At 63.4% G+C, this 226,676-nt stretch carries 213 protein-coding genes, 1 tRNA gene, 4 pseudogenes and 1 riboswitch (1 of these 219 running past the window's edge); of the genes and pseudogenes, 118 read left to right on the top strand and 100 right to left on the bottom strand.

The window, feature by feature from the left end; genetic code table 11:
* The 18 genes from CK221_RS09330 to CK221_RS09250 form a co-directional block, all read left to right on the top strand.
* A protein-coding gene (locus CK221_RS09330) for a di-heme oxidoredictase family protein (RefSeq protein WP_095777513.1) crosses the window boundary here: on the top strand, positions 1-1,373 show its 3' portion. The gene continues 229 nt to the left of window position 1, outside the view; the window shows 1,373 of its 1,602 coding nt (coding positions 230-1,602); the start codon falls outside the window, past its left edge; it ends in the stop codon at positions 1,371-1,373.
* Positions 1,374-1,420: 47 nt separating this feature from the next.
* Positions 1,421-2,452, top strand: a complete 1,032-nt coding sequence (locus tag CK221_RS09325) for an imelysin family protein (RefSeq protein WP_245430601.1) — start codon at positions 1,421-1,423, stop codon at positions 2,450-2,452.
* 4 nt (positions 2,453-2,456) lie between these two features.
* Positions 2,457-3,563 (top strand): DUF1513 domain-containing protein, encoded by a 1,107-nt coding sequence (locus CK221_RS09320; protein ID WP_095777605.1) that lies wholly within the window; start codon positions 2,457-2,459, stop codon positions 3,561-3,563.
* A 132-nt stretch (positions 3,564-3,695) separates the two neighbouring features.
* Positions 3,696-4,424, top strand: coding sequence for a tRNA (adenosine(37)-N6)-threonylcarbamoyltransferase complex dimerization subunit type 1 TsaB (gene tsaB, locus CK221_RS09315; protein WP_095777511.1), 729 nt, complete (start codon positions 3,696-3,698; stop codon positions 4,422-4,424).
* Complete coding sequence (rimI, locus tag CK221_RS09310) at positions 4,424-4,918, top strand: ribosomal protein S18-alanine N-acetyltransferase (protein WP_095777510.1); 495 nt, start codon at positions 4,424-4,426, stop codon at positions 4,916-4,918. Before tsaB ends, rimI begins: the two co-directional genes overlap by 1 nt.
* Before the next feature lie 27 nt (positions 4,919-4,945).
* Positions 4,946-5,758: a 1-acyl-sn-glycerol-3-phosphate acyltransferase gene (locus tag CK221_RS09305; protein ID WP_066996310.1), complete on the top strand. Its 813-nt coding sequence runs from the start codon at positions 4,946-4,948 to the stop codon at positions 5,756-5,758.
* A gap of 74 nt (positions 5,759-5,832) precedes the next feature.
* On the top strand, positions 5,833-7,242 hold the full coding sequence (gene miaB / locus CK221_RS09300) for a tRNA (N6-isopentenyl adenosine(37)-C2)-methylthiotransferase MiaB (RefSeq protein WP_095777509.1): 1,410 nt from the start codon (positions 5,833-5,835) through the stop codon (positions 7,240-7,242).
* Positions 7,243-7,379: 137 nt separating this feature from the next.
* The gene (locus tag CK221_RS09295; RefSeq protein ID WP_245299624.1) at positions 7,380-8,372 is read left to right on the top strand and encodes a PhoH family protein; all 993 of its coding nucleotides are present in this window, start codon (positions 7,380-7,382) and stop codon (positions 8,370-8,372) included.
* A gap of 10 nt (positions 8,373-8,382) precedes the next feature.
* On the top strand, positions 8,383-8,880 hold the full coding sequence (gene ybeY / locus CK221_RS09290; protein WP_095777508.1) for an rRNA maturation RNase YbeY: 498 nt from the start codon (positions 8,383-8,385) through the stop codon (positions 8,878-8,880).
* Positions 8,881-8,907: 27 nt separating this feature from the next.
* A complete protein-coding gene (locus tag CK221_RS09285) occupies positions 8,908-9,984 on the top strand; it encodes a hemolysin family protein (RefSeq protein WP_095777604.1) in 1,077 nt (358 codons plus the stop codon).
* A gap of 18 nt (positions 9,985-10,002) precedes the next feature.
* The gene (locus tag CK221_RS31240; RefSeq protein ID WP_348628429.1) at positions 10,003-10,254 is read left to right on the top strand and encodes a hypothetical protein; all 252 of its coding nucleotides are present in this window, start codon (positions 10,003-10,005) and stop codon (positions 10,252-10,254) included.
* Complete coding sequence (locus CK221_RS31235) at positions 10,251-10,463, top strand: VOC family protein (protein WP_348628428.1); 213 nt, start codon at positions 10,251-10,253, stop codon at positions 10,461-10,463. The genes CK221_RS31240 and CK221_RS31235 overlap by 4 nt, the downstream gene beginning before the upstream one ends.
* Positions 10,464-10,560: 97 nt before the next feature.
* The gene (gene lnt, locus CK221_RS09275) at positions 10,561-12,150 is read left to right on the top strand and encodes an apolipoprotein N-acyltransferase (protein WP_066996322.1); all 1,590 of its coding nucleotides are present in this window, start codon (positions 10,561-10,563) and stop codon (positions 12,148-12,150) included.
* A gap of 140 nt (positions 12,151-12,290) precedes the next feature.
* Positions 12,291-12,713: a helix-turn-helix transcriptional regulator gene (locus CK221_RS09270; RefSeq protein WP_095777507.1), complete on the top strand. Its 423-nt coding sequence runs from the start codon at positions 12,291-12,293 to the stop codon at positions 12,711-12,713.
* 167 nt (positions 12,714-12,880) lie between these two features.
* Positions 12,881-14,158 carry a methionine adenosyltransferase gene (gene metK, locus CK221_RS09265; protein ID WP_066996328.1) on the top strand — a complete coding sequence of 426 codons (1,278 nt, stop codon included), beginning with the start codon at positions 12,881-12,883 and terminating at the stop codon, positions 14,156-14,158.
* A 20-nt stretch (positions 14,159-14,178) separates the two neighbouring features.
* Positions 14,179-14,880, top strand: a complete 702-nt coding sequence (locus CK221_RS09260) for a tRNA (guanosine(46)-N(7))-methyltransferase TrmB (protein WP_095777506.1) — start codon at positions 14,179-14,181, stop codon at positions 14,878-14,880.
* Positions 14,881-15,059: 179 nt separating this feature from the next.
* Positions 15,060-15,359, top strand: a complete 300-nt coding sequence (locus CK221_RS09255) for a DUF1778 domain-containing protein (protein WP_066996334.1) — start codon at positions 15,060-15,062, stop codon at positions 15,357-15,359.
* A 3-nt stretch (positions 15,360-15,362) separates the two neighbouring features.
* Positions 15,363-15,872: a GNAT family N-acetyltransferase gene (locus CK221_RS09250; protein ID WP_095777505.1), complete on the top strand. Its 510-nt coding sequence runs from the start codon at positions 15,363-15,365 to the stop codon at positions 15,870-15,872.
* Between the two features lie 101 nt (positions 15,873-15,973).
* Here the strand turns inward: CK221_RS09250 and CK221_RS30195 are convergent, their stop codons facing one another.
* Positions 15,974-16,135 (bottom strand): hypothetical protein, encoded by a 162-nt coding sequence (locus CK221_RS30195; protein WP_095777504.1) that lies wholly within the window; start codon positions 16,133-16,135, stop codon positions 15,974-15,976.
* A gap of 286 nt (positions 16,136-16,421) precedes the next feature.
* Here CK221_RS30195 and rimP point away from each other — a divergent pair, with 286 nt between their 5' ends.
* The 10 genes from rimP to CK221_RS09195 all read left to right on the top strand — a co-directional run bounded on the left by rimP (position 16,422) and on the right by CK221_RS09195 (position 28,800).
* Entirely contained in the window at positions 16,422-17,057 is a 636-nt protein-coding gene (rimP, locus tag CK221_RS09240; protein WP_095777503.1) for a ribosome maturation factor RimP, read from the top strand.
* A gap of 45 nt (positions 17,058-17,102) precedes the next feature.
* The gene (gene nusA, locus CK221_RS09235) at positions 17,103-18,695 is read left to right on the top strand and encodes a transcription termination factor NusA (RefSeq protein WP_066996346.1); all 1,593 of its coding nucleotides are present in this window, start codon (positions 17,103-17,105) and stop codon (positions 18,693-18,695) included.
* Positions 18,696-18,727: 32 nt separating this feature from the next.
* Positions 18,728-19,378: an RNA-binding protein gene (locus tag CK221_RS09230; protein ID WP_095777502.1), complete on the top strand. Its 651-nt coding sequence runs from the start codon at positions 18,728-18,730 to the stop codon at positions 19,376-19,378.
* Positions 19,375-21,942: a translation initiation factor IF-2 gene (infB, locus tag CK221_RS09225; protein WP_095777501.1), complete on the top strand. Its 2,568-nt coding sequence runs from the start codon at positions 19,375-19,377 to the stop codon at positions 21,940-21,942. The genes CK221_RS09230 and infB overlap by 4 nt, the downstream gene beginning before the upstream one ends.
* A gap of 127 nt (positions 21,943-22,069) precedes the next feature.
* Positions 22,070-22,489, top strand: a complete 420-nt coding sequence (gene rbfA, locus CK221_RS09220; RefSeq protein WP_095777500.1) for a 30S ribosome-binding factor RbfA — start codon at positions 22,070-22,072, stop codon at positions 22,487-22,489.
* Entirely contained in the window at positions 22,490-23,452 is a 963-nt protein-coding gene (truB, locus tag CK221_RS09215; RefSeq protein ID WP_095777499.1) for a tRNA pseudouridine(55) synthase TruB, read from the top strand.
* A 167-nt stretch (positions 23,453-23,619) separates the two neighbouring features.
* On the top strand, positions 23,620-24,714 hold the full coding sequence (gene corA, locus CK221_RS09210; protein WP_067324768.1) for a magnesium/cobalt transporter CorA: 1,095 nt from the start codon (positions 23,620-23,622) through the stop codon (positions 24,712-24,714).
* 147 nt (positions 24,715-24,861) lie between these two features.
* Positions 24,862-25,173 carry a 30S ribosomal protein S15 gene (rpsO, locus tag CK221_RS09205; protein WP_275955123.1) on the top strand — a complete coding sequence of 104 codons (312 nt, stop codon included), beginning with the start codon at positions 24,862-24,864 and terminating at the stop codon, positions 25,171-25,173.
* A 384-nt stretch (positions 25,174-25,557) separates the two neighbouring features.
* Positions 25,558-27,708 carry a polyribonucleotide nucleotidyltransferase gene (pnp, locus tag CK221_RS09200; RefSeq protein ID WP_066996362.1) on the top strand — a complete coding sequence of 717 codons (2,151 nt, stop codon included), beginning with the start codon at positions 25,558-25,560 and terminating at the stop codon, positions 27,706-27,708.
* Between the two features lie 81 nt (positions 27,709-27,789).
* Positions 27,790-28,800 (top strand): class I SAM-dependent methyltransferase, encoded by a 1,011-nt coding sequence (locus CK221_RS09195; protein ID WP_095777498.1) that lies wholly within the window; start codon positions 27,790-27,792, stop codon positions 28,798-28,800.
* Positions 28,801-28,869: 69 nt separating this feature from the next.
* Here CK221_RS09195 and CK221_RS09190 read toward each other — a convergent pair whose 3' ends face one another.
* The 4 genes from CK221_RS09190 to fabA all read right to left on the bottom strand — a co-directional run bounded on the left by CK221_RS09190 (position 28,870) and on the right by fabA (position 33,214).
* Positions 28,870-30,423, bottom strand: coding sequence for a bifunctional diguanylate cyclase/phosphodiesterase (locus CK221_RS09190; protein WP_095777497.1), 1,554 nt, complete (start codon positions 30,421-30,423; stop codon positions 28,870-28,872).
* A gap of 102 nt (positions 30,424-30,525) precedes the next feature.
* Positions 30,526-31,338: an enoyl-ACP reductase FabI gene (gene fabI / locus CK221_RS09185; protein WP_095777496.1), complete on the bottom strand. Its 813-nt coding sequence runs from the start codon at positions 31,336-31,338 to the stop codon at positions 30,526-30,528.
* A gap of 12 nt (positions 31,339-31,350) precedes the next feature.
* Positions 31,351-32,571 carry a beta-ketoacyl-ACP synthase I gene (gene fabB, locus CK221_RS09180; protein ID WP_095777495.1) on the bottom strand — a complete coding sequence of 407 codons (1,221 nt, stop codon included), beginning with the start codon at positions 32,569-32,571 and terminating at the stop codon, positions 31,351-31,353.
* A 127-nt stretch (positions 32,572-32,698) separates the two neighbouring features.
* Positions 32,699-33,214 (bottom strand): 3-hydroxyacyl-[acyl-carrier-protein] dehydratase FabA, encoded by a 516-nt coding sequence (gene fabA, locus CK221_RS09175; RefSeq protein ID WP_027165888.1) that lies wholly within the window; start codon positions 33,212-33,214, stop codon positions 32,699-32,701.
* Positions 33,215-33,455: 241 nt separating this feature from the next.
* Between fabA and irrA the strand changes: the two genes are divergently transcribed.
* Positions 33,456-33,887, top strand: a complete 432-nt coding sequence (irrA, locus tag CK221_RS09170; protein ID WP_066996377.1) for an iron response transcriptional regulator IrrA — start codon at positions 33,456-33,458, stop codon at positions 33,885-33,887.
* 124 nt (positions 33,888-34,011) lie between these two features.
* Here the strand turns inward: irrA and CK221_RS09165 are convergent, their stop codons facing one another.
* On the bottom strand, positions 34,012-34,569 hold the full coding sequence (locus tag CK221_RS09165) for an SH3 domain-containing protein (protein WP_067324770.1): 558 nt from the start codon (positions 34,567-34,569) through the stop codon (positions 34,012-34,014).
* A 168-nt stretch (positions 34,570-34,737) separates the two neighbouring features.
* Here CK221_RS09165 and CK221_RS09160 point away from each other — a divergent pair, with 168 nt between their 5' ends.
* Positions 34,738-35,739: a D-glycerate dehydrogenase gene (locus tag CK221_RS09160; RefSeq protein WP_066996380.1), complete on the top strand. Its 1,002-nt coding sequence runs from the start codon at positions 34,738-34,740 to the stop codon at positions 35,737-35,739.
* Between the two features lie 14 nt (positions 35,740-35,753).
* On the opposite strand, the gene CK221_RS09155 is transcribed toward CK221_RS09160, so the two are convergent.
* From CK221_RS09155 to CK221_RS09105, 11 genes are all read right to left on the bottom strand, one after another.
* Positions 35,754-36,167, bottom strand: coding sequence for a DUF126 domain-containing protein (locus CK221_RS09155; protein WP_095777494.1), 414 nt, complete (start codon positions 36,165-36,167; stop codon positions 35,754-35,756).
* Positions 36,164-37,417 carry an aconitase X catalytic domain-containing protein gene (locus CK221_RS09150; protein WP_095777493.1) on the bottom strand — a complete coding sequence of 418 codons (1,254 nt, stop codon included), beginning with the start codon at positions 37,415-37,417 and terminating at the stop codon, positions 36,164-36,166. The genes CK221_RS09155 and CK221_RS09150 overlap by 4 nt, the downstream gene beginning before the upstream one ends.
* On the bottom strand, positions 37,414-37,902 hold the full coding sequence (locus tag CK221_RS09145) for a GNAT family N-acetyltransferase (RefSeq protein WP_095777492.1): 489 nt from the start codon (positions 37,900-37,902) through the stop codon (positions 37,414-37,416). The genes CK221_RS09150 and CK221_RS09145 overlap by 4 nt, the downstream gene beginning before the upstream one ends.
* 4 nt (positions 37,903-37,906) lie before the next feature.
* Positions 37,907-38,662 carry a molybdopterin-synthase adenylyltransferase MoeB gene (locus CK221_RS09140; protein ID WP_095777491.1) on the bottom strand — a complete coding sequence of 252 codons (756 nt, stop codon included), beginning with the start codon at positions 38,660-38,662 and terminating at the stop codon, positions 37,907-37,909.
* Between the two features lie 157 nt (positions 38,663-38,819).
* Positions 38,820-39,980, bottom strand: coding sequence for a DNA replication/repair protein RecF (gene recF / locus CK221_RS09135; protein WP_095777490.1), 1,161 nt, complete (start codon positions 39,978-39,980; stop codon positions 38,820-38,822).
* Positions 39,981-40,067: 87 nt separating this feature from the next.
* Positions 40,068-41,186: a DNA polymerase III subunit beta gene (dnaN, locus tag CK221_RS09130; protein WP_095777489.1), complete on the bottom strand. Its 1,119-nt coding sequence runs from the start codon at positions 41,184-41,186 to the stop codon at positions 40,068-40,070.
* A 175-nt stretch (positions 41,187-41,361) separates the two neighbouring features.
* Entirely contained in the window at positions 41,362-42,834 is a 1,473-nt protein-coding gene (gene dnaA, locus CK221_RS09125) for a chromosomal replication initiator protein DnaA (protein WP_245299622.1), read from the bottom strand.
* A 908-nt stretch (positions 42,835-43,742) separates the two neighbouring features.
* Positions 43,743-44,009: a 30S ribosomal protein S20 gene (gene rpsT / locus CK221_RS09120; protein ID WP_066996401.1), complete on the bottom strand. Its 267-nt coding sequence runs from the start codon at positions 44,007-44,009 to the stop codon at positions 43,743-43,745.
* Between the two features lie 245 nt (positions 44,010-44,254).
* The gene (locus CK221_RS09115) at positions 44,255-45,028 is read right to left on the bottom strand and encodes an enoyl-CoA hydratase (protein ID WP_095777488.1); all 774 of its coding nucleotides are present in this window, start codon (positions 45,026-45,028) and stop codon (positions 44,255-44,257) included.
* A 40-nt stretch (positions 45,029-45,068) separates the two neighbouring features.
* Complete coding sequence (gene mutM, locus CK221_RS09110; protein WP_095777487.1) at positions 45,069-45,959, bottom strand: bifunctional DNA-formamidopyrimidine glycosylase/DNA-(apurinic or apyrimidinic site) lyase; 891 nt, start codon at positions 45,957-45,959, stop codon at positions 45,069-45,071.
* The gene (locus tag CK221_RS09105) at positions 45,943-47,190 is read right to left on the bottom strand and encodes a phosphopentomutase (protein WP_095777486.1); all 1,248 of its coding nucleotides are present in this window, start codon (positions 47,188-47,190) and stop codon (positions 45,943-45,945) included. The genes mutM and CK221_RS09105 overlap by 17 nt, the downstream gene beginning before the upstream one ends.
* Positions 47,191-47,318: 128 nt before the next feature.
* Between CK221_RS09105 and CK221_RS09100 the strand changes: the two genes are divergently transcribed.
* Entirely contained in the window at positions 47,319-48,245 is a 927-nt protein-coding gene (locus tag CK221_RS09100) for a PhnD/SsuA/transferrin family substrate-binding protein (protein WP_095777603.1), read from the top strand.
* A 4-nt stretch (positions 48,246-48,249) separates the two neighbouring features.
* Here the strand turns inward: CK221_RS09100 and CK221_RS09095 are convergent, their stop codons facing one another.
* From CK221_RS09095 to CK221_RS09085, 3 genes are all read right to left on the bottom strand, one after another.
* Complete coding sequence (locus CK221_RS09095) at positions 48,250-48,870, bottom strand: TadE/TadG family type IV pilus assembly protein (protein WP_095777485.1); 621 nt, start codon at positions 48,868-48,870, stop codon at positions 48,250-48,252.
* 129 nt (positions 48,871-48,999) lie between these two features.
* A complete protein-coding gene (locus CK221_RS09090; RefSeq protein ID WP_095777484.1) occupies positions 49,000-49,599 on the bottom strand; it encodes a TadE/TadG family type IV pilus assembly protein in 600 nt (199 codons plus the stop codon).
* A gap of 135 nt (positions 49,600-49,734) precedes the next feature.
* Positions 49,735-50,157, bottom strand: a complete 423-nt coding sequence (locus CK221_RS09085; RefSeq protein WP_095777602.1) for a pilus assembly protein N-terminal domain-containing protein — start codon at positions 50,155-50,157, stop codon at positions 49,735-49,737.
* A 356-nt stretch (positions 50,158-50,513) separates the two neighbouring features.
* On the opposite strand from CK221_RS09085, the gene CK221_RS09080 reads away from it, so the two are divergent.
* The 9 genes from CK221_RS09080 (at position 50,514) to CK221_RS09040 (ending at position 59,761) form a co-directional block, all read left to right on the top strand.
* Positions 50,514-50,687 (top strand): Flp family type IVb pilin, encoded by a 174-nt coding sequence (locus CK221_RS09080; protein ID WP_067324571.1) that lies wholly within the window; start codon positions 50,514-50,516, stop codon positions 50,685-50,687.
* Between the two features lie 169 nt (positions 50,688-50,856).
* Positions 50,857-51,375 carry a prepilin peptidase gene (locus CK221_RS09075; RefSeq protein WP_095777483.1) on the top strand — a complete coding sequence of 173 codons (519 nt, stop codon included), beginning with the start codon at positions 50,857-50,859 and terminating at the stop codon, positions 51,373-51,375.
* Positions 51,376-51,650: 275 nt separating this feature from the next.
* The gene (cpaB, locus tag CK221_RS09070) at positions 51,651-52,463 is read left to right on the top strand and encodes a Flp pilus assembly protein CpaB (RefSeq protein ID WP_067324575.1); all 813 of its coding nucleotides are present in this window, start codon (positions 51,651-51,653) and stop codon (positions 52,461-52,463) included.
* Positions 52,460-53,989: a type II and III secretion system protein family protein gene (locus CK221_RS09065; RefSeq protein WP_095777482.1), complete on the top strand. Its 1,530-nt coding sequence runs from the start codon at positions 52,460-52,462 to the stop codon at positions 53,987-53,989. The genes cpaB and CK221_RS09065 overlap by 4 nt, the downstream gene beginning before the upstream one ends.
* Positions 53,990-54,003: 14 nt before the next feature.
* The gene (locus tag CK221_RS09060) at positions 54,004-54,741 is read left to right on the top strand and encodes a CpaD family pilus assembly protein (RefSeq protein WP_066996433.1); all 738 of its coding nucleotides are present in this window, start codon (positions 54,004-54,006) and stop codon (positions 54,739-54,741) included.
* A gap of 31 nt (positions 54,742-54,772) precedes the next feature.
* Positions 54,773-56,056, top strand: coding sequence for a CpaE family protein (locus tag CK221_RS09055; RefSeq protein ID WP_170950412.1), 1,284 nt, complete (start codon positions 54,773-54,775; stop codon positions 56,054-56,056).
* A gap of 30 nt (positions 56,057-56,086) precedes the next feature.
* Positions 56,087-57,586 (top strand): CpaF family protein, encoded by a 1,500-nt coding sequence (locus CK221_RS09050; RefSeq protein WP_066996438.1) that lies wholly within the window; start codon positions 56,087-56,089, stop codon positions 57,584-57,586.
* Positions 57,587-57,717: 131 nt separating this feature from the next.
* Complete coding sequence (locus CK221_RS09045; RefSeq protein WP_066996441.1) at positions 57,718-58,731, top strand: type II secretion system F family protein; 1,014 nt, start codon at positions 57,718-57,720, stop codon at positions 58,729-58,731.
* 13 nt (positions 58,732-58,744) lie between these two features.
* Positions 58,745-59,761: a type II secretion system F family protein gene (locus CK221_RS09040; protein WP_066996444.1), complete on the top strand. Its 1,017-nt coding sequence runs from the start codon at positions 58,745-58,747 to the stop codon at positions 59,759-59,761.
* A gap of 175 nt (positions 59,762-59,936) precedes the next feature.
* On the opposite strand, the gene CK221_RS09035 is transcribed toward CK221_RS09040, so the two are convergent.
* Positions 59,937-60,755, bottom strand: coding sequence for a tetratricopeptide repeat protein (locus CK221_RS09035; protein ID WP_095777481.1), 819 nt, complete (start codon positions 60,753-60,755; stop codon positions 59,937-59,939).
* Positions 60,756-60,877: 122 nt separating this feature from the next.
* Here CK221_RS09035 and CK221_RS09030 point away from each other — a divergent pair, with 122 nt between their 5' ends.
* The 5 genes from CK221_RS09030 (at position 60,878) to pdeM (ending at position 67,112) form a co-directional block, all read left to right on the top strand.
* Positions 60,878-62,242 (top strand): leucyl aminopeptidase family protein, encoded by a 1,365-nt coding sequence (locus tag CK221_RS09030; protein ID WP_095777480.1) that lies wholly within the window; start codon positions 60,878-60,880, stop codon positions 62,240-62,242.
* A 114-nt stretch (positions 62,243-62,356) separates the two neighbouring features.
* Positions 62,357-62,707 (top strand): MarR family winged helix-turn-helix transcriptional regulator, encoded by a 351-nt coding sequence (locus tag CK221_RS09025; protein WP_095777479.1) that lies wholly within the window; start codon positions 62,357-62,359, stop codon positions 62,705-62,707.
* A 49-nt stretch (positions 62,708-62,756) separates the two neighbouring features.
* A complete protein-coding gene (locus CK221_RS09020) occupies positions 62,757-63,617 on the top strand; it encodes an NlpC/P60 family protein (RefSeq protein WP_095777478.1) in 861 nt (286 codons plus the stop codon).
* A 230-nt stretch (positions 63,618-63,847) separates the two neighbouring features.
* A complete protein-coding gene (locus tag CK221_RS09015; RefSeq protein ID WP_095777601.1) occupies positions 63,848-66,379 on the top strand; it encodes a ligase-associated DNA damage response DEXH box helicase in 2,532 nt (843 codons plus the stop codon).
* A gap of 16 nt (positions 66,380-66,395) precedes the next feature.
* Positions 66,396-67,112 carry a ligase-associated DNA damage response endonuclease PdeM gene (gene pdeM / locus CK221_RS09010; protein WP_066996460.1) on the top strand — a complete coding sequence of 239 codons (717 nt, stop codon included), beginning with the start codon at positions 66,396-66,398 and terminating at the stop codon, positions 67,110-67,112.
* Positions 67,113-67,119: 7 nt separating this feature from the next.
* On the opposite strand, the gene CK221_RS09005 is transcribed toward pdeM, so the two are convergent.
* The 4 genes from CK221_RS09005 to CK221_RS30190 are packed head-to-tail and all read right to left on the bottom strand — an operon-like array spanning position 67,120 to position 71,884.
* Positions 67,120-68,055: a DmsC/YnfH family molybdoenzyme membrane anchor subunit gene (locus tag CK221_RS09005; RefSeq protein ID WP_095777477.1), complete on the bottom strand. Its 936-nt coding sequence runs from the start codon at positions 68,053-68,055 to the stop codon at positions 67,120-67,122.
* A 12-nt stretch (positions 68,056-68,067) separates the two neighbouring features.
* Positions 68,068-68,802: a 4Fe-4S dicluster domain-containing protein gene (locus CK221_RS09000; protein WP_095777476.1), complete on the bottom strand. Its 735-nt coding sequence runs from the start codon at positions 68,800-68,802 to the stop codon at positions 68,068-68,070.
* Complete coding sequence (locus CK221_RS08995; RefSeq protein WP_095777475.1) at positions 68,799-71,729, bottom strand: molybdopterin oxidoreductase family protein; 2,931 nt, start codon at positions 71,727-71,729, stop codon at positions 68,799-68,801. Before CK221_RS08995 ends, CK221_RS09000 begins: the two co-directional genes overlap by 4 nt.
* Positions 71,729-71,884, bottom strand: coding sequence for a hypothetical protein (locus CK221_RS30190; protein WP_179294591.1), 156 nt, complete (start codon positions 71,882-71,884; stop codon positions 71,729-71,731). Before CK221_RS30190 ends, CK221_RS08995 begins: the two co-directional genes overlap by 1 nt.
* A gap of 123 nt (positions 71,885-72,007) precedes the next feature.
* Between CK221_RS30190 and CK221_RS08990 the strand changes: the two genes are divergently transcribed.
* A complete protein-coding gene (locus CK221_RS08990; RefSeq protein ID WP_095777474.1) occupies positions 72,008-72,916 on the top strand; it encodes a LysR substrate-binding domain-containing protein in 909 nt (302 codons plus the stop codon).
* 12 nt (positions 72,917-72,928) lie between these two features.
* On the opposite strand, the gene CK221_RS08985 is transcribed toward CK221_RS08990, so the two are convergent.
* The 4 genes from CK221_RS08985 to CK221_RS08970 form a co-directional block, all read right to left on the bottom strand.
* Positions 72,929-74,185, bottom strand: coding sequence for an Hsp70 family protein (locus CK221_RS08985; RefSeq protein ID WP_095777473.1), 1,257 nt, complete (start codon positions 74,183-74,185; stop codon positions 72,929-72,931).
* 171 nt (positions 74,186-74,356) lie between these two features.
* Positions 74,357-75,145, bottom strand: a complete 789-nt coding sequence (locus tag CK221_RS08980; RefSeq protein WP_067322676.1) for a TIGR02186 family protein — start codon at positions 75,143-75,145, stop codon at positions 74,357-74,359.
* Positions 75,145-75,993, bottom strand: coding sequence for a sulfite exporter TauE/SafE family protein (locus CK221_RS08975; protein WP_278052572.1), 849 nt, complete (start codon positions 75,991-75,993; stop codon positions 75,145-75,147). The genes CK221_RS08980 and CK221_RS08975 overlap by 1 nt, the downstream gene beginning before the upstream one ends.
* An 81-nt stretch (positions 75,994-76,074) precedes the next feature.
* Complete coding sequence (locus CK221_RS08970; RefSeq protein ID WP_095777472.1) at positions 76,075-80,229, bottom strand: peptidoglycan-binding protein; 4,155 nt, start codon at positions 80,227-80,229, stop codon at positions 76,075-76,077.
* A 461-nt stretch (positions 80,230-80,690) separates the two neighbouring features.
* Between CK221_RS08970 and CK221_RS08965 the strand changes: the two genes are divergently transcribed.
* The 7 genes and pseudogenes from CK221_RS08965 to CK221_RS08935 all read left to right on the top strand — a co-directional run bounded on the left by CK221_RS08965 (position 80,691) and on the right by CK221_RS08935 (position 88,933).
* Complete coding sequence (locus CK221_RS08965; protein ID WP_082980529.1) at positions 80,691-81,152, top strand: MerR family DNA-binding transcriptional regulator; 462 nt, start codon at positions 80,691-80,693, stop codon at positions 81,150-81,152.
* Positions 81,153-81,381: 229 nt separating this feature from the next.
* A complete protein-coding gene (locus CK221_RS08960; protein ID WP_095777599.1) occupies positions 81,382-83,178 on the top strand; it encodes an acyl-CoA dehydrogenase in 1,797 nt (598 codons plus the stop codon).
* 118 nt (positions 83,179-83,296) lie between these two features.
* Positions 83,297-83,740 carry an endonuclease domain-containing protein gene (locus tag CK221_RS08955; protein ID WP_095777471.1) on the top strand — a complete coding sequence of 148 codons (444 nt, stop codon included), beginning with the start codon at positions 83,297-83,299 and terminating at the stop codon, positions 83,738-83,740.
* A complete protein-coding gene (locus CK221_RS08950) occupies positions 83,737-84,906 on the top strand; it encodes an acyl-CoA dehydrogenase family protein (RefSeq protein WP_095777470.1) in 1,170 nt (389 codons plus the stop codon). The genes CK221_RS08955 and CK221_RS08950 overlap by 4 nt, the downstream gene beginning before the upstream one ends.
* A gap of 33 nt (positions 84,907-84,939) precedes the next feature.
* Positions 84,940-86,148 carry an acetyl-CoA C-acetyltransferase gene (locus CK221_RS08945; RefSeq protein WP_095777469.1) on the top strand — a complete coding sequence of 403 codons (1,209 nt, stop codon included), beginning with the start codon at positions 84,940-84,942 and terminating at the stop codon, positions 86,146-86,148.
* 14 nt (positions 86,149-86,162) lie between these two features.
* Entirely contained in the window at positions 86,163-88,382 is a 2,220-nt protein-coding gene (locus tag CK221_RS08940; RefSeq protein ID WP_095777468.1) for a 3-hydroxyacyl-CoA dehydrogenase NAD-binding domain-containing protein, read from the top strand.
* A gap of 9 nt (positions 88,383-88,391) precedes the next feature.
* Positions 88,392-88,933, top strand: a pseudogene (locus CK221_RS08935) (thioesterase family protein).
* A 12-nt stretch (positions 88,934-88,945) separates the two neighbouring features.
* Here CK221_RS08935 and CK221_RS08930 read toward each other — a convergent pair.
* Complete coding sequence (locus tag CK221_RS08930) at positions 88,946-89,566, bottom strand: flavin reductase family protein (RefSeq protein WP_095777467.1); 621 nt, start codon at positions 89,564-89,566, stop codon at positions 88,946-88,948.
* A 253-nt stretch (positions 89,567-89,819) separates the two neighbouring features.
* Between CK221_RS08930 and CK221_RS08925 the strand changes: the two genes are divergently transcribed.
* Both CK221_RS08925 and CK221_RS08920 read left to right on the top strand, forming a co-directional pair.
* A complete protein-coding gene (locus CK221_RS08925) occupies positions 89,820-90,461 on the top strand; it encodes a helix-turn-helix transcriptional regulator (RefSeq protein WP_095777466.1) in 642 nt (213 codons plus the stop codon).
* A 10-nt stretch (positions 90,462-90,471) separates the two neighbouring features.
* On the top strand, positions 90,472-91,356 hold the full coding sequence (locus CK221_RS08920; protein WP_245430595.1) for a thermonuclease family protein: 885 nt from the start codon (positions 90,472-90,474) through the stop codon (positions 91,354-91,356).
* Here CK221_RS08920 and CK221_RS08915 read toward each other — a convergent pair.
* The gene (locus CK221_RS08915) at positions 91,319-92,968 is read right to left on the bottom strand and encodes a lysine--tRNA ligase (RefSeq protein WP_095777464.1); all 1,650 of its coding nucleotides are present in this window, start codon (positions 92,966-92,968) and stop codon (positions 91,319-91,321) included. The genes CK221_RS08920 and CK221_RS08915 overlap by 38 nt on opposite strands.
* A gap of 167 nt (positions 92,969-93,135) precedes the next feature.
* Here CK221_RS08915 and CK221_RS08910 point away from each other — a divergent pair, with 167 nt between their 5' ends.
* On the top strand, positions 93,136-93,546 hold the full coding sequence (locus CK221_RS08910) for a tellurite resistance TerB family protein (RefSeq protein WP_066996737.1): 411 nt from the start codon (positions 93,136-93,138) through the stop codon (positions 93,544-93,546).
* On the opposite strand, the gene CK221_RS08905 is transcribed toward CK221_RS08910, so the two are convergent.
* Entirely contained in the window at positions 93,543-94,415 is an 873-nt protein-coding gene (locus CK221_RS08905) for a transporter substrate-binding domain-containing protein (RefSeq protein WP_095777463.1), read from the bottom strand. The two genes, CK221_RS08910 and CK221_RS08905, sit on opposite strands and share 4 nt — an antisense overlap.
* Before the next feature lie 224 nt (positions 94,416-94,639).
* Between CK221_RS08905 and CK221_RS08900 the strand changes: the two genes are divergently transcribed.
* From CK221_RS08900 to CK221_RS08890, 3 genes are all read left to right on the top strand, one after another.
* Complete coding sequence (locus CK221_RS08900; protein WP_095777598.1) at positions 94,640-95,371, top strand: LuxR family transcriptional regulator; 732 nt, start codon at positions 94,640-94,642, stop codon at positions 95,369-95,371.
* A 277-nt stretch (positions 95,372-95,648) separates the two neighbouring features.
* Complete coding sequence (locus tag CK221_RS08895) at positions 95,649-96,287, top strand: acyl-homoserine-lactone synthase (RefSeq protein WP_066996739.1); 639 nt, start codon at positions 95,649-95,651, stop codon at positions 96,285-96,287.
* A gap of 10 nt (positions 96,288-96,297) precedes the next feature.
* Entirely contained in the window at positions 96,298-97,044 is a 747-nt protein-coding gene (locus CK221_RS08890) for an enoyl-CoA hydratase-related protein (protein WP_066996742.1), read from the top strand.
* Between the two features lie 86 nt (positions 97,045-97,130).
* Here CK221_RS08890 and ppk2 read toward each other — a convergent pair whose 3' ends face one another.
* On the bottom strand, positions 97,131-98,036 hold the full coding sequence (gene ppk2 / locus CK221_RS08885; RefSeq protein ID WP_095777462.1) for a polyphosphate kinase 2: 906 nt from the start codon (positions 98,034-98,036) through the stop codon (positions 97,131-97,133).
* A gap of 185 nt (positions 98,037-98,221) precedes the next feature.
* Between ppk2 and CK221_RS08880 the strand changes: the two genes are divergently transcribed.
* From CK221_RS08880 to CK221_RS08870, 3 genes are all read left to right on the top strand, one after another.
* Complete coding sequence (locus tag CK221_RS08880) at positions 98,222-99,487, top strand: ATP-binding protein (RefSeq protein ID WP_095777461.1); 1,266 nt, start codon at positions 98,222-98,224, stop codon at positions 99,485-99,487.
* Between the two features lie 108 nt (positions 99,488-99,595).
* On the top strand, positions 99,596-100,321 hold the full coding sequence (gene phoU / locus CK221_RS08875) for a phosphate signaling complex protein PhoU (protein WP_066996751.1): 726 nt from the start codon (positions 99,596-99,598) through the stop codon (positions 100,319-100,321).
* Positions 100,322-100,440: 119 nt separating this feature from the next.
* Positions 100,441-101,451 carry a magnesium and cobalt transport protein CorA gene (locus CK221_RS08870; protein ID WP_066996754.1) on the top strand — a complete coding sequence of 337 codons (1,011 nt, stop codon included), beginning with the start codon at positions 100,441-100,443 and terminating at the stop codon, positions 101,449-101,451.
* 151 nt (positions 101,452-101,602) lie between these two features.
* Here CK221_RS08870 and CK221_RS08865 read toward each other — a convergent pair whose 3' ends face one another.
* Positions 101,603-102,121: a GcrA family cell cycle regulator gene (locus CK221_RS08865; protein ID WP_066996757.1), complete on the bottom strand. Its 519-nt coding sequence runs from the start codon at positions 102,119-102,121 to the stop codon at positions 101,603-101,605.
* A 357-nt stretch (positions 102,122-102,478) separates the two neighbouring features.
* Here CK221_RS08865 and CK221_RS08860 point away from each other — a divergent pair, with 357 nt between their 5' ends.
* The 3 genes from CK221_RS08860 (at position 102,479) to CK221_RS08850 (ending at position 105,745) form a co-directional block, all read left to right on the top strand.
* Positions 102,479-103,678 carry an aspartate aminotransferase family protein gene (locus CK221_RS08860; protein ID WP_095777460.1) on the top strand — a complete coding sequence of 400 codons (1,200 nt, stop codon included), beginning with the start codon at positions 102,479-102,481 and terminating at the stop codon, positions 103,676-103,678.
* A 15-nt stretch (positions 103,679-103,693) separates the two neighbouring features.
* Positions 103,694-104,605 carry an ornithine carbamoyltransferase gene (gene argF, locus CK221_RS08855; RefSeq protein ID WP_066996763.1) on the top strand — a complete coding sequence of 304 codons (912 nt, stop codon included), beginning with the start codon at positions 103,694-103,696 and terminating at the stop codon, positions 104,603-104,605.
* 108 nt (positions 104,606-104,713) lie between these two features.
* Positions 104,714-105,745, top strand: a complete 1,032-nt coding sequence (locus CK221_RS08850) for an Hsp33 family molecular chaperone (protein ID WP_095777459.1) — start codon at positions 104,714-104,716, stop codon at positions 105,743-105,745.
* A gap of 52 nt (positions 105,746-105,797) precedes the next feature.
* On the opposite strand, the gene apaG is transcribed toward CK221_RS08850, so the two are convergent.
* A complete protein-coding gene (gene apaG, locus CK221_RS08845) occupies positions 105,798-106,190 on the bottom strand; it encodes a Co2+/Mg2+ efflux protein ApaG (protein WP_066996767.1) in 393 nt (130 codons plus the stop codon).
* A gap of 218 nt (positions 106,191-106,408) precedes the next feature.
* Here apaG and CK221_RS08840 point away from each other — a divergent pair, with 218 nt between their 5' ends.
* Positions 106,409-107,554, top strand: a complete 1,146-nt coding sequence (locus CK221_RS08840) for a ceramide glucosyltransferase (RefSeq protein WP_095777458.1) — start codon at positions 106,409-106,411, stop codon at positions 107,552-107,554.
* 41 nt (positions 107,555-107,595) lie between these two features.
* Here the strand turns inward: CK221_RS08840 and CK221_RS08835 are convergent, their stop codons facing one another.
* On the bottom strand, positions 107,596-108,786 hold the full coding sequence (locus CK221_RS08835) for an O-succinylhomoserine sulfhydrylase (protein WP_066996773.1): 1,191 nt from the start codon (positions 108,784-108,786) through the stop codon (positions 107,596-107,598).
* A 56-nt stretch (positions 108,787-108,842) separates the two neighbouring features.
* Positions 108,843-108,920, bottom strand: a riboswitch (SAM riboswitch).
* Between the two features lie 135 nt (positions 108,921-109,055).
* On the opposite strand from CK221_RS08835, the gene CK221_RS08830 reads away from it, so the two are divergent.
* Complete coding sequence (locus CK221_RS08830) at positions 109,056-110,150, top strand: 2'-deoxycytidine 5'-triphosphate deaminase (RefSeq protein ID WP_066996865.1); 1,095 nt, start codon at positions 109,056-109,058, stop codon at positions 110,148-110,150.
* A gap of 87 nt (positions 110,151-110,237) precedes the next feature.
* On the top strand, positions 110,238-111,005 hold the full coding sequence (locus CK221_RS08825) for an ABC transporter substrate-binding protein (RefSeq protein WP_082980530.1): 768 nt from the start codon (positions 110,238-110,240) through the stop codon (positions 111,003-111,005).
* A gap of 49 nt (positions 111,006-111,054) precedes the next feature.
* On the opposite strand, the gene araD1 is transcribed toward CK221_RS08825, so the two are convergent.
* From araD1 to chvE, 4 genes are all read right to left on the bottom strand, one after another.
* Entirely contained in the window at positions 111,055-112,044 is a 990-nt protein-coding gene (araD1, locus tag CK221_RS08820) for an AraD1 family protein (protein ID WP_066996775.1), read from the bottom strand.
* Between the two features lie 208 nt (positions 112,045-112,252).
* Positions 112,253-113,545: a multiple monosaccharide ABC transporter permease gene (gene mmsB, locus CK221_RS08815; protein WP_066996778.1), complete on the bottom strand. Its 1,293-nt coding sequence runs from the start codon at positions 113,543-113,545 to the stop codon at positions 112,253-112,255.
* Complete coding sequence (mmsA, locus tag CK221_RS08810) at positions 113,542-115,077, bottom strand: multiple monosaccharide ABC transporter ATP-binding protein (RefSeq protein ID WP_067322747.1); 1,536 nt, start codon at positions 115,075-115,077, stop codon at positions 113,542-113,544. Before mmsA ends, mmsB begins: the two co-directional genes overlap by 4 nt.
* A 188-nt stretch (positions 115,078-115,265) precedes the next feature.
* Complete coding sequence (chvE, locus tag CK221_RS08805; protein ID WP_066996783.1) at positions 115,266-116,336, bottom strand: multiple monosaccharide ABC transporter substrate-binding protein; 1,071 nt, start codon at positions 116,334-116,336, stop codon at positions 115,266-115,268.
* Between the two features lie 293 nt (positions 116,337-116,629).
* On the opposite strand from chvE, the gene CK221_RS08800 reads away from it, so the two are divergent.
* Entirely contained in the window at positions 116,630-117,619 is a 990-nt protein-coding gene (locus CK221_RS08800) for a LysR substrate-binding domain-containing protein (RefSeq protein ID WP_095777457.1), read from the top strand.
* 122 nt (positions 117,620-117,741) lie between these two features.
* Here CK221_RS08800 and CK221_RS30185 read toward each other — a convergent pair whose 3' ends face one another.
* Entirely contained in the window at positions 117,742-118,197 is a 456-nt protein-coding gene (locus CK221_RS30185; RefSeq protein ID WP_170950356.1) for a hypothetical protein, read from the bottom strand.
* Between the two features lie 233 nt (positions 118,198-118,430).
* On the opposite strand from CK221_RS30185, the gene CK221_RS08785 reads away from it, so the two are divergent.
* Complete coding sequence (locus tag CK221_RS08785; RefSeq protein ID WP_082980527.1) at positions 118,431-118,904, top strand: hypothetical protein; 474 nt, start codon at positions 118,431-118,433, stop codon at positions 118,902-118,904.
* A gap of 87 nt (positions 118,905-118,991) precedes the next feature.
* On the opposite strand, the gene CK221_RS08780 is transcribed toward CK221_RS08785, so the two are convergent.
* Positions 118,992-119,065 (bottom strand) — tRNA-Gly (locus CK221_RS08780).
* 392 nt (positions 119,066-119,457) lie between these two features.
* Here CK221_RS08780 and CK221_RS08775 point away from each other — a divergent pair.
* The 3 genes from CK221_RS08775 to CK221_RS08765 all read left to right on the top strand — a co-directional run bounded on the left by CK221_RS08775 (position 119,458) and on the right by CK221_RS08765 (position 121,335).
* Entirely contained in the window at positions 119,458-120,192 is a 735-nt protein-coding gene (locus CK221_RS08775; protein WP_143749029.1) for a hypothetical protein, read from the top strand.
* Positions 120,171-120,926 (top strand): glycosyltransferase, encoded by a 756-nt coding sequence (locus CK221_RS08770; protein WP_095777455.1) that lies wholly within the window; start codon positions 120,171-120,173, stop codon positions 120,924-120,926. Before CK221_RS08775 ends, CK221_RS08770 begins: the two co-directional genes overlap by 22 nt.
* 145 nt (positions 120,927-121,071) lie before the next feature.
* Complete coding sequence (locus tag CK221_RS08765) at positions 121,072-121,335, top strand: DUF6460 domain-containing protein (RefSeq protein ID WP_095777454.1); 264 nt, start codon at positions 121,072-121,074, stop codon at positions 121,333-121,335.
* Positions 121,336-121,346: 11 nt separating this feature from the next.
* On the opposite strand, the gene CK221_RS08760 is transcribed toward CK221_RS08765, so the two are convergent.
* Entirely contained in the window at positions 121,347-122,249 is a 903-nt protein-coding gene (locus tag CK221_RS08760) for a histone deacetylase (RefSeq protein WP_095777453.1), read from the bottom strand.
* A 123-nt stretch (positions 122,250-122,372) separates the two neighbouring features.
* On the opposite strand from CK221_RS08760, the gene CK221_RS08755 reads away from it, so the two are divergent.
* Positions 122,373-123,713: an MATE family efflux transporter gene (locus CK221_RS08755; protein ID WP_179295098.1), complete on the top strand. Its 1,341-nt coding sequence runs from the start codon at positions 122,373-122,375 to the stop codon at positions 123,711-123,713.
* Here CK221_RS08755 and CK221_RS08750 read toward each other — a convergent pair.
* Positions 123,706-124,785: a quinone-dependent dihydroorotate dehydrogenase gene (locus CK221_RS08750; protein WP_095777452.1), complete on the bottom strand. Its 1,080-nt coding sequence runs from the start codon at positions 124,783-124,785 to the stop codon at positions 123,706-123,708. The two genes, CK221_RS08755 and CK221_RS08750, sit on opposite strands and share 8 nt — an antisense overlap.
* Entirely contained in the window at positions 124,782-125,129 is a 348-nt protein-coding gene (locus tag CK221_RS08745) for a DUF952 domain-containing protein (RefSeq protein ID WP_095777451.1), read from the bottom strand. The genes CK221_RS08750 and CK221_RS08745 overlap by 4 nt, the downstream gene beginning before the upstream one ends.
* Before the next feature lie 110 nt (positions 125,130-125,239).
* Between CK221_RS08745 and CK221_RS08740 the strand changes: the two genes are divergently transcribed.
* Both CK221_RS08740 and CK221_RS08735 read left to right on the top strand, forming a co-directional pair.
* Positions 125,240-125,677, top strand: coding sequence for a hypothetical protein (locus CK221_RS08740; RefSeq protein WP_066996874.1), 438 nt, complete (start codon positions 125,240-125,242; stop codon positions 125,675-125,677).
* 121 nt (positions 125,678-125,798) lie between these two features.
* Complete coding sequence (locus tag CK221_RS08735; RefSeq protein WP_095777450.1) at positions 125,799-126,458, top strand: response regulator transcription factor; 660 nt, start codon at positions 125,799-125,801, stop codon at positions 126,456-126,458.
* On the opposite strand, the gene CK221_RS08730 is transcribed toward CK221_RS08735, so the two are convergent.
* Positions 126,459-129,944, bottom strand: a complete 3,486-nt coding sequence (locus CK221_RS08730) for a PAS domain-containing hybrid sensor histidine kinase/response regulator (RefSeq protein ID WP_095777449.1) — start codon at positions 129,942-129,944, stop codon at positions 126,459-126,461.
* A gap of 250 nt (positions 129,945-130,194) precedes the next feature.
* On the opposite strand from CK221_RS08730, the gene mscL reads away from it, so the two are divergent.
* Positions 130,195-130,617, top strand: a complete 423-nt coding sequence (mscL, locus tag CK221_RS08725) for a large conductance mechanosensitive channel protein MscL (RefSeq protein WP_095777596.1) — start codon at positions 130,195-130,197, stop codon at positions 130,615-130,617.
* A 104-nt stretch (positions 130,618-130,721) separates the two neighbouring features.
* Positions 130,722-131,888: a pyridoxal phosphate-dependent aminotransferase gene (locus CK221_RS08720; protein ID WP_095777448.1), complete on the top strand. Its 1,167-nt coding sequence runs from the start codon at positions 130,722-130,724 to the stop codon at positions 131,886-131,888.
* A gap of 11 nt (positions 131,889-131,899) precedes the next feature.
* Here the strand turns inward: CK221_RS08720 and hemA are convergent, their stop codons facing one another.
* The gene (gene hemA, locus CK221_RS08715; protein WP_066996827.1) at positions 131,900-133,177 is read right to left on the bottom strand and encodes a 5-aminolevulinate synthase; all 1,278 of its coding nucleotides are present in this window, start codon (positions 133,175-133,177) and stop codon (positions 131,900-131,902) included.
* 281 nt (positions 133,178-133,458) lie between these two features.
* On the opposite strand from hemA, the gene galE reads away from it, so the two are divergent.
* Together galE and CK221_RS08705 are read left to right on the top strand one after the other, a co-directional pair.
* Entirely contained in the window at positions 133,459-134,454 is a 996-nt protein-coding gene (galE, locus tag CK221_RS08710) for a UDP-glucose 4-epimerase GalE (RefSeq protein ID WP_095777447.1), read from the top strand.
* Between the two features lie 181 nt (positions 134,455-134,635).
* Positions 134,636-135,892 carry a D-amino acid dehydrogenase gene (locus CK221_RS08705; RefSeq protein WP_095777446.1) on the top strand — a complete coding sequence of 419 codons (1,257 nt, stop codon included), beginning with the start codon at positions 134,636-134,638 and terminating at the stop codon, positions 135,890-135,892.
* An 85-nt stretch (positions 135,893-135,977) separates the two neighbouring features.
* Here the strand turns inward: CK221_RS08705 and CK221_RS08700 are convergent, their stop codons facing one another.
* From CK221_RS08700 to CK221_RS08670, 7 genes are all read right to left on the bottom strand, one after another.
* Positions 135,978-137,342: an FGGY-family carbohydrate kinase gene (locus CK221_RS08700; protein ID WP_095777445.1), complete on the bottom strand. Its 1,365-nt coding sequence runs from the start codon at positions 137,340-137,342 to the stop codon at positions 135,978-135,980.
* The gene (gene rhaM / locus CK221_RS08695) at positions 137,339-137,653 is read right to left on the bottom strand and encodes an L-rhamnose mutarotase (RefSeq protein ID WP_206520505.1); all 315 of its coding nucleotides are present in this window, start codon (positions 137,651-137,653) and stop codon (positions 137,339-137,341) included. The genes CK221_RS08700 and rhaM overlap by 4 nt, the downstream gene beginning before the upstream one ends.
* Positions 137,653-138,654 carry an ABC transporter permease gene (locus CK221_RS08690; protein ID WP_095777443.1) on the bottom strand — a complete coding sequence of 334 codons (1,002 nt, stop codon included), beginning with the start codon at positions 138,652-138,654 and terminating at the stop codon, positions 137,653-137,655. The genes rhaM and CK221_RS08690 overlap by 1 nt, the downstream gene beginning before the upstream one ends.
* Positions 138,651-139,628, bottom strand: a complete 978-nt coding sequence (locus CK221_RS08685) for an ABC transporter permease (protein ID WP_095777442.1) — start codon at positions 139,626-139,628, stop codon at positions 138,651-138,653. The genes CK221_RS08690 and CK221_RS08685 overlap by 4 nt, the downstream gene beginning before the upstream one ends.
* Positions 139,625-141,181: a sugar ABC transporter ATP-binding protein gene (locus CK221_RS08680; RefSeq protein ID WP_245418765.1), complete on the bottom strand. Its 1,557-nt coding sequence runs from the start codon at positions 141,179-141,181 to the stop codon at positions 139,625-139,627. Before CK221_RS08680 ends, CK221_RS08685 begins: the two co-directional genes overlap by 4 nt.
* Before the next feature lie 119 nt (positions 141,182-141,300).
* A complete protein-coding gene (rhaS, locus tag CK221_RS08675) occupies positions 141,301-142,296 on the bottom strand; it encodes a rhamnose ABC transporter substrate-binding protein (RefSeq protein ID WP_095777440.1) in 996 nt (331 codons plus the stop codon).
* A 56-nt stretch (positions 142,297-142,352) separates the two neighbouring features.
* Complete coding sequence (locus CK221_RS08670; protein ID WP_095777439.1) at positions 142,353-143,162, bottom strand: DeoR/GlpR family DNA-binding transcription regulator; 810 nt, start codon at positions 143,160-143,162, stop codon at positions 142,353-142,355.
* Positions 143,163-143,348: 186 nt separating this feature from the next.
* Here CK221_RS08670 and CK221_RS08665 point away from each other — a divergent pair, with 186 nt between their 5' ends.
* The 3 genes from CK221_RS08665 (at position 143,349) to ggt (ending at position 148,860) form a co-directional block, all read left to right on the top strand.
* A complete protein-coding gene (locus tag CK221_RS08665; protein ID WP_095777438.1) occupies positions 143,349-145,451 on the top strand; it encodes a bifunctional rhamnulose-1-phosphate aldolase/short-chain dehydrogenase in 2,103 nt (700 codons plus the stop codon).
* 154 nt (positions 145,452-145,605) lie between these two features.
* The gene (gene rhaI, locus CK221_RS08660) at positions 145,606-146,898 is read left to right on the top strand and encodes an L-rhamnose catabolism isomerase (protein WP_095777437.1); all 1,293 of its coding nucleotides are present in this window, start codon (positions 145,606-145,608) and stop codon (positions 146,896-146,898) included.
* 222 nt (positions 146,899-147,120) lie between these two features.
* Positions 147,121-148,860 (top strand): gamma-glutamyltransferase, encoded by a 1,740-nt coding sequence (gene ggt, locus CK221_RS08655; protein WP_095777436.1) that lies wholly within the window; start codon positions 147,121-147,123, stop codon positions 148,858-148,860.
* Here the strand turns inward: ggt and CK221_RS08650 are convergent, their stop codons facing one another.
* The 3 genes from CK221_RS08650 to CK221_RS08640 all read right to left on the bottom strand — a co-directional run bounded on the left by CK221_RS08650 (position 148,861) and on the right by CK221_RS08640 (position 152,577).
* Positions 148,861-149,115: a hypothetical protein gene (locus CK221_RS08650; protein WP_170950361.1), complete on the bottom strand. Its 255-nt coding sequence runs from the start codon at positions 149,113-149,115 to the stop codon at positions 148,861-148,863.
* A 211-nt stretch (positions 149,116-149,326) separates the two neighbouring features.
* Entirely contained in the window at positions 149,327-150,715 is a 1,389-nt protein-coding gene (locus CK221_RS08645) for a sigma-54 dependent transcriptional regulator (RefSeq protein ID WP_095777435.1), read from the bottom strand.
* Positions 150,712-152,577: an ATP-binding protein gene (locus tag CK221_RS08640; protein ID WP_095777594.1), complete on the bottom strand. Its 1,866-nt coding sequence runs from the start codon at positions 152,575-152,577 to the stop codon at positions 150,712-150,714. Before CK221_RS08640 ends, CK221_RS08645 begins: the two co-directional genes overlap by 4 nt.
* A 234-nt stretch (positions 152,578-152,811) precedes the next feature.
* Here CK221_RS08640 and CK221_RS08635 point away from each other — a divergent pair, with 234 nt between their 5' ends.
* Together CK221_RS08635 and CK221_RS08630 are read left to right on the top strand one after the other, a co-directional pair.
* On the top strand, positions 152,812-154,146 hold the full coding sequence (locus CK221_RS08635; protein ID WP_067322894.1) for a dicarboxylate/amino acid:cation symporter: 1,335 nt from the start codon (positions 152,812-152,814) through the stop codon (positions 154,144-154,146).
* Positions 154,147-154,342: 196 nt separating this feature from the next.
* Positions 154,343-154,924, top strand: coding sequence for a histidine phosphatase family protein (locus CK221_RS08630; RefSeq protein ID WP_095777434.1), 582 nt, complete (start codon positions 154,343-154,345; stop codon positions 154,922-154,924).
* Positions 154,925-154,936: 12 nt separating this feature from the next.
* On the opposite strand, the gene CK221_RS08625 is transcribed toward CK221_RS08630, so the two are convergent.
* From CK221_RS08625 to CK221_RS08615, 3 genes are all read right to left on the bottom strand, one after another.
* Positions 154,937-155,701 carry a pseudouridine synthase gene (locus tag CK221_RS08625; protein WP_095777433.1) on the bottom strand — a complete coding sequence of 255 codons (765 nt, stop codon included), beginning with the start codon at positions 155,699-155,701 and terminating at the stop codon, positions 154,937-154,939.
* Positions 155,702-155,947: 246 nt separating this feature from the next.
* Positions 155,948-156,532 carry a hypothetical protein gene (locus CK221_RS08620; RefSeq protein WP_245430593.1) on the bottom strand — a complete coding sequence of 195 codons (585 nt, stop codon included), beginning with the start codon at positions 156,530-156,532 and terminating at the stop codon, positions 155,948-155,950.
* A gap of 9 nt (positions 156,533-156,541) precedes the next feature.
* Positions 156,542-156,982 (bottom strand): hypothetical protein, encoded by a 441-nt coding sequence (locus CK221_RS08615; RefSeq protein ID WP_095777431.1) that lies wholly within the window; start codon positions 156,980-156,982, stop codon positions 156,542-156,544.
* 357 nt (positions 156,983-157,339) lie between these two features.
* On the opposite strand from CK221_RS08615, the gene CK221_RS08610 reads away from it, so the two are divergent.
* Genes CK221_RS08610 through CK221_RS08590 form a run of 5 tightly spaced genes read left to right on the top strand, consistent with a single transcriptional unit; the run spans position 157,340 to position 162,984 of the window.
* Positions 157,340-158,593 carry a sarcosine oxidase subunit beta family protein gene (locus CK221_RS08610; protein WP_095777430.1) on the top strand — a complete coding sequence of 418 codons (1,254 nt, stop codon included), beginning with the start codon at positions 157,340-157,342 and terminating at the stop codon, positions 158,591-158,593.
* 13 nt (positions 158,594-158,606) lie between these two features.
* On the top strand, positions 158,607-158,876 hold the full coding sequence (locus tag CK221_RS08605; protein WP_095777429.1) for a sarcosine oxidase subunit delta: 270 nt from the start codon (positions 158,607-158,609) through the stop codon (positions 158,874-158,876).
* The gene (locus CK221_RS08600; RefSeq protein ID WP_095777428.1) at positions 158,873-161,752 is read left to right on the top strand and encodes a sarcosine oxidase subunit alpha family protein; all 2,880 of its coding nucleotides are present in this window, start codon (positions 158,873-158,875) and stop codon (positions 161,750-161,752) included. The genes CK221_RS08605 and CK221_RS08600 overlap by 4 nt, the downstream gene beginning before the upstream one ends.
* Positions 161,745-162,269, top strand: coding sequence for a hypothetical protein (locus CK221_RS08595; RefSeq protein WP_095777427.1), 525 nt, complete (start codon positions 161,745-161,747; stop codon positions 162,267-162,269). The genes CK221_RS08600 and CK221_RS08595 overlap by 8 nt, the downstream gene beginning before the upstream one ends.
* A gap of 52 nt (positions 162,270-162,321) precedes the next feature.
* Complete coding sequence (locus CK221_RS08590; protein ID WP_095777426.1) at positions 162,322-162,984, top strand: TetR/AcrR family transcriptional regulator; 663 nt, start codon at positions 162,322-162,324, stop codon at positions 162,982-162,984.
* Positions 162,985-163,030: 46 nt separating this feature from the next.
* On the opposite strand, the gene CK221_RS08585 is transcribed toward CK221_RS08590, so the two are convergent.
* The 3 genes from CK221_RS08585 to CK221_RS08575 all read right to left on the bottom strand — a co-directional run bounded on the left by CK221_RS08585 (position 163,031) and on the right by CK221_RS08575 (position 165,676).
* Positions 163,031-163,930: a dihydrodipicolinate synthase family protein gene (locus tag CK221_RS08585; RefSeq protein WP_095777593.1), complete on the bottom strand. Its 900-nt coding sequence runs from the start codon at positions 163,928-163,930 to the stop codon at positions 163,031-163,033.
* Between the two features lie 299 nt (positions 163,931-164,229).
* Entirely contained in the window at positions 164,230-164,583 is a 354-nt protein-coding gene (locus CK221_RS08580) for a Rieske (2Fe-2S) protein (RefSeq protein ID WP_066994002.1), read from the bottom strand.
* 10 nt (positions 164,584-164,593) lie between these two features.
* Positions 164,594-165,676 carry an amidohydrolase family protein gene (locus tag CK221_RS08575; protein ID WP_066993902.1) on the bottom strand — a complete coding sequence of 361 codons (1,083 nt, stop codon included), beginning with the start codon at positions 165,674-165,676 and terminating at the stop codon, positions 164,594-164,596.
* A 127-nt stretch (positions 165,677-165,803) separates the two neighbouring features.
* Here CK221_RS08575 and CK221_RS08570 point away from each other — a divergent pair, with 127 nt between their 5' ends.
* Positions 165,804-166,661 carry a LysR family transcriptional regulator gene (locus CK221_RS08570; RefSeq protein WP_095777425.1) on the top strand — a complete coding sequence of 286 codons (858 nt, stop codon included), beginning with the start codon at positions 165,804-165,806 and terminating at the stop codon, positions 166,659-166,661.
* A gap of 785 nt (positions 166,662-167,446) precedes the next feature.
* On the opposite strand, the gene CK221_RS08560 is transcribed toward CK221_RS08570, so the two are convergent.
* From CK221_RS08560 to CK221_RS08525, 8 genes are all read right to left on the bottom strand, one after another.
* Positions 167,447-168,526 carry an ABC transporter ATP-binding protein gene (locus CK221_RS08560; RefSeq protein WP_095777423.1) on the bottom strand — a complete coding sequence of 360 codons (1,080 nt, stop codon included), beginning with the start codon at positions 168,524-168,526 and terminating at the stop codon, positions 167,447-167,449.
* Positions 168,523-169,323: an ABC transporter permease gene (locus CK221_RS08555; RefSeq protein WP_095777422.1), complete on the bottom strand. Its 801-nt coding sequence runs from the start codon at positions 169,321-169,323 to the stop codon at positions 168,523-168,525. The genes CK221_RS08560 and CK221_RS08555 overlap by 4 nt, the downstream gene beginning before the upstream one ends.
* 1 nt (position 169,324) lies before the next feature.
* Positions 169,325-170,185 carry an ABC transporter permease gene (locus CK221_RS08550; protein ID WP_095777421.1) on the bottom strand — a complete coding sequence of 287 codons (861 nt, stop codon included), beginning with the start codon at positions 170,183-170,185 and terminating at the stop codon, positions 169,325-169,327.
* Between the two features lie 59 nt (positions 170,186-170,244).
* A complete protein-coding gene (locus tag CK221_RS08545; protein WP_066993890.1) occupies positions 170,245-171,249 on the bottom strand; it encodes an ABC transporter substrate-binding protein in 1,005 nt (334 codons plus the stop codon).
* Between the two features lie 65 nt (positions 171,250-171,314).
* Positions 171,315-172,787, bottom strand: a complete 1,473-nt coding sequence (locus CK221_RS08540; protein WP_095777420.1) for an aldehyde dehydrogenase — start codon at positions 172,785-172,787, stop codon at positions 171,315-171,317.
* A 22-nt stretch (positions 172,788-172,809) separates the two neighbouring features.
* Entirely contained in the window at positions 172,810-173,847 is a 1,038-nt protein-coding gene (locus CK221_RS08535) for an LLM class flavin-dependent oxidoreductase (RefSeq protein WP_095777419.1), read from the bottom strand.
* Entirely contained in the window at positions 173,844-175,637 is a 1,794-nt protein-coding gene (locus CK221_RS31060) for an alpha/beta fold hydrolase (RefSeq protein ID WP_095777418.1), read from the bottom strand. Before CK221_RS31060 ends, CK221_RS08535 begins: the two co-directional genes overlap by 4 nt.
* The gene (locus CK221_RS08525) at positions 175,630-176,217 is read right to left on the bottom strand and encodes an amino acid synthesis family protein (RefSeq protein WP_095777417.1); all 588 of its coding nucleotides are present in this window, start codon (positions 176,215-176,217) and stop codon (positions 175,630-175,632) included. Before CK221_RS08525 ends, CK221_RS31060 begins: the two co-directional genes overlap by 8 nt.
* Positions 176,218-176,350: 133 nt before the next feature.
* Here CK221_RS08525 and CK221_RS08520 point away from each other — a divergent pair, with 133 nt between their 5' ends.
* Positions 176,351-177,028 (top strand): GntR family transcriptional regulator, encoded by a 678-nt coding sequence (locus tag CK221_RS08520; RefSeq protein WP_095777416.1) that lies wholly within the window; start codon positions 176,351-176,353, stop codon positions 177,026-177,028.
* A 102-nt stretch (positions 177,029-177,130) separates the two neighbouring features.
* On the opposite strand, the gene pqqE is transcribed toward CK221_RS08520, so the two are convergent.
* From pqqE to CK221_RS08475, 9 genes are all read right to left on the bottom strand, one after another.
* Entirely contained in the window at positions 177,131-178,252 is a 1,122-nt protein-coding gene (pqqE, locus tag CK221_RS08515) for a pyrroloquinoline quinone biosynthesis protein PqqE (protein ID WP_095777415.1), read from the bottom strand.
* On the bottom strand, positions 178,249-178,545 hold the full coding sequence (gene pqqD / locus CK221_RS08510) for a pyrroloquinoline quinone biosynthesis peptide chaperone PqqD (RefSeq protein ID WP_095777414.1): 297 nt from the start codon (positions 178,543-178,545) through the stop codon (positions 178,249-178,251). Before pqqD ends, pqqE begins: the two co-directional genes overlap by 4 nt.
* Positions 178,542-179,300, bottom strand: coding sequence for a pyrroloquinoline-quinone synthase PqqC (pqqC, locus tag CK221_RS08505; RefSeq protein ID WP_095777413.1), 759 nt, complete (start codon positions 179,298-179,300; stop codon positions 178,542-178,544). Before pqqC ends, pqqD begins: the two co-directional genes overlap by 4 nt.
* A complete protein-coding gene (pqqB, locus tag CK221_RS08500) occupies positions 179,297-180,235 on the bottom strand; it encodes a pyrroloquinoline quinone biosynthesis protein PqqB (RefSeq protein ID WP_095777592.1) in 939 nt (312 codons plus the stop codon). The genes pqqC and pqqB overlap by 4 nt, the downstream gene beginning before the upstream one ends.
* Before the next feature lie 362 nt (positions 180,236-180,597).
* Positions 180,598-180,822, bottom strand: coding sequence for a hypothetical protein (locus CK221_RS08495; RefSeq protein WP_095782962.1), 225 nt, complete (start codon positions 180,820-180,822; stop codon positions 180,598-180,600).
* Positions 180,822-181,682 carry an ABC transporter permease gene (locus CK221_RS08490; RefSeq protein WP_179295103.1) on the bottom strand — a complete coding sequence of 287 codons (861 nt, stop codon included), beginning with the start codon at positions 181,680-181,682 and terminating at the stop codon, positions 180,822-180,824. Before CK221_RS08490 ends, CK221_RS08495 begins: the two co-directional genes overlap by 1 nt.
* Positions 181,683-181,693: 11 nt before the next feature.
* Complete coding sequence (locus CK221_RS08485) at positions 181,694-182,482, bottom strand: ATP-binding cassette domain-containing protein (protein ID WP_095777410.1); 789 nt, start codon at positions 182,480-182,482, stop codon at positions 181,694-181,696.
* A gap of 79 nt (positions 182,483-182,561) precedes the next feature.
* Positions 182,562-183,533 (bottom strand): YVTN family beta-propeller repeat protein, encoded by a 972-nt coding sequence (locus CK221_RS08480; protein ID WP_095777409.1) that lies wholly within the window; start codon positions 183,531-183,533, stop codon positions 182,562-182,564.
* A gap of 19 nt (positions 183,534-183,552) precedes the next feature.
* A complete protein-coding gene (locus tag CK221_RS08475; protein ID WP_095777408.1) occupies positions 183,553-184,800 on the bottom strand; it encodes an ABC transporter substrate-binding protein in 1,248 nt (415 codons plus the stop codon).
* A 436-nt stretch (positions 184,801-185,236) separates the two neighbouring features.
* Here CK221_RS08475 and ftsZ point away from each other — a divergent pair, with 436 nt between their 5' ends.
* From ftsZ to CK221_RS08455, 4 genes are all read left to right on the top strand, one after another.
* Positions 185,237-186,229, top strand: coding sequence for a cell division protein FtsZ (gene ftsZ / locus CK221_RS08470; RefSeq protein WP_067328519.1), 993 nt, complete (start codon positions 185,237-185,239; stop codon positions 186,227-186,229).
* 294 nt (positions 186,230-186,523) lie between these two features.
* The gene (locus tag CK221_RS08465; protein ID WP_210200031.1) at positions 186,524-187,984 is read left to right on the top strand and encodes a hypothetical protein; all 1,461 of its coding nucleotides are present in this window, start codon (positions 186,524-186,526) and stop codon (positions 187,982-187,984) included.
* A 191-nt stretch (positions 187,985-188,175) separates the two neighbouring features.
* Complete coding sequence (locus tag CK221_RS08460) at positions 188,176-189,006, top strand: SIR2 family protein (protein WP_095777407.1); 831 nt, start codon at positions 188,176-188,178, stop codon at positions 189,004-189,006.
* 97 nt (positions 189,007-189,103) lie between these two features.
* Positions 189,104-190,282, top strand: a complete 1,179-nt coding sequence (locus tag CK221_RS08455) for a beta-glucosidase (RefSeq protein ID WP_095777406.1) — start codon at positions 189,104-189,106, stop codon at positions 190,280-190,282.
* A gap of 9 nt (positions 190,283-190,291) precedes the next feature.
* Here the strand turns inward: CK221_RS08455 and glf are convergent, their stop codons facing one another.
* Together glf and CK221_RS08445 are read right to left on the bottom strand one after the other, a co-directional pair.
* Entirely contained in the window at positions 190,292-191,428 is a 1,137-nt protein-coding gene (gene glf, locus CK221_RS08450; RefSeq protein WP_095777405.1) for a UDP-galactopyranose mutase, read from the bottom strand.
* Between the two features lie 2 nt (positions 191,429-191,430).
* Entirely contained in the window at positions 191,431-192,603 is a 1,173-nt protein-coding gene (locus tag CK221_RS08445) for a glycosyltransferase (protein WP_095777404.1), read from the bottom strand.
* A gap of 317 nt (positions 192,604-192,920) precedes the next feature.
* Here CK221_RS08445 and CK221_RS08435 point away from each other — a divergent pair, with 317 nt between their 5' ends.
* Positions 192,921-193,838 carry a hypothetical protein gene (locus CK221_RS08435; protein WP_095777402.1) on the top strand — a complete coding sequence of 306 codons (918 nt, stop codon included), beginning with the start codon at positions 192,921-192,923 and terminating at the stop codon, positions 193,836-193,838.
* Between the two features lie 30 nt (positions 193,839-193,868).
* On the opposite strand, the gene CK221_RS08430 is transcribed toward CK221_RS08435, so the two are convergent.
* The 12 genes from CK221_RS08430 to CK221_RS08375 all read right to left on the bottom strand — a co-directional run bounded on the left by CK221_RS08430 (position 193,869) and on the right by CK221_RS08375 (position 205,466).
* Positions 193,869-194,285, bottom strand: coding sequence for a c-type cytochrome (locus tag CK221_RS08430; protein WP_066993840.1), 417 nt, complete (start codon positions 194,283-194,285; stop codon positions 193,869-193,871).
* Entirely contained in the window at positions 194,266-195,144 is an 879-nt protein-coding gene (locus tag CK221_RS08425) for a cytochrome c oxidase assembly protein (RefSeq protein ID WP_095777401.1), read from the bottom strand. Before CK221_RS08425 ends, CK221_RS08430 begins: the two co-directional genes overlap by 20 nt.
* On the bottom strand, positions 195,141-195,482 hold the full coding sequence (locus CK221_RS08420; RefSeq protein ID WP_095777400.1) for a hypothetical protein: 342 nt from the start codon (positions 195,480-195,482) through the stop codon (positions 195,141-195,143). The genes CK221_RS08425 and CK221_RS08420 overlap by 4 nt, the downstream gene beginning before the upstream one ends.
* Entirely contained in the window at positions 195,482-196,087 is a 606-nt protein-coding gene (locus tag CK221_RS08415) for a cytochrome c oxidase subunit 3 (protein ID WP_095777399.1), read from the bottom strand. Before CK221_RS08415 ends, CK221_RS08420 begins: the two co-directional genes overlap by 1 nt.
* A complete protein-coding gene (gene ctaD / locus CK221_RS08410; RefSeq protein WP_095777398.1) occupies positions 196,084-198,060 on the bottom strand; it encodes a cytochrome c oxidase subunit I in 1,977 nt (658 codons plus the stop codon). The genes CK221_RS08415 and ctaD overlap by 4 nt, the downstream gene beginning before the upstream one ends.
* Positions 198,057-199,070 (bottom strand): cytochrome c oxidase subunit II, encoded by a 1,014-nt coding sequence (gene coxB / locus CK221_RS08405; protein WP_245430592.1) that lies wholly within the window; start codon positions 199,068-199,070, stop codon positions 198,057-198,059. The genes ctaD and coxB overlap by 4 nt, the downstream gene beginning before the upstream one ends.
* Positions 199,067-199,600, bottom strand: coding sequence for a c-type cytochrome (locus tag CK221_RS08400; protein ID WP_066993828.1), 534 nt, complete (start codon positions 199,598-199,600; stop codon positions 199,067-199,069). The genes coxB and CK221_RS08400 overlap by 4 nt, the downstream gene beginning before the upstream one ends.
* Positions 199,597-200,466 carry a substrate-binding domain-containing protein gene (locus tag CK221_RS08395; protein WP_095777397.1) on the bottom strand — a complete coding sequence of 290 codons (870 nt, stop codon included), beginning with the start codon at positions 200,464-200,466 and terminating at the stop codon, positions 199,597-199,599. Before CK221_RS08395 ends, CK221_RS08400 begins: the two co-directional genes overlap by 4 nt.
* Positions 200,447-202,198 carry a methanol/ethanol family PQQ-dependent dehydrogenase gene (locus CK221_RS08390; protein ID WP_245435177.1) on the bottom strand — a complete coding sequence of 584 codons (1,752 nt, stop codon included), beginning with the start codon at positions 202,196-202,198 and terminating at the stop codon, positions 200,447-200,449. Before CK221_RS08390 ends, CK221_RS08395 begins: the two co-directional genes overlap by 20 nt.
* A 125-nt stretch (positions 202,199-202,323) precedes the next feature.
* A complete protein-coding gene (locus CK221_RS08385; RefSeq protein WP_067329090.1) occupies positions 202,324-203,106 on the bottom strand; it encodes a heme-binding protein in 783 nt (260 codons plus the stop codon).
* Positions 203,107-203,569: 463 nt separating this feature from the next.
* Complete coding sequence (locus CK221_RS08380) at positions 203,570-203,875, bottom strand: DUF982 domain-containing protein (protein WP_170950352.1); 306 nt, start codon at positions 203,873-203,875, stop codon at positions 203,570-203,572.
* 340 nt (positions 203,876-204,215) lie between these two features.
* Complete coding sequence (locus tag CK221_RS08375) at positions 204,216-205,466, bottom strand: phospholipase D-like domain-containing protein (RefSeq protein WP_245430590.1); 1,251 nt, start codon at positions 205,464-205,466, stop codon at positions 204,216-204,218.
* Positions 205,467-205,833: 367 nt separating this feature from the next.
* Between CK221_RS08375 and CK221_RS08365 the strand changes: the two genes are divergently transcribed.
* Positions 205,834-206,184, top strand: coding sequence for a DUF768 domain-containing protein (locus CK221_RS08365; protein WP_095777394.1), 351 nt, complete (start codon positions 205,834-205,836; stop codon positions 206,182-206,184).
* Complete coding sequence (locus tag CK221_RS08360; protein ID WP_066993818.1) at positions 206,165-206,452, top strand: hypothetical protein; 288 nt, start codon at positions 206,165-206,167, stop codon at positions 206,450-206,452. Before CK221_RS08365 ends, CK221_RS08360 begins: the two co-directional genes overlap by 20 nt.
* Positions 206,453-206,480: 28 nt before the next feature.
* On the opposite strand, the gene xth is transcribed toward CK221_RS08360, so the two are convergent.
* Together xth and CK221_RS08350 are read right to left on the bottom strand one after the other, a co-directional pair.
* Complete coding sequence (gene xth, locus CK221_RS08355; RefSeq protein WP_095777393.1) at positions 206,481-207,269, bottom strand: exodeoxyribonuclease III; 789 nt, start codon at positions 207,267-207,269, stop codon at positions 206,481-206,483.
* Between the two features lie 58 nt (positions 207,270-207,327).
* Positions 207,328-207,537 carry a hypothetical protein gene (locus CK221_RS08350; RefSeq protein ID WP_066993812.1) on the bottom strand — a complete coding sequence of 70 codons (210 nt, stop codon included), beginning with the start codon at positions 207,535-207,537 and terminating at the stop codon, positions 207,328-207,330.
* Between the two features lie 153 nt (positions 207,538-207,690).
* Between CK221_RS08350 and CK221_RS08345 the strand changes: the two genes are divergently transcribed.
* Positions 207,691-208,572: a hypothetical protein gene (locus CK221_RS08345; protein WP_095777392.1), complete on the top strand. Its 882-nt coding sequence runs from the start codon at positions 207,691-207,693 to the stop codon at positions 208,570-208,572.
* 116 nt (positions 208,573-208,688) lie between these two features.
* On the opposite strand, the gene CK221_RS31055 is transcribed toward CK221_RS08345, so the two are convergent.
* Positions 208,689-208,820, bottom strand: coding sequence for a hypothetical protein (locus CK221_RS31055; protein ID WP_280952175.1), 132 nt, complete (start codon positions 208,818-208,820; stop codon positions 208,689-208,691).
* A 129-nt stretch (positions 208,821-208,949) separates the two neighbouring features.
* On the opposite strand from CK221_RS31055, the gene CK221_RS08340 reads away from it, so the two are divergent.
* From CK221_RS08340 to CK221_RS08325, 4 genes are all read left to right on the top strand, one after another.
* Complete coding sequence (locus tag CK221_RS08340; RefSeq protein ID WP_095777391.1) at positions 208,950-209,156, top strand: hypothetical protein; 207 nt, start codon at positions 208,950-208,952, stop codon at positions 209,154-209,156.
* 904 nt (positions 209,157-210,060) lie between these two features.
* On the top strand, positions 210,061-210,294 hold the full coding sequence (locus CK221_RS08335; RefSeq protein ID WP_280950716.1) for a cold-shock protein: 234 nt from the start codon (positions 210,061-210,063) through the stop codon (positions 210,292-210,294).
* A gap of 379 nt (positions 210,295-210,673) precedes the next feature.
* A complete protein-coding gene (locus CK221_RS08330; protein WP_095826512.1) occupies positions 210,674-210,907 on the top strand; it encodes a hypothetical protein in 234 nt (77 codons plus the stop codon).
* 112 nt (positions 210,908-211,019) lie between these two features.
* Positions 211,020-211,247: a hypothetical protein gene (locus tag CK221_RS08325; RefSeq protein WP_095777389.1), complete on the top strand. Its 228-nt coding sequence runs from the start codon at positions 211,020-211,022 to the stop codon at positions 211,245-211,247.
* A gap of 404 nt (positions 211,248-211,651) precedes the next feature.
* Here the strand turns inward: CK221_RS08325 and CK221_RS08320 are convergent, their stop codons facing one another.
* Both CK221_RS08320 and CK221_RS08315 read right to left on the bottom strand, forming a co-directional pair.
* Positions 211,652-211,834: a hypothetical protein gene (locus tag CK221_RS08320; protein ID WP_095777388.1), complete on the bottom strand. Its 183-nt coding sequence runs from the start codon at positions 211,832-211,834 to the stop codon at positions 211,652-211,654.
* 203 nt (positions 211,835-212,037) lie between these two features.
* Positions 212,038-212,247: a hypothetical protein gene (locus tag CK221_RS08315; protein WP_095777588.1), complete on the bottom strand. Its 210-nt coding sequence runs from the start codon at positions 212,245-212,247 to the stop codon at positions 212,038-212,040.
* 798 nt (positions 212,248-213,045) lie between these two features.
* Between CK221_RS08315 and CK221_RS08310 the strand changes: the two genes are divergently transcribed.
* From CK221_RS08310 to CK221_RS08280, 8 genes and pseudogenes are all read left to right on the top strand, one after another.
* On the top strand, positions 213,046-213,390 hold the full coding sequence (locus CK221_RS08310) for a hypothetical protein (RefSeq protein ID WP_095777387.1): 345 nt from the start codon (positions 213,046-213,048) through the stop codon (positions 213,388-213,390).
* 77 nt (positions 213,391-213,467) lie between these two features.
* Positions 213,468-213,686: a hypothetical protein gene (locus CK221_RS08305; RefSeq protein WP_095777386.1), complete on the top strand. Its 219-nt coding sequence runs from the start codon at positions 213,468-213,470 to the stop codon at positions 213,684-213,686.
* Between the two features lie 16 nt (positions 213,687-213,702).
* Positions 213,703-213,981 (top strand): hypothetical protein, encoded by a 279-nt coding sequence (locus tag CK221_RS08300; RefSeq protein WP_095777385.1) that lies wholly within the window; start codon positions 213,703-213,705, stop codon positions 213,979-213,981.
* Positions 213,981-214,255, top strand: a pseudogene (locus tag CK221_RS08295) (DUF1488 domain-containing protein). The gene CK221_RS08300 and the pseudogene CK221_RS08295 overlap by 1 nt, the downstream one beginning before the upstream one ends.
* Before the next feature lie 76 nt (positions 214,256-214,331).
* Positions 214,332-214,583: a DUF982 domain-containing protein gene (locus CK221_RS08290; RefSeq protein ID WP_095777587.1), complete on the top strand. Its 252-nt coding sequence runs from the start codon at positions 214,332-214,334 to the stop codon at positions 214,581-214,583.
* A 99-nt stretch (positions 214,584-214,682) separates the two neighbouring features.
* A complete protein-coding gene (locus CK221_RS30180; RefSeq protein ID WP_095777384.1) occupies positions 214,683-214,838 on the top strand; it encodes a hypothetical protein in 156 nt (51 codons plus the stop codon).
* A gap of 3 nt (positions 214,839-214,841) precedes the next feature.
* Positions 214,842-215,021: a hypothetical protein gene (locus CK221_RS29700; protein ID WP_095807864.1), complete on the top strand. Its 180-nt coding sequence runs from the start codon at positions 214,842-214,844 to the stop codon at positions 215,019-215,021.
* A 13-nt stretch (positions 215,022-215,034) separates the two neighbouring features.
* Complete coding sequence (locus CK221_RS08280) at positions 215,035-215,787, top strand: NYN domain-containing protein (protein ID WP_095777586.1); 753 nt, start codon at positions 215,035-215,037, stop codon at positions 215,785-215,787.
* Positions 215,788-216,302: 515 nt separating this feature from the next.
* Here the strand turns inward: CK221_RS08280 and CK221_RS08275 are convergent.
* On the bottom strand, positions 216,303-217,166 hold the full coding sequence (locus CK221_RS08275) for a DUF4238 domain-containing protein (RefSeq protein WP_170950351.1): 864 nt from the start codon (positions 217,164-217,166) through the stop codon (positions 216,303-216,305).
* Between the two features lie 337 nt (positions 217,167-217,503).
* Here CK221_RS08275 and CK221_RS08270 point away from each other — a divergent pair.
* From CK221_RS08270 to CK221_RS30175, 6 genes and pseudogenes are all read left to right on the top strand, one after another.
* A pseudogene (locus CK221_RS08270) lies at positions 217,504-218,156 on the top strand (LLM class flavin-dependent oxidoreductase); the annotation flags it as partial.
* Between the two features lie 531 nt (positions 218,157-218,687).
* Positions 218,688-219,362: a transposase gene (locus CK221_RS08260; RefSeq protein ID WP_245322484.1), complete on the top strand. Its 675-nt coding sequence runs from the start codon at positions 218,688-218,690 to the stop codon at positions 219,360-219,362.
* Positions 219,363-219,554: 192 nt separating this feature from the next.
* Positions 219,555-219,767, top strand: coding sequence for a cold-shock protein (locus CK221_RS08255; RefSeq protein WP_095777381.1), 213 nt, complete (start codon positions 219,555-219,557; stop codon positions 219,765-219,767).
* A gap of 1,639 nt (positions 219,768-221,406) precedes the next feature.
* A complete protein-coding gene (locus tag CK221_RS08245; RefSeq protein ID WP_095777379.1) occupies positions 221,407-222,285 on the top strand; it encodes a hypothetical protein in 879 nt (292 codons plus the stop codon).
* 234 nt (positions 222,286-222,519) lie between these two features.
* Positions 222,520-224,250: a type IV secretion system ATPase VirD4 gene (gene virD4 / locus CK221_RS08240; protein WP_095777585.1), complete on the top strand. Its 1,731-nt coding sequence runs from the start codon at positions 222,520-222,522 to the stop codon at positions 224,248-224,250.
* A 118-nt stretch (positions 224,251-224,368) separates the two neighbouring features.
* Positions 224,369-226,676 (top strand): annotated as a pseudogene (locus CK221_RS30175) (hypothetical protein); the annotation flags it as partial.

Genomic DNA, 226,676 nt, shown 5'->3' with positions numbered 1-226,676 from the left:
ACTTTACAAAGCCCGAACCGTTCGAGCTGATGCAGGGCGGCGCCGGCACGTCGAGGAAGGGCGTCAACCGCGACGCCTTCTCGCAGCCTTCCGCCAACATCACCTTCGAGGAGGAAGCGACCTTCAAGCTCGGCAATGCGCTTTTTCGCAAGAACTGGGTGTCGTCGCCGTCATCGACCCAAGCGTCCGACGGGCTCGGGCCGCTGTTCAACGAACGCGCCTGCCAGAACTGCCATCTGAAGGATGGTCGCGGCCGACCGCCGGAAAGCGGCACAGGCTCGACCTCGATGTTCTTGCGGCTGGCGCGCGATGCAAGCAATGCCGAGGAGAGAGCCGAACTTGCCGACTACAAGCTGCTGAATTTCCCCGATCCTGTCTATGGCTCGCAATTGCAGGATCTGGCGGTTCCCGGCCTCAAGGGTGAAGGCCGCATGCGCATCGACTATTCGGAAGCGAAGGTCACGCTGGGCGACGGTGCCGTCGTTTTGCTGCGCAAGCCCCGCTATTCGGTCGAGAATCTGGGCTATGGCCAACTCGATCCGCGCACGACGTTGTCGCCGCGCCTGACGCCGCCAATGATCGGGCTCGGACTGATCGAGGAGATCGCCCCGGCCGACATCCTCGCCCTTGCCGATCCGCGTGACCGCGACAGCGACGGCATCTCCGGCCGGCCGAACCTAGTTCGCGAGGAGTTGAGCGGCGCGATAACTTTGGGCCGCTTCGGCTGGAAAGCGCAGGCCGCATCGATCCGGCAGCAGGCCGCCGATGCCTTTGCCGGCGATATCGGCATCTCGACGCCTGAAGTGCCGAAGCATTGGGGCGATTGCACCGAGGCTGAGAAGGCGTGCCTTACCCTGCCGAATGGCGTCCAAGAGCGCCTGGGCGCGGCGGAAGCGCCGCCCCCGGTCATGGACCTCGTGACCTTCTATTCGCAGAACCTCGCTGTGCCGGCGCGGCGCGACCTCGACAAGCCGGAGGTTCTTTCCGGCAAGAAGCAATTCTACGAGATGGGCTGCATTTCCTGCCACACGCCGAAATTCGTCACCATGCGCGGCACGCCCAACAAGGCGCAAGCCTTCCAATTGATCTGGCCATATTCCGATTTCCTGCTGCACGACATGGGCGAGGGCCTCGCCGACGGGCAGCGCGTAGGGGAGGCGAGCGGCAGCGAATGGCGCACGCCCCCGCTCTGGGGCATCGGCCTGACCGCCACGGTCAACGGCAACAGCTTCTATCTGCATGACGGCCGCGCGCGGACGCTCGAAGAGGCGATCTTGTGGCACGGCGGCGAGGGCCAGAAGGCGCGCGACCGCTTCGCCGGCGCGGCTGGCGCCGACCGCGATGCGCTGATCAAATTCCTGGAGTCGCTCTGATGTTCAACCGACGTGCCGCCGCGCTTGCCCTTCCTTTCTTGCTGGCCATGGCCTTGCCGACCCAGCCCGCGGTCAAAGCCTCCGATGTCATCGGACGCGCGATCGACGGCTTCGTCCGCCCGGCCTACGCCAGCCTCGACGACCATGCCGGGACCCTGACCCAGGCGATGCGCCAGCTCTGCAGTGCGCCGTCCCAGCAGAATCTCGATGCGGTGCGTACCGAGTTTTCCGCCACAGTCGAAGCCTGGTCGGTGGCCGAGATCATCGCCTTCGGGCCCATCAAGGAAAACAACCGGCTGGAGCGCATGCTTTACTGGCCGGACCGCAAGAGCATCGGATTGAGGCAGGTGCAGTCGACCCTCGTTGCCAAGGATCCATCCGCCACCGATCCGGCGCAACTCGCGGGAAAGAGCGTTGCCATGCAGGGCCTCGGTGCGTTGGAATATGTGCTATTCGGCGATGGCGCCGAAACGCTTGCCAGTAAGGACGATCCCTATCGATGCGCCTTCGGGGCGGCGGTGGCCAGCAACATCCAAGCGATCGCCGGCGAGGTCCGCGAAGCGTGGCGCAAGCCCGATGGTTTTGCCTCGCTCTGGGCCAATCCGGGGCCGAAGAACCCGCTCTATCGTGATGGTACCGAGGCGGTTACGGAACTGGTCGGCGTTTTCATCAATGAGCTGGAAATGATCCGCGACGTGCGGCTCAAGGGTTTTCTTGGCGCGAAGCCCGATGCTGACAAGCCGAAGCAGGCGATCTACTGGCGCTCGCAGAACACGCTGAAATCGCTGGCCGGAAATCTGTCGGGCATCGACAAGCTGTTCCAGGCCTCCAAGCTTGGCGATGCGCTGCCCGCCGATGCGCGGTGGATGGCCGAATCCATCCACATCCAGCTGACCAACGGCGTGGCGACGGCGAAGTCTGTTAGCGGCCCGATCGACAAGGCGCTCGCCGATCCGGCGCTACGCGACAAGCTCGAGCATCTCGCGCTGATCACCTCCAGCCTCTCGACCCTGATCGGCACCAGGATGACCGCCGAGTTTGGCCTCACCGCCGGCTTTTCGTCGCTGGACGGTGATTGACGCCGTGACGACGCCGCTCATCGATCGCCGCGACTTTCTGCGTGCCGCCGGCGCCGGCTTCGCCACGGCGATGGTGCCGCGCGCCTGGGCGGAGACGCTTGCAACGGACGCCGTCTTCGCCACGGCCTTCGTCAGGCGCGACGGCAGCTTCGGCGCCGCCGTGCTCTCCGAGGCCGGCAAGATCCTGCACACGCTCGATCTGCCCGACCGTGGCCACGACGTCGCGTTCGATCCGGTGTCGAAACGCTCGATCGTCTTCGCCCGCCAGCCCGGCACCTTCGCGATGGTCTTCGACCACACCGGCCGCGAGGAGCCTTTGACCATCGCCAGCATCGCCGGCCGGCACTTCTTCGGTCACGGCGTGTTCTCGCCCGACGGCGCGCTGCTCTATGCAACGGAAAATGATTTCGACAACGCCGCCGGCGTCGTCGGCGTCTATGACGCGCGGGCGAAGTTCAGCCGCGTCGGCGAGTTCCCGACCTACGGCACGGGTCCGCACGAACTGCTGCTGCTCGGCGACGGCAGGACGCTCGCCGTCGCGAATGGCGGCATCGAAACGCATCCGGATTTCGGCCGCGCCGAGCTCAACATCGCAACGATGAAGCCTTCCTACACGCTGGTCGACCGCATCACTGGCGACCTGATCGAAAAGCACGAATTGCCGCTGGCGCTGCATCAGCTGTCGATCCGTCACATGGACCGCGACCAGGCGGGCACCGTCTGGTTCGGCTGCCAGTATCGCGGGCCGGCGACTGACCGGCCGGCGCTGGTCGGCCGCGCCGCGCGCGGCAAGGAGCTCGAGCTTTTGGAGATGCCGCAGGACGTGCTGTCGGGCTTCCGCAACTATATCGGCTCGGTTGCCGCCAATCCCGATGCCGGCACCGTCGCCGTGACCTCGCCGGAGGGTAATTCGCTGGCCGTCATCGATGCCGCCAGCGGACGCGTTGTCGCAACGAAGTCGCTGGTCGAAGTTTGCGGTCTCGCGCCGGACGGCGCCGACTTCATGGCAACGACCGGTGCTGGCGAGATCGTCGGCGGTGCGGGCGGGTCGCGCGCCGAACCTGACTATGTCTGGGACAACCACGTGCTGCGCATCGCGGCTGCGGGCTGATCGCTGTCAAGGCCAGCTTCCTGATGTCGCGCTAAAGCCAAGCCGCATAACATTTATGCGGCGTGGCCCTTGCGGCGGCGGGCCATGCCGGGCACAGGGAATGTGTTTTGATCCAGTTGGTTAACCGGCCCTATGAAGCTGCTCGCCATCGACTGCGCCGCCAATCTCTGCGCCGCCTGCGTACACGACGCTGACGCTGGCATCGAGCTTGGCCGCCAGGTGCTCGACCTCGGCAAAGGGCATGCCGAGCATCTGATGGCCGTCATCGAGGCGGCACTGAAGGCCAGCAGGATCGGCTACCAAGGCTTGGACGCTGTAGCCGTCTCGATCGGCCCCGGTTCTTTCACTGGCCTGCGCGTCGGCGTCTCGACCGCGCGCGGCTTGGCCCTGGCGCTGAAGATCCCGGCCATCGGCGTGACGACGCTGGAAGCGTTGGCGGCGGAGGCCGCGAATGCCTTTCCCGGCCGCGCCGTGCTGGCGGCGCTCGACGCCGGCCGCGAGGAACTCCATGCGGCACTTTTCGATGAAGCGTTAGTTCTGACTTACGGACCAATGGTGGCCACGCTTTCCCAAGCGACCGGAATGGCAGTCGATGCGAAAGCGGTCCTCACCGGCACCGCCGCGCCGCTGATCGCGGCGAGCGGACATGGTTTCGACACCGGGCCGGCCGTTGCCACAGCCGACATAGCGACCTATGCCCGACTGGCCGCCGCGAAAGGGCCAGGCGCAAAGCCGAAGCCGCTCTATCTGCGCGGCGCCGACGCCAAGCCGCAGGCCGGTTTCATTCTGCCAAGGCGGAGCCATGAATCCGGGAAGCCGGGTTCTGGAGAAGATCATGCACCAAAGGGAAAAAAATCCTGATGCGCATACCTTTCTTTCAGCCGCGCCGCAGGGATTATGCGCTGGAGCCGCTGACGGTGGCCGACAGCGCCGCCGTTGCGGTGCTGCATCGCGAGGATTTCGTTCGCCCCTGGACCGATGGCGAGTTCGCGGCACTGCTCGAACAGGACACCGTGTTCGGTTACGCCGCGCGCGAGACCGGGCAGGGTGCGAAGCCGCCGGTCGGTTTCGTGCTGGCGCGGCTCGCGGCAGGCGAGGGCGAGATCCTTACGGTCGCGGTGGCTCGCGCCCATCGGCGCCAGGGGCTTGGCTGGCAATTGATCGATGCGGTGCTGCGCGAATTGCATGCGCAGCGCGCCGAGGCGCTGTTCCTCGAGGTCGACGAGACCAATACGCCGGCCATCGCGCTCTATCGCCGGCTCGGCTTCCGTCAGGTCGGCCAGCGTCCGAACTACTACCGGTCGACCGAGCACGGCCCTACCGGCGCGCTTGTCATGCGCCGCGATCTTCGCTAGCCAGACCGTGGGATAGGGCCGGAGCGAATGATCAAGAAATTGCGGATTTTCCTGGCGTTCGGCCTCGTCGCCGCCGGCACGCTGGTGCTGGCGCCGCTGCAGCTCCTGTCGATGAAGACGAGGCTTTGGCCGGAGACGGTCGTCCTCAAAATCTGGCACAGCATGATCCTCAAGGCGCTGGGCATGCGCGTGCACGTCAAAGGCGCGCTCTCGAAGCAGCGCCCCTTGCTCATCGCGGCCAACCACATCTCCTGGACCGACATCATGGTGCTCGGCTCCTTTGTCGATGTGAAGTTCATCGCCAGGGCCGACATGGAAGGCTGGCCGATGATCGGCATGCTGTCCAAGCTGCAGCGCACCGTCTTCATCGAGCGCGAGCGCAGGCGCACCTCCGGCGACCAGGCGAGCGAGATCGCCAGACGCATGGCCAAGGGCGATGCCATGGTGCTGTTCGCCGAGGGTTCGACCGGCGACGGCAATCTGGTGCTGCCGTTCAAGAGCACCTTGTTCGGCGCCGCCTCGATGGCGATTTCGGAAGGGGCGGCGGACCAGGTCTTCATCCAGCCGGTGGCGATCGCTTATACGCGCCTGCATGGCGTGCCGATGGGCCGCCGGCACCGGCCGATCGCCGCCTGGATCGGCGACCAGGATCTGATGCCGCATTTGAAGGGTTTGCTTGCCGAGGGCTCGCTCGATGCCGAAGTGCATTTCGGTGATCCGGTGCCCTTCTCCAAGGGTTCTAACCGCAAGGAAACGGCAAGATTGATGGAAGCGAGAGTGCGCGAGATGATGCAGGCTGCGCTCGCCGAGCCGCGTCCCAGTCGTCAGCGCATAGCTTGAAAAACCGACGCGCGGCGCCGTAGCCTGCCGGAATCGGCTGTTTTTTGTCGCGGAAAGGCGTTAGAAGCCGCCCGATGGAATTGAACACGATTGAAAGTCACGACATCGGCACCGCGCCCGAGCGCGAGCCGGTGCATGCCCGGGCGGCGAAAAAGGTCTTCGTCAAGACTTATGGCTGCCAAATGAATGTCTACGATTCCCAGCGTATGACCGATGCGCTGGCGGCCGACGGCTATGTCGCCACCGACGCCGTCGAAGACGCCGATCTGGTGCTGCTCAACACCTGCCACATCCGCGAGAAGGCGGCCGAAAAGGTCTATTCGGAGCTTGGCCGCATCCGCGACATGAAGGCCGAGCGCGCCGAGACCGGCCGTGAGCTGCTGATCGGCGTCGCCGGCTGCGTGGCGCAGGCCGAAGGGGCGGAAATCATACGCCGTGCGCCGGCCGTCGATCTCGTCATCGGCCCGCAGACCTATCACCGGCTGCCCGACGTGCTGGCGAGGGTGCGCGGCGGCGAGAAGATCGTCGAGACCGACTACGCCATTGAGGACAAATTCGAGCATCTGCCGCAGCCGAAGCGCGCCGAGCTGGCAAAGCGCGGCGTCACCGCTTTCCTTACCGTTCAGGAGGGCTGCGACAAGTTCTGCACCTTCTGCGTCGTGCCCTATACGCGCGGCTCCGAAGTCTCGCGGCCGGTGGCCCAGATCGTCGCCGAGGCCGAGCGCCTCGCCGAGGCTGGCGTGCGCGAGGTGACGCTGCTCGGTCAGAACGTCAACGCCTGGCACGGCGAGGGCGAAAACGGCGAGGAATGGGGCCTCGGCCGCCTGCTCTTCCGCCTGGCGAAAATTCCCGGCCTGGCGCGGCTGCGCTACACCACCAGCCATCCGCGCGACATGGATGATGAATTGATCGCCGCGCACCGTGACCTGCCGGCCTTGATGCCCTATCTGCATTTACCAGTGCAGTCTGGCTCCGACCGGATACTGAAGGCGATGAACCGCAGGCATACGGCACGCGACTATCTGGCGCTCATCGATCGCATCCGCGCCGCGCGCGGCGATATCGCCATGTCCGGCGACTTCATCGTCGGTTTCCCCGGCGAGACGGAAGCGGATTTCGAGGCAACGCTCGAACTGGTGCGCGAGGTGAATTACGCTTCGGCCTTCACGTTCAAATATTCGCCGCGTCCCGGCACGCCGGGCGCCGAGATGGACGGCCATGTGTCGGAAGCCGTGAAGGACGAGCGGCTGCAGCGCCTGCAGGCGCTAGTCAACGAGCAGCAGAAGGCATTCATCGCCAGCCTGGTCGGCAGCACCGTCAGCACGCTGATCGAGAAGCCCGGCCGCCATGCCGGTCAGATCGTCGGCCGCTCGCCCTGGCTGCAGCCTGTTATTGTTGACGACAAGGCCGGCGGAATCGGTGACATTATCGACGTACGAATCACGAAGACAGGTCCCAACAGCCTGTTCGCCGAGTTGGCCTGATGCATGTCGCCCAAAAAGTGCTCGCGGTTTCGGGACAACGACATGCATAGCCACAAGCCTCGGCAGATGAGGAGAGACGGTTGAGCGCTGCTGAACTGAAGAATCCGCCCCAGAACCAGGCATCCGGGGCCTCCGACATGGCGCACATCGTACTGACCTTCGACAACAACAAGCTTGCCAGCGCCCTATACGGCCAGTTCGACGAGAATCTGGCTCGTCTCGAGCAGAAGCTCGGCGTCGATATCCGTTCGCGCGGTAACCAGCTTGCGATCAAGGGCACGGCTTCGGCCGCCGAGCAGGCGCGCCGCGCGCTCGACACGCTCTACGGCATTCTGCAGAAGGGCGTCGATATCGGCCAATCCGACGTCGACGGCGCCGTGCGCATGGCGATCGCCGCCGACGACCAGCTCACGCTGCCCACCATGGAGCGCAAGGGCAAGGTTTCGGCCGCCCAGATCGCCACGCGCAAGCGCACGATCTATGCCCGCTCGCTCAACCAGGACGCCTATATGCGCGCGCTGGAGCGCTCCGAAATGGTCTTCGGCATCGGCCCGGCCGGCACAGGCAAGACCTATCTGGCGGTGGCCCATGCGGCGATGCTGCTCGAGCGCGGCATGGTCGAGCGCATCGTGCTGTCGCGCCCGGCGGTCGAGGCCGGCGAGCGGCTCGGCTTCCTGCCCGGCGACATGAAGGAGAAGGTCGACCCCTATCTGCGGCCCCTCTACGACGCGCTATACGACATGATGCCGGCCGACAAGGTCGAGCGGGCGATCGCCGCCGAGGTCATCGAGATCGCGCCGTTAGCCTTCATGCGCGGCCGCACGCTGGCGCATGCCGCGGTGATCCTCGACGAGGCGCAGAACACCACGCCGATGCAGATGAAGATGTTCCTCACCCGTCTCGGCGAGAACTCGCGCATGATCGTCACCGGCGATCCGACCCAGATCGACCTGCCGCCCAACACCAAGTCGGGCCTGGTCGAGGCGCTGCGCATCCTCGACGGCGTGCCGGGCATCGTCACGGTCCGCTTCAACGAGGGCGATGTCGTGCGCCATCCGCTGGTTGCCGAGATCGTCAAGGCCTATGACCGGGACGGCAAGTTCGCCAGAGGGCTCGGCGCCGAGAGCTGATCCAGGCCCCATGACTGAAAATCCGGGATCCAGCGGCAAGACGCCGGTCGACATCGATATTTTCGTCGAGGCCGGCGACTGGCCCCCTGAGGCCGAGCTGGCGCACCTGGTCGATCAGGCCGTCGCTGCCGCCTTTGCCGAAACCGGCGCGAGCGGCGCTTCGGAGCTCAGCGTCGTTTTTTCCGACGACGCCCATATCCGCACTCTCAACGCCGAATGGCGCGGCAAGGACAAGCCGACCAACGTACTGTCTTTCCCGGCTTTTTCCGTTCCGAAAGGCGCCGAGTTGCCGCCGATGTTGGGCGACATCGTGCTTGCTTCCGAGACCGTTGCGCGTGAGGCCGCACTGGAAGACAAGCCGCTGGCGAACCATATCACCCATCTCGTCATCCATGGCCTGCTGCATCTTCTGGGCCATGATCACGAGACCGACGCCGAGGCCGAGGAGATGGAAGCGATCGAGCGCGCGGCGCTTGCGAGGCTTGCCATTCCCGATCCCTACGCGTAACAAAAAAGACCAATTGACCTGATGGCGATGAACGATAAACCAGAAACTGCCGCCCGTCCGGACGCCGGCAGTGCGGCCAAGCCTTCCGAAAAATCGGAAGAGGGCTCCAGTCCGAGTATTCCGACCGGCAGCGTGGCCGCCGAGCCTTCGCATGCCGGTCCTTCTCTCTTCGATCGCGTGCTAGGCCTGTTCAGGCACCGCAACGGCACCAACCTGCGCGAGGAGATCGCCGACGCGCTGGCCGAGACGGCCACCGATGCCGAATCCTTCTCGCCCGGCGAACGTGCGATGCTCAACAACATCCTGCGGCTGCGCGAAGTGCGCGTCGAGGACGTCATGGTGCCGCGTGCCGATATCGAGGCGGTCGAGATCACCACCTCGCTTGGCGATCTGCTTGCCCTCTTCGAACAGTCCGGTCATTCCCGCATGCCGGTCTATTCCGAAACGCTCGACGATCCGCGCGGCATGGTCCACATACGCGACGTTCTTGCCCACATCACCAAGGTCGCCCGCGTCAAGAAGGGCCGCGCGAACAGGAAGGCGCAGGCGCCGACCATCCTCGATCTGGCCCAGGTCGATCTCGCCCGCACCATCGGCGATCTCGACCTGATCCGTCCGGTACTGTTCGTGCCGCCATCGATGCTTGCTTCCGACCTGATGGGGCGCATGCAGACGACGCGCACCCAGATGGCGCTGGTCATCGACGAATATGGCGGCACCGACGGCCTCGCCTCGCTGGAAGACATCGTCGAGATGGTGGTCGGCGACATCGAGGACGAGCACGACGACGACGAGCCGATGATCACCCGGATCGGAGACGGCGTGTTCGTGGTCGACGGCAAGGCCGAGATCGACGAGGTCGCCAAGATGATCGGCGAGGATTTCGCCGCGGGCGAGCACGGTGAATATGTCGACACCATCGGCGGCATGATCTTCAACACGCTCGGCCGGGTTCCGGCCCGTGGCGAAGTGGTGCAGGCCATACCGGGCTTCGAATTCCACGTGCTCGACGCCGATCCGCGCCGCGTCAAGCGGGTGCGCATCGTGCAGAGCCCGAAGGGCGAACGGCAGCGCCGCCGCGCGGCGCGCACCGAGCAGGCCTGATATTCTCTCATGCGATCGATGACCCGTTCAAGCACGCTGTCCTCAGGCTCTGGCGTCTTCTATCAAAATCCCCGCGCGGCTTTGGCCTGGCTTCAGGCGGCGTTCGCCTTCGAGCCGAGCATGCTGGCGAGCGACAGCGACGGGCGACTTGTTCATGCCGAAATGCGGTTCGGCGACGGCTATATCATCGTCGATGCCGAATGGGCCGCGCATATTGCCAGCCCCGCCTCTGTCGGCGGCAAGAACACGCAGTCGGTTATATCCGATTGAGGGAAGACCTCGGCGCCCATTGCGAGAAAGCGCGCGCCGCGGGGGCAGAAATCGTCGAGGAGCCCATCGATCGTTTCTACGGCGAACGGCAATATCGAGCCCGCGATCCAGAAGGCCATGTCTGGACCTTTACACAGACCGTGCGCATTGTGCCCAAAGAGGAGGCCGAGCGACTGAGCGGCCTCAGCATTGAAGGGTGGCACCGTTAGCGCGACCGTGAATTTGGTTGCGCTCACTCATGTTTGGAGCATCCGGCTCTGCCTGTTAAATCTCTGGCTGCCTGATTCGCGCGACTTGGAAAGTTGAATGCAGCGCTTTGCCGGCCGGATAATTCTGCTGTGGGGGTGGCGGCGGTCGCTGGTAGCGTTTGTCGCGGGAGCGCTCGCGGTTCTCGCCCAGGCGCCTTACGATTTCTTCGCCGTCTGTTTCGTCTCGTTTCCGGTGCTTGTCTGGCTGCTCGACGGCGCCACCGGTGAAGCCTCCGACGGCTGGCTGCGTCGCCTTCGCCCGGCTTTCGCCATCGGCTGGTGGTTCGGCTTCGGCTATTTCCTCGCCGGCCTCTGGTGGATCGGCCAGGCCCTTCTTGTCGAGGCCGACAGCTTCGCTTGGGCGCTGCCCTTCGCCGTCGTCGGCATCCCCTTTGGGCTCGCCTTCTTCTATGGTTTTGCGACGCTCGTGGCGCGGCTTTGCTGGAGCAGTGATATCGGCCGCATCGCCGCACTTGCCTTCGGCTTCGGCCTTGCGGAATGGCTGCGCGATTTCCTGTTCACCGGCTTTCCCTGGAATGCCGTCGGCTATGCCGCAATGCCGGTGCCCCTCCTGATGCAAAGCGTGTCGGTGACGGGCATGATCGGCATGAACGCGCTCGCCGTTTTTGTCTTTTCCCTGCCGGCGCTTGTCGCGGCGCGCCGGCATCTCAGGCTGGGCTTGGCCTTGTTCGTCGCTCTCGTTGCCGCTCACGTCGGCTTCGGCTATTTCAGGCTTGCCGTCCCAGCCCCGCCGGCCACCCGCTCGATCGACGTGCGCATCGTTCAGCCCGCCGTCGACCTCACCGAGAAATGGGATGCCTCGGTGCGCGACCGCATCTTCGCCACGCTGATGGGGATTTCGGCGAAGGCACCGGAGCAAGGTCATGCCAAGCCGCAACTGATCCTGTGGCCGGAAACGTCCGTGCCGTTCCTGTTCACGGAGCGTCCGGACGCGCTGACGGCCTTGGGCGATATGCTGGGCGACGGCCAGATGCTGATCGCCGGCGTGGTGCGCGAGGAGGGTGGCGCAGGCAATGCCGGCAGCCGTTATTACAACTCCGTGGTGGCGATCAACGACAAGGGCGAGATCGTCGATGCTGTCGACAAGGTGCATCTGGTGCCGTTCGGCGAATATCTGCCTTTTGCCGGCCTGTTCGAGCGTTTCGGCATAGGCCAGCTCGTTGCCGGACCGATGAATTTCGCCGCCGGCAACGAACGCCATCCGATCGCGGTGCCGAACGGCCTGCGCGCGGTTCCGTTCATCTGTTACGAGGTCATCTTTCCTGACCTCGTTGCAATCGATGCAGCGTCATCCGAGCTTATTGTGAACGTCACCAACGACGCCTGGTTTGGCGACACGCCAGGGCCCTACCAGCACTTCAGGCAGGCGCAGATTCGTGCGGTGGAGAATGGAGTGCCTTTGTTGCGTGCGGCCAACAACGGCATCTCTGCCGTTGTCGATTCGCGTGGGCGCATCGTCGATGCCCTGGCAGTCGATGCGCGCGGCGCCATCGACGCGCATGTGCCGGTTTCCGGGCGCGCCCTGCTAACCGCCGATCAGCGGCGAATTAACGGATTGCTGATCATGTTGCTGTTTGCCCTCGCGGCCCTCACATTGAATGTAAGGCAGCGGCTACGGGTGAATTGACAGTCGGCACATTAGAAACTCATACTGTAACGCCTAAAATTTTCTCGAAGTCGGTTGGAGGGGTTCTGTTGGGGCAGGTGGCTCCGGTTTCGTTTGGGCGGCAAAAATAGAAAAAGCCGGAAAAATTCGGCGAGGAAAAAATGACAGAAGAGAACAAGAAGAAGCCGAATCCGATCGACATTCATGTCGGCAGTCGTATTCGGCTGCGTCGCAATATGCTTGGAATGAGCCAGGAAAAGCTGGGTGAAAATCTCGGCATCACGTTTCAGCAGATACAGAAGTACGAAAAGGGGACCAACAGGGTCGGCGCCAGCCGCCTGCAGGCAATCGCCTCCATCCTGAGCGTCCCTGTCGCCTTCTTCTTCGAGGACGCCCCCGGTCAGGAGGCGGTCACCGGCAATCGGGGATTTGCCGAGGATGCCTCGATGACTTTCGCGATCGAATTCTGCGGCAGCCCGGAAGGGCTTCAGCTCAATCGTGCCTTCGTCAAGATTCCCGACGTCAAGGTGCGGCGCCGGATTATCGATCTTGTGAAGTCCCTTTCGCCGGACGACGCCGAGTGAATCCAGGCTCATGTCGCCGGCGGTACCCTGCCGCCGGTGGCACAAGTTGATTGTGCCGATAGTCATGCCAGATCTGTCGCGCCGCTTGACGAGCGGCGCCCGGCACCGCTAACACGTGGCGCGCCAAAATCGGCAGCCTTGCCGATCCTTTTCAAGAGGGGACACCCGTGACGCGGCAGAACTATCTCTTCACCTCGGAATCCGTCTCCGAAGGCCATCCCGACAAAGTCTGTGACCGTATCTCCGACGAGATCGTCGATCTCGTCTATCGCGAGGCCAGGAAGACGGGCATGGACCCGTGGAAGGTGCGCGTTGCCTGCGAGACGCTGGCCACCACCAACCGCGTCGTCATCGCCGGCGAGGTCAGGGTTCCCGAGACGCTGCTGAAGAAGGACAAGGCAGGCAACATCCTCAAGGATGCGGCGGGCCACCCAGTCGTCAATCCGACCAAGTTCAAATCGGTCGCCCGCAAGGCCATCCGTGAGATCGGCTACGAGCAGGCTGGCTTCCACTGGAGGACGGCCAAGATCGAGGTGCTGCTGCACGGCCAGTCGCCGGACATTGGCCAGGGCGTCGACAATGCCGCCGACCGCCAGGGCGAGGAAGGCGCCGGCGACCAGGGCATCATGTTCGGCTATGCTTGCCGCGAGACGCCGGACCTGATGCCGGCGCCGATCTACTACAGTCACAAGATCCTCGAATTGCTTGCCGCCGCGCGCCACGAAGGCAACGGCGAGGCCGCCAAGCTCGGCCCGGACGCCAAGAGCCAGGTCACCGTGCGCTATGCCAACGGCAAGGCGGCGGAAGTGACGCAGATCGTGCTTTCCACCCAGCACCTCGACTCGAGCTGGGATTCGAAGAAGGTCCGCAATGTCGTCGAGCCATACGTTCGCGAGGCGCTTGGCGAACTCAAGGTCGCCGACGACTGCAACTGGTACATCAACCCGACCGGCAAGTTCGTGATCGGCGGGCCAGACGGCGATGCCGGCCTGACCGGCCGCAAGATCATCGTCGATACCTATGGCGGTGCTGCGCCCCATGGCGGCGGCGCCTTCTCCGGCAAGGATACCACGAAGGTCGACCGTTCGGCTGCTTATGCGGCGCGCTATCTCGCCAAGAACGTGGTAGCGGCCAAGCTCGCCGACCGCTGCACCATCCAGCTTTCCTACGCCATCGGCGTCGCCCAGCCCCTGTCGGTCTATGTTGACCTGCACGGCACCGGCAGGGTCGACGAGGCCAGGCTCGAGGAGGCGCTGCGCAAGGTGATGGATCTCTCGCCTTCCGGCATCCGCCGTCATCTCGACCTCAACAAGCCGATCTACGCGAAAACCTCGTCCTATGGCCATTTCGGCCGCAAGGCCGGCCGCGACGGTTCCTTCTCCTGGGAGAAGACGGACCTTGCCAAGGCGCTCAAGGACGCGGTTGCCGATGCGATTGCCGCCTGACGGCGTCGCCAGACCTGTTCATGGAGCCAACCGACAGGCCAAGCCGCGCGACCGAAGGATTTTTCGGCCGCCGGCACGGCAAGACCATTCGTCCGCAGCAGGCCGAGGCGCTTGAACGTGGCTTGCGCGCCTATCGCCTCGACCTGACGGCGGAGACACCCGCGGACCTTGGAACGCTGTTCAAGGCGGAGGTTTCAGCCTGTCGGCTGGAGATCGGCTTCGGCGGCGGCGAACATCTTCTGCATCGCGCGACGGAGGCTCCGGCGACCGGTTTCATCGGCGTCGAGCCCTTCGTCAACGGCATGGCCAAGATGATGACGGCGCTCGACAAGCGCCCGCTCGCCAATCTGAAAGTCTATGACGACGACGCCACGCGTCTGCTCGACTGGCTGCCGCCAGCCTCGCTCGACGGCATCGACCTGCTCTATCCCGATCCCTGGCCGAAGAAGAAGCACTGGAAGCGGCGCTTTGTCAGCCCCGCCAATCTCGACCGGTTCGCCCGGGTGCTGAAGCCGGGCGGGAGATTCCGCTTCGCCTCCGATATCGACAGCTATGTGAACTGGACGCTGCTCGCCTGCAGCGCCAATGGCAGTTTCGCCTGGCAGGCAAACGAGGCTGCCGACTGGCACACGCCCTATGAGGGCTGGCCCGGCACCCGCTACGAGGCGAAGGCCCTTCGCGCGGGAAGGCGGCCCGCCTATCTGACCTTTATCCGGAAGTAGGCCGACCCAGCACTAACTTCCCAGGAACCGGTAACCAGCCGCTCAGCAGCGGCGATCGCTTGCAAAGTGGTCTTCCCGGTCGCAGAGAACCCGGCTTGCGGCCGGCCTGGGATGATTCATGTATTGCAGTTCGCGCTACATGCTGCCATACTAGCCATATTAACGGCAGGGAGATAATTATGGCCGCCACGGTGGAACGTAAGGAATACCCGATCTCGATGCGCCTGCCGGAGGCGGACGTGGCGATCATTGATCGTGCCGCCGCTCTCCGCGGCCGGTCCCGCACGGATTTCGTGCGCGATGCTGCCGTGCGCGCGGCCGAAGATGTGTTGATGGACAGCCGCCTTATCCGCATGAGCCCGGAAGGCTTCGCGGAGTTTATGGAGGTTCTGTCGGCCCCGGTCGCTCCGGTTCCCGACATGGTGGAATTGGCGAAGCGGCCCGCGCCCTGGGAAGCCGGTTACGCAGCAAAGCGCTAGGCCGTGGCCTTATCGGCTCCCGAACCGCTTGGCGCAGCTCACGACGTTTCCGGGTTTTCCTGCGGGAAACCTACACTTGATCACTGGCTGAAAACGCGCGCGCTCTCCAATCAGGAGAAAGGCTTCACGGCCGTTCTCGTTGTCCACGAGGCCGGCCGAGTGGTCGGATATTATGGCTTGGCGCCGACGGCTGTGGTGCCGTCGATCTTGCCCCGGTCGATCCGCACAGGGCAACCGCCCGATCCGGTGCCCTGTCTTCTCCTTGGCCAGCTTGCGACCGATACAGAATGGGCTGGGCGCGGTGTCGGCACTGGCTTGCTGAAGCACGCGCTTCAGCGCTGCGTTCAGGCTGCAGATCTGATTGGAGGACGTGCGCTCATGGTCAATGCAATCGACGGGGCGGCGGCGCAATTCTGGCAAAGACGGGGATTTCTGCCGACGAAGGACGATCCGCTTGTCTTGTTCCGTTCGATTGCTGCAATCGCTGCGTCGCTCGTAGAAGCCCAGAAGTAGGGGCGAGGGCTGCCTCTCGAAGAAGCCGCGACCGCCAACGAATTCTGCGCCTCGAGGCTTAAGCTCGTACTCAGTTATTGTCCGTTTCTTCCGTGGGCGGCCTAAAAGCGGCCGAGCTTGTCGAAAGCGGCCGGGTCGATGCCGAGTTTCTTCAGGTCACTGCGGCGCGGCTTGCGGTTCGCCTCGACGGCCCGCGATGCGGCAGCCGCGCTGCCGAACGTGCCAAGAAAATCGCCAATCACAAAAAACAATCCACGGTCCATGACAAATACCTTCGCGCGCCAGTGCGCGCGACCTTTCTTTCTGCACTGCAACATAGATGGGTGCCGGCAGGCGAAGATTACAGAGGCGCCGGCGCATAGCCGCCATGCTCGGCACGCAACGCTGCTACCCCCCGGGGCTTGTCCGATGCATCGTCAGGCTTGAAACGCCGGGCGGGATCGTTTATATCAGCCTCAAATTCTTGGTCGGTATGACGAAGAGTGGGTCCACCCGGTCCCGCTCTTTTTTGTTACCTGCCGGCCGGAGCGACAAGGCGACAGGAAACTTATGACCGCAGCGGCAAGCGAGGCCGACGACCGTATCATCCGCGAAAGCGGTATCGATGCGCGCATTGCGCTGATCATACAGCCGGTGCTGAAGGCCATCGGCTTCCGCCTCGTGCGGGTTCAACTGACCGGCCAGAACGGGCTGACGCTGCAAATCATGGCCGAGCGCGACGACGGCACCATGACCGTCGAGGATTGCGAAGAGGTCAGCCGCGCGGTTTCGCCCGCGCTCGATGTCGAAGATCCGATCGAAAAGGCGTATCATCTCGAAGTCTCGTCGCCGGGCATCGACCGGCCGCTGGTGCGCAAATCGGATTTCACCACCTGGACCGGCCATCTGGTCAAGATGGAGACGTCGGTCCTCATCGGCGACCGCAAGCGCTTCAAAGGCAAGATCGCCGAGGCGGACTCCGACGGCATTTTGCTGGAGCGCGACAAGGCGGCCTATGGCGAAGAGCCGACGGTACGCGTGCCCTATGACGCGATTGCCGAGGCGCGCCTGGTGCTGACCGACGATCTTATCCGCGAGGCCCTGTCGAAGGACAACAGGGCCCGCAAGGAAGCAAAAAAACGCCGGGGCGAAGCGGAAGAAGATGCAATCGCCGGCGAAGAAAACGAAACCGAACAGGAAAGTTGATCGAGCTTCAGGGCCGATGCCCGGAGCGAAGTCGGGAGAAAGACAATGGTTGTAAGCGCCAACAGGCTCGAACTGCTGCAGATCGCCGATGCGGTCGCGCGTGAAAAGTCGATCGATAAGCAGATCGTCATCGCCGCGATGGCCGATGCGATCCAGAAGGCGGCGCGTTCGCGTTATGGGCAGGAAACCAATATCCGTGCCGACATCAATCCCAATACGGGCGAGATGAAGCTGCAGCGGCTGATGGAAGTGGTCGAGAAGGTCGAGGATTACGCGACGCAGATCGCCCTTTCCACGGCGCGCGAGCGCAATCCCGACGCCCAGCTCGGCGACTTCATCGCCGAACAGCTGCCGCCGATGGATTTCGGCCGCATCGCCGCGCAGTCGGCCAAGCAGGTCATCGTCCAGAAGGTGCGCGAGGCCGAGCGCGATCGTCAGTATGACGAGTACAAGGACCGCATCGGCGAGATCGTCAACGGCACCGTCAAACGCGTCGAATATGGCAACGTCATCGTCGACCTCGGCCGCGGCGAGGCGATCATCCGCCGCGACGAGCTGATCCCGCGCGAGAACTACAAATATGGCGACCGCGTCCGCGCCTATGTCTACGACGTGCGCCGCGAGCAGCGCGGCCCGCAGATCTTCCTGTCGCGCACGCATCCGCAGTTCATGGCCAAGCTCTTCACCATGGAAGTGCCGGAAATCTACGACGGCATCATCGAGATCAAGTCGGTCGCCCGCGATCCGGGCTCGCGCGCCAAGATCGCCGTCATCTCGCGGGATTCCTCCATCGATCCGGTCGGCGCCTGCGTCGGCATGCGCGGCAGCCGCGTCCAGGCGGTGGTCGGCGAATTGCAGGGCGAGAAGATCGATATCATTCCGTGGTCGCCTTCGGCCGCTTCCTTCATCGTCAACGCGCTGCAGCCGGCGGAAGTCGCCAAGGTGGTGCTCGACGAGGATGCGGAGCGCATCGAGGTGGTCGTGCCGGACGACCAGCTGTCGCTGGCCATCGGCCGCCGCGGCCAGAATGTTCGTCTTGCCTCGCAGCTCACCGGCTGGGACATCGACATCCTGACCGAGCAGGAAGAGAGCGAGCGCCGCCAGAAGGAATTCGTCGAGCGTTCGGCCCTCTTCATGGAAGCCCTCGATGTCGACGAGATGGTCGGCCAGGTGCTTGCCTCGGAAGGTTTTACCAGCGTCGAGGAAGTCGCCTATGTCGATTCTGGCGAAATCTCCTCGATCGACGGCTTCGACGAGGACACCGCTTCGGAAATCCAGTCGCGCGCCCGCGAATATCTGGAGAAGATCGAGGCCGAGCACGACGAGAAGCGCAAGGCGCTCGGCGTCGAGGACGAGCTGCGCGAGATCCCCGGCATCACCACGGCCATGATGGTGACCCTCGGCGAGGACGGCGTGAAGACGATCGAGGACTTCGCCGGCTATGCCGCCGACGACCTGATCGGCTGGAAGGAACGCAAGGACGGCGAGACCAAGGTCTATCCCGGTGTGCTCGCCGATCACGGCGTCTCGCGCGCCGATGCCGAGCAGATGGTGCTGACCGCTCGCAAGAAGGCCGGCTGGATTTCCGAGGAAGAACTGGCCGCTGAGGAAGCGGCCGGTGAAACCGTCGGTGCGTGAGGTGACCACCAATCGCAAAACCCGTGGACGACATGAACGATCGCACTTGCATCGTCACGCGCAGGCAGGCCGAAGCGGATGAACTGATCCGCTTCGTCGTCGGCCCGGATTCGGCCGTCGTTCCGGACATCAAGCGAAATCTGCCCGGCCGCGGTTGCTGGGTCACCGCCGATCGCCTACATATCGACAAGGCAGCGGCGAAGAACCTGTTTGCCCGCGCTTTCAAGGCGCAGGTCACCGTTCCAGCCGAACTCGGCGACATGGTCGACGGGCTGCTTTCCAGATCCGCCCTGGGCATGTTGGGTCTTGCTCGCAAGGCCGGAGCGGTCGTACTGGGCGCCGCCAAGGTAGAGGCTGCCGTGCGCGACGGGCAGGCGCTCTTCGTGCTGCACGCGAGGGAAGCCTCGGACGACGGCGTGCGCAAGATCAGTCAGGCGCGGCGGGCAACCGTTCATCTCGGCGGCCCCGCTACACCGGCCTACAAACTTTTCCCCGAAGCCGAGTTGAGCTTGGCATTGGGGGGTACAAATGTGATACATGCTGCCGTCCTCGCGCAGGATGCGGGTAAGGCGGTTGAGAAGCGCATGGTTGCGCTCGACCGTTATCGGGGCGGAACCCCGGACGATTTGGCAATGCTTGCGGCCGTTGCTGACGATGATGATGCCGCAGAGGATATGGAATGAGCGATACGAAATCGGGCGACGACAAGACGTTGAGCGTTACGCCGAAGAAGACCTTGACGCTGAAGCGCCCTGGCCTCGAGCAGGGCACCGTGCGCCAGAGTTTCTCGCACGGACGCACCAAGTCGGTCGTGGTCGAGACCAAGAAGCGCAAGTTCTCGCTGCCCGGCGACAAGCCGGAGCCGGTGGCGCCGTCCGTCTTCACCCCGAAGCCCGCAGCCGCGGCACCCGCGCCTGCCGTGCAGGAAGCGCCGAAGGCGCCGCCGCAGCCGGAACGCTCCGGCATGGTGCTGAACGAATTGTCGCGCGGCGAGATGGAAGCGCGCCGCAGGGCGCTCGAAGGCTCCAAGGCGCGTGAGATCGAGGATCGTCAGCGCGCCCAGGAAGAGGCCAAGCGCCGCGCCGAGGAGGAAGAGCGCCGCAAGCGCGAGCGTGAGGAGTCCGCCCGCCGTCAGGCCGAAGAAGAGGCACGTCTGCAAACCGAGGCCGAGTCCCGCCGCCGCGCCGAGGAAGAAGCGCGCCGCCGCGCCCCGCAAGCCGCCGAGCTGGCCACGGCCGACGAGGAAGAGGAGGTCAAGCCGCGGCGCCCTGGTGGTGCCGGCGCCGGAGCGCCTGTGCGCCGTCTGGCCACGCCGGAAGTCGCGCGGCCGGCCAAGCCGACCAAGGGCGAGGAAGACCGTCGCCGCGGCAAGCTGACGCTGAACACCGCGCTGTCGGATGAAGATGCGCGCGGACGCTCGCTGTCGTCGATGCGCCGCCGCCAGGAAAAATTCAAGCGCGCGATGCACAACGAGCCGCGCGAGAAAGTCATGCGCGAAGTGATCCTGCCCGAAACCATCACCATCCAGGAACTGGCGCAGCGCATGTCCGAGCGCGCCGTGGACGTGGTCAAGTTCTTCATGAAGCAGGGCCAGATCCTGAAGCCGGGCGACGTCATCGACGCCGACACGGCCGAGCTGGTCGCTTCCGAATTCGGCCATACGGTCCGCCGCGTCGCCGAGTCCGACATCGAGGAAGGCCTGTTCAACATCGCCGACCGCCCGGAAGACCTGGTGTCGCGTCCGCCCGTGGTGACCATCATGGGCCATGTCGACCACGGCAAGACCTCGCTGCTCGACGCCATCCGCAACGCCAATGTCGTCTCCGGCGAGGCCGGCGGCATCACCCAGCATATCGGCGCCTACCAGATCGAGAAGAACGGTCAGAAGATCACCTTCATCGACACGCCCGGCCACGCCGCCTTCACGGCGATGCGCGCTCGCGGCGCCCAGGTGACCGACATCGCCGTGCTGGTGGTGGCGGCCGACGACAGCGTCATGCCGCAGACGATCGAATCGATCAATCACGCCAAGGCGGCCGGCGTGCCGATCATCGTGGCGATCAACAAGATCGACAAGCGCGACGCCGACCCGCAGAAGGTGCGCACTGAACTGCTGCGCCACGAAGTGTTCGTGGAATCGATGGGCGGTGAGGTGCTGGACGTCGAGGTTTCGGCGACCAAGGGCACCAATCTCGATAAGCTGCTGGAAGCGATTCTGCTGCAGGCCGAAGTCCTCGACCTCAAGGCCAATCCCGACCGCACCGCCGAAGGCGCGGTCATCGAGGCGCAGCTGGACAAGGGCCGCGGTCCGGTCGCCACCGTGCTGGTGCAGACCGGCACGCTGATGCCCGGCGACATCATCGTCGCCGGCAACGAATGGGGCCGTGTCCGCGCGCTGGTCAACGATCGCGGCGAGCATGTGCCGGAAGCGCCGCCGGCAATGCCGGTCGAGGTGCTCGGCCTCCAGGGCACGCCGCAGGCAGGCGATCGCTTCGCGGTCGTCAACAACGAGGCGCGTGCGCGTGAGATCACCGAGTATCGCCAGCGCCTGGCGCGCGAGAAGGCGGTGGCCAAGCATGCCGGCCAGCGCGGCTCGCTCGAGCAGATGATGTCGCAGTTGCAGGCGAGCGGGCTGAAGGAGTTTCCGCTGGTCATCAAGGGCGACGTGCAGGGCTCGATCGAAGCGATCAACGCTGCGCTCGAAAAGCTCGGCAACGACGAGGTCAGGGTACGGATCGTCCATTCGGGTGCCGGCGGCATCACAGAAACCGACGTCTCGCTTGCCGAGACCTCGGGCGCTGCGATCATCGGCTTCAACGTCCGCGCCAATGCGCAGGCGCGCACGGCTGCTGCCGCTGCCGGCATCGAGATCCGCTACTATTCGATCATCTACAACCTCGTCGATGACGTTAAGGCAGCTCTTTCCGGCATGCTCTCGCCCGAGCGGCGCGAGACCTTCATCGGCAATGCCGAAATCCTCGAGATCTTCGACATCTCGAAGGTCGGCAAGATCGCCGGCTGCCGCGTCACCGAAGGCAAGGTCGAGCGTGGCGCGGGCGTGCGCCTGATCCGCGACAACGTCGTCGTCCACGAAGGCACGCTGAAGACGCTGAAGCGCTTCAAGGACGAGGTTTCGGAAGTGCCGGGCGGTCAGGAATGCGGCATGGCCTTCCAGAACTACGAGGACATGCGCGTCGGCGACGTCATCGAGTGCTTCCGCGTCGAGATGGTGAGCCGGACGCTCTAATTTCGGATATACTTGCCGGAATTCACCGGGCGGCGGCCGCAAGGCTGCCGCCCGAGATCCTTGTTTCGTAGTTGAGACATGTGGCGCGGTCCCATCCCGCGCTTCACGATTTCAGGACTGAAGAAAAATGTCCCGTTCGACAACATCAGGCCCCTCCCAGCGCATGCTGCGCGTCGGCGAGCAGGTGCGTCACGCCCTATCCGAGACCCTGCAGCGCGGCGAAATCATCGACCCGGTGATCGAGAACAGTGTCGTCTCGGTCTCGGAAGTACGCATGTCGCCCGACCTCAAGATCGCCACCGCCTTCGTTTCACCGCTTGGTGTCGGCGACGCCGATGCCGTGGTCGGGGCGCTCAACAGGCATGCGAAATTCATTCGCGGCCGCGTCTCGGGCGCGCTCAGGCAGATGAAGTACATGCCCGAGTTTCGCTTCCGGCTCGATACGTCTTTTGACAATTTCGCCAGGATCAACGAATTGCTGAAATCGCCCGTGGTCGCGCGCGATCTCGACCACCAGAATAAAAACAACGACAAGGACGAGGAATAGGTGGCGCGCCGCGGCAAGAAAAAGGGCCGGCCGGTCTCCGGCTGGGTGGTGCTGGACAAGCCGGTCGGCATGGGCTCGACCGAAGCCGTCTCCAAGATCAAATGGCTGTTCCAAGCGGAGAAGGCCGGCCATGCCGGCACGCTCGACCCGTTGGCTTCCGGCATGCTGCCGATCGCGCTCGGCGAGGCGACCAAGACCGTGCCTTACGTGCAGGATGGCGCCAAGGTCTACCGCTTCACCGTCGCCTGGGGCGAGGAGCGGTCGACCGACGACCTCGAAGGGCCGGTGACGAACAGCTCGGACCGCCGCCCGGCCGAGGCCGAGGTGCGGGCGCTGCTGCCGAAATACACCGGCGTCATCATGCAGACGCCGCCGCAATTTTCTGCCGTCAAGATTGCCGGCGAGCGCGCCTACGATCTTGCCCGCGACGGCGAGACGGTCGACATTCCCGCCCGCGAGATCGAAATCGGCCGTTTGGACATCGTCGAGCATGGTGTCGATAGAACCGTCTTCGAGGTCGAGTGCGGCAAGGGCACCTATGTGCGCTCGCTGGCGCGCGACATGGGTCGCGATCTGGGCTGCTTTGGCCACATCTCCGAGTTGCGCCGCGTCGAGGTCGAGCCGTTCACGGCGGACGATTTCGTCACCGTCGCCGAGCTCGAAGCGGCGCGCTTCGGCGGCAAGACGGATGAGAATTCGGACGAAGAAGCCGAGGTGTCGGTCGATTTCGGCGCCATCGATGCGCTGCTGGTCGAGACCGCCGCAGCACTTGACTGCTTGCCGCAGGTCGCCGTCAGCGACGACGCCGCGACCAAGATCCGCCTCGGCAATCCCGTCATCATTCGAGGGCGCGACGCGCCGGTCGAGGCCGAGGAGGCCTGTGCCACGGCGCGCGGCAAGCTCGTCGCCATCGGCGCCATCGAACAGGGCATGTTCAAGCCCAAGCGGGTCTTTGCCGGTTGACGGCACTCGGCTAGTTTCGGCTCGCAGTTCCAGGAAAACGTGTAACGGTTCTCGTCGGAATTGCATGAAAACCGACGGTTAGAGCAGCGATCTGCTATGACGTCGCGCCCCAGGGGAGCTCATGGCCCAGAGGAATCATGGCCCAGAGGATTATGGCCCAGAGGATTGTGGCAATGGCTGAGACCGTCGGAAAGCGGGCGCCGCTGAAAATCCGCCGGCCGCCGGTCGGCGCTTCGCCCGGCACCTTGATCGCCGATCCGGCGGCGCGGCGCAGCGAGCTTCGGCTGACGTTGATCTCGCCGGAGAAATACAAAACCATCGACAATGCCAGCATCGACGAGCTCAACACCCATTGCGACCGCTGGCCGGTCGTCTGGCTTGATTGCACGGGGCTCGCGAACATCCCGCTGATCGAAGAGATCGGCCGGATTTTCGACCTTCATCCGCTGGCGCTCGAGGATGTCGTCAACACCGGCCAGCGGCCGAAGGTGGATTTCTTCGAGGACCACGCCTTCGTCGTCATGCGCATGATCGACGATGTCGCCGCGCATCGCTACGAGCAGATCGCGGTGTTCTTCGGCGAGAATTTCGTCGTCACCTTTCAGGAGCGCGAGGGCGACCCGTTCGATCCAGTGCGCAAGCGCATCGCGGCTCCCATGCCCAACCGGCTGCGCTCGCGCGGCGCCGACTATCTCGCCTATGCGCTGATCGACGCCATCGTCGACAGCTATTTCCCGCCGATCGAGACGGTGAGCGAATTGGTCGACGGCATCGAAGACCAGATGCTCAGCACGCCCCACAAGCACCAGATGCGGCAGTTGCACGAATTGCGGCGCGACGCCAACGTGCTGAAGGGCGTGCTGTGGCCGATGCGCGACGCGCTGGCGACGCTGATCCGCAACGACGTGCTCTTCGTGAAGGCCGAGACCAAGATATTCTTCAACGACACGCTCGACCATGCGCTGCGGCTGATCGAGCTGGTCGAGACCCAGCGCGACATGCTGACCGGCTTGATCGAAATGCATCTGTCGCTGACCCAGGCACGCACCAACGACGTCATCTCCTATCTGACCATCGTCTCGGTGATCTTCATGCCGCTCACCTTCCTCGTCGGTGTCTGGGGCATGAACTTCGACCCGGATAGCTCGCCCTGGAACATGCCGGAGCTCAAGGCCTACTACGGCTACCCGGCGGCACTTTTGTTCATGCTGGTCGTTGCTGTCGGGCTCGTCGCCTTCTTCAAATGGAAGAAGTGGCTGTAGCAGCAGAACCCTCTGTTTTTGCGGCAGGACATGCGACAAGCCGGCTTGACAATTAGGCTGGTGTTTTGCGGGAAATTGCACTATATGCGCGGCAGCTTCGCGCCCTGACGCGTTGCTTGCACCGGCCCCTGCTGGACGACATCCCGGCTGAGGGCGTCCCGTTTCCTCGAACAGATAAGGAAAAACACGATGTCGATTACTGCCGATCGCAAAAAAGAACTGATGGCCGAATTCGCGACCGCGAAGGGCGATACCGGGTCCCCGGAAGTCCAGGTTGCCATCCTTTCCGAGCGCATCAAGAACCTGACGGAGCACTTCAAGGACCACAAGAAGGATAACCATTCCCGCCGTGGTTTGCTTGCTCTCGTTTCCCAGCGCCGCAGCCTGCTTGATTACCTCAAGCGCAAGGATGACACGCGCTATCAGACGCTGATCGACAAGCTCGGTCTCCGTCGCTGACGAATTGACCGGCGGGCTCTCTGCGGAGAGCCCGCCGGTCGCGCATTGGCGGACCGGTCGCTCCGGTGCCCGATGGTGGAGTGGAGCGCGCCGCGCGCTCTCGAAATTCGCATTCGCGCATGGCGCGTCTCGGAAACAGGGGTTTCCGGCGTCGTGCGCAAAAGGCCGGCCGACCGGTCGGCCAGACCCGGTTCCGGAAGCGCAAAGGGCCGTTCGGAACCGCCCATGGACGGTCATGGGGCAGGATTGCAGGATGCTCGCTCGGCAATCGCCACCTGTCGAGCTTCCCGTTGTCTTGCCCGTGGCTGCCCGAAGGAAGCCAGGGAAGGGATGCTCCGCGACCGTTGAGACGGCGCGGCCCTTTCCGCACATGAAGGACAAGATATGTTCAATCAACACAAAGTGGAAATCGAATGGGGCGGCCGTCCGCTCATCCTGGAAACCGGCAAGATCGCTCGCCAGGCTGACGGCGCGGTGCTCGCCACCTACGGCGAGACCGTGGTTCTCGCCACCGTCGTTTCGATGAAGGAGCCGAAGCCCGGCCTCGATTTCTTCCCGCTCACCGTCAACTACCAGGAAAAGACCTATGCCGCCGGCAAGATTCCCGGCGGCTACTTCAAGCGCGAGGGCCGTCCGAGCGAGAAGGAAACGCTGGTTTCCCGCCTGATCGACCGCCCGATCCGTCCGCTGTTTGCTGACGGCTACAAGAACGACACCCAGATCGTCGTCACCGTCGTCCAGCACGATCTCGAGAACGATCCGGACATCCTGTCGATCGTCGCTACCTCGGCCGCGCTCACGCTGTCCGGCGTGCCCTTCATGGGCCCGATCGGCGGCGCCCGCGTCGGCTACATCAACGGCGAGTATGTGCTCAATCCGCATATCGACGAGATGGAGGAATCGAAGCTCGACCTCGTCGTCGCCGGCACCGCCGACGCCGTGCTGATGGTCGAATCCGAGGCCAAGGAGCTCAGCGAGGAGCTCATGCTCGGTGCCGTCGTGTTCGGTCACAAGAGCTTCCAGCCGGTGATCGACGCCATCATCAAGCTGGCCGAGGTCGCCGCCAAGGATCCGCGCGACTTCACCGCGCCGGACCATTCGCAGCTCGAAGGCGAGATGCTGAAGGTTGTCGGCGACGAGCTTCGCGACGCCTACAAGATCATCGAGAAGCAGTCCCGCTACGCGGCCGTCGACGCCGTCAAGGCGAAGGTCAAGGCCGCGTTCACGCCGGCCGAAGGCGAGGATCCGAAATACTCCTCCGAGCAGATCGCAAGCGTCTTCAAGGAACTCCAGGCCAAGGTGGTACGCTGGAACATCCTGGACACCGGCTCGCGGATCGACGGCCGCGACCTGAAGACCGTGCGCAAGATCGTCGCCGAAGTCGGCGTCCTGCCGCGTACCCATGGTTCGGCGCTGTTCACCCGCGGCGAGACTCAGGCGCTGGTCGTCGCCACGCTCGGCACCGGCGAGGATGAGCAGTTCGTCGATTCGCTGACCGGCATGTACAAGGAGAAGTTCCTCCTCCACTACAACTTCCCGCCCTATTCGGTTGGCGAAACCGGCCGCATGGGCTCGCCGGGCCGGCGCGAGATCGGCCACGGCAAGCTTGCCTGGCGCGCAATCCACCCGATGCTGCCTTCGGCGGACCAGTTCCCCTACACGCTGCGCGTCGTCTCGGAGATCACCGAGTCGAACGGCTCGTCCTCGATGGCGACCGTCTGCGGCACCTCGCTGGCGCTGATGGATGCCGGCGTTCCGATCGCCAAGCCCGTGGCCGGCATCGCCATGGGCCTGATCAAGGAAGGCGAGCGCTTCGCGGTGCTCTCCGACATCCTTGGCGACGAGGACCATCTCGGCGACATGGACTTCAAGGTCGCCGGCACCGCCAACGGCGTTACCTCGCTGCAGATGGACATCAAGATCGATGGCATCACCGAGGAGATCATGGGCATCGCGCTCGGCCAGGCCAAGGAAGGCCGGCTGCACATCCTGGGCGAGATGGCGCATGCCATATCTTCCTCGCGCGCCGAGCTCGGCGAATTCGCGCCGCGCATCGAGGTCATGCACATCCCGACCGACAAGATCCGCGACGTCATCGGCTCCGGCGGCAAGGTGATCCGCGAGATCGTCGAGAAGACCGGCGCCAAGATCAACATCGAGGATGACGGCACGGTCAAGATCGCGTCGGCCAACGCCAAGGAGATCGAGGCGGCGAAGAAGTGGATCCACACCATCGTCGCCGAGCCGGAAGTTGGCGAGATCTACGAAGGTACCGTCGTTAAGACGGCCGACTTCGGCGCCTTCGTCAACTTCTTCGGCCCGCGCGACGGTCTCGTCCACATCTCGCAGCTCGCCAATGAGCGCGTCGCCAAGACCTCCGACGTCGTCAAGGAAGGCGACAAGGTTTGGGTCAAGCTGATGGGCTTCGACGAGCGCGGCAAGGTGCGCCTGTCGATGAAGGTCGTCGACCAGGCGACCGGCAAGGAAATCGTTCAGGAAAAGAAGAAGCCGGAAGGCGAGGAAGACGCCGCCTGATCGGCCTGACCGCATGATTGAAACGGGCGCGCTGCAAGGTCGCGCCCGTTTCTATTTCAAGCGCCCTTCAAGGGTAGGTGAATGGCCGCTGAGCCGCTGAAGACGCTGTTCTATCCGTTTGAGGGCGAAGCGCTGCCTTGGCCGCGAAGCGATGCCCGGATCCTCTTTCTTGGCGCTAAGCCTGGTTTCCGTTTGCCCGGCGGCGTCGCTGCGGCGCTGCATCTCGTGCAAGGCTTTCGGCCGCATTTTCGTGCTCTGCAGGCAGCCGGCTATTCGGTCACGCCGCAGGCGGAAGGCTCGGCCTTCGATGCTGCCCTTGTGCTGGCCGGCCGGCATCGCGGCCAGAACGAGCTGCGCATCGCCGAAGCCATCGAGCGCGTCGCGCCCGGCGGGTTGATCGTCGTCGCCGGCGGCAAGGAAGACGGCATCGACAGCCTGCGCAAGCGCGTGGGCGCGCTAGCGCCGCTCGAAGCCCACCTGCCGAAGCATCACGGCGTCGCCTTCTGGTTCCGCCGGGCCGGCATGGATGCGGCCCGGGCGCTTCGCGCCGCCAATCCCGATCTGGTCGTCGAGGGCCGCTTCCGCACCGCGCCCGGCATGTTCTCCTTCGATCGGGTCGACGCAGGGTCGAAGCTTCTGCTGGACAGCCTGCCGCAGGAACTTGCGGGCAATGTCGCCGATTTCTGTGCCGGCTGGGGCTATCTGGCGGCCGAAGTGATGGAACGCTCGACAGGGCTTTCCGGTCTCGACCTCTACGAAGCGGATTTCGAGGCCCTGGAGGCGGCAAAGGTCAATATCCGCGCAACCGCAGTCGAGCCCCGCTTCTTCTGGACCGATCTGCTGACCGAAACGGTCGAGCGAGGTTACGACGCGATCGTCATGAACCCGCCCTTCCACAGCGGCAGGGCTGCCGACCCGGGCATCGGCGCTGGCATGATCCGTGCGGCGTCGAAGGCACTGAAACCAGGCGGACGCCTGTTCATGGTGGCGAACCGGCAGTTGCCCTACGAACAGGTGCTGGCGGGAGCCTTCTCCAGTCACGCCGAGGTCGCGCGCGATGGCATGTTCAAGGTGTTTTCGGCGCGGCGTTAAAGCAATTCCAGGTAAAGCGTGAGACGGTTTTCCGTCCCCGTGATTGCTCCAGGAAAAGAACGCAGCGGCCTACTGCAGGCTGACGAGGCGTGCCGGCTCGCGCCTGGCATGAACAGGGCGCAACGCGCCGAGCTCGATCTCGAGCGGCGCGGGGCGGCCGAACAGATAACCCTGCACGACCTCGCAACCGGCGGCTCTCAGCAGCGTCGCCTGGTTCTCGGTCTCGACGCCTTCGGCGATGATGCCGACGCCGAGCGCCCGCGATAGCCCGACGATGGTCGAGACGACAGCGCCCGAGCTGGAATCGGTATCGATGCGGCTGACGAAGGAGCGGTCGATCTTCAGCTTGCCGAACGAGAAGTCGATCAGATAGCTCAGGTTGGAATAGCCGGTGCCGAAATCGTCGACGGCGACCGAGATGCCCATCTCGGCGAGTTGCCGCAGGATGACGGCCGCGCGGTCGCGGTCCTGCATCATCGCCGTTTCGGTGACTTCGAGTTCCAGCCGCGACGGCTTGATGCCGGTCGATGCCATGGTCTGGCGCACGATGCCGACGAAGTCCCTGGTCATGAACTGGACCGGCGAGATGTTGACGGCGACGAAGCAATCCTCCGGCAGATACTGGGCGTCGCTGCAAGCCTTGCGCAGCACCCATTCGCCGATCGGGTTGATCATGCCGGTTTCCTCGGCGATCGGAATGAATTCCATCGGCGGGATCATGCCGCGCTCCGGATGCTTCCACCGGATCAGCGCTTCATAGCCGACGACACGGCCGCCCTGCAGGTCGAATTGCGGCTGGTAGTGGAGGCTGAAGTCGCCGCGGTCGAAGGCGGTTTTCAGCTCCGATTCAATCCATTGCCGGTGGTCCGCAACGCGGCCCATGTCGGCGTGGAAGACCGACCAGTTGCCGATGCCGCTTGCGCGCGCATTCTGCAGCGCCAGGTTCGAACGGCGAAGGATGAGCACTGGATCGACGCCGTCCTTCGGCATCGCCACGATACCGACGGACATGCTGACCGACTGCAGATGCGTCTGGAGCTGGTAGGGCTCCATCATGCGGTTGATGAATGTTTCGAGGAACCGTTCAAGATATCCCCGGATCTCACGGTCTGGCAAGAGCACGGCGAATTCGCCGGCGCCGAGCCGCCCGATCACGGCATCCTCCGGCATGCTCTCCTTCAGCCTTTTGGTGAAGGCGCGGATCAGCTCGTCGCCATGACTGTAGCCGATGGCGTCGTTGATCTGCTTGAAGCGGTCGATGTCGATATCGATCAGATAGATCGGTTCGCCGGTCTCTAGCGTTTCCGCTGCCGCCGCTGCGACCTTTCCGACGATCGCCTGGCGCGTCAGCAGGCCGGTCATCTTGTCGAAATGGGTTTCCTTGAAAACGTATTCGGCCGATTCATCGATGCCTGCGAAGAATGACATCGCGGCGCCGCCGGCGGAAAGGGCACAGAGCGCGGCGATGATACCCGCCATCGTCCCGGCAGACATGCCGGCCAGGCCGTCGCCGAAGCCGAAGCGCAACCCCCAGAGTCCGAGGATAAAACTGCCCATGGCCGAGCTGGCGATGGTGATCAGCCGGAACAGCGGTGTTCGCTTCGGGTTGCTGACTGCAGACATGCAAGGTCCCTGAACTACAGGGCCGTTTAGCGGATACCTCCTTAAAATGAGTTTCCGCCAATGCCTCCAATTTTACTGGAAGGTGCTTTTTTCGTTAGCGAATTATTCGCGGGGGCCGTCGTTCTGCTTCAGTTCCTCTAGCGTCGGCATGGAGACGATGTGATAGCCGGAATCGACATAGTGGATCTCGCCTGTGACTCCCGAAGACAGATCGGACAGCAGGTAGAGCGCCGAGCCGCCAACCTCGTCGATGGTGACGGTGCGCCGTAGCGGCGAATTGCGCTGCTGATAAGAGAACATGTGGCGTGCGTCGGATACGCCTGAGCCGGCGAGCGTCCGCACCGGTCCTGCCGAGATGCCGTTCACCCGAATGCCGCGCGGGCCGTAATCGTTGGCGAGATAGCGCACGCTCGCCTCCAGTCCGGCCTTAGCGACGCCCATGACGTTGTAGTTCGGCATGACCCGCACCGACCCGGCATAGGTCAGCGTGATCATCGAGCCGCCGTTCGTCATCAGCGCGGCGGCATTGCGGGCGATCTCGGTAAAGGAATAGCAGGAGATCACCATGGTGCGGACGAAGTTGTCGCGGCTGGTGTCGGCGTAGAGGCCCTTGAGCTCGTTCTTGTCGGAGAAGCCGATGGCGTGAACGACGAAATCCAGGCCGTCCCAGGCTTCGCGAAGCGTCTGGAAGGTTGCGGTGACCGAGGCGCTGTCCTCGACGTCGCAAGGCACGACCAGCGAGGCACCGAGCTTCTCGGCCAGCGGCTTGACCCGCCGCCCGAAGGCGTCGCCCTGATAGGTGAAGGCGAGTTCCGCCCCGTGTTCGGACAATTTCCTGGCGATGCCCCAGGCGATCGAATGATCGTTGGCGACCCCCATGACAAGCCCGCGCTTGCCCTTCATCAACCCTTCCATAAAAGGCAATCCTTATGCGGAATAGCGCTGGAAAATCAGCGTTGCGTTGGTGCCACCGAAACCGAAGGAGTTGGACAGGACGGTGTCGATCCTGGCATTGTCGATGCGCTTGCGCACGATCGGCATGCCCTCGAATTCGGGATCGAGCTCCTCGATATGGGCGCTCTCGCCGATGAAGCCGCCCTGCATCATCAGGATGGAGTAGATCGATTCCTGGACGCCGGCGGCGCCGAGCGAATGGCCGGTCAGCGACTTGGTCGAGGTGATATACGGCATCTGGTCGCCGAACACCTCGCGAATGGCGCCCATTTCCTTGGAATCGCCGACCGGCGTCGATGTGCCGTGCGTGTTGATGTAGTCGACCGGCGTCGAGACGGTTGCAAGCGCCTGCCGCATGCAGCGCACGGCGCCTTCGCCGGACGGCGCCACCATGTCGTAGCCGTCGGAGGTCGCGCCGTAGCCGACGATCTCGGCGTAGATCTTGGCGCCGCGTGCCTTGGCGTGCTCCAGCTCTTCCAGCACCAGAACGCCCGCGCCGCCGGCGATGACGAAGCCGTCGCGGTTGACATCATAGGCGCGCGAAGCGGCCGATGCCTTGTCGTTGAATTTCGACGACATGGCGCCCATGGCGTCGAACAGGTCCGACATCGTCCAGTCGAGATCCTCGTGGCCGCCGGCGAACATCATATCCTGCTTGCCCCACTGGATCAGCTCACAGGCATTGCCGATGCAGTGCGCGGAGGTCGAGCAGGCGGACGAGATCGAGTAATTCACGCCGTGGATCTTGAACCAGGTCGCCAAGGTGGCCGAAGCGGTTGACGACATCGCCTTCGGCACCGCGAACGGACCGATCCGCTTCGGGCTGCTGTTCTTGAGCGTCGTTTCAGCGGCTTCCACGATGGTCCTGGTCGAGGGTCCGCCGGAGCCCATGACGATGCCGGTCCGCTCATTGGTGATGTCGCTCTCGCCGAGCCCGGCGTCCGCGATCGCCTGATCCATGGCGACATGGTTCCAGGCAGCGCCTTGGCTCAGGAAACGCATTGCGCGGCGATCGATCATCGCCGACGGGTCGAGCGTCGGCGCGCCCCACACCTGGCAACGGAAACCGTGCTCGGCGAAGGAATTGGAAAAGCTGATGCCGGACTTGGCATCGTAAAGCGAGGCCTGCACCTCATTGGCGTTGTTGCCGATCGACGACACAATGCCGAGGCCTGTCACTACGACGCGTCTCATTCGCAACTCCTTCCGGCGTAGTTTGGCGAAAAACCTAATTGGTTCCCGCCTTCGATCATACGCAAAATAAACTGCCGCGGCGTCCTTGCGCATCCGTCGGACACGCCAGGCCCCGTGGCGATGGCGATCAGGCGGCGGACTGCTTGGACAGGCCCACCTTCAGATCCGTTGCCGCGTATATGGGTTCGCCATCCGCCTTGAGCCAGCCATCGGCGATGCCGAGCACGAGGCGGCCGCGCATCACGCGCTTGAAGTCGACGCCATATTCGACCTTCTTGACCGATGGCGTCACCATGCCCTTGAACTTCACCTCGCCGGTCGACAGCGCCATGCCCTTGCCGGGTTCACCGAGCCAGCCGAGATAGAAGCCGGTCAATTGCCACATGGCGTCGAGGCCGAGGCAACCCGGCATGATCGGATTGCCGATGAAATGGCAGGCGAAGAACCAAAGATCCGGCTTGATGTCGAACTCGGCACGGATGAAGCCCTTGTCGAAGGCGCCGCCGGTCTCGCTGATCTCGGTGATGCGGTCGAACATCAGCATCGGCGGGTAGGGCAGCTGGGCGTTTCCCGGTCCGAACAGCTCGCCGCGGGCGCAGGCAAGCAGTTCCTCGTAGTCGTAGCTGGACTTTTGACCCGCCATTAATTCCGTCCCCGTTCTCGTTCCGGGCGGCAGGGCGCCCATGTCGTTGGTTTCCTAACACACTCTGTTTGTGGCCGGAAACCGGCGTTTGCGCTTAACCCGTGCGCCTGCCTGGGTCAATGCGCGCTATTGATCGCATTTGGGCGACAGAATATATGTCGGGTGGTGTCCAGTTTTTGGCATTGACCTCTTTTTGCCATTCTGGACCGGTCTATGGGGCTTGCAAGCTTAGACGGGATAGATGGATTCGGGCTGCCGGAAGGAAAATGTCGCTGTGGACAAGCGGGTTCGCGAAGCCGGCCTGAGGCCGACGCGCCAGCGCATTGCGCTGGCCGACCTGCTTTTCGCCAAGGGCGACCGTCACCTTTCGGCCGAAGAATTGCATGAAGAGGCGATCGCCGCCGGTGTGCCGGTTTCGCTGGCCACCGTCTACAATGCCCTTCATCAATTCACCCAGGCCGGCATGCTGCGCATCCTCGCCGTCGAAGGGTCGAAGACCTATTTCGACACCAACACTTCCGATCACCACCACTTCTATGTCGAGGGCGAGAACCGGATCTTCGATATCGCCAGCGGCCCGGTGAGCGTCTCCAACCTGCCGGAGCCTCCGGAAGGCATGGAGATCGCCAACGTCGATATCGTGGTGAGGCTGCGCCCCAAGCGCCGCGACTGATCTGCCCGCGATGAGGCCCGTCGACCTGGCGATACGGCTCGAAGACCATGATCGCGAAAAGTCGGAACCGGTTTTGCTACGCTGACCTACGGTTTGGATCAGATCATGGTCCAGACAAAATAGATCAGTTCTTGACCTTTTCTCCCGGGTAGGCGCCCCAGACCTGCGACTGGGCGACCCAGCCGGTATGGCCGTCGAAGGTCATCTCGCACCACTGACCGTCGCACTTCTTGATCGAGCCCATCACGCCTGGCTCGAGGATGGCGACAACGCCGGCGTCCTTGTCGGGATCGTCGAGCAGATTGATTCGGCCGCCCTTGCCGCGCTGCCAGGGGGCGACGATCGCGGTGCGGCGGCCCGAAAGCAGCGACTGGTTGATCCAGCCTTCGGAGCCGTCGGCGTCACGCACGCGGCGCCAGGTGTCGAATTCCTGGATGATTTCCATCGGCAGTCCGGCCTTCATGTACATCCAGTCGACGGAATAGTTGGCGCCCGGACCGACGCGCGAGTTGACGCGTCCGGATTTCAGGCTGACGAAGCGCGGCAGCGGCAGGCCGCTCGGCCCCAGCGTCACGGTCTGCGCCGACGTGGCCGCGCCTTGCGCGGATGTCTGCGGCGCCCAAAGCAGAGTGCCGAGAACGGCTGCGCTGAAAGCCAGGCGGAGCGAGGCGAAACCAGACACGTTCATTCCTTTCGGCGCCGGTCCGTGGGAGGAGCGCCCCTTTTTCTTTGTCTTCGGCGGCACCGCTTGTTACAGGAGTGGGCTGATACCGCGACTGGCTTCAAGTTTCGCTTGTCTTGGTTAAAGAGGTCTCAACGAGATCGGTTTCGAGGAAGCTTCGGGGAAACAATGGCAGGCAAAAAACGGCCCCTCGTCGTCATCACGCGCAAGCTGCCCGATCCGGTGGAGACCCGCATGCGCGAACTGTTCGACGCGCGCCTCAATGTCGAGGACCGGCCGATGACCCAGCCGGAGCTGGTTGCGGCGGTCAAGGAAGCCGACGTGCTGGTCCCGACCATCACCGACCACATCGATGCCGCGCTGATCGCCCAGGCCGGCGAGAACCTCAAGCTGATCGCCAATTTCGGCAACGGCGTCGACAAGATTGACGTCTCGGCGGCGGCGAAGAAAGGCATCACCGTCACCAACACGCCGAATGTGCTCACCGAAGACACCGCCGACATGACCATGGCGCTGATGCTCGCCGTGCCGCGCAGGCTGGCCGAAGGCGCCAACGTGCTCACCGGCGAGAAGAAATGGGCCGGCTGGTCCCCGACCTGGATGCTCGGCCGCCGCATCTGGGGCAAGCGCCTGGGCATTGTCGGCATGGGCCGTATCGGCACGGCGGTCGCCAGGCGCGCCAAGGCGTTCGGCCTGTCCATCCACTACCACAACCGCCACCGCGTGCTGCCGGCGGTCGAGGACGAATTGGAAGCGACCTATTGGGAAAGCCTCGACCAGATGCTCGCGCGGATGGATATCATCTCGGTCAACTGCCCGTCGACGCCGGCGACCTTTCATCTGCTGTCGGCCCGGCGGCTGGCGCTGATGCAGCCGGCGGCCTACATCGTCAACACAGCGCGGGGCGACATCATCGACGAAGAGTCGATGATCAAACTCATCCAGGACGGCAAGATCGCCGGCGCCGGCCTCGACGTCTACGAACACGAGCCGGCGCTGAACAGCAAGCTGTTGAAGCTCGCCCACAAGGGCAAGGTCGTTCTGTTGCCGCATATGGGCTCGGCGACGCTCGAAGGCCGCATCGACATGGGCGAGAAGGTGATCATCAACATTCGCGCCTTCTTCGACGGCCATCGCCCGCCGGACCGTGTGTTGCCGCTCAGGACCTGAAAACCACGATTTGTTCAGGCGGCGACGCTCACGGCGCCGTCGTTGTCGACTTTGACGGTGCTTCCGCGATAGGCGTCGAACACACCGCGTCCGAGCCGCACCGCCATAGGCGTTTCCCAGCCCATTTCGCGCGCGACGATCAGGCCGAGCAGAAGAATGGCGTCCGGCTCGTGCAGGATAAGGGCTGCCGGCCCGCGGCCGTTGTGGACCAGTTCCATCAGCACTGCCGAAGCCGACGAGGAGCCGATGGTGCCCGGCAGGAATAGCACCCGGCCGGAAATCACCTCGCCGTGCTGCGGGTGGCGGACATCGGCGATGCGCCCTGTCTTCGGGTCGACGCCGCCCCAGAAGCTGATCGGCGCCGTCAGCACCAGCGCTTCGCCTTTACCGGCCTTGCCCCGTACCAATATCTCCGCGGCGGCGCTCATGCGGCGAGGTCCGTGAAGCGCGGCTTGCCGGCGACCGCGCTTTCGACGCAATCGGCGAGCGAGGCATAGAGCACCGCATAGCCGGTGTTGCCTGGAGCGTAATGCGCGAACTTGCCCGAATTGGTCATCAGCACGCCGCCGGAAAGTTCCGGCATGATCGGCGTCACCACCACGCATGTGTCGGCAACGATGACGACGCCGCTTCCTTCGAGCCTCTTCCGCCGGCCGTCCTGCTCCAGGAAGGCAAGCACATGACGGCCGGTGCAGGCATAGATCGGCACGGCGAGCCGTCTTCCGGCAATCAGCCGCTCCAGCATCTCGAACTCGGCAAAGGACAGATGCGGGCTGCCAATGGCGACCGCATCGATGGTTTTCGGCACCGCCGCCGTCGACAGGCCGGCGCGAGCCTTCGCCGCCATCTGCGGCGTGACGTGGATCACCGCCTCCGGTTCCGGCTCGGCCAGAATGGTTTCGACGTTCGGCGCCTCTGGCGTGACGCCTGCAATGTGGAACAGCCCGACCGCGCCGGAGGAAGCGGCAGCGGCGCCGAAGGCCTTTAGCGCGTCGTCGCCGGGATGGTTGGCGATGCCGGCGACGACGCCGATCGTATCCCCGACCTCGCGGCCATAGAGGCTGCCCAGCACCGGCCAGGCGATCTCGGAAGCGAGGAAGGAAGGCGATAGGCCCGAGACGTCGAACACCAGTCGCGCCCGGCGGTTCTCGGCCCGGTGCAGGCCATAATCGGGTGCGCGGCCGGTGATGGCGCAGGCGATGTCGAGGAAATCGCCGTAGCGGTTGGTGCGGGCGCCCAGCACCGAGTTGCAGAACACCACCGCATTGGACTCGCCCCAGGCGACATCGCTGCCCTGTGCCGGCCTGTGCCCGGCCTGATAGGGCGCGCAGGTCCAGCTTTGCTCGCAGCCGAGCTTGCGATAGGCATCCATCATCCGCCGCGCCATGCCGCGCTGCGGCTCTTCCAGGCGAATGCGCGAGCAGCCCGTCAGGTCGAGCGCCCCGACATTGAGCGTTGAGCGCACTGCGACCCTGGCGCCGCCTTCGACCAGCCGCTCGGCGAACAGCGTGCCGGAATCGCCATGATAGAGCGCGCCGTCGATATGCGCCGAACAGATCGGGATCAGCCGTGGCGCGCCGAGCAGGCGCGCGCTCTCGGCGACGATGCGCATCGCCATTCCCGCGCCGTCCTTACCGGCGGCGGTTGCCTGTTCCTCCGGGCTGAGCGCGAGGCTCAAGACAGGACCTTGCGCATGGTGATCGAGGTCGGCCTGTCGTAGCCCGCATGCGCGGTGCGCCCGGTCTCGCGAAAGCCGAGCCGGGCGAAGGCCGCGTGGTTCGCCGTAAGCTCGATACGCGTCTGCAGCTCGAGGGCCTGCTTGCCGCGCCGGTGGGCAAGATCGTCGACGGCCTGCATCAGCCGTCCGCCTATGCCTCGCCCCTGAAGGCCAGGCTCGACGGCAAGCTTGCCGACATAGAAATCGTCTGCCCTCTCCATCGCAAAGACGCAGCCGACGATCCGGCCGTTCTCCATGGCCAGGAACGCCGTTTCTTGCCCGGCCTTGCTCTTGAGGTTTTCGGGTGTGAGCTGATGCGCCGAGGATGGCGGGTCGATGACGCCGTTCATATAGGCGAAGGCGCGCCGGATCAGCGCCAGCAATTCGTCCCACTGCGCGAAGTCCGGCGGAAGCTCGCTGACGAGGAGAGTGGCCGTCTGATCCATGCGTTCAGAGTGCCTTGTAGCGGACGGTGTCGAAACGGGCGGTCAGCCCGTCGTAAAGCAGCAGCCGGCCGACCAGCGGCTCGCCGATGCCGGCGATCAGCTTGATCGCCTCCATCGCCTCCAGCGTGCCGATGACGCCCGTCAGCGCGCCGACGATGCCGGCAACGGCGCAGGATGGCACCAGCCCTTCGGGCGGCGCTTCCGGAAAAAGGTCGCGGTAGCCTGGATTGCGCTGGCCATCGGCGCCCGTTTCAAATGGCTTCAGCACCGTCACCGAGCCGTCGAAGCGGCCGACGGCGGCAGTGACCAGGGGCTTCTTTTCCTGGGCGCAGGCATCGGCCAGAGCATAGCGTGTCTCGAAATTGTCGGAGCCGTCGACCACGATATCGTATTGGGCGACGAGGGCAGGGGCATTTTGCTCGGTCAGCCTGAGGCGATGCAGTTCCACCCTGACATTGGGGTTGATGCGCATGATCGCCGCCGAAGCGCTGTCGGTCTTCGCCATGCCGATAGTATCGCTGCCATGGATCACCTGCCGCTGCAGGTTGGATAAAGACACATCATCGTCGTCGACGATGCCGAGCGTGCCGACGCCGGCCGCCGCGAGATATTCGAGCACAGGCGCCCCAAGCCCGCCGGCGCCGATCACCAGCACCCGCGCCCGCTTCAGCTTCTGCTGGCCGGGGCCGCCGATTTCGGGCAGCACGATGTGGCGGGCATAGCGCTCAAGCTCTTCGGCGGTGAGTGCAGCATTCGTCATGGCCGGACCATATAGCGGGCAGGAAACCTTGTCATGCACATGCAAGGCGAAGCCTTGTCACTGACATGCAAGGCGAAGCCTTGTCACTCACATGCAAGGCGAAGCCTTGTCCCGCAGGACAAATCGTCGTGCAAGGCGCTTTCAACTCTTTGACAGTTCAGCCGGTCGGGCCGACGCTGCCGTGATCGACCGTCAGGAATTGCGCCCGCCCGGCAAGGCTGGAAAACAGCGCCGCGTCGGTGCCGGTCATGAAGGCCTGGCAGTTGAGCTCTTCGAGGATGGAAAACAGCGCAGCGCGCCGGCCGCTGTCGAGATGCGCGGCGATCTCGTCGAGCAACAGGATCGGCGTCAGGCCCGACATCTCGCCGGTCAGCCGCGAATGCGACAGCACGATGCCGACAAGCAGCGCCTTCTGCTCGCCGGTCGAGCACAATTCGGCCGGCATCGACTTCGGCCGGTGACGGACCGCGAGGTCGGAGCGGTGCGGACCGTCGAGCGTGCGGCCAGCGGCGCGGTCGCGCTCGCGGCCATTGGCGAGTATGGCGCGGAATCGCTCCTCGACGTCGACTGCCGGTGTGACCGCGATTTCGCTTTCCAATTCGCCGGCGAGGCTGATGTCGGCCTGCGGAAACGGGCCGCTGCCCGGCAGCTTGTCGATCATGGCCGCAAGCAGTCGCACCAGCTCGGCCCTGGCCGCCGCGATCGCCACCCCGGTTTCGGCCATCTGCATCTCGATCGCGTCGAACCAGCCGCTGTCGCGCGAGCCTTCCGTAAGCAAACGGTTACGGCCACGCATCGCCTTCTCGTAATCGAGCGCGCGCTGCCCGTGGCCGGGGTCGATCGCCAGCACCAGCCGGTCGAGGAAGCGGCGGCGGTCGGCGGCCGGCCCTGGAAACAGCCCGTCCATCGCCGGCGTCAGCCAGACGACCCGCAGCCATTCGAGCATATCCTCGGCCGATTTTGCCGTCGCGCCGTTGATGCGCACGCGCCTGCCGCCTTCCGCGGCACCATCGCCGCCGGCAATGCCGGTGCCGATTTCGACCTGACCTTCCGGTCCTTCGATGCGCGCATGCAAGGCAAAGCCGCCATCGCCGCCCTCGCGGGCGACGTCGGCGTAAGGCGCGCGGCGCAGCCCGCGCCCCGGCGTCAGCAGCGAGACTGCTTCGAGCAGATTGGTCTTGCCGGCGCCATTGTCGCCGGACAGCACGACAGCGCCAGGGCCGAGATCAAGCGAAAGTCCCGCATAGTTGCGAAAATTTGTAAGTTTAAGCTTACTTATATAGCTCTGCTGCCGAAGCTGTTTGGCGTCCGAGGTCACGGCGACATGTGAGGCCTGCTAGAGCAATTCCAGGAAAAGTGCATAGCGGTTTTCCGTCCGGAATTGCGTCAACAAAAGAGACAAAGCCTAGACCCGCATCGGCATCAGCACGTAGAGCGCGGTCTCGTCGGCCATGTCGTGGATCAGCGTCGGAGACCCGGCATCCGCCAGCATGAACTTGGCTTCCGAACCGGTGAGCTGGGCGGCGACATCGAGCAGATATTTGGCGTTGAAGCCGATCTCGATCGGGTCGGACGAGTATTCGGCCGCCAGCTCCTCGGTTGCGCTGCCGGAATCCGGATTGTTGACGGCGAGCGTGAGCTGGCCGTCATTGATCGACAGTTTCACGGCTCGGCCGCGCTCGGACGAAATGGTCGAGACGCGGTCGACGGCGGCGGCAAAGCTCTGGCGGTCGATAACCAGCTGCTTGTCATTGCCGGTCGGGATGACGCGCTGATAATCGGGGAAGGTGCCGTCGATCAGCTTGGAGGTCAGGATGACGCTGCCGATGGTGAAACGGATCTTGGTATCCGACAGCTCCGTCGTCACCGCGATATTAGGGTCGTCGACCAGCTTCTGCAGCTCGCTCACCGTCTTGCGCGGGATGATGATGCCGGGCATGCCTTCGGAGCCTGCCGGCGCGTCGATCTCGGCGCGCGCCAGTCGGTGCCCGTCGGTCGCGACCGAGCGCAGCTTCAGCTTGCCGCCCGCCTCATGCGTGTGCAGGAAGATGCCGTTGAGATAGTAGCGCGTCTCTTCGGTCGAGATCGCGAACTGCGTCTTCTCGATCAGGCCCTTGAGCGCCACCGAATCGAGCCGGAAGATGTGCGAGAAGGAGCCGGCCGAAAGCTCCGGGAAATCGGACTGCGGCAAGCACTGCAGGCGGAAGCTGGAGCGCCCGGACGTGACGGTCATAGCGTTGCCGTCCTCGTCGGTCTTCAGCATCACCTCGGCGCCGTCGGCGAGCTTGCGCACGATGTCGTAGAGCAGATGCGCCGGAACCGTCGTCGCGCCGCCGCGCTCGACCTTGGCCGGCGTGGCTTCGGTCACTTCAAGGTCGAGGTCGGTGGCCTTCATTTCCAGGCTGGCGCCCTCGGCGCTGAGCAGCACATTCGACAGAATCGGGATGGTGTTGCGCCGCTCCACCACGCGATGGACGTGGTTGAGGGACTTCAGAAGATTGGATCGTTCCAGGATAACACGCATGACGAAACAGGCTCGCTTCAATGAATGAGCGGGTCACCGGGCAGCGGCGTCCCGCAAAAGCTCCGAAAAGCTCAGAATCTATGTAAGCTGACAGTAAAAACCCTGCAAACGCAAGCCCGCGGCACCGGTTCCAGCCGGTTGCGCGGGCTTTCTGGGGATAAAGCGGGCGAAGCGCTCAGGCCTGCTCGTTGATTAGCCTTCTGAGCAGTTCGAGTTCCTGTGCCAGCGTGTTGTCGGCGCCGGAAAGATCCTCGATCTTGCGCACGGCGTGCAGAACCGTCGTGTGATCGCGGCCGCCGAAACGGCGTCCGATCTCCGGCAGCGAGCGCGGCGTCATCACCTTGGAGAGATACATCGCTACCTGCCGCGGTTTGACGATGGTGCGCGTGCGCCGGTTTGAGAGCAGTTCCGTCTTCGAAACGTTATAGTGGCGCGCCACGATGCGCTGGATGTCCTCGATACGCACCCGCTTCGGCTCGCCCGAGCGGTAGATATGGCCGAGGATCTCGTCGATGCGGTCGATAGTGATCTGCGGCTCGAAGGACTGGCGAAACAGAAGCTGGTTGAAGGCGCCTTCGAGCTCGCGCCCGCTGCCCGTCACCGTTCTGGCGACGTGATCGAGGATCTCATCCGAAATGTCGAGCGAGGTATCGTCGATCTTGGCGGTGGCAAGGCGCAGCTTCAGCATGCCGAGGCGCATGCCGAAATCCGGTGCCGACATTTCGAGCGCCACGCCGCCGTTGAGGCGCGAGCGCACCCGCGGCTCCAGCGACTCCAGTTCAGACGGCGGCCGGTCGGCGGCGACCACCACCTGCTTGGCGCTGTCGAGCAGCATGTTGATGAGATGGCAGAACTCGTGCTGGATCGACTTGCCCTGCAGGAACTGCATGTCGTCGATGATCAGCAGATCGATGTCGCGCAGCTGCTCCTTCAGCGTCAGCGCATTGTTGTCGCGGATCGCGGTGGCGAAGCGCCACATGAAATATTCCGCCGTCAGGTAGACCACGCGCGATTTCGGATTGTGCCGCAGCGATTCCGCCGCGATCGCCTGCAGCAGATGCGTCTTGCCCAGGCCGACGGTCGCATGGAGAAAGAGCGGGTTGAAGCGCACCGCGCTCGACTGCGATTCCGCCACCGCCTTGGCCGCCGCGAAAGCAACACGGTTCGAAGGGCCTTCGATGAAGGAAGTGAAAGTGTAGCGCGGATCGAGCGGCGACCCCAGCACATTGTGGCGGAACTCGGTCTCCGCCGGCACGCCCTGGCGGGGCGCCGGCGTCCGCTCCACCCGACCGGCGCTCGCGGTGCCGGCGGCAAGCGCGGTCTGGGCCTGCTTGGTCATCTTGCGCGCCGGCGCGATCTCCGGCTCGACATTGTTGCGGCCCTGCCGCGTGGCGGTCCGCACGACGATCTCGATCTTGAGAAGGTCGGGATCCTCGTGCCTCCACAGTTCGGCGATAAGATCAAGGTAATGGCCGTTGATCCACGACCGCAGGAAGGCCGTCGGTACCGAGATGCGGACCATGCCGCGCGACGCCTCGGCAACCTTCATGCGGCCGAACCAGCTCGAATAGACCTCGGCTCCCAGACGCGCCTTCAATTGGGCCTTGACCCGCTCGAACTTCTGTTCAGCGTCGCTGGATGCCGCCATGTCGTCCCCTCCGACGATAGTTGCTGGGAATGGGAGTTCGCCCGCAATCTCCCCTTCGATGCCGCTCTGCATGATCAAGTTCCTTGTCTCTCGTACCCTTTTCCGCCGGGAGTGCGCCTCCTGCACCCTGGGTCCGGCGACGTTTTTCGCTGCGCCTCTATCGCCGCCGCCGGCGATATCGTTGCAACGTTGCGCAAGGGACCTCTGCCGGCTCTCGCAAGCCGGCTTGATCATGCCAAGACAATACAACACCGCCCGGCGAAAATGCCGGCCCAACGTCGACTGCCATGTACAATTACGCCAGTCCCCTACCCGCACCGAAGAGACAAACCAAGCCGCACGCGGAATTGCTCCGCGTCATGAATTCCGCCATTTTTTGCTGGCCGATTCAGGCTGGGTTAAGGGCAGGTGCCCGTCCCTTCGATGGATGGACATTACCGAAATCGCTGTGGATAGGGCAAGGCCACGTCTAACGGATTTTTAACGAATCTGGTTACCGGAGACGTGTTCGAAGCAGGTGCCACTGCGGCCCTTTTTCATAAAGCCATTGTGATTCAAACCCTTTTCCGTGGAATGTGAAAAAGGCCACACCTTCGGAAATTTTCTGAAATAATTCTCTTGACAGCTACTTGTCCCCCGTCGCTCCTCCGCGAGTTGAACAAGCTGTGGATGACCGTCTGTAAGCTTTTGAAAAATATATGGATTTTGTGGCAGGCTCATCTATGGCCGTGCCCGCATCCAGCGGTCGTCGACATGAGCGATTATGTATATGCCGGCAAAACATTGGCTACTTTGAAATTCGGCCCAAGCGTCGTTGTCGGACCGTTCTTTTTAAGTACTTGCCGGCAAACGAAAAAACCCGGCCTGTGCGGCCGGGTTCAAGGATAACGGTTCTACAGGGAAGTCGGTCAGGCCGACAGCACCTTGACCCGCTGGGCCAGCCGCGAAACCTTGCGGGAAGCCGTGTTCTTGTGGAGGACACCCTTGGTTGCGGCGCGCATCAATTCCGGCTCCGCGGCCTTGAACGCTTCCAGCGCAGCAGCCTTGTCGCCGGCGGCGAGCGCCTCTTCGACCTGGCGAACATAGGTGCGGACGCGTGACCGACGGTTCTTGTTGATCGCCGCGCGGCGGGCGATCTTGCGCGTTGCCTTTTTGGCCGAGGACGTATTGGCCATGATGCCTCTCTTCTGATCTGGTGGGCGCCAGCGGGTCGCAGGGCGCAAAAAACAAACGGGCAGCCACGGGCCGCCTCGGTTGGTGCGGCTTATAGTTCAGCTTTTCCGGCGCGTCAACGCCGCTTCGCGGTCTTTTTGGGCTTGAAGCCGCGCCTCGCTGAAACGGGTCCGCGCGCCTAAAGCCGTTGTCTTTGTGCATGCCCGGCTTCTTGCCAAAATCGCGGCACGCATTAGGCCGACAAGCCCTAGCGGTTGCTGAAATTCGGCTTCCGCTTCTCGACGAAGGCGGCCATACCCTCCTTCTGGTCATCGAGCGCAAACAGCGAGTGGAAAAGGCGGCGCTCGAAGCGCAGCCCCTCGGCAAGCGTCGTCTCGAAAGCGCGGTTGACGGCTTCCTTCGTCATCATCACCGACGGCAGGGAAAACTCGGCGATCTTCGCTGCCGCTTTCAGCGCCTCCTCGACCAGCTCGGCCGCCGGCACCACTCGCGACACCAGTCCGCAGCGCTCGGCCTCGGCAGCATCCATCATCCGCCCGGTCAGGCACATGTCCATCGCCTTCGACTTGCCGACGAAGCGGGTCAATCGCTGCGATCCGCCCATGCCCGGCATGACGCCGAGCGTGATCTCGGGCTGGCCGAATTTTGCGTTGTCGGCGGCGATGATGAAATCGCACATCATGGCCAGCTCGCAGCCGCCGCCAAGCGCGTAGCCGGCGACCGCGGCGATGATCGGCTTGCGCGCACGGGTGAGCTCCTCCCACCCGACAAAGAAGTCCTGAGTATAGGCGTCGACAAAGGAGATCGCCTGCATTTCCTTGATGTCGGCGCCGGCCGCGAAGGCTTTTTCCGAACCCGTGAGCACGATCGCACCGATGCCGGCATCGGCGCCGAACGTGTTCACCGCCGCCACGATCTCGGCCAGCACCTGCGAATTCAGGGCATTGAGCGCCTTCGGCCGGTTCAGCGTGATCAGCCCGACCTTGCCGCGTGTCTCCACGAGAATGGTTTCATAGGCCATGGCATCGTCTCCTCGCTTCGATTGAGGAGACCGGTCTAGCTCACCGCTGACAGGTCCGGCAATAGAAGGTGGATCGGCCGCTCTGCACGATCCGCTTGATATGGCCGCTGCAGCCCGGTTTCGGACATGGCTCGCCTTCGCGGTCATAGACCGCGAAGGAATGCTGGAAATAGCCAAGCGACCCGTCTGCCTGGACATAGTCGCGCAGCGAGGAACCGCCGGCGGCGATCGCGTCGGCGATGACCGAGCGGATGGCGGCGGCCAAGCGTTCGCATTGCTCTTTCGCTCTCTTGCCGGAGCCGGCTATGGTGCCGGCTTCGCGCAGCGGCGACAGGCCGGCGCGCCACAGCGCTTCCGACACATATATGTTGCCGAGCCCGGCGATCAGCCGCTGGTCGAGCAACGCGGCCTTGAGCGGCGATCTGCGGCCTTCGAGCAGCGAGGCGAGCAGGGGACCGTCGAGCGCATTGCCGGTCGGCTCGATGCCCAGCCCCGCCAGCATTGGATGCGCGTCCGGCGCGCCTTCGGCAAACAGCATGAAGCCAAAACGGCGCGGATCGTTGAAGATGACGCGGGACCGCTCGCCCTTCGGGGAGTCGACATCGAATACGACGTGGTCATGCGCCTCGCTCTTCGAGCGCTCGTGATGGAAGCTGCCGGGAATGCGGCCGTTGCCATCGGTTTCGACGCGGAACGATCCCGACATGCCGAGATGGCAGATCAGCACCGGACCGTTTTCGATGTGCATCGTCAGATATTTGGCGCGCCTGCCAAGCGCCGTCACGGTCTTGCCGGCAAGCCGCTCCGAGAACCGTTCGGGAAAGGGAAAGCGAAGGTCTGGCCGTCGCGCCTCGACATTTACGAGCCGCGCCCCTTCCAGGACCGGCTGCAGCCCCCGCCGCACCGTTTCGACTTCAGGCAGTTCGGGCATGGCCGCCTATCGTCGCGAGGAAAGAGGTGCCGTGGCGGCCAGGCGCAAGCCCGAGATGATCCGCGATGGTTTCGCCGATATCGGCGAAGGTCGGCCTGAGCCCGATGTCGCCGCCCTTCAGTCCCGGCCCTATCCCGATCACCGGAACGCGTTCGCGGGTATGATCGGTGCCGCGCCAGGTCGGATCGTTGCCGTGGTCGGCGGTGAGGATGAGAAGGTCGCCCGACTTGAAGCGCGACAGCGCTTCCGGCAGCCGGCGATCGAAGGCCTCGAGCGCTCCGGCATAGCCGGCGACATCGCGCCGATGGCCGAACTCGGTATCGAAATCGACGAAATTGGCAAAGACCAGATCGCCTTCGCCGGCGTCGTCCATGGCGGAGAGCGCCTTGTCGAACATCGCCATGTTGCCGCCCGCCTTGCGCACCTCCGCGATGCCGCGATGGGCGAAGATGTCGCCGATCTTGCCGACGGCGATGACCTTGCTGCCGCGCTCGGTCAGCCGGTCGAGCAAGGTCGGCTCCGGCGGCGGCACGGCATAGTCGCGGCGGTTGTGGGTGCGCTGGAAGGTGGCGCTTGTCTCGCCTACGAACGGCCGCGCGATCACCCGCCCGATGTTGAGCGGATCGACCAGCCGGCGCACCGTCAGGCAAAGCTCGTAGAGCCGCTCCAGGCCGAAATGCGTCTCGTGCGCGGCGATTTGCAATACGGAGTCGACCGATGTGTAACAGATGGGTTTGCCGGTCCGGATGTGTTCCTCGCCGAAGCGCTCGATGATCTCGGTTCCTGGCGCATGGCAATCGCCGAGGATGCCCGGCACCTTGCCTTCGCGGACGATCGCTCCGGTCAGCTCGGCCGGGAAGGCGGGCACGGTGTCGGGAAAATAACCCCAGTCGAAACGCACGGGCAGGCCGGCAATCTCCCAATGGCCCGACGGCGTGTCCTTGCCGCTCGAGACCTCCTGGGCAGCGCCATGGAACGACGCGGCAAGCAGCGGCGCGTCGAGGTCGACCGTCAGCCCGGTTGCCCTCTTGGCCGCGCGGGCAAGCCCGAGCGAGATCATGTTGGGCACGGCAAGCGGTCCGCTGCGCAGGCCTCCACGATCCGCACGGCCCTCGGCGCAAGCCTGCGCGATGTGTCCGAATGTGTCGGCGCCGGCATCGCCGTAGCGTTCGGCATCGGCCGCTCCGCCGATGCCGAAAGAATCGAGAACGAATAGGAAAGCCCGCGCCATAGGGGTGCCATCGTGCCAATCTAACCAGCCAGACATAGAGTTCCGCAGCGGCGTTGGCAAATCGGATACCAGACCGCAACGGCTTGGTGCAAAGTGGTGCGGATCGAGGGAGTGCGGCAAGGATGGGCATGGGCGTAAGATCGGCGGCAAGCCAGGCATTGAGGACCTGCGCGGTGGCTCTCGCGGCGCTCTCCGCGGCCCCGCCGGCGCATGCCGACTGGCGCGACGACATCGGCACGTTTCGCATAGGAATCGTCGCCGAGCCCGGAGGAGGCAACACGGTACCTGGTCTGGCCCGCTTGACGGATGCCTATACGAACGCTCTCGGCATGAAGGTCGAGTTCGTGGTTGCTCGCGACTATGCGGCATTGATCGAGGCTCAGGCGAGCGGCCGCATACAGTATGCGGTCTATTCGGCGCTCGCCTATGCTACGGCTTCGGAGCGCTGCGGCTGTGTCGAGCCGCTGGTGGCGCCTGTCGATGCCGATGGAGCCGCCGGCGTCCGTTCCGTACTGGTGACGCGCGACGGCAAAGTGCCGGGCCTCACAGCGATCGCCTCGCATCGGATCGCCATCGCGCCCGCCGACAATGTCGCCGGTTCTCTCCTGCCGCTGACCGGACTGGCCGGCGAAGGCGTGCCGATCGCGCAGGATTCACCTTTCCTGGCGCGCGCCTCGTCGGCCACCGCGGCCGAGGCGATGCTCGGCGACGGCGAAGCCGACGGCCTGTTCGGCTGGGAGCCTGTCGGCGCCGACGGCCAGCCTACCGACACGGGCGGCACCATCCTGCGGCTTGCGGCCGCCGGCGTCCCGAAGACGTCGCTTCGGGTGCTGTGGAGCTCGGCTCCGCTGCGATATGGGCCTCATGCGGTGCGCAGCGATCTCGACGCCGAAGCCAAGCGCCGGCTGGCCGTGTTTCTGACCAATCTCAAGTCGCTGACTCCGGACGTCTACGATCTTCTGGAGCCGACGCACTCCGGCGGCTTCGAACTGGCCGTATCAAAGGACTACGCAACGGCCCTGGCCATCGTGCGGCGGGAAACTCGCGGGGATTAGTCCGTCAGCAGTCGGTGCAAGGAACCGTAGGACCGCGGCGCGGCCTCAGATAGTACGTTTCGCCCATCGATATGTTGTTGAAGGCCGAGGTCAATCCAAGCGTCGACGAACTGTCGGCTGACCAGGTGATGATCGGCTTATAGCCGAGGTCGCTTTCCACCCGAACAAGGAAGGTGTTGCGGATATTCAGCGTCGACGGAACGTTGGTGGGGCTGGTCTTCGCCGCGTCGGCGCTATAGGTGGTGCCCACTAGCTTGCGCGACCAGGCCACCGTCGCCTTGGGCGATGCCTCGTCGGAGATCTGGATCCCGGTGATGATGATTGTCGGCGTGGAGCGGTTGTAGGGCTGCAGCGTCGAGGTGCCGATCTTCATGATCGCGTCGAGATCGGCTTTCGTGACGCTGGTCTGCTGCGTGACGAGATCCGCCACCATGCTGCCGATGCGGCTGACCTTCTTGCTGGTCTCGATGGCCTGCGAGGCTTCCATCGTGATGAAGTACATGATGAGCAGCACCGGCACGATGAACGCGAACTCGATTGCCGCGACGCCGCGGCGATCGAGGCAAAACCGTGCCGCCTTCGTCACGAAAGCCGAAACTCGCCGCTGTGCCCCCGCACGGTACATATCCTACCCCCACACCGCCGTAAGTCTCGGCCGGCCGCAATCTTGAAGCATGTCTCCCGAAGTGGACCCGGTTTCGGGAGACATGCCGAAAATCAAAAAGCCAAAGCAGGTTGCCTCACGCGACCTGCTTCAGTCGTCGAATGGTTCGTTCTGCCAGGTCACCGATGCGAAGTGCAGCGTCTTGCCGCCATTCAGATTGGCCATCTGTTTAGCCAGGAAATCGGTGATCACCGGCCATTTGTAGAAAACCCGCAGCATGTTCTTCGATTCCGCCAGCCCCGGCGACACCGTGAAAGTCGTCGAGCTCGTGCCTGTCAGCACGATTTCGCCGTTCTGGATCTTGAAGCCCGCCGCTGCGGCGTCGGCGAAGGTCGGATATTCGCGCAGGTCCACCAACAGGGAAGCATTTGACCCGGAACCGGGGCAGTTCGTGGCGACCATGATCTCCAGCCTGTCGCAGATCATCGTCTTGATCGAGGCGTCGGTGACGTTGGCCTTCTTGAGCTGGCCGGTTCGCAGCTGGCGCGCGATTTCGTCGGTGGCGTTGGCCATCACTTCCTGGCCGGCGAACGAGATGCAGCTCTCCAGAATGGCGAAAACGAGCAACGCGAACGGCATGGCCAGCATTGCGAATTCCAATGCCGTGCTGCCGCGCCTGTCGCTGAAGAAACCGGGGCGTGGCTTTGCCTCGGCCTTGCCGTCCATGCCACCCTTGGGCGCCCTGCTCATGTTCCGTTCCTGCCGATCCTTGCAATGTCGGCTGCAACCTATCGACCACCCATTGAGGTCCGGTTTGGATCAGCGTTAAACTCGGTGGGCTGCCCTTAACCCGCTGTTAACCTGCGGGCGCTTGCGTCCTTAAGCTCAGCGGGCTGCGTTCATTTCCGTTTCGGACGTTTTCTCAGCCTCGCTCTTGTACGAGCTTTCGCAATAGGGCGTGCAGGACATGGTCTGGACTTCGGCGCGTCGATAGATGCGCACCGAGGACGCGGCTTGTCGGACGACCGTCACCTGCTCATCTATGATCGGGCTGCCATCGGAATCGAGCACGACCAGATTGGTCACGCCGAAACCCTTGCCGGTGAGAACGACTGTCGAGGCGTCCTGCACGGCGGCATCGGCGATGGCCGGATTGCCGACGACGATCGTATCGGCCGCGCGCGACAACTTGACGATCTTTGCTTGATTCATGGTGACCTCGATGCCGGCGCCGGCGCTGGCCGGCATGACGGATGCGGCGACAGCCAACAGCGTGACGACTGAAAATGGCGATCTCGACGAGGTCATTGAAGCGCTCCGGAGCGGCAGACTGTTCAACGGAACATGAACGAAATTGGTGAACCGACGGTTAAGCGCCGCATGGCCGCGATAAGGATTGGTCGGCTCCGCGGTCATAAGCCGAGAACCTACGCTGCTTTAGCGAAATCGCGGATGGGCCGGATCTCCGCGCTTTTCCTGCCCGCCGCTCCGCCTCTGGAGGTTTAGGCCACGGTTAACCAAGCAACGGGATCGCCTCCGGAAAGGAATCGGTAAGGGTATTTATTAAGCCGATCGAAAGGGCTTCCCTCTAGATTTGTCACATCCGATCAACCGGCAAGAGAAGTTGACGGAAGTGCTGTAACACGTGGAGTAGGAGCTCTCGAATGTCTAACCTCATCGCACGTTTCGTAAAGGACGAATCCGGCGCGACCGCCATCGAATACGGTCTGATCGCCGCCCTCATCGCGCTCGCCATCATGGTCGGCGCCGGCCAGCTCGGCACTGCCCTGAACACCAAGTTCAAGGCAATTGCCAGTGCGGTCCAAAACTCCAACTAAGATCAACCGAGGACGACGAAGTCGCTCTCGACGAGAAGGGCCGCCTCGAGGCGGCCCTTGTTCGTTGCAGCATCTGGTTGCGCGCGAATTGGTCGTCGGCACTCACCGACCGTTAATGGCGTGTGGCTAGACTGGGCGTGTTACTTTTCTCACGGCATTGTGTTGTCTCATGCTTGAAGCTGTAATCTTCGTCGTCTTTCCTTTCTGCATGCTGTTTGCGGCGATCTCCGACATGCTTTCGATGACGATCGCCAACCGCGTGCCGGTGCTGCTCGTGGCGACGTTCGCTCTGGTCGCTCCTTTGACCGGGATGGACTGGGCCATCTATGGCGGGCATTTCGCGGCAGGTGCCCTGGTGCTGGCCGCGACGTTCGGACTATTCGCGCTCGGCGGCATGGGCGGCGGCGATGCCAAGCTGCTGGCCGCGACCGCCGTATGGATGGGGCTCAACATCAATCTCATCGGCTACCTAGTCACCTCGACATTGATCGGCGGCCTGCTGACGGTTGCCATTCTGGCCTACCGGAAATCGCCATTTGCGATCTACACCGGCCACAACCGTTTTCTGCGCCATTTCGCCGACGAGACCGCAGGCATTCCTTATGGCGTCGCGCTTGGTCTTGGCGGGCTCCTCACCTTTCCGGATTCTTCGTTGATGGTCTGGGCGCTGGATAGGCTCACGACCTAAAGCATATCGCCATCTTCAGATGCGCTCGGTGCGCTACGGAGTCTGGCTTTACGCCTACCAAACAGCTTGTTGCCTTCGGAAAATCCGTTTCTGTGACAAGAGTTCTCGCGGCGCTTGGCCGCCTTTTTTTGTTAACGGCAAGGCAGTTCGGTCCAATTTGAGTAAACGTTAAATTAATCACGATCGTAAGCATTGCATTAACCTTGTTTTGACGATTGCGGCTGCAAAGTCCGGCTTGGCGAGGTGGTTTGCCTTGAGGCGAAGGGTCCGGACGAATGCCAGCATCCCGACTGATTATTCTGAGCGTGGCCGTGGCCGCGGCGGGTGGCGCGGGTTATGTCGCGAAGAACATGGTAGTGGCGCCGCCGGCTCAAGTCGTCGTCAACGCTCCCAAGCAGCCGGCGATCGCGCTGCAAGACGTGCTGGCGCTTTCCGGCGATGTCGCAATGGGCAGCCAGCTCGGTGACAACATCAGGTGGGAGCAGTGGCCGGCGAGCGGCATCAACGCCAATTTCATCACCCGTGCGGCCGAACCGGACGCAGTCGAAAAGCTGAAGGGCTCGGTGGCGCGTGTAGCCATGTATGCCGGTGAGCCGTTGCGGCGTTCCAAGCTGGTCGGCGAGGGGCAGAGCTTCATGTCCTCGATCCTGCCGTCCGGCATGCGCGCGGTCGCGACCGCCATATCGGCCGATACGTCCGCCGGCGGCTTCATCCTGCCCAATGACTTCGTCGACGTCATCATGACCCGGCGCGCCGACGCCAGCAATGGCGGCAGCGGCTTCAATACCGAGACCATCCTGAAGAACATCCGTGTCCTGGCCATCGACCAGACCATCCAGGAGGACGAGGAAGGCAAGAAGACCAGGGTCGGCCAGACCGCGACGCTGGAGCTCACGCCGCAGCAGGCGGAGATCATCACCGTGGCGCAGCAGATGGCGGACCGCCTGACCCTGGCGCTGCGTTCGATCACCGACACGAATGAGAAGAACCTGGGCGAAGCCGACTATCTGGTGAACGGCAATGGCCGGCGCGGCACGGTGCGGTTGATCAAGTCGGGCCAGGTTTCCGAAGTGGGAGCAAGGAAATGAGCCTAATCGGCAAACTGCCCGTCATCGCGGCGGCCGCCATCGGCCTGTTCCTGATCGGCACCAATGCGCCTGGGCTCGTCGAGGCCAAGGCCGCGAACAGGGCAGCGGGTGTGACGGCCTCGGTTGCCTCGCAGCGCGTCAAGCTCGGCCTCAACAAGTCGGTGGTCATCGACCTGCCGAGCGACGCCTACGACATACTCGTCGCCAATCCCGCGGTCGCCGACGCAGTCACGCGCACGGCGCGCCGCATCTATCTGTTCGGCAAGGCGGTCGGCGAAACCAACATCTTCGTCTTCGGCCCCAACGGCGAGCAGATCGCCAGTCTTGACCTGGCGGTCGAACGCGACGTGGCCGGGCTGGAAGACTATCTCAAGCGCTTCCTCCCGACGTCGCAGATCAAGGTCGAGCTGCTGAACGACAACGTGATTCTCACCGGCAATGTCGATACACCGCTCGACGCCAAGCGCGCCGTCGATCTGGCCACCATCTTCGTCTCGGGCGGTGAAGCGACGACCGGCCAATATTCACAGACGGCCGCCGGCGGGTCCGCCAACGGCGGCGTCGACATCAACAATCCCGACCAGGAGCGCCGGGTTTCCAAGATCGTCAATCTGCTGCAGATCATCGGCGACGATCAGGTGACGCTGAAGGTGACGGTGGCCGAAGTCAGCCGCTCGGTGATGAAGCAGCTCGGCGTCAACATGATGGCCAGCGGCGGCAGCAACGGCATCTCCTGGGGCGCGCTCAGCGACCCTTACGCTGGTCTCGGTAAGCCGCTGTCGAACGCGGGCCTAGGGATCAGTGCGTCCGGGCTGCAGTCCTATATCAACGCAATGGAGCAGTCGGGGGTCATGAAGACCTTGGCCGAGCCGACCTTGACCGCCGTGTCCGGGGAGAAGGCGACCTTCAAGGTCGGCGGCGAATACAATATGGTGACCAATGTTACCGCCAACGTCTCCAACGACAACCAGACCGGCCTGAAGAACTATCAGGTCGAGAAGATCGAATACGGCATCGGATTGGAGTTTCAGCCGGTGGTGCTGTCACCCGGCCGCATCAGCCTGAAGGTGAGAACGTCGGTTTCCGAACCGACAACCGAGGGCTCCGTGTCGGCATCCACGGATAACAGCAGCATCGGCATGAACGCTTTGTCGCTCCGCAAACGCCTGGCCGATACGACGGTGGAACTGCCTTCCGGCGGCTCGATGATGATCGCAGGCCTTGTGCGCGACGACGTCAGGCAGGCCGTCGTTGGATTGCCCGGACTGACCAAGATTCCGGTGCTCGGCGCGCTCTTCCGCAGCCGCGACTTCGTGCGCAACGAAAGCGAGCTCGTCATCATCATCACGCCCTATCTGGCGCGGCCCGTGGCGCGCAACGAATTGGCCAAGCCCGACGATAATTTCAATGCGCCGAGCGACGGCGCCGGCATGTTCCTCGGTCGCGTCAATCGCGTCTACGGCACCATGCAGACCGATAGGCCACCTGGCCGTTACCACGGCGTTGTCGGCTTCATCTACAAGTGAGCGGGAAAGCGGACATGTCCAACTCAACATCAAAGGCCATGACGATCGCAGCGGCACAATCGGGCCGCGGACGATTCCGCGGGTCGGCTCCGGTCCTGGCGATCGCCCTTGCGGCGTCGCTCACCGGATGCGCCAACTTCCATCGCGACAGCGTGACAGTGGGCTCCATTCCGGACGACTACCGCACCAATCATCCGATCGTTATCGCCGAGAAGAACCAGAAGATCGACCTCCCGGTCGGCGCCGGTGATCGCGGCATGACGGCTTCGCAGCGCGACACTCTGCTCGGCTTCCTCGACGGCTACGACAGGAGCGCCGCGCCGGCGCTGACGATCGCGGCCCCGGTGGGTTCCGCGAACCAGGCCGCCGCCCAGGCCGCGAGCCGCGATTTCGCCAGACTTGCGATGGCCGCAGGCGTCAAGCGCAACAATATCATCATGACCTCCTATCAGTCGGCCGTGCCCGAGGCTTCGGCGCCGGTCCGCGTGGCCTTCGTGGCGGTGAGGGCACAGACCGACAAATGCGGGCGTTGGCCCGAGGATCTGACCGAGACTTCCGAGAACAAGCACTACGCCGATTTCGGGTGCTCCTATCAGAACAACCTCGCCGCCCAGATGGCCAATCCCAACGATCTGCTCGGGCCACGCAAGCAGTCCGACATCGATGCCGAAAATCGCGGCGCGGTGATCGACGTCTATCGGGCGAGAGGCATTTCGGATGAGTTCCTCGGCAATTCGGAAGTGACTTACTGAGCCCGCGGCGGATCACGGAAAGAGCATGACGATGAGCAATCTTGCCTACGACACGCCTGCGGATACCGGCGATCTTTCGCAACAGGACATCGCCGCCATGCAGGCGCTGCGCCCGGTGCCGCGCATCTCGATCCAGGCTTTTTGCGAGACCGAAGGCGTCGCAAATCCGATCGGGCGCGCCGGCGAGGATCGTCGCATGGCCAAGGCCCATCTCAAGGTCCATATGGGCGGCATCGCCACCGCGATCGAATTCTACCAGTCGGCGCCGACGCCAAACCTGATCCTGCTGGAATCGCGCAGCGAGCCGAAACAGCTGCTGGAGCAGCTCGCTCAGCTCGCCGAATATTGCGATCCGACCTCGAAGGTCGTGGTCATCGGCCATTACAACGATGTCGGACTCTACCGGGAGCTTATCCGTTCGGGCATTTCCGAATATGTCATCGCGCCGGTCTCGATGACCGATATCGTCAGCGTCGTCTCGTCGATCTTCGTCGATCCCGAGTCCGATCCGATCGGCCGCTCCATCGCCTTCATCGGCGCCAAGGGCGGTGTCGGATCCTCGACGATCGCCCACAACGTCGCCTGGGCGATGTCGTCCTTGTTCAAGTCCGAAGTCGTCGTCGCCGATCTCGATCTCGCCTTCGGCACCGCCAACATCAACTTCGACCGGGACCCCGCGCAGGGCATCGCCGAGGCGGTGTTTTCGCCCGAGCGCGTCGATGAGGTCTATCTCGACCGGCTGCTCGCGCAATGCGCCGAGCATTTGTCGCTGCTGGCGGCACCGTCCACGCTCGAGCGCGTCTATGATTTCGATCCGGACGCCTTCTCCCAGGTCATCGAAACGGCGCAGCGCAGCGCGCCCTTGCTCGTGCTCGACGTCCCTCACGTCTGGAGCGGTTGGACCAAGAGCACGCTGATCAAGGCCGACGAGATCGTCATCACGGCCACGCCGGAACTCGCCAATCTGCGCAACACCAAGAATATGGTCGACATGCTGAAGCGGCTGCGTCCGAACGATCCGCCGCCGAAGCTGATCATCAATCAGGCGGGCGTTCCCAAACGACCGGAGATCGCGGCATCGGATTTTTCCGAACCGCTCGGCATCACGCCGATGGCGGTGATCAATTTCGAGCCGCTGCTGTTCGGCAACGCCGCCAACAATGGCCGCATGCTCGGCGAGATGGATGCCAAGAGTCCGGTCGTCGGCACGATCAACGAAATAGCGCATGTGCTGACAGGGCGCAGCGAGATCAAGGCGAAGAAGAAGGCAAGCCTTGGCGCCATCCTCGGCAAGCTTTCACGCAGCAAGAAATGACGCTCGCTGAGCGGCATCGGGTAGTCGATCATGTTTGGTAAAAGAGGCACAGACGACGGCAGCCGGGCAGCTCCCGAATTCCGTCCGCCAGCACCTCCTCCGGCCGCTCCCGCTCCGGCTGGGACGATCGCTGTCGATCGGCCGGCCGCGCCCGCGCCGAGCACGCCCGCCGCGTCCCCCGTTCGCCGTCCGGTGGAGGCGCCGCCGATGGCGCCCGAGCCGCCGAAAAGGGTCCAGCGCGAGCGCGGCGAAACCTATTATGACACCAAGAGCCAGGTGTTTTCCGCGCTCATTGACACGATCGATCTTTCGCAGCTCGCCAAGCTCGATCCGGAAAGCGCGCGCGAGGAAATCCGCGACATCGTCAACGACATCATCGCGATCAAGAATTTCGCGATGTCGATCTCCGAGCAGGAAGAGCTGCTCGAGGATATCTGCAACGACGTGCTCGGCTATGGGCCGCTGGAGCCGCTGCTCGCGCGCGACGACATCGCCGACATCATGGTCAACGGTTCAAAGAACGTCTACATCGAAGTCAACGGCAAGGTCGAACCGACCAGCATTCGCTTCCGCGACAACCAGCAGCTGCTCAACATCTGCCAGCGCATCGTCAGCCAGGTCGGCCGCCGCGTGGACGAATCGAGCCCTATTTGCGACGCGCGCCTTCCCGACGGCTCGCGCGTCAACGTGATCGCGCCGCCGCTGTCGCTTGATGGCACCGCGCTAACCATCCGCAAGTTCAAGAAGGACAAGCTGACGCTCGACCAGCTGGTCAAGTTCGGCGCCATCTCGCCGCAAGGCGCTGAGATCTTGAAGATCATCGGCCGCGTCCGCTGCAACGTCGTCATCTCGGGCGGTACCGGCTCGGGCAAGACGACGCTGCTCAACTGCCTGACCAACTACATCGATCGCGAGGAGCGGGTCATCACCTGCGAGGACTCGGCCGAGCTGCAGCTGCAGCAGCCGCATGTGGTCCGTCTCGAAACCAGGCCGCCCAATCTCGAAGGCGAGGGCGAGGTGACCATGCGCGACCTCGTCAAGAACTGCCTGCGCATGCGGCCCGAGCGGATCATCGTCGGCGAGGTGCGCGGACCGGAAGTATTCGACCTTCTGCAGGCGATGAACACCGGCCATGACGGCTCGATGGGAACGATCCACTCCAACAGCCCGCGCGAATGTCTGAACCGTATTGAATCGATGATCGCCATGGGCGGCTATTCGCTGCCGCAGAGGACGGTGCGCGAGATCGTCGTCGGCTCGGTCGACGTGATCATCCAGGCGGCTCGTCTGCGCGATGGCTCGCGCCGCATCACCCACATCACCGAGGTGATCGGCATGGAAGGCGACGTCGTCATCACCCAGGACCTCGTCCTCTACAACATCAAGGGCGAGGACGCGAGCGGCCGTTTGATTGGCGAGCATGTCTCCACCGGCATCGGCCGCCCGCATTTCTGGGATCGTGCCCGCTACTATGGCGAGGAGCAGCGCCTCGCCAACGCGCTCGAGGCCATGGAGAAACGCGCTGACTAGAGCAATTCCAGGAAAAGTGCGTAGCGGTTTTCCGTCCGGAATTGCGTAAAAACAAATACTTAGAGCGGGTCAGCGCTTTTATAAAAAGCTGAACCGCTCTAGTGCATCTGGAGGTGTAGGGGCCCCGGTCGATGTTCGGAATTGACACCACGGTTCTGGCTTTCGTCGTGCTCGCGGGCCTCAGCGCCGGCGCGATAGCCTATGCCTTCCTGTTCAAGCGCATCGATAACGAGAAGCAGGCCGGCAAGCGGCTTGAAACGATCAAGACGGCCGAGACCGACCGATCGGTGGTGAAGGCTACGCGCGACCGCGCCGCGGAAGCGGTCAGACGGCGTAAGACGCTTCAGGATTCGCTCAAGCAGCTCGATGAAAAGCAAAAAACCAATGACCGCAACGTCAAGAAACCGCCGCTGAGGGCCCAGATCCGCCAGGCCGGCATGACCGTCTCCCTCGAGCGCTTCTACATCTACTCGGTGATCTGCGGCATCGTGCTTACGATCCTCGCCTTTCTTGCCGGCGCGCCGTTGCTGGTCCTGCCCGGCGCTCTCTTGGCCGGAGCCCTCGGCCTGCCGCGCTGGTTCGTCTCGTTTCGTCGCGCGCGCCGGGTGAAGGCCTTCCTGGAGGAATTCCCGAATGCCCTCGACATCATCGTGCGCGCGGTGAAGTCCGGTCTGCCGCTCAACGACGCGATCCGCCTGATCGCCAATGAATCCCCGGAGCCGGTCCGCTCCGAGTTCCGCCGTATCGTCGATTCCCAGCAGATGGGTATGTCGATCCCCGACGCCACCATGCGCATGTCCGAGACCATGCCATGCACCGAGGCCGGCTTCTTCGGCATCGTCATCCAGATCCAGTCGCAGGCCGGCGGCAATCTCTCCGAAGCGCTGGGCAACCTTTCGCGCGTGCTGCGCGACCGCAAGAAGATGAAGGCCAAGGTACAGGCGCTGTCGATGGAAGCAAAGGCATCCGCCGTCATCATCGGCGCCCTGCCGTTCGTCGTCGCCTTTCTCGTCTATCTGACCAGTCCGAACTACATCATGCCGCTATTCACCACCAGCGTCGGCAATCTGATCCTCGGCTGCTCCGGCGTCTGGATGTCGATCGGCATCCTGGTGATGCGCAAGATGATGAACTTCGAAGTCTAGGGACGCGGATCCAATGACAGACCAGGTCGTCAAGACGCTAACCGATCCTTCCTTTCTTATCGCGCTCCTGGTCGGCATCGCGGTTTTTGCGACCGTCTTCACGCTCATGCCTGCGCTTGGCGGCAATCAGCTCAAGGCGCGCATGAAAACCGTGGCGCTCGAGCGTGATGAGCTGCGCGCCAAGCAGCGTCAGCGGCTCGCCAATGAAGCCGATCGCCGCCGCAAGGGTTTGCGCGAGGAACAGTCGATCGGCATGCGCAACATCGTCGAACGGCTGGATCTCAAGCGCGCGCTTGCCGACGAAGGCACGCTGCAGAAGCTGAAAGTCGCGGGCTTCCGCGGCCAGAATCCGCTGACGCGCTTCCTGTTCTTTCGTCTGATCCTGCCCTTCGTCGGATTCGCGCTCGCGGCGATCTACCTGTTCCTTCTCGGCGGTCTGGCGCAGCAGCCTGCCTTCATCAAGCTGTTCGTCTGCATTCTTGTCGCCTATGGCGGCTTCTATGCGCCGATCCTCTACGTCAACAACCGCGCCACCAAGCGCAAGCAGTCGATCCAACTGGCGTGGCCGGACGCGCTCGACCTGATGCTGATCTGCGTCGAATCCGGCATGTCGGTGGAAGCAGCGCTTCGCAAGGTCGCCGACGAGATCGGTACTCAGTCCGTCGCCCTCGCCGAGGAATTCGTGCTCACCAATGCCGAGCTCTCCTATCTGCAGGACCGCAGGGTCGCTTACGAGAACCTGGCAAGCCGCACCGGTCTGGATTCGGTGAAGGCGGTGACTCAGGCCCTGGTCCAGGCGGAGCGCTACGGCACGCCGGTGGCGCATGCGCTGCGCGTGCTCGCCTCAGAAAGCCGCGACATGCGTATGAATGCGGCCGAAAAGAAGGCCGCAGCACTGCCGCCCAAGCTCACCGTGCCGATGATCCTCTTCTTCCTGCCGGTTCTGTTCGCCATCATTCTAGGGCCGGCCGGCATCCAGGTCAGCCAGCGCGGCATCTTTGGCGATCAGCACAATTCCAGCAGCCAATAGGCGAAGCATGACAAAAGCCGCGTGGCAGGCGGCGCGCGGCTTTGCTGTCTGGCCCAGCCTTGAAGCAATTCCAGGAAAAGCGTGTAACGGTTTCCGTCCGGAATTGCGGAAAAAACAAACAGCCAGAGCAGTTCGCGGTTTCCGTAAAACGGTGACCTGCTCTGGGTGCCGGCGGTCAGTTGGTCGCGACCTTCGCCTTGCCCTTGTCCTGATCCTTGAGCTGGCTCCAGGCGTTCTGCTGCGCAAGCATCTGGCGCAGATAGGCGATGTTGGCCTGCGCCTGCTCCGGCGAAAGCTCCTGCGAGGCGATCTTTTCGGCCTCGTCGAAGCGGCCCTGCAGGCCGACGACCAGCGCCAGATTCTGCCGCACCCGGCTGTCTGCGTTAGGCTGCTGCGCGGCCGAGCGCATATAGGTCTCGGCGGTGCGCAGATCCCCCTCCAGCACATAGGACATGCCGAGATTGGAAAGGATCGAGGGTTCGTTCGGCTTGAGCTCGAGCGCCTTCCGGTAGTCCTGACGTGCCTCGTCCCGCTGCCCCATCTGGTCCAGGATGGCGGCTTCCGCCGAAACCAGGCGCCAGTCCGGATATTCCGGCGTCTGCGCGCGGCGCACCGCATCGAGCGCCTGCTCGAACTGCCCGTTGGCGGCAAGCGCCTTGCCGTAGGCGGCGAGCACGTCGCGGTCCTTGGGGTAGGCTATCGCGAGCTTGCGCATCACCGCCAGCGACTGGTCGGCGTCGCCATCCATCTGCAGCGCCGCGGCATAGTTGGTGGCGATGCGTTTGTCGTTCGGGTTCCTGGCATAAGATTCGCCGAGCCTGGTCGTGGCGCTGTGCAGTTCGCTGGCCGACATCGTTTCCAGGGGCCGGTTGTCGGAGCGGGAAATGGAGCCGGTCGTGAACTTGCTGGTACTGCCGCAGCCGGCCACGCTGGCCGCCAGCACCGCCATCAATGCCGTGGTGACCAGACGCTTGGTTGTGAAGTTGATCGGCATCGGTGCCTATCTCCATTCCTGCGCGGCCATTAAGCTGGCCGTCTTCCCTCCCACAGAAATATTCTGTTAACCCTAACGGATCGTTAAGAAGCCGACTCGCCGTGCCGGCCGGAGACCATCGAATGCCTGTCGAACTCGTTGACCAGAAACCGGAAGCAGCCTTGCCAGTCTACCTTGTGGGAAAGGATGGCCTCGACGGCACTGGCCTTTCCCCTTCCGTCATCGCCTGGGCGCGGGCCAACGGCTTTTCCGGCGAGGCGGGCCGCACGCTCGTTCTGCCGGCCGAAGGTGGCGGTCTCGCCGGCGCGCTGTTCGGCACCGGCGACGGCGAGAGCCAGCTTGCCGTGGGCGCCCTGGCGCGGTCGCTGCCCGAGGGCGAATGGCATTTCGCCCAGGTACTGCCAGCGCCCGATCTTGCGGCGCTGGCCGTCGTCCTCGGCGGCTACGCATTCACCCGCTACGGCAAGAAACCCGGCAGGGCGTTGCGCTTGGCGCTGCCGTCGGGCGCCGACGGCGCGCATGTGCGCCGCACCGCCGAGGCTATGTTCCTGACGCGCGACCTCGTCAACACGCCGACGAGCGACATGGGGCCGGATGAGCTGGAGGAGGCTGTCCAGGCATTGGCAGCCGGGCACGGCGCCGACGTCTCCGTCGTCAAGGGTGACGATCTCCTGGCGCGGAATTTTCCGATGATCCATGTTGTCGGCCGCGCCTCGGCCGGCGCGCCGAGGCTGATTGACATGACCTGGGGCCCGAGCGACGCGCCGAAGGTGACGCTGGTCGGCAAGGGCGTCTGCTTCGACACCGGCGGCCTCGACATCAAGCCGTCGTCGGGCATGCTGCTGATGAAGAAAGACATGGGGGGCGCCGCCAACGTGCTGGGTCTCGCCTCGATGATCATGGCGGCGAAACGGAATGTGCGGCTGCGCGTCCTGATCCCTGCGGTCGAGAATTCGATCGCCGGCAATGCCTTCCGGCCTGGCGACGTGCTGAGGAGCCGCAAGGGCATAACGGTGGAGATCGGCAACACCGATGCTGAAGGCCGGCTGGTGCTGGCCGACGCTCTGGCGCTTGCCGACGAGGAAAGGCCGGCCCTGCTGTTCGACATGGCGACCTTGACCGGAGCGGCCCGTGTTGCGCTCGGCCCCGATCTGCCGCCCTTCTATACCGACGACGAGGCACTGGCGTCCGACCTGGCTGCGGCTTCGCTTGCTGTCGAGGATCCGCTGTGGCGCATGCCGCTGTGGCGTCCCTATGACGCGAAGCTTTCCTCGAAGATCGCCGACGTCAACAATGTCACGACGGACGGCTTCGCCGGATCGATCACGGCGGCGCTCTTCCTCAAGCGCTTTGTCGAGAAGACGCCCGGCTGGGCGCATTTCGACATTTTTGCCTGGAACCCGAATGACCGCCCGCACGGCCTGACCGGGGGTGAAGCGCAAGGCATTCGCGCGCTGGAGCGGATCATCTCGACTCGGTTCGGATAGAGCGATTCCAGGAGAGTGCGTCCAGAAGCAGCTAAAAACAGCCGCTCGTCGAAAAGCCGGCGAAACGCTTTGGACTGAAACGGAAGCGAAACAATTTGCCGTCATGGTTGGCAAATGTCGATCTCGATGCGCCCGAGCCAGGCCTTGCGACTGTGGCAGCAGGTATTGCTGTCGCAGGTGCGCGACGACGCGCCCGACCTCACCATGCGCCAGACCGCCATCCTGCTCACCATCTACCTCGATCCGCCGCCGCATACGGTGCGCGGGCTGGCCGCGAGGCTCAACGTCACCAAGCCGGTCATTAGCCGCGCGCTCGACACGATGGGCGCGCTGAAGCTGGTTTCGCGCCACCGCGACGAGCTCGACAAGCGCAATGTGCTCATCCGGCGCACCGTGGAGGGCGCGCTCTTTGTCGAGCGCTTCGGCGATGGTATCGTCGCAAAGGCGCATGAGCTGCCCATCTGACCGATAACTCGTCTGTTGACTGATTAACCCATTTGACTGGACTACCGATTTGACCGCCAGGGATGCCCGCCTTCACGCCTTTCGTTCCGATCTCGCCGATGCCAGGCTGAAGGGGGAAGTCGCCGCCGACCGCTTTGTCGCCGGCCGCCCGGCGCGGATCACCACCGCCGTCGCCGACCTGCGCAAGGCGCCGCGCCCCGATGCCGGCATCAACACGCAGGCGCTGTTCGGCGACGACGTGCTGGTCTTCGAGGTTGCGGAAGGCTGGGCCTGGGTGCAGGCCGAGCGCGACGGCTATGTCGGCTATGCCGCCGACAATGTACTCGGCGCACGTGAGCATGCGCCCACCCACATCGTCTCCGTGCCGCGCACCTTCCTCTATCCCGGACCGGACCTGCGCTTCCCGATCGGCGGGCAACTGTCGATGGGCTCCGCGGTGACGGTGACGGGTTCCGCCGAAACGCGCGGCACGCACTACGCGCTGCTGCCATCCGGCCAGGCGGTCATTGCCCGCCATCTGCGGCCGCTCGCCGAGGTTGCAGACGACTTTGTGACGATCGCCGAAAGCTTTCTCGGCACGCCATACCTCTGGGGCGGCGTCTCCGGCTTCGGCATCGACTGCTCCGGCCTCGTGCAACTGTCGATGCGCATGGCCGGCAAGGATGTGCTGCGCGACTCCGACATGCAGGCGGCATCGATCGGGACGCGGCTCGAGCTGGGCCCTAAGTATTCCGGGCTGCGGCGCGGCGACCTCGTCTTCTGGAAGGGCCACGTCGCGATCATGACCGACGCGAAGGACATGATCCACGCCAATGGCCACACCATGCTGGTCTCGCGCGAAGGGCTGAAGGATGCCGTCGAGCGGATCGGCTATCTCTATGGCGGCCCGACCGGGTTCCGCAGGCCTTAGCGCCGCCCTAACCTCTCCCCATGGGAGAGAAGTCGGATTGCCCCGATTTGCTCTTCGCAAGTCGGTTGGCAATCTGGATGAGGGGTAAGTAGCGCCAAGCTGGATCACCCTCATTAGTCTCGGCGCTGCGCGCCGGGCCACCTTCTCCCACATGGGGAGAGGGGAAGAATGATCCCCTTTTGTTCCGATTTTCCTTGGCGATCGCTTGCCAGCGCGCTACCTCTTTGCGCGTGACAGAGCAGCCGCGCCTCGCCGAACAGAATGTCGCCGTCCTTCTCCCCGAGCCGTTCGTAAAATGGTTCGCTGCAAAAGGCTGGTCGCCGCGCGCCCACCAGCTCGAACTGCTGGCGAAGGCTCAAGCCGGCCAATCGGCGCTGCTGATCGCTCCGACCGGCGCCGGCAAGACGCTGGCCGGATTCCTGCCCTCGCTTACCGAGCTGGCCAAACGTCCGCGGCGCAAGCCCGGTGGGGCGCATCGCGGCATCCACACGCTCTACATCTCGCCGCTCAAGGCGCTGGCCGTCGACATTGAGCGCAATCTCGGCAAGCCGGTCGAGGAGATCGGACTGCCGGTGACCATCGAGACCCGTACCGGCGACACGCCCTCGCACAAGCGCCAGCGGCAAAAGCTCGCACCGCCCGACATCCTGCTCACCACGCCCGAACAGCTCGCTCTTCTGATTGCCTCCGCCGCCGCCAGGCGCTTCTTCGAGGATTTGCGTTATGTCGTCCTCGACGAATTGCATTCGCTCGTCACCTCGAAGCGCGGGCATCTTTTGGCGCTAGGCCTGGCGCGGTTGCGCGCCTTGGTCCCTGAGCTGCAGACCATCGGCCTGTCGGCTACGGTCGCCGAGCCGGATGAATTGCGGCGCTGGCTGGTCAGCCAGACTTCCCCTGAGGCCATGTCCGAGTTGATCGTCGTCACAGGCGGCACCAAGCCCGACATCTCCATTCTCGATTCCGAAGAGCGGGTGCCATGGGCTGGCCATTCCGCCCGCTACGCCACTCCGGAAATCTATCGCGAGGTCAAGCGGCACAAGACGACGCTGCTCTTTGTCAACACGCGCAGCCAGGCCGAGCTGCTGTTTCAGGAGCTGTGGCGCGTCAACGAAGACACGTTGCCGATCGCCTTGCATCACGGCTCGCTCGACGTCGCCCAGCGGCGGCGGGTCGAGAAGGCGATGGGCGAAAACGCCTTGCGCGCTATCGTCGCCACCTCGACATTGGACCTGGGCATCGACTGGGGCGATGTCGATCTGGTCGTGCATGTCGGCGCGCCGAAGGGGGCCAGTCGCCTGGCGCAGCGCATCGGCCGCGCCAACCACCGCATGGATGAGCCATCGAAGGCAATCCTGATCCCGGCCAACCGGTTTGAGGTGCTTGAATGCCGTGCCGCGCTCGACGCCAACTATCTCGGCGCGCAGGACACGCCGCCTTTGGTCAATGGCGGGCTCAACGTGCTGGCGCAGCATGTGCTCGGCTGCGCCTGCGGTGCCCCGTTCCACGCCGACGCGCTGTTTGACGAGGTGAGGTCGGCTGCGCCCTATGTCAGCCTAGACCGCCCGACATTCGACCGGGTCATCGACTTCGTCGCCACCGGCGGATACGCGCTGAGAAACTACGAGCGCTACGCCCGCATTCGCCAAACCAAGGAAGGCTTGTGGCGAGTATCCAATCCCCGCGTGGCGCAACAGTACCGGCTCAATGTCGGGACCATCATCGAAGTGCCGGCCCTCAACGTTCGTTACGTCCAGGCTGGAAGCAAGGGCGCGGCCTCGCGCGGCGGCAGAGTCTTGGGAAAGATCGAGGAAGCGTTTCTCGAGACCTTGACCTATGGCGACACTTTCATGTTCGCCGGAAGGGTTCTGCGCTTCGAGGGTATCCGCGACAATGAGTGCTTCGTGTCGAATGCTCCCGGAAGCGAAGCAAAGGTCCCCTACTATGGCGGCGGCAAATTCCCGCTTTCGACTTATCTCGCCGAGCAGGTGCGCGCCATGCTCGACGATCCGCAGCGCTGGAAGAAGCTGCCCGAGCAGGTGGCCGATTGGCTGCGGTTTCAGGCCGATAAATCCGTCCTGCCGAAACGGGACGATCTGCTGATCGAAACCTTTCCACGCGGAAACCGGCACTATCTTGTAGCCTATCCGTTCGAAGGCAGGCTCGCGCATCAGACGCTGGGCATGCTGCTGACGCGCCGCCTGGATCGAGCGGGCGCCAACCCGGTCGGCTTTGTTGCCACCGACTATGCGTTGGCGATTTGGTCGCTGGCCGACATGGGCTGGATGTTCAAAAACAAACAACCATCGCTGGCTGCGCTCTTCGATCAGGACATGCTCGGTGACGATCTCGAGGCATGGTTTGCCGACAGTTGGCTGCTCAAGCGCACCTTCCGCAACTGCGCGCTGATTTCCGGACTGATCGAGAAACGTCATCCCGGCAAGGAGAAAAGCGGCCGCCAGGTCACCGTCTCGACAGACCTGATTTATGACGTGCTGCGCAGCCACGAGCCCGACCACATCCTGCTCCAGGCGACCCGTGCCGATGCAGCGACCGGGTTGCTCGATGTCAGCAGACTTGCCGAGATGCTCTCGCGCATCCGCGGTCGAATCGTGCATAAGGACCTGGAACAGATATCGCCGCTAGCCGTGCCGATCATGCTCGAAATCGGCAAGATGCCGGTGCATGGCGAGGCGGATGAAACGCTGTTGATGGATGCCGCCACCCTCGTTGAAGAGGCCATGGGGCCGGAGATGGCCGACTGAGAGAAGGCAAGAGGGGATGAATTTTTCGCTGTCGCGCGCAACGCTGGTCGCCGAGGCCGACTTCGTCGGCATCGCTGGCGAACGAGCGGTTTGTGACCGGCGCGGCGTGCTCTATTTCCCCGATCTGCGGCTGCTTGCGGTCTCCGACCTGCATCTCGAAAAGGGCTCGTCCTTCGCCAGGCGCGGCGCGCTGATCCCGCCTTATGATACAGGTGCGACCTTGCTGCGGCTGCAGGCCGTGATCGCCGACTACGGTCCGCGGATCGTCGTCAGCCTTGGCGACTCCTTCCACGACGGCGGCGGCGCCGAGCGCATGCATCTAAGCTTCCGCGAGCGGCTGGAGGCAATGATGGCCGGCCGCGACTGGTTCTGGGTTGCCGGCAATCATGATCCGGATGCTCCCGCCGACCTGCCTGGCGAGACGGTGAGGGAACTCGCGATCGGTTCGCTTGTCTTCCGCCATGAGCCATCCAAGCTGCGGGTGGAAGGCGAGATCGCCGGCCATCTGCATCCCTGCGCCCGCATCGTCCAGCGCGGCCGCTCGGTCAGGCGGCGCTGCTTCGCCGGTGACGGCGGCCGCATGATCATGCCGGCCTTCGGCGCCTATACCGGCTCGCTCAACGTGCTCGACCGCGCCTATGCCGGACTGTTCCGCCTGGAAACGCTTGTTGCCTACATGCTGGGTGCAGAGCGCACCTTTGCCATTTCCGGCTCGATGCTGCGGCCGGGCTGAGGCGGCTTCATCTGCCGTAATAGAGCGTGACGGTGTGCTTTGCCTCGGCGAAGAACAGCCAGCGTTCGACCAGCATGCCCGCGAACTGAAAGAGCGCTGCAAGCAGTGATGCGGCTGCTGCGAAAGGCCGTGGCGAGGCTAAGGCGATCACGAGCAAGATGGCCGGCACGGCGAAGGCCAGCACCTGCGTGATGCGCCTCAGCTTCGCGCTATGTTTGCGCGCAATGCGAAAACCCATCTCCTTGAGCAGGTAGTTTTCTTCGGTATGCGGCCATTCGATGGACCGCACCGTGCCGCCGGCCAGGCCGGTCGCCGTGTTGGCCGTGGTCGGGATTTCCAGCTTGTCGTTGTAGTGCCAGGTCGCAAGCTTCCAGCCCCACCCGGCGAGCGTGGCAAGCAGCGCGCCGACCAGAACCATGTTTGATCCGGCCCCGAAGCTTCGCAGCAGGCCGTTGAGCAGCACGCCACCCGTCATTGCCGAGAAGATAAGATAAGCCGGCAAAGTATATCGGCTGTGCCACTGCGCGATCGGCTTCAGCGAGGCATAGATCATTCCGGTCGTACAGACTGTCACGACGCCGCCGGTGGCAGCCAGCAGGCCAACGATGGCCACCCAACCGCCGCTTTTGCCCATCAGCACCCAGCCAATGCCGAACAGCCCGGCCGGGATGAAGGTCGCGACCGCGGCGACCCCTTCGCGCGACAGCCAGGAGCTTCGCCATTGCGAGAAGGCGCGCCAGGCGCGTTCAGGTCGGCCGAGATGGCCGGTCGAGGAGAGCAGGCCGGCCACGATCAAGCCAAGCGAAAGCGCCATGCCGACGAGCCCGAGCCAGAAGTCGGGTGCGATCAATCCCAGCCCGCCAAGGACGCCGAGCAGCGCCAGCAGGCCGTAGCCGGCCCCGGTGGCGGTGGTGAAGAAGACGACGGAATAGGCGGGATGCATGGCTGCGCGAATTCAGTTCGAAAGCATGCGGTCGATCCAGCCGAGGAAGCCTCCGTCGGCCCGGATCGGTTCCAGCGCCGGCGCGTCGACCTTCGCCGCGCGCTCGGTGCGGGCACGCGGTGGCAGGTATTTGTTGGTCGGCTTGTAACCAAGCTCGGGCATCAGGTCGACGCCGCCACGCTCGTCTACCAGGTGCGAGATTGCCGAGGCGGGATCGCCCAGATCGCCGAAATGCCGGGCGCTGGTCGGGCAGGCGGCGACGCAGGCCGGCACGCGGTCCTCTGCCGTCAGATTGTCGTTGTAGATGCGGTCGACGCACAGCGTGCATTTCTTCATCACGCCGACATCCGTATCGAATTCGCGCGCGCCATAGGGACAGGCCCAGCTGCACAGCTTGCAGCCGATGCACTTGTCCTCGTCAACCAGCACGATGCCGTCGGAGGCGCGCTTGTAGGAGGCGCCGGTCGGACAGACGGTGACGCAGGCTGGCTGCTCGCAATGCAGGCAGGAGCGCGGGAAGTTCACCGTGCGGCCGCCATGTTCGGTCGTGTGCTCATAGCTGTGCACGCGGTTGAACCAGACGCCGTCGACACGCCCGCCATACGGCTCGATGTCGGTCAGCGGCGCCATGTGTCCGCCGGTGTTCCATTCCTTGCAAGCGGTAACGCAGGCCTGGCAGCCGACGCAGGTGTCGAGGTCGATGACGAGGCCGAGCTTCTTCTCGGTTTGGGCGGGAAGGCAGGTCATTCGGCGGCTTCCCTTTTTATGCGGAATCCATCGCCGAAGCGAAGCACATCCGGTGACGGCTCGAAATTTGGCGGCTGCCGCAAGCGCTCGAATTGCGGCTCGGTGAAGCCGGCCTCTTCCGCGGCGCATTTGGCGATACGCACGCGCACGTCGAACCATGCCGCCTGTCCGGTGACGGGGTCGGAGTTCGAATAGCGCTTGCCGTTGACGGTGGCTGCGGTCTGGTCGCCGATGATGTGATTGAGCAGGAAGCCGCGATTGCTCTCTGCGGCGTCGTCCTTCAGGCCCCAGCTGCCGCGCCGCTTGCCGATCGCGTTCCAGGTCCAGACCGTGTCCGGGTTGACGCCGTCGATCAGCTTGATCTGACCCTTCACGCGGCCGTTGATGCTTTCGATCCACACCCAGTCGTCGTCGGCCAGCCCAAGCCTCGCTGCCGTCTCCCGGTGCACGAACAGCCGGTTCTGGCTGGTGATTTGTCTCAGCCACGCATTCTGCGAGCCCCAGGAATGGTACATGTGCATCGGCCGCTGCGTCAGCGCATGCAGCGGATATTTTTGGAGATCGACGGTGTCGTCTTCGAAGGGCGCGTACCAGAACGGCAGCGGGTCCATATAGGCTTCGATCCGGTCGCGCTCGGCCTCCGGCGGCTGCACCTTGCCATGACCGCGCGCGGCGAGGCGAAAGCGCTGCATCGGCTCCGAATAGAGCTGAAAGATGATCGGATCGGCCTTGGAGATGAATCCCATCTGCACGGCAAAGTCGAGATAGGCGCGGTTGCCCATCTTGTAATAGCGCTGGTCGTCGGCGAACCCGTGGTGCCAGAAACCGCCATTGTCGATGTAGCGCTGCAACTGGTCCGGGTTCACCTCGCCTTTGCCGATCGCGTCGCCGTTCTTACCGCGCCAGCCGGCAAGCGGGCCGATGCCGGGCGTGCGCTCGTGGTTGACGATGTAGTCGGCATAGTCGCGGTATTTCGCCGAACCGTCTTCGTTGGCGAAACCAGGCAGGCCGAGCCGCGCGCCGAGCTCGATCAGCACCGACTGGAACGGCCGGACATCCCGGTCCGGCTGCACCACCGGGTGACGGATGGCATCGCCCGGCCCGTCGGCATGGCTGATCGGCCGGTCGAGCAGGCTGATGCAGTCGTGCCGCTCGAGATAGGTCGTGTCGGGCAGCACCAGGTCGGCGAACGGCACCGTCTCGGAATAATAGGCGTCGGAATAAATGATGAAGGGGATCTTGTAGTCGCCCGCCTCGTCCCTGTCGGTGAGCATACGAACCGTCTCGACGGTATTCATCGAGGAGTTCCAGGCCATGTTCGACATGTACATCATCAGCGTGTCGATCGGATAAGGGTCGCCGGCCCAGGCATTGCGGATGACGCTGTGCATCAGGCCGTGGGCGGCCAAGGGCGCTTCCCAGGAATAGGCCTTGTCGATGCGGATCGGTGTGCCGACCTCGTCGACGAGCAGATCGTCGGGCCCTGAGACGAAGCCGAGCGGCATGCCCTCCAGCGGCGTCATCGGGCGGACGTTCTTGCCTGCGGGCTTTGGCCCCGGCGGCGCGCAACGCGGATAGGGCGGCTTGAAGCGGAAGCCGCCGGGCACGTCCACCGTGCCGAGCAGAACCTGCAGCAGGTGGATGGCGCGGCAAGTATGAAAGCCGTTGGAGTGGGCCGAGATGCCGCGCATGGCATGCATTGAGACCGGCCGGCCCTTCATCGTCTCGTGCCGGCGGCCCGCCCGATCGGTCCAGGCGACCGGCAGCTCGATCGCCTGCTCGAAGGCGACATGCGCCAGCTCAGCCGCGATCCGTCGGATGGTGTGGGCGCCGACCCCGCAGCGCTCCGATACCGCCTCCGGCGAATGGCTTTCGTCCAGGTATCGGTCGGCGATCAGCTGAAATACCGGTGCGCAGCGGCGGCCATTGACGGTGTAGTTGCCGGTCAGTGCTGGTTTCGCATCCGGGTCGGCGGCATTGACGGGCGCCTTCGCCACCCTGTCCCAAGCCAACAGGTTGCCGTCATCATCGCGCATGAACAATCCGTCATCGGCGGAACCGGGCTCCTGCACGACAAGCACCGGCGCGTTGGTGTAGCGTAGCAGATAGTCGAGATCTATGCGGCCGGCCTTGAGCAACTCATGGACGAGCGCCAGCACGAACAGTCCGTCCGTGCCGGGTCGTATGCCGATCCAGTCATCGGCAACCGCGTTGTAGCCGGTGCGGCAAGGGTTGATCGACACCACCTTGGCGCCGCGCGCCTTGAGCTTGCCGAGGCCGATCTTGATCGGGTTCGAATCGTGATCCTCGGCGACGCCGAACAGCATGAAGTATTTCGTGTTGTCCCAGTCGGGCTCGCCGAACTCCCAGAACGAGCCGCCGATCGTGTAGAGCCCACCGGCCGCCATGTTGACCGAGCAGAAGCCGCCATGGGCGGCGAAGTTGGGCGTACCGAACTGGCTCGCCCACCAGCCGGTCAGCGACTGCGACTGGTCGCGCCCGGTGAAAAAGGCAAGCTTTCTCGGATCGGTGCGGCGGATCGCCGACAGCCGCTCGGTGGCGATCGTGAGCGCTTCGTCCCATTCGATCTCGCGAAACTCGCCGGAGCCGCGAGGCCCTGTGCGCAGCAGCGGCTTCCTCAGCCGCGCCGGGCTGTAATGCTGCATGATGCCGGCGCTGCCCTTGCCGCAGATCACGCCGCGGTTCACCGGGTGGTCCTTGTTGCCGTTGATGTAGCGCAGCTTGCCGTCCTTGATGTGGACGTCGATGCCGCAGCGGCAGGCGCACATGTAGCAGGTGGTTTTGGCGATGCGGTCGGACACGCTCGGCGAGGTCTCGACGCCGTCGCCTTCGTCAGGCGCCTGGCTGTCGGCCAACGGCCGCTGGGAGGGCGCGGAGTTTGCGCCGCGTGGTTCAGCTAGGCTCATTATCCGCGAACGCTCTTGTCGCTTGCCATCTTGGCCTTGGTCTTCGGGCCGGGCCCGCGCATATAGTGCAGCTCAGGATGGTAGCGGTCGCCGGCGAGCTGCCGCTTCAGCTGGCGGCTCCAATGCGCGAAAAGGGATTTGAAGCGCCCGATCATTTCCAACCTTGGCGGCAGAACGGCCAATTTTTTCCAAGCTCGGCTAAAAAGTTAGAACAAAGCGATTGATCTGTCTAACAAGCCGCTCTTGTAATTCCGATCGATTTTGCTTCTTAGTTGGCCATGACCCTCGATCAGCTTCGCATCTTCGTCGCCGTCGCCGAGCATGGCCACATGACCAAGGCGGCCGACCTGCTCGGCATCTCGCAATCGGCCGCCTCTGCCGCCATCCGCGCGCTTGAAAGCCATCATGGCGTGCGGCTGTTCAACCGGGTCGGCCGCAACATCGAGCTCGCGCAGACCGGCCACCGCTTCCTGCCCGAAGCCAAGGCTGTTCTGGAACGGGCAGCGGCTGCCCACAACGTGCTGGAGCATGTTTCCCAGACCATCACCGGCAGCCTGTCGATATCGGCCAGTCAGACCATCGCCAGCTACTGGCTGCCGAGGCGCCTGGCGTCCTTCCACGAGGCCTATCCGGCGGTGCGCCTGAGCGTCACCATCGGCAACACGCGGCAAGTGGAAACCAATGTGCTGGACGGCCGGGCCGATTTCGGGCTGGTCGAAGGCCGAACCGAGTCCGACATATTGCGGCGCGCCACGGTCGATGAGGATCGCCCCATGCTGGTCGTTGCGGGCTCACATCCCGAGCTTCCGATGACGCCGGCGGGAAACCTCGACATCAGGTCGTTGCGCTGGATCATCAGGGAGGGCGGGTCGGGCACGCGCGAGGCGCTGGAGGATTTTGCGCGCAGTGAAGGGGTTCCGCCGGCGGAGTTGCAGATCTTTCTTGTCCTGCCCAGCAACGAGGCTGTGCGTCAGGCGGTGGAGGCTGGTGCCGGCGCGACCATAATTTCCGAGCTCGTCATTGCGCGCTCGCTGGCGGAAGGCAGCTTGCGATCCGTGCCGGTCGTTCTGCCGAAACGCGATTTCGCCATGATTACCCATCGCGACCGGCAGGCGAGCCTCGCGCAAATGGCGCTCAAGGCGCATCTCACCGGCAAGCAGGACGCGTCGTCAACGGGGAGGGGCTAGAGCAAGGAAGCGTCAGGCGAATTTGCGTCGCGCATCAAGCGCGAGCCCAAGCCCGACCGAGCCGAACATATCGCCTTCGATGACCGAGGCCTGCGGCACCAGCGAAAGGATCCGCCGCTTTGCCAGCGGGATCGCCGTCGAACCGCCGGTGAGGAACACGGCCGTGATGGCCGAAGCGGGAACGCCTGCGTCGGCAATCGTTTGCCTGACCGTCGCGGTTACCCGTTCGATGTCGCCGCCGATCGTCTCTTCCAGGCCGGCGCGCGTGATCCCGGCCGCGAAGCCTACGCCGGGCAGCGACACCTTCACCTCGGCCCAGGAATGTTCTGTCAGCGCGATCTTGGCCCGTTCGACCAGTCCGGCCATCGCATGCCCGTAACGATGCTCGACAATGTGGATGAAGCGGTCGACGAGATCGGGGCGCTCGGCTTCGAAGCGGATCTGCCTCAAATCCGAGATCGCCTTCGCGGTGTAGATGAGATTGATGCGCTGCCAGGTCGCGAGGTCGATGAAATAACTTGCCGGCAGATTGCGCTTGCCGTCCTTGGTCGGCGTCAGATAGCCGAGCTCGGGCATGATATGGGCGATGCTGAGCAGCCGGTCGAAATCCGTGCCGCCGATATGGATGCCGCGATTGGCCAATATGTCGCCCTTGCGGTCGTCCGAGCGGGCGCGCTCCGGCGAGACGCGCACGATCGAGAAGTCGGAGGTGCCGCCGCCCATGTCGACGATCAGCGCCAGCTCTTCGCGGGCGACGTTCTGTTCGTAGTCGAGCGCCGCCGCGATCGGCTCGAACTGGAAGGCGATGTGCTTGAACCCTTGTGCGCGCGCCGCCTTTTCGAGCTCGCTTTGCGCCTTGGCGTCGGCGTCGGCATCGTCATCGACGAACTGCACGGGGCGGCCGAGCACGACGCGTTCGACCGGGCCGCCGGCATCCTCTTCCAGCCGCCTCTTCAAATGGCTGATGAATAAGCCGATGATGTCGGTGAAGCCGATCAGGCGCGCCTTGATGCGCGTCTTCTCGTTGGCGAGCGAGCTGCCGAGAACGCTTTTCAGCGAGCGCATCAGCCGGCCCTCGACGCTGTCGGTGTAGTCGGCGATCGCGCGGCGGCCGAAATAGGTGTGGCCGTCCTCGAAGTTGAAGAAGACGGCGCTCGGCAAGGTGGGCTGTTCGCCCTCCAGTGCTACCAGTTGCGCCCGGCCGTGGCGGATCACGCCCACTGTAGAATTGGACGTGCCGAAATCGATGCCGCCGAATGCTGGATGCATAGCAGCCTCCTGTCATTGGTTTCGTCGCAGCGCATCGCCGGCGTCGAAAAACGCGCCGTCACCCGGTCGCCGGACCGCTCTGCCGAATTGAATGTGTGCTTGTCCCCGAGTTGGGAGGCGGCGACTTATCCCAAATCCGGGAAAAGGGGAACCCTCATTCCGCGAAAAACGTCAATCCTTGCGGAAAACGATGCGTCCGAGCCAGCCGGTGAGCATGGCAAGCGACACGGCGAACACGCCGTAGAGGAAGGAATAGTCGTGCGCGACGCGGAAAATCGACTGTTCGAAACCGGACTTGCGGATTTCGAGCTGGGCCGAGCTCTCCTTCACGAACATGCCGCTCTTGAACAGGAAGGCGCGTGCCTTATGGGTGCCGACCGGGATGTTGGGCGCGAGCCGGACGGTGGCGCGGAACAGGTTCTGCGACAGGAACTGGACGCCCCCGACATTCTCGCTGTAAAGGCCGGTCGCCGTCTTGCGCTCGCGAAGTGCCGAGGTGAATTCCTCGATCGTGATCGGGCTGTCGCTGGGCTCGGCCGGTTGCATGTAGAGGTTCGAAGCGCCGAGCGACAGCTGCTTGTAGCTGTTCGGCTCGGTGATGTCCTGCAGCGGGCGGGTCGTCGCCACCGAGTAGGATACCGGCACGTTCTCGAAAGTCTCCGATTCCAGATTGATCCAGACGCCGAGCACCCTGTCCTTGCGGCGCACGACGACGGGGCGGGCGGGACCCTCCAGCACGACGATGACATCGTAGCGTCCCTGGCGCGCGATCAGCGGATCGGGATTTTCGAGCGAGCCGAAAATGGTGAGGTCAGCGCCGGAAAACCCGGCGGTAATCGAAATGGCGTCGGTCGACAGGCCGATCTGGATGCTTTCCGTCGCCGGCGTCTGTGCCGCCGCCGGCAGTGCTGCAGCAGCGAGCGACAGGATGGCGGCTGCGAACGCTCTCAACGGCCCCATCAGGTCAGGCCCGCGAGCGAATAGCGATTGGGAGGCGTCACGAAAAGGTCGATGGCCAGGCGGATGGCGACGGCCAGAACCAACAGCGCCAGAAGCGCCCGCAACTGCTCGCCGCGCAGCCGCTGGCCCGCCTTGGCGCCATATTGCGCGCCGGCAACGCCGCCCGCCATCAGCAGGAAGGCCAGGATCACGTCGACCGTCTGGTTGGTCGTGGCATGCACCAGCGTGGTGTAGGCCGAGGTGAAGATGATCTGGAACAGCGAGGTGCCGATAACGACGTTGGTCGGCACCTTGAGCAGGTAGATCAGCGCCGGCACCATGATGAAGCCGCCGCCGACGCCCATGATCGACGACAGGAAGCCGATTGCCGCGCCGAGGCCGAGCACCGGGATGATGCTGACGAACAGCTTCGAGGCGCGGAAGCGCATCTTGAACGGCAGCCGGTGGATCCAGTTGTGCTGGCCGGATTTCTTCAGCACGGGCGCCGCGCCGCTGCGCGAGGCGCGCAACGCGTTGACGCTCTCGACCAGCATCAGCCCGCCAACGGTGCCGAGCAGCGCGACGTAGAGCAGCGAAATGAAGAGGTCCAATTGGCCGAGCCGGCGCAGCAGCGCAAAGACATAGATGCCTGCGGTCGAGCCGACGATGCCGCCGGCCAGAAGCACTCCGCCGAGCTTGAAGTCGAGCGTGCCGCGCTTGAAGTGCGACAGCGCGCCGGAGAAGGAGGAGGCTATGACCTGGTTGGCCCCCGTGGCCACCGCGATCGCCGGCGGGATGTTGTAGAAGATCAGGAGCGGCGTGATCAGGAAGCCGCCGCCGACCCCGAACATGCCCGACAGGAAGCCCACCGCCGCGCCGAAACGAAAACCGTCTCAATCAGTTAACAGGCAAATCTGTGGCAAGCCGTCGCGGAAGCGACGCGCCTGCCGTTATTTGTGCGCAAGCAGCGCCTTGACGAGCGGCGCGTCGATCTCGCCGGTGGGCTTCATCTTGTTGTCGGTCTGAAAGGCCATGATCGCGTTCTTGGTCTTGTCGCCCATCACGCCGTCGGCGCCGCCGGCATCGTAGCCATTCTTGTTGAGGATCAGCTGGATGTTCTTCACCGCCTTCTTCATGTCGATGCCGGCGGTGGTCTGCGGCGTGCTGTCCTGCCAGGATTCCGGGATGTCGGCCGAGTTGCTGGCTGCGTTGAGCGGCTTTGCCTTCCACAGGTCCGTGGCGGCGCGCGCCCGCTCGAACTGCTCGGGCCTGAGCGCATTGGCGATCTCGTCGCGTTTGGCCGCAGCGTCCTTGTCGCCGGTCTTGGCGACGAGAGCGAACCATTTGTAGGATTCCTCCAGGTTCTGCTTCATGCCGACGCCCTTGGCCGAAAGGATGCCGAGATTGAACTGGCTGTCCTTGACGCCGAGGTCGGCCGCCTCCTGGAACCAGTGCGCCGCCGACTCATTGTCGGTCACGCCGTCCGCCGCCATGGCGAACAGAACCGCCAGATTGTGCATGGCGCTGGCGTTGCCCTGTTCCGCCGCGAGTTGGTAATAGGTCTTGGCTTTCTTGATGTCCCGCGCGACGCCGATGCCCTTCTCGTAAAAATTGCCGATGCGGTATTCGGCCGGTGCGAAGCCCAGTTCGGCGGATTTCTCATACCATTTGGCGGCCGCCGCCATGTCTTCCTTGACGCCGCGCGATTCCGCGTAGCGCGAGCCGATCTCGAACAGCGCCTTGGCGTCGCCGCCTGCGGCCGCGTCGTGCAGCGCCACCGGACCGATATCGGCCGGGACATTGATCTTGGCGGCCGAACTTGCCGTCTGGCCGCCGCCCGGCGGGACGGTGCCCGTGGTATCGGCGGACGTGCTTGCCGGCGTGCCGGCCGAGGAAGCACCGGCTGCGGCGGCACCGGGCATTGCTGTGCTCGCCGGCGCGCCGATGGTCGGCTGCGCGTCGCCGTCCGTGTCCATGGCAGGCCCGCTCGCAGCCGGAGAGACTGGCTCCGAGGGTGTCGCCGAAGCCATCGGCGCGGGCCGGGCTGGCGCGGACGGAGTCGCCGGAGCAGGCGCCGGTTCGGCTGGCGCCGCGGCCGCGGGCATTTCGGCTGCGGATGGCTGAAAGGCGCTCTGTGGCGTTGGATCGTCCTTCGACGGCTCGGCCTGCCTGACGGCACGCTCTGGCGCGCTCTCGGGCTTCGCAGTGCTCGTGTCGGGCTTGGGCGTGCTGACATCGAGCGAGGCGGTTTCGACCGAATGGGTGGAGACGATCGGCGCGACGTCGTTGCTGGCGACCGGCGCGGGGTCGGAGAAGAAGGCCTTGCCGAGCTGCAGGCCGGCGAGCGCCATCATGATGGCGGCCGCCGCCATCAGGATCGGCTTGCGCCGCGCCTTGAGCAGATCGCCGATTCTGAGCGCCTTCACCGGGCCGGTCATCGTCGACTGCCGCTTCAGCGCGTCGGCTTCCGCGGCGGCGGCCTGCGCCGCGCGGCGGGCGGCCGCGATGAAATCGGATTTGGCGGCATCTGTCTCGCTGCGCTTGGCCGGCTGGCCGCCGCGCTCGTCGCGCACGCGCTTCATGATGGCGTTGAGGTCCGGCGCGCCGGAGCCAGGTTCGAGCGGCCGGTTGGCGGCTCTGGGATCGAGCGGTTCGTCGATGTCGACGGTCGGAACGTCGCCGGCCGGCGCCGAGCCGGCAAGCGGCGGCGTGTCCTCGTTCTTCTTGCCCTTGAAGGCGCGCGCCAGTCCGCTGAACATCGACTTCTTGCGGCCGGTCGTCTCGGCCCTCTCGCCGATTTCGTCCGATCCGAGCGCGGCCATTGCGGCGGCGGCCGCGGCCTCGGCGGGCGTGCGAGCGGCAGCTTCGCCACGCATTACAGGTTCGCCACGCGTAACAGGTTCGCTACGCGTAACAGGTTCGCCCGGTGCAGCCGGCTCGTTTCGCGAAACCGGATCGTGGCGCAGGATGGAGGCGGCGCGCGCATCGAGATCGGCGATGTCTCCGGTCAGCGGCAGCGGCTGGTCGATATCCATCGACGGCGCGTCCTGGACGGCGATCTTGCCGGTGCGGGCGGCCCGCTTGCCACCCGGCTGCGGGTCGATCAGTTCGCTGACCGCTTCACTGGGGCCGTCGGCCTCCAGCGAGCCGAGCCGGTCGACGATCTTGAGCAGCGTGTCGTGGATCGCCTCGAACGTGCGCGAATTGCGCTCGTCGGAACGGCGGGTGAGCGCTTCGAGCGTCTTCAGGTCCTGCGCGAGCCCGCTCACGGCGGCTGCGTTGGAAGCAGCCGCGCCGGAACTCGATTCGCCCAGCGACCGCACGGCGTTCTCCGCAGCCTCGCGCGCGACGGTGAGGATGGAATCGCGCGTGCCGGCCAGCGACTTCTCGACCTCGTCGAGGCGAGGGCTGATGTCCTCGAAATCGGGAAGCGGTGCGCTCGGCTTCGAAAGATGCGCCGAAAGGGCGGTCACCTGCGACTCAAGGCTGCGGATCAGTGCCGGATCAATGCCGGCGACCTGCGCGGCGGAGGATTCCAGCCGGCTGGAAATGTCCTCGAGCCGGCTTTCCAGGCCACGGATCGCCATCTCGTTGGCGGGATCGGGCGCGCGCGTCTCGATGCGCTTGGCAAGCGCGGTGAAGCGGGCGTCGATCGCCTCCATGATACCGGTGGCGTCGTCCTGTCGCATGCGCTGGTCGAGCCTGTCGGCGACTTCGTCCAGCCGCCGCTCGAGGTCGCGGAACAGCAGGTTGCTCTGCTCGATGGCATCGCCCTGGCGGCGCTCGAGCAGCGTGGACAGCGCGTCGAAGCGCTGCTCCAGGCCCTGGAAGATGTGGTCGGCGTCGGGCATCGCCGGCGCGCGGTCTATCTTGTCGGTGATCAAAGCAATTTGCTTGCCGAGACGCTCCATCGCCTGCTCCGGCAGGTTGGCGCGCCCGGCGAGCTCGTCCACACGGCTGGACAGAAGGTTGAGGCGGTCGATGACCTCGGCGCCGGGACGTGACTGCGCGACCTCCTCGATCTGCTCCGCCAGCGAGGCGATCCGTTTCTCGATTCGCCCGAAGGTTTCCGGATCGAAGGCATTGGCCTGCGCGGCCACGGTCGAGGCGACGATGGCGCGCGAGATCTCGTCCAGCCGCTCGTCGATCATGGCAAGCGTCTCGCCGCCGCGCATCGTCTGCTGGCTGGCGAAACGGTCGACCGCGCCGGCGAGGGTGCGCACCTTTTCCTCCAGCGAGGCGAGCGACAGCGATTGCGGCAGGTTGTTGACCGCGCTGCTGATCTGTTCGAGGCGGTCGGTCAGCGCCGAAAGATTGGGACCCTCGGCGCGCTGGCGCTGGTCGGCGTCGACGCGATCCTCGAAGGCGCTCCAGCGGCGATCGAAATCGTCCCAGCGGCGGTCGACGGCCTGCACGCTTTGGTCGACGGCCCGCACGCTTTCCTCGCGCGCCAGCGTGTCGAGCGCCGCCTTGACCTGCTCCAACTCCAGCCGCAGCAGGTTGACGCTGCGATCGTCGCTTTTTTCGGCAAGCGTGTGGATGGCGCCGGAAAGCCGTTCGAACTCGAGGCTGAGCTCGGCGCTGTTCTTGTCGGCGGGGGCACCATGCTGGCTCGCCGCCTGCATGGCGCGATCGATATCCTGACGCAGCGCGTCGAATTCGCGTTGCAGGCCGGCGGTCATCTGATGGCGCAACTCCTCGCGCAGTCCGCGCAATTCGACCGCGATCTTGCCAACCATCGCGACGCCGTCTTCCTGTCCGCGCACCAGGTCGATGTCGCGGGCAATGGCCTGATAATTGGGGCCGAAGTCGGAAGCTGCGGCCGCCGGGTTCTGCGGCCCGCGGTTTTGCGGTCCCCGATTTTGGTCCCTCTGCGTCGTGTAGGGTTCCTCGTACCAGCGGGGCGAACCATAAGGTTGCGCGGCCGCATAGCGCGGCTCGGGGGCCGGCCGCCGCGGATCGGGGCGCTCGGGCGTGTCGCTGCGCGTCCGCTCCAGCCGCTGCTCTAGCGTTTCGAGCGAGCGGCTCAGATCCTCCAGCGAGGTCTGCGACCGGCGCTGCCTACCGGCGTTGAGTGTATCGAGATAGGACCGCTTGCTGTTCATCGATGCGCCCGTGTTCAGAATGACCGGCTGAGACCGGTTTCCCAGAGTCTGCCGGGAACGAAGGCGTCCGCGCGGTTTTGCTGCGGAGGAAGACGGGCTTCCCGGGTTTCTCACCCACGCTTCGAAAACCGTGAAAAATTCGCTACAGGATAAACACGGGTGACCGACATGCGCACATTTCGCCCAACGTGGTAAACAAGGCGTTAACCAACCTTAAGAAATGGCGCATAATCCTGACCCGCCGGCCCGATGGCTTCCGAGTGCGGCATAAAGCTGTGTTTCCGACAACGCCCTTGCGTCAGGTGCCGGCTGTCGGTATAGAATTGACGTAAACGTAAAAGGTGCGAAGCCGTGCCTCTTGCGATTGAAGTGTCGAAACCACGATTGGAAGCACGCCCCCGCTTCCACTCAGGCGACGTTTGGTCCGTGACCGCGACGCCATCAGGGGAAAGCCAGTGACCATGAAACTTGTTTCGCCCGGCGAAGCCGCGGCCAATAGCAATCACATATCGGTCGAGACCGACGAAGAATTCGTCCGCATCGGCGAGATGGCCAAGAAGTACGGCGTGACCTTGCGCACGCTGCGATTCTACGAGGACAAGGGCCTGCTCAATCCGAAGCGCGACGGCTCGACCCGTCTCTACACGCGCCGCGACAAGGCCCGGCTGAAGCTGATCCTGCTCGGCCGCAAGGTCGGGTTCTCGCTGCGGGACGTCAAGCAGATGATGGATCTTTACGATCCGACCGGATCCAACACCAAGCAGTTGCGGCTGGCGCTCGACAAGTCCGAGAAGCAGCTTGCCCGCTTGCAGAAGCAGCGCGCGCTGATCGATGAGGCTATCAGCGACTTGAGCAATTCGATGGCGATCGTTCGCCAGATGCTGGCCGAGCGGGCTGCGCCGCAGGCAAGCGCCGCCGGCTGATCTCACGCGAACGGCATAGCCCAGGATAGAGAAAGCCGCGTGGCTGCAGCCGCGCGGCTTTTTTGTTGCCCTGAGCCAGCGCTCATCAAAAATTTCGGGCTGCGACGAAGTTGACGTTTACGCAAACGTCAATATTTGCTATCGGGGGCATCGACATTGGCTCGGCCTCCCATCCACATCCGGATCGGGAACTTGCTGGACCGGCCGGACCGCAAGGGTGGAGGAAGGCATGACGATCTACAGGGCGCCCGTCCAGGACACGCTGTTCGTGCTCAACGACGTGCTCGGCTACCAGCGCTATTCTAATCTTCCGGGCTTCTCGGACGCTACGCCGGACGTCGTCGAGGCGATCCTTGCCGAAGGCGCCAAGCTCGCCGAAAACGTCATGCATCCGCTGAACCGGGTCGGCGACATGGAAGGCTGCGTGCGCCATGAAGACGGTAGCGTGACCACGCCCAAGGGCTTCAAGGACGCTTTCAGCCAGTATCGCGAGGGTGGCTGGATGGGCCTAGCGGCACCCGCCGAGTTCGGCGGCCAGGGTCTGCCCTATACAGTCCACACCGCGGTCTCCGAATACATGGTGTCCGCCAATATGGCGCTGATGATGTATCCCGGCCTCACGCAGGGCGCGATCGCGGCCATCGTCACCCATGGCACGGACGAGCAGAAGGCCACCTGGTTGCCCAGGCTGATCGAGGGCGCCTGGACCGGTACCATGAATCTCACCGAGCCGCATTGCGGCACCGATCTCGGCCTGCTGCGCACCAAGGCGGTGCCCAATGGCGACGGCACCTACAGGATTTCCGGCCAGAAGATCTTCATCTCCGCCGGCGAGCACGACATGGCCGACAACATCGTGCATCTGGTGCTGGCCCGCGTCGAGGGGGCGCCGGAAGGTGTCAAAGGCATTTCGCTGTTCATCGTGCCGAAGTTCAAGCTCGACGACTCGGGCAATGTCAGCGCGCGCAACGCGCTCTCCTGCGGCTCGATCGAGGAGAAGATGGGCATCCACGGCAACTCGACCTGCGTCATGAACTATGACGAGGCCGAAGGCACTTTGCTCGGCGAGTTGAACGGTGGCCTGAAGGCCATGTTCACTATGATGAACGAGGCCCGCCTGGGCGTTGGCCTGCAAGGGCTCTCGGTCTCGGAGATCGCCTACCAGAACGCGGTGTCCTACGCCAAGGACCGCCTCCAGGGGCGCTCGCTGTCGGGCATCAAGGCACCGGACAAGAAGGCCGACCCGATCATCGTCCATCCCGATATCCGCCGCTCGCTGATGACCATGAAGGCGTTCAACGAGGGCGGCCGAGCGCTGGCGCTGTGGACGGCGATCAAGTCGGACGTCGCGCACCGCTCCGGTGACGACAGGGACCGCCAGTCGGCCGACGACTACACCGGTCTGATGACGCCGGTGGTCAAGGGCGTGCTGACTGACAGGGGCTTCGATCACGCCGTGATGGCGCAGCAGGTGTTCGGCGGCCACGGCTACATCGAAGAACACGGCATGAGCCAGTTCGTGCGCGACGCCCGCATCGCCATGATCTATGAAGGCGCCAACGGCATTCAGGCGCTTGATCTGGTCGGCCGCAAGCTGGCGCAGAATGGCGGCCGCGCCGTGCAGGCCTTCTTCAAGGAGGTCGGCGAATTCTGCGAGGAAAACCGCGCCGACGACAAGATGGCGCCCTTCACCAAGGCGCTGAAGAAGGGCCTCAACGACCTGCAGGCCGCGACCATGTGGCTGGTGCAGAATGCCATGGCCAGGCCCGACAATGCGGGCGCCGCCTCGACCGACTACATGCATCTCTTCGGCCTAGTGGCATTGGGCTACATGTGGGGCCAGATGGCCAAGGCCGCCCAAACGAAGCTCGCCGAAGGTGCCAATGGGGCCTCGTCGTTCTACGACAACAAGCTGGTGACGGCGCGCTTCTTCATGGAGCGGATCATGCCGGAGACCGCGACGCGCCTCGCCCGCATTTCCAGTGGCGCGGATACGCTAATGGCGCTGCCGGCGGAAGCGTTCTAGAAATGCTCGGCGTCCCCCTCCCCCTTGAGGGGAGGGTGGCCCGAAGGGCCGGGAGGGGTCGCCTGCGACGAACTCGACGCCAATTCTGGCGACGCACCCTGGGAGAAGGACTAACACAATGCCCCGCACGCGGGTCAGTTTCGAGATGCGACAGAAAGCGCGCTCGCTTCGTCTGCACACGACGAAGGCCGAGTCCCTGCTGTGGTACGAATTGCGCGAGCTGATGGCTGATGGCCTGAAGTTCAGGCGGCAATCGCCGATCGGCCCGTACATTGTCGATTTCGTCTGCCCGAAGGTCAAACTGATCGTCGAGGTCGACGGCGACCTGCACGAAACCGAAGCTGGCAGACGTCATGATGTGAACCGCGACGCCTATTTGCGGTCACTCGGGTACGTCGTTGTCAGGATTGATGAGCCTGATGTCATTAACAGTGCATGGCATGTGGCGCAGTTTGTTAAGGACAAGGCCGAGCACCTCATCGGCGACCCCTCCCGGCCGCTTCGCGGCCACCCTCCCCTCAAGGGGGAGGGGGACGCCGGCGCAGTGGAGGAAACAGCATGACAAATCCAGCCGAAGTTCTTGGCCTGCCGAAGCCCGCCTGGGCGGCGGACGAAGTCGGCATGCTCTACGAGATGGCGAACCGCTTCATGTCGGAGGAGATCGCGCCGCGCTACGAAGAGTTCGAGAAGAACGAGATTTTCGACCGCGAGAGCTGGCTGAAGGCGGGCGCCGCCGGCCTGCTCTGCGCCTCCATGCCGGAGAAATATGGCGGCTCCGGCGGCACCTTCGCGCATGAGAGCGCCATCATCGAGGCTATCGGCCACGTCGGGGTCGACGGCTTCGGCATCGGCCTGCACAACTCGATCGTCGCGCCATACATCCTGCACTACGGCTCCGAGGAGCAGAAAGAAAAATGGCTGCCGAAACTGGCGACCGGCGAGCTGATCGGCGCCATCGCCATGACCGAGCCCGGCGCCGGCTCCGACCTTCAGGGCGTCAAGACCCGTGCCGAGAAGGACGGCAATCACTACAAGATCAACGGCTCCAAGACCTTCATCACCAACGGCCAGCTTGCCAACCTTATCATCGTCGTCACCAAGACCGATCCGGACAAGGGCGCCAAGGGCACCTCGCTGATCGTCGTCGAGACCGACGAGGTCGAGGGCTTCGAACGCGGTCGCAACCTCGACAAAATAGGGCTCAAGGCCAACGACACCTCCGAGCTGTTCTTCAACGACGTGCGCGTGCCGACCTCCAACCTGCTCGGCCATGAGGAAGGCAAGGGCTTCGTCCAGCTGATGCAGCAATTGCCGCAGGAGCGGCTGCAGATCGGCACCGGCGCGATCGCCATGATCGAGCGGGCGCTGGCGCTGACCATCGACTACGTCAAGGAGCGCAAGGCCTTCGGCAAGGCGATCATCGATTTCCAGAACAGCCAGTTCAAGCTGGCCGAGCTGAAGACCGAGGCCACGATCGGCCGCGTCTTCTACAACGACTGCGTCGCCCGCCACATCGACGGCGGCCTCGACCCGGTCACCGCCTCTATGGCCAAATACTGGCTGTCCGACCTGCAGGGCAAAGTCGTCGACGAATGCCTTCAACTGCATGGCGGCTATGGCTACATGAACGAATATCCGATCGCCCGCATGTTCCGCGACGCCCGCGTCCAGCGCATCTACGGCGGCACCAACGAGATCATGAAATTGCTGATCGGGCGCTCGCTGTGAGCGCAGCGACCGGCAAACCCAAGGAGCACGAAAATGGCCGACGCTTACGTCTATGACGCCGTGCGCACGCCGCGCGGCAGAGGCAAGAAGGATGGCTCGCTGCACGAGGTGCCGGCGGTGCGGCTCGCGGCAAAGACCCTTGAGGCGCTGCGTGACCGCAACGCGCTCGACACCGGCACTGTCGACGACATCATCTTCGGCTGCGTCGATCCGGTCGGCGAAGCGGGCTCGGTCATTCCGCGCGCCGCCGCCTTCGAGGCCGGCTACGATACCAAGGCGCCCGGCATGCAGATATCGCGCTTCTGCGCTTCCGGACTCGATGCCATCAATTTCGGCGCCGCCAAGATCGCGCAAGGCGCGGACGAGATCGTCATTGCCGGGGGCGTAGAATCCATGTCGCGTGTCGGCATGGGCATGTCCGGCGGCGCCTGGTTCATGGACCCCTCCGTCGGCCTTCCCGGCTGGTTCGTGCCGCAGGGCATCTCGGCCGACCTGATCGCGACGAAATACGGGTTCAGCCGCGACGACGTCGACGCTTACGCCGTCGAGAGCCAGAAGCGCGCCGCCAAGGCGTGGGACGACGGCCGCTTCAAGAATTCGGTGGTCCCGATCAAGGACCAGAACGGCCTCACCATCCTCGACCGTGACGAGCACATGCGGCCTTCGACCGACATGCAGTCGCTCGCCTCGCTCAATCCGTCCTTCGTCATGCCGGGCGAGATGGGCGGCTTCGATGCGGTGGCCGTGCAGAAGCATCCGGAAGTCGAGGAAGTGAACCACGTCCACCATGCCGGCAACTCGTCCGGCATCGTCGACGGCGCCGCTGCTGTACTGCTCGGCTCCAAGAAGGCCGGCAAGGCCATGGGCCTGAAGCCCCGCGCGCGCATCCGCTCGTTCGCCAATATCGGTTCCGAGCCGGTGCTGATGCTGACCGGCCCGGTCGACGTCACCGAAAAGCTCTTGAAGCGTGCCAAGATGAAGCTGTCGGACATCGACCTGTTCGAGCTCAACGAGGCCTTCGCTTCCGTTGTGCTGCGCTATATGCAGGCCTTCGACATCCCGCATGACCAGATCAACGTCAATGGCGGCGCGATCGCCATGGGCCATCCGCTCGGCGCCACCGGCGCGATGATCTTCGGCACGGTGCTGGACGAGCTGGAGCGCCGGGACCTGAACACCGCGCTGGTCACGCTCTGCATCGGCGCCGGCATGGGCACCGCCACCATCATCGAACGCGTCTGACGGGGAGAGAAAAGATGAGCTACACCAATTTCACCCTCGACGTGGACGCCGACGGGATCGCGCTGGTCACCTGGGACATGCCGGGCCGCTCGATGAACGTCTTCACCGAAGAGGCGATGCGCGAGCTCAACGCCATCGTCGATCGTGTGGCGGGCGACGCCGCCATCAAAGGCGCGGTCATCACCTCCGGCAAGGACACCTTCTCCGGCGGTGCCGACATCACCATGCTGCAGAAGATGCTCGCCACCTTCGCCGTCGAAAAGGAAAAGGACCTCGAAAAGGCGACCAAGGCGCTGTTCGACAATGCCGGCTATATGACCGGCCTGTTCCGCAAGATCGAGACCTGCGGCAAGCCTTGGGTGTCGGCGATCAACGGCACCTGCATGGGCGGCGCCTTCGAGATGTCGCTCGCCTGCCATGGCCGCGTCGCGGCCGATTCCGACAAGGTGAAGATGGCACTTCCCGAGGTGAAGATCGGCATCTTCCCGGGGGCCGGCGGCACTCAGCGCGTGCCGCGGCTGACGGATCAGCAGCAGGCGCTGCAGATGCTGACCAGCGGCCAGAATCTGACGCCGCAAAAGGCGAAGTCGATGGGCCTGATCCACGAGATCGCCGAGCCGAAGAAGCTTGTCGAGACCGCCAAGGCGATGATCAAAAACGGCCTGAAGCCGGTGGCGCCGTGGGACGAAAAGGGTTTCAAGCTGCCCGGCGGTCCGATCTATTCGGCGGCCGGCGCCAATCTTTGGCCGCCGGCCATCGCCATCCTGCGCCGCGAGACCTTTGGCAATTATCCGGCGGCCGCCGCGATCCTGAAATGCGTCTATGAGGGCCTGCTGGTGCCCTTCGACACCGGGCTCCGGATCGAGCAGCGCTACTTCACCGAGATCATGCAGACCAAGGAAGCGGCGGCGATGATCCGCTCGCTTTTCGTGTCGCTGCAGGAACTGAACAAGGGCGCGCGCCGCCCGGCCGGCGTGCCGGACAGCAAGTTCAAGAAGATCGGCATCCTCGGCGCCGGCTTCATGGGCGCCGGCATCGCCTATGTCACGGCCAGGGCCGGCATTCCGGTCGTGCTGCTCGACCGCGACATGGAGTCGGCCGAGAAAGGCAAGGCGCATTCCGACGGCCTGATTTCGGACCAGGTGAAGAAGGGCCGCGCCAAGCCCGAAGAGAAAGACAAGTTGCTGTCGCTGATCACGCCGACGGCCGACTATGCCGACCTTGCCGGCTGCGACCTTGTCGTCGAGGCGGTGTTCGAGGATTCAGGCGTGAAGAAGCTCGCCACCGAGAAAGCGGAAGCGGCGCTGAAGTCCTCGGCGATCTTTGCCTCGAACACTTCCACCATTCCGATCACCTCGCTGGCGAAGAACTCGGCGCGGCCGAAAAACTTCATCGGCATCCACTTCTTCTCGCCCGTCGACAAGATGATGCTGGTCGAGATCATCCTCGGCAAGAAGACCGGCGACAAGGCGCTCGCGGTCGCGATCGACTTCGTACGCGCCATCAAGAAGACGCCGATCGTCGTCAACGACACGCGCGGCTTCTACGTCAATCGCTGCGTGCTGCGCTATATGTCGGAAGCCTACAAGATGCTTATCGAAGGCGTCCCTGCGGCGATGATCGAGAACGCCGCCAAGGCCGCCGGCATGCCGGTCGGCCCGCTGGCGCTGACCGACGAGACGGCGATCGACCTTGCCCAGAAGATCATGAAGCAGACCATCAACGATCTAGGCGAGAAAGCCGTCGACCCGAAGCAGATGGCGCTGATCAACACCATGGTCGACACGCATGGCCGCTTCGGCCGCAAGAACGGCAAGGGCTTCTACGACTATCCTGCCAAGCCGGCGAAGAAGAAGCTGTGGCCGGGTCTCAAGGATCTCTATCCGCAGCTGAAGCCCGAGAAGGTCGACTACGAGGAGCTCAAAGAGCGCCTGCTGGTCACCATCGCCCTGGAGGCGGTGCGCGTCATGGAGGAGGGCATCGTCACCGATCCGCGCGAGGCGGACGTCGGCTCGATCCTCGCCTTCGGCTTCGCGCCGTTCACCGGCGGCGCGCTCTCCTACATCGACGGCATCGGCGCCAAGCGTTTCGTCAAGATCGCCAAGGGCCTGCAGAAGAAATACGGGGCCGAGTTCAAGGCGCCCAAGCTTTTGCTCGACATGGCCGAGAAGGGCGAGACTTTCTACCAGCGCTTCGACCCTTACCAGAAGGGCGAGGTCAAGAAGGCCGCCTGACGAACTCCGATGTATGTCTGGGGGCGCCTCGCGCGCATGATGGCCACGGCGCGTAGCCGTGGCCCTTATCAAATCGGCGATCAGAGCCGGCTGCCTTTCGCTGCCTGCCGACCGACATCGATTTCAACAGCCATCTCAACAATGCCCGTTACATGATGCTGGCCGATCTTGGCCGTATCGACGTTTTTCTTCGCGTCGGTCTTGTCGCGCTCGCGCGGCGGAACGGCTGGGCGCCGATGATCGGCGGGCTGCAATCGGCCTATGTGCGCGAGATCAGGCTGTGGCGCCGCTTCGAGGTGGTGTCGTCGATCGAGACCTGGGAAGGCACTTCGGTGATCGGCAAGCACCGCTTCGTCCTCGACAATGGCGAGACAGCGGCGCTGATCCTGACCACCGGCGGCGTCTATGACCGGCGCGGCCGCCGCTTTCTCGAGATTGAGGCAGTCGTCGCGGCGCTCGGCCATTCGGCGCAACCGCGCCCGCCGACCGAGCCCGAGCAAGCATTCATGATCTCGCACCGGAACCTCCGCGAGCAGGCCAAGCGGGCCTGATCGAGCAAGCGTTCAATGTTCGGCCCGGAAGGTTTTGCCCAGATCGACCGCGTCGCCAAAATAGTGCCGGAACACATAGAACAGCGGATTCCATCGCGCAGTGTCGATGTGGTTCGTTCCCGGCAAGACGATGCTGCGGTGCGCATGAACCCGCTGCACGTCTACCTCCATGATGAGGTGCGTCGAGGATGCGCCTTGCTGCTTCGCGCTGCGATGGCAGGTCAACAGGCGTGTTTCGAACTGCAGGGGGCATTCTGCGATGCGCGGCGTCCGGATCAATTCGCTGGGCTGGATCGCAAAGCCGCCTAGAGCGAACTTGTCGGCCTCATGAATGAACCCCAATTCGGCCTTGTGGGGTGGCACTGGATTCGCACCCGTGGTGCGCGCGATCCGTTCGACATTCGCCCAGAGGCTGGCCGCGGGAAAATTGAGGGTGCATTCGCCATCCCGCAGAAGATTGCTGGCGCCCTGGGTCGCCGAACTCAAACCGAGGACCACGCATGAACCCAAGGCCCACGCGGACGACATGGGTGTAATGTTGGCGGCGCCGTCATGGTTTCGGGTAACCATCAGGACGACAGGCGTCCCAAAATAAAGAACGGATGGGGCGATGGATTGGTGGTTCGGCAACATGAGCAGTCCTTCGCAATTCGAGAACCGTACCCTACCAAGCTTGCGCACCGAGACGTTTCGGCCGGGGTCGAACGATGCATTGCGCACGCGGCGACATGTCGGTGCCGGCGCCCGGCACAGGATCGAGTCCCATCAATCCTGCGGAAGCGGGCGACTTTCTCTCGAATCCGCTGTTCGCGCCGGTGGACAATTGAATGGTCGCGCGCTAGACAGCAGTGAGGCATTTTTTCCTGTTTTTCGAAGGAGAGCGGACTTGCTCTCACACGATCGCGTCTGGGCCGCAATCGATGCTCTTGCCGAGCGCTATTCGCTCTCGGCTTCCGGTCTCGCCCGCCGCGCGGGCCTCGATTCGACCGCCTTCAACAAATCCAAGCGCCTGTCCTCCGACGGCCGGCCGCGCTGGCCTTCGACCGAATCGCTGGCCAAGATCATCGAGGCCACCGGCGCCTCGCTGGAAGAATTCACCGTGCTGGTTGAGGGTCGCAGTGCCTCCGCCGTGCCGCCGCCGCGTATGGCCGTGCCGCTGCTTGGCTTCGCCCAGGCCGGTGCCGGCGGTTTCTTCGACGATGCCGGCTATCCCTCGGGGCAGGGCTGGGATCTGGTCGAGCTTCCGGCGCGGGCGGCGGAAACCTCCTATGCGCTGAAGGTCCAGGGCGATTCCATGCTGCCGCTCTACCGCAATGGCGACGTGCTGATCGTCGAGCCGGGCGCGCCGACGCGCAAGGGCGACCGCGTCGTCGTCAAGACCACCGCCGGCGAGGTGATGGCCAAGGTGCTCGACCGGCAGACCGCGAAGTCGGTCGTGCTGGTCTCGCTCAACCCCGCTCACCCGGACCGCGATATCCCGATGAGCGAGGTCGAGTGGGTGGCGCGGATCGTCTGGGCAAGCCAGTAGGTCCGGGCTGGTGCGGGTCCTCCATCTTGCCCTGGCGCTTGTGGCGGTTCCGGCAATGGCGGCGCTGGTCGTCGCCGGAGGCCGCTCGCTGAAGGGCAGCGAAAGCGTCGTCGCGGTCGATCAGATCGATCCGGCCAATGCACTTCCGGGGCAAGACGCCGATGTGGCGTCTCGGGAACCGATAACTGCGGAACCGGCGACGTCCGCCATTCTGGCGCCTGCCGCGCCACAGCCGCCCAAGCCGGTGGCGCATTCGCGGGCGATCGATCCCGACGTGGTGGCGCCACCCGAAGTGCCTGCCGAGGAACTGGAACGGGTCGAGCCGCGCGGGCCGCTCAGCGATCTGGCGCTGGCCGGTCCGCCCAAGCCGCGGAAAACGAAACTGCCGGATGGCGAGGAGGGCACCAAGTTGCTCCAGCCCGTCGCCACCGCCGCCGGCCTGATCAAGGCCAAGGATTACTCCATCGCTGTGTCGGGCATCGACATCGTCAAAGAGGACGAGACCTGCAGCGACGAAGGCAAGTCATGGGACTGCGGGGTTCGCGGCAGGACGGCATTCCGCGCTTTCCTGCGTGGCCGGACCCTGGTCTGCTCCGTGCCGCCGCAAGGCGGGCAGAAGGCCATAGCGGTCAAGTGCTGGGTCGGCAACAAGGATGTCGGTCTGTGGCTGGTGGAAAACGGCTGGGCCCGCGCGGCGCCAGGCGGCCCCTATGTCGAGGCGGGCGACAAGGCGCGCGCGGCGAGGAAAGGCATTTTCGGCGCCGCTCCGAATCTCGGCGGCCTGCCGGCATTGCCGGCCGCCACCGGCCCGGCGCCCGCCGCGCCGAGTTCCATCCTGCCAGCGGAAGATGGCGACGTTACGCAGCCAGCTGACCAGCCAGAGCCCGCTCAATGAGCGCGCGCGTCTCCGTAGTGCCGTAGAGCGCCGCGAAAGAGCCGAAACGCGGCCCCCGTTCCTGTCCGATCAGCACCTGATAGATCATCTGGAAGAAGGCGACCGACACGCCGGGTCCGCCTTCCGGGCTCTGCTTGGAATGGTCCTGATAGCGCTCGATCCGCCGCGCGACGTTGAGCGCCGCGTTCTGGATCGCCTCGCCGTCCGCGCCCTGCGGCAGCTCGCCGAGCGCTTCCGAAAGCTTCGCCAGCGCCTCGCGCTCCACCTCGTCGGCGGCGCGATAGACCTTGGTCGGTTTCACGAAGTCGTCGAAATAGCGGATGGCATACCCGGTCAGCCGGTCGAGCTCGGGGTGCGTCTGCGGCGTCACCCCGGACGCATGGCGCGAGATGAAACCCCACAGCACCGCCTTGTCATGCGCGTTGGAGGCGCTGACCAGATTGAGCAGCAGCGCGAAGGGGACCGGCAGGTCGATGGCCGGCGGATTGCCGTCATGCATGTGCCAGACCGGGTTGCCGAGCCGCTCCTTCCACTCCTGGCGCGGATAGGCGGACAGGAAGGCGTAATATTCGTCGACCGCCTTCGGGATAACGTCGAAATAAAGCTTCTTGGCCTGCCGCGGCCGCTGGTACATGTAGAGGCCGAGGCTCTCGGTGGGCGCATAGGTCAGCCATTCGTCGATGGTGAGCCCATTGCCCTTCGACTTCGAGATCTTCTGGCCGTTCTCGTCGAGGAACAGCTCGTAGACGAAATGCTCCGGCGCGCGGCCGCCGAGGATGTTGCAGATGCGGTCGTAGATCGCCGCGTTGGTCTGGTGGTCCTTGCCGAACATTTCGAAATCGACGCCGAGCGCTGCCCAGCGCATGCCGAAATCCGGCTTCCACTGCAGCTTCACATGGCCGCCGGTGACCGGCAGCGTGGTCTCGCTGCCTTCGTCGTCGAAGGTGATGGTGCCGGCCTTGGCGTCGACATGCTTCATCGGCACGTAGAGCACGCGGCCGCTTTTCGGCGAGATCGGCAGGAATGGGCTGTAGGTCGCCTGGCGTTCTTCGCCGAGCGTCGGCAGCATCACCGCCATGATCTCGTCATAGCGCTCGGCGGCGCGCAACAGCACTTCGTCGAAGCGCCCGGACTTGTAGTATTGGGTCGCGCTGGCGAACTCATAGTCGAAGCCGAACGTGTCGAGGAAGCGGCAGAGCATCGCGTTGTTGTGGTCGGCGAAGCTCGCATAGCCGCCGCCGAACGGATTGGGCACCGATGTGAGCGGCTTGTGCAGGTAGGGCTCGAGCGCTGCGCGATCGGGCACGTTGTCGGGAATCTTGCGCATGCCGTCCATATCGTCGGAGAAGCACAAAAGCTTGGTCTTGACCTTGTCCTGCGTCAGCACGCGGAAGGCGTGCCTCACCATCGTGGTGCGCGCCACCTCGCCGAAGGTGCCGATATGCGGCAGGCCGGACGGGCCGTAGCCGGTCTCGAACAGGACGGTATCGGGAAAGTCCTTGTTCTTGTAGCGGGCAATGATCTTCTTGGCTTCTTCGAACGGCCATGCCTTGCTTTCGGCGGCGGCCGCAAGCATCTCGGCATTGAGATCGATGATGTTTGATCCCGTCATGTCACTTTCCAGGTAATCTGCCGGCCAGATGTGTCGGCTTGGGCGCGTAAAGATTTTCACCCGGTCTCTAGGCGCGACGGGCCGGAGCGTCAACGATTTGCGGCGCTTTTCCTTGCGGCGCCTCAATGGCAATCCTACGTTGAAGCCTCACCATCAAGGAGTTTTGAATGCCTTTGACGCCGCACGAAGCCCTGATCTATCTCATGGTCATCACTTCGGCGTCCGACCGCGACATGACCGATGTCGAACTGGCGCGGATCGGAGACGTCGTCCGTTCTTGGCCTGTGTTTGTCGATTTCAACAGCGACAGCCTGGTCGGCGTGGCTCAAGCCTGCCAGCAGGCCCTGCACGACAAGGACGGGCTGGAAGGCGTCCTCGCGCGCGTCGCCGATGCGCTGCCGGAGCGGTTGCATGACACCGCCTATGCCGCCGCTTTCGAGGTCGCGGCAGTCGATCTCGAAATGCGCATGGAGGAGTTGAGGGTGCTGCAGCTCATCCGACGGGAGCTTGATCTCGACACGCTCACCGTAGCGGCGATCGCCCGTGCGGCGAAGGCCCGCCTGCGCACACTGACTTAGAAAAAGCTCACCGGAAAATAGCGCAGATAGAACTCGGCGAAGGTTCCCTTGATCGAGATTTCCTGCAGCGCATAGTCGAAGGCGGCGGCCAGCGCCGGGTCGCCCGCCCTGGTGGCGATCGCCATGCCGGAGCCCAGATATTCGGGCGCCAGATAAGGGCCGCCGGCGAAGCGGCAGCAGCCGGCGGCTTCCGAGCCGCCGAGCCAGAAGGCGAATCGCATGCCGTCGCCGAAGGCGGCGTCGATCCTGCCGGCCTTGAGGTCCGCGTAGAGGTCCTCGGGCTTGTCGAAAGGCACGACCTGCACCGTGCTGAAATAGTCGCGCAGCATCTTCTCATGCGCCGAGCCGGCGATGACGCCCACCCGCTTGCTGCGCAGCTTGTCGAGGATCGGCTCGGTAAACGCCTTGGCCTTCGGCATGATGAAGCGCGCCGGGAACTGCAGATAGGAACGCGAGAAGGCGTATTTCTCGCGGCTTTCCGGCGTCGCCGCGATGCCGGCGATGATCGCCTCGCCTTCGCCTTTCCGCAGCGCGTCGTCGAGATCGTTCCAGGGCAGCGCCTGGATCTGGCATTTCTCGACGATGCCGAGTTCGGCGCAGATCGCCCGCGCCAGGTCGATGTGGAAACCCGACAGCCGGCCGGAGCCGTCGAGGAAGTTGAAAGGCGGAAAATCGGTGGTGGTGAGGAACCTCAGCCTCGGCAACGCCGAAAGATCGGGCTTCGGCAGCCGCTCCTTGGCATCCCACAGCACCGGAACCTGCGGCTCCGCCGCGCGAGTCGCGTCGGCAAATGGCAACGCTCCAATCAGCGCCGACAGCAGGGCCAGAAATATCCACCGGAATGTCACGATAGCGCTCCGCCCAATCATGTCTTCGGCTTTTCGTACGAAAACAGTGCAGGCACAATTGTTTTTGATTTCAAACGGGTGAATTCGGCGTATGGTTTAGCACGTTTGCAAGTTTCAGCGCGCGCCCGCAACGGGGGAGTCGCAGGTGTCGCGAAGAAACTTGTGGTCCGGGGTTGATGGCGAAGGGTGGTTCGGGCATCTACGATCGGTACGAAAAGCAGAAGCAACATGGGGTAGATGTTGCGATGAGCATGTTCGATAGAACTCTGGAATACATCGACCAATTACAGCACGCCAACACTGCTGCGGCAGTGTGCGAGCGGCTGCTCGGCGTCACCTCGAGCTTCGGGCTGACGGCGCTGATGGCCGGAACGGTCCCGCAACCCGGCACGCCGCGCGGCCAGCAGAAGGACCATGTGCTGCTCTGCGACTGGCCGGGCGAGTGGCTGGAGCGCTATGTGGCGCGCAACTATGTCGACCATGATCCGGTCGTCAGCCACATGAAGCAATTGCAGGCCCCGTTCCAGTGGCGGGAGGCTTCCCAGGCCATCGTCATCGACAAGAGCAGCGACGAGGTCATGGGCGACGCCCGCGAGTTCAAGCTGCGCGACGGCCTCGCCTTCCCGCTGGTCACGCTCGACGGCCAGATCGTCATGGTCTCGCTGGGTGGCGAGTCCGTTGAACTGTCGGACGTCGAATTCGGAATGGTCTCGCTGGTGTCCACCTACGCCATCGGCCGCGCCATGCAGCTTCACACGATGGCCGGCAAGGTTGTCGACCACATCGAACTCACACCGCGTGAGCGCGAATGCCTGCAATGGGCAGCTGTCGGAAAGTCCGAGTGGGAAATTTCGCAGATTCTCGGCATTTCGGAGCATACCTCCGAGAAGCACCTTCTCAACGCGAAGAGCAAACTGGGCGCCACCAACCGTGTGCAGGCAGTCGCCGAGGCGATCAGGCGTGGCTATATTAGCTAAATCGGCCGGTGCTGGCCCAGAAACAGTCCCATGCGCATTCGCGTAATATTTTAAGCAAGGGCGAGCGGTATCCTTCTCTTAAGAGACGGCTAATACTTTCTTAACGCCAAAGCAAACTGGGCGTCGCCAACCGCGTGCAGGCGGTCGCGGAGGCGGTTAGGCGCGGCTATATTGGCGGGGTCGGTCGGTGCCGACCTAAAAATTCTTGCCTACGCGATCGCGTAATATTTTCCGGAGAGCCCGGCCGTATCTTCCTCTCAAGCCCAGGAGACGGCTAATGCTTTTTTCCCTCACAACTCAGGAATTGATGGAGCGCCCCGATCTGTGGGAAGCGGTTCACCGCCTGCGCTACAAGATCTTCGTCGAGGAGATGGGCTGGACCGATCTCGACCGCCCGGACGGCCTCGAGATCGACCAATTCGATCATGACGAGGCCGAGCATCACCTCGTCATCCGCAACGGCGAGCTAGCCGGCTATCAGCGCATGCTGCCGACGACGCGGCCACATCTACTGACCGATGTGCTGACGGACCTCTATGAGGGGACGCCCCCCTCGGGGCCGCGAGTCTGGGAGCTGACCCGCTATGCGGTGGCGCCGGGCTTCCGTGATGGCAAGCGCGGCGTCTCGACGGTCGGCACCGAGCTGATCGCAGGTTTCGTCGAATGGGGCCTCAAGCGCAACGTCAACCAGGTCATCATCGAGTTCGAACCGATGTGGGTGCTGCGCGCGCTGCAGCTGCACTTCCTGGCGACGCCGCTCGGTTACCAGCGCACCTATGGCAACCAGCAGGTGGTGGCGACGCTGCTCACCTTTTCCGAGCATACGCTGGAGGTGGTGCGCCAGCGCCGCAACCACTTCCCGCCGGTGCTGATGAGAGGCTATCCCGGCCAGCTCGGCCTCAGACAGGCTTCGTGAGGAGGTTGTCATGAGCTTCCACCCCGAACCTGAGCTGCGCGGCCACACGCTGGTCGTCACCGTGTCCTCGCATGACGGCCGGCCGGTGCTGGACAGGCACGCCTATGCGAGCCTCGCCAGGACCTTCCACGAGGCCGCCGTCAATGACGAGGTTCGCGTGGTCGTGCTGCGCGGCCTTGCCGGCTGCTTCTGCCTCGGCGGCGACTTCTCGGAGTTCCTCGACGCCGCCAAGCACCAGCAGCTGATTGCCGCCGTCACCGATATGTTTCGCAGGCTTGCGACCTTTCCCAAGCCGGTCCTTGCCTGCGTGGACGGGGACGCCGTCGGCGTCGGCTGCACCATCCTGTTCCACTGCGACATGGTGATTGCTTCCAGGGGCAGCACGTTCAGGGTGCCGTTCGTCGATTTCGGCCTGGTGCCGGACGCGGCGACCAGCATCCTGGCGCCCCAGAAGCTCGGCTATGCCGGCGCCTTCCGCTTCTTCTGCCTGGGCGACACGCTGGGCGTCGACGACGCCAAGGCGCTCGGCCTTGTCGGCGAGATTGTGGAAGGCAGCGCCGAGGAAATGGCCTTGGCGCGGGCAAGGCAGCTCGCCAAGAAGCCGGTTGCCGCGCTGTTGCAGACCCGCGGCCTGCTCAAGGGGGATACGGACGTTCTGTGCGACCGCATCGACCATGAGATATCGCTGTTCCAGCAAGCGCTGCAGGACGACGCCACGCTGAAGCGTTTGCAGCGGATCGCCCGCCTCGCGGCGTGACACCTTGGTGGAAAGTCTCAGCGCCGCGTACCCGAGAAGGTGCGCGGCGCTGTAATGTTGGCCGCCGGCCGCGGGCACGGTGCAAGCTATTTCTCCAGGAACGACGGGCCTTCGCCGATGATCTTCTTGTCGGGCTTGCCGACGGCGTCGAGGTCGCGGCCATCATAGGGTAAGGACAGAAGGATACGCTGGATCACCGCAAGCCGCGCACGGCGCTTGTCGTTGGCGCGCACGATGATCCAGGGCGCGAACTCCTTGTGAGTGCGCTCGAACATCAGGTCGCGCGCCTTGGTGTAGTCGTCCCATTTGCTGATGCCGGCGATGTCGATCGGCGAGAATTTCCAGTTCTTCAATGGCGACCAGCGGCGGTCATGGAACCGTTCGAGCTGCGTCTCGCGGCCGATGTTCAGCCAGAATTTGAAGAAGTGGATACCCTCGTTGCAGATCATGCGCTCGAAATGCGGCGTCTCGTCGAGGAATGTCTCGTGCTGCTCCGGGGTGCAGAATCCCATCACCGGCTCGACGCCGGCGCGGTTGTACCAGGAGCGGTCGAAGGTGACGAACTCGCCGGAGGTCGGGAAATGGTCGACATAGCGCTGATAGTACCATTGGCCATGCTCCGTCGGCGTCGGCTTGGTCAGCGCCACGTTGCGCGCCGTGCGCGGGTTCATGTACTGCCGCAGGACGAAGATCGTGCCGCCCTTGCCGGCCGCGTCGCGCCCCTCGAACAGCGCCAACACCCGTTTGCCGGTCGCCTGCAGCCAGGCCTGCGCCTTGACCAATTCGATCTGCAGCCGCTCGAGTTCCTCGTCGTACTCTTCACCCTTCATCTTCTTGTCGTAGGGATAGCCGCCGGCGGTCAGCTTGTTGTCCTCGATCCAGTCCGGCAGCACCGGGTTGTCGATGTCGAACTCGCGTTCCTTACCGCCTATCCTCATCTTGATCGGTCCTGCGGCAGGCGCCGCGTCGGCATTTCCCTCGGCTTTTTTCATCGGGACGAACCTTTTCAGCTTGCGGACTCGTGCTATGGGAGCCTCTGAGGCGTTGCGTCCGACCGGACGCGCGGTAGCACTTTGATTTTGCGCATGAACGTTCGAGAAAATCGATTCCGATTTTTGGGGGTCATGCTGGGGTCCAGTCGGCTGATCTTTCACCGACGGGAGATACGAGGCAGCGCATGGTCGATAAGGGCGCAGACCAGAAAGGCGCAACGCAGGCAGCCATAGCCCGGCTGCGGCGCAGCCGCTGGTCGCTGGCCGCGGCCCTGGTCGCGGTCCTCGGCGTCTATGGTTTCGGCGGCCTTTCGATCTTTGTGCCTCTCCTGGCCGTGGCGTTGCTGGTCGCGGCCGCAATGCTGCCGACCGCCGCCGAGCGCCAGTCAGCCGGCGGGACTGCCGCCATCGAAGTCGGCGGGTTGCAGCGGCTGTCCGGCGAATATCTGGCCGCCGCCGTTGCCGATCCGCTGATCATCTTCGACCGGACCGCCACTATCGTCCACGCCAACGCGGCCGCCTTTGCCGCCTTCGGTGGGCTGGCCCCCGGCATGTCGCTGTCGCTCAAATTCCGCGCGCCGGAAATGCAGGCTTTGCTTGACGGGATCGTCTCGGGAACTATGGCGTCCGATGTCGTCGACTACACGGAAAAGCTGCCGGTCGAGCGCACATACCGGGTGAGCGCGTCCTCGGTCGGCCATGGCACCGATCTTTACGTGCTGGTGTTCAAGGATCAGAGCGAGGCGCGCCGCATCGACCGCATGCGCGCCGACTTCATCGCCAATGCCAGCCATGAGCTGCGCACCCCGCTCGCCTCGATCGCCGGCTTCATCGAGACGTTGCGCGGGCCTGCCCGCAACGACGCGGCGGCGCGCGACCAGTTCCTGCAGATCATGCAGAACCAGACGGGCCGCATGGCGCGCCTGATCGACGACCTGTTGTCGCTGTCGCGGCTGGAGATGAAGCCCTATCTGCGGCCGGGAACCGAAGTCGACCTTCGACAGACCATCGACAGCGTCATCGACTCGCTCGCGCCGCTGGCCAACGAGAACGGCATCGCCATCGAGCGGGGCTTCATCGATGGGCCGATTTCCGTGCCGGGCGACCGCGACGAGCTCTTCCAGGTTTTCGAGAACCTGCTGGAGAATGCCTGCAAATACGGCCAGTCGGGCGGGCGTGTCACCGTGTCGATAGCACACGCCGAGGACGGCCACGACCCAGGCATCGACGTGACCATAAGGGACTATGGTCCAGGCATTGCCGAGGAACACATCCCCCGCATCACGGAGCGCTTCTACCGCGTCGACGTGGAAAACAGCCGGACCCAGAAAGGCACCGGCCTTGGCCTTTCGATCGTCAAGCATATATTGACACGTCATAACGCAAGGCTGTCGATCAAGTCGGAAGTCGGCAAGGGCGCGGCGTTCACGGTTCATTTGCCGGCTCAATGATCCTATATTGGTTGGCAACCGGCATTTTCTTTTTTCTGTCATCCGGCTCGCGTATCAGCGGCAGATTGAGGGAACGCACCAGCCGGCAGAAACCGGGAAGGCATATCGATGCAGTCCGTCCACATTGTCAGTGCCTATGACGAAGAACTGAAATTCCTGTCGAAGCGCATCGCCGCCATGGGCGGGCATGCCGAGCGCATGGTCGAGCAGGCTGTCGCCGCCCTCGTGAACGCCGATCCGGGCTTGGCACAGAAAGTCATCCAGGACGATCTCGTCCTCGACGAGGGGCAGCGCGAGATCGACGACAAGGCGATCGTCATCATCGCCAGGCGTCAGCCGATGGCGACGGACCTGCGCGAGATCGTCGGCGCCATCCGCATCTCGGCCGACATCGAGCGCGTCGGCGATCTCGGCAAGAACGTCGCCAAGCGCGTCGCGGCGGTCATTGACGGCCGCCAGCCGAGCAGCCTCTTCCGCGGCTTGAAGGCGCTAGCCGATCTGGCGCTGACGCAGCTTAAGGAAGTGCTCGACGTTTATGCCTCGCGCTCGGTCGAGAAGATCGGCTTCGTGCGCGACCGCGACGACCAGATCGACGCCATGTACACTTCGCTGTTCCGTGAACTTCTGACCTATATGATGGAAGATCCGCGCAACATCACCCCCTGCACCCACTTGCTGTTCTGCGCCAAGAACATCGAGCGGATCGGCGACCACGCCACCAACATCGCCGAAACCATCTATTACATCGTCACCGGCGACCAGATGCCGGCCGAGCGGCCGAAGGGCGACAAGACCGACCAGGTGGTGTTGCCTGGCCACGTATCGGCCGGGTGACGCGGTATCGGCGACCCAAGATCGGCCAAGTGAAGGCGGCCACTCGAACGGCCTTCTAATTTAGGCTAAGCTCCTCCAGGTGCAGCAATTTTGTCAGTCGCCGGCTCGGGAGGTTTGCGATGGAACAAGTTCGAAACCTGACCCCGGCCCTGCAGCCGACATCCGGCATTGTTGCGTCCAGCGTCTATTCCGCCGGCAAGCGCGTCGCCGACATTACGATCGAAGAGGCCGGCATATGGGCGGCAAAGCCCGGCCACGTCGTCTGGATCGGCCTGCTCGAGCCGGACCGCAACCTGCTGCTTAGGGTGCAGGCGCAGTTCCACCTGCATGATCTGGCGATCGAAGACGCCGAACATCCGCATCAGCGGCCGAAAATCGAACAGTATGGCGATGCCTTGTTCATCGTCGCCCGCACAGCGCAACTGATCGATGGCCGGGTCACCTTCGGCGAGACGCATCTCTTCGTCGGCACTGGCTATATCGTCAGCGTCAGGCATGGCCCGTCGACCTCTTACGCCGCGGTGCGCCAGCACTGGGAAAGCTGCCCGTCCTCGCTCGCCAAGGGCGAGGATTTCGTCCTCTATGCCATTCTCGACTTCATCGTCGACAACTACATGCCTGTGCTCGAGCAGATCGAGGACGAGGTCGAGCAGATCGAGGACAAGGTGCTGCTGAAGCCGATGAGCGGTGGCGACATAGAGCGGCTCTACATGCTGCGCCGCGATCTGCTCAGGCTGCGCAACGCGGCGCTGCCGCTGGTCGAGGTCTGCCGCCGGCTGACCAGCGCCGAGCTGCCCCAGATCCATGCCGCCATGCATCCGCTGTTCCGTGACGTGACGGACCACATCCGCACCGTGCAGGAAAAGATCGACAGCCTGCGCGAGGTGCTCGCCTTCGCCTTCGAGGCAAGCCTTCTGGTCGGACAGAGCCAGGAAACGGCCATCTCCAAGAAGCTGGCCTCATGGGCGGCCATCCTGGCGGTGCCGACGGCCTTCGCCGGCATTTACGGCATGAATTTCGACGACATGCCTGAACTGAAGATGGAATACGGCTACCCCACCGTGCTGGCCGCCATCGCGCTGATCTGCGCGTTTCTGTATTGGCGGTTCAGGAAGAATGGATGGCTGTGAAATAGCGAATAGCGAATAGCGATAAAGAAGCTTGTGCCGGACTCGAACACCGATGTTATTCCTATTTCGTTCGCTATTCGCTATTCGCTATTCGCTATTCGCTATTCGCTATTCGCTATTCGCTATTCACTATTCACTATTCGCTATTCGCTTAGCGGCTTCTGCGCCTTTCCGCCGCCGGCTGGAACGCCACCCTTGCATGGTATTTGCAGTACGGCCCGGTTTCGCCAGCGTCGTTGCCGCAGAAGCTGAAGTCTTCCGACAGCGGATCGCCGTTGGGCCACTTGCAGGTGCGCTCGGTCAGCTCGACGAGCTGCAGGTTGCGCGAGATTGGCACGACAACGTTCTCCACCGGGCGGATATAGTGGCGCGCCACCGGCTCCGCCTCGAACTGCACCTGCAGAGCGGTCGCGCCGATGGAGGCCGTCACATGACGGGCAGCGCTAGCGGCACGAGCCACGGACTTCTGCATCGAGGCGCCCTGCGTGGCCTTCTTCTGCCGTGCCGGCGCCGCGGTCGCGCGGCCGCGGCCCGACAGTTTCAGGCGATGCACCTTGCCGATGACGGCATTGCGGCTCACACCGCCGAGCTGCGCGGCGATCTGGCTGGCGCTGAGACCCTCCGACCACAATTTCCTGAGAAGTTCGACCCGCTCGTCAGTCCAGTTCATGAGACCGCGCTCCTGCTGAGGCGTGCGGCGGTCAGAATCCTTTCCCGAGCCGGCTCTCGCCGGGCAAACGACACCACATGTACCGGGTGATTAGATCCGCCGCACGAAATCTAGTTATTTCTCGACTACAATTACCTTATGCGCTGACTCGGTGACAAGAGTCCCCAGGGCAACACCGATTCGGTTTTTACGGTTTTCCCCAACTTGCCCAACTGCTGATGGGCCGGCCTAGCGCTGGAGCCTTGCCGCGCGCTTCTGCGCGACCTTTTCGTTGACTTCATGGCCGAAAAACATGATAAGCCGCAAAGGCCGCCGCATTGGCGGCTTTTTTGATTTCCGGTTCCGGAGACGCATATAATGAGCGGTTCGGCGCTTTACGAGACTTTTGCTCGCGCACCCCTGGCCTTCGACCGCGGGGAGGGGACCTGGCTGGTCACCGACAAGGGCGAGCGATATCTCGACTTCGCCGGCGGCATTGCCGTGAACTCGCTGGGCCACAGCCATCCGCATCTGGTCGCCGCGCTCACCGAGCAGGCAGCCAAGCTGTGGCACGTCTCCAATCTCTACGAGATCCCGGAGCAGCGCCGGCTGGGCGAAAGGCTGGTCGATGCAACCTTCGCCGACAAGGTGTTCTTCACCAATTCGGGCGCCGAGGCGCTGGAATGCGCCATCAAGTCGGCCAGGCGCTATCAGTTCGTCAAAGGCCATCCGGAGCGTTTCCGCATCATCACTTTCGAGGGCGCCTTTCACGGCCGCACGCTGGCGACGATCGCAGCCGGCGGTCAGTACAAATATCTCGAGGGTTTCGGTCCGAAGGTCGAGGGCTTCGACCAGGTCGCGTTCGACGATATCGATGCCGCCGAGAAGGCGATCACACCGGAAACTGCGGCTATCCTGATCGAACCGGTGCAGGGCGAGGGCGGCATCCGCCCGGTGCCGACACAGTCGTTGAGGCGGCTTCGGCAGCTCTGTGACCGGCACGGCCTGCTTCTGATCTTCGACGAGGTCCAGTGCGGCATCGGGCGCACCGGCAAGCTGTTCGCGCATGAGTGGGCGGGCGTCACGCCTGACCTGATGGCGATCGCCAAGGGCATCGGCGGCGGGTTTCCGATGGGTGCCTGCCTCGCAACCGACGAAGCGGCGGCCGGCATGACGGCCGGCGTGCACGGCACCACTTTCGGCGGCAATCCGCTGGCGATGGCGGTGGGCAATGCCGTGCTCGACGTCGTGCTGGCCGACGGCTTCCTCGAGGACGTTCAGCGCAAGGCATTGCTGCTGAAACAGGGACTGGCGGCGGTCGCCGACGAATTTCCCGAGGTCATCGAAGGCATCCGGGGCACCGGCCTGATGCTTGGGCTGAAATGTGCCATGCCCAACGCCAAGGTTAACATGGCGCTGCGCGACCAGCACTTGCTTGCGGTGCCGGCGGGCGACAACGTCATCCGGCTTTTGCCGCCGCTCACCGTCAGCGACGAGGAGATCGGCGAGGCGCTGAAGCGCATTCGGTCGGGCGCCAAGGGCCTGACCGACGCGATCGCGGCCGAAGCCGCGAAGTAGTTTTGGAATCTGCCGATGAGCGTTCGTCACTTCACCGATCTGTCCGCCGTATCCGCAGGCGATCTGCGCATCATGCTGGACGACGCGATGGCGCGAAAGACCAGGCTCAAGGCCGGCGAGCGTTCGAAGCCGCTCGACGGCAAGGTGCTGGCGATGATCTTCGACAAGCCTTCGACGCGCACGCGCGTTTCCTTCGACGTCGGCATGCGCCAGCTCGGCGGCGAGACCATCATGCTGACCGGCACCGAGATGCAGCTCGGCCGTTCAGAAACCATCGCCGACACCGCCAAGGTGCTGTCGCGCTATGTCGATGCCATTATGATCCGCACCACCTCGCATGACCGGTTGCTGGAACTCACCGAAAACGCGACCGTGCCCGTGATCAATGGGCTGACCGACGATACCCATCCCTGCCAGCTGATGGCCGACATCATGACCTATGAGGAGCATCGCGGTCCGGTGGCAGGCAAGACTTTTGCCTGGACAGGTGACGGCAACAATGTGTTGCACTCGCTTCTGGAAGCCTCGGCGCGGTTCCGCTTCAATCTCAATGTCGCCGTGCCGGAGGGCAGCGAGCCGTTCGAGAAATATGTCGACTGGGCGAAGGCCAATGGCGGCAAGGTGAGGTTTGCCGGCTCGGCCGAAGAGGCCGTCGACCAGGCCGATTGCGTCGTCACCGACAGCTGGGTGTCGATGGGCCAGGAGCATCGCGCCCGCGGCCATAACGTCTTCCTGCCCTACCAGGTCAACGCCGCGCTGATGGCCAGGGCGAAGTCCGACGCGCTTTTCATGCACTGCCTGCCTGCGCATCGCGGCGAGGAGGTCACCGACGAGGTGATCGACGGACCGCATTCGGTGGTCTTCGACGAGGCCGAGAACCGGCTGCACGCCCAGAAGGCGGTGCTGGCCTGGTGCCTGGGCGCTTGACCGGGGTCGACTTGATCCGCGCCAACTTGATCCGGGGATATGTGATGCCTATTTGCGGGCCATCACTGAAATCGAACGCGCTTCGACCCATGCCGCCTGGAAAGCGGGATGGACGCGCCCCGGAGTTTTGTCATGCTGGAAACGCTTTCCTTGGCTGAGCATCAACCCAAACTCGGCGAATTCGGCTTCGCCGGCGACGACCATGTCGTGCCTTACGAAGTAGCGCCCTTGGATGTGCGCGGCCGCACGGTGCAGCTCGGGCCGATGCTCGACGCCATTCTCAGCCGCCACGATTATCCCGAGCCGGTCGCGCGCCTGCTGGCGGAGGCCTGCGTGCTCACCGTGCTGCTCGGCACGTCGCTGAAATTCGAGGGCAAGTTCATCCTGCAGACCCGCACCGACGGACCGGTCGACATGCTGGTGGCGGACTTCACCACGCCGCATTCGTTGCGCGCCTATGCGCGCTTCGACGCCGACCGGCTGCAGGCGCTGATTGCCTCGGGCGGGATCTCGCAGGAGAAGCTGCTCGGCACCGGGGTCCTGGCCCTGACCATCGATCAGGGCGCGCACACGCAGCGCTATCAGGGCATCGTCCAGCTCGACGGCACATCGCTGGAAGAAGCCGCGCGCATCTATTTCCGCCAGTCGGAGCAGATCCCGACCGATCTGAGGATGTCGGTTGCAAAGCTCGTGACCCCGGGCCCGGGCGGGGCTCGCGAGCAATGGCGCGCCGGCGGCATCCTGGCGCAGTTCCTGCCGCAGGCGCCCGAACGCATGCGCGTGCCCGACATTTCGGGCGGGGATGGCGATCCGCGAGACGTGGCGCACGAACCGGCCGACAATTCCTGGCGGGAACTCTTGGCGCTGCTCGGCACCATCGAGCCGACCGAGCTCATCGATCCGACGGTGGGCGCCGAGCGGCTGCTCTACCGGCTGTTTCACGAGCACGGCGTGCGCGTCTTCCGCGGTGTGCCGGTTGCCGACCAGTGCTCCTGCTCGCGCGACAAAATCCGAGGCATTCTCGAAGGCTTCTCGGCCGAGGAGATCAAGGACTCGACCGAGGACGGCGGCATCCATGTCGCTTGCGAGTTCTGCTCGACGCAGTACGACTTCGATCCGGCGGAGTTTGCGGCGGAGTGAGAAAGCTCCGGTTCCTCGCCCCCGCTTTGCGGAGGCGGGGAACTCGAGTTCTTTAATTCACCGTCCTTTTCGTCCCCGGCATATCGAGCGAGAAAGCCGGAATGGCGACGTCGAACGTTTCGCCGCGGCCGTTGCGCATCGTGTAGTGGCCGACCATGATGCCGGATGGCGTCGAGAGCGGGCATCCCGACGTGTACTGATAGCTGTCGCCGGGGTTGAGCTCCGGCTGGTCGCCGACCACGCCCTCGCCGCGCACCTCTTCGACTCGGCCACGCCCGTCGGTGATGTGCCAGTAGCGCGACAGAAGCTGCACGAACTCGTCCGACCGGTTGTCGATCGTCACCTGGTAGCCCCATACATAGCGGTTTTCGGACGGATCGGAACGGTCCTCCAGATAGAACGGCCTGACCTGCACTTCGATGTTGCGCGTCACGGCGCGATACATGAGCCACTCCGGTGCCGCAGGGAACATTTTGTCGCGCTTCGCGGTTCTACCTCCGCGGCGTCGCCAGCCTGCCGGCTTTTCCACCGCACCTGCCGACAAACAATGTCATTTAAGTGACACATGACAATGTTGGTGTGCACAAACCGTGCGGGCGACTCGGGCGCTCTGTCGAGTGATGAAACGGCCGCGGGCGGCCTTTCCGGAGTGACCAGATCTCGATGGAACTGACCCTCGCAGCCGTCTTTGCCTCCTCGGCCCTTCTTTTTTGCAACCTTGCCAGCATCCTGCTCGCATCGTCGCGGCTGAAGCCCAGGCGGATCATTCCTCCGCCTTCCAGCAAACAGCCGCCTGTCTCGATCGTCGTGCCGTCGCGCGGTGTGGAGCCGTTCACGCAGGAGACGCTCGACCGCGCCTTCTCGCTCGATTGGCCGCGCTACGAACTGATCTTCTGCGTCGCGCACGCCGAAGATCCCGTGGTCAAGCTGATCAACGCCGCCATCGCGCGATTTCCGAATGTTCCGGCGCGGCTGCTAGTCGGCGATGACAGGATCAGCGCCAATCCCAAGCTCAACAACTGCATCAAGGGCTGGCAGGCGGCGCGGCACGACTGGGTGATCCTGGCCGACTCCAACGTCCTGATGCCCAAGGACTATGTCCAGCATCTGATGGCGGCCTGGGGACCGGACACCGGCCTCGTCTGCTCGACGCCGATCGGCTCGCGGCCGGACGGTTTCTGGGCCGAAGTCGAATGCGCCTTCCTCAACACGCTGCAGGCGCGCTGGCAATATGCCGGCCAAGCGCTCGGCCTTGGCTTCGCCCAGGGCAAGAGCATGCTGTGGAACAAGCCGATGCTGGATGCAAATGGCGGCATCCAGGCTTTGGCCGCCGAGATCGCCGAGGACGCGGCGGCGACCAAGCTGGTCAACAGCCTTGGCCTTCGGGTCAATCTCGTCGCCGCGCCGTTTGAGCAACCGCTCGGCCAGCGCACGCTCGCCGAAATCTGGTCGCGCCAGGCGCGCTGGGCTCGGCTGCGCCGCGTCACCTTCCCATTGTTCTTCGCGCCTGAAATCCTGACCGGTGTGGTCGTTCCGCTGCTTCTGGCGCTGATCGCGGCGGCAAGCGCCGGTGTCAGTCTGCCCACGACCGCGCTCTGCGTGCTGGCGATCGCCTATGTGCCCGAATGCATGCTCGCCTGGTCAAAGGACTGGTATCTGTCGCCGCGCAGCGTCACCGCGATGATCGTGCGCGACGCGATGCTTCCCGCCATCTGGGCGCGCGGCTGGCTTGGCGGAGCCGTCGAATGGCGTGGCAACGCAATGACAATCCGCAACAGCGGGATGACTGAACTCGAAGAGATTGCTTGAGCCGGCTGCGGCTCAAGCGCGCTCTTTGCAGCCGTGGCGGTTCATTCCTTCGCCGCCTTGAGCGCCTGTTCGATGTCGGCGAGCAGGTCATCGGTATCCTCCAGCCCGACGGAGAGCCTGAGCGTGCCTGGTCCGATGCCGAGCTCGGCGCGCGCCCCGTCGCTGAGGTTTTTGTGCGTCGTCGTCGCCGGATGCGTGATCAGGCTCTTTGCGTCGCCGAGGTTGTTCGAGATCAGCACGATGTCGAGCGCGTTCTGCAAGGCGAAGGCCGCCTGCTTGCCGCCCTTGACGTCAAGGCAGATCAGCGTCGAGCCGCCCGACATCTGCTTCCTGACGATATCCGCCTGGGGATGGTCGGCCCGGCCCGGATAGATGACGCGGGCGATCTCCGGCCGGCCGGCCAGGAAGTCCGCGATCTTGCCGGCGCTTTCGGTCTGCTGGCGCACGCGCAGCGGCAGCGTTTCGAGGCCTTTCAGCAGCGTCCATGCGTTGAATGGCGACAGGCTCGGGCCGGTGTGCCGGAAATAGTCGTGCAGGTTCTCGTCGATCCACTTCTTGTCCGACAGGATGACGCCGCCGAGGCAGCGGCCTTGTCCGTCGATATGCTTGGTCGCCGAGTAGACCACGATATGGGCGCCGAGCTGCAGCGGCTTCTGCTGCAGCGGCGTGGCAAAGACGTTGTCGACGATCACGCGTGCGCCGATCGAATTTGCCAAAGCGGCGACAGCGGCGATATCGACCACTTCCAGCGTCGGGTTGGTCGGGCTTTCCAGGAAGAACAGCTTGGTGTTCGGCCTGACCGCTTTTTCCCAATTGGCAATGTCGGTGCCGTCGATCAGCGTTGCCTCGATGCCATAGCGCGGCGCCAGCGTCTCGACCACCCAGCGGCAGGAGCCGAACAGGGCTCGCGCCGCAACGATGTGATCGCCGGCCTTGACGCTGCACAGCAGGGCGGCGGACACGGCGGCCATGCCGGAAGCGGTGGCGCGTGCGTCTTCCGCGCCTTCCAGCGCGCACATGCGCTTCTCGAACATGTCGACGGTCGGGTTGGCGTAGCGCGAATAGATGAAGCCGGGTTCCTCCCCCTTGAAGCGGGCTTCCGCTGCCTGGGCCGTCTCGTAGACATAGCCCTGGGTGAGATACATCGCCTCGGCGGTCTCGCCGAAGCCGGAACGCAGCGTCCCGCCATGCACGAGTGCCGTCTGAGGTTTCCAGTTACGCGTCTTGGTCATCGCCCTGCTTCCAAACACAAAAAAACCGGCCGCGACGTCGCAACCGGTCCATACGGCCTTGCGGCCCGACGGTCCTTTAGCGACTTGTTTAACGTGGCTGCAAGCCGACCGGCCAAATCACCACGGGATAACGACCCTTTAGACCCGCACCGCGCTTGCGTCAATTGCCGGCTTGATTAAGAGGTTTGTACCAGGCAGCCTCCGCAAAAGTGTCCCGCGGTTTTGCGACAGGAAACTGCGACGACAATGACTTCGCCCGGAGCCAGACATTGCGGCAGACAGGCATTCTTCCCGATCAGGACATCGCGGCGCTCTTCCAGTCGGGCGCGCTGAAGTCGCCGCGCGCGCTCGACACCAACCAGATCCAGCCGGCCAGCCTCGATCTCAGACTGGGCGACAAGGCCTTTCGCGTGCGCGCCTCCTTTCTGCCCGGTCCCGATCATCTGGTGGCCGACAAGCTGGACCGGCTGAAGCTGCATGAGATCAATCTCGCCGAGGGCGCGGTGCTGGAGACGGGCTGCGTCTACATCGTGCCGCTGCAGGAAGGCCTGGCGCTGCCGGCGGAAGTCTCGGCTTCGGCCAACCCGAAGAGCTCGACCGGACGACTCGACATTTTCACGCGTGTCATGACCGACCGCGGCCATGAGTTCGATAAGATCGCCGCCGGCTATCATGGCCCGCTCTATCTCGAGGTCAGCCCGCGCACCTTCCCGATCGTCGTGCGCGCCGGCTCGCGCCTGTCGCAGATCCGCTTCCGCACCGGCAACGCGGTGCTGTCGGAGAATGAGTTGCGTGACCTCCATCACGCCGAGATGCTGGTTGCGACCGAGCCGCCCAACATCTCCGGCGGCGGCATTGCGCTCTCTATCGATCTCGACGGCGACAAGGACGGCCTGGTCGGCTATCGCGGCAAGCACCACACCGGCCTCGTCGACGTCGACAAGCGCGCCGCTCAGGATGTGGTCGACTTCTGGGAACCGCTCTACAAGAGCGGGGCCGGCGAGCTCGTGCTCGACCCGGACGAGTTCTACATCCTGGTCTCTCGCGAAGCCGTGCACGTGCCGCCGCTCTATGCCGCCGAGATGACGCCTTTCGATCCGCTGGTCGGCGAGTTCCGTGTCCACTATGCCGGCTTTTTCGACCCGGGCTTCGGCCATTCCGCCGCCGGCGGCAGCGGCAGTCGCGCGGTGCTTGAAGTGCGCAGCCACGAGGTGCCGTTCATCCTCGACCACGGCCAGATCGTCGGTCGCCTCGTCTACGAGCATATGCTGAAGCGGCCGCAAGCGCTTTATGGCAGCGAGCTGGGCTCCAACTATCAGGCGCAGGGGCTGAAGCTCTCCAAGCATTTCCGCGCCGCGCGCTGATCGCCCAACCAGGCTGTGCTTGCCCGGCCTGGCGCGCCGTGCTTGGCTGCGTCCGACCATGTAGCAACTGAAGCCAAGGGGATGAAAATGCAGATATCCAGATGGATCCTGTCGGCTGCGGCCGCCGCCATGCTGGCGCTCGGCGTCGGTTCGGTAGACGCGGCCGAAAAGATCAAGATCGGCACCGAGGGCGCCTATCCGCCCTTCAACACCATCACGCCGGACGGCAAGGTCGAAGGCTTCGACATCGACATCGCCAATGCGCTCTGCGCGCAGATGAAGGTCGAATGCGAGATCGTCACCCAGGATTGGGATGGCATCATTCCGGCCCTGCAGGCCAAGAAATTCGACGCCATCATCGCCTCGATGAGCATCACCGAGGAACGCAAGAAGCAGGTCGCCTTCACCCATAAATACTACACGACGCCGCTTGCGCTGGTCGCCCTGAAGGACGCCGACATCGCCTCGACCGAGCCGGCCTCGCTTGCCGGCAAGACGGTCGGTGCCCAGGCCTCGACCACCCAGGCCAACTACGCCCAGGACGTCTACGCCAAGGCCGGCGCCGAGGCGAAGCTCTACCCGACCCAGGAAGAGGCGGTGACCGATCTGCTCAACGGCCGTCTCGACGCCGTCATCTCGGACAAGTTCGTGCTGGTCGACTGGATGAAGAAGGCGAGCGACGGCTGCTGCAAGCTGGTCGGCGACGTCAAGGGCACCGAGACCGAGGCCGGCATCGCCGTGCGCCTGGAGGACACCGCTCTGCGCGACCGCCTCAACGCGGCAATCGACGCCATCGTTGCCGACGGCACCTACGAGAAGATCCAGTCGAAGTATTTCGATTTCGATATTTATTGAGGTTGAAGCTGCCAATCTCCCCCCTCGTGGGGGAGATCACGCTCTAACCTCACAGCGCCTTCACCGCCACCTTCACTGGCTTCTCGATCTCGAGCGGGTTGCGCAGCGGCAGGCCGAAATCCTTGGCCTCGATCTCGAACGTGTCGCCTTCTTCGGTCCTGACGCCGTCTGCGAACGAGAGTGTGGCGGTGCCGAACATGTGCACATGCACGTCGCCCGGCTGGCGGAAGGCCGAATATTTGAAGTGGTGATGCTCGAGATTGGCGATGGTGTGCGACATGTTCGCCTCGCCGGACAGGAACGGCTTTTCCCAAAGCACTTTGCCGTCGCGCCAGATTCGTGAAGAGCCCCTGATGTCGGCGGGCAGCTCGCCGATCAGGATTTCCGGTCCGAACGAGGCGTTGCGCAGCTTGGAATGGGCGAGGAACAGATAGTTCACGCGCTCGGTCACATGGTCGGAAAACTCGTTGGACAGCGTGAAGCCGACGCGGAACGGCGCGCCGTCGTCGCCGATGACATAGATGCCGGCGATCTCCGGCTCCTCGCCGGCGTCTTGCGCGAAGGCCGGCGACATCAGCGCGGCACCGGGCGCCACCGCCATGGTGCCGTTGCCCTTGTAAAACCATTCCGGCTGCACGCCGATCTCGCCCTTTGCCGGCTTGCCGCCCTCCAGCCCCATGCGGAACATCTTCATGGAATCGGTGAGTTGCTCCTCGCCGTCGCTGAGCTTCTTATGCATGGAATCGCGCGTCGCGGCGGAGCCGAGATGTGTAAGCCCGGTGCCGGTAAGGTGGAGATGCGCGGGGTCGGGATGGTTGATAGGCGACACCAGGCGTCCCTTCTTGTAGACGGCGTCGAGGTCGACCGTCTCGCCATAGCCCTTGCGCTCGATCAGCGCCTCGAGCCCGGTGCCGGTGCGGGCTGCCTCCATCGCCAGCGAATAGACGCTGCGCGCGCCGTTGATGATCCGGGTCTTGCCGCCGCTGCGGGCAACAACGCGGATCGTCTCGGCGTCATCGAGGATCTGGGAAATCAGCATGATGAACCCTCTCTCTTTTGCCTTGGCCCGGCTGCCGATTGGCAAGCCCTGACCGGCGCGGCCCGGAACCGATCCGCGCCACGGTTGAAACTCTTCGTCCGGATTGCACTCGCGAGCCTGGTCCTTCCAGGACTTCTTCGCGCCGACGGGTTGCCGGCAGCTTCGCGATCTAGAACCCGTATGCCTCCTTAGTCCTTGCCTCCGGCCTCTACGCCTTGTTCTTGTTGTAGACGTCGAAGATGACGGCACCGAGCAGCACCAGGCCTTTGACCACCTGCTGCCAGTCGACATTGACGCCCATGATCGACATGCCGTTGTTCATCACGCCCATGATGAAGCCGCCGACCACGGCGCCGATGACCTGTCCGACGCCGCCCATTGCCGAGGCGCCGCCGATGAAGACGGCGGCGATCACGTCGAGCTCGCTGCCCAGGCCGGCGGCCGGGACGGCCTGGCCGAGGCGAGCGGCGATGATCAGGCCGCCGAGCGCCGACAGCACGCCCATGTTGATGAAGACGAGCAGCGTCAGCCGTTCGGTGTTGATGCCCGACAGCTGCGCCGCCTTGGCGTTGCCGCCCATCGCATAGATGCGGCGGCCGATGGTCATGCGCTTGGTGACGAAGACGAACAGCGAGATCAGAACGCCCATCACCAGAAGCACCACCGGCAGGCCCCTGTAGCTGGCGAACTGGAAGACCAGGAACAGCGCCAGCGCGCTGCCGACCAGCGTCTTGACGACGAACAGCGGGAAGGGTTCGGCCTCATAGCCATGCCGTTCGCGCTTACGCCGTGTCCTGAAGCCGAAATAGGCATAGGCGAGCACCGCGACCAGACCGAGCACGATCGTCGTCATGTGCAGCGTAAGGCCGCTGCCGACGATGGTCTTGCCGGCGGCATTCACCGTCGGCGGAATGAGCGTCAGCGGGCCGATGACGTCGGGGATGAAGCCGGAGCTCAACGCCTTGAAGCTGTCGGGAAGCGGACCGACCGAGGAGCCGCCGCCAAGCAGTGCCTGGCAGATGCCGCGGAAGATCAGCATGCCCGCCAGCGTCACGATGAAGCTCGGTATTCGGTGATAGGCGATCCAATAGCCTTGCGCCGCGCCGATAAGCGCACCGACGATCAGGCAAACGATCGAGACCACCAGTGGATTGCTGAATATACCGAGCGGCCAGATGACCATCATCATTGCGGCAAGCGCGCCGATGAAGCCGGCGACCGATCCCACGCTGAGGTCGATATAGCCGGCGACGATCACCAGCAGCATGCCAAGCGCCATCACGATGATGAACGAGTTCTGCTGCACCAGGTTGCTGAGGTTGACCGGTTTGAACAGCGTGCCGGACGTCGTGTACTGGAAGAACAGCATGATGACGATCAGCGCGATGATCAGTCCGTATTCGCGCAGGTTCGTCGTCAGCGCCGAAACGGCGACACGCGGACCATGCTTGACGTCTTCGGCGACGCCGCTCTGCGGCGCGGGAGCGCTTTCTGTGCTCATGAGGCTTTTTTTCCTTCTCCCCGAACGATGGCGCGCATGATCTTTTCCTGGCTGGCGTCGCTTGCCGCCATTTCGCCGACGATACGCCCTTCGTTCATGACATAGATGCGGTCGGTGATGCCGAGCAATTCCGGCATTTCCGACGAGATGACGACGATTGCCTTTCCCTCGGCGGCGAGGCGGGCGATGATCGTGTAGATTTCGTACTTGGCGCCGACGTCAATGCCGCGCGTCGGTTCGTCGAGGATCAGCACTTCCGGGTCGGCGAACAGCCATTTCGACAGCACGACCTTCTGCTGGTTGCCGCCCGAAAGATTGCCGGTCAGCTGATAGACGCTGGATGCGCGGATATTGGTCTTCTTGCGATAGTCGTTGGCGACGCTCATCTCGCGCATGTCGTCGATGACGCCGCGGCTGGAGACGCCTCCCAAATTGGCCAGCGTCACATTGTGCTTGATGTGGTCGATGAGGTTGAGGCCAAAGGTCTTGCGGTCCTCGGTGACATAGGCGATCCGGTTCTCCACCGCCTTGCTCACCGTCGAAAGATCGAGAGGCTTACCCCTGAGCAGGACCTCGCCGCTGATATGCCGGCCATAGGAACGGCCGAACAGGCTCATCGCGAATTCGGTGCGGCCGGCGCCCATCAGCCCGGCAATGCCGACCACCTCGCCCTTGCGCACGTTGAGGTTGACGTTCTTGATGACCTGCCGCTCGGCGTGGATCGGATGGTACACCGACCAGTTTTTCACTTCGAAAATAACCTCGCCGATCTGCGGCTCGCGCGGCGGGTAGCGGTCGTCGAGCGAGCGGCCGACCATCGAAGTGATGATCCGGTCCTCGCTGATGTCCTTCCTGGGCAGGGTCTCGATGGTGCGCCCGTCGCGGATCACCGTCACCTTGTCGGCGACGCGGTTCACCTCGTTGAGCTTGTGCGAGATCAGGATTGAGGTCATGCCCTGGCGCTTGAACTCGAGCAGAAGATCGAGCAGCGCCTGGCTGTCCTTTTCGCTGAGCGAGGCGGTCGGCTCGTCAAGGATCAGCAGCTTCACTTCCTTGCTGAGCGCCTTGGCGATCTCGACCAGTTGCTGCTTGCCGACGCCGATATTGGTGATCAGCGTCTTGGGATCTTCCTTCAAGCCGACTTTGTCGAGCAGGGCCTTGGTGCGCTTCTCGTTGGCGTTCCAGTCGATGACGCCGTAGCTGGCGTGCTCGTTGCCGAGGAAGATGTTTTCCGCGATCGACAGCATCGGCACCAGGGCAAGTTCCTGGTGGATGATGACGATGCCGATATGCTCGCTGTCATGGATACCCTTGAAGTGGCATTCCTGGCCGCGAAAGACGATCTCGCCTTCATAGGTACCGGTCGGGTAGACGCCCGACAGCACCTTCATCAGCGTCGATTTGCCGGCGCCATTCTCGCCGACGATGGCGTGGATCTCTCCTTCCTCGACGCTGAGGTTGACGTTCGACAGCGCCTTCACGCCGGGGAACGTCTTGGTGATGTCGCGCATCTCCAAAATCGTCGAGCTCATTAGGAATTCCGCTCCCTGGCGCAGGCCTTCCGTTTCCGGAAGGCGTTATGCGCGAAATCAACATACTGCAGTCTGGCTCGCGCCGCGATGGCGCATGGCGCTGCAGAAGCCGGCAAAAACAATACCGGGGTCGCTTCTGAACGAAAAGGGGCCCTGCGTCGCGCAGGACCCCTCCCTTAAAGGCTGGATTACTTCAGCTCTTCGGCCTTGATGTAGCCGGAGTCGACGACCAGCGCCTTGTAGTTCGACTTGTCGACCTCGTGCGGCGTCAAGAGGATCGAGGGAACGACCTTGACGTCGTTGTTGTAGGTCTTGGTGTCGAGGCCGTCGGGCTTGCCGCCGGAGAGCACCTTGTCGACCAGCTGCACGGTGGCCTTGGCCAGCTCGCGGGTGTCCTTGAACACGGTCGAATACTGCTCGCCCGAAATGATCAGCTTGACCGAGGCGGTCTCGGCGTCCTGACCAGTCACGATCGGCCAGGGCTGAGCATCCGTGCCGTAGCCGACAGCGCGCAGCGAGGCGGTGATGCCGCGCGACAGGCCGTCATAGGGCGAAAGAACGCCATCGACGCGGCTGCCGTCCGAGTAGTTGGCCGAGAGCAGGTTGTCCATGCGGGCCTGGGCGGTGGCGGCGAGCCAGCGCAGCGTGCCGACCTTGTCCATGCCCATCTGGCCGGACTTGATCTTGATCGAGCCGTCGTCGATCAGCGGCTGCAGAACCGACATCGCGCCGTTGTAGAAGAAGAAGGCGTTGTTGTCGTCGGGCGAGCCGCCGAACAGCTCGACGTTCCACGGCTTGGTGTTCGGGAAGCGCTCCTTGAGGCCTTTGACCAGGGAATTTGCCTGGATCACGCCGACGCCGAAATTGTCGAAGGTGGTGTAGTAGTCGACATTCGGGGTCTTCTTGATCAGGCGGTCATAGGCGATGGTGACGACGCCTGCGTCATTGGCCTTCTGCAGCGCATCGGCCATGGTGGTGCCGTCGATCGAAGCGATGATCAGCGCCTTCGGGCCTTTCGTGATCTCGTTTTCCAACTGGCTGAGCTGGTTCGGGATATCGTCCTGCGCGTATTGCAGGTCGACCGTGTAGCCCAGCGCTTCGAGCTGGGACTTGACGGCGTCGCCGTCGTTGATCCAGCGCTGCGAGGTTTTGGTCGGCATCAGCACGCCGACGAGACCCTTGTCGGCGGCGTGCGCCGAATAGGTCGTGGCGGCAATGCCAAGGGCCGCGACGGCGGCCAGCGTCTTGATGATCTTCACATTTACTCTCCCTGGTTAATGGACGCGACACCTCGGGGCTTCGCGGGCCGCGCAGTCGAACAGGAGCGCAATCGCGCCTCTGTCGGCTTTATCGATCTCCGGTATCCTCCCAATCGGCCCCGCGACGCAGTTTCAATCGATACGATTTCGCTCGGTGCCGATCGCTGCGTCTCGGAACGCGCGAAGGGTGTGTCCCTTTGACATAACTGTCAAATGCGATCTTTGCTGGTTGCTATACCGAAACTGGTATGATTTAGCGTAGCGCAGAGAACTGCCGGAGAGGCTGGGAAATCATGGCGGCGCTGCGCGATCCTGATACGATTTCAGGAAGTTACGAGAAGCTTCCGGGGGACGGCGAAACGCTCCTGCGCAGCGGCCTGAGCCTGCGCCATATGCGGATGATCACCGCGCTCGACGATCACGGACGGGTGAGCGCCGCCGCCCAGGTTATGAATATTTCCCAGCCGGCGGCCTCGCGCATGATTGCCGAGATGGAGGCGGTGCTCGACGTGAAATTATGCGAGCGGCTGCCGCGCGGCGTGACGCTGACCCCTTACGGTCAGGCGCTCGCCAGGCGCGCGCGCTCCATCCTGCTCGAAATGCGCGAAGCCGACCGCGAGATTTCGGAGCTCAAGGCAGGCAAGGGCGGCTCGGTGTTTCTCGGCGCCGTGACTGCGCCGGCGATCGAACTGGCGGTGCCGGCGATTCGCGAGATCCGCCGCATCTATCCGCGCATCGAGATCACCATGCAGGTCGAGACCTCGAACGTACTCGCCCGCGAGCTGATCGCCTCCCGCCACGACTTTATCATCGCCCGCATCCCCGACGACCTCAATCCGCGGCTGTTCGAATCGCGCGTCATCGGCATCGAGAAGGCCTGCCTGATCGTGCGCCGCGGCCATCCGCTTGCCGGCGGCGGGATGGTCGGCCTGGAGGAGACGGCCGCCTATGACTGGGTCTTCCAGTCCGGCGGCTCGCCCCTGCGCCAGGCGATGGAAAGCAATTTCTTGAACCGCAACATCCCGCTTCCCGACCGCATCCTCAACACCTCGTCGCTGCTCTTGACGCTGGTGATGGTGGCGCAGTCCGACGCCATCGCCCCCGTTTCGGTGCAGGTGGCCAAGTTCATCCAGAGCGGCGACGGGCTGTCCGGAGCGATCGATGTCGTTCAGACCGAGTTCGACATCGAGGTCCGGCCCTACAGCCTGATCACGGTCAGGAACCGAGCGCTCTCGCCCGCCGCCAAGATGCTGCACGACTTCATCCTGCGCGAAGTGGGGTAATGGAACGAGAATGCTACCTGTGCGTTCAAACAGATCGGCAGTTCGCTGGAGCCCGTTTGGGTGAGGGAACCACCTGCCGATGCTGAACTATCGGGAGGTCTTTGATGGAACGTCGCTTGTTTCTAACTGGAATGCTTGGCGTTGCGGGGGCAGCGGCAATTGCAACCCTGGCTGGCCCCAGTAGGGCGGTTGCCGGAATTCCAAGCGGCAACGGAATTCTCGATGAACTCGATAAGCCCGATACCGCCGTCTTCGAGGATGGAGACGAACGGGCTGAAGTGGAGCAGGTTTACCATCGTCATTGGCATCACGGCCGTCGCCGCCGCAGACGGCGCCGCGTTTGGAGACGTGTTTGCCGCCGCTACTGGCGTCGTGGCCGCTGGCGTCGCCGCTGCTGGCGCGAACGTGTTTGGATTGGCTTTTGGCTTTAGGGGTCCATAGCGGTTCAGCTTTGGATAAGAGCCGCTCACCCGCAGTAAAGAACTGTTTTTACGGAATTCCGGACCGAGACGTGGTCCTGGATTGCTCAACCGGTCCAGAGCCGGCCGCCGCAAGGTGGCTGGCTTCTTTTTCGCCATAGATCGCGCGGCGATCCTCTTCTAGGGCCCAAGCCCCTCGCCTTTCGAGCGGCTCTTTCGTTTGCGCGCTTTCGCCGAACGAGGTGGCTCCCTTCGGAGTGCGGTCAAAAAGCACGTTGATTTTCCAGTCCCCCTGCTGTTGAGAGGATGCGGGCAGTTGGGCGATTTGGATGTTCGATGTTTTCAAAGCTGCCTGTTGTTAACCATCGCAATGTTAGCCTTGGTCTCGCCGGATGAGCGAGGTCACCAACATGCACGCCGATCTGCCGCGCGCGCGGGTTAAGCGGAGGCTGATAGCCAAGGCGCTAGCGTTCCTCGCCGCCGCCCTGACAACGCTGCCCGCAGATGCCGAAACGGTGCAGGAAAATCCCGGCGGTCAGATCGTGATCTTCGCTTTGCACGTCGCCGAGCTGCGCGCCGCGAACGAGCCTGTGGAATTTGACGGTGCCTGCGACAGCGCCTGCACGCTCTATCTGTCTTTGCCCGCCGAGCAGCTTTGCATCACGCCGCGTGCATCCTTCGGCTTCCATCTGCCTTACGGCGTAGGCGCCCATGAGAACGCAATCGCCGCCGGTTACCTGATCTCGCAATATCCCGACTGGGTTCGCCTGTGGATCGAGGAACACGGCGGCCTGTCGCACACCATCGTGCGGATGGAAGCCGCCGAGGCCGCAAAGCATCTTCCCCTCTGCGGCGTGCTGGCATGACCGCTAACGGCAACGATCGCATTCGCCTTCGGCCGCTTGAGGACGCTCTGCCAGATCGCTGCGACCGCGCGGCACTGTAGCGAGGGATGGAGCGGGTAGCGGGAATCGAACCCGCGCGTTCAGCTTGGGAAGCTGACAGGCTACCATTACATCATACCCGCGCAACAGCCTCGTTACCATGATGGCCCCGCATCTAGCAATCGGCGATACATTGAAAGCCGAGAGCCATCCACCGGCGCTTTGACGCCGCGCCACAACATGGTAATGGCTCAGGGGTTAAGGGTGGGGACCCAGCTTGGAAATCAATGTTCGGAAGAGGAAGCGAGCCTCTCGCTCCGGAAAAGCCTTTGCTGTGGAAGATCTCGGATTCCTGCTGAGGCTTCCTGTTTTTGTATTCGTCTCTCTTTTCGTGCCTGAGAAGAGATGGCGCAGTGTCTGCCTTTGGCTGGAGCGGCTGAAACGGGCGCCTGAGTCTCGGCGCGACGTTGGTGACCAACCGGATCTTGCCGCCTTTGGCATAGCCGGCCGCGAGGACCGGCTCCGGGTCGACGCGATGCGCAGCGAACACAACATCCAGATCGTCCGCGAGTGGCTCGTCGGCTGGCGACCCGAGATCGAACTCCTCGGCGCCGAGCATCTCGATGCGGCGCGCGAACAGGGCCGTGGCGCCGTCCTGTGGATCGCGCATTTCGCCTTCAATGCGCTTGCGGCGAAGATGGTTTTCGCCAAAGCCGGCTTCGATGTCTTCCATGTCAGCAGGCCCGAGCACGGTTTCTCGAAATCGCGCTTCGGCATCCGGTTCCTCAACCCGATCAGAACCGGCGTCGAGCTCAGACATGCCGCGGGCCGTATCGTGATCGACCGCGCCAATCCCGCCGCCAGCATGAACGAGGCGAGGCGGTTGCTTCGCCAGGGCAAGTTTGCGTCCATCACCGCTGGCGCCTGGGAGGGTGAGTTGCTCGTGCGTGCGCGAATCGGCCAGTCGGCCATTGAATTTGCGGGCGGCGCGCCCCGGTTGGCCAGGATCGCCGGCGCTCCCCTGCTGCCGGTCTTCGTCGTTCGTGACGACAGCACAGGCAAGATACGTGTGACTGTGGAAAATCCGATCGATCTTGATCGCAGCCAGGACAAGGCCGAACTGATCCAGAGCGCCGCGCAAGACTTCGCCGATCGGCACCTGGCCTATCTGAAGGCCAGTCCCCACCAGTGGCGCGACTGGGGCAAGTTGAAGGCTCACCAAGGCACCTTGATCGAGACGGAAGCCGGATGCCTCTCTTCAGCATTCTGATCACCGACGACGGCAGCGAGCACCTTTCCGGGCTCGTTGCCGAAAACATCCACTCGCTCACGGCTGCTCATCCGGGCGAAGAGCACCGCCTGTTCCGGGAAGCGGCGTTGGCGGAGTTCATTTCGACGCATTTCGGAGCAGAGGTGCTTTCGGCTTTCAGGACGCTGCGACCTTATTCATACAAGGCGGACCTCGCCAAATATTGCCTGCTCCATGAGCAAGGCGGCCTTTATGCCGATCTTTCCTATTTCTTCCTGCGCGGAGTGCCGCGCGCTGATGGAAAATTGTCGATCTTTCGCGATTTCCTCAGCTCGACCCCGTGGGACACCAGCATCGGCGTTGTTGCCGCGCCGCCTCGCCACAAAGCGCTCGCCAAGGCGATCGAGCTTGTCTGCGCCAATGTGAAACGGGAATATTACGGGCCGACCGCGCTGTGCCCCACGGGCCCGACCTTGTTCGGCAAGGCCGTCGCGCTGACCTGCGAACCGGAAGACCTCATCGTCGGCGAAGCCGTGAGGTCGGTGCCGTCTGCCGCGCCTCTTCAGCCTTCCGCGCATTTCGGCCATTGCCTCAGCCATGATGGCGAGCCGGTCGCGATCAAGCGCAAGCGGGGCGGCAAGCCGATATCGCACCTCGGTATCGGCGGCGGCAACCGCTACAACAGGCTGTGGCGCTCCAGGGAAGTCTACCGCGACCGGCCGCTTTGGGCCCGCATCTTCCGATGGCGAATCTGACCGAGCCACGTGTGCCGGCCGGATCGGGCTATCAAGGCCGCCAGCCCGATGGCTTCGCGCCGGCCTGGCGGCTTGATGCCGGGTATCCGAGTGCGTATTTCTGAGGTCGCGCCCCGAATCGGGCAGCTCGAACCGGAGAACGGCCTTGTCCGCACTGACACGCTTTCTCGGCGATACGCCACTCAGGGTGCTTGTGAAGCTGCTGGTAGTTTCCTTCCTCGTAGGCCTCGTCATGCACGCTTTCGGCTGGTCGCCGATGGACGTGCTCTACGGCATCCGCCAGTTCTTCATCGATCTGTGGAATCTCGGCTTCCATACTATCGACCGCTTCCTGGGCTATATCCTGCTCGGCGCCGCGATCGTCGTGCCCGCCTTTATCCTGCTCAGGATTGCGAGCTACAGGAAGTAGCCTGCCGAGCGTCAGGCATACGCGGCCGCGACCTCGAACAGAATGGCGTGGCGCGCGGCAAGCGCCGGCACGTCGCTCGAATAGCCGCCGCCGATGACGCCGCATAGCGGGATGCCGGCCTTGCGGAAATAGCTGATGACCAGCTCCTCGCGGCTGCGCAGGCCGTTGTCGGTCAATGTCAGCCGGCCAAGCCGGTCCTCGGCATGGACATCCACGCCGGCATTGTAGAACACGATGTCCCAGCGCCGCCTTGCGCAAAGCTCTGGAAGAATGGCGCCGAGCCGGTCGAGATAGGCAGCGTCGCCGGTGCCGTCCGGCAGCGCGATATCGACATCGGAGGCGATCTTGCGCGCCGGATAATTGCGTTCGCCATGCATGGAAAAGGTGAAGGCGCGCGGCTCATCCTTCAAAATGTCCGCCGTGCCGTCGCCCTGATGCACGTCGAGATCGACGACCAGGATGTTTTCGACGGCGCCCTCCGCAAGCAGGACCAGGGAAGCCACGGCCACGTCGTTGAAGGTGCAGAAGCCCGCGCCTTGGGCACGCCTGGCATGGTGGCTACCGCCGGCGGCGTTGCAGGCTATGCCGTGTTTCAGCGCCAGCCGCGCCGCCAGCACCGTGCCTGCCGTTGCTAGCTGCGCTCTCAATGACACGCGCTGGCTGACCGGGAAGCCGATCTCGCGCTCGATCTTTTCAGGCACCTCGCAAGTGAGCACCTGGTCGACATAGCCGGCCTCGTGCGCGAGCTTGAGCCACGCCGCCGGCGCCCGTTCCGGCATCGAAAGCGCTCCCGCTGCTGCCAGCCCGCGGCTGTGCAAAGCCTCCATCAGCAACGGATATTTGCTCATCGGAAAGCGGTGATTGACGGCAAAGCCGGCGTCATAGTCGGGATGGTGGACGATCTGCAAAGGCATGATGGGGCGGCCTGCGCCAGAGCTGGAATTCGGTTGGCCGTCACCCGATGGCGATTGCGCGGCAGCGGCAAACTGGGGCACATCGGCCGTTCTAGCAAGCCGCAATGAGCAAGGCAGCAATCCTTGGACAAGGGTGCGACCCACATCAACGCCGGGACCTTCATCGTCACCAACCGGTCGGTGCTGGCGATCGCGGTGCCGATGACGCTTGCCTATCTGACGACGCCGCTGCTCGGCATCGTCGACACCGCGGTGATCGGGCAGTTCGGCGATGCGGCTCTTCTCGGCGGACTGGCGGCAGGCGCGCTGGTCTTCGACGTCGTCTTCACCACCTTCAACTTCCTGCGCTCCGGCACCACCGGCCTCGTCGCTCAGGCTTTCGGACGCGGCGATCCGCTGGAGGAGCAGGCGGTGCTCTGGCGGGCCGTCCTGATCGCGGTCGTCGCCGGCGTGGTGCTTGCAGCACTTGCGCCGCTGTTTGCGGTAGGCGGCCAGTGGTTCATGGGCGCCGAGCCGCGTGTCAGCGCGGCGATGTCGGTCTATATCCGCATCAGGCTCATTGCCGCGCCCTTCTCGCTCATCAACTACGCCATCTTGGGCTACGTGCTGGGGCGTGGCGAGGGCGGGGTAGGGCTGATGCTGCAGGCCGTGCTCAACGGCATCAACATCCTGCTCTGCTTCCTGCTCGGCCTCGAGCTCGGCTGGGGCGTGGCGGGGGTTGCCTGGGCGACCGTCACCGGCGAGTTCCTGGCCATGCTGCTCGGCCTTGCCATCGTGCTGAGGCGGTTCCGCAAGTTGGAGCGGCCGTCGCGCCGGCGCATCCTCGACCTGCCGGCCTACCGGCGCATGCTGTCGCTCAACCGCGATATCATGATCCGTTCCTTCTCGCTGCTTGCCGCCTTCGCGCTGTTCACCAGGCAGGGCGCGCAGTTTGGCACGGTGACGCTCGCCGCCAATGCCGTGCTGATGAACTTCTTCCTCGTCGCCGGCTATTTCCTGGACGGCTTTGCCACTGCAGCCGAGCAATTGGCAGGCCGCGCCATCGGCGCGCATGCGGCCGCTCCTTTCCGGCAAGCCGTCCGGCTGACGCTGATCTGGGGCGTTGGCCTGGCGGCTGTCGCCAGTCTTATCCTGCTGACGGCCGGCGCACAGCTGGTGGCGATGGTGACGACCGCTCCGGAGGTCCGCGCGGTCGCCGACATTTATCTGCCCTGGGCCGCCTTCACCGCGCTGAGCGGCGTGCTCGCCTTTCAGATGGACGGCGTCTTCATCGGCGCCACCTGGTCGCGCGACATGCGCAACATGATGCTCCTGTCCTTCCTGACCTTCGCCGCGGCGCTGATCACGCTGGCACCCGCCTTCGGCAACAACGGCCTATGGGCCGCACTGCACGTCTTTTTGCTGGTGCGGGGTTTCAGCCTGCTTGCGGTGCTGAGGCTCAGGATGCGCACGGCGTTCAGCTGATCGGCTTTGAAGCCAAGCGCTCGCAAGCCGAGTCGCGCAAATCCCGGATCGAGCCTAGCCGCTCGCGCTCCACAAACCGGGCCATGCCGGCAACGATGCGGCCAGGCAGCGCCGGGCCGGCATAGATCATGCCGGTATAGAGCTGGACGAGATCGGCGCCGGCGCGGATCTTCTCCAGCGCGGTTTCCGCCGAGTCTACGCCGCCGACCCCGACGATCGTCACTTGTGGGCCGAGCAGCTTGCGCATCCGGGCGAGCACGGCCGTAGAGCGCTCGAAAAGCGGCTTGCCTGACAGCCCGCCGGCTTCGCCGGCCAGACTTGCGCTGCGCAACCCGACCCGGGCAAGCGTCGTGTTGGAGACGATGACCCCGTCGATCCTTTTCTCGATGACTTCGGCGGCGATGTCTTCCAGTTCCGCTTCGACGAGGTCCGGCGCGATCTTGAGGAAGATGGGCGGCTGAACCGACGCAGCCGCGCGCGCCGCCACCACGCGCGACAGGAGTTCGCCCAGTTGCTCGCGCGCCTGCATGTTGCGCAGGCCCGGCGTGTTGGGCGAGGAGATGTTGACCGTCAGATAACTGGCATGAGCCGCGAAGCGGGCGACGCCGCGCTCATAGTCGGCAATGCGGTCGGCGCTGTCCTTGTTGGCGCCGATGTTGACGCCGACAATACCCGGCCGCCCTTTGCGCGCGGCAAGCCGTCTTTCGGCGGCCCCATGCCCTTCATTGTTGAAGCCGAGCCGGTTAATCACCGCTTCGTCCGCGGTCAGCCGGAAGATGCGCGGCTTTGGATTGCCCGATTGCGGCAGCGGCGTGATGGTGCCGACCTCGGCGAAGCCGAAGCCAAGCCCAAGCAGCGCGTCCGGCACTTCTGCGTTCTTGTCGTAGCCGGCCGCCATGCCGAGCGGGTTCGGAAAATCGAGCCCGCAGACGCTGACCTCGAGCCGCGCGTCGCGCGGGGGAGGCGAGGCGGCCGGCAGGCCGCAGCGCAAAGCCGCGATCGACAGTCCATGCGCCGTTTCCGGGTCGAACGAGAAAAGCAGCTTTTGGCCGATCCGGTCGAGCACGCTCATTCGTCCTCCAGCGGCGGGAATTCGTGGCCGTCGGCGCCGAGCGGCAACGGCTTCACCCAGAGAACGGCGTCGATTGCGAGCGCGGCGTAGAGATGCGGGAACAGGGCGCCGCCGCGCGACACCTCGTATTTCAGCGCGTTGCCCAGCTTTGCCGCGTCGACAGCGATGAGAAGCAGGTCCGCCTGGCCGGCGAAATGCTTGGCCGCCGTCTCGCGCACCTGGGCAGCGGTGGAGAAATGGATGAAGCCGTCGGCGATGTCGATCGGCGCCCCGGTGAAGCGGCCGTTCCGTTCCGCTTCGCGCCACATGGCTTCAGGCGCGATCTTGTAGATAAACTGAGACATTGGCGCGCTATAGTCCGAACGATCCATGGGGGAAAGGGTGCTTGCGAACTCTTCCCCATTTCAGGCGCAAACCTGTGATATTGTTCGCACAACGGCTCATGGAGGATAACATGCGTCTGCAGCACATTCTAATCCCGGCGGCGCTTTGCTCGCTGGTCGCCGCATCGGCCTATTCCGAGGAGACGGACCGCTATCGGCTCGAAAAGTCCGCAAACGGCTATGTCCGCATGGACACCCAGACCGGCGCCATGTCGATCTGCGAGGAGCGCTCCGGCCAGCTCGTCTGCAAGTTGGCCGCCGACGAGCGCTCCGCCTTCCAGGACGAGATCGACCGGCTGCAGAGCACGGTGAAGGCACTCGACGAGCGCGTCGCGAAGCTTGAGAACTCGCTCTCGGCCCGGCTGGAGTCCCAACTGCCGAGCGAGGAGGATTTCAACAAGACGATGAGCTACATGGAGCGCTTCTTCCGCAGCTTCATGGATATCGTCAAGGACATCGACAGGCAAGAAGGCGACGGTGGCACGAAGCCCAGCCCGCAAAAGACCTGAGCTCCCGGGAAAAAGCCCGCGCGCGCGGCCTTTGCTGCTTGAAAACGCGCCGCGCCGCCGCATAATCGTTCCGATCCCGTAAGAAAGCACATAAATCAGCAAATGGGACGGGGAGGAGTATTTGCCGTCGGGCCACACTTTCGTCATTGCCGACGACCATCCGCTGTTTCGCGGCGCGCTAAAGGAAGCGCTGGCCGGCATAGGCGACGTTGCCGCCATCCATGAGGCCGGCGATTTCGAAAGCGCCAAGGCGCTGGTCGTCGCCAATGAAGACATCGACATGGTGCTGCTCGACCTGTCGATGCCCGGCGCCAGCGGCCTGTCCGGACTGATCTCGCTGCGCGGCATCCATGCCTCGGTGCCGCTGGTGGTGGTGTCGGCTCATGACGATCCAGCCACCATCCGCCGCGCGCTCGATCTCGGCGCGTCCGGCTTCATCTCCAAATCGGCAAGCATGGAGGAGATACGCAGCGCCGTCCTGACTGTGCTTGCCGGCGATATCGCAGCACCCGCCGGCATCGAGCTCGGCGTCGAGCGCGACCCGGAGATTTCCGATCTGATCAAGCACCTGCAGGCGCTGACGCCGCAGCAGACGAGGGTGCTCGGCATGTTGGCCGAAGGCCTGCTCAACAAGCAGATCGCCTATGAGCTCGGCGTCTCCGAAGCCACCATCAAGGCGCATGTCTCGGCTATATTGCAGAAGCTCGGCGTCGACAGCCGCACCCAGGCGGTCATCCAGCTTTCCAAGATCGGCGGCGACCCGCTGCAGCCGGTGAGCTGATCATTCCGCCGCGGGCGCCAGCGCCCTGACGCGCGCCATCATCGAGCGCAGCACGGCAGGCTTCAGCGGCTTGTTGATCACCGGCACATCGAGCAGACCAGCAGCAGTGCGCACCTCGCTGGAGCGGTCTGCGGTGACCAGCACGCAGGGCAGGTCCTTGCCGTAGGCGGCGCGCAGCCTGGCGATGGCGTCGAGCCCGGTGCCGCCGTCGAGATGATAGTCGGCGAGCACCACATCCGGCCTTGCCGCACCCGGGTGCATCAGATCCTGCGATCCCGAAGCGGTCTCGACGCTGCAGCCCCAGCCTTCGAGCAGCAGTCGCATGCCGTCGAGGATTCGCGCGTCATTGTCGATGCACAGCACATTGAGTCCGGCAAGTGAGGATGGCGCGCGCGCGGGCGCCTTTCCCGTCTCGCGCGGCGGCGCCGCGATCGCGGCGACCGGCAGGATGACGGAAAAACGCGTGCCCTTGCCGGGATTGGAGAAGATGCGGATTTCGAGCCTGAGAACCCTGGCGATGCGGTCGACGATGGAAAGGCCAAGGCCAAGGCCTTCGGCCTCGCGAGCGCCCTCGTCCAACCGGGTGAATTCGTGGAAGACGGTGTTCAGCTTGTCGGCGGCAATGCCGATGCCGGTGTCGATCACCTGGATCTCGGCCAGCTCGCCGCGCCTTCTCACCCCGACCAATATGCGGCCTTCGCGCGTGTATTTGATCGCATTGGAAACGAGGTTCTGGATCAGCCGGCGAAGCAAATTGCGGTCGGTCATCACGCCGAGCGACGACGGCATGATTTTCAGGCCGAGCTTCTTTTCGGCGGCGAGCGGGCGAAAATCGTTGCCGATCTGGCCAAGCAGCCCGCCGAGGCTGAAGGCGGTGTCCTCGGGCTTCAACGCGCCGGCGTCGAGCCGCGATATGTCGAGCACCGCGCCGAGGATGGTCTCGACCGATTCCAGTGAGGATTCGATGTTGGTCGCGGCCCTGCCGGCCGGCCCCTTGCCGGCCTTCTCGATCAGCGAGGAGCAATAGAGCCTGGCGGCGTTGAGCGGCTGCAGGATGTCGTGGCCCGCGGAGGCGAGGAAGCGCGTCTTGCTGAGATTGGCTTCCTCGGCAAGCATCTGCGCCTGCGCCAGCTCCTCGTTGACGCGGGTGAGCTCGGCGGTGCGGCTCCTGACCCGCTGCTCCAGCGATTCATTGGCCCGCTTCAGCGCCAGGTCCTGCTCGACGCGGCCGGAAATGTCGGCATAGGTGGCGACGATGCCGCCGTCGGGCATCGGGTTGGAACGCAGCTCCAGGATGCGGCCGCTGGTCCTGAGCTCCATCTGCCAAGGACCGACGAAGCTGGTCAGCCGGTTGAGCATCGTAACCCGCTGGTCGGCGGCGATATCGCCGCGCTCGGCCAGATGCCGCAGGATCTGGTCGAGCGACACGCCCACTTGGCCCATCTCGTCAGGCAGATCGAACAGCGCCCTGTATTGCCGGTTCCAGCAGATCAGCCGCAAATCCCGGTCGAAGACGGTGATGCCCTGCTCCATCTGGTCGAGCGCGATCTGCAGCAGGTCGCGGTTGTGCTGCAGCGCCTCGGTGGCGTCGTCGAGCAGCCGGAAGGCGTCCTTGGAGTCGCGGTCGTTGCGGCGGAACAGCAGCGACAGGATAAGCCGCGCCGACGACGAGCCCACGGCGCTCGCCAGCAACTGCTCCGAGAAACGGATGACGTCCATGCTGGCCTGTTCCTTGCCGTGCAGGGAGACGTTCGCGTTCTTCTCGAAGGACTGGAAGGAGCGCTCGGTGCGCTCGACGCCGAGATAGCGGGAAATCGTGTCCTTGAGGTCGTTGACCGTGACGGCGGTGCGGAAGCGGCGCAGGCTTGGCATCGGCCCCGCCTCGCGCGGCACGAAGATCGCCGCCTGGATACGCTCCAGTGGCACCGATGCGCGGGACAGCGAACCCATCACGAAGAACAGCGTGTTGACTGACAGGCTCCACAGCACGCCGTGGTTCAGCGGCTCGCCGACGGTGCCGAACAGCGCCTGGGGTCTCAGCGCCTCGAAGCCGAACAGTCCATGGACGACAAAGTCGGAGCCGGGACCGACGAGGGAAGGGAGCAGCAGCGTGTAACCCCAGACCGCGATGCCGGCGACCATGCCGAGGGCGGCGCCTCGGCCATTGGCGCGGCGCCAGATCAGCCCGCCGATCAGGGCGGGCGCGAATTGCGCGATCGCTGCGAAGGACATCAGCCCTATCGAGGACAGCCGCGCGCTGTTGGTGCTCTCGCGATAGTAGAGGAAGGCGATGAACAGCATGATGAAGATCGACGCTCGCCGAACGTTCAGGATCAGCGTCGACCAGTCTTCGTTCTCCGAAGAAGTGGTCTTGAGCAATCGACGCACGAACAGCGGGATGACGAGGTCGTTGGAGATCATGATCGACAGCGCCACGCTCTCGACGATGACCATGGCGGTGGCCGCCGACAGGCCGCCGATGAAAGCGATCATCGCCAGCACGTCGTGGCCGCTGAATAGCGGCAGCGACAGGACGTAGAGGTCGCTGCTGGTCCTTGCGCCGACCAGCGACAGCCCGGCAAAGGCGATCGGCAGGACGAACAGGTTGATCGCCACGAGATAGAGCGGAAACACCCAGGTCGCGGTGCGCAGCTCGGCCTCGCTGCGATTCTCGACGATGGTGACGTAGAATTGGCGCGGCAGCATCAGGATGGCGAAGCCGCTCAAGGTCGTCAGCACCAGCCAGGTGACCAAGGACGTGTTGTAGCCCATCGCCTGGCGCACCTCGGCATTCGCCCCGAGCGTCGCCAGCATGTCGCCGGGGCCGCCGAAGATGAGAAAGGTGACCATAAGGCCGATGGCGAGGAAGGCTGCGAGCTTGACCACCGTCTCGACCGCGACCGCCAGCACCAGCCCGTCCTGGTGCTCGGTGGCGTCGGCGTGGCGGGTGCCGAACAGGACCGCAAACAGCGCCAGCAGCATCGCCACCACCAGCGAGATGTCGCTTACAAAAGGATCAAAGGAGGGCGGCGATCCCGTATAGTGCTCGATCATCAGGCTGACCGAGCCGGAGATCGCCTTGAGCTGCAGCGCGATGTAGGGCACGGCGCCGACCGTGGCGATCAGCGTGGCGATCGCCGCGACGGCAAAACTCTTGCCGTAGCGGGCGCCGAGAAAGTCCGCAATCGAGGTGATCTTTTCGCTCTTTGCCAGCCGGACGATGCGGTTGAGCAGCGGGAAGCCGAACACGAAGACCAGCACCGGGCCGGTGTAGATGCCGAGGAATTCGAGACCCCGCTCGGAGGAGAGCCCGACCGAGCCGAAGAAGGTCCAGGAGGTGCAGTAGATGGCGAGGCTGAGCGCATAAATGGAGGGCCGTGCGCGGCCGAGTCCGGCTGCCACGGAGCGCCGGTCGCCGACGCTGGCGATGGCAAAAAGCAGCGTCACATAGGCGATCGCGATGATGACGACGAACCAGCCTTGCACGGTTCGAACTTCCTTCCTGACCGGCTGCTCGTCCGGTTATCAAACGCAACCACAGCTTTGACGCCAAGTCCACCGCGGCTTTCGGCGCATAGGTGCTTGGTGACGCCCAGAAGCGCGAACCAGTTAGGCACAAACCGGCGGCTCCGCCCTTTTTCCGGTTTTGCAACTGGGGGTTTTTGTTATTGTGGCTTCGGGGTCGGTGCCGGAGAGCCGGGGCGGCAGCGCGGCCCGTCATGGCAAGGAGGGTCGGATGCTGAAAGAATTCCAGGAATTCATCTCCAAGGGCAATGTGATGGACTTGGCCGTCGCCGTCATCATCGGCGCCGCCTTCGGCAAGATCGTCGATTCGCTGGTCAACGACATCATCATGCCGATCATCGGCGCGATTTTCGGCGGGCTTGACTTCAACAATTACTTCTTTGGGCTGTCCTCCAATGTGCACTCGGCCACGCTGGCCGAAGCCAAGAAAGAGGGAGCCGTTTTCGCCTATGGCAGCTTCATCACCGTCGTGCTGAATTTTCTGATCCTCGCCTTCATCATTTTCCTGATGGTCAAGGCGGTGAACAATCTGCGCAGGCGGCTGGAGCGAGAGAAGCCCGCGCCTGCCGCGGCGCCGCCGCCGGCGGATGTCCAGCTTCTGACCGAAATCCGCGACCTGCTCGCCAGGAAATAACGCATCCAACGCTCTTCGCTGGACCAAAACCCCGGCCGCTTGCGGCTGGGGTTTTCTGTTCAGTGATCTGGTAAGAGCGCAGCAAAACGAGCACGGATTTGTCCATGACCCTGATTGAGACCTTGCGCGCCGAAGCCCGTGCTGCCCCCGAAAGCGGCATTGTCGCCGTCGTCAATCACGGCCGCTTGCACGAAGGCCTTATTCCGCTCTGGGCCGGAGAGGGCGACCTGCCGACGCCTTCCTTCATCAGCGATGCCGCCGCAGGCGGCCTCGCCAATGGCGAGACCTTCTACACCTGGCAGAAGGGCATTCCCGAGCTTAGGCAGGCGCTCGCCCGCTACTATGCCAGGCATTTCGGCCAGCGCTTCGCCGAGGAAGAATTCATCGTCACCGGCTCGGGCATGCATGCCATTCAACTGGCCATCGACGCGATCGCCGGCAGCGGCGACGAGGTCGTCTATCTTTCGCCGGCGTGGCCGAATTTCGCTGCCGCCGCCGGTGTTGCCGGCGCTGTTCCCGTGCCGGTCACGCTCGACCAGTCCGGCAATGGCTGGTCCTGCGATGTCGACAAGATCGCAGCCGCCATCACGCCGCGTACCAAGGCGCTGTTCATCAATACCCCCTCGAATCCGACCGGCTGGACAGCCGACAAGGAAACGCTTCAAGCGATCCTCGATCTGGCCCGCACGAAGAAGCTTTGGATCATCGCCGACGAGATCTATGCGCTGTTCCACTATGGCCACGGCCGCGCGCCGTCTTTCCTCGATATCGCAACGGCGGAAGACCGCATCCTGTTCGTCAACAGCTTCTCCAAGAACTGGGCGATGACCGGCTGGCGAGTCGGCTGGATCAAGACGCATCCGGCGCTGCAGCAGGTGTTCGAGAACCTGATTCAGTATTCGACCTCGGGCGTCGCCCAGTTCATGCAGCGCGGCGCGGTTGCGGCCCTCGACAAGGGTGACGGCTTTATCGTCGAGCAGGTGGAGCGGGCACGTGCGGCGCGCGATCTGGTCTGCGACATCCTGGGTGCCACCGGCAAGGCGCGCTTCACCGTGCCGCAAGGTGCGTTCTACCTGTTCTTCACCGTCGACGGCATCACCGATTCCCGCGCCGCCGCCTTCGACATCGTCGACAACGCCAATGTCGGCCTGGCGCCCGGCACGGCCTTCGGCCCCGGCGGAGAGGCTTTCCTCAGACTATGCTTCCACCGCCGCCTCGATCAGCTTGAGGAAGCGGCAAATCGCCTGGCGAAATGGATGAAGACGGTCTGAGACGGGCGGCTTCAGCCGCCTGATTTCGGCACCAGGAGTGGAATAATCCGGTCGCTCTTGGCGACGGCCGGGCGGCCGGAGGCGGCATAGGGGATGCCGAGCGCGTCCCAGGTCTCGACCAGCGCGTCCTGCAGTTCGGCGATCAGCGCGTCCGAATGGAACGGGGTGGGCGTGATGCGCAGCCGTTCGGTGCCGCGCGGCACCGTCGGATAATTGATCGGCTGGATGTAGATGCCGTGGACGCCAAGCAGGCGGTCGCTCGCCATCTTGCAAAGCTCGGGATCGCCGACCAGCACCGGCACGATATGGGTGGCCGATTCCATCACCGGCAGCCCGGCCGCGGCAAGCACCTGCTTGGCCCGCGCGGCCTGGCGCTGCTGGGCGTCGCGCTCGGCCTGCGAGCGCTTCAAATGCCTGATCGAGGTGGTGGCGGCCGCCGCGATCGCGGGCGGCAGCGCGGTGGTGAAGATGAAGCCCGGCGCATAGGAGCGCACCGCGTCGATCACAGCGCTCGTGCCGGTGATGTAGCCGCCCAGCGTGCCGAAGGCCTTGGCCAGCGTCCCCTCGATGATGTCGATGCGGTCGGCAAGACCCTCGCGCTCGGTGATGCCGCCGCCGCGCGCACCGTACATGCCAACAGCATGCACCTCGTCGATATAGGTCATGGCGTTGTAGCGCTCGGCGAGCTCGACGATCTGCTTGATCGGCGCGATGTCGCCGTCCATCGAATAGACGCTTTCGAAGACGATCAGCTTGGCGCGCTCGCGTCCTGCCGCCTGCAGCAGGCTTTCCAGATGCGCAACGTCGTTGTGGCGAAAAATCTTCTTTTCGGCCCCGGAGCGGCGCACGCCCTCGATCATCGAGGCGTGGTTCAACTCGTCCGAGATGATCAGGCAGTTGGGCAAGAGCCTGGCGATGGTCGAAATCGAGGCTTCGTTGGAAACGAAACCGGAGGTGAAGACCAGCGCCGCCTCCTTGTCGTGCAGGTCGGCGAGCTCATGCTCCAGCTCGACCAGCGGGTTGGACGTGCCAGAAATGTTGCGGGTGCCGCCGGCGCCCGAGCCCATCCGGCCCGCCGCGTTCTGGAAGGCGGCGATGACGTCCGGATTCTGGCCCATGCCGAGATAGTCGTTGGAGCACCAGACGGTGATTTCCTGGGCGCGACCGTTGGAGCGCCAGATGGCGCGCGGGAACTTGCCCACGATGCGCTCGAGGTCGGCGAAAACGCGGTAGCGCCGCTCGGCATGGAGCTGGTCGATCGCGTCTTCGAAGAACCGCTGGTAGTTCATGTCGGCTTCCCAATTTTGCGCCGGATCATAGTCACGGGCCTATGTTACGTCCACCGCGCCGCACCGGTCAAAATGCCACGCCCCGCGCCTGTTCCTAACGATGCCGGATCATGGCCTATTCCCGGGGATGTGAACCAGCTTTGTTTCGGTACGATGCCTCGGGCAGGCGGAACTGTTACAGACTTAACACTAAAATGGGAGGCTAATGGGCTTACGGCGGGGTTTCCAGCACGGCGGCTGTTGAGACAGTTTCCGATAAATCTTGATCAGCGAGGTAAGCGATGACGGTTTTGGTGACGGGCGGTGCCGGCTATATCGGCAGCCACATGGTCTGGGAGCTTTTGGACGCCGGCGAAAGTGTCGTCGTGCTCGACAGGCTTTCCACCGGCTTCGAATGGGCGGTGGCGCCCGAGGCGAAGCTCGTCGTCGGCGACGTCGCCGATCGCGATCTGGTCGGCCGGATCATCCGGGAAAACAAGGTCGACGCCATCATCCATTTCGCCGGCTCGATCGTGGTGCCGGAATCGGTCGCCGATCCGCTCGGCTATTACGAGAACAACACCTGCAAGACGCGCGCGCTGATCGAAACCGCCGTGCGCGAGGGCGTGCCGCACTTCATCTTCTCGTCCACCGCAGCCGTCTATGGCGGCGCCGGGCTGGAGCCGGTGCGCGAGGACGCCCGGCTGGCGCCGGAATCCCCTTACGGCCTCTCCAAGCTGATGAGCGAGTGGATGCTGCGCGATGCCGCGATTGCGCACGACATCCGCTATACGGCGCTGCGCTATTTCAATGTCGCCGGCGCCGACCCCAAGGGCCGCACCGGACAGTCGACGCCCGGCGCCACGCATCTGATCAAGGTCGCCTGCGAGACGGCGCTCGGCAAGCGGCCATTCATGCAGGTCTTCGGCAAGGACTATCCGACACCGGACGGCACCTGCATCCGCGACTACATCCATGTGAGCGATCTGGCGGCGGCGCACCGGTTGGCACTGCAGCGGCTGCGCGATGGCGGGGAGAGCCTCGTCGCCAATTGCGGCTACAGCCATGGCTATTCGGTGCTGGAAGTGATCGACAGCGTGCGCCGCGCCTTCGGCCATGATTTCGACGTTCGCATGGGTGCGCGACGGCCGGGCGACGCCGCCGCCGTGGTCGCCAATTCCGACCTTGCCCGCAAGGAGTTCGGCTGGACCCCGCAGCGCGACGATCTCGACCAGATCGTCAAGGATGCGCTGGCCTGGGAACGCATCCTGACGACCAAGAACTCCGTTCGAAACTGAGCAGTTCAGGAAAGTGTGTAGCGGTTGGATTCGGCGACTTCGCCGTAGCCGTCGTCCGGAATTGCGTAAATGAGACTGACCTGTTGGGCCAAGGGCTCGTCCGGCGAGTTTAGACGCGGTATTCAGGCTCATGCGGTGGTGTGCCGAAGGCGCACTTTTTGAATGAGCCTTGAGGGACGGCATGAAGGTCTTGGTGCTCGGCGCCGGCGTGGTTGGCACGGCGGCCGCCTACTATCTGGCTAAAGACGGTCATGAGGTGACGGTGATCGAGCGCCATGAGGCAGCGGCGCGCGGCACCAGCCAGTCGAACGCCGGCCTGGTCTCGCCGGGCGACGCCACCGCCTGGGCCTCGCCGGCGGCGCTCAAGACCTTTCTGCGCGCGCTCTGGAACCATGACCTCGGCATCAAGGTCCGGCTGCGCCTCGATCCGTATTTCTATGCCTGGAGCCTGCGCTTCCTGCGCGAGTGCACCGTAGCGCGCCTGCGCGCCAACACCGACGTCAAGCTGAAGCTCGCGCTCTATTCGCGCGACTGCATCAATGCGCTCTCGGAGGCGACCGGCATCCATTACGACGAACGCAAGAAAGGCATCCTCTACTTCTTCCGCTCGCAGCAAAGCTTCGACACCGGCACCGACAATTACCGCTACCTCGGCGAGCGCGGCCTGCCGATCGAGATCGTCGGCCGCGACCGCTTGGCCGAGCTGGAGCCGGGCCTTGCCGGCGTGAAGGACAAGATCGCCGGCGGCATCTATTCGCCGATCGACCAGACCGGCGATTCCAAGCAATTCGTCGACAAGCTCGCCGCCTATGCGGCCGAGAAGCTCGGCGTCAGGTTCCTGTTCGGCACGACAATCGAGGGCCTCGACATCGAGGGCGACCGGGTGCGAGCCGTGATGACCTCGGCCGGACCGGTTGCGGGCGACGCCGTCGTCATCTCGATGGGAGCCGAAAGCGGCCTGTTCGGCCGCCGCTACGGCATCGACCTGCCCGTCTACCCGGTGAAGGGCTACACCGTGACCGTCCCGCTCGAGGACGAGAGCAAGGGCCCGACCATGGGCGGCGCCGACGAGGACCGGCTGATCGGCTATTCGAGGCTGGGCAACCGGCTGCGGATGTCCTCGACGGCGGAATTCATAGGCTTCGATCGCAGCTTCAAGCCGCGTGATTTCAGAACCATCCTGGAAACCGGCAAGGACCTGTTCCCGGGCGCCTTCGACGAGAAGAAGGCGCTGCTTTGGGCAGGCCTGAGGCCGATGATGCCGAGTTCCGTGCCCATCTTCGGTCAGGCGAAATACCGCAACCTCTATCTCGACACCGGCCACGGCCATCTCGGCTGGACCATGGCTTGCGGCTCGGGAAAATTCCTGTCCGACCTCGTCGCCGGCCGCAAGCCCGAGATCGATCCGCAAGGGTTGCTTTACGCGACAGCGGGCTGAGACGTTCGGTCCGCAAGTTGCCACTTGCGTATGTCGGCGCTGGTCGGCGCGACCTGTCAGTTGTGGCAAAATACCACGGCGCGGATCACGTCCCGACGACCCGCTGCCACGCTCGCGCGTAATCGTGCCAAGCCGGATCTGCGGGTGGCTCGGTCCGCTCGCCTTTGCTGATGACGGTAGCGCGGTCTGACGCCAGCAGTGCCGCGCCGATGCTCGTCCCTGTCGACGTCTCCGACGCAATGACAGCCCGTCCCGTTGCTGCTGCCAGCATGCGGATGAAAAGTGGGTTCCGCGCAAAGGGCCCTTCGACCGTCGTCCGCCCGTCGCCGCCAATCAACTCCAGGCAGGTCGCGGTCATCAGCGCCAGATAGAACGAGATTGCGGTGAAGCGCTGGCCGGGGGGCAAGCCCTCGGCGTTGACCCATTGCGCGGCGCGGTGAGGGAATGGCCCGGAGCCTTGTTGGGTTGACGGCAGAAGCGATGCTTTTCGTGCCAGCACGGCGGCAACATCGGCCTCGGTCCAGTCCTGCCGCTGGCCTTCGGTCAGCAGCGAAAACTCGCGTCCACCCATGAAGCGCGCCGACGGCACGGGATCGCCGAGCGCATTGACATTGACCAGCGTGTCGCGCGCCGGGTCGAGCTCGACCTTCTTGCCGCCGACCGCCATCGACACCACCCATGTGCCGGTCGAGACGACGGAGAAGGGCGGCCGATCGGACAACAGATGCGGCAGAAGCGAGGCGTTGGAGTCGTGCAGGCCGCAGAACACGGGAGTCGCGGGGTCGAGCCCTGTCAGTCGGGCAATCGCCGGCAGGATCGATCCGAGCCTGTCCTTCGCCCGACGCACGGGCGCCATCAGCGGACGCCAGCCCATCCTGTCGACCAGCGAGGAATAGTCGGACGTCCAGGGGTTCCACAGATCGGTGTGGCAGCCCAGCGATGTCACTTCGTTGGCGGCGACGCCGGTCAGCCGCAGCGCCCAATATTGCGGATACATCAGCATCGCGGCGGACTTGGCGAATTCCACTGGAAAGCGCTTTTGCTGCCAGAAGAATTGCGCGCCGAGATTAAGGCCGATGGGCAACCGCGGCGTGCCTGTTTCGGCGAAGGGAGCGCGTACGGCGTCGTAGTCGGCCGCAAGCTGGTCGGGGCCGTCGAACTCATAGTCGAGCACCGGCAGCACCAGTTCGCCGGCGGCGTCGACCAGCGCCCCGGTCGCGCCATGCGTGGTGATCGAGATCGCATCGATCCGCCGCTCGCGGTTGATATCGGCGAGGCTGATCAGGATGAACGTCCACAGCGCCTCGACATCGTGATAGGGGTAGGGCGCCTGCCAAACGGGCGCGTTCGCGGTGCGGCGCAGCGCGATCTCGCTCGGCGTCGTGAGCTCGACCAGCGCCACCTTGGCGTTGGTCTTGCCGATATCGATGACGGCGACGTGGCGGATCATGCCATATGGAACATGGTTTCCAGCGGCACCGCCACCGGCTCATTGTCGGGTTTGGTTTCCATGAGGTCGGCCATATGCGCCCACCAGCGCTGCATCACAGGATGTTTCGGCAGGTCGGCCATGCCGTGATCGTCGCGTCGCCACAGCACGCCGAAGAGGATGCTGGTCTCCTCGTCGAGATGGATCGAATAGTCGGAGACGCCGGCATCTCTCAGCAGCTCCGCCAGCTCAGGCCAGATCTCGTCATGGCGGCGCTTGTACTCGGCCTTCATGCCGGGATTGAGCTTCATCTTGAAGGCGTGTTTCTCCATCAGGCGAAACGTCCTTCGCGCAGCCGCCGCCAGACGATCGGCAGCGCAATGACGATGATCAGCAGCAGGCCGATGAAGATCGACATGACGATGCCGGGCACGTTGAGCAGGCCGAGGCCGAAGGTCACCAGCCCCATCATGAAGGCGGCAAGCACCACGCCGAGGATGCTGCCGGCGCCGCCGAGGATCGACACGCCTCCCAGCACCACCATGGTGATGGCCTCCAGCTCATAGCTCTGCGCGATCGACGGCCTTGTCGAGCCGAGCCGCGACGTGATCAGCACCGAGGCGATGCCCGACATCAGCCCGGTGAGGCAGAAAAGGATGAATTTGATGCGGTCGACGCGCACGCCGGAGAACTGGCAGGCGACCGGATTGTTGCCAATGGCAAAGACGCGCCGGCCGAAGCTCGTGCGATGCAGCACGAACCAGTAGACGAGCGCCGCGAAAAGGAACAACGCCAGCTCGAACGAGAAAACCCACCAGACATAGCCCTGGCCGAAGAAGGCGAAACTTTCCGGATATCCCTTATAGGCCTGGTCGCCGAGGATGATGAAGGCGATGCCGCGAAACAGGCTCATCGTGCCGATGGTGACGACGATGGAGGGCAGGCCGAGCCTGGTGACGAGCAGCCCGTTGAAAGCGCCGCAGCCGAGCCCGACGGCGATGCCGATCGCGACCAGCACCGGCGTGCCGGCGCCCGCCTGCACCGCCATGCCCATCATCGTCGAAGCGAGCGCGACGATCGCGGCAACCGACAGGTCGATCTCGCCCGAGATGATCAGCAGCGCCATGGCGAGCGCAATCAGGCCCTTTTCGGTGAAGTTGAAGGTCAGATCCGAGAGCGACCACGGGTCGAGGAAATAGGGCGAGGCGAAGCTGTTCACCGCGAAGATGAGGATCGCGATGACGACGAGCAGTGCCTCCCAGGAAAAGATCGCCGAAGAAAGCGGCTTGTCGAGCCGGTCGGGGATATGGCGCGGGGCAGGGGTGTCGGTCATGCCGCTTCCGCCTTTCTGAGAATGATGCGGCCCTGCCGGCGTTCGCCGCGCGCGTTGAGCACCACGGCCAGGATGATGGCGCTGCCCGAGATCGCCATCTGCCAGAAGGGCGAGATGTTGATGACCGGTAGCGCGTTGGAGATGATGCCGAGGAAGAGCGCGCCGAGCACCGCGCCGCCGACCGAGCCGATGCCGCCGGCGATCGAAATGCCGCCGATGACGCAGGCGGCGATGATGTTGAGCTCATAGCCGTTGGCGACCTCGACCGAGGCGATCACGTAGCGCGAGATCCATAAGTACCCGGCGAGCCCGCCGATCATGCCGGAGATGCAGAAGACGATGAACTTGGTGCGACCGACATCGATGCCGGCATAGACCGAGGCGGTCGGGTTGACGCCGATGGCATAGATCGAGCGGCCGATCTGCGTGCGCGTCATCGCCAGAAAGAACAGCGCAATGACGAGAAGCGCGATCCACGACAGAACCGGCAGGCCGAGGAAGGCGGCGCGCTGGAAGTTGATGAAGTCGGGGCTCATCTGGTCGGCATTGACCCAGGCGCCGCCGGAGACGACGAAGGTGGCGCCGCGATAGATGGTGAGCGTGCCGAGCGTGACCACGATGGACGGGATATTCAGCCGCCACACCAGGATGCCGTTGATGGCGCCGAGCAGGAGGCCGACAAGCAGTGCGATGACGATCAGCACCGGGATCGGGATCGCCGGATGGGCGGCGTTGAGCATGGCCACCGCCATGCCGGTGAAGCAGAGATTGGACGCCATCGACAGATCGATCGAGCGCGTCAGGATCACCACCATCTGGCCGAGCGCCAGGATCATCAGGATCGATGTGTCGTTGAACACCTGGCGCAGATTGGCCGGATCGGCAAAACCGGGGAAGCGGGTCGAGATCAGCCCGATCAGCAGGACGATGCCGGCGAGCAGCCAGATCTCGCGGTATTTGAGAAAATTCTTCATGCCGCGATCCCCGCTGCGGTCCTGACCAGCGTCTCGGCGTCGAGGCCTTTGTTGTCGTAGGTGGCCGCGATACGGCCTTCACGCATGACGACGACCCGGTCGGACATGCCGAGGATTTCCGGCAATTCCGAGGAGACCATGATCACCGATAGCCCCTGCGCCACCAGCTCGGCCATGAAGCCGTGCACGGCGGCTTTGGAGCCGATGTCGATACCCTTGGTCGGCTCGTCGAGGATGATCACCTTCGGCGTCGTCGCCAGCCATTTAGCGATGACTACTTTCTGCTGGTTGCCGCCGGAAAGCGTGCCGACATCCTGGCTGAGCGACGAGGCGCGCAGGTCCAGCCGCTCGGTGTAGGAGCGGGCAAGTGAGAATTCTTCCGCCAGCTTGAGCACACCGGATTTCGAGGTGCGCGCAAGCGAAGGCAGCGATACGTTCTGAAAGATCGGCAGGCCGATGACGACACCCTGCTTGCCGCGCTCTTCCGGCACATACACGATGCCGGCCTCGATCGAATCCGCCGCCGATTTCGGCGCGATTGAGTTGCCGTCCAGCGAAATCGTGCCGCGGCTGGTGCGCGTGATGCCGGCGATCGCCTGCATCACCTCGCTGCGGCCGGCACCGACCAGGCCATAGAAGCCGAGGATTTCGCCCTTGCGCAATTCGAAGCCGATATCGTCGAACTCGGTCGGGTGCGACAGGCCGGAGACCGACAGCACCGGCGCGCCGATCTTCGGCTCGCGCTGCGGAAAGATGTGGTCGACGTTGCGGCCGACCATCATACGCACGATCTCGTTCTGGCCGGTGTCCTTGAGCAGGCCTTCGCCTACCATCTCGCCGTCGCGGAAGACGGTGTAGCGGTCGGCGATGCGGTAGATCTCGTCGAACTTGTGGCTGATGAAGAGCACCGCCTTGCCTTCGCTCTTCAGGAATTCGATCAAGAGGAAAAGCTCCTCGATCTCCTTCATCGAAAGTGCGGCGGTCGGCTCGTCCATGATGACGATGCGCGCGTCGATGGACATGGCGCGCGCCACAGCCACCAGATGCTTGTTGGCGATGCCAAGGTCCTTCAGCCGAGCATCGGCGTCGATATGGCCGGCGCGCATCGTCTCCAGCACCTCGCGCGCATTTTTGCGCATGGTGCGCCAGTCGATGGTGCCGAAGCGGGTGCGCGGCGCATGGCCTAGGAAGATGTTTTCGGCGACAGAAAGGTCGTCGAACAGCACCGTCTCCTGATGGATGGCGGTGATGCCGTGGGCGAACGCGGCATGGGCACTGGGCAGCGCCGTGGCCTGGCCGTCGATGCTGATTTCGCCGGCGTCGGGCTGGTAGATGCCGGTCATGATCTTGACCAGCGTCGACTTGCCGGCGCCGTTCTCGCCGATCAGCGCCGTCACCTGTCCGGGATAGAGCGACAGGCTGACATTGTGCAGCGCCCGAACGCCCGGAAAACTCTTGGAGATGCCTGAGAGCGTCAGGCGCGGGGCCAATTTGCCCTCGCCCTCGCGGGGAGGGTCGCGAACAAAGTGAGCGGGATGGGGGTTGTCTAGCATATCAAGTTAAGGTCCTGGTGCATGGAAGCGTCGTCGCCTCCGCCCCGTCTCGCCAGTTTTGCTTCGCGACACCGCCTCGCCGACCCTCCCCACAAGGGGGAGGGTGCAAGCTCCTCAGATCAATAGATCTTTGAGAACTTCTCGATGTTGGTCTTGTCGAACTGGAAGGGCGGAGCCATCGCAGCCGAGTTGGTATCGTCGAGCGTCACCTTGCCGACGCGGCCGATCGACAGCGTGGCGCCGGGCTTGGCCTCTTCTTTCTTCACCGCCAGGTCATGCGCGAGATAGATCGCCGAGTAGCCGAGGTCGATCGGGTTCCACAGCGCGACCGCCTGGCTGGCGCCGTTGTCGATGAACTTCTTGAACTCCGACGGCAGCGCGAGGCCGGTGACGTTGACCTTGCCGATCAGGTTCTCGTCGGTGACGACCTGCGCGGCGGCAACGACGCCGACGGTGGTCGGCGCGATGATCGCCTTGAGGTTCGGATAGGATTTCAACAGGCCCTTGGCTTCGTCGGTGCTCTTGGCGGAGTCGTCGTCGCCATAGACGGTGGCGACCAGCTTGATCTTCGGGAACTTCTCCGGCAGCATCTTCTTGGCCGCTTCGATCCAGGCATTCTGGTTGGTCGCGGTCGACGATGCCGAGAGGATGGCGACATCGCCGCCTTCCGGCAGGTAGTCGGCGGCGAGCTTGATGATGGTTTCGCCGATCAAATTGGTGTCGGACGGGTTGAGGTGGAGCTGGCGGCCTTCCTTGGCGACGCCGGAGTCCCACGAGATCACGGTGATGCCGCGATCCATCGCCTTCTTCAGCACCGGCACCAGCGCATCGGCGTCATTGGCCGAGACGGCGATGGCATTGACCTTCTGCGCGATCAGCGAGTTGATCACCTCGATCTGCGCCTCCGCCGTCGCTTTGGTCGGACCGGTATAGATCACGTCGACGTCGCCCAGTTCCTTGGCCGCTTCCTCGGCGCCCTTGTTGGCGGCGTCGAAGAAGCCGTTGCCGAGCGACTTCACGACCAGCGCGATCTTGACGTTCTCGGCATAGGCGCCATTCACGAACATGGCGGCGGAAAAGGCCGCCGTAACCAGCAGTTTCTTCAAAAAGCTCATCGAATATCCTCCCTTGAGCGTTGCATTTCCATCGCCGCTGCGGGCGCGAGTTGTCCTCAGGCCTGCAGTGAAGATTCCTCCTTGTCGCTTGACTGTTTGCGGGCGACGATCAGCGCCACACCCGCGGTTTCCAGCATCTTGGCTTCGCGGTCGTCGATGCCGTCGTCTGTGATCACCGTCGTGATGCGCGACAGCCCGCACAGGATCAGGCTGGAGCGCATGCGGAATTTCGAGGAATCGACCAGCACCACCAGCTCGTCGGCCTGGTCAATCAGTTTTTGCTCCGCCTGGATCAGCAGCGGGTCGCCTTCCATCAGGCCGAGCGGTCCCAACCCTTGAGCGCCCATGAACATGCGCCGCGCATAGAAATTGCGCGTCACGTCGTTGTCGAAGGGCGACAGGATGATGTTCTGCTCGCGATAGATCGTGCCGCCCGACAGCATCACCGTGTTCTTCGAGTGCTTGAGCAGGTGCTCGGCGATCGGGAACGAGTTGGTGAAGATCGGCATGCGGCGGCCGGTCAGGAAATGCACCATCTGGAAGGTCGTGGTGCCGCCATTGATGATGATCGGCTCGCCGTCCTTGCAAAGGTTCACCGCTTCGCGGGCGATCGCCCGCTTCTGCGCGGCGTTCAGCGTTTCGTTGACCGAGAAGGGCCGGCCGGCAAGGCCGATGACTTGCGGCGGTGAGATCGCCTCGGCGCCGCCGCGCACCCGGCGCAGGCGCTTTTGCACATGCAGCGCCGCGATATCGCGCCGAATCGTCGCCTCGGAGGAGTCCGTCAGGTCGACCATTTCCTGCACCGTCACCACAGGCTTTTCCTGGACGGCGGACAGAATGATCCTGTGGCGCTCTTTTTCGTGCATGGTTCCTCCCTGCCTGGCTATCAGGCACCAGAAAACGCGCAGTGTCAATCATTTCCGATCACATATTTTCATTGTGCAGTGCAATATGATCGATCTTGATCGTTTATGATTGACAAGAGGCCCTGTTGCGTAGACATTCCAGCCAAATTGGACTGCTCGGTTTTAGCGTCCCAAGGGAGGATACCTATGCTCGACAAGCGCTCCGGCTCGCGCCTCGCCAATCTGTGGGACGATGCAAGGGCCGAAGGGATGAGCGGTCCCGAGCTTCTGGTCTATCGCTCGAACACGCTGGGTTCAGACAAGCGCGTCACCAATTATGGCGGCGGCAACACCTCGTCCAAGGTCTGGCAGAAAGACCCGCTGACCGGTGAGGACGTCGAGGTGCTGTGGGTCAAGGGCTCGGGCGGCGACAGCGCTTCGATCAAGCTCGACGGGTTCGCGACCCTCTACATGGACAAGCTGCGCGCGCTGAAGAGCCTCTATCGCGGCGTCGACCACGAGGATGAGATGGTGGGCTACCTGCCCCACTGCACCTTCAACCTCAATCCGCGCGCGGCTTCCATCGACACGCCGCTGCATGCCTTCGTGCCGAAGGGTTGCGTCGACCACATGCATCCCGATGCCATTATCGCGATAGCCGCGGCGAAGGACTCCAGAGCGATCACGAAAGAGGTGTTTGGCGAGGCCATCGGCTGGCTGCCCTGGAAGCGGCCGGGCTTCGAGCTTGGGCTGTGGCTGGAGAAATTCTGCCGCGAGAACCCCGACGCCAAGGGGGTGGTTCTCGAAAGCCACGGCCTGTTCACCTGGGGCGACACGCCGAAGGAATGTTACGAAACGACGATCTCGGTGATCAATCAGGCGATCGACTGGTTCGAGCGCAAATCCCAGGGCAAGGCGATCTTCGGCGGCGAGGTGGTGAAGGCGCTCGAGGCGCCGGCACGGCGTGCCATTGCCGCGAAACTCATGCCCAGAATCCGCGGCCTGATCTCGGAAAAGAGCCATAAGCTCGGCCACTTCGACGACCAGCCAGCAGTGCTCGAATTCGTCAATTCGAAAGACCTGCGCCCGCTGGCGGCCCTGGGCACGTCCTGTCCGGACCATTTCCTGCGCACCAAGATCCGGCCATTGGTGATCGAGTTCGATCCGGCAAGGCCGGATGTCGATGCCGTCATCGCGCGCCTCGCCGACGACATTGAGGCCTATCGCGTCGGCTACCAGGCCTATTACGACAGCTGCAAACATAAGGACTCGCCCGCCATCCGCGATCCGAACGCGGTCGTCTATCTGATGCCGGGCGTCGGCATGTTCACCTTCGCCGGGGACAAGGCGACGGCGCGCATCTCCGGCGAGTTCTACGTCAACGCCATCAACGTCATGCGCGGCGCCTCGACGGTCTCGTCCTATGTCGGCTTGCCGGCGCAGGAGGCCTTCGACATCGAATACTGGCAGTTGGAAGAAGCCAAGCTCCAGCGCCTGCCGAAGCCGAAGGCGCTGGCGGGACAGATCGCCCTGGTCACCGGCGGTGCCGGCGGCATCGGCCGCGCCACCGCCAACCGCCTGCTGCGCGAAGGCGCCTGCGTCGTGCTGGCCGATATCGATGAGACCGCGCTTGCCGGCGCTCACGAAGAGCTGTCGAAAGCCTACGGCAAAGACTTCGTCCGTCCGGTGCGGATCGACGTGACCTCGGAAGATCAGGTCACGTCGGGCTTTGCCGAAACTTCGGTCGAGTTCGGCGGCATCGACATTCTCGTTTCCAATGCCGGCTTGGCCTCCTCGGCGCCGATCGAGGAGACGACGCTGGCGTTGTGGAACAAGAATATGGACATCCTGTCGACCGGCTATTTCCTCGTTTCGCGCGAGGCTTTCCGGCTGTTCCGCGCGCAGAAGATCGGCGGCAATGTCGTCTTCGTCGCCTCCAAGAACGGCCTTGCCGCTTCGCCCAACGCCGCCGCTTACTGCACGGCCAAGGCGGCCGAGATCCATCTCGCGCGCTGTCTCGCGCTTGAGGGTGCGGAGGCGCAGATCAGGGTCAACGTCGTCAATCCGGACGCCGTGCTGCGCGGCTCCAAGATCTGGACCGGCGAATGGAAGGAACAGCGCGCCGCCGCCTACAAGATGTCGACCGACGATCTCGAGGAGCACTACCGGTCGCGTTCGATGCTGAAACGCTCGGTATTTCCGGAAGATATCGCCGAAGCGATCTACTTCTTCGCTTCCGACATGTCGGCCAAGTCGACCGGCAACATCGTCAATGTCGACGCCGGCAACGCGCAGAGCTTTACGCGGTAAATTGTCAGAGCCAGCGCTGCCCCTCACCCTTACCCTCGTAAGAACGGGGAGAGGGGGCGCCAGCGCTGGAGCGCGTTCCTTCTCCCCGTGACTATACGGGGAGAAGGTGCCGCTAGGCGGATGAGGGGCAGCGCAGACGAATTGGGAGGAAAAAATGTCCGAACAGATCATCTCAGCCGACCTCGTCGCCAACCACAACTCGGCTCGCCAACCCGCCCTCGAGCGCGACTACGCCTCGCTCGGCGAGCGCCTCGACCGGCGCGGCATAGCCATTGATGCGATCCGCGACCAAGTCGAAAAATTCGGCGTCGCGATCCCCTCCTGGGGCGTCGGCACCGGCGGCACGCGCTTTGCCCGTTTTCCCGGCCCCGGCGAGCCGCGCGACATCTTCGACAAGATCGAGGATTGCGCCGTCATCAGCCAGCTGACGCAAGCGACGCCTACCGTCTCGCTGCATATCCCGTGGGACAAGGCCGATCCGAACCGGCTGAAGCAGGCGGCGGCGCGTTTCGGGCTCGGGTTCGATGCGATGAACTCCAACACCTTTTCCGACGCGAAGGACCAGAAGCTCTCCTACAAATTTGGCTCGCTGTCGCACGCCGATGCCGGCACGCGCCGCCAGGCGGTCGAGCACAATCTCGAATGCATCGAGATCGGCAGGACGCTTGGGTCGAAGGCGCTGACGGTATGGATCGGCGACGGCTCGAACTTCCCCGGCCAGGTCAGTTTCGCCAAGGCCTTCGAGCGCTATCTCGACGCCATGCGGCAAATCTACGCCGGCCTGCCGGACGACTGGCGGCTGTTTACCGAGCACAAGATGTACGAGCCGGCCTTCTATTCGACCGTCGTGCAGGACTGGGGCACGAACTACATCATCGCCAAGGAGCTCGGCGACAAGGCCTTCTGCCTCGTCGACCTCGGCCACCACGCGCCCAACGTCAACATCGAGATGATCGTGTCGCGGCTGATTCAATTCGGCAAGCTCGGCGGCTTCCACTTCAACGATTCCAAATATGGCGACGACGATCTCGACGCCGGTTCGATCGATCCTTACCGGCTGTTTTTGGTCTTCAACGAGCTGGTCGATGCAGAGCTTTCGGGTGCCAAGGGCTTCCATCCCGCGCATATGCTCGACCAGAGCCATAACGTCACCGATCCGATCGAAAGCTTGATGCTGTCCGCGGTCGAGGTGCAGCGCGCCTATGCGCAGGCGCTGCTGGTCGACCGCAAGGCGCTGGACGGGTTTCAGGAAGCGAACGACGCGCTGATGGCGACGCAGACGCTGAAGACGGCCTACCGCACCGATGTCGAGCCGATCCTCGCCATGGCGCGGCTGAGAACCGGCGGCGCCATTGATCCGGTCGCCGCCTATCGCGAGGCCGGCTACCGGGCGGGGGTCGCGGCGGAGCGGCCGGCCGTCGCCGGCGGTGGCGGCGGGATCGTCTGACACCCTCATCCGGCCGCTTCGCGGCCATCTTCCTCTCAGGGGAGAAGCGGTTGGCGTCGGCGCTGACGAGCTCCTTCCCCCGCGGGAAGAGGTCGGACTGCCCCGAATTGCCCTTCGCAATTCGGGGCAGGTGAGGGGCTCTGCCCAATGCTACTCCAATTGTTATGGACTAACGCGCTCCAACGGTCTTTCCTGGGTGTCCCCCCGCCTTGGAGACCCACCATGCATCTCACCCGCCGGACGCTGATCGCCGTCAGCTTTGCGCTCACTGTTGCCTTCACACCATCGACCGCCGTTTTTGCGGCTTCGCCGGCTCCCGCCAAGGGCGAGCACGGCATGGTGGTGACCGCCCAGCATCTCGCCACCGAAGTCGGCATCGACGTGCTGAAGAAGGGCGGCAACGCCGTCGATGCGGCGGTCGCCGTCGGCTATGCGCTGGCCGTCGTCTATCCGAATGCCGGCAATATCGGCGGCGGCGGTTTCATGACCATCCGCTTGAAGGACGGCCGTTCGACCTTCATCGATTTCCGCGAGCGCGCGCCCCTTGCGGCGACCAAGACGATGTATCTCGATAAGGAGGGCAAGCCGATCAAAGGTGCCAGCCTTGACGGTTATCTCGCCGTCGGCGTGCCTGGTTCGGTGGCCGGCTTCGAGATGGCGCGCGAGAGATACGGGACCTTGTCCAGACAGGATCTCATGGCCCCGGCGATCGCCTATGCCAAGGACGGCTTCGTCCTCAACCAGGGCGACGCGGCCTCCTTCGCCGGCGGCGCCGACCGGCTGGCCAAGGATCCGGCAGCGGCCGCTATTTTTCTGAAAAAAGACGGGAAGCCCTATGGCATCGGCGAGAAGCTAGTTCAGCCGGACCTTGCGGCCTCGCTCTCGGCGATCTCCGAGAAAGGCCCCGATGCCTTCTACAAGGGGCCGATTGCCGACGCGATCGTTAAGGCGAGCGGCGCCAAGGGCGGCATCCTCGCCAAAGGCGATTTCGAGCAATACGCGGTGCGCGAGCTGAAGCCGGTGACCTGTTCCTATCGCGGCTACGAGATCATCTCCTCGCCGCCGCCGAGTTCGGGCGGCGTCATCATCTGCGAAATCCTCAATGTGCTCGAAGGCTATCCGCTGTCCTATCTCGGAGCCGGCTCGGCCGAGACCGTCCACGTCATGGTCGAGGCCATGCGTCATGCCTATGTCGACCGCAATTCGGCGCTCGGCGATCCGGATTTCGTCGACAATCCGGTCTCGAAACTGCTCGACAAGGGCTATGCCAAGGACATCCGCGACAAGATCGATCCGTTCCGCGCCGGCGTCTCGAAGGACTTGATGCCCAAGGGCTTCGGCGAGTCGAAGGAAACCACCCATTATTCTATCATCGACAGGGACGGCAACGCGGTAGCCGTCACCTATACGCTCAATGGTTCCTTTGGCGCCGGCGTCGTCGCCGACGGCACCGGGATCCTGCTCAACAACGAAATGGACGATTTCACCCAGAAGCCCGGCGTGCCCAACCTCTACGGACTGGTCCAAGGCGAGGCCAACGCGATCCAGCCGAAGAAGACGCCGCTGTCCTCGATGAGCCCGACCGTCGTTGTGAAGGACGGCAAGCCGTTCATGGTCATCGGCAGCCCGGGTGGCTCGCGCATCATCACCATCACGCTGGAGGCGATCGTCAACGTCATCGACCACGGCATGAACATTCAGGAGGCGATCGACGCCCCGCGCATCCACCATCAATGGCTGCCCGACACCGTCTATGTCGAGCCTTTCGGGCTTTCTCCCGACACCGAAAGGCTGCTTGCCGGCATGGGCTATCATCTCGATCTCAGCGACCAGACCTGGGGCCAGGCGGCCGGCATCCTGGTCGGCGGCAAGAGCCTGGCGGAGATCGAGAAAGGCGGCGGGGCCCGCTACAACGGAGCCATCGACAGCCGCGCCGCTTCCGGCGAGGCGCTGGGCTACTGACTATACGACAAGGGTAATGGTCGAGGCAATCAGCAGCACCGCGGCGATGCCGACGAACAGCGCATAAATGCGCGGCCGGTCAATCAGCAGCGCGTTGCCCGAAATCCAGGCCGAAGTGGCGCCGCCCAACGCAAACAGGAAGCCGTTGCGGTGGCCGAAGGTCATCGAGGCGGCCATCAGGCCGCCGATGATCAGCGCGCCGAACACGATGATGACGGCAACGGCATATTTCTCGAAATCATTGCCGCTGCCCATCGCCGGTCCCATGGCGTTGAGATTCGGCAGATCGTCCGGATCAAAGGGGCTGGCCGAGCCGTATTCGTCTTGACCGAGGGATTCGCGCATCATTCGTTCTCCGCTGAGCGGCAACAAACCATCAACGCTTGCCAAGTGCAACCGGCAACGCCACCACCATCATGCGTTCGCCACCCGGCTGGTGCCAACGTGCCACGGTTCCTGGATAGCCTCAACGCCGGGGGCTTCGATCGGGTTCCACAAGCTTGATCTCTCTGGAAAAATCGCTGCGCACGATGCCGTGCCGCTGCAGCTTGTCGTAGAAGGTCTTGCGCGGAATGCCGAGCGCCTCGATCGTACGCCGGACATCGCCGCCATTGCGGCCAAGTGTCTCGCGGATGATCTCGGCCTCGTAGCGCTCCAGCCGTTCCGGCAAGGGCATCGAGACGTCCAAATCTGTCGGCTGAGCGGCGGGGCTGCTGCCGATCTCTTCCAGTCCGAGCACGAAGCGCTCGGCAAAATGGGCGAGCTCGCGGACATTGCCGGGCCAGTCGTGTTCGCGCAGATGGCGCTGGACGGCGGCCGGCGCCGCGGGCACCTGGCGATGAAAGCGGGCGGCGGCGCGCTCGGCGAAATACCCGAACAGCAGCGGCACGTCGTCCCGCCGCTCGCGCAGCGGCGGGATCGACAGCGTCACCACATTGAGCCGATAGTAGAGGTCTTCGCGGAAATTGCCGCGCTGGCCGGGATCGCCGAGATCGACCTTGGCGGCGGCAACGACGCGCAGGTCGACGGGCCGGATTTCGTTGGTGCCGAGTGGCGTCACCTCGCGCATTTCGAGTACGCGCAGCATCTGCACCTGAGTGGAGGGTGGCATGCTTTCGATCTCGTCGAGAAACAGCGTACCGCCGCTCGAATGCTCGATGCGGCCGACGCGCTTCTTCTGCGCGCCGGTGAAGGCGCCGGCCTCATGACCGAACAACTCGCTTTCGATCACTGTCTCCGGCAACGTGCCGCAATTGAGCGCGACGAAATTGCCCTTGGCGCGGCGGCTCCAGCGATGCAGCAGGCTCGCCACCACCTCCTTGCCCGAGCCTGTCTCGCCGGTCACCAGCACATCGACATCGGTGTCGGCGATCTGTCTCAGCGTGCGGCGCAGCCGCTCCATCGCCGGCGTCTGGCCGATCAGCGGCAGGCCTTCCTGCGCCTGCTCGGCCGCTTCGCGCAAGGCGCGGTTCTCCATAACAAGACGGCGCTTTTCCGCGGCGCGCCATACACTTTGCGCCAGCCGGTCGGCGGCGAAGGGCTTGGTGATGAAGTCATAGGCGCCGTCCTTGATCGCCTTCACCGCCATGGCGATATCGCCGTGCCCGGTGACGAGGATGACGGGAATATCCGGGTCAAGGTCGACCACGAGGTCGAAAAGCTGCAGGCCGTCCATTTCGGGCATGCGGATGTCTGACACCAAGACGCCGGCAAAGCCGGCATCGAGGCCGGCGAGTGCCTCGCTTGCAGCGGAAAAGGCAGACACGGCAAAACCGGCGAGTTCGAGCGTCTGCTTCGTCGCCTTGAGCAGGTCGCTATCGTCATCGATCAGGATGACCGGATTGCCGTCTGTCATCTCGGGCCAGCCTTCGAGAGATGGATGGTGAAGCGGGTGCCGGTCCCGCTGCTTGTCACCTCGATACGCCCGCCATAGTCGGCGACGATGTCCTTCGAGATGACGAGCCCGAGCCCCAAGCCCTTTTCCTTCGAGGTATTGAAAGGCGTGAACAGCGATTTCAGGATCGCCGGCGGAATCCCCGGTCCGTTATCGGACACGATCAGCGCGACGCCGTCGGCGGTTTCCGCGGCGGACACTTCGACCCGAGCACCGTCACGACCATCGAGCGCTTCCAGCGCGTTCTGGAACAGGTTGATCAGCACCTGCTCCAGCCGCAGCCGGTTGCCCATCACTTTCAGCGTCGCCGGTGGCAGCGTGATCGCCAGCGCGTCCAGCCGGCCGGCAAAGCGGCTCCTGAGCAGCACCACGGCGCCTTCGATGACGCTGCGCAACTCGACCGGCTCGGCGGCGGTGCGACCCTTGCGGGCGAAAGCTTTCAGCTCCTCGGTAATGGAGCCGATGCGTTCGGTCAGCGCGGCGATGGCGCCGAGATTTTCCTCCGCCGGCGCCGTCTGCTTGCGTTCCAGGAAAACGCGCGCATTGTCGGCATAGGCGCGGATGGTCGCCACCGGCTGGTTGATCTCATGCGCGACGCCCGCGGCAACCTGGCCGAGCGTCGCCAGGCGGTTGGCCTGCACCAGTTCCTGCTGCATGACCTGCAGCTTGGCTTCGGTGCTGCGGTGGTCGGCGATCTCGGCCTGCAGCCGGTCGCGCGCGAGGCTGAGGTCCTGCGTGCGCTCGACGACGCGCCGTTCGAGTTCGGCGCGCGCCACCTGCTCGGCAGCGATCCGCATCTGCGCGGACTGCCGGCGCCACAACAGATAGGCGGCCAAAGCGAGCAGCGGGACAAGGACGCCGAGGGCCAACAAACGCATTTCGCGCTGCGCCGCCGCGATCGGCGCTTCCGCCAGCACGAGATAGTCGAGGCGCCATGGCGTCGACGGCACGGCGGTGGATAGCCGCAGATACTCCGCGTCGCTGCCGCCGGGCGTGATGGCGTGCACCAACGCGACATCGGGGCTGAGCGGTTGTGGCCTCGTGATGGGCAACGGCACCAGCGGAGCCTCGCCGAACTGCTGGCTGGCGCGGATGTCGGCCGCGACTGGAGCGGCCAGCGGCGCCGTCGTCATGAAGCGCCAGGAGGGCACGCTGGTGATCAGCACCACCCCATGCTCGTCGCTGACATAGGCCGGGCGGTTCGCCTCGTGCCAGTCGGCTTCGAGCTGGTCGAACTCCATCTTGACCACGACGACGCCGAGCGGGGCCGCCGCACTCCCGACACGGCGCGAAATGTAGAGGCCCGGGCGCTTGCTGACATTGCCGAGCGCGAAATACTCAGCCGTGCCGGATTGCATGGCGCCCGAGAAATAGGCGCGAAAACCGTAGTCATTGCCGACGAAGCTTACCGGCTCGCGCCAGTTGCTGGAAGCGATGGCCAGCCCGTCCGGGCCGGTGACGTAAAGCACCGAGGCCTTGGTGCCCGAAACCAGCCCTTCGAGCTTGCGGTTCAGCACGTCGATCGAGGCGGGGCTGCGCTCAGCGAGCGCGTCATGCACCTGCTGGTCTTCGGACAGAAGCAGCGGCAGCGCGCGCGGATTTTCCAGCACCGCGCGCAGCAGTGCCACCTTGAGATTGGCGTCGGTCCGCCCTTGCGCCGACAGCGCCTCGATCTCGGTCGAGCGCCCGTAGAGGCCGGCGCCATAGAGCGCTGCAAAGACGATGAGAAGCGCCACCGCCGCAAACAGCAGCCAGGCGCGCCGCGCCCGCCCGGCGAGCAGTTCGGGCGTCGAAGCGAGGGCAGCGGCGGGGCGTTGCAGCATCGCCCATTTGTGCATGATTTCGCACAAAGCACAATTCGAGCTATGCGGATCGCCGCACTGCGCTGTCGAATGGCAAAGCGCGTTGCGTCAGAAAACCAAACAAAATCAATACTCGACGCCTTAAAGCGCAATCTGGCACGGCCGTTGCAAATGCATCCGCAGCAGCCGCGAGGCTGTGAAGGTCAACTGCCCCGGGAGGTCGAGCTTCTCGATCGGGGCCGAACGGAGGACATCATGCAGACGGCAATCGCTGCCGCGGAACCGCGCGGCAAAGTTCCCTTTTATCGGCATCTTTACGTGCAGGTCCTGGCGGCGATCGCCGCCGGCATCCTGCTCGGCCATTTCTATCCCGACATCGGCGCCTCGTTGAAGCCGCTCGGCGATGCCTTCATCAAGCTGGTCAAGATGGTGATCGCGCCAGTGATCTTCCTCACCGTCGCGACCGGCATCGCCGGCGTCTCCGACCTGCACAAGGTCGGCCGGGTCGCCGGCAAGGCGATGATCTATTTCCTCGTCTTCTCGACACTGGCGCTCATCGTTGGCCTGATCGTGTCAAATGTCGTCCAGCCCGGCGCCGGCATGCACATCAATCCGGCGACGCTCGACGCCTCGAAGGTCTCGACCTTCACCGAGAAGGCGCATGATACGACGATCGTCGGCTTCCTGCTGAACATCATCCCCGACACCATAACCGGCGCCTTCGCCCAGGGCGACATCCTGCAGGTGTTGTTCTTCTCGGTGCTGTTCGGCGTCGCTCTCGCTTTGGTCGGCGAGCGCGCTCGTCCGGTGGTCGACTTCCTGCAGGCGCTGACGGCGCCGATCTTCCGCCTCGTCGCCATCCTGATGAAGGCTGCGCCCATCGGCGCCTTCGGCGCCATGGCCTTCACCGTCGGCAAATACGGCATCGGCGCGATCGCCAATCTCGCCTTCCTGATCGGCACCTTTTACCTGACGTCGCTGCTCTTCGTGCTGATCGTGCTGGGCGCGGTGGCATGGTACAACGGCTTCTCCATCCTGGCGCTGATCCGCTACATCAAGGAAGAGCTGCTCCTGGTGCTGGGCACCTCATCGTCGGAGGCAGCACTTCCCGGCCTGATGGCCAAGATGGAGCGCGCCGGCTGCAATCGCTCGGTGGTCGGTCTTGTCATCCCGACCGGCTATTCTTTCAACCTCGACGGCACCAACATCTACATGACGCTGGCAGCGCTGTTCATCGCCCAGGCGACCGATACGCCGCTCACCTTCGGCGACCAGATCCTGCTGCTGCTCGTTGCCATGCTGAGCTCCAAGGGTGCCGCCGGCATCACCGGCGCCGGCTTCATCACCTTGGCGGCCACGCTTTCGGTCGTGCCTTCGGTGCCGGTTGCCGGCATGGCGCTGATCCTCGGCGTGGACCGCTTCATGTCGGAGTGTCGCGCGCTCACCAACTTCGTCGGCAATGCCGTCGCGACCATCGTCGTGGCGCGCTGGGAAGGCGAGCTCGACCAGAAGCAGTTCGCCGCCGCCATGGCCGGCCAGATGCCGGAGGAGGCAGACCTCGCGCTCTCAGGCGGCCTGCAGCCGGCCTGAGCGATCGAAACAATTCCCGGAAAATTGCCTCGGTGACTTCACCGTAGCCTTCGATCCGGAGTTGCACAGACAAAGAGCGTCCACCCAAGCCGAAACAGGCCGTGGCTCCGCCGCGGCCTGTTCTTTTTGTCGGACGCCGCATAGGGTGGCGCGGGCCGGCATTCTTGCCGGTGCATCCAAGCGTGAGGGCCGGCGGATGAGCAGCGCGTTTCCCGAGATCTACCTTGTCCGCCATGGCGAGACGGAATGGAGCGCATCGGGAAAGCATACCGGCCGCACCGACATTCCGTTGACCTCGGAAGGCGAACAGGCCGCAGGCGGCGTCGCCGACCGCCTCAAGGAGCACACCTTCCAGGCGGTCTGGTCGAGCCCGTCGCAGCGCGCCTTCGACACCTGCCGGCTGGCCGGCTTCGGCGAGCGCGCGCTCAAGAAGGCCGACCTGCAGGAATGGGACTACGGCGCCTATGAAGGCGTGACAACGAAGGAAATCCTTGCCGGACGTCCGGGCTGGCAGTTGTTTCGCGACGGCTGCCCGGGCGGCGAGACGGCGGCCGATGTAGGCGCCAGGGCCAATGCGATCGTGGCCGAAATCCGGACGGTGGCCGGCAATGTGCTCATCTTCTCGAGCTCGCATTTCCTGCGCGTGCTTGCGGCGCGCTGGATCGGCCTGCCGCCGGAAGGCGGCGAACATTTCGTCCTCGATACCGCGAGCCTCAGCATCCTCGGCTACGAGCACGACCTGACCGAGCCGGTCATCCGCCGCTGGAACCAAAAGTAGTTCCGGCCCCTGTTAAGCGGCAAGTATCGCCAGCTCCTCGGCCGTCAAATGCCGCGCCTTGCCCTTCGCGAGATCACCCAACTGCAGCTGCCCGATCGCCACCCGTACCAACCTGAGCACGCCGATGTCGAAGGCGCCGAGCATGCGGCGGACCTGGCGGTTGCGGCCTTCGTCGAGGACTATCTCCAGCCAGGCCGTGCGCCCGCCGCTGCGCAAGAGCGCGATCGAGCTCGCCGTCAGCAATTCGCCGTCGACGACAGCGCCTTGGCGGAACCGCTCGAGCATCTTCTCGTCGGGCACGGAAGCAATCTGCACATGATAGGTCTTCCCGACATGCGAGGCAGGATCGAGCAAACGGTTCGCCCAGCGCGTGTCGTTGGTCATCAACAGCAGACCTTCGCTCGCCTTGTCGAGACGCCCGACCGGCGACACGAAGGGCAGGTCGAGATCGGCAAGGCAGTCATAGACCGTGCCGCGCCCGTCGGGGTCGTCGCGCGTGGTGACCAGCCCGCGCGGCTTGTTGAGCATCAGATACACTTTTCGTTCCGCGGCGATCTGTGCGCCATCGACTGTGATGCGGTCGCGATCCGGATCGACGCGCAGCGACGGGTCGCGCGCCACCTTGCCGGCAACGCGCACGCGTCCTTCGGCGATCATCAGCTCGGCCTGCTTGCGCGAGCAGAATCCTAGCTTCGAGAGCGCTCGGTTGAGGCTGACTTTTCCAGCGACCGGTCGTCGCGGGAATTCGGGAAGCTGTCGTAGGGGCTTGCGTGTCATCGGCCGACAGATGCCATGCCGGGCGACGCCGGCGCAACCTGGCGCGCCGTGCTTGCACTGCCCTTCGCACGCAGATCGGCCGCACCTTGATCCCGCGCCAGATCCCGGCCGGCCTGGTCGCCACGCTCGCTGGCGGTCCCGTGCTGATGTGGCTGCTCCGGTGACGAGAAGCGGTGCAGCCAGCGTTTCGGGTGGAGACGAGTACCTGACTTTGCTGAACCGGCAGCGTCGTCGACCGCAATCAAATCACGGTTCCGGCGGAGCGCTCAACCGCAGGTAAGGGACGCCGTCGAAGGTTGCCGTCACGAAGCTCTTCACCGACATCTTGCGCTTATGGCCGTCGCTGCAGGCATAGACCGGCCAGCCGGCCTCGCTGCATTCGCTGGCCGCGCAGAGGCGGGCAAGGCAGTTGCCGACAGTCAGCCGGAAGCCGCCTTTGCCGGCGAAGCCCTGCAGCAGGCTGCCATCGGCCGAGCGCCATGTCCGCTGGCGAAATTCCGGCCGCAGGGCCAAAGGTTCGAGAGGGGCGGCGAGATTGGCGGTGCCGGTACGCGCCATGAGCTGAAGACGGTACCGGGCCATCCCGCTCGTATAGGCGGTTACGAGGTCGGACTCACCGGAATACGTGGATGCCAGATCGGAGCGGTCGAAGAGGGGAGCCGCTCGCTCGCCTGCTTCTGTTGGCCTCGCAAGGGCAACAAGGGCGACAAGGGCCAAACAAGCTCGCACCATTTTGTTTTCCAGCAGCCATGCATCTCCGGCCTGCCAGCGCCCCCGGCTGCCTTCCACACCATCCCGCCAATTGCTGCGCGGTGCAAGCCGCTGCGCCAATAACCCGTGTCACCCATTGGGCGCCGGCGGCAGTTCGAACAGGGTGGCGCCATTCTCCTGTCCCCGCTCGACATAGCCGATGAGCCGAAACCATTTTGCGACGTCCGGTCCATCGAGCCAGCTGCGCGAGTGCACGGGCAGGTTGCCGGCGAGCGCTTGGATGTGGCGGATGTGACGCCTGCAGAAGCGAACGGTTGCCGCTCTGAAGAAGTCCTCCTGCGCGGCAAACAGCGTGTCGGCCGCGTCGCCATGCTCATGCCAGGCGATAAAGGCGACGGCCTGCTCGCCCTCGACCAGCGCATGGGCCCGGCCTTCCTTCAGGTTCATCATCAGATTGTCGTAGGCGGCCTTGCTGTCCTTGCCGGCCGCCAGGTACTCGTCCGACATTCGCTTGGACAGGCCGCGGAAAACATCCTCGAGATCTCCGACCGTCGCTGCGCGTGCTCTCATTTCTCCTCCTGACAGCCCGGCGGGAGTTTGCCCCATGGGAGGAGGATCACCAAGCAAATGAAATCCGCCATGCGCCTGACACGCGCAAATGCATTTCACTTTGCTTAGATGGCCGATACCGCGCTCGTACGACGCGCGATCTCGATTGCTCAATGGACACAGGTGTCCATTCAAGCTAAGTTCGCGCCGCGCGAAGCTCGGCGACTCTTGTCGAACCGCGGCAGAACGGGATGGGTTATGGACTTTCGAGGACGGGGCGAGTTGATTGCGCCGGTTTTGGTACGGCGCCGCCGATCTGGCGTCTCAGCGGTTCTTGGCACCCTTGCAATATCGCTCACGTGATGCGGGCCTGAGCGCATGACAAGGCACTATTCAGCGCTTTCGCTATTCAAGGAAGGCGTCGCCGGCCAGACAGGCTGGGAGAAGGCCTGGCGCTCGCCGGAGCCCAAACCGCGTTACGACGCCATCGTCATCGGCGGTGGCGGCCACGGCCTCGCTACGGCCTACTATCTCGCAAAGAACCACGGCGTCACCAATGTGGCGGTGCTCGAGAAAGGCTGGATCGGCGGCGGCAACACCGGCCGCAACACAACCGTCGTCCGCTCAAATTACTTCTACCCGGAAAGCGCAGCGATCTACGGATTGGCGCATAGCCTCTACAAGAGGCTATCGAAGGATCTGAACTACAATGTGATGTTTTCCGCGCGCGGCATTCTCACCCTCGCGCATAGTGAAGCGGGAATGGAAACCGCTGCCCGGTCCGTCAACGCCATCCAGGTCAACGGCATCGATTGCGAATTGTTCTCGGTCGAGGACGTGCGCCGGGTGGTGCCGATCTACAATTTCAGCCCGGATGCCCGCTACCCCGTCTATGGCGGCACCTGGCAGCCGAGCGGCGGCACTGCCCGTCATGACGCTGTCGCCTGGGGCTATGCGCGCGCCGCCAGCCGTCTCGGCGTCGACATCATTCAGAACTGCGAGATCAGCGACTTTATCATCGAGGACGGGCGCTGCCGCGGGGTCGTCACATCGCGCGGCGCAATCCGGGCAGAGCGTACGGGGATGGCGGTGGCCGGCCACTCCTCGGTGCTGGCGGCGAAGGCGGGATTCCGGCTGCCGGTCAATTCCTATGCGCTGCAGGCCTGCGTGTCCGAGCCGGTCAAGCCCATCATCGACACGGTGGTGATCTCGCCGGATACGGGCGTTTATGTCAGCCAATCGGACAAGGGCGAACTGGTGATCGGCGGCGCGCTCGACCGCATCCCGTCCTATGGCCAGCGCGGCAACTTGCCGGTGCTGGAAGGCGTGATCGCAGGCATGCTCGAAATGTTCCCGATATTCGGCCAGCTGAAGATGATGCGGCAATGGGCAGGCATCGTCGACGCCGTCCCCGATTCCTCGCCCATCATCGGCGAATCGCCGTTGCCCGGGCTTTTCCTCAATTGTGGCTGGGGCACGGGCGGCTTCAAGGCGATTCCCGCCGGCGGCACGCTGCTTGCCCATTTGCTTGCAACCGGCAGGCACCACGACATCAGCCGGCCTTTCGATCTCGACCGCTTCGCCCGCGGCCGGCTGATCGACGAGGCTGCCGGCTCCGGCATTGCCCATTGAAGGTATAGCAAAGATGCAGCTCTTTCCCTGTCCGTTCTGCGGGCCGCGCGAAGAAAGCGAATTTCACTATGGCGGAGAGGCCGGCAATTTGCGGCCCGACGGCGACGACGTGACGGCCGAGCGCTGGGCCGGCTATCTCCACATGCGCGACAACCCGAAGGGGCCGACCCGCGAGATCTGGGTGCACCTGACCTGCGGCGAGTTCTTTGCGATGAGCCGCGACAGCGTCAATCACAAGGTGTCGGGTTCCTCCGTGCTCGGCGAAGCGGAGCATGGCGCATGAGCGCTTCGCGTCTTGCCAATGGCGGCAGCGACATCGATCGGGCCCGTCCGCTGAGCTTCACTTTTGACGGCACGCGCGTCGACGGCTTTGCCGGCGACACGATCGCTTCTGCCTTGCTGGCGAACGGCCGGGCGATCGTCGGCCGCAGCTTCAAATATCATCGGCCGCGTGGCATCTGGGGATCCGGCGTGGAGGAGCCCAACGCGCTGGTCGATGTCGAGAGCGCCGGCGGCCGCGTGCCCAATGCGCGGGCAACGACCGTGCCGGCGCGGGACGGCCTCACGGTCAAGAGCGTCAACGCGTCGCCGACGGCGCTGGCCGACCGCAACGCGGTGCTGGACCGCCTTGCCCGTTTCCTGCCCGCCGCATTTTACTACAAGACCTTCATGTGGCCGGACTGGCACCTGTTCCAGCCGCGCATCCGCGCCATGGCCGGGCTCGGCGTCGTCGACCGCAATTGGAAGCCGCGTCACGTCTCGGACCAGATCAATCACCATTGCGACGTCCTGGTGGTCGGCGCCGGACCGGCCGGACTCGCCGCGGCAACCGGCGCGGCGGCAGCCGGGCACTCGGTCGTGCTGGTCGACGAGCGGACGCATCCCGGCGGGTCGCTGCGCCACCGTGCAGGCGAAGTCGACGGCGTCAAGGGTGCGGCCTGGATCGATGCGACGGTGGCCCGGCTGAAGAGCAGTGGGCATCTCGTGCTCAGCGATACGACCGCCTTCGGCCTCTATGATCACAATCTGGTCGCTCTCAACCAGCTTCACCGCGACGGCCGACCCGACACGCTGTGGCGCGTGCGCCCGCGCCGCATCGTGCTGGCGACGGGCGCGATCGAGCGGCCGGTCCCGTTCGCCAACAACGACCTTCCGGGCATACTCTCCGCTGACGCGGCGTTGAGCTACCTGCGCAGGCATGGCGTCCTTGTGGGCCGGCAGATCGTGGTCGCAACCAACAATGACAGCGCCTACGAGCCGGCCTCGGCGCTGGCTGCGGCCGGCGCTTCGGTGACGGTGGTTGATTGCCGGCGTGAGGGTGGCGTACAGGCGAAGAGCGGTATTCGGGCCCTCGCCGGACACGCCATTGCAGCGGCGCGCGGCCGCAACGCCGTTCAGAGTGTTCTGCTCGACGACGGTACCGCCCTTGCGGCCGATTGCCTGCTCGTCTCGGGCGGCTGGACACCCACCGTGCATCTGTTCTCGCAGGCAAAAGGCAAGCTCGCCTGGAGCGATCAACTGTCGGCTTTCATTCCCGCAGAAGCGATCGAGGGGATCGGCGTAGCCGGCGCCGTCGCCGGCACGGTCTCGCTTTCCGAAACTTTGGCCAGCGGCCTAGCGGCCCTCGGCGGGTTCGGCTCGGCGCCGCCGGCACCTCGCAGCACTGGCGAGGAAGCAAAGCTTGGCGTCGTCAGCCTGTGGCCGAAGCCCAAAGCCAAGGGCCGCGTCTGGATCGACTACCAGAGCGACGTCACCGCCAAGGACGTCGAACTGGCGGCGCGGGAGAATTTCGTCTCCGTCGAGCACCTGAAGCGCTATACGACGCTTGGCATGGCGACCGACCAGGGCAAGACGTCGAACCTGAACGGTCTGGCGCTGCTGGCCGCGGTTACCGGCCGCGCCATCTCGGATGTCGGCACCACCACCTACCGGCCGCCTTTCACGCCTGTGCCGTTCGCCAGCCTGGCGGGAGCGCATCGCGGCAACATGCACGCCCCGGTCCGTCGCCTGCCGCTGGAGGCAAACCATCGCGCAGCAGGCGGAGTGTTCCAGGAATATGGCGGCTGGCTGAGGCCGGCCTATTACGGAAGCGGCGAAGCCGGAGCCACGATCCAGGATGAAGCGCGGCGCGCCCGGCAGTCCGTTGCGCTCTTCGACGGCTCGACGCTCGGCAAGATCGAGGTGATCGGTCCGCGCGCGGCCGAATTCGTCGACTTCATCTATTACAATACCATGTCGACCCTCAAACCCGGCCATTGCCGCTACGGTTTCATGCTGTCGGAAAATGGCGTCGTCTTCGATGACGGCGTGCTGGTTCATCTCGACGAGCACCGCTTCATCGTCTCCTGCTCGTCGTCGCATGTCGCCGCTGTCCACGCGCGTCTCGAAGAATGGCGGCAGGATCGTTTCGGCCGCGATGCGGTCTATATCCACAACGCCACCGCGCAATACGCCACCTTGACCGTCTCGGGTCCGAACGCGCGCGGGCTGATAGAGGGGCTCGATCTGGGTGCCGCGCTGGACGATGCCAGCCTGCCGCACATGGCGGTTACCGCCGGCCGCTTTGCCGGCGACGAGGTGCGCATTGCCCGGGTCTCCTTCACCGGCGACCGGAGCTACGAGATCTCCATCCGCGCCGACCGGGCCGAGGTGCTCTGGGCAAGGATGCAGCAGGAGGGCCGCGCGTTCGACGCCGTGCTGCTCGGGCTTGAATCCCTGATGATCTTGCGCGCCGAGAAGGGTTACATCGTCATCGGCAAGGACACCGACGGCAACGTCATGCCGCACGACCTCGGCGTCGCGGGACCGCGGACCAAGCGTACAGGTGAGTTCGTCGGCCGGCGCTCGCTTTTCACCGAAGCGGCGAGCCGAACCGATCGCAATCAGCTTGTCGGCCTGGCTGTCGGCGAAGGCGAGGCGCCGCTGGCGACCGGCGCGCATGGTGTGGAGAAAAGCGGCGGCCGGCTCCGGAGCATCGGCTTCGTCACCTCCAGCTATCAAAGCCCGACCCTCGGGCGCCCGGTCGCCCTGGCGCTCATCGAACGGGGTGCCGCGCGGCATGGCCAAACGATCGGCGTTCAACATCTCGGCGTCCTGCGCCGGGCCACCATCGTCGCGCCCTGCGCCTTCGATCCGGAAGGGAGCCGCCTGCATGCGTAACCTTGCCGAAAAATGGCCCCCAGCGCCTGACTGGACCACCGCGGTCCTGAACACGGACGGGATTAGCGTGCGCACATTGGACGGGCTGAACCAGCTTCTGGTCAGCGGCGACCTGACGGCTTGGGCGCAGGCTTCGGGTCTCGCGGGGGAAGGGGTCGAAGCCGGCACGGTTGCCAACGGCGACAAATACATGGTGCGCATCGCGCGCGATCGCATTCTCGCCGTGAGCGGACGGCCATTACCCGTCGCGGCCGGCTGGCACGCGGCCGGTTTCGCGGTCACGGTCATGGATGCCGGGCTGCATGTATTCGAGATGAAAGGGCCGGGATTGGCCGGTCTGGTCGCCAGGGGCACAGCGCTCGATCCGAGGCAGGCAAGTCCCTCGGCTTCGATCCTTTTTGCCGGCGCCGGCGTTCTCTTCTACCGGTTCGGCAACCCCGATCGGGCGCGTGTGCACGTCGACCGGGGTCTTGCCCCGTATCTCTGGGAGTGGCTCGAACAGGTGCAAGTATTGTAGCGGGGGCGGTTTCAGGTCTATCTAGCCGGCATTCAAACCTGGCCAGCCCGACATGCCTTCCGATTCCAGTGCAGATGCAGTCGTGCAACGGTCCGGTCTGATCGGCAACACCAAGGTGACGCGCGAGGACTGGATGAAGCTCGCGCTGGAGACGCTGATCTCAGAGGGCGTGGAGGCGGTGCGCGTCCTCGCGCTCGGGCAGAAGCTGAACGTCTCCCGTTCCAGTTTCTACTGGTACTTCAAGAGCCGTCAGGACCTGCTCGATCAGCTTCTCGACTATTGGCGCAACAACAACACCCGCTTCATCCTCGAGCAGGCCGGCCGGCCCGCCGCGTCGATAACTGAGGCCGTGCTCAATGTCTTCGAGTGCTGGCTGGATGAGAAGCTGTTCAATCCGCGCTTGGATTTCGCCGTGCGTGCCTGGTCGCGCCAGTCCGCCAAGGTCCATGGTATCGTGAACGAGGAAGACGATGCGCGGGTCGATGCCATCCGGGCGATGTTTTTGCGGCACGGTTACGCAGACACCGAAGCCTTCGTGCGGGCGCGCGTGCTGTACTTCACGCAGATCGGCTATTACTCGCTCGAGATCGTCGAGCCGGTGAGCAACCGTCTGTCTCTGACGCCGGCCTACCTGCTCACGCACACCGGCAAGCAACCTCGCCAGGGCGAGGTGGAGGCCTTCGCCGAAAAGGTGCGGGTGCGTACCGGCAGTTGACCATGGCCGACTGGCGGTCCGCAGCGCCGTCACCTGCAAACGTTTCTCAAACACGTTTCAGCGCTGCGAGATCGGAAATCGTCTTCCTGATGACCGCTTCCACCTTCGACCGTTCCTCGCCGCCGATCGGCAGGCGCGGCTTTCGAACGTGTTCCGGAGCGCCGTACACCAGATGCTCGGCGAATTTGATGTACTGCACCAGCTTGACGTCCGTATCGAGATGAAATGCCGGCGTCATCAGCCGGTAGAGCGGAAGCGCTGCCGCGAAATCCCCGCCGCGGGCGGCGTTGAACAGCGATACGCACTCGGCCGGCCATGCATTGGTCATGCCCGACACCCAGCCGACAACACCGAGCGTCAGGCTTTCAAGGATAAGATCGTCGACACCGCAAAAGATGTCGAAACGGTCGCCGAAGGCGTTGAACAGGTCGGTTACCCTGCGGATATCGCCGGTCTCTTCCTTGATGGCGACGATGCCGGGAACATCGACCAGCGCCTTCAGCGTCTCGACGTCGACGTCGACCTTGTAGGCGAGCGGATTGTTGTAGATCATCACCGGCAGATCGCTGGCCTCGGCCACGGTCTTGTACCATGCCACGGTCTCATGGCGGTCGGTGCGATAGGCGAGGCTGGGGAAGGTCATCAGCCCCTCGGCTCCGAGCTTCTGGTAGTTGCGAGCCGCCGCAGCCGCGTCGTCGGTGGATAATTCCGCAAGACCGGAGAGCAGCGGCACCCGTCCCGCCACGACTTCCCTGGCTGCTGAAACCACGGCATCGCGCTCGGCCTGTGTCAGCGTGGCATTCTCGCCAAGCATGGGCAGGACGATCACGCCCGACACGCCGTTCTGAACAAGCCGCTCGATGCTGGCTTGCGTGGCTTTCAGGTCGACTGCGCCGGAAGCCTGCATCTTGGTCGTCACTGCTGGAAACACGCCGCTCCAGGTCATGGAATGCTCCTTGGTTGGGGTGTGGCCGGCGGAGGCGTCATAGAAGGGACGCATGCCGTATCGCCGGTCGGCACCAGCTTCCCATTTCTAACGCCACATGTTGACCTGCCAAGCCGCAAATGCGTCTTCGCCATAGCCCAGCGGTTTGTCGCGAAAAAACCGCCGCCGACCGTCAGCGGCCTATTGCAGCGGATGCCGATGCGATCGGCGCCAGCAGCAGCATGCCAAGAGCCGTGCGCATAAGACGGCAGCTTCGGGTAACGGCGCCTAACCGGTCGCCAAGGCGCGCGCCGCTCTGATCAGGCCGTCACGTAAATGCTCCCGGCCTCGACCGTGACTGGGAACGTCCGCGCGCGAACGGACGGGTTGACCAGGGCCGCACCCGTCTGGATGTCGAACTCCCACCCATGCCAGGCGCAGCGAACGATTTCGTTCTCACGGTGGTAGATGAATTCGGGTCCCTCGACGGGAGCGGTCGTTCCGCATTGCGGCCCTTCGCAAAGCGGAGCGCCTCGGTGAGGGCAAACATTCAGCAGCGCATGGAAACTATCGCCGATCCGGAACACGCCGATCGACAGGCTGCGCACCTTGGCGATGAATGGCGTCCCGACCTGGATCTCGTCGGCGCGACAAATATACGTCTTCTCAGCCATTTGGTCCTCGTCACGCTGCCGCGGCGGCTTGCGGGCGGGGGATCCGCTTGTAGACATCGAGCGCATTCTGGCCGAGCACCTTGCCGCGCCATTCCGGCGGGATGTGCAGCGTGTTGACGTCATCGTAATCCCAATGCGGGTAGTCGGACGCAAACAGCAGCGTGTTCTCCCCGTCCATCGCCTCCAGGATCGCCCAGAGGTGTTTGACGTTCGACGGTTGCTCCAACGGCTGCGTGGAGAAGCGTATGTTGCGTCGACAATATTCCGACGGCAGCATCTTCAGCCATGGCGTCTCCTTGCGCAGGGCTTTGTAGTCGGCGTCAAGTCGCCAGAGCACCGACGGCACCCAGGCGATGCCGCACTCGATGACGACAAAGTAAAGATCCGGCCATTTCTCGAACACACCATGCGCGATCATGCTCGCGACATGCGACATGGCCGACATGTGCAGGATCGCATGGGTCTCCCAGAAGAAAGTGGTGGGCGCCGGCGCGACGGCATTCCAGTTGATGCCGCCATGCCCGCCAAGATGTATGGCGAACGGCAAGCCGACCTCGGCACAGGCCTCGAAGATCGGGTGATAGAACGGATCGCCATACGGCCGCACCGAGCCTTGGGAGGCCAGAACTTGCGCCATCCGGGGATGCGCGCCGAGCCGCCGGATCTCCGCCGCCGCAAGGCGTGGGTCCTGCGGCGCGATGACGATGGAGCCCATCAAGCGGCTGTCTTTCGGCAGCCATTCATTGATCTGATAGTCGTTATAGGCGCTTACCAGCGCGCTGGCATAATAGGGATTTGCCAGCGTCGAAGCCTCGATCGGCTCGTCGCCAGTCAGGATTGCCACTCCGATATTGTATTTATCGAGGTGCTTCTCCTTCATGATCAGGTAATTGTCCGCCTCGACCTTCGGCCGCACATCCTTGCGGGAGAAATCCTGCGGATGAAACCATGGGCGATGGCCGTGTGGAAAGGCGCCGACGGGGCCGGTCTTCTCGCCTTCTATGAACATGTCTTTCCAGACGCCGGTCAGGTAGGGCTCCAGCACCGTCGCGCTGGACCAGTAATTGTGGCAATCGCAATCGACTATGAACACTTGTCCCTCTAAATGATGCGGGCGCGCTGGAGGCCCTGGGTTGCTTTCATCGAACTTCTGCCTTGTCAGTGTTTGGATCAAGCGTATGATCGGGCGGATACGATCGTAAAAATCGATTGGCTGGCCCATGCAGCTGGAACAGGTCGAAACCTTTCTGGACATCATCGAATCGCGGAACTTCAACCGGTCGGCGGAGCGCCTCGGACTGACGCAATCGACGGTCAGCACCCGTATCAAAAATCTAGAAACCGCCGTTGGATCCGAGCTCTTCCACCGCGGCCGCGCCGGTGCCGAGCCGACGGCGGCAGGGCGGCGGTTTGAGGCCTATGCGCGGTCGATGCTGTCGACCTGGTCCCAGGCGCGTCACGATGTGCGCGCCTTCAACAGGTTCGAGGGCAGCCTACGGGTCGCTGCCCAGGTCGGGATGACCCGCTCGATCCTGCCTGGTTGGCTGGAAATGCTGCTGCAAGTCTTGCCCCGGTCCTCGATCCACGTCGAATCCGATTATTCGCCGCAGATGATATCGGATCTGAGCCTGGGAAACCTTGATATTGCCGTTGTTTACGCTCCGCGCTACCTGCCCGAGATCACATATGACCAGCTCATGGTCGAAGAATATGTGATGGTCTCGACCACGGCGCGAAGGCTTTGCGATGTAAGCCCCGACAGTTACATCCGGCCGGGTTACACGGTGGCGCTCGAGAAGGCTCATGCCGAGGCGCTGCCAAACCTGACTGCGTGCCGGCTTTCGATGGGCTCCGAGACGCTTGCGGACAATATGCTGCGGCGGGCCGGCGGCACATGCTACATGCGCGCCGACGATGCGCGACGCTTCGCCGCCGAGCGGCCCTCCCACATCGTGGAAGAAGCTCCAACTCTGCATCAGCCTGTGTACACGGCGGTCCTCGCCCGACGCCGACATGAGCCGATCATTAAGAAAGGCGTCCGTGCGCTTCACCTTGCCGTCATGTCGCTGGAGAGTTGATCGATACAATCGATCGTAAACGTCTGGAGCACCCTCCTGCATCGAACGCAGGCCTGCTGGCAAGCTCGGCTCGTTTAACGCGAGCCAGCTGATGAACGCCTTCAGTTCTTTTTGCTCGTCCTGCCGATCCGACCGCTTCAGGGGCGTCTTACGCTGATCTGTCGCCGCACCATTCAGGAGACACACGACGTAAAGACGTTCGTCTTCTCGCCAAAGGGCGGGCAGTCGAGCCAGTTCAAAGCTGGCCAGTTCATCATGCTGAATCCGGTGATCGGCGTTGCTCCGGTCGCACGCAACTACTCGATCTCTTCATCGCCCACGCGGCCGGATGACCTGAGATGACGGTCAAGCGCGTCCCCGGCTGAGCGGCGATGTGGAAATGCTCGATCTCGGCGGGCTCAGCGCAGAGGAGAAGGCCATGCGATGCGTACTCGCCTGCTGCACCGTCCCCTATGGCCGGTCTGCGTGAACCTCTAATCAAGGCGGCGCATCCAACAGGAGGATGGCCGACGTCTCTGCAGCGATCGTGCCGATCGGCACGGCGGCACACGGTCCTAAGCGATCTTCATCGCCTTGCAGATTTCTTCGACCAGCATTGCGGCCCGCGATCGCCGGCCGGCGTGCCTTCTACGCGCGACCGCGGGTCCAGCGTGTCCCCATCATAGCTGGGCCTCACCTGGATGAGCCGCATAGAGGCGTTCCGGTCGTGGCGCGAAACGGTCGCGGTTGTGACGACGCGGCACTGGATGGCGGCGGGCCAGTCGCGGGGATGACCCAGCCTGCCTTCAGACCGGAAACAGGAAGGCCGTAGCGGGATCGAAGAAAATCTGCCGGCCAGAAGCGGCATCGGTGCCGCCCGGTTCGGCTGTATCCGAAGTTGGCCTGACGTCGATCTCGTCGCCCGACCCCGTGCGCGCCACGACGCGCCGGCGATCGCCGAAGAAGGCGGTGTCGACGATCTCGACGGCAAGCGACGCATTCCCCTCCATGGGCGTCAGGCGGAACGCTTCCGGCCGCACCATCAGCCTGGCCTTTTGGCCGCGGCCGAGCCCCTGTGTGGCTTTCACGCCCTTGACGAGCGAGCCATCGGCCAGCCGCACCAAGGCAACGCCGTTCTCTGTTTCGAGGTGCTCCGCCGGCAGGAAGTTGGAATTGCCGATGAAGCCGGCGACGAACTCGCTCGCTGGTCTGAGATAAAGGTCCTCGCCGGTGCCGATCTGCTCGATGCGGCCTTCCTTGAACAAGGCGATGCGGTCGGAAAGGTGCAGCGCCTCTTCCTGGTCGTGCGTGACATAGAGGACGGTGACGCCGGTCTCGCGGTGGATGCGGCGGATCTCGGCCTGGATTTCCTGGCGCAGTTTCTTGTCGAGGGCCGACAGCGGCTCGTCCATCAACAGGATCGGGGGATCGTAGGCGAGCGCGCGGGCAAGCGCCACGCGCTGCTGCTGGCCGCCGGACAGCGCGCCCGGATAGCGGTCGGCAAATTTTTCCAGGCGCACCAGCGCCAGCATATCGGCGACCTTGCGCTTCACTTCGGCATCCGGCCGGCGGCGCACCCGCAGCGGAAAGGCTACGTTCTCGGCGACGCTCAGATGCGGGAACAGCGTGTAGCGCTGGAACACCATGCCGATGTTGCGCTTGTGCGACGGCACCGAAAGCAGCGACTTGTCTTCCAAAAGCACGTCGCCCGACGTCGGATCCTGGAAACCGGCGATCGCATAGAGCGTCGTCGACTTGCCGGAGCCTGACGGCCCGAGAAAGGTCAGGAATTCGCCCTTCGGCACATCGATGGTGACGTCGTGGACGGCGACGAAGGCGCCGAACGCCTTTCTCACCGCGCGGATGGACAGGAATGGCCGGGTCATCTGGACAGTCTTCTGCGAAGGAGTGCGGTGACGATCATCAGGCACAGGGTGAGGCCGACGAGCAGGCTGGAGGCGGCGGCGACGACCGGGCTCAGATCGGCACGCAGGCTGCCCCAGATCTTCACCGGCAAGGTCTGCAGGGTCGGGCTCGCCATGAAGATCGCCACCACCACCTCGTCCCATGAGGCGAGGAAGGAAAAGATCGCCGCCGAGAAGATGCCGATGCGGATCGAGGGCAGGGTGATCCTGAGCCTCGCCTGCAGCGGACTGGCCCCGCACACGATTGCCGCGTCCTCGATGGATTTGTCGAAACCTTCGAGCGCGGTGGCGATCGGAATGATGGCGAAGGGCAGCGCCAGGATGGTGTGGGCGATGACGAAACCGATCGTCGTGCCGGCGAGCCCGATGCGCAGGAAAAAGGCGTAGATGGCGATGGCGAAAACCACCACCGGCAGCACCATCGGCGTCAGCAGCAGGCCGCGCAGGAGCTGCCGGCCGCGAAACTCGCCCCTGACCAGGCTGAAGGAGGCGAGCAGGCCGATCAGAACCGCGAGGATGGCGGCCATCGCGGCGATCTTCGCGCTGGTCAAAGCGGCTTCGACCCAGGCCGGGTCGGCGAGCAGTTCCTGATACCATTTCAGCGTCCAGCCGGGTGGCGGAAAGGCCAGCCAGCGCGACGAGCCGAACGACAACAGGACGATGAAGACCACCGGTAACAGAAGGAAAGCCGTGATGAGCGCAGTGAAGCCGGCGAGCGCCGCACGCAGCCATCCGAGCCGGTCGTAGTCGAGCAGCATCTTAGAGCCCTCCGGCGAGGCGCCTGGCGCCGACCATGCGCAATTGGATCGCGTAGAGCACCATGGTGACGGCGAGCAGCACGAAGGCCGCAGCACTTCCGAGCCCCCAGTTGAGCAGCGACTGCACCGTCTGGGCGATCATTTCGGCGAGCATCATGTTCGATGTGCCGCCGAGCAGCGCGGGCGTCACGAAATAGCCGAGCGACATGACGAAGACCATCAGCCCGCCGGCGGCGATGCCGGGCAGCGACAGCGGTAGCAGGATGCGGCGGAATGCCTGCGACGGGCTTGCGCCGCAAAGGGCGGCGGCGCGCAGCGTCATCGGATCGATGGCACGCAGCGTGCCGACCAGCGGCAGGATCATGAAGGGCAGCATGATGTAGACCATGCCGATGGTGACGCCGGTCAAATTGTTGATGAGCGGCAGCGGCTCGTGGATGACGCCGAGCCCCATCAGCGCCCGGTTGATCACACCGGTGCGCTGCAAAAGCACCATCCAGGCATAGGTGCGGGTGAGGAGATTGGTCCACATCGACAGGATGATGATGCCGAAGACGACCGAACCGAGCGCCGGCGGCATGATCGCCAGCATCCAGGCGACCGGAAACGCGACGACGATGGTTACGACGGTGACGACGGCCGCGACCAGGAAGGTGTTGAGAAACACCCGCACATAAGTGCCGCTGCCGAACAGCGCGGCATAGTTCTGCAGGCCGGGCTCGGGATCGGTGACGCTGCGCAGCAAGAGCGCGACCACCGGCACGACAAAGAACAGGCCGACCAGCACCAGGGCCGGCAGGGCGCCGCCGCTGCCGGCCGGCAGGCCGGCAATCGAGCCGCGGCTGAGGGAGTGTGCTTGCATCGAGCGGTTCCCGTCGTCCGAAGGGGGCGCGGCTTGCCGCGCCCCGGCTTCCTGTGGCGCTACTTGGTCTGCCAGGCGTACCAACGCGTGGCGATCTCGTCGCGGTGCTCGGCCCAGTAGTTCATGTCGAGATTGATCTGACCCTCGACATGCGCGTCGGGCAGCCCTTTCACCACGTCGGCGGGCATTTCGGCCTTGGCCTTGGTGTTGATCGGCGCGTAGCCGCTTGCCTCGGCGAATTTCGCCTGGCCGGTCGGGCTGGTCGCGGCGGCGAGGAACTTCATCGCGCTGTCCTTGTTCTTGGCGCCCTTCGGCACGACGAGAACGTCAGCGGCGGTGAGGTTCTGGTTCCAGGAGACGCCGACATCGGCGCCGTCCTTCTCGAGCGCAAAGACACGGCCGTTCCAGAGCTGCCCGAAGGCAGCCTCGCCCGAAGCGATGAGCTGCTGCGACTCCGCGCCGCCGCCCCACCAGACGATATCCGACTTGATCGTGTCGAGCTTCTTGAAAGCGCGCTCGAGATCGAGCGGATAGAGCTTGTCCGCCGGCACACCGTCGGCGAGCAGCGCGATCTCGATCACGCCCGGCGCCGACCATTTGTAGAAGGTCCGTTTGCCGGGAAACTTCTTGGTGTCGAACATGTCGGCCCAGCTTGTCGGTTCACCCGAAACCACGCCCTTGTTCCAGGCCAGCACGAAGGAATAGTAGAAGCTGCCGACGGCGTGCTCGTTGCTGAAGCGTGGGTCGAGATCGGCCTTCGGCACGGCGGCGAAGTCGATCGGCTCGAGCAGCCCGTCCTTGGCGGCCTTGATGGCGAAATCCATTTCCACGTCGACCACGTCCCAGGTCACGTTCTTGGCGTCCACCATGGCCTTCAGCTTGCCGTAGTCGGTCGGGCCGTCCTGCAGCACCTTGATGCCGGAGCTCGCCGCGAATGGCTCGGCCCAGGACTTGGTCTGCGCTTCCTGCGTGGTGCCGCCCCAGCTGGTGAATACCATTTCGTCGGCCTTGGCGGCGGTTGCCGACAGCAGTCCGGCGAGCACGCCGGCTAAGATCAGTCTCATGTCATTCTCCTCTGATTTCTCTGTTCCGTTTCTTGTTCTTGTCGCTGCACCCTCGGCATGCGTTCTCAGCGCATGACGAAGGGATCGGGAATCGGCTCGTCCGAGGTCTTGATCCAGACCGATTTCGAGCGCGTGTAGTCGCGGATGGCGTCGAGCCCGCCTTCGCGGCCAAGACCCGACAACCCGTAGCCGCCGAAGGGAACGAGCGGCGAAACGGCGCGATAGGTGTTGACCCAGACGACGCCGGCACGGATGTCGCGCGCCATGCGGTGCGCCTTGCCGAGATTCGAGGTGAAGACGCCGGAGGCGAGACCGAAGGGCGTGTCGTTGGCTAGAGCCAATGCCTCGGCCTCGGTGTCGAAGGCGAGCACGCTCAACACCGGCCCGAACAATTCCTCGCGCACGCAGGGCAGGTTGCTATCACCGGCATCGACAATCGTCGGTGCATAGTAGAAGCCAGCGCCGGCGTCGGGGCGTTTGCCGCCGGTGACCAGCATGCCGCCGGCGGCGAGGCTTTCGGCGACGATCGTCTCGATCCGGTCGCGCTGGCGCAGGGTCGCGAGCGGCCCCATTTCGGTGGCCGGATCCTGAGGATCGCCGATGCGGATCGCTTCGGCCTTGCGCTTCAACCGGCCGAGGAATTCTTGCCTCGCGGAGCGCTCGATCAGCAGGCGCGAGCCGGCGACGCAGCTCTGTCCGGTCGCCGCAAAGATGCCGGCGACAACCGCATTGGCGGCGCTGTCGAGGTCGGCGTCGGCGAAGACGACTACCGGGCTCTTGCCGCCGAGCTCGAGGGTCGTGTGCGCGAGGTTTTCCGCCGTGTTCCTGACGATGGCGCGCGCCGTGGCCGGGCCGCCGGTGAAAGCGACGCGCGAGACCAGCGGATGACTGGTCAGGCGCCGTCCGCACTCCTGGCCGAAGCCCGTGAGGATATTGACGGTGCCGGCCGGAAAGCCGGCTTCGCTGACCAACTCGGCGAAGGCGAGCAACGGTGCCGGGCCGTCTTCTGAGGCCTTGAGCACCACCGTGCAGCCCGCGGCAAGCGCCGGGCCGAGCTTGACCGCCGAGAGGAAGAGCTGCGAGTTCCACGGCACCACCGCGGCGACGACGCCGATCGGCTCGCGGCGGATGGTGACGTCGAGATCGGCCTTGTCGATCGGCACATGCGCGCCTTCATGCTTGTCGGCGAGCCCGCCATAGTAGCGGTAATAGTCGCCGACATAGGCGATCTGGGCGCGCGTCTCGCGGATGATCTTGCCGGTGTCGCGCGTCTCCAACTCGGCTAGGCGGCCCGCATTGGCGGCCACGAGGTCGCCGAGCCTGACCAGCAGCTTGCCCCGCGCGGTTGCTGTCATCGACGCCCAGGGGCCGGTGCGCAGCGCACGATGCGCGGCCTCGACGGCGCGGTCGACATCGGCTTCATCCGCCGCCGGCATCTTCGCCCATGGCGCGCCGGTCGACGGATCGATGCTGTCGAAGCTGGCCGACGGCTCGTCGAAGCGGCCGTCGATGAAGTTCCTGAATGCGGCGTCGGTCATGGCCTTGCCCGTTCGTTCGCGATCAGATGAAGGCCGGCATCACCCGGTCGATGAACAATTGCAGCGATTTCTTCTTGCGCGCGTGCGAAAGGCCGCTGTCGATCCAGATCGAGTACTGGTCGAAGCCTAGCGTCTCATAGGCTTTCAGCCGCGCGACCACCTCGTGCGCCTCGCCGATCACCAGGTTCTGGCGCATCTTGTCCGGCGCGTATTGCGGCATGGCCGCGATCTCTTCGGCGCTCAGCGGTTCCAAAATGCCCTGGTGCACCGGCTTCTTGTTCTGGAACCAGGCGCCGAACTGGCAGTAGAAATTCGACAGATCCTGGCTCAGCCGATCGGCATCGGCGGCGTTCTCGGCGACGAACGTGTGCATCAAGAGCATGATTTCCGGACGCGGGATTTCAGGATGCGCGGCGCAGGCGTCGTTGAACCGCTGCATCAGGCTTGCAACCTCATCGTCGCCGGACGCCAGCGGCGTCACTTGGACCTTGCATCCGTTGGCGACAGCGAAGTCGTGCGAGTTCGGATCGCGCGCCGCCACCCAGATCGGCGGGTAGGGTTCTTGCAGGGGCTTGGGAGAGGAGGTGGTTGGCGGGAACTGCCAGAATTCGCTGGAGTGCTCGTAGTCGCCGTCCCAGAGACCCCGGATCGCCGGAATGATCTCGCGCATGCGCTGCCCGGCGCCCCAGGCATCGAGCCCGGGGAAGACGCGCTGATATTCGTAGCTGTAGGCGCCCCGGGCGATGCCGATGTCGAGCCGGCCGCCGGCAATCACGTCGGTCATCGCCGCCTCGCCGGCAAGCTTGATCGGGTGCCAGAAGGGCGCGATGATGGTTCCGGTGCCGAGGCGGATGCGGCTGGTCTTGGCCGCAAGATAGGCGATGTTGATGAACGGATTGGGTGAGATGGTGAACTCCATCCCGTGATGCTCGCCGATCCAGGCGGTCTCGAAGCCCGCCTGTTCCGCCAGCAGGACCAGCTCACCCAACTCGCGCAACAACTCCGAATGCGGCTTGGCGAGATCCGAGCGTTCCATATGCACGAAGAGCGAGAACTTCATCCCTGGTCACCTGTATTGAGGGCGGCGGTCCTGGCGAGCGGCCTTACCTCGCCTTCGACCTCGTTGCCGACATAGACGCCGAATGCGTCTTCAGTGCATTCGCGCACATAGCGGGTGAGCATCGAGCGGATGGCCGGATCGGCGATCTTCAAGCCGTCGATCGCGTCGATGTCGATCAGCCGGATGCCGCGATCGCTGGAAGCCGGCACGTCGAAGGTACCGCGATAGTAAACATGGGTGCGCGAGGGATTGCCCGCGTCGTCCCATACGGCGAAGAGGAAGCCGAGCTGGGCCTCGATGGCCTTTTCGGCCAGAAGCCCGTTGAGGCTCTTGCCGTCGCTTGCCGAGCCCAGCCCCCGGCCGCGCGGCAGTTCGAGGAAGCCGTCTGGCGTTTCCAGGAACAGGATACGGCCGCCGTTTTCGAGGATGGCGCCGACATCGGTGCCGGGCTGGGCGGCGGCCAGCGCCTCCTGACTGAGCCCGGGCGTGATGTAGGCGCCGCGGCAATAGCCGAGAGGCTGCGAGGAATTGTGCTGGAAGTCGCGGACGCGGCCGATCAGGATCGAATGGTCGCCCGCCTCGACCAACCGCTCCAGATCGCAGTCGAAGGTTGCGACCGAGCCGTCGAGAACCGGACTGCCGGTCTTCCCCGGGCGCCAGTCGACCGACGCGAATTTATCCGCTGCCTTGGAGGCGAAGATGCCGGAGGCCGCTTTCTGGGTCTCGTTCAAAATGTTGATGGCGAAGCTCTTCGATGTCGCGAACACCGGATGACCGAGCGCCTTGTGGGCGATGCAGACCAGCACCAGCGGCGGATCAAGCGACACCGATGTGAACGAGTTGGCGGTGAACCCGCGCGGCTCGCCTTCCGCGCCGATCGTGGTGACGATGGTGACGCCGGTTAGGAAGGAGCCGAGCGCACGCCGGAACTCGCCGCTGTCGAAGCTGGCGTCCGCTGCTGCTCCTTGCTCCAGGCTTTCACCTTCGTTCAGGAACTCGGCGATGCATCGTGAGGTGAGATCCGGTGCCGCCACCGCCATCATGTGCCTTTGGCCGGCGAGAACGGTGCAGCGGCCATGCGGCGCGAGCCTGGCCATGGTGGCCGACATTGCCGGCGAGGAGTTCTTGTCCTCGGAGCCGGTGATGAACAGGGCCGGCATGGCCAGGGTCTGCAGGCGCTCGGCGTGGTCGCCGTCGGCACGGGCGAACAGGCGATAAGTGCGGGCGTAGCCTTCGGGATCGACCTCGCTCAACGCTGCCGCCGCCTTCCCGGCCGCCGCCGTGAGCTCGGCCGGAACCGGATCGCCGAACCAGCGGGCGATGGTCTGGGCGACCCCCGCCGCATCGCCGTGGCCGGTGAGCGCCGCCGCGCGCTCGAGCACGGCTTGGGCCAGATCAGGCGGACGACGGAACACGGCGTTGAGCGACACGACACGGCGGATGCGCTCCGGCGCTAGCAGCGCGAGTTCCTGCGCGACCAAAGCCCCCATCGAGTGACCGACGACGGACACCTTGTCGAGGCCGAGATGATCGAGCAGCCGGATCGCCTGCGCGGCATAGTCGGCGAGTTCCGGCTCCTGCGGCGGCAGCGGCGAGCGGCCGTGGCCAAGCATGTCGATGGCGATCAGGTCGAAGCGGTCGACCATCCGCTCGATCTGCGGCTGCCAGATCGTCGCGTTCATGCCGACGCCGTGGATGAACAGCACCGGCGCGCCCGATCCGGCGCGGATAAAGCCGGTTCCGTTGGGCGCGGCGGCCCGGGTCCATCCAGGTGCGACGGCGTCAGCCATGCAGGTCGCCCACTTCCTTGAGGTCCTGATAGCGGTCGCCGATGCGATGGTGAGGACGGCCGCCGATCGAAGCACCGAGCGCCACGACCAACTCGTCCGGCGCCGGTGCGTCGCCGATCTGGAAATGCACGGTCAGATAGTGCGAGCGGCGGCCCTCGTCATTCTTGTCCATCAGCGGAATCATGATCGGTGTGTTCGGCCCACCACGCAGATTGGTGAAGGCGAGATAGGTCTTGGCGGCGACGGCGCGGCGATAATGATTGCCGAAATGCAGTGTGTGGATCAGCGCCGAGGCATGCTCGATCTCGCCCGACGTGCCGCAGATCGCGGCCTTGCCGTAGCCCTCGATCGCCTCGGCCGAGCCGGCGGCGGCAACGATCTCGCGGGTCAGGGTTTCTCCAAGCGCCGGCGCAAAGGCGCGGATTTCGGGCGAAAGATCCTCGATGAAGCCGCGACCCGCCCAGGGGTTCGTCAGCACGGCGGCGATGCCGATCAGGCGCAGCGGCTTGGATGCTGCCTTGCCGCCTTCGATCAGCGTGTTCTCGCTGTAAGTGACGATCTTGCGAATGGCCGGCTGCATGGAAACCTCTGTCAGGTGGCGCTCGAGAAAATGCCAACTTCTCTGATCTTATGGTATACCATAGTATGGAGCACCAAATACCTTGTCAACCGGCCATGGAATCTGTTTTCGTGGCGGCCAAGGGAGCAGAGACATGCAGGACGACACGCTTCGCATCGATCGCAGCGCCAAAACCTTGAGAACATTGGCCCTTGAGCGCATGCGCGAGGCCATAATGGATTTTCATTTCCAGCCCGGCGAAAGGCTCGTCGAGCGGCCGCTTTGCGACCAGCTCGGCGTCAGCCGATCGGTTGTGCGCGAGGTCCTGCGGCAGCTGGAGGCTGAAGGCCTTGTGCAGATGATCCCCGGGCATGGTCCGGCTGTGGCCAAACCGGATATCGGCCGCACCGACGAGATCTATGAGCTCAGGGCTTTGCTCGAGGGCATCGCGGCGCGCGCCTGCGCGCAATCGGCCACCAATGGCCAACTGGCCGTACTGGAGCACGCCCTCGGCGAGCTCTTCGAGGCCTGGGCCTCGGGCAAGCCGCCGGCAGTGATGCGCGCGACGACGAAGTTCTACGAAGCGCTTTTCGAGGCTGCGGACAAGCGTGTCGCCTGGGAGATCGTCAGCGGGTTGAATGTGCGCATCAACCAGCTGCGTTCGATGACGATCGCCTCGGCAAACCGTCGCGAGCCGGCGATCGCCGAGATGAACGCGATTATGGATGCGATCCGGGCGCGTAAGCCGCAGGAGGCGGAAGCCGCGGCACGGCGCCACGTCGAATCCGCCTGGAAGATCGCCCGGGACAAACTGCGCCTCGACCCTCTCTAAAGCGCGTCGCGCTGGAACGGATTCAGGCGACGCGCTTTCGCACAAATCCCGCCATGCCGAATTCCGGTTCTATCCTATTGGGGACCACTTAGGGGAAGACGGTCAGGCGAGCTCCGCCACAGCTCCTATCCGACGGTAAATGAAGGGTTCGCCCGCCGCACTGTCTGCCGCGGCGCGCCGCGTTTCATCGGTGAGCATGCCCACCCGGGCATGGATCGGCGATTTGATGCAGACCGGATCCGTTGCGGCGGCATCGCCGGCAATCGCCATCGCTTGACATCTGCAGCCGCCCCAATCGATCTCGCGCCGCTCGCAGCTTCGGCACGGCTCCAGCATCCATTCGGTACCGCGAAAGGCATTGAATGCCGGTGAATCGGTCCAGATCTCGGCCAGCGAGCGCTCTCCGAAACGCTCGAAGCGGAGCGCAGGAATGGTCTGCGCGGCATGGCATGGCAGCACCGTGCCGTCGGGCGTCACCATGAAGGCGTCGCGCGCCCAGCCGCCCATGCACGGCTTGGGATAGACGGCGAAATAGTCCGGCGGGACGAAATCGATGTTGATGACGCCGGCAAGCCGTGCTTGCGCCGCCGCGACGATCTCCGCCTGCCGTTCGACCGCGGCGCGTTCGGGCATCAGCGTATTGCGATTGGCCAGCGCCCAGCCGGCATACTGCACATTGGCGATCTCGAGCCGCTCGGCGTCCAGCGAAAGAGCCAGGTCGATGAATTCCGGCACTTCCTCGATGTTGTGGCGATGGATCGGCGCATTGATGGTGAGCGGCAACCCGGCCGCGCGGGCGCGGCGTGCCGTCTCCAGCTTCTTTTCGTGGCTGCCGCTGTGGTTGCCGATACGGTCGGTCGTCGCCGGGCGGGCGCCCTGGAAGCTCAGCTGCAGGTGGTCGAGCCCGGCTTCGGCAAAGGCCGCGATCCGGCCCTCGGCAATGTTGATGCCGGCGGTGATGAGGTTGGTGTAGACACCGCGCGCCGAAAGCCCGGCGATCAATTGCTCGAGATCGCGGCGCAGCGTCGGCTCGCCGCCGGACAGATGCACCTGCAGAACGCCGAGATCGGCGGCCTGCGAGAAAAGATCGAGCCAGGTCTGGGTGTCGAGCTCACGATTGGCCTTGAGCAATTCGAGCGGATTGGAGCAATAAGGGCACTGCAGCGGGCAGCGATGCGCCAGTTCCGCCAGCATGCCGATCGGAGGCAGAAGCGGCTCGCTCATAGCTTCACCAGCAGCTTGTCCGACCATTCCTGCAGGAAGGCGATGACATCGGCCGCTACGGCCTCCTGTTCAGCATCGTAATCGGCCGCAAGACCAGCGATGATGTAGCCGACCGCGGACCGCCCGTCGCAGCGGCGCAATATGTCGAGACTGATATCGTTCGGCCAGAATACCTTTTCCGGCGAAAGCACGGCGAAGGCCTGTCGCACGGGGTCGTACTGAATACGCACGTGCCTCGGCAGCGATGGCATTGATTGCAAGGAGACGATGGCTCTCTCGCGCGGCGCCATCATCGGGTTGCCTCCGGCTGGAAGGCGCCCGGAGGGACGTTTCCCGGCGCGCCATAGGCATGTTGAAGCGCATCGAGCATGGCCCACAATATATCGCATTTGAACACCAGCGCATCGATCGCCTGCTGCTGGCGCTCGGCCGTATCGGCGTGGCTCAGCACATAGGCGAGGGCGAAGTCGGCGTCGCGCGTTGCCTGTTCCGGCCGCCGGCTGAAATAGACCAGCGTGTCCTCGGTGATGTAGTCGTATTTGGCCAGCATCGCCGGCACTCGCTCGCCGATGATGATCGGCGAGAACATCTCGGTCAGCGACGATGCCACCGCCTCGAGCAGCGTGCGGTTCGTGCAGAAGGAAAGATAGGCGCCGACGGCGAAGCGGGTCGCCGGCAGCGCCAGCCTTTCGCTCTTGACGGCTTCGGCATCGAGCCCGAGCGAGGTCGCCAGATGCAGCCAGCGCGCGATGCCGCCGCTCCAGCCGTCCTCGCCGTCCTGATCCTCGATGCGATTGCGCCAGGCGGCGCGAAACGCCGGATCCTCGGCATGTGCCAGGATCACGGCGTCCTTGCGCGGAATGACGGTCTGGTAGCAGTAGCGGTTCAATGCCCAGGCCTGCATTTCGGCCTTCGTCAGCACGCCACTGGTCATCCTGTGATGAAAGGGATGGCGGTTGTGATAACGCTCGGCGCCGACCTGCCGCAGCACGGCCTCGAGCTCGCTCTTGGACAGACCATGTCGCGCCGCGTCGTGGAAGTCGCTCAAAGTTCGATCTCCATTCCGTCGCTCCCGATCTCCCAGCCAGCCGCTCTGACCGCCGCGTGTTCGGCGGAACTCTCGTCGAGAACAGGATTGGTATTGTTGATGTGGACGAAGACGCGGCGGCCGATCCTCACATCGACCAAGGCGGCGATCGAACCCGCTTCTCCAGACATTGCGATGTGCCCCATGCGCGCACCGGTCTTCTGGCCGACGCCGGCGAGGATCATCTCGTCGTCTGCATAGACAGTGCCGTCGAACAGAAGGCAGGCGGCGTCCGCCAGACGCGTGCGCAGGGCGGCATCGATGCGCGCGCAGCCGGGAATGTAGAAGACAGCAGCGCGACTTCCAGCCCCGCTGATACGCACGCCGATCGTGTCGCCCGTGTCGGAGCTGAAATCGGCACTTGGATCGCCTCTTTGCTCGAGATAGAGCGCGATCTTGCCGGGCACGGGAAAGGCGTCGACGACCACGCCGGTCTCCTGGCCGTCCGCGTTGCAGATCGCCAGTTCCTCCGTTAGCGCCAGAATGCGGCGCGGCACGATCGCCGGATCGAGAACGTTGAAGATCGAATTCGCCGCCAGTGTCGCCAGCACCTGGGCCGTTGCATAGATTGCGAAGGGCTGCCGCTCCCGCAGGCTGAGCAGGCCAGCGACATGGTCGACGTCGCCATTGGTCAGCACGACTGCACGGATGGGCGTCGAGCGCAGCAGCGCATCGGCCGCGGGCTGCAGTTCAGGCGTTTGCGCAATCTGCCGGCCAATGTCGGGCGACGCGTTGAACAGAACCCAGCCTGTCCCGTCAGCCGATACGGCAATGGACGACTGGGTCCGCGAATGCACGCCAGCCATGCCGCTCCGAGCCGAGCGGCTCAGGCGATAGTTGCAGTTCCATTGCGGAAATCCGCCTCCCGCCGCCGATCCTATGATCTTCACGCGCATGGCGATGCCTGCTCTGCGGCCCATTTGACCGACGCCAAATTCTCGGTGCCAAACGGCTTCGCGCCCGCGCTTCCCGCGGCAGCCCCCGTCTCGACGACCTCAAGCGGCAAGGGGATGCATGCCCCCGCAGCCAGGGACACGCAGCTCTGCGGCCTACTTCCTGGGAGGCGTTTCAGCAGGCAGATACCGCGAAATCTCGAAGCCCGCGGCAACCTGGCACATCGTCGGTTTCTTCCAGCTCTTCTTCTTCATTGCATTCTCCTCTTTAGCCAGCCCGAAGGGACCGGTCGTCATTGGCGCCATTGCGGGCAATGCAATGGCTCATCCATCACCTCACAATGGACAAATGAAACGCTGGGTTCTCAAACAGCCAAAAAACACAGGAACAGAACACAACTGCCTAGCTCAAGGATCAGTTCCTTAGCTCCGTCTCTCTCCCGTTCGATCAAGCTCACCCCGGCGACCAGTTGCGGCACCTTGCGCTGCATGCAGGGCCAGTCCGGATCGGTGTTCGCGGCCGTGGCGCCGGCGTGGGGCATGAGCATGACAGCCGCAACCAGGCTGCGAACAAGGCTCATCCGTTCCATCAACCGTTTCCTCCCGTGCCTTGCTTGCGGGTTATCAGGCCGCGCGAAGGGTCATAAGCGATGATGGCGCCCCCGAGAAACAGCAGCGTGCAGCCGGCGACGACACCCAGCGACACCCAATCGATCTGCCCGTAGAAGGCGAAGCGGATCAGCTCGACGGCATAAGTAAAGGGGTTGGCGAGGCAGAGCTTGTAAAGCAGCGGGCTCGCTTCCTGGATGCGCCATAATGGGTAGAGCGCCGGCGACGCGAAATAGCCGGGAAAGATGACGAAGTTCATGATGCCGGCGAAGTTCTCGAGCTGCTTGATCATCGAGGACAAAAGCATGCCGAGCGCGCAAAGCATCATCCCCGACAGGAACAGGGCCGGCAGCACGAATAGGTAACCGAGCGGCGGCCCCTTGACGCCCCAGAACCAGGCAACGATCAGAAAGGCATAAACCTGCGCGATCGACACGGAGACGCCGGCGAGCATCTTCGACACCAGCAGATACCAGCGGGGAAATGGGCTGACCAGCAGGATTCGCATATTGCCCATCTCACGGTCGTAGACCATCGACAGCGAAGACTGCATGCCCGAGAACAGCAGGATCATGCCGCACAAGCCCGGCGTGATGTAGACCTCGTAGAGCACGTAGGTCTTGTAGGGCGGGATGATCGAGACACCGAGCACCTGCCGGAACCCGGCGGCAAAAATGAACAGCCAGACGAGCGGTCGCACCAGCGACGAGATGAAGCGCTCGCGCTGGTGCAGGAAGCGCAGCCCTTCCCGCACGACGACGCCTTTGAGGCAGATGAGGTAGTGACGAAAGCCGAACGCGCCGGACTTCACCGGCGTGACGGATGCGACCTTTTCCGGCATTGCGGGAGTGCTCATGGCGAGATCTCCGCCTGGCCGGCTGCTTCGCCGCGGCTGAGTTTGGAAAAGGCGTCGCGGATCGACGCGGCGCCACTCGCTTGGACCACGTCGGCCACTTTGCCTTTGGCGACCAGGTCACCTTGCCGCAGCACGACGACATGGTCGCCGTCTTCAACCTCGTCGATCAGGTGGGTGGCCCAAAGCACGCCGATGCCCTCGGTTTCGACCAGCTTGCGGATGGTGGCGAGAATGCCCGCGCGCGATTGGATGTCGAGACCCACCGTCGCCTCGTCGAGCAGCAGCAGGGACGGGCTATGGAGCAGCGCCCGGGCGATCTCGATGCGCCGCATCTGACCGCCGGAAAGGCCGCGAGCCTTGTCATGCTGACGGCCTTGCATGTCGACCGTCTCGATCAGCGCTGCAATGCGCTGCCGGGCTTCATGCCGTCCGATGCCGTGCAGCGAGGCGTGATAGGAGAGGTTCTGGTATACGCTCAGGTCGAGGTCGAGCGTGCGTGCCTGGAACACAATGCCGACCCGCCTCAGCGCCTCGCCGGACGCACGGCGGACGTCATGGCCGAAGATGCGGATCGATCCCTGGCGCGTGTCGTAGAGGTGGCTGATCAGCGAGAAAAGGGTCGTCTTGCCGGCGCCGTTGAGACCGAGAAGGGCGGTGAAAGTCGCCGGCGCGATCGAGAACGAGACGTCGTTGAGCGCCCGCTTCGGACCATAGGAATGGCTGACGCCGGCGACATCGAGTGCCGCCGCTCCGATCCCCGTTTTCGCCGTCCTCGCATGCTGCATGGATGCTCCTTCAGGATGCTATCTAGCGCGCTCGACGTCTTTGGCCCCGGCTTCAGGCCTTAATCTTTCGGCTGCTTTTCTATTTGGGCGATATGACCACGCCCCACGGCTGCTGCCCCACGGTGACCGACTGAACCGGCTCCTCGGTCGCCGTATCGATGAAAGTGATGTCGTTGGAATTGCCGTTCGTCGTGATCAGTGTCTTCTGATCGGGGGTGAAGTCCAGATGCCAGACGCGCTGTCCGACGAGGATGTATTTTTCAACCTCGTAGGTTTCGGTGTTGATCACTGCGACATGGTTCGCCGGGCCGAGCGCGATATAGGCCTTCTTCCCGTTGGCGCTGATGGCGATGCCGACCGGCTGGATGGTTTCGGCTCGCAGTCCGGGAATCGCGAACTTGATCCTCTTCACGACCTGGCGCTTGGCGTTGTCGATGACGCTGACGGTGCCGCCGATCTCGGCACTGACCCAGGCCTGCGAGCCGTCGGGCTTGAACGCGGCGAAGCGCGGGCGCGTGTCGACCAGCACGTTGTCGGTTACCTCATGGCTCTCGGTGTCGATGAAATGCGCCATGCTGGTGGTCTCCGAGGTGTTGACCAGGGTCTTGCCGTCGGGGCTGACGGCCATGCCTTCGGGTTCCACGCCGACCGGGATCTCGGACGTGACTTGCTTGCTGTCGAGGTCGATCGCGGTGACCAGATTGTCGTTTTCGTTGGCGACGTAGAGCGTCTTGCCGTCGGGCGAAAGCACGAACAATTCGGGATCGTCGCCGGAGGGCAGCGTGCCGACGACCTGCAGCGTCGTGGTATCGATGATTTGGATCGTATTGTCGTCGCTGGCGCACAAATAGATGAACTTGCCGTCGTGCGAGATGGTGATGCCGCGCGGTCTCTGGCCGACGTCGGCGGTCTTGACCACCTGCATCGTTGCCGTGTCGACGACGGTGATCGTATTGTCCTTCTCGTTTGAGACGTAGGCCGTGTAGGCCGATGCCGGGTCGGCCATGACGCCGGTTGCGAGAATGGCGAGTATGCAAGCTCGGCTCTGCACGAATTCCTCCCGATCGGCGCTACTTGAGAACGCATTTCGTTTCCGGCTGATCGATGCCGAGGGTGTCGAGCTCGGAGACCTGGTGGAGATAGCCCTCCTGGGGAGATGTCGAGACGACCGATGTGGCATCGCCAAGCAGGATCGGCTGGCGAAGCTGGAGGTTCCATTTGCGGAAGGTCAGCTTCTGCCCCTTGAAGGCGGCGACCGAGAAGTCGTCCGAGCGGATGTAATCGCTGATCTTTTTCGGATCGCCGCCATTGGTGCGCGTGGTGGCTTCGCCGATGGCCCGCACGGCCGTCCAGGCCGACATGTCCTTGGACAGCATTCGCCGGCCTGCCGTCTTGAGGAAGCGATTTTGCATTTGAATGCCGCCCCACTGTTCACTCGCGGGATGCCATGACGATGCCACAAGACCGGCCGTGCCTGCGACGAGCCGCGGCGTCCAACTGCGGTAGGGCACGTAGGTCCCGAACACCTCGCTTTCATCGGCCACAAGCAGCACGTCATGCTCCGGCAGGTCTTGCGTGAATACCGAAATCTGTTGCTGTATCTGCGTGGCTCCGGTGTCAGTGCGGCGCGCCGTCCCGGTATCCTTGAATTCTTTCTCCGCGACGATCTGTCCGCCGAAGCGGGCTGCCGCGCGGCGCAACGCGTCGGCATAGAGGCGGTCCTCATCATGCGAGCCGTAGAGCAGCACCCAGCTCGGCCATTTCTTGACCATCAGATACTGGGCCAGAGCGTCGGCGAGCATGCTTCGCGTCGGCGCGATGTGGAAGACGTTTATGCGGCATTCCTCCTCGCGCAGTCTGTCGTCGGTGGCGCCGACGTTGAAGATAAGCACGCCCTTGTCGCGGGCGATGTCGGCGATCGACAGCAGCTGCTTGGCCGAGAGATCCGCGATGACATAGCGGTCGCCTTTGGAAATCAACGCGTTGAATGCCTCAACCGCGTCGGCCTCCGGTTTTATCTCGGTGACGTCGAGGCTGAATTTCTGATTGATGAACCTGCCCGTGGTGTTGTTGTCGCCGATGGCGACATTGGCGCCCGCGACACCTTCGTCACGCGGCGGCTCGTCCAGCAGGGAAAGCGTCAGGCGCGGCGCGTAGGCCCGTAAATAGCCTATCTTGATTTCGGTTGTCTTCTCGTCCGGCTTGATCGCTCCGGCCGGCTGCACGGTCGGTTGCTGGGCGAACGCACGCGGAGCAGCAGCGGTCAGGGACAGAAAGCACAAAAGGGCCGCCAAGGTGCCCGACACCGCGCTTGTCATCGACAAATCACCGTTCTTGCGCCTAAGTCCGATCGTTTGCCGGACCAGCGCGAAGTAAAGGTGCCCCAAGGCGAACTTAGAGAGCCGGCGGGATTTATCAACCTCGTGAGCAGGACGTCTCGGCTCTGCTTGCGACGGATCGCGGTCTTCAGGGCTGCTGGCCGCGCGACGGTCCGAAGCGGCCCGGACGTATCTCAGGGAAGAGGACGCGGGCTGCTTCGGCTGAACCATTTGTCTTTCGTCGCCCCCGCCCCCCCACCGGTTCACGCAGGTTTGCGCTCGGGACCACGGCGCTCCTGAAGCAAACTTGCGATTTGACGCCCTCAGCTTGACCTTGCGGCGAGGCCTGTCCTCTGATTCCCTGATCTTGGCGGGACCATCTGATTCGTTTGCTAGTTGCTCTGGCGCAGCCACTGCGTCCCGTAGAGAGATCACAATGACTGCCAAGCCGGAAATCCTGGAGATGAGACCTAAGATCACAGTTGTCGGGGTCGGCGGCGCTGGCGGAAACGCCGTCAACAACATGATCGCTGAAGGCCTGCAGGGGGTCGAGTTCGTCGTCGCCAATACCGACGCCCAGGCGCTCACCATGTCGAAGTCGCCGAGACTGATCCAGTTGGGTGCGCATGTGACCGAGGGCTTGGGCGCCGGATCTCTCCCCCACGTCGGCAGCGCGGCCGCCGAGGAATCCATCGACGAGATCATGGATCATCTTGCGGGAACGCATATGTGTTTCATCACGGCGGGCATGGGCGGCGGCACCGGGACTGGCGCCGCGCCCGTTATTGCGCGTGCGGCGCGCGATGCCGGCATTTTGACGGTGGCGGTGGTTACCAAGCCTTTCACGTTCGAGGGCAAGCGCAGGTCCCAGGCCGCCGAAGAGGGCATAGAACGCCTTCGCGAAAGCGCCGACACCGTGATCGTCATCCCCAACCAGAACCTTTTCAGGGTCGCCGACGCCAGGACGACGTTTGCCGATGCCTTCGCTATGGCGGACCGTGTTCTCTACGCCGGTGTCGGCTGCATCACGGATCTCATCGTGAAGGAAGGCCTGATCAATCTCGATTTTGCCGACGTGAAGTCGGTGATGCGAGACATGGGCCGGGCGATGATGGGAACCGGTGAGGCCTCGGGGGAGGGCCGCGCAAGGACGGCGGCCGAGGCAGCAATCGCCAACCCGCTGCTCGATGAGGCTTCCATGACGGGCGCCAGAGGCCTGCTGGTATCGATCTGCGGCGGCACGGACATGACGCTCTTCGAGGTCGACGAAGCCGCGACACGGATACGGGAAGAGGTCGACGCCGACGCCGACATTATCGTCGGCGCCATCTTCGACCAGGCGTTGGCCGGAAAGTTTCGGGTGTCGGTCGTCGCAACGGGTCTGCGGAAGAGCGAAGACATGCCGCAGCTTCAGCAGAGGATCGCCTGAAGCCGGCCTTCCTGGTTGGCGAGATCCCGCCGGCGAATCTCTACTCGTCGCTATGACTTGACCTGGTTGGCTTTCGGTGGCCTGCCCAGGCCCCTGCGGCCGGGATGGCGGCGAGCGGATCCTAGCTAGGGTTTTCAGTCGAACGAAGCTGGAGCAGATCAGCTGGCCATTCTTTAATAACGGGCCATTGTCTCGGCGATGAGGCCCGGGCGGGCTGCGATTTTTGCGCCGGCGCCGGTGAACATTTTTCCCCTGAGACAGTTTGGAGTGCCTTGGGGAATACCGGAAAGCCACTTGGACAACACGGGATTAACGGACAGCACGACCAGTGACGCGGAGCGCGTGCTCGCTGTCCGGTCCGCGGGTCTGCAGTGGATCACGGTGGCCGGCTCATATTTCGCCACTGAGGACGGCGAGCCGTGGATGCCGATCGGGCAGAATGACGCGATAAGCTGGCCTGAGCTAAATGGGCTGTTCCGGCGCAAGGACATAGCCGGCGTGGAGGCTCACCTCCGCTGGCTTAAGCAAAGCGGCGTCACCTGCCTCAGGCTGATGCTGGAATATGCTCAGGTCCGCCACCGCTACTTCGAGCGGCCGCTCGGTCGCTTCGTTCCTGCCATGGTGCGGCTGTGGGACGATCTTTTTCGTCTCTGTGAAAAGCACGGTTTGAGAATACTGCTCACCCCGTTCGATACATTTTGGCAGTGGCGGCACTGGCGTCATCACCCCTATAATCAGAGGAACGGCGGCGTGCTGGATCAGCCCTCGCGCTTTCTGGTCTGCACGGCCACGCGCCGCGCCATCAAGGCAAGGCTGGAATTCGCGGTGCGCAGATGGGGCGGCAGCGGCGCGCTCTTCGCTTGGGACCTCTGGAACGAGATCCATCCCGAGCAGGCCGAAGGCAGCGCCGACGATTTCGGCGACTTCATCCACGATCTCGGTGCTTTCGTTCGCCGGCTGGAGATTTCGCTCTACGGCCGCTCCCACCCGCAAACGGTTTCGCTCTTCGGACCGGAGCTTCGCTGGCGGGCGCACATGCCGCTCCGCGAACCCATCTTCCGGCATCCGGATCTCGACTTCGCCTCCCTCCACATCTACGAGGAGGGCACGATCGATCATCCCCGCGACACAGTGGCCCCGGCGCTCGGCCTGGGGCGGATCGTCGGCGAGGCCCTGGCCGAAACTCGCGATGGCCGGCCGTTCCTCGACAGCGAACATGGCCCGATCCATACCTTCAAGGACAAGAAGATCACGCTGCCGGAGCCGTTCGACGACGAATATTTCCGCCATATGCAATGGGCGCACCTGGCTGCCGGCGGTGCCGGTGGCGGCATGCGCTGGCCGAACCGTACGCCGCATATGCTCACACCCGGCATGCGGCGGGCGCAGCGCTCGCTGGCGGGTTTCCTGCCGCTGATCGACTGGAGTCGGTTCCGACGTGTCCATCTCTGCGGCCGGGTGCGGGTTTCCCGCCCCGATGTCGCGGCGGTAGCCTGCGGCGACGATGCCCAGGCGGTGGCCTGGTTGGTGCACCGCGAAACGATCGGGCCCAACGGCATGCTGCAGGCCGACGTGCAAACCGAGCCCGTCATGATCGACCTGCCTGGGCTGGCTCCGGGTAGCTACCACATAGTCGGCTGGGATACTGCGGCCGGCACGCAAGCGGCGGAATGGCGGGCGCAAGCGGACGGTAGGTTGAAGCTGGAGGTGCCACCGTTCGCGACCGATGTCGCGCTCGCGATCCGCCGATGCTGAGAGGGACCGAAGCCAGCCCGTCCGTCTCTGCTTTGCCTTGCTCGATGGCAGCTCCGAGACCTTGCCGAGACCGACCGGGAGTATCGGCGGTCTTCTAGATTTTCGCGGCTGAGCGGGGAACACTTCATCCACCTTCGGGTTCGGAAGTTATGCGTCATGCGCCGCCCGCGGCAGCCCGCTCAGCTTCGGCAATGAACGAGGACCCGATTATTCCACTCGCAAAAGCGATCCGAGAGCGCAATGCGGTGCTCTTTGTCGGAGCTGGTGTTTCGATGAGCGTGGGGCTGCCTTCCTGGGAGAAGCTGATTGAACGCATGGCGAGCGAACTCGGCCTGGATGGGGCGAGACCGCGTGATCGCTTCCAAACCCTGGCCGAGTATTACCGGATCAAGCATGGCAGCATCGGGCCGTTGCGCAGTTGGATGGACAGGCACTGGACCGTGACGAGGGAGAAGATTCGGGAGTCCGAACTGCATCGTCTGATCGTCGCACTGGATTTTCCGGTGATCTACACCACCAACTATGACCGGAACCTCGAAGTCGCCTTTGAGATACACGGCCGCGCATACGTGAAGGTGGCCAATGCTCGGGATGTCTCGAAGGCTCGCCGGGACGTCGCGTGCATCGTGAAATTCCACGGCGACTTCGATGACGATTCCTCGCTGGTCCTTACGGAAACCGACTATCTCGATCGGTTATCCTTCGATTCGCCGCTCGATGTGCGGTTTCGTTCCGATGCGCTGGGCAGCACGGTTCTGTTCGTCGGCTATAGCTTGTCGGACCTGAACATCCGGCTGCTGTTGCATCGGCTTTGGCAGACATGGAATCGATCGGGCTACGAGGCGGATCGGCCGCCGTCATACATTTTCATGGCGAGCCGAGACCCCGTCGAAGAAGCCGTGCTGGGGCGTTGGGGTATCTCCGTGCTCACAGGCGACAACGACGATCCGGAAGTCGGTCTCGTGAGTTTCCTCAGTCGGCTGGCCGAGGTTGTGAACGATCAGGAGATCACGCTGGGCTGAACGCCGTTCAGCACGCGGCAAGAACGAAGAATTTGCCCAACCCAAAGAGGGTTTCGGCCGTTGGTCGACCGTGCCGGCCAATCCAAGGAGTAAGAATGTGCCGCATGCCGTTAGCCCAAACGTGAATCCGGCTGCCAGCGCGGTCACATTCGACAGTTTTTTCATGGGCGGTTTCGAATGCTCCTCGCACCGGCGAAAGGATGGCGTGCGTCTCGATCTCGTGCGGGCGACTGGCCATGATTCTCACGCAGAACGCGACTATCGCGGCTGCGCGAACCTTGGGCTCAGAACTGTTCGTGACGGGCTACGCTGGCACCTGATCGAGAAGGCGCCGGGCGTGTACGATTGGTCGAGTTGGGCGCCGATGATCGAAGCGGCAAATCTCGCCGGCGTTCAGGTCATCTGGGATGTCTTTCACTACGGAACCCCCGATTATCTTGACCAGGGCGGGAAGGAGCTGATCGAACGCTATGCCGATTTCGCAGCGGAAGCTGTCCGGTTGCATCGGGCCGTCAGCGGGAAGCCTGCGCTCGTCTGCCCGATCAACGAGATATCGTTCTTCGCCTGGGCAGTCGAAGTGGGCTATTTTCCACCGGCCGGCCCAAGGCGAAGGGGTTGGTTCAAACGCCACCTCGTCAAGGCTGCCGTGCAAGGCATACGAGCCATGCGCGAAGCGGATCCAGAATGCCGGTTCATCTGGGCCGAGCCGCTTATTCACATCGCGCCGCGCGATCGAAGCCGCGCGGAAATGCGGGCGGCTGAAAAAGTCCGTCAAGGACAGTTCGAAGCGTACGACATGCTGATGGGGCGCGTCGAGCCGCAGCTTGGGGGCAGCGAAGATCTCATCGATGTCATCGGTCTGAATTTCTATCCGCACAATCAGTGGTACCTGCACGGGCCAACAATCCCGATGGGGCATCACGAATACCGGGCTCTGTCGGAAATGCTCGTCGAGGTCGCCCAGCGCTACCGACAGCCGATGTACATTGCGGAGACCGGTGCGGAGGGATCGGGGGGGCCGGCATGGCTTCACTATGTGTGCGACGAGGTGCGGGAGGCTATGAATCAAGGCGCGCCCGTCGGGGGTATTTGCCTTTATCCGATCACGGCTTACCCGGGATGGGACAATTCACGCCACGCCGAAGTTGGCCTTTTCTCCGTCATCCATGCGGATGGATCGCGTCGCACCCGTCAGCCGATGGCCGATGAACTGGCGAGGCAGCAGAGGCTGTTTGGCCAGCATTCTCGATCCACGCAGCCTTGCATGCCGGAGTAGCAAGCGGCTTTAGCCCGGCACAGCCATTGCCGGCTGCAAGGCGCCTCCAATTGGGACCGTCTTCTGAATGCGGGCGAAAGTAGCCAGAGCCTGACCCACGACCTGGTCCATGTTGTAATAGCGGTACGTCGCAAGGCGTCCGACAAACCAGACATCCGGGCGACTGGCGGACAAGGCTTCATATTGCTTGTAGAGCGCTTCGTTTTCCGGCCTGGGCACCGGATAATACGGATCGCCAATGTCGGTCGGGTATTCATAGGTGAGGCTTGTCCGGGCGTTCTTCTGACCGGTCAGATGCTTGTACTCGGTGATCCGGGTGAAGTCCTCCGTTTGCGGATAGTTGACCACAGCGACTGGCTGGAACTGTTCACAGTCGACGGTCACGTGCTCGAAACGCAGTGAGCGATACGGCAGGCGGCCAAGTCTCCAGTCGAAGAATTCGTCGACAGGGCCGGTGTAGATCAGCTTGCGGAACGGAATCCGGTCCCGGACCTCACGATAATCCGTCTGCAGCATGATCTTGATATTGGGATGGTTGAGCATGCGCTCGAACATGCGCGTGTACCCGTTCGCGGGCATGTGCTGGAAGCTGTCACCGAAGTAGCGGTCGTCGCGGTTGGTCCTGGTCGGAACCCGGGCGGTTACCGATTTGCTAAGCTGGGAGGGGTCTACGCCCCATTGCTTCCTGGTGTAGCCGCGGAAGAATTTCTCATAGAGTTCCCGCCCGACAGTGCTGACCACGACGTCCTCGGCCGTGTGGACTTCCTCGATCGTCTCGCGGCGAGACGCGAAGAAGTCTTCCAGTTCCACCGGATCCAAATCGAGACCATAGAGGCGGTTGATCGTATCGAGATTGATGGGGATCGGGAGAAGCATTCCGTCGACCGCCGCCAGCACACGATGTTCATACGGCCGCCATGTCGTGAAGTGTGACAGATAGTCCACGATGGACCGGGCATTTGTATGGAATATGTGCGGCCCGTAGCGGTGGATGAGGATGCCTGCTTCGTCGTAGCAGTCATAGGCGTTACCCCCGATGTGATTGCGGCGATCGATGAGGAGAACACTTTCTCGCCGCTGCGAGGCAATGCGTTCGGCGAGAACGCTGCCGGCGAAGCCGGCGCCGACGATCAGCCAGTCGAACATGGTCAGGCGCTCCTGCGGAACGGGACGACCTTTTTCCTCGCACTGGCGTTCCTGATGTGAGCGGCCATGCCATTCCATGTGCGCTTCCAGGACATGTCCGCGAGATAGGCATCGACCTGCGGAAGCCGCGCCTCGCGCGATTGGGTAAGGACGGATCGCAGCTTGGTGTCGACGTCCTCGGCGTCCACTATGTCGACGAGCCCGGCTGCGCCGTAGGTTCGCACAACATCGACAATTGCTGTTGAAACCACCGGCAGGCCAGCGGCGAGGAACTCCGGCGTTTTTGTCGGGCTGATGAAGCGTGTGGCCTCGTTGAGCGCGAACGGCATCCAGCCGGCGTCCCAGTGGCGCAGATAATCTGGAAGATCGGCATAGGCTTTCCCGCCGAGCCAATGCAGATTGCCCGCTGTCGGCAGGCTGCTCGGGTCGATCTTGACCACCGGACCGAGCATGACGAAATGCACGTCCGGCATGGCCTTGGAGGCCTGGGCCACGAGATCGATGTCGAGGCGCTCGTCGATGACGCCGAAGAAGCCCACCCGTGGATGAGGAATGCCGAATTGATCGGCCGGGTCCTTGCCGGGTGTCCTTGCCTTGTGGAAGTGGCTGACGTCGATGCTGCTCGGAAACGGATAGATGGCACGGTGCTGGCAGCGCTTCGCTTCAAAGAGGCTCAAGCCGCCGGTGAAGACCACGTCGGCGCGCCCGAATAGCGCTCGCTCCATCATGGCCAGCTCGGTTGGCGCATTCTTGAACGCCGAAAGTTCGTCCATGCAGTCATAGACGCAGACATCGCAATTGATGTGCGCGCTGAAGCGTAGGGCCATGGGCGTGTAGTACCAGGCGGTCAGGTTGGTGTGCGGCGTCGAAGCGATGATCCGGTCGAGATATTTGCGCTGCACGGCATCAGCTCCGGCCGGGCTTGTGCCAATTGGAAGCAGAGGAGTCGCGACCCGAATTGCCGGCGCCACCTCTGAGAAACGCATCGAGGGATGCGAGCGCTCCTCGAAAACAGGTTCCTCGAAATAGATAATCTCATGCTCCTTCGCGGCCAAGGTAAGAATATGCTGTGGACGCTGATAGACAAAATTCCATCGTAAATGAGAGAAGCATATAAGTAAGTCTTGCGTCTTCGTAGTTTTTCTGCGAGTTGGTATTCTTATTGCCGCGTCCATACAAATTTTCCCTAGTGGCAGCACAGGTTTATATTGCGATTAACATTTGTTAATCGCAGGCAGCGGAGGCCAGCTCCGCCTTTCCGTCTAACTTTCCGTCGAATAACTTGTTCCAGCCGCGAACCGTTAAAGCGGCGAAGGATCTTAGCTGCTGCCCTTGGCAGGTGCGGCCAAGATTCGCACGCAGCTTCCTGGGGACGGTCACTCGGTGGCCGTATTTCGGTAGCATGGGCAGCTAAGCTGTTCGACGGCTCCAACGATTCGCCTGGACCGGAGCCAAACGAGCCTCAAACGGCCGGCAATTGCTGGGGCAAGTGATGAAGATCGAGTTCGAGACGAATGTGTTCCCGCTCTTCCATCCGCAGGCGGTGGATGATCTCAAGGATCCATGCCCCGTCTTTGACGGCAGGCTTTGGCACGTCTTCGGCTCGAGCGGCACGGTAACAACCGAGAGCTGGAAGATACTTCACGCAACCGCGCCGGAGCTGCATGGTCCCTGGACGGAGCACGAGCCCATCGAGCTTCCTGTCACAGGATCGGGCGTTGCCGCGCCCGGTGTTGTCTACGAGCTCGGCGTCTTCCACATGTTCATCCAGACCGAGTTCATGAAGTCCGGCGGCCGCTGTGAGCACGCGGTGTCGAATGATGGCTTCAACTGGGTCGTGCTCAACCCGGCAATCCTGTCGATCCCTGGCACGGACGAAGATGGGATCTATGATCCGCATCCGGCGATCATCGGCGGCAAGCGCTACATCGTCTATTCCGGCATGCCGAAATTCAGTCGTGTGCCGCAACCCGACATCTACCTGGCGCGCAGCCAGTCGGACTCGTGGTTCGGACCTTGGAAGCGGCTGGGCAGGATCCTCGACCATAGTGATATCCCACACCACAATACGCGCGATGATCCCGACTACGAGTGGGGGATCGAAGGCGCCCAACTGGTCGAGCTCCCCGATGGCCGCGTGCTTCTGAACGCCACGTGCTTCCTTCCGCGGGGAGCGCGAGGAAGCCGACAACGCGTGTTTTTCGCCATCGCCGCCGAGGTTACCGGACCCTACGTCTCGGTAGGTCCGGTTCTTGATCCAGGCGGGCCAGGAGAAAACGGTCACTCGACCGTCATGATCGAGGGCGAACAGCTCACGCTTTTTTACCAGAGCCGTGTCGCGGCGACGAACCATCGCTGGCGATATGGCCTCGCCAGATGCGATGTCAGCGTCCTGTCGAAGGTTGCGTGACAGCCCGGGTTCCGACCCGGCGGGGTTCAATCATTTCAAAGCATAGAGATAGGCCGCGATATCACGCGCCTGCTGCTCGGTGATCCTCGTCGATGGCATGGCGGTGTGCGGATTAATCTCTCTGGCGCCGCGTATCCAGCGGATCAGGTTCTCCGGATTGTTCGCCAGCACGCCGCCGATAATGACCCGGCCGGCGAGGCTGGCGTCGAGGCGCGGGCCGACCTGACCTTGCGCGCCCGGCACGCCAGGGATCGTATGGCAGCCGGAGCAGCCGTTCGCGGTCATGATCGGAATGGCGCGCGCGCCCACGCCGCCGGTTGCCGCATCCGACTCGTGCCGGACACGATCACGCCGGTCGGCCCATAAGGCCACGGCGGCGACGGCTACGGCAACTACGATCATGGCGGCGAGGGCGCCGGCGATCAGTCTAGCCAGATCGGAGCGCATGCGTCGCCTCCCTGGTTCCGCTCTTGCTTATCCAGAGGCCGGCGAGCAGCAAAGCGGCTCCGCCATAGATCAGGCCAGCCGGAACCCACATCACCAGACCCGCAAGCTGCTGGTCCTCGATCGGGCTTAAACCCCACAGCGCTGCGCCACCGGCATTTTCCGGATACCAGAGTTTGGGCGACAGCAGCAGCAGCACGCCGAGCAGGCCGGTGTGCATCGAGGTGAAGAAGAGATGCATGACAGCGCTGCCATAGGCCTGCTGCCGACCGGAACGGGGCAGAAGCGCCCACCAGAACAGCAAGGCAGTGCCGAGGAAGCTCGCATGCTGGGTATAGTGCAGCACGCCCCGCTGCAGGGCTGCCTCGAACAGGAACGGGATGTGCCAGATCCAGATGGCGATCGCGTGGATGATTGTTGCGTTGAGAGGGCGGCTGGCGAAGGCCCAGACCGCCTGCAGCATCTTGCCATGCGTGAGCCTTCCCGTTCTCTGCCGAAACGCGACCGGTAATGCCCATACCAGGGCCGCGCCGGGGCGGGCTGCAACCAGCAGCGGAGCCGCCAGCGCCATCAGCAGCTCGTGCTCGATCATGTGAGCGGCAAAGACCCGCTCGCCGAGCGCATGGATCGGGCTGACCAGCGCTCCCGTCAGCACGCACCACCCTGCGGCGAACAGCAAGGTTTGTCGTATCCGCTCTGGTCGGCCTCGGCTGCTGCGGCGCCACAGCCGGTTGGCGCCGGTCGCATAGACCAGCGCGAGCGCGGCCAGCGGAAGCGTGATGGGAAGGGCAAGCGTCCACCCGGCCTCGGGCGCGCCGGCGCCGTAGCAGATCGAGGTCGAGAAGAACGCCTCGAAGCTCATCGCAGGCACTCGTCGAGGATGAGCGCGGCGCTGCCCTGGATGACGATGACGAGGGCAAACAGCAAAGCCGAAAGCATGCCGAGATCGGCGATGAATCGCTCGGTGCTGCGTGTACGCTCCGGTTTGAAGGCGGCGCCGCCTTGCCGCTTCGCCTGCCACGACAGGACGCCGCCGAGGAGCGAAAACACCATGAGCACCAGTGCGACGGGAAGCACCACCGGGACCTGGCGATTACATTGCCAGGGCACCAGCGCGTAATTCAGCTGCGTAGAGATGGCCCAGGCCAGAGGCCCCGACACAAGACCACCCCAGGACGTTCCCAAACGCAGCGCGCGCATCAGCCTAGCCTCGGGACCCAGTAGATGAGCAGATAGATCGGGATCCAGGTCAAGACCACGAAATCCCAGTAGAAGACGTTGTCGCCGACGTCGCCGAAACGCCGGCCGCTATAGGCGTGGCGCGTGAACATCAGCACTGTCAGAACGATCGTGTCGCCGACATCGGTGATCAGATGGATGGTGTGCAGGCCGAGCAGCACCCAGAGCATCGAGCCATAAGCGTTGGTGTCCCAATAGATGTTCAGGGCCGGAAACTCGAACCAGCGCACGATGAGCGGCACGCTGCCGAGCAGCGACATCACCACCATGCCGATCCGCACCGGCCCGATGGCGCATTGCTTGGCGTAGCGGTTGAGGAGGTGGTTCGGCACCAGGCTGACGATGAGAAGCAGCGTCACGATCGTTCCCGGCAAATGGTTGGGCTCCGGGGCGCTCAGACGCCAGTTGGGCCACAAGGTCGCCAGATACAGATAAGCGCCGGCCGCCAGCGCAAAGCCCATTCCTTCCAACGCCATGAAACCGAGCGTACCCCACCAGGTCGGGCTGCGCGGACCAAGCCCGAAGCTTGGCAGGCCCGACAGATCGGCGGCGGGACGCTGCTTCATTCCTCGTCCTCCGGCGTATCTTTCGGCCAGAACCAGCCGATCAGGGTGATCGCGATCGGCGCGGCGCCCCAGACGATCGCCCAGGGCGTGAAGATCGAATACAGAAAGGTGCCGCCGACAGCGATCGCAGCGAACAAGGGCCAGATCGACGGCGTCGCCGATTTCTCGCGGATATCGGGATGCGCTTCCGCCACCGTCGAGATGAGGAGCTCGCGCACATCGACGCGAAGGCCGGTGGCGACGGGAAGGGCCTCGCGTTCGGCCCAGAGCGGCTCGACATTCGTGACGATTGGAATGCGCGCGAAATTATAGCTTGGAGGCGGCGAAGACGTGGCCCATTCCAGCGTGCCGGCATCCCAGGGATTGTCGCCGGCCGGCGCGCCTTTCAAGGCGCCATGCACGAGGTTGAAGGTGAACAGCACGAAGCTCAGGAAGAAGAGCACCGCGCCGCCGGTGATGAACAGGTTGATGTTCCCCCAGCCAAGCTCGGCCGGATAGGTATAGACCCTACGCGGCATGCCCCACAGGCCGACAAGGTGCATCGGGAAGAAGGCCGCGTTGAAGCCGATGAAGGCCAGCCAGAAATGCCAGCGTCCGAGGCGCTCGCTCATCATGCGGCCGGTGATCTTGGGGAACCAGAAATAGGCGGCACCCAGCAGTGGGAAAACCGAGCCACCGATCAGCACATAGTGGAAATGCGCGACGACGAAATAGGTGTCGTGCACCTGCAGGTCGAGCGGCACCGAGGCCAGCATGACACCGGTGAGACCGCCAATGACGAAGATGAAGAAGAAACCGAAGACGAAGAGCAACGGCGTGCGGATCACCGGTCTGCCGTCCCACAAGGTCGCCAACCAGCAAAAGATCTGCACGCCGTTGGGAATGGCGATCAACATGCTGGATGCCGTGAAGAAGCTTGCACCGAGGTTCGGCAATCCCGTCGCGAACATGTGGTGGACCCAGAGACCGAACGACAGGAAGCCGACCGCGATCAACGACAGGACCAGCCCGAGATAGCCGAACGCCGGCCTTCGAGCGAAAGCGGGAATGATCGCGGAGACGATGCCTGTCGCCGGCAGGAAGATGATGTAGACCTCGGGGTGACCGAAGAACCAGAACAGGTGCTGGAACAGCAGGGCGTCGCCGCCCTCCGCTGGATTGAAAATATGCGTTCCGACCAGTCGGTCGAGGATCAGGAAGGTCGAGGTGATCATGACCGCCGGCATGGCGAAGACGACGACGAATGAGGTCACCAGCAACGCCCAGACATAGAGCGGGATCTTGTCCAGCGACATGCCTGGCGCACGCTGCTTCAATACGGTGACGATGGTCGCGACGGCGACCGCCAGCGATGAGACCTCGGTATAGGTGATCATCTGCGCCCACACGTCGGCGCGCTTGCCGGGACTGAATTCGGGACCTGACAGCGGCACATAGGCGAACCAGCCGACATCCGGCGCCATTGAAAGGGCGAAGGACACCCAGGCGAAGAGGCCTCCCGAGACATAAATCCAGTAACTGAACGCGTTCAGGCGCGGAAAGGCGATGTTGCGGCTGCCGACCATCAGCGGCACCAGATAGATGCCGGTCGCCTGGACGATGGGCACGGCAAACAGGAACATCATGGTGACGCCATGCATGGTGAACAGCTGGTTGTAGAGGTCCGGCCCGATCAGGCCGCGTTGCGGTCCCGAAAGCTGGATGCGCATGGCGACGGCGCTCAGCCCGCCCAGGCACAGAAACCCGAATGCCGTGATCAGATAGCGCCTTGCGACGACCTTGTGATCAACGCTGGACAACGCGCCGAGGATGCCGGGCGGCGTCCGCCATGTGCGCGCGAGCCAGCGGTGAAGGCTGGCATCGTCCATGCCGGTGTCGCGCGGCCCATCACGTTCGGGGGCAACGTCGCCCTTGGCAGTCGCCTCACGTTCCGGCGGCAGGTCGCGTTCGCTGGCCAGGTCCGCGCTGCTCATTTCAGGCCCTCGAGATAGGCGACGATCGCGTTGAGCTCGTCGCCATTGAGCTCGACCACCGGCATGTGGGAGCCGGGCTTGATGCCTTGCGGATCGGCTATCCAGGCGGCGAGATTGCCGCGGCTCATCGTCAAGGTTCCCGCGGCAAGTGTTTGCCGGCTGGCAATATGGGTGAGATCCGGAGCGACCGTTCCGCCCACGGGCGTGCCGCCGATCTTGTGGCACATCACGCAGGGACGCTTGAGAAACAAGTCTGCGCCCGCCTTCGCCTCGTCGCCCGTCGGGGCTGCGGCCGGCTGCAGCTGGTCGTTCCACCAGGCGTCGAACTTTGCCCGCGGCTCGGCGATGATAAAGGTGCCCATGTTCGCATGCTGCGCACCGCAGAACTCGGCGCACTGGCCGCGATAGGTTCCGGGCTTGTCCGCCTTGATATCCAGCACGTTCATGTGACCGGGGATGAGGTCGAGCTTGCCGGCCAGACTTGGGATCCAGAAGGAATGGATCACATCGGTCGAGGTCAGAAGAAGCCGCACCGGCTCGCCGGCGGGAATGTGGATTTCGTTCGCCGTCGTCAGGATGCGGCTCGGCGTGGCATCCTCATAGCGCACCTCCCACCACCACTGGTGCCCGGTCACCCGAATGGTGAGCGCAGCGTTCGAGCCGATTGCCGCAAGCGTCCTGTTGGCGAAGAAGCTGAGCAGGGTCAGCCCGACCAGCGTCGCTGCGGTCAGCCCGACAGCGATGACCACAACGCGCAATTTGCGATGGTCGGCGCTGGCGTCGAGCATCAGCGGCTCGGTGCGCCTGGGTGGCCGCATCAACAGCGGTGCGGCGAGAGCGATCATCACCAGCACCCACACTACCGAGCAAAGCCCTACGAAGAACCAGATCAGCCATGCCAACTCGTTCGCCGCGGGGCCTTTCGGGTCGAGGGCCGATTGCCAGCCCGCGCATCCCTGGAGAGAAAGGACGCTTGCCGCGGCAAACGCCATCGAGGCGAGGCCTTTCACGGCGACTTCCCCAGCGTGGCGGCATCCGGCATGCGGTTTTCCGACGGATGGGGCATCATGTCGTCATTTCGCTGTGGCGCAGCGGAAGAGGGCGCGTTGCCGCTTAGCGAACGCACGAAGGCCGCCAGTTCCCAGATCTGATCGTCGGGGATCTTGTTGCGGAAGCTCGGCATCCCGTTCGGACGTCCGTCGCGGATGGTGGCGTGAATGCTTTCCATCGAGCTGCCATAGATCCACTTCTGGTCCATCAGCGCCGGGCCCATGCCGCCGCCGCCATTGGCGTGGCATCCCGAACAGTTGAACCAGCCGAACAGGCGCTTGCCCTCGCTGAGATGAAAGGCGTTCGCCTCGAAGCTCGCTGCCTTGTTGTTGCTGGGGGAGGGCCTTTGGCCGCCAGGTTCCAGCGTAGTCACGGGCGTCGGCTGCCCGCCGGAGCCGAGCGAAGATTGGGGACGCGTGTCCCGCTCCTCGCGCTGGCATGCCGCCAAGGCAAGCGTCACGGACAGCAGCGTCGCGAAACCCAGCCTCATCGCACCGGGCTCCCGGCGATGTCGAGAAGCGGAACGCCATATTGCGTCAGAACCGCGTCGATCTCGGCCTTGTGCCTGGCGAGCGCGCTATTCACATCGCCGCGCAGTCGATCGTCCTCGCGCCGAACGCCCATCGAGATGTCGTACATCAGCGGCAGTTGCGGTCCATCAATGCGAGGTGTGACCGGCGTGATCCGGAGCGGCACCTTTTGCTTCGTAGCGAAGTAACCGGCGAGCGGGCCCCAGACCACGGCGACGTCGACCTCGCCGCTCGCGACAGCTTCGACGATGCGCGCCACAGGGTTAGGAGCGGAATAGTCTCCGTAGACCGGGTAGCCGACGAGATGTCCGACAATGCCGCGACGGCCAAGCGCCTGGACCGGCGGCGAATTGGCGCCGTCATCGCCGATGAGCTGAACGCCGATGCGCATGTCGCGCAGCCGTGGATCGTTAAAGGACGTTACGTCCGGCCCATCCTGTCGTGCGACAAAGACGTAGGAGGATCTGTAATAGGGCGAGGTGGTGCGCAGCATTTCGACATTTGCGGGCGTTCCGAGCACCAGATCGCAAAGCCCGGCTTTCAGCGTGTTGCGAACGAAGCCGCGGCGCTGCGCCCACCAGGTGTAGGTAAGCTTGGCGCCAAGGTCGGCCGCAACGATCTCGGCGATCTTGTTCTCGAAGCCTTCGCCGCTGGCGTCGGAGAACGGCATGTTGTTGGGATCGGCGCAGGCGCGGAGTTCCCGCGCATCCGCCGCGCCGGCCAGAACCAGCCAGACCAACGCGACGAGACCGGCCACGAGGGCCCGCAGGGAGGATCTTTTCGCCAGTGCCGTCGGTTTGAATGCATCAAGGCAGTCGGAACACATAGAGCGTGCCTCCCGCCGTTGTCGTGTTTTTCAAGTCCTTCATTGCGTTGACGAAACCGAGCGCAGCAGTGGCATCGCGTGGGTCGAGATCGCCCGAGACGATGGCGCCGGCCCAGCCGCCGACGCCGGACAGGATCGCGACATATTGGTGTCCGTCGGGGCCGCGATAAGTCACCGGCTGGCCGATGATGCCGGAGGAGGTCTTGAACTGCCAAAGCAGTTCGCCGGTCTTCGCGCTGACGGCCTTGAACCAGCCTTCCATGGTTCCGTAGAAGACGATATCGCCGGCGGTTACGACCGCGCCGCTCCATACCGGGAAGTTTTCCTTGAGGCTCCAGGCCGGTTTCTCTGCGGCAATGTCCCAGGCAGTGAAGGCGCCCCGATTGCCGCCGGGGCCTGGGATCATTCGCACGTTCATTCCGACATAGGGCGTGCCGGCGATGTAGTTCACCTCGACGCCTTCCTCGTCCATGCACAGATTGTTGTGCGGGATATAGAGCAGGCCCGTCTTCGGCGAGAAGGCGGAAGGCTGCCAGTCCTTGAGCCCCGAGGCGGTCGGGCAGATGTCGCGGACGACCTTGCCGGTCCCGGTCTTCTTGTCCGGGTTTGCCATCAGCCTGCCCGTCTTGAGATCCACACCCTTGCTGGAGTTGACGGGGCCATAGGGTTTTGCGGACAGGACCTCGCCGGTGGTGCGATCAAGGACGTAGAGATAGCCGTTGCGCTCCGGCCGGACCAGCACCTTGCGCGGCTTGCCCTGCCAGTTCATGTCGAGCAGGATCTGCTCATTGATGCCGTCATAGTCGTGCAGATCGTGCGGCGTCCACTGATAGAACCATTTAGCCGCTCCGGTATCGGGGTCGCGGGCAAAAATGCCCGATGTCCATTTGTTGTCGCCGGGGCGCAGGTCAGGGTTCCAGGGGCCTGGATTGCCGGTGCCGTGGAAGATCAGATCGAGATCGGGATCATAGGAGATCCAGCCCCACATATTGCCGCCCCCGATCTTCCAGGCCTCCGGCGGCCATGTCGTCACACCAAGGTCCTTGCCCTTGTCCATGTCGTAATGCGGCTTGAAATCCGGGCCGATCAGCACCTCCTTGTCGGGACCCGTGCTGAAAGCCGTCCATATGACATGGCCATCGCCGGCGTCGAGCGCCTTGACCCAGCCGCGTACGCCCATCTCGCCGCCCGAATTGCCGACGAGCACTTTGCCCTTCACCACCAGCGGCGCCATGGTGAGGGTCTCGCCGACATTGATGTTGCCGATATGGGTGTTCCAGATCGGCTGGCCGGAGTTCGCATCGAGCGCTATCGTGTGGCCGTCCAGCGTGTTGAAGAAGATGCGCCCGTCGGTGAAGGCGGCGCCGCGATTGACGACGTCGCAGCACGCCACCCCTTGTGCCGCGGGCTCGGGATTGGGTTCGTATTTCCACTTGATCGGTGCGCCAGGTTTGGAGAGGTCGAGCGCGTAGACGATGTTGGGAAAGGGCGTCACGATATACATCGTGCTGCCGACCACCAGCGGTGCCGCTTCCTGGCCCTTGTTCACGCCGGTCGAGAAGGTGAAGGCGACCTGCAGGTTCTTGACGTTGCCTGCATTGATTTCCGCGAGCTCGCTATAGCGGGTCGAGGCGTAGTTCTTGGCTGGCATCGTCCATTGGCCGTCGTCGGGCGGGGCGGCGGAGGCCGGCGGCGAGATCGCAGGCGTCGAGGGCGACTCCGAGGCGGCCATCAGAACTGGGAGACAGGCCAGCATCATCGCCCCAACAATGCTTAATCCCGCATATTGCCGCGCAGCCCGGGTGAGGCGAGCGCGTCCGGACTGCGCACACCTCGCCGTCAGCTGTCGCGCTGCCTTCATTTCGGGACCGAGCCTCCGACGCTAGCGCCCAGTTCGGCGGCTATGTCGGCCTCGCGCCCGGCGCAAAGCGGATGACCCCAGCCGGATGCGCTTTTGCCGCCTGGGTCGAGGTCATAGATGATGGCGTCCTTGCGATTGGGGTTGACGCCTGCCGGAACCTTGTCGAGGCCGAGCGCTGCGCGGACGCGCCAGGCGACGTTGTGGTCGGCGCAGGAGGAATCGCCGCTGACCCCGAGGCCGCCGACGATCGCCTTGCCGTCGTACAGGGCCAGGCCTCCGCCGAACACCACCACGCCTCCGATCGGTTTGCCGATCAGCGGATCATTGGGGCTGCCGAATGTCTTGGCGTCGCCGGCGTAAGCCGCCGCCTGATTGACGGGGTTGGTGGCCTGCAGGCCGAACAGCGGCCCGCCTGGTTGCACCCCGGCATAAAGATTGGCGGTCGACAGGGCCATATTCGCCAGGCTGAGCCCGTTGGCCGTGTTGGCCTTCTCGGCCGCGACCAGCCGGCCGCCGGGCCATTGGGCGTCCACGGTAGGGCCGCTGAAGGCGACGGCGCAGACCGTACCGTCACGGGCAACGATCGCGGCCCATTCATTGGTCTCGAAGCCGCCATTTGCCGGCCCGCCACTCGCCCTGACATTGGCCTTCAAGACCGACAGCAGTTTGTCGTGATCGGCCGGGCAGGGCGCTTGCGCCCAAACGGGATTGTGCGGCAGCACCGCGATGGCCAATAGCAGGAGGCCAAGAGCGACCGACGGACACTGGCGGTAATGCATGGCGCTTCGGAACACCTTGTTCAACGCGGCAACAAGGCAACAACCGAAGCCGGGCGGCAGAAACTCCGGTCTCGCCGTTCTGCAAGCTGATCCTGCTCTTGCTGCGCGAAACCGAACGGACAACGAGCCCCTTTGTTCCTGCTGCCCAGAAAGGGACTGCAAGAATTGCGTGTGGCAGGTGCATCCATATCGAAGTCCGACCCAACCGCACCAAGGCCCTGGCGGTGCCATCACCGCTCCTGGGAGGCGGCCAGCGTTCCTCGATCGCTGCAGCCGTCAACAGCAGGAGGTACGCGGCTGCTTGGTCTTGCGACATGTGCAGTAGAGGAACCAGCTGTGCCGCCCTGCGTTGGACGGGCAATGGAGCAGCTTCGTTCAGATTTCGCGCCGATCGCACAGCCCGGTTACTGGCTGGCCCTGCTGCTTTTGTTGCTTCCCTATGGGGTCGGCGTGTTCTTCCTCATCAGGACGTGCCACTGCCTGTGACTTGATCCGCTGCCTCGGCGGCGTCGAGCTCGAGGCAAGGCGCGCTCGCGCAAATCCCGGTCTGGATCGCCCAACTGACGAACACTTTCCTGGCCGCGGCGACCGGCCCGCGGCCATCATATGCCGCGCAGCAAGCGTCGCTGGCCAAACCGTGCAGGCGGCACCGCTTCTCGAAGGGCCACTCCTCCAGGAATTCGATGGCGTCCATCGCGCAACGGATTTTCCTCACGCCAAATGGCACGTCATCAACAAGGACAGGTTCAGCGAACACATCAGTGCTCATTGCGCCTGGTTCTGCCGCGCCGTGGTCGTGACCATAGTTGTCGCTTTGCCGAGAAATCAAAGCACGCCCAGCGGGCTCCCCGAAGACATTTGGGCCCATGACCTTCCTCCGCTTGATGCGCCAATCGCCGGCAGGCCAAACAGATGCTCAGCAAGGTGTTGGGCATGTGCCGGCGGCGCTGAAGTGAAATATTGGAAGCGCGATTTTCGGCGTCAAGAGCCGCCCCGTGGCGGCCGACCCTGGCTCACCTGGGGTGGGTTGGCAACTCCGCCGATCTGGGTGACGGGCGGCCGAAGAGACAAGCAGCGGCTGGTGTTTTGCGTTCGGCTCCATGGGCTGACTAGAGCTGCGCGTGGAGCGTGCTGGCCAGCCAATCGGTGAACTTTTCGCGCATGGGACGCGATCTCCATTCGGCAAGGCTGATCTGCCTCGAGCGCTTCAGATCTTGGTTGAACAAGTCGATCTGCGTTCGTGCGAATTCCTTGCCATAGACGTTGAGCGTGGCCTCATCGTTCAAACGCAAAGACCGCTGGTCCAGGTTGGTGGAACCGAAGCTCGCCCAGACGTCGTCCACGATCAGCAGTTTGGGGTGATACATCGTGGGCTGAAACTCGTAGATCCGCACCCCGGCCTCGAGCAATTTGCCCCAGAAATAGCGCGAAGCTTTGCGGACGATCGGAACATCCGTCAGGGAATTGGGAACGATCACGTCGACGGCGACGCCTCTTTTTCTGGCGTCCAATATCTGCTGCAGGGCGATGTCGTCCGGGACGAAATAGGCCATGCCGATGCGCAGGTGGTCTTTGGCCGCGGCTATGGCGGCCAGCATCATCAGCTCCATGTTTTCGGAGCCGTTCGGCTGCGAAGAAAGGATCAGCTGGGCACGGAGCGCACCCGCGGCTTCGGGCGGCAGGTAGAAGTTCTCGCCCTGCAACGTCTCGCCCACTGTTTCCAGCCAGTTCTCGGCGAAGGCCGCCTGGAACCCGGGCACAGCAGGCCCTTCGATCTGGTAGTGCGTGTCGCGCCACTCATTGGGGTTGCGCGCATCTCCCAGCCAGTTGTCCGCGATGCCGACCCCGCCTGTGAAGGCGACCCGCCCGTCCACAATGAGCAGCTTGCGATGCGTTCGGTTGTTGACGCGGTCGAGCGTGTACCAGTGGATCGGCCGATAGCGCTCGAACCGAACGCCAGCTCTCGTCATGATTTGGATCAGCTTCTCATCGAAGGGAAGACTGCCAAGCCAATCGACGAGCACGCGCACTTCGACACCCTCTCGGGCTTTCGCAGCCAAAGACGTGGCGAACTCGTAGCCGACCGAGCCCGACCAATAGATGTAGGTTTCCATGTTGATGGTCTTTCGGGCCGAACGGATCGCTTGCAGCATGGCGGGAAAAATCTCGTCGCCGTTGACGAGGGTCTGCACGGCGTTCGCCTCGAACATCTGCCCCTGCGAATAGCTGCTCATGCTCCTTGCGAATTGCGGATCTGCCGCATCGAAACGGTGCGGCACGATGGTGCGGATGACACGGGTCTCGGGGGTCAAGTTGATCGCGAGCAACGTGACCAGACTGGTGACAAGCGCGACGGCCAAATACTTGAGGCTGCTGAGCAGCCTCCGCCGGTTCCGACCAAATCTCACCTTTCACGCGCCCGCTGGAGGCGCCAGGGTGGCCGCCCCATACCAATTCAGACTTTGCCGATCGAAAACGACACACAGTGCTGCGTGGGCCAGCAGCACCAGGAATGCGGCGGGACGGGACGATAAAGTGCCGATTGAGGTGAGGAAACTCGTTATCGGGTGATTTGCCATGCTCAAGAACTGTTGATCCTGACGCAGGTTCCAGCCTTGAGCCAGGAGTCTGAAGTGCAAGCCTGAAGCTATAACAACTTTCGACCAACGCCTGCATCCTTCGCAGGCAATCGGCGTTGAAGAAGGATCCTAGAGGGCGGGTTTAGACATGGACACGAAGCCAACTGACGCTGACACGGTTTCCGCTCAGGAACCGGATATCATCGTGAACAAGACCGCACATTTCGTCGGGGAATGGATCGACGAGCACAAGGCGGAAGCCGCAGCTGCAATCCCGGCCGAAATCGCCGCCGAGAAGCTCGCCGAACAATGCATCGCCGATGCCGAAGGCCTGGGAATACTGGCTGAGGATATCGGCGACGAAGTCGGCGATCTCAAGCAATACATCGCGGAAACAGTGCTCGGAGACGAAACTTCCAGCAACGGCAAGATTGAGAGCCCGCCCGATCCGCTCCCGGCGGCGCCGAATGGAGAAACCAATGCCGAAGTTCCGTTTTGAGTTCATCGAAAGTACGGCGCAGCCGGCCATCCAGGTCGACATGGAAAATTTGGATGCCGCCAAGGCCGAGGCGAAACGCGCGGCTAAGGAGGCGATGCTCGATGGGATTGTCGAAGGCGTCGACCCGACATCGTGGGTTACGAGAATCTACGACGAAGCGGGGTATCTGGTCGCCACGATCGGATTCCAGGACCTTGTGGCCGCGCCCCAAGCTGTCGGACAAGCCCACGAACAGACCGATGAGCCCGGCGTGATACGCTCGGGCTGATGCCGCTCCTGGGCAGGCCATCGGAACCTCAGTCGAGCTTTCCAGGCCAGGTCAGCTCGATCCACGCCGGGGCATGATCGCTTGGCCTTTCCAAAGCTCTTACCGCAGCATCGACGCCCGCCCCTCGCAGCCGGTTTGAAAGTGCCGGACTGATCAGGAGATGGTCCATTCGCAGGCCGGAGCTCCGGTCATAACCGCCCCGGTAGGAGAAGTTCCAGTAGGTGTAGACCCCCTCCTCGGGATGGATCTGCCGAACCGCATCCGTCCAGCCCATCTTCAGCAAATCGGCGTAAGCGTCACGACTCTGCGGGAAAAACACTGCATCGCCCAACCAGCGCGCCGGCACCACCGCATCGATCGGGGTTGGCACCACATTGTAATCGCCGCACAGGACCGTCTCTTCTTTAAGCAAGGTCTGGGAATAGCTGATCAAACGCTGGAACCAGGCCAGCTTGTAATCGAATTTAGGGCCAGGCGCGGGATTGCCGTTCGGCAGGTAGATGCAGCCGATCACCAGCCCATCCACCTCGGCCTCGATGTAGCGGCTGTGCGTATCGTCCGGGTCGCCTGGCAGTCCGCGCCTGCGCTCCTGCGGCTGTTTCCCACGAGCCAGAATCGCTACGCCGTTGTAAGATTTCTGCCCATGCCAGACGGCGCCGTAACCAGCCTGCCGGATCGCCTCGGCAGGGAACTTCTCATCGGATGTCTTGAGCTCCTGCAGGCAGACGATGTCATAGCCGGTTTCGCCAAGCCATTTCAGGAGGACCGGCAATCGCCCATTGACGCCATTTACGTTGAAAGTAGCGATCCTGGTCATCCGGTTATCTTGGCCGATGATCTCTCCGGGCAGTCACCCCGATACTTGGTTTGGAATACTAGCTGTCTTTCTTGTAGGATTTGGCGGCCTCATCGATCTTGCGCCAATCGTTTCCGTGGCGCCGCACCAGCTCCCGCGCCTGGGCCGGCGAGATGTTTTGCGTTTCCACGATATGGTTCACTTCCGTTTCTTCGCCTTTCAGCGGGCGCGAACGTGGCCTTCTGGGCCGGCTCGCCGCTGTTTCATCTGCATCACGTCGTCTCGCCATGGGCTGACCTCTCCTGATCCGGATTAACCGTCGAATGCCGGGAAGGTTTCCGCTCGCGGTTCCTCGAGCAGTTCGGCTTGTCTCCGCTGTGTGGCTTGAACCCAAAGAACTTGCGCGGCGTTCCTTGCGAGCAGAGCTAGCAAGCGCAATCCGATGGAAAAATCCGAAGCCCATTTTGAACCGCAGAAGCCTCGTGGTGCCGAAGCGCGCTTCGCGTACGATCGAGCGGCAGTTGAGCGGTTCCAGCTTGCGTTTCCGCGCGCGAGGTGGAGCGACGAGCGCAGGAGCTGGTTCGTGCCCGGAAAAACGGCGGCGCGGCGGATCGAGCGCTGGCTGGCACAGGAGACAGCGGCTCGCGCAGCCCATGACGACAGTAAGGGGCGGGATGCCTTCGCCTTCGATCCACTGTCGAGCCACTATCTGGAAGTCGCGGACGACCTGCGCATTCGCACGCCTTATTCGAAGACCGTGCTGGAGGAACTGCGAGCGGTTCCATGGGCGAGTTGGGACGACGAACTGCGGGTCTGGCGGGTGCCTTTTCGCGCTTATGAGGAGCTGCGGCGCCGTTGGCCAAGCATCGAAAGAGCCGCCCAGCGCGCCGAGCCGGAGGAGAGGAAACGCCGACGGGAGGCTGGTAAACACTCCGATGAGCACAAGGCCGCCAGGCTGCGCCATGCCGAACGCAGGCGCCGGCGCTATCCGGTTCCAGCCGAAGACCTGCCTCCGCTCGGTCGCGCCGTGGCGACGGTGCAGTATGACATTGTTGTCTTCACCGGGATTTCAGGCGAGCTCGCCGACCCCTCTGAGCTGGCGCCGTTCTACCCACAGTCGATGGAGACCGGCTTCGACGCCGTTTGGGCGAGGTGGCGGCCGCCGACCTTGGCTGAACTGATCAAGACATGGCCGGCGCGGCGTCCTGCCGGATCAGCGGAACGATCGAGAGGGTGGTGGCAGCCGACGCTTAGCGAACTCAGAATCGCTCGCCGAAAGGCGAAAGGCCTGGAGCGGAGAAAACGTTCGCGAAGTGCCGATTGATATTCTTGGCTCTATGATGGCTATCACATGACAAGCGAGCCGGGCCGCCGCCAAGGCTCGCGTACCCGACGTTCAGGTGGAATGTCGCAGGCCGAAAAGGAATTTCGGGTGCGATTTCAGCCGCGCGGGACCGGCATCACCGCAGCCCAAGGCGCGAGCTCATCGACTTGATCAGCATCGACGCAGCTTCGCTTCTTCGGCAGGCGCGCCTTCTCAAGAAGATGTAACCGCTCAGGCGCGATTTTCATCACGGCCTCATTTGTTAGCGCGCGACTTGCCGGCGAGGCGTATCACCCCTTTGTCGTTCGTACCGAGTAGTGAGGCAAGCGGACGCTTGAAAGCGGTATCGTGCTTTCGCCCCTGGCTAGGAGGCACGCATGTCCCTGCATGGTGTTTTGGATTCCACCCAACTTGAAATCCTCTCAAAAGCTGTCCATCGCTATTGTTCAAGGCATGGACTTGAGAGCGAGGAAGACCGCCAGTTGGTCGCCATGCGGGCCATGAGCCTTTTCGGCCAGGGCACAACTGACCTTGACCGGCTGTCCGCGAGACTGGAAAAGCTCGGCGAACCTGGGCACGGCTAAACCGGCTGGCAAGCGTGCGGCCGTAACAGCCCGAGCGCAGCGCTCCCAATCCCGCCAAATTGCGCCATCGGTAGCAAAAAGATCGCCAACCCCAACTGCTTGCTGCAGCGTAGAAGCTTCGGTCAAAGCGAATGTGGGGAGAAGAGGGTGATGGTGCCCAGAGGCGGAATCCCAGTGGAGAAAATCCCGCTTGACTTTCAAATGCGTAGGGAAGGGTCACCGCCGCAGCTACCAACAGAAATACCAATAAAATATTTCTGTGGATAGGTTCGGTTCCGGAATAGGACCTGTCGGTCCCATAACTCTCTATGTTAGGCGGCGCGGGGGGGTCTCGTCGCTTGTTAGGCAGTTTGTTACAAGGCTGCCAGATTAAAAAGCCGGCCAAGCCAGAGTTGAAGTTGGCGATCGGACTTCAGAGTGGCAGCATCCTCAAGGGCCATCCTGATTTAAGGCTCCAAACGAGATCATTCACGAATGACCGCTTTGCGCCGGTGCCTCATCCCGGACGTTCAGCGTCCGGCATACTGATCGTGAAACCTGTCATTCGGATGCGCAGTACTCGGCAGCAGGTTCATCTGCGACTTTCGTGCTAACCTTGGTTTGGTGCGGTCGCTGGTCGAGCAGCTCGGAGGCGAACTTGAACCTCAAGGCAGGCCGGCGTCTATCTCCCCTTGGCGCTTCTCGCTTCGTACTCCCTGCGGTCACAAGCTAGAACCAGTGCGCTAGTTCATGCGTTTGCAGCAGGACGAAACAAAAGCTGGACAGTCAGATCCGTTGCAGGTACACAAACCAATCGACTTTTGAAGTTTGGACTTTGTTTATTCGTGCTTCGGCGCTGGTCTACGATCTTCCTTCCCACAAATCTCGATTTCTACTCCCGGTGCATCCGCATCGCGAGAGAGCAATGCTGCTGAGGAAAGGGTTCATCATGACCACCGGCACAGTAAAATGGTTCAATTCCACCAAGGGCTTCGGGTTCATCCAGCCTGACAACGGCGGCTCGGACGTCTTCGTCCACATCTCCGCGGTAGAGCGCGCTGGGATGACCAGCATCGTCGAAGGCCAGAAGATCGGCTACGAGATGGTTCGTGACAGCAAGTCCGGCAAGATGGCGGCTGAGCAGCTTCAGGCTGCCTGACCAACTCCAGATCTTTGCGCGGCGACCACGGATGTACTGGTGCCCTGCAAATTCCGATCAAGAGGCCGGGCACTGCTCGGCCTTTTCGTTTCCGATGCTTGAGTGCGAGCCGGTACCAGAAACACCTCGGCAAGCGCACGTGCCACGGCTCCGCCGGCTGTCAATCATTGATTGGGCGGCGCTGACTTGCCAGTTCAGCAAATCCAAGGGAAATCCAAATGACTGATGCCGCCAAGCATATAGCGTCTTCCGTACAGCAGGGAAAAGGCCGCTGCGTCGCGCGGCGAAGCCGCGGCCGTCCATCCTGGAAAAGCTCACCCTCGATGAGTTGCAATCGCTCCGGCTGGATGAAGACTCACGCGGGGAATTCGATGCATTCATGGAGCGCTTCAAGCGCTGCAGAGCCGCGCTTGATGCCTTCGAAGGCAAGGACGTCGCATCGATGGACGATGCTCTCTACGATCAGCATTCAGTTGCCGAAGCCGAACGGCACGGCAGCGGAATGGCCGTCGTTCACTTCATGGCTCCGCGTATCTTGCGACTCCGTGACGGCGCCGCCAAGCGGAAGTGGCGCTCATTCCTGACCAAGTTTCGGAAGGACGAAAGGCTCTGACGCTCCGTGCTGCCCAGCGATTACGCCAGTAGCGGCAACAGGAACTGGGGTGCGCAGACGGCCGCTCCTCTTCCTTGGGCAGGATACGATTCCAAGCTTCAGGAGAGACTTGATGACCGACACAGACCTGCGCCTTGAAATGCAGGGCCAAATAGACGGCCTCAAAATTATCGTAAGTTCGCTGTTGCATGCGCTTCCGGATCAGAGGCCGTTCGCGTTGCGCTTCAGGGAGTTGGAAATTCTTGCCCGAAAGCAGAACGCGCTTCCCTCGACGCTCGAGACGCTACGCTGGTTCCGGACGCAGATGGAAAGCTCCGCTGCTCTCGGCCCCACTGGTTAGCCGCTGCGGAATTGCGCGGGAAGCATTCCTCGCAACCCAGGGACATAATCCGAGTTTGTGCTAGGTGAGAGGTGCCCGCGGTTGCCTTGAGGCGATGTGGCGGTCAATCCGACGAAGTTAGCAGCTAGCTATCCGACATTATCAATCAGTTCATATGCCGCTGCATTATGCTGTGTAGCCACCCATATAAGCTCATGTTTGCCGGTCGACAGTCATATTTTTCGATCGCAGTCCGCAGTGTCAGCTCGACCAATTCCTCACCTGATTTAGACGATCCGCCCCGATACCGTTTCGCCATTGTTCGCAAAGCGTCAAGCAGTCGCTCATCAACTTGGTCAGCCGATAGGTCGTGGTTAGGTAGCATTGTTCGTTCAGGCTGCTCTGTCCGGAATCGGGAAGCAGTTTCAGATCAGCCGGTTGCGTTCCGCAAGTTCCCGTGCCCGCCTCAGGGTGCCGTCGGTGTCAGCGATCTTGCGCCTTGCCGCTTCGTCGGTTCTGATCGTCAGCCGAGCCGACAAATTCCGGGATGACTTGGCCAGCGCAACCGCCGCGACAGGGGGGACATCCGGTGTTGTCATGGTTCTCACGGTTATTCCCTTTCAACTGAAATGCATGGGGGACCGAAGTCGCCCAGAAGGAGCACTGGATCGCGGTATCGGTCGCGTCGCGATTAGGAAGTCCGGTGGGACTCCTCCGAATATTCAACTGTTCGGCTCGTCCATTCGAAGCTCATAGCGTTTTGCCATGTTCGCGTCCTTGACGTTTCGCCTCTCGACTATGCCGACCTTGCTCAGCCTTTTACAATGAGAAAAACCGAGGCAAGCAGAGCGACCATCCAGAGCGCGACATATATTTTTACGGCCAGTTGACCGTGCGAAGAGAGCGCCGCCCTCGCGCGCACGGCCATCGTATCCTTCGCGCCAGCCCGCGCCACCGCGACAGCCAATGGCCGCTTGGTGGCGAGCTTGCCGAACACCCGTCGCGGTTCAACCACGGCCACGGCGCCGTTTGTGTGCGGGACGCCAGGCTCCACAATTGGCAAGGCTATCACCCGACCTAGTTTAGGCAACTTCATTCTCGTGGCGGAATGGGTACGCATGTCTCACCGTAGACCGCCGGCCTTGCGATAGATAGCAGCCATCGAAGATATTCGCCGAAAAACGCTATTTGTCGCTTGTTTTAATTGCGAGTCTCGAACTTTTTTCCCGTGGATGAGATAATTTTATGCTGATCTCATACCCTCGTCTTCGGAATTTCACTTAGCAGAGAAAAATAAAAAGCTGCTAGCGCTTGTTCCCAGCGCAATTGAAGCGCATATATGAAGCTCGTTGATTTGGCCGACCTAGCTTTCGTCATATCGAAGGCCTCGCCATTCTGCTCCGAATTTTCGATATGGATTGCATTGCGCTGTTCGCGGCGGGGCATCTCGAATGGATCGAACCCTGAAATGGAATGCCGGCACGGACCACGGATGTACTGGCGGCATCAGGCATTGTTTTGAGGGCTTGAATTGAAGCGGATGGAGCGCTCCACTTCTGCAGGAAGTCGCAAGTGACCGCTCGCGCAAACCGTCATTTGCCCCGATCCATCGTCTGTTTTGCCGGGGCTTCGATGTGCGCAGCCGGCCGCAAAGTATCGCGTCGATCTCGATGAGAAGTCCCTCGGAAGCGTCCCGCACCGAACGGCGCTGTCTAACCACATTCATCACCTGCCAGCGATCCGCGAAGGGGTCGATGCAGCAAGGGAGCGGATTGATCAACCTCGGTCGAGGCGCCGCTCAAAAGAACCGGAGAAAACTATGACCACCCTCTTGCAGCGCAATGCACGACCAATCCAGCACGGAGCTCTGGCACGTCTTTTCGATATCGGACAGTCAGTTCGACTGAAGGGCGGTTTAGGCACGGGCCCGAGGACCGGCGAACTCTACCGTGTGACCCTTGCTCTTCCGCCGAGGGGAAACTCGCCGCAATACCGCATCTGCAGTGACGCTGAACCGCACGAGCGGGTGGTGACGGAGGACATGCTGGAATTGATGGACGAGGCGTCGGACGGCGGGAAGATTCTTATCGAAAGCACATTCGGACATGCGCCAAGGAACGGAGATGCTGGAGCCGAAAGCCGGAGCGGCAAAAGCGTCCGCTGAAGGTTGGAAGTGTTTCCGGCGCAAAGCCTAGAGCAATGGCCGCTAATGGCAGGATGTTTTCGCTAAACAGGACTCCTATGAAGGTCGTGATCGAATTCTATCGGACGCGCGTTGCCGACGACGCGCACGCCGTCGTCGGCCGTGAAACCGTAGACGCGGCCGACCGCGACGCGGCGATCGAGATCGCGCGGCATCTGGCAAGGACATTGAACATGCCTCAGTGGCCAGATGCCGTCGCCATCGCCGACGCCGACGGCACGACCATCTATTCCAGCATCATCGCCGCGCCGACATAGACAAAGGGCCGATATCATGAACACTAGCACCCATCACCTCGATGCAGGGGGCGCCCAGCCATGCCACTTTGGGGACCATCAATATGGCCGTCGCGTCGAAGCCGATCGTTCCTGGTCCGTCTATCACGTCTTCACGGGCATTCCGGCGCATGTGAACGGCGCCGCCATGATCGGGCTCAGCCGTTCGGAAGCGACGAAAAGCATGCTGTTTCTCAACTTTTGCAGCAGCGAGCGCCGCAAGGAGAGGATCGCCGCGCGCTTTTTAATTGCGCCCGAGAATCTGGCAGACCGATGATGACGCTCGCATTCCCGAACACCAGCCGAAGCTTTGCCAGGAGCGCAACGGCGTTTACTTCGTCGGTCACGACGGCATGTTTCAAATTCGCTTCTTCGTCGAGGCCGAGGCTCTGGCCAAAAATGGCATTGCCCTGGGCGGGAAAGCCAGCGTAGAGACGGCCTGTCTTGCGGCATTCGATGGCTTGCGGACCTCCATCCAGGAGATGGCTGGCAAGGTTTATGCTCGCCACCGCCGCGACTCCTACACTTTGACCGCCGCCGATTTCAGGTAGCAGCTTCCGCGATCAAAGCCTGGTCGACAATCGAACGCTACCTCGTCTTTCCATGCAAGCGGGCGTAAGGTGCGCGATGGCTGCAAAAAAATTCCGGGTTCCCGTGGTTGTCTATGTCGCCGGCCCGAGCGGCTTCACGCTGATCGAGTCCTTAGCACAGGCTTCGGATTTCCTGTTTGACCATTGGCCTGGAAACGACAGCCTGGCCTGGACAGACGCGATGAAGCGCTGTGCCGAAGGTGGCGCTCCCGATGACGCGAGTGCTGCATTCCTCACCGCGCTTGAGGGGGCGGGGATCAGCTACGACCGCACGGTTGAGATTTACTGAGCCTGGCGAGCGACTGCGCGGTTGGAGCCACGCGCTGGCCGGATTGCGATCCTCAGCCGGCATTCGGCCTGACGGATCTACCAGATAGGGAGAGTTTGAATGGCGATGAAGCCGAATTATCGGTACGAGCGCAGTCAACGAGACAAGGCCAAGGCGGCCAAGAAAGAAGCCAAGCTTGCGGGGAAAGCCGCGAAGGAGAAACCATTATCCATAGAGCAGAAAGAACAGCGAGAGCCCGCTGCTGACGAAAGCTGAGGCATGGCGATGACGCAGCGCGAGTCGGACAGCTTCGAAATCGACGTGGAATGTCCCCGTTGCCATCATCAGGCAAAGACGCTCGTCGGTTGGATTCGTACTCACACCCAGATTGAATGCGCGAACTGCGGCGAAATCATCGACATTGAGAGCAAGAACTTCAGGTGGCATGAACAGCGCTAAGGAAAAGACCATGATGCCGCCAGAGCCGCGCTCACCACGCCTTGCCGTTCTGATCGATGCCGACAATGCCTCGGCCAAGATCGCCGATGGGCTGTTCGAGGAGATCGCCAAGATCGGCGAGGCCAGCGTGCGTCGCATCTATGGCGATTTTTCCAGCTCGCGCTCGAAAGCGTGGGCCGACGTCCTTTCAAAGCACGCAATCGTACCCCAGCAGCAGTTCGCCTACACAACAGGTAAGAACGCCTCGGACATCACGCTCGTCATCGACGCGATGGATCTGCTGCACAGCGGCCGGTTCGACGGTTTCTGCCTGGTTTCCTCCGACAGCGATTTCACCCGGCTCGCGGCCCGCATCCGCGAGCAGGGCATCGACGTATTCGGCTTCGGCGAGCAGAAGACGCCTGAGAGTTTCCGCCAGGCATGCCGGCGATTCGTCTATACCGAGAATCTGCTGGCTTCCGCGCCTGCAAACGAGGCTGAAGCCGTATCGACTGTGAAGCCACTGCAGCCGCCTTCCGCGGCCGTGCCGATCATCCGCAAAACCATCGCGCAGATGGAAACCGAGGATGGCTGGGTTCCGCTCGGTGCGGTCGGAACGCGGCTTGCCAATCTGGCTTCCGACTTCGATCCCCGCACCTTCGGCTTTCGCAAGCTAAGCGATCTCGTCCGCAAGACGAACGCATTCGAGATCGAACGACCCGAAGGCGGGACGCTTCGCATAAGGACAAAACCGGAGGCGGCTCGAAAGGGCGGGCGCAAGGCGTGACCGCGCAGTATGCCGTCGACCTTCTGGGTTCGTCTTCAATCGACCGCCGAGCGGCGCTCCGGGTGGACGGCGGCGTTGTGCGCTTCGTTGCATAACCCTGACCTGATCGCCCAAGATTTAAGCGCTCGGCGGGTTGGTCGTCCGGCAATGGCTGCCTTTCGCGTTGGGATCAAATTGGCTGAACGAGGAGACTTGGGTCGTCAGTCCAATGACCGCTTTGCCGAATTCCTCAGCCACAACCGGACTGTCGGCTAACGGTCCCCTTTCGGTCATTGGAAAATTGGCTGCGAATGATCGGTCTAACGACCCATCGGGCCTCTTCCAGCCTCGACCATAGCGCGCCTTTCATTTAGCCACACCATCAGCATGGCTGACCCGCCGGATCGGACTCAAGCCGACGCAAATCCGATTTCAACGGCAGCTTTGCGCCTGGACCCAACCCATCAAGGCTGGTCGCCTCGTTGCGGAACTGTAGATTCGAGGCCGATCGCGCTCGATGGCAATTTTGATGGGCATCAGTTGGACGGCGCGTTGATATTGGCGCCGATCGTCCGGGCAAAGGCGCGTTCGGCCTTAAACTCGGGCCGTTTCGACAGCACGAAGCGTGAGGCCATGAACACCTGACCGCTATTCTCGCTCTCGACCATCTGGTCGTCCAACACAACCGGCGACAAGCGATTCGCAAATTTGCCCAGCTTGCGGAACGGTCCCACGGGCGGGTGGCAATAGAGCACCACGCCGGGTGACAGCGCAAATACGAGATACGCGCCGGGCACCAGCGCTAGGGATCGTAGCCATTGTCGGTGGTCGGGGCTGCGAAAAGCGACGGGATTATCTGAGGTCACAAACGGCGTCGCGCTGTCGTTGCGAGCAAAGATCCAGACCGATTTCATGAACCTCTTCGTCAATTTTTCCACCACGCGCGGATCCCACATAAGTTCAGTATGCAGCTCACGCGCCTCCATTGCGTCGACCGGTTCGCCGCGGTCAATCTGAGCCATCGCCGATACTAGATCGCGCGTGTCGAGCGTGCGCAGCATCTGGACCGCAAGATACCGCGCAACGAGCCAGCGATTGATGCGCGGGATTGGTAGAGCGTCGAGCGCCTTCATTTGGGAGAGCCATTGGAGCCACTGGTCGGTGATAAGCGAGACCTCGCCCTCCATCTGCGACAGCTGCTTCTCCATCGTCAGCGGATCGTTGCCGTCCTCATCATATTGCGTCAGCCAATAGAACTGCTTCTCGGCAGCTATTCCGCTCGGCGAGCTCCGGAACATGCGATCGCTTTGCTTATCCCACGCCCACAGCCCGCCCCGCTCGTCAGCGAACCGGCGGAGATGGAATTGCGGGACGTAGTGGTGGAGCTTGGGTGCCGTCACCGATCGCCCTTCTTTCAGAAAGAAATGGCGAAGCTTGGCCGGTCGTGACCGGCATCAGCCTCCGCACCGTTCCATTCGCCATAACGTAATTCGTCGGAGGCTCACTTCTAGAGCTGGTCGGCAAACCAGCGGGGTATCTCGCCTTGCCCCCACAGGTACTGCATAATTCAGGGTCGCGCTCTTTGCACGTCGGGCACTCCACAATTTCGTCGTCGCGCAGGTCCACCTGGTCAGCCTGCCAACGCTTCAATCTGCCCTCTCCGCCGCAGGCCCGACACGTCATATCAATGTGCGCTGGAACAGCCATGCTCCCCTCCCGGATGGCGTTGCCAGCCGCATCGGCTCGGACGCGGCGCGAGACCAATATGCGGAAGCCAGCGAAATTCTTATGAATGCGCTGAAAGGCGGCACGCTATCCTATCGAGGCCGCCATTTCGAGTTGAACAGCGTTCCGTTGACGCTAAAAACTCATCAGCGTCCGCATCCGCCGACTTGGATCGCCACGAACGGACCCGAACCGGCAGCCTGGGCCGCTGCGAATGGCGTGAACATCGCGCGCGTGGGACCTTCCTTTTCTGTTCGCAGAATTACTGATGCCTTCCGCGCCGGTCGAGAGCACGCCAGCGACGCGGGCGACCAAGCGCCATTTCTTGGATTGCTCCGAACGGTCGTGATTGGGCGTTCTGAAACAGATGTACGTTCACTCGCCGTACCCGCTTACGAAGGGTGGCTTAAGAGCTTTAAATTACTTTACGATCTCAACGCAATGCCGACACCACCAAACCTGCCGCTGACTTTCGATTGGGCAATCGAGAAGGAATTGTGCGTAGTAGGAACGACAGCTTCTGGGGAACAAGCTCTTCTTGATCAGCTGGAGAGGCAGGTGCAAACTACCTCCTTTGTCAACTTGCATTTGGGAATTTGTCGTTAGATGCTTCCCTATATACGGCAGCGGCAATTCAATCGGCAATTATTGCTCGAGTTGGCTGACCTTGATGAGACAGACTTTTAAGACGCGTCCACCATGGGGTCAGTCCATGTGCTCCTGCAACAGACGGAGCAAGCCTCCGATTGCCAAGCAAAGTCGAGTTCCTCTGAGGTACAGTGGGTCTTCGACAACATGACACTCTTTGCGAATGAGCGCCGAAGTTTTGATCCCCTGACAAGTTGACCGTAACCCGTTCATCCACCATCGCAATATGAAAAAGAGAGGTACCATCGGCGCCGGTAGTGACCTCCCAAAATTATGAACTTACCAGTAAAGTCATGCGCTTGATCGCAATCAGCTTGCGGATCAACCTTCGGCGCTTGCTCACAATCAATCGAGCGATGAGGCGAAAGTTCATAGCGGTCAGCCTACCTGCTCACATGCTTCATAAAAACGGTCTGTTCAGGATGCGAGTGGCCAGCAGGCTTGCTCGTGCCGTCGCATGCGTATAGCTGGGGCGACAGCAGAAGGGCCAGACGTTCGTTCGTCGTCTGCCGCGACTTCCGCGCAATTCGTCCAACAAGGAAGAAACTATGAGGCGGCAGACCAGACCGTTCACCGTGGAGATCAGACAAAAGCGCAGTTCTCACAACCGGGGTCGTTCCATCTGGAGCGATGTCGATCTCTCCGCAGCAATGGCCGAGACAACAAGGGAACTAAAGGAGATGGAGTTGCCAAATGGTCGCCTTGTTGACTCTAGTGCCGTAGCGCTTGATGCTGAAGACATGCACAAACCACGAGCGGAGCATCTCATGGCAAATCCCTTGGATGCCGAATCAGTAATAACAGCAACGGAAGCGGCAGCCAAAGTGGAGACGCCTGGAAAAAAGAAAGGCCTGCGGAAGGCGGACGCTGAGCCTAGGCAGGCTGCTCGGAAGAATGCCGCCAATACGGCGCCTCAGGCGAAGGAAGCACCAGCAGTGGCCGTGCGGACTCGGAAGATTTACTCTGAAAAGGAGCGTGCCCAGATGCTCGCCCAGATAGAGAAGTCGATTAGTGGCGGCGCCACTCACAAAGCTGCCGTAAAGCAGACCGGCATTTCGGAACAGACGTACTATCAATGGAAGAAGGCTGCGCCGGCTGCATCGAATGGTGACGATCTGAAGGACCTCGTGGCGCTTGAGGGAGAAAACAAGCGGCTGAAGAGCCTGCTCGCGGAACGCTTGCGCAAGGAGAACGCGGAACTCAAAAGGAAACTGGGGCTGTAAACAACGCTGAATCGCACGCCGAAGCGATACCGATTCCGGCGCCGACGCTGCCTCCAACGCCGAGGGCGCGAGCCCTTTGCGATTGGAGCGGGGCTTTTGCAATTTTCGCTTTTGCTGCTCCTGAAATCTCGGATATGAAGCGGACTGGCTTATGGCCTGCCCACATCGACATGGTTACAGAGGAATACAATAATGGCGACCGGAACGGTAAAGTGGTTCAACAGCACCAAAGGATTTGGATTTATCCAGCCCGACAATGGCGGTCAGGATGTTTTCGTCCACATTTCGGCTGTCGAACGAGCGGGCCTTTCGACCCTTAATGAGGGCCAGAAGATCAACTACGAGATCGAACAGGACCGGCGTACCGGCAAGTCCTCCGCTGGCAGTCTCAGCAAAGCTGGCTGAACTTTTCTGCGTCTGCCCGGCAAGAGCCGGGCAGACGTGCCACCGACCGGCGCAAAGAGCGGGCAAGAACATGGATCCCGTCGCCGCGGGAGCAGATTGTGGGAAGCTGCTAATTCCTACTGAAACAAGATGCTTGCGGGAGAAGAGGGGCACGTTCCCGGCTTCTCATGTTCTGCTGTGAACCTCGCCATTGTGATTGTTCCTGGGATGTGGGTCTGACGCTCTCTCGATCGACGTGGCCGGAGAATGAACGAGCAATTCAAGCGGCCTCCAGCGATTAACACCTCGGGGATCAAGAGGGCCGGGTACATTGGCCCCAGGGTACTTGGACCCATCAAGCCACGCTGGACATCTTTGGTGACCAAGTTGAACTCGTTCCCTTCAGCGACGGATTGTTCGAAACATATGAAAAGGGCTGCGTCGACGTCGCATGCGCCCCAGCTACGACCTCTCTGGTCGGGACCACTCCTTACCTCGATCAAATCCTAAGCTTGCGGTCTGCCAGGATCATCGCCGAGTATCCAAAACGTCTGTGCTGCGGAATCACTATTGTGAGCGTTTCCCATCCTTCATCCCGACCGTTGTGATCGGTCAGAGTCTTCCGACAGCCAACATCGCGGGTCACGGCCGACCCGCAGAGCTTTGGCCGAAGCCGAGCTGCGGGGTAAGCGCTGAAATCGCGATCAGCCAAGGCGGCGAGACTTGCCTCAGTGACCGGAATCGACTGAGGTTGCGTTGATTTGGCGCAGAGATTGTCCTTCATACCCTTGAGAAACGGGACGAGTTTGCCTGTAAGGGCGGCGACCCTTCGCCGAAAAATGAGAACCTTCTCGAGCCGGCAACCGATTTCCGGCAACTACCATATTCGGCGAGGCGCACCGGCGGCCACAGATATAAACCGATCTCGAGATCGTCGCGCTGCTGGGGCGCTGCGCGGCAATTGCAACCGGTCAACCTCCATAACACGTGCCAACGATGCCTCGTTATGAGGTGTCCCCAGGCGCAGCGGCCTGTTCTCATTCGCTTGCAAGCAGCGCCGCGACCGGAGGTGGCGCTTCTCGTTGAGAGAACCCGGCGGCCCAAGGCATTGAAATTGAAGATGTCGCGATTGCGTCTAGAGCTGCGATCGGCTCGCTCGATCTAGCCCGCGGGCAGGACGGACGGCCCCGGTCGCCAGCGCTGGCGCTGACTGCCGCTGCACGACAGGCGGGCCGCGTCGAGGACGGGCGGCGTTGCGCGCGGCGCTGTGCAAATTGCCGACCAGGTCGTGACTGATTTGCTTGCCAGAGGAGGACAGCCCGGGTGATTGGCCGGAAAAGGCGATGGTCGTCATCGAAACACTCCAACATATACGCCTGCTCTCAAAGGAGAAGCTGCTGCGGACGACATCATGCCGGGATTTTCCAACGGCGGGTAGGAGCAGGCGAAAGAGGCGGCACGGCGTGCCATCCGTGCTGCGAAACATGCATAGCCCTTGAGCCCAACTCATCATATTCCTTTGGCTTAGATGGGCTCTCGCCGTGACCAGAGAGCTGGGAGAAGCCTCTGCGAGACTACAAGTGTAACACCATATTGGTTTAGCAGATCAAGCTTGGGTGGTAACCTCATGGGGTAGAGAAACGCCTTTGGAGGCCGATCAATGGATCGCGATAGCAGACCAAAACGTGCAGCTGGAAGTTCATCCCGCGACGGGAGGAGGGCCGAGGAACAGCGCAACCACCATGGCCTTCCAGGCGGGCCACTGACCAATGTTGCCGAACGGTTGGTAACCGCTAACCCGCGCGATACAGCACGCGATCTTGGGAGCTTCAAATCCGCCGAGAGGCAAATGCGACGTGCCCTTCAGGACGCGGCACCCGGGCAAGAATCTGACCTCGGCAGATTTGATAGGCGCAACAACCAGCTCGGACGAGCAGCCAACGATCTGGTCGACAGATTGACGGCCGGATTGGGGTTCGCCCCGGATGATGTAGCATTGTTCCAAGTCCAAGCGGCTAGTAATGTAGGCCATTTTCTAGGGCCCCAGAAGCAGACTGCTCTTGTTAATCGCATTGGCAATATGGACCCAATGGAGCAAGCTCTAGGGGTTATGTTTGTGGCGCAAAACTTCAGTAAGTTTAATGACCAAAATAAATCGCGCATTTTTGAGCAGGCCATTGAATTGGCTGCTGATCCTCATCAGCACCACATGGTCAAGGTGACCGCCCAAAATGCAATTGTGACCGCGTATCACCAGCTGGACGCAAATCAGCAAGCGCAAGCTAACTCACTTCCCGACCTGCATGGCCTGTTGCAGAACATGCCTCCGCCGCAGCATGCAGCACAGGAACGGAGTGCGAATTTGGACGACCGCATAGCAGGTATTGCGGCTTCAGTCCGTGATACAGTAGGCCCGCAAACCTCCCATGAACAGCTGCGGCGGGGTGGTCAAGTCGGACAGTCCATAAGCCAAGCCTACAATCACGCCCGAGAGGATCTAATGTCTGCCTCCAGAAGCAGAGATCGCTCCGGCCGTTGAGGTCTCGGCCATGGTAAGTGACGCATACTGCCCGAATTCCGTCCACGGCCTTGCCCTTTCCAATTCGCTGGCCGTTGACGCACCTGCTTTAGGGTAAATTTCAAAAACAACGTCTGCTGGGTGGTGCGATGCAAGCATCGACCCCCCCCCGCTCTGGCATGGATCTGTCGAGCGGCGACATCGCGCGACGTCGGTCCAGTGTCTGAAAGCAAGCGCAGCATTAGCTACCAAACGATGGCTTCAACAAAAACGACCCCCAACATAGCTCTTAGCATCGCGTGCTCGCTCGCCTTGGGCTTCTGCGCGGCAAGTCTGTACGCAACGCTCCGCCACTGGCGTAGCGGCGCGGCTTTGATGACATTTGACGTCCGTGCCTTTTGGTTTGAGACGCCCTTCTATCTGGGTTTCGCAACCCCCGTCTTCTATCGGGGCGTAGCTATCGTGCTCTCAACGTCCGCGGTCGTGTTGCTGATTCAGCAGATCATGATACGGCGCAACCTCGAACATCACGGGACGGCGCGCTGGGCGCGAGTGGATGAGATGAGACGCCCGGGTTATCTACGACGATACCGTGGCGTAACAGGCCCGGTATTTGGCAAGACGAGTGGCCCTTTCTGGCCTGGCTACTACCTAACCAATGGCGAGCAGCCTCACAGCCTTATCGTCGCACCGACCCGTGCTGGTAAGGGCGTCGGCATAGTCATTCCAACGCTACTTACATTCAAAGGCTCGGTGATAGCTCTCGACGTCAAGGGGGAGCTCTTTGAGCTTACCTCGAGGGCGCGCCAGGCTGCCGGCGCCGAGGTGTTCAAATTTGCGCCGCTGGATTCTGAGCGGCGCACGAATTGCTTTAATCCGTTATTGGACCTTATTGCGCTGCCTCCACAGCAGCAATTCACCGAGGCCCGCCGCTTGGCGGCAAACCTAATTACGGCGAAGGGGGAGGGCGCGGAAGGTTTCGTCAACGGCGCGCGAGATCTCTTTGTCGCGGGGATCCTTGCCTGCATCGAGCGGGGCACGCCAACAATCGGCGCCGTCTATGACCTCTTCGCCCAGCCGGGGGAGAAGTTTAAGCTCTTCGCGCGACTCGCCATGGAGACCCGGAACAAAGAGGCGCAACGCATCTTCGACGACATGGCCGGGAACGATACAAAAATCCTAACCTCCTACACGTCCGTCCTCGGCGATGGCGGGCTCAATTTGTGGGCGGATCCCGCTGTAAAGGCAGCGACAAGTCGCTCAGATTTTTCGGTCTATGATCTTCGCCGTCGCAAAACGTGCATCTATCTTTGCGTTAGTCCGAACGATCTTGAGGTGGTCGCGCCTTTGATCCGCCTGTTCTTTCAGCAAGTCGTTTCAATTCTACAGCGTTCGATGCCTCGCCGGGATGAAAAATACGAAGTCCTGTTTCTGCTCGATGAATTCAAACACTTGGGTAAGCTGGAGGCGATCGAGACCGCAATCACGACCATCGCCGGCTACAAGGGTCGCTTCATGCTCATCATCCAAAGCCTCTCGGCACTTACGGGCGGCTATGGTGAGGCTGGCAAGCAGAATTTTCTCAGCAATACCGGCCTGCAAGTGTTCATGGCCACTGCCGATGACGAGACTCCGAACTACATTTCCAAAGCCATCGGTGAATACACATTTGAAGCCAAATCGATTTCCTACAGCCAAGCGCGAACTTTCGACTGGAACATTCAGAAATCGCATCAAGGTGCACCGCTGTTGCGTCCGGAACAGGTTCGGCTGCTCGATGACGACTACGAGATTGTGCTCATCAAAGGTCTGCCACCATTGCAATTGAGGAAGGTGCGATATTTTTCGGATCGCATTCTGAAACGCATCTTCGAAAGCCAGGCGGGCGTCCTCCCGGAGCCGGCACCCTTGACGATAGCAGACGAGGGGCTCTCGGCAGAACCTCATCTCGATGACCCGCTGCCTGAATTGACGCAGGGACTTTGACGATACAGTTTGATGTGAGGCTAGTATGGACCCGCTAAATAGCAACCCATCCCGTGTAACAGCTTCCGTGCAGGACGCCGGCGTGGAAGAGGGGAGGCAAGCGGTCCAGGCGCGACAAATGGGCGTTGAGCAGCACCTTGCCGAGGCCCTGCTGTTCGATGAAGCTTACGAATCGCCAACCAATCCAGAGAAGCTTCTGCGACTGGAACACGGGTTCCGCGAAGCGCTTCAGCGAGCGGAGGATGATCAAGCCGCCTCGTCTTTTTTCAGCGGCCCAAGGATGCCCGCTGGACCGGGTGACCTCAACAGCATCGTGGCGGACGCTTTCGCAGCGACCGCCTCTGGGCACGCCGGGGTTGAGGCCGCCGCCCCGCCAGCATTAACTGCCAGCCAACAGCAGATCCGGCCCTCACTGGATCCGGGCCAGGGCGGCCACCTACCAACCGGGTGGGTCATCATCAACAATGAACATTCCACAGCGCTGTTGACACCGGCGAAGAGGCAGAGGGCCCTCAATACGCCGCAAGCCGCCGTCACTCAGCAACCGCTGAGCGAAATCGGCATTTCCGGTGACCTCGTACCGATGCAGTTCCCCGTGCAGCAGTTGAGTGGATTGCCATTGGAAGGGCTACCCGTTCAAGGGACAGGGTCCGAACACATCGGAAGGTTGCATGCGGAGGCCGCGCGCACCGCATGGTCTGAGCTCCCGACTGCGATCGAGCACTCTATAAACGTTTCATTCGCCGTCCCCAAAGGCTTCTCCCATGGAGCCCAACGCGTCCCAGACGCGATGCTCCCTTTCTCGGGCAGCTATAACCTCTTGCCGGATGCGGGCCAGGCCCCGCAAGTGAGCTTTGAGCAGCACGGGGCCGACCCGCTCCAAGATGAACCTGTCGCGAGTGGCACCCGTGAAGCCCACTATCCCCATCTCTCCGACGAACACCGGGACCTTATTGATAAAGTGATCCTCCACGCTGCGGATCAGCAAAAATATAGAGAGAGCACGCTCCAAAAATACACGTATACACTTCGCCGATTGGCGAATGATCTCGGCGCTAGTGGCCAAGCGACTGATCTAATAAATCACCAATCCCTCGTCGATCACGCCAATGCTTTCTTTCCGAACGACGATGAAATGAAGAAGGCTGTGAATGTCCTGCGTGCGTATCATGAGCCGGGCTATTCAGTTACCGTGGGCGCCCCTGCTATCCACTATCCCCATCTATCCGACGAGCACCGGGACGTTATTAATAAGGCGATCGGCCACGCTGCGGCTCAGCAACACCCTAAAGCGCCGACGCTCCGAATATACTCTTCTGCGCTTCGCCGATTGGCGAATGATCTCGGCGCTCGTGGCTTAGCGACTGATCTAAAAGATCACCAATCCCTGGTCAATCACGTCAATGCTTTCTTTCCGAAAAACGTTGGTATGAGGACGGCGTTGAGCGTCCTGCGTGCATATTATGATCCGGGCTATTCGGCATCTGGACCTGGCCGGCGGCCGGTGCCGGTGCCCTCAAAGGCAGACGCGCGCGTCATAGAACTAGTGACAGGTGACAGCAGTTTGGCCTCAAGCACCCGTGTTGTCTATGGTCGTAGTCTTCGCAGATTTTCTGAGGCGCTTGAAAGTCAGGGCCTGACGATCTCTGGGCTGGATCATGATTCGCGGATCAAATTTGCCGGGACGTTGTTTCCAGTCGACCGCTATCTCCGCTTAGCGCTGGAGCGGGTTCGCGATGCGGAGGCCGCGTCGCATAGGCGTGCCGAGGCCCTGCTGTTCGATGAAGCTTACGAATCGCCAACCAATCCAGAGAAGCTTCTGCGACTGGAACACGGGTTCCGCGAAGCGCTTCAGCGAGCGGAGGATGATCAAGCCGCCTCGTCTTTTTTCAGCGGCCCAAGGATGCCCGCTGGACCGGGCGACCTCAACAGCATCGTGGCGGACGCTTTCGCAGCGACCGCCTCTGGGCACGCCGGGGTTGAGGCCGCCGCCCCGCCAGCATTAACTGCCAGCCAACAGCAGATCCGGCCCTCACTGGATCCGGGCCAGGGCGACCACCTACCAACCGGGTGGGTCATCATCAACAATGAACATTCCACAGCGCTGTTGACACCGGCGAAGAGGCAGAGGGCCCTCAATACGCCGCAAGCCGCCGTCACTCAGCAACCGCTGAGCGAAATCGGCATTTCCGGTGACCTCGTACCGATGCAGCTCCCCGTGCAGCAGTTGAGTGGATTGCCATTGGAAGGGCTACCCGTTCAAGGGACAGGGTCCGAACACATCGGAAGGTTGCATGCGGAGGCCGCGCGCACCGCATGGTCTGAGCTCCCGACTGCGATCGAGCACTCTATAAACGTTTCATTCGCCGTCCCCAAAGGCTTCTCCCATGGAGCCCAACGCGTCCCAGACGCGATGCTCCCTTTCT

It is taken from the genome of Mesorhizobium sp. WSM3868, from assembly GCF_002294785.1.
In the GTDB taxonomy this organism is placed as follows: domain Bacteria; phylum Pseudomonadota; class Alphaproteobacteria; order Rhizobiales; family Rhizobiaceae; genus Mesorhizobium.
Note: the sequence above shows the minus strand (reverse complement) of the source record. Positions and strands in the feature narration are given on the sequence as shown.

Bases quoted from the DNA above. Each gene is read 5' to 3' on its own strand.
- CK221_RS08325 (WP_095777389.1), top strand. From the start codon at position 211,020: ATGACCGACACAGACCTGCGCCTTGAAATGCAGGGCCAAATAGACGGC.
- CK221_RS08525 (WP_095777417.1), bottom strand. From the start codon at position 176,217: ATGCAGCCGGCCATTCGCAAGATCGTCACTTACAGCGAGAACACGCTG.
- ggt (WP_095777436.1), top strand. From the start codon at position 147,121: ATGCATCTCACCCGCCGGACGCTGATCGCCGTCAGCTTTGCGCTCACT.
- CK221_RS09060 (WP_066996433.1), top strand. From the start codon at position 54,004: ATGTCCAACTCAACATCAAAGGCCATGACGATCGCAGCGGCACAATCG.
- CK221_RS09055 (WP_170950412.1), top strand. From the start codon at position 54,773: ATGAGCAATCTTGCCTACGACACGCCTGCGGATACCGGCGATCTTTCG.
- dnaA (WP_245299622.1), bottom strand. From the start codon at position 42,834: ATGGCGGCATCCAGCGACGCTGAACAGAAGTTCGAGCGGGTCAAGGCC.
- CK221_RS08545 (WP_066993890.1), bottom strand. From the start codon at position 171,249: ATGAGACTGATCTTAGCCGGCGTGCTCGCCGGACTGCTGTCGGCAACC.
- CK221_RS31060 (WP_095777418.1), bottom strand. From the start codon at position 175,637: ATGGCTGACGCCGTCGCACCTGGATGGACCCGGGCCGCCGCGCCCAAC.
- CK221_RS08905 (WP_095777463.1), bottom strand. From the start codon at position 94,415: ATGATTGGGCGGAGCGCTATCGTGACATTCCGGTGGATATTTCTGGCC.
- CK221_RS30195 (WP_095777504.1), bottom strand. From the start codon at position 16,135: ATGGACCGTGGATTGTTTTTTGTGATTGGCGATTTTCTTGGCACGTTC.
- CK221_RS08705 (WP_095777446.1), top strand. From the start codon at position 134,636: ATGAAGGTCTTGGTGCTCGGCGCCGGCGTGGTTGGCACGGCGGCCGCC.
- CK221_RS09260 (WP_095777506.1), top strand. From the start codon at position 14,179: ATGGAGCCAACCGACAGGCCAAGCCGCGCGACCGAAGGATTTTTCGGC.
- CK221_RS08260 (WP_245322484.1), top strand. From the start codon at position 218,688: ATGAGGCGGCAGACCAGACCGTTCACCGTGGAGATCAGACAAAAGCGC.
- CK221_RS09035 (WP_095777481.1), bottom strand. From the start codon at position 60,755: ATGCCGATCAACTTCACAACCAAGCGTCTGGTCACCACGGCATTGATG.
- CK221_RS09030 (WP_095777480.1), top strand. From the start codon at position 60,878: ATGCCTGTCGAACTCGTTGACCAGAAACCGGAAGCAGCCTTGCCAGTC.
- rimP (WP_095777503.1), top strand. From the start codon at position 16,422: ATGACCGCAGCGGCAAGCGAGGCCGACGACCGTATCATCCGCGAAAGC.
- CK221_RS08495 (WP_095782962.1), bottom strand. From the start codon at position 180,822: ATGGAACGGATGAGCCTTGTTCGCAGCCTGGTTGCGGCTGTCATGCTC.
- CK221_RS08745 (WP_095777451.1), bottom strand. From the start codon at position 125,129: ATGTCTCAGTTTATCTACAAGATCGCGCCTGAAGCCATGTGGCGCGAA.
- CK221_RS08985 (WP_095777473.1), bottom strand. From the start codon at position 74,185: ATGCATCCAGCATTCGGCGGCATCGATTTCGGCACGTCCAATTCTACA.
- CK221_RS08445 (WP_095777404.1), bottom strand. From the start codon at position 192,603: ATGGACGCGGCAATAAGAATACCAACTCGCAGAAAAACTACGAAGACG.
- CK221_RS08995 (WP_095777475.1), bottom strand. From the start codon at position 71,729: ATGAGCCTAGCTGAACCACGCGGCGCAAACTCCGCGCCCTCCCAGCGG.
- CK221_RS09100 (WP_095777603.1), top strand. From the start codon at position 47,319: ATGGGCGTAAGATCGGCGGCAAGCCAGGCATTGAGGACCTGCGCGGTG.
- CK221_RS08635 (WP_067322894.1), top strand. From the start codon at position 152,812: ATGCAGACGGCAATCGCTGCCGCGGAACCGCGCGGCAAAGTTCCCTTT.
- phoU (WP_066996751.1), top strand. From the start codon at position 99,596: ATGCAGTCCGTCCACATTGTCAGTGCCTATGACGAAGAACTGAAATTC.
- CK221_RS08590 (WP_095777426.1), top strand. From the start codon at position 162,322: ATGCCTTCCGATTCCAGTGCAGATGCAGTCGTGCAACGGTCCGGTCTG.
- CK221_RS08940 (WP_095777468.1), top strand. From the start codon at position 86,163: ATGAGCTACACCAATTTCACCCTCGACGTGGACGCCGACGGGATCGCG.
- CK221_RS08365 (WP_095777394.1), top strand. From the start codon at position 205,834: ATGGACACGAAGCCAACTGACGCTGACACGGTTTCCGCTCAGGAACCG.
- CK221_RS30180 (WP_095777384.1), top strand. From the start codon at position 214,683: ATGGCGATGAAGCCGAATTATCGGTACGAGCGCAGTCAACGAGACAAG.
- CK221_RS08615 (WP_095777431.1), bottom strand. From the start codon at position 156,982: ATGAGAGCACGCGCAGCGACGGTCGGAGATCTCGAGGATGTTTTCCGC.
- CK221_RS08865 (WP_066996757.1), bottom strand. From the start codon at position 102,121: ATGAACTGGACTGACGAGCGGGTCGAACTTCTCAGGAAATTGTGGTCG.
- CK221_RS08960 (WP_095777599.1), top strand. From the start codon at position 81,382: ATGACGATCTACAGGGCGCCCGTCCAGGACACGCTGTTCGTGCTCAAC.
- CK221_RS09050 (WP_066996438.1), top strand. From the start codon at position 56,087: ATGTTTGGTAAAAGAGGCACAGACGACGGCAGCCGGGCAGCTCCCGAA.
- CK221_RS08350 (WP_066993812.1), bottom strand. From the start codon at position 207,537: ATGGCGAGACGACGTGATGCAGATGAAACAGCGGCGAGCCGGCCCAGA.
- CK221_RS08930 (WP_095777467.1), bottom strand. From the start codon at position 89,566: ATGTTGCCGAACCACCAATCCATCGCCCCATCCGTTCTTTATTTTGGG.
- CK221_RS08345 (WP_095777392.1), top strand. From the start codon at position 207,691: ATGGAAAAATCCGAAGCCCATTTTGAACCGCAGAAGCCTCGTGGTGCC.
- CK221_RS09080 (WP_067324571.1), top strand. From the start codon at position 50,514: ATGTCTAACCTCATCGCACGTTTCGTAAAGGACGAATCCGGCGCGACC.
- CK221_RS08580 (WP_066994002.1), bottom strand. From the start codon at position 164,583: ATGGCTGAGAAGACGTATATTTGTCGCGCCGACGAGATCCAGGTCGGG.
- CK221_RS08585 (WP_095777593.1), bottom strand. From the start codon at position 163,930: ATGACCTGGAGCGGCGTGTTTCCAGCAGTGACGACCAAGATGCAGGCT.
- CK221_RS31240 (WP_348628429.1), top strand. From the start codon at position 10,003: ATGACCCGTTCAAGCACGCTGTCCTCAGGCTCTGGCGTCTTCTATCAA.
- CK221_RS08970 (WP_095777472.1), bottom strand. From the start codon at position 80,229: ATGAACAGCAAGCGGTCCTATCTCGATACACTCAACGCCGGTAGGCAG.
- CK221_RS08400 (WP_066993828.1), bottom strand. From the start codon at position 199,600: ATGAGGCTGGGTTTCGCGACGCTGCTGTCCGTGACGCTTGCCTTGGCG.
- CK221_RS08770 (WP_095777455.1), top strand. From the start codon at position 120,171: ATGCCTCTCTTCAGCATTCTGATCACCGACGACGGCAGCGAGCACCTT.
- CK221_RS08460 (WP_095777407.1), top strand. From the start codon at position 188,176: ATGAACGAGGACCCGATTATTCCACTCGCAAAAGCGATCCGAGAGCGC.
- CK221_RS08560 (WP_095777423.1), bottom strand. From the start codon at position 168,526: ATGACCCGGCCATTCCTGTCCATCCGCGCGGTGAGAAAGGCGTTCGGC.
- CK221_RS08775 (WP_143749029.1), top strand. From the start codon at position 119,458: ATGCGCAGCGAACACAACATCCAGATCGTCCGCGAGTGGCTCGTCGGC.
- infB (WP_095777501.1), top strand. From the start codon at position 19,375: ATGAGCGATACGAAATCGGGCGACGACAAGACGTTGAGCGTTACGCCG.
- rhaM (WP_206520505.1), bottom strand. From the start codon at position 137,653: ATGGAGAAACACGCCTTCAAGATGAAGCTCAATCCCGGCATGAAGGCC.
- CK221_RS09255 (WP_066996334.1), top strand. From the start codon at position 15,060: ATGGCCGCCACGGTGGAACGTAAGGAATACCCGATCTCGATGCGCCTG.
- CK221_RS08390 (WP_245435177.1), bottom strand. From the start codon at position 202,198: ATGGCCGCCTCGGAGTCGCCCTCGACGCCTGCGATCTCGCCGCCGGCC.
- nusA (WP_066996346.1), top strand. From the start codon at position 17,103: ATGGTTGTAAGCGCCAACAGGCTCGAACTGCTGCAGATCGCCGATGCG.
- CK221_RS09285 (WP_095777604.1), top strand. From the start codon at position 8,908: ATGAACGATAAACCAGAAACTGCCGCCCGTCCGGACGCCGGCAGTGCG.
- pnp (WP_066996362.1), top strand. From the start codon at position 25,558: ATGTTCAATCAACACAAAGTGGAAATCGAATGGGGCGGCCGTCCGCTC.
- CK221_RS08825 (WP_082980530.1), top strand. From the start codon at position 110,238: ATGCAGATATCCAGATGGATCCTGTCGGCTGCGGCCGCCGCCATGCTG.
- argF (WP_066996763.1), top strand. From the start codon at position 103,694: ATGAGCGTTCGTCACTTCACCGATCTGTCCGCCGTATCCGCAGGCGAT.
- CK221_RS08965 (WP_082980529.1), top strand. From the start codon at position 80,691: ATGAAACTTGTTTCGCCCGGCGAAGCCGCGGCCAATAGCAATCACATA.
- CK221_RS09105 (WP_095777486.1), bottom strand. From the start codon at position 47,190: ATGGCGCGGGCTTTCCTATTCGTTCTCGATTCTTTCGGCATCGGCGGA.
- CK221_RS09270 (WP_095777507.1), top strand. From the start codon at position 12,291: ATGACAGAAGAGAACAAGAAGAAGCCGAATCCGATCGACATTCATGTC.
- CK221_RS08420 (WP_095777400.1), bottom strand. From the start codon at position 195,482: ATGCGCGCGCTGCGTTTGGGAACGTCCTGGGGTGGTCTTGTGTCGGGG.
- CK221_RS08330 (WP_095826512.1), top strand. From the start codon at position 210,674: ATGGAGCGCTTCAAGCGCTGCAGAGCCGCGCTTGATGCCTTCGAAGGC.
- rimI (WP_095777510.1), top strand. From the start codon at position 4,424: ATGCGCATACCTTTCTTTCAGCCGCGCCGCAGGGATTATGCGCTGGAG.
- CK221_RS08305 (WP_095777386.1), top strand. From the start codon at position 213,468: ATGAAGGTCGTGATCGAATTCTATCGGACGCGCGTTGCCGACGACGCG.
- miaB (WP_095777509.1), top strand. From the start codon at position 5,833: ATGGAATTGAACACGATTGAAAGTCACGACATCGGCACCGCGCCCGAG.
- CK221_RS09190 (WP_095777497.1), bottom strand. From the start codon at position 30,423: ATGTCTGCAGTCAGCAACCCGAAGCGAACACCGCTGTTCCGGCTGATC.
- CK221_RS31055 (WP_280952175.1), bottom strand. From the start codon at position 208,820: ATGAAAATCGCGCCTGAGCGGTTACATCTTCTTGAGAAGGCGCGCCTG.
- CK221_RS08980 (WP_067322676.1), bottom strand. From the start codon at position 75,145: ATGGGGCCGTTGAGAGCGTTCGCAGCCGCCATCCTGTCGCTCGCTGCT.
- CK221_RS08425 (WP_095777401.1), bottom strand. From the start codon at position 195,144: ATGAGCTTCGAGGCGTTCTTCTCGACCTCGATCTGCTACGGCGCCGGC.
- CK221_RS09065 (WP_095777482.1), top strand. From the start codon at position 52,460: ATGAGCCTAATCGGCAAACTGCCCGTCATCGCGGCGGCCGCCATCGGC.
- CK221_RS08255 (WP_095777381.1), top strand. From the start codon at position 219,555: ATGGCGACCGGAACGGTAAAGTGGTTCAACAGCACCAAAGGATTTGGA.
- CK221_RS08910 (WP_066996737.1), top strand. From the start codon at position 93,136: ATGCCTTTGACGCCGCACGAAGCCCTGATCTATCTCATGGTCATCACT.
- CK221_RS08870 (WP_066996754.1), top strand. From the start codon at position 100,441: ATGGAACAAGTTCGAAACCTGACCCCGGCCCTGCAGCCGACATCCGGC.
- apaG (WP_066996767.1), bottom strand. From the start codon at position 106,190: ATGTATCGCGCCGTGACGCGCAACATCGAAGTGCAGGTCAGGCCGTTC.
- CK221_RS08690 (WP_095777443.1), bottom strand. From the start codon at position 138,654: ATGACCGACACCCCTGCCCCGCGCCATATCCCCGACCGGCTCGACAAG.
- CK221_RS08490 (WP_179295103.1), bottom strand. From the start codon at position 181,682: ATGCCGGAAAAGGTCGCATCCGTCACGCCGGTGAAGTCCGGCGCGTTC.
- CK221_RS08535 (WP_095777419.1), bottom strand. From the start codon at position 173,847: ATGAAGTTCTCGCTCTTCGTGCATATGGAACGCTCGGATCTCGCCAAG.
- virD4 (WP_095777585.1), top strand. From the start codon at position 222,520: ATGGCTTCAACAAAAACGACCCCCAACATAGCTCTTAGCATCGCGTGC.
- araD1 (WP_066996775.1), bottom strand. From the start codon at position 112,044: ATGCTGATTTCCCAGATCCTCGATGACGCCGAGACGATCCGCGTTGTT.
- CK221_RS08840 (WP_095777458.1), top strand. From the start codon at position 106,409: ATGGAACTGACCCTCGCAGCCGTCTTTGCCTCCTCGGCCCTTCTTTTT.
- CK221_RS08570 (WP_095777425.1), top strand. From the start codon at position 165,804: ATGCAGCTGGAACAGGTCGAAACCTTTCTGGACATCATCGAATCGCGG.
- mutM (WP_095777487.1), bottom strand. From the start codon at position 45,959: ATGCCCGAACTGCCTGAAGTCGAAACGGTGCGGCGGGGGCTGCAGCCG.
- CK221_RS08385 (WP_067329090.1), bottom strand. From the start codon at position 203,106: ATGCATTACCGCCAGTGTCCGTCGGTCGCTCTTGGCCTCCTGCTATTG.
- mmsA (WP_067322747.1), bottom strand. From the start codon at position 115,077: ATGAGCTCGACGATTTTGGAGATGCGCGACATCACCAAGACGTTCCCC.
- CK221_RS09005 (WP_095777477.1), bottom strand. From the start codon at position 68,055: ATGCATCCCGCCTATTCCGTCGTCTTCTTCACCACCGCCACCGGGGCC.
- CK221_RS08640 (WP_095777594.1), bottom strand. From the start codon at position 152,577: ATGCTGCAACGCCCCGCCGCTGCCCTCGCTTCGACGCCCGAACTGCTC.
- CK221_RS08475 (WP_095777408.1), bottom strand. From the start codon at position 184,800: ATGACAAGCGCGGTGTCGGGCACCTTGGCGGCCCTTTTGTGCTTTCTG.
- CK221_RS08610 (WP_095777430.1), top strand. From the start codon at position 157,340: ATGACAAGGCACTATTCAGCGCTTTCGCTATTCAAGGAAGGCGTCGCC.
- CK221_RS08740 (WP_066996874.1), top strand. From the start codon at position 125,240: ATGCGTCTGCAGCACATTCTAATCCCGGCGGCGCTTTGCTCGCTGGTC.
- CK221_RS08335 (WP_280950716.1), top strand. From the start codon at position 210,061: ATGCTGCTGAGGAAAGGGTTCATCATGACCACCGGCACAGTAAAATGG.
- CK221_RS08670 (WP_095777439.1), bottom strand. From the start codon at position 143,162: ATGCACGAAAAAGAGCGCCACAGGATCATTCTGTCCGCCGTCCAGGAA.
- CK221_RS29700 (WP_095807864.1), top strand. From the start codon at position 214,842: ATGGCGATGACGCAGCGCGAGTCGGACAGCTTCGAAATCGACGTGGAA.
- CK221_RS09305 (WP_066996310.1), top strand. From the start codon at position 4,946: ATGATCAAGAAATTGCGGATTTTCCTGGCGTTCGGCCTCGTCGCCGCC.
- rpsT (WP_066996401.1), bottom strand. From the start codon at position 44,009: ATGGCCAATACGTCCTCGGCCAAAAAGGCAACGCGCAAGATCGCCCGC.
- CK221_RS30190 (WP_179294591.1), bottom strand. From the start codon at position 71,884: ATGATCGGGCGCTTCAAATCCCTTTTCGCGCATTGGAGCCGCCAGCTG.
- mmsB (WP_066996778.1), bottom strand. From the start codon at position 113,545: ATGAGCACAGAAAGCGCTCCCGCGCCGCAGAGCGGCGTCGCCGAAGAC.
- CK221_RS09160 (WP_066996380.1), top strand. From the start codon at position 34,738: ATGGCAGGCAAAAAACGGCCCCTCGTCGTCATCACGCGCAAGCTGCCC.
- CK221_RS09115 (WP_095777488.1), bottom strand. From the start codon at position 45,028: ATGGCCTATGAAACCATTCTCGTGGAGACACGCGGCAAGGTCGGGCTG.
- mscL (WP_095777596.1), top strand. From the start codon at position 130,195: ATGCTGAAAGAATTCCAGGAATTCATCTCCAAGGGCAATGTGATGGAC.
- CK221_RS09095 (WP_095777485.1), bottom strand. From the start codon at position 48,870: ATGTACCGTGCGGGGGCACAGCGGCGAGTTTCGGCTTTCGTGACGAAG.
- CK221_RS08895 (WP_066996739.1), top strand. From the start codon at position 95,649: ATGCTTTTTTCCCTCACAACTCAGGAATTGATGGAGCGCCCCGATCTG.
- CK221_RS08645 (WP_095777435.1), bottom strand. From the start codon at position 150,715: ATGACAGACGGCAATCCGGTCATCCTGATCGATGACGATAGCGACCTG.
- rhaI (WP_095777437.1), top strand. From the start codon at position 145,606: ATGTCCGAACAGATCATCTCAGCCGACCTCGTCGCCAACCACAACTCG.
- CK221_RS09145 (WP_095777492.1), bottom strand. From the start codon at position 37,902: ATGGATCAGACGGCCACTCTCCTCGTCAGCGAGCTTCCGCCGGACTTC.
- CK221_RS08290 (WP_095777587.1), top strand. From the start codon at position 214,332: ATGGCTGCAAAAAAATTCCGGGTTCCCGTGGTTGTCTATGTCGCCGGC.
- CK221_RS08835 (WP_066996773.1), bottom strand. From the start codon at position 108,786: ATGACCAAGACGCGTAACTGGAAACCTCAGACGGCACTCGTGCATGGC.
- CK221_RS08785 (WP_082980527.1), top strand. From the start codon at position 118,431: ATGAGCGAGGTCACCAACATGCACGCCGATCTGCCGCGCGCGCGGGTT.
- CK221_RS09040 (WP_066996444.1), top strand. From the start codon at position 58,745: ATGACAGACCAGGTCGTCAAGACGCTAACCGATCCTTCCTTTCTTATC.
- CK221_RS08600 (WP_095777428.1), top strand. From the start codon at position 158,873: ATGAGCGCTTCGCGTCTTGCCAATGGCGGCAGCGACATCGATCGGGCC.
- CK221_RS09075 (WP_095777483.1), top strand. From the start codon at position 50,857: ATGCTTGAAGCTGTAATCTTCGTCGTCTTTCCTTTCTGCATGCTGTTT.
- CK221_RS08430 (WP_066993840.1), bottom strand. From the start codon at position 194,285: ATGCGCTCCGATCTGGCTAGACTGATCGCCGGCGCCCTCGCCGCCATG.
- cpaB (WP_067324575.1), top strand. From the start codon at position 51,651: ATGCCAGCATCCCGACTGATTATTCTGAGCGTGGCCGTGGCCGCGGCG.
- dnaN (WP_095777489.1), bottom strand. From the start codon at position 41,186: ATGCGTGTTATCCTGGAACGATCCAATCTTCTGAAGTCCCTCAACCAC.
- CK221_RS08990 (WP_095777474.1), top strand. From the start codon at position 72,008: ATGACCCTCGATCAGCTTCGCATCTTCGTCGCCGTCGCCGAGCATGGC.
- lnt (WP_066996322.1), top strand. From the start codon at position 10,561: ATGCAGCGCTTTGCCGGCCGGATAATTCTGCTGTGGGGGTGGCGGCGG.
- CK221_RS08550 (WP_095777421.1), bottom strand. From the start codon at position 170,185: ATGCAAGCACACTCCCTCAGCCGCGGCTCGATTGCCGGCCTGCCGGCC.
- CK221_RS08625 (WP_095777433.1), bottom strand. From the start codon at position 155,701: ATGACACGCAAGCCCCTACGACAGCTTCCCGAATTCCCGCGACGACCG.
- tsaB (WP_095777511.1), top strand. From the start codon at position 3,696: ATGAAGCTGCTCGCCATCGACTGCGCCGCCAATCTCTGCGCCGCCTGC.
- CK221_RS08700 (WP_095777445.1), bottom strand. From the start codon at position 137,342: ATGATCCGCCACGTCGCCGTCATCGATATCGGCAAGACCAACGCCAAG.
- CK221_RS08955 (WP_095777471.1), top strand. From the start codon at position 83,297: ATGCCCCGCACGCGGGTCAGTTTCGAGATGCGACAGAAAGCGCGCTCG.
- CK221_RS08555 (WP_095777422.1), bottom strand. From the start codon at position 169,323: ATGCTGCTCGACTACGACCGGCTCGGATGGCTGCGTGCGGCGCTCGCC.
- CK221_RS08310 (WP_095777387.1), top strand. From the start codon at position 213,046: ATGACCACCCTCTTGCAGCGCAATGCACGACCAATCCAGCACGGAGCT.
- CK221_RS08605 (WP_095777429.1), top strand. From the start codon at position 158,607: ATGCAGCTCTTTCCCTGTCCGTTCTGCGGGCCGCGCGAAGAAAGCGAA.
- CK221_RS08685 (WP_095777442.1), bottom strand. From the start codon at position 139,628: ATGAAGAATTTTCTCAAATACCGCGAGATCTGGCTGCTCGCCGGCATC.
- CK221_RS09295 (WP_245299624.1), top strand. From the start codon at position 7,380: ATGGCGCACATCGTACTGACCTTCGACAACAACAAGCTTGCCAGCGCC.
- CK221_RS08540 (WP_095777420.1), bottom strand. From the start codon at position 172,787: ATGACCGACGCCGCATTCAGGAACTTCATCGACGGCCGCTTCGACGAG.
- CK221_RS08945 (WP_095777469.1), top strand. From the start codon at position 84,940: ATGGCCGACGCTTACGTCTATGACGCCGTGCGCACGCCGCGCGGCAGA.
- CK221_RS08415 (WP_095777399.1), bottom strand. From the start codon at position 196,087: ATGAAGCAGCGTCCCGCCGCCGATCTGTCGGGCCTGCCAAGCTTCGGG.
- CK221_RS08680 (WP_245418765.1), bottom strand. From the start codon at position 141,181: ATGCTAGACAACCCCCATCCCGCTCACTTTGTTCGCGACCCTCCCCGC.
- CK221_RS08890 (WP_066996742.1), top strand. From the start codon at position 96,298: ATGAGCTTCCACCCCGAACCTGAGCTGCGCGGCCACACGCTGGTCGTC.
- CK221_RS08520 (WP_095777416.1), top strand. From the start codon at position 176,351: ATGCAGGACGACACGCTTCGCATCGATCGCAGCGCCAAAACCTTGAGA.
- CK221_RS08435 (WP_095777402.1), top strand. From the start codon at position 192,921: ATGAAGATCGAGTTCGAGACGAATGTGTTCCCGCTCTTCCATCCGCAG.
- xth (WP_095777393.1), bottom strand. From the start codon at position 207,269: ATGACCAGGATCGCTACTTTCAACGTAAATGGCGTCAATGGGCGATTG.
- CK221_RS08850 (WP_095777459.1), top strand. From the start codon at position 104,714: ATGGACGCGCCCCGGAGTTTTGTCATGCTGGAAACGCTTTCCTTGGCT.
- CK221_RS08485 (WP_095777410.1), bottom strand. From the start codon at position 182,482: ATGCAGCATGCGAGGACGGCGAAAACGGGGATCGGAGCGGCGGCACTC.
- ctaD (WP_095777398.1), bottom strand. From the start codon at position 198,060: ATGAGCAGCGCGGACCTGGCCAGCGAACGCGACCTGCCGCCGGAACGT.
- CK221_RS08245 (WP_095777379.1), top strand. From the start codon at position 221,407: ATGGATCGCGATAGCAGACCAAAACGTGCAGCTGGAAGTTCATCCCGC.
- CK221_RS08395 (WP_095777397.1), bottom strand. From the start codon at position 200,466: ATGTGTTCCGACTGCCTTGATGCATTCAAACCGACGGCACTGGCGAAA.
- CK221_RS09325 (WP_245430601.1), top strand. From the start codon at position 1,421: ATGGCCTTGCCGACCCAGCCCGCGGTCAAAGCCTCCGATGTCATCGGA.
- CK221_RS08595 (WP_095777427.1), top strand. From the start codon at position 161,745: ATGCGTAACCTTGCCGAAAAATGGCCCCCAGCGCCTGACTGGACCACC.
- CK221_RS09045 (WP_066996441.1), top strand. From the start codon at position 57,718: ATGTTCGGAATTGACACCACGGTTCTGGCTTTCGTCGTGCTCGCGGGC.
- CK221_RS09000 (WP_095777476.1), bottom strand. From the start codon at position 68,802: ATGACCTGCCTTCCCGCCCAAACCGAGAAGAAGCTCGGCCTCGTCATC.
- CK221_RS08760 (WP_095777453.1), bottom strand. From the start codon at position 122,249: ATGCCTTTGCAGATCGTCCACCATCCCGACTATGACGCCGGCTTTGCC.
- CK221_RS08300 (WP_095777385.1), top strand. From the start codon at position 213,703: ATGAACACTAGCACCCATCACCTCGATGCAGGGGGCGCCCAGCCATGC.
- CK221_RS09090 (WP_095777484.1), bottom strand. From the start codon at position 49,599: ATGAGCAGGGCGCCCAAGGGTGGCATGGACGGCAAGGCCGAGGCAAAG.
- hemA (WP_066996827.1), bottom strand. From the start codon at position 133,177: ATGAACTACCAGCGGTTCTTCGAAGACGCGATCGACCAGCTCCATGCC.
- CK221_RS08800 (WP_095777457.1), top strand. From the start codon at position 116,630: ATGGCGGCGCTGCGCGATCCTGATACGATTTCAGGAAGTTACGAGAAG.
- pqqE (WP_095777415.1), bottom strand. From the start codon at position 178,252: ATGAGCGAGCCGCTTCTGCCTCCGATCGGCATGCTGGCGGAACTGGCG.
- CK221_RS08860 (WP_095777460.1), top strand. From the start codon at position 102,479: ATGAGCGGTTCGGCGCTTTACGAGACTTTTGCTCGCGCACCCCTGGCC.
- CK221_RS08380 (WP_170950352.1), bottom strand. From the start codon at position 203,875: ATGAGCACTGATGTGTTCGCTGAACCTGTCCTTGTTGATGACGTGCCA.
- CK221_RS08360 (WP_066993818.1), top strand. From the start codon at position 206,165: ATGCCGAAGTTCCGTTTTGAGTTCATCGAAAGTACGGCGCAGCCGGCC.
- CK221_RS08720 (WP_095777448.1), top strand. From the start codon at position 130,722: ATGACCCTGATTGAGACCTTGCGCGCCGAAGCCCGTGCTGCCCCCGAA.
- CK221_RS08340 (WP_095777391.1), top strand. From the start codon at position 208,950: ATGTCCCTGCATGGTGTTTTGGATTCCACCCAACTTGAAATCCTCTCA.
- pqqB (WP_095777592.1), bottom strand. From the start codon at position 180,235: ATGCGCGTGAAGATCATAGGATCGGCGGCGGGAGGCGGATTTCCGCAA.
- glf (WP_095777405.1), bottom strand. From the start codon at position 191,428: ATGTTCGACTGGCTGATCGTCGGCGCCGGCTTCGCCGGCAGCGTTCTC.
- pdeM (WP_066996460.1), top strand. From the start codon at position 66,396: ATGAATTTTTCGCTGTCGCGCGCAACGCTGGTCGCCGAGGCCGACTTC.
- fabB (WP_095777495.1), bottom strand. From the start codon at position 32,571: ATGAGACGCGTCGTAGTGACAGGCCTCGGCATTGTGTCGTCGATCGGC.
- CK221_RS09025 (WP_095777479.1), top strand. From the start codon at position 62,357: ATGTCGATCTCGATGCGCCCGAGCCAGGCCTTGCGACTGTGGCAGCAG.
- CK221_RS09085 (WP_095777602.1), bottom strand. From the start codon at position 50,157: ATGACCTCGTCGAGATCGCCATTTTCAGTCGTCACGCTGTTGGCTGTC.
- CK221_RS08950 (WP_095777470.1), top strand. From the start codon at position 83,737: ATGACAAATCCAGCCGAAGTTCTTGGCCTGCCGAAGCCCGCCTGGGCG.
- CK221_RS09195 (WP_095777498.1), top strand. From the start codon at position 27,790: ATGGCCGCTGAGCCGCTGAAGACGCTGTTCTATCCGTTTGAGGGCGAA.
- CK221_RS09230 (WP_095777502.1), top strand. From the start codon at position 18,728: ATGAACGATCGCACTTGCATCGTCACGCGCAGGCAGGCCGAAGCGGAT.
- fabA (WP_027165888.1), bottom strand. From the start codon at position 33,214: ATGGCGGGTCAAAAGTCCAGCTACGACTACGAGGAACTGCTTGCCTGC.
- CK221_RS09140 (WP_095777491.1), bottom strand. From the start codon at position 38,662: ATGACGAATGCTGCACTCACCGCCGAAGAGCTTGAGCGCTATGCCCGC.
- CK221_RS08630 (WP_095777434.1), top strand. From the start codon at position 154,343: ATGAGCAGCGCGTTTCCCGAGATCTACCTTGTCCGCCATGGCGAGACG.
- CK221_RS08900 (WP_095777598.1), top strand. From the start codon at position 94,640: ATGAGCATGTTCGATAGAACTCTGGAATACATCGACCAATTACAGCAC.
- CK221_RS08750 (WP_095777452.1), bottom strand. From the start codon at position 124,785: ATGAGCGTGCTCGACCGGATCGGCCAAAAGCTGCTTTTCTCGTTCGAC.
- CK221_RS30185 (WP_170950356.1), bottom strand. From the start codon at position 118,197: ATGGCGAAAAAGAAGCCAGCCACCTTGCGGCGGCCGGCTCTGGACCGG.
- CK221_RS08915 (WP_095777464.1), bottom strand. From the start codon at position 92,968: ATGACGGGATCAAACATCATCGATCTCAATGCCGAGATGCTTGCGGCC.
- rbfA (WP_095777500.1), top strand. From the start codon at position 22,070: ATGTCCCGTTCGACAACATCAGGCCCCTCCCAGCGCATGCTGCGCGTC.
- CK221_RS08650 (WP_170950361.1), bottom strand. From the start codon at position 149,115: ATGGGCAGCGGCAATGATTTCGAGAAATATGCCGTTGCCGTCATCATC.
- CK221_RS09155 (WP_095777494.1), bottom strand. From the start codon at position 36,167: ATGAGCGCCGCCGCGGAGATATTGGTACGGGGCAAGGCCGGTAAAGGC.
- ftsZ (WP_067328519.1), top strand. From the start codon at position 185,237: ATGACTGCCAAGCCGGAAATCCTGGAGATGAGACCTAAGATCACAGTT.
- CK221_RS08280 (WP_095777586.1), top strand. From the start codon at position 215,035: ATGCCGCCAGAGCCGCGCTCACCACGCCTTGCCGTTCTGATCGATGCC.
- ppk2 (WP_095777462.1), bottom strand. From the start codon at position 98,036: ATGAAAAAAGCCGAGGGAAATGCCGACGCGGCGCCTGCCGCAGGACCG.
- rhaS (WP_095777440.1), bottom strand. From the start codon at position 142,296: ATGAGCTTTTTGAAGAAACTGCTGGTTACGGCGGCCTTTTCCGCCGCC.
- fabI (WP_095777496.1), bottom strand. From the start codon at position 31,338: ATGGAAGGGTTGATGAAGGGCAAGCGCGGGCTTGTCATGGGGGTCGCC.
- irrA (WP_066996377.1), top strand. From the start codon at position 33,456: ATGGATTCGGGCTGCCGGAAGGAAAATGTCGCTGTGGACAAGCGGGTT.
- galE (WP_095777447.1), top strand. From the start codon at position 133,459: ATGACGGTTTTGGTGACGGGCGGTGCCGGCTATATCGGCAGCCACATG.
- CK221_RS08880 (WP_095777461.1), top strand. From the start codon at position 98,222: ATGGTCGATAAGGGCGCAGACCAGAAAGGCGCAACGCAGGCAGCCATA.
- pqqD (WP_095777414.1), bottom strand. From the start codon at position 178,545: ATGATGGCGCCGCGCGAGAGAGCCATCGTCTCCTTGCAATCAATGCCA.
- ybeY (WP_095777508.1), top strand. From the start codon at position 8,383: ATGACTGAAAATCCGGGATCCAGCGGCAAGACGCCGGTCGACATCGAT.
- CK221_RS08665 (WP_095777438.1), top strand. From the start codon at position 143,349: ATGCTCGACAAGCGCTCCGGCTCGCGCCTCGCCAATCTGTGGGACGAT.